228 protein-coding genes and 4 pseudogenes (2 of these 232 running past the window's edge) are annotated in these 221,352 nt (G+C 64.3%); 101 read left to right on the forward strand and 131 right to left on the reverse strand.

The genetic code is table 11. The features are described from left to right. On the forward strand, positions 1–582 hold the 3' portion of the coding sequence (groL, locus tag QAZ47_RS23340; RefSeq protein ID WP_278075846.1) for a chaperonin GroEL. Its footprint begins 1,071 nt before the window's first position; only the last 582 of its 1,653 coding nucleotides appear in the window; its start codon lies beyond the left edge, outside the window; the stop codon is at positions 580–582. Positions 583–930: 348 nt separating this feature from the next. Here the strand turns inward: groL (QAZ47_RS23340) and QAZ47_RS23345 are convergent, their stop codons facing one another. Together QAZ47_RS23345 and QAZ47_RS23350 are read right to left on the reverse strand one after the other, a co-directional pair. After that, the gene (locus QAZ47_RS23345; protein ID WP_278230893.1) at positions 931–1,446 is read right to left on the reverse strand and encodes an OsmC family protein; all 516 of its coding nucleotides are present in this window, start codon (positions 1,444–1,446) and stop codon (positions 931–933) included. A gap of 57 nt (positions 1,447–1,503) precedes the next feature. Beyond that, positions 1,504–1,929 (reverse strand): GFA family protein, encoded by a 426-nt coding sequence (locus tag QAZ47_RS23350; RefSeq protein WP_278203138.1) that lies wholly within the window; start codon positions 1,927–1,929, stop codon positions 1,504–1,506. A 315-nt stretch (positions 1,930–2,244) separates the two neighbouring features. On the opposite strand from QAZ47_RS23350, the gene QAZ47_RS23355 reads away from it, so the two are divergent. After that, positions 2,245–3,264 (forward strand): AraC family transcriptional regulator, encoded by a 1,020-nt coding sequence (locus QAZ47_RS23355; RefSeq protein ID WP_278230894.1) that lies wholly within the window; start codon positions 2,245–2,247, stop codon positions 3,262–3,264. Between the two features lies 1 nt (position 3,265). Here QAZ47_RS23355 and QAZ47_RS23360 read toward each other — a convergent pair whose 3' ends face one another. The 6 genes and pseudogenes from QAZ47_RS23360 to QAZ47_RS23385 form a co-directional block, all read right to left on the reverse strand. Then, positions 3,266–3,877 (reverse strand): LysE family translocator, encoded by a 612-nt coding sequence (locus tag QAZ47_RS23360; protein ID WP_278230895.1) that lies wholly within the window; start codon positions 3,875–3,877, stop codon positions 3,266–3,268. Between the two features lie 260 nt (positions 3,878–4,137). Next, a pseudogene (locus QAZ47_RS23365) lies at positions 4,138–4,476 on the reverse strand (YkgJ family cysteine cluster protein); the annotation flags it as partial. A gap of 197 nt (positions 4,477–4,673) precedes the next feature. Further along, positions 4,674–5,453 (reverse strand): SRPBCC domain-containing protein, encoded by a 780-nt coding sequence (locus QAZ47_RS23370; protein ID WP_278230896.1) that lies wholly within the window; start codon positions 5,451–5,453, stop codon positions 4,674–4,676. Then, complete coding sequence (locus tag QAZ47_RS23375) at positions 5,453–5,788, reverse strand: metalloregulator ArsR/SmtB family transcription factor (protein WP_278075836.1); 336 nt, start codon at positions 5,786–5,788, stop codon at positions 5,453–5,455. Before QAZ47_RS23375 ends, QAZ47_RS23370 begins: the two co-directional genes overlap by 1 nt. An 86-nt stretch (positions 5,789–5,874) precedes the next feature. Beyond that, on the reverse strand, positions 5,875–6,630 hold the full coding sequence (locus tag QAZ47_RS23380) for an SDR family NAD(P)-dependent oxidoreductase (protein ID WP_278075835.1): 756 nt from the start codon (positions 6,628–6,630) through the stop codon (positions 5,875–5,877). Positions 6,631–6,744: 114 nt separating this feature from the next. Then, positions 6,745–7,404: a glutathione S-transferase family protein gene (locus tag QAZ47_RS23385; RefSeq protein ID WP_278230897.1), complete on the reverse strand. Its 660-nt coding sequence runs from the start codon at positions 7,402–7,404 to the stop codon at positions 6,745–6,747. Positions 7,405–7,627: 223 nt separating this feature from the next. Here QAZ47_RS23385 and QAZ47_RS23390 point away from each other — a divergent pair, with 223 nt between their 5' ends. Further along, a complete protein-coding gene (locus QAZ47_RS23390; protein WP_278075833.1) occupies positions 7,628–7,807 on the forward strand; it encodes a CsbD family protein in 180 nt (59 codons plus the stop codon). A 49-nt stretch (positions 7,808–7,856) separates the two neighbouring features. On the opposite strand, the gene QAZ47_RS23395 is transcribed toward QAZ47_RS23390, so the two are convergent. Continuing rightward, positions 7,857–8,981 carry a metallophosphoesterase gene (locus QAZ47_RS23395; RefSeq protein ID WP_278233859.1) on the reverse strand — a complete coding sequence of 375 codons (1,125 nt, stop codon included), beginning with the start codon at positions 8,979–8,981 and terminating at the stop codon, positions 7,857–7,859. Positions 8,982–9,248: 267 nt separating this feature from the next. Here QAZ47_RS23395 and QAZ47_RS23400 point away from each other — a divergent pair, with 267 nt between their 5' ends. After that, positions 9,249–9,842 carry a hypothetical protein gene (locus QAZ47_RS23400; RefSeq protein WP_278230898.1) on the forward strand — a complete coding sequence of 198 codons (594 nt, stop codon included), beginning with the start codon at positions 9,249–9,251 and terminating at the stop codon, positions 9,840–9,842. Positions 9,843–9,903: 61 nt separating this feature from the next. On the opposite strand, the gene QAZ47_RS23405 is transcribed toward QAZ47_RS23400, so the two are convergent. Then, on the reverse strand, positions 9,904–10,530 hold the full coding sequence (locus QAZ47_RS23405) for a TetR/AcrR family transcriptional regulator (protein WP_278230899.1): 627 nt from the start codon (positions 10,528–10,530) through the stop codon (positions 9,904–9,906). Between the two features lie 148 nt (positions 10,531–10,678). Here QAZ47_RS23405 and QAZ47_RS23410 point away from each other — a divergent pair, with 148 nt between their 5' ends. The 5 genes from QAZ47_RS23410 (at position 10,679) to QAZ47_RS23430 (ending at position 15,944) form a co-directional block, all read left to right on the forward strand. Beyond that, positions 10,679–11,407 (forward strand): NIPSNAP family protein, encoded by a 729-nt coding sequence (locus QAZ47_RS23410; protein ID WP_278233860.1) that lies wholly within the window; start codon positions 10,679–10,681, stop codon positions 11,405–11,407. 341 nt (positions 11,408–11,748) lie between these two features. Then, positions 11,749–13,146: a class II fumarate hydratase gene (gene fumC / locus QAZ47_RS23415; protein ID WP_278230900.1), complete on the forward strand. Its 1,398-nt coding sequence runs from the start codon at positions 11,749–11,751 to the stop codon at positions 13,144–13,146. Positions 13,147–13,404: 258 nt separating this feature from the next. Next, the gene (locus QAZ47_RS23420) at positions 13,405–14,601 is read left to right on the forward strand and encodes an IS256 family transposase (protein WP_278203348.1); all 1,197 of its coding nucleotides are present in this window, start codon (positions 13,405–13,407) and stop codon (positions 14,599–14,601) included. A gap of 361 nt (positions 14,602–14,962) precedes the next feature. Further along, positions 14,963–15,385: a DoxX family protein gene (locus QAZ47_RS23425; protein ID WP_278203148.1), complete on the forward strand. Its 423-nt coding sequence runs from the start codon at positions 14,963–14,965 to the stop codon at positions 15,383–15,385. Between the two features lie 136 nt (positions 15,386–15,521). After that, positions 15,522–15,944 carry a DoxX family protein gene (locus tag QAZ47_RS23430; RefSeq protein ID WP_278203149.1) on the forward strand — a complete coding sequence of 141 codons (423 nt, stop codon included), beginning with the start codon at positions 15,522–15,524 and terminating at the stop codon, positions 15,942–15,944. Positions 15,945–15,966: 22 nt separating this feature from the next. Here the strand turns inward: QAZ47_RS23430 and QAZ47_RS23435 are convergent, their stop codons facing one another. The 3 genes from QAZ47_RS23435 to QAZ47_RS23445 all read right to left on the reverse strand — a co-directional run bounded on the left by QAZ47_RS23435 (position 15,967) and on the right by QAZ47_RS23445 (position 20,842). After that, the gene (locus tag QAZ47_RS23435) at positions 15,967–17,037 is read right to left on the reverse strand and encodes a serine hydrolase (protein WP_278230901.1); all 1,071 of its coding nucleotides are present in this window, start codon (positions 17,035–17,037) and stop codon (positions 15,967–15,969) included. 77 nt (positions 17,038–17,114) lie between these two features. Beyond that, the gene (gene ppx, locus QAZ47_RS23440) at positions 17,115–18,650 is read right to left on the reverse strand and encodes an exopolyphosphatase (protein ID WP_278230902.1); all 1,536 of its coding nucleotides are present in this window, start codon (positions 18,648–18,650) and stop codon (positions 17,115–17,117) included. Continuing rightward, complete coding sequence (locus QAZ47_RS23445) at positions 18,647–20,842, reverse strand: RNA degradosome polyphosphate kinase (RefSeq protein ID WP_278230903.1); 2,196 nt, start codon at positions 20,840–20,842, stop codon at positions 18,647–18,649. The genes ppx and QAZ47_RS23445 overlap by 4 nt, the downstream gene beginning before the upstream one ends. A 237-nt stretch (positions 20,843–21,079) precedes the next feature. Here QAZ47_RS23445 and QAZ47_RS23450 point away from each other — a divergent pair, with 237 nt between their 5' ends. Both QAZ47_RS23450 and QAZ47_RS23455 read left to right on the forward strand, forming a co-directional pair. Then, a complete protein-coding gene (locus QAZ47_RS23450) occupies positions 21,080–21,325 on the forward strand; it encodes a zinc-finger domain-containing protein (protein WP_278230904.1) in 246 nt (81 codons plus the stop codon). Between the two features lie 28 nt (positions 21,326–21,353). Then, complete coding sequence (locus tag QAZ47_RS23455; RefSeq protein WP_278230905.1) at positions 21,354–22,580, forward strand: FAD-dependent monooxygenase; 1,227 nt, start codon at positions 21,354–21,356, stop codon at positions 22,578–22,580. Between the two features lie 472 nt (positions 22,581–23,052). On the opposite strand, the gene QAZ47_RS23460 is transcribed toward QAZ47_RS23455, so the two are convergent. The 4 genes from QAZ47_RS23460 to QAZ47_RS23475 all read right to left on the reverse strand — a co-directional run bounded on the left by QAZ47_RS23460 (position 23,053) and on the right by QAZ47_RS23475 (position 27,376). Next, complete coding sequence (locus QAZ47_RS23460) at positions 23,053–23,856, reverse strand: amino acid ABC transporter ATP-binding protein (protein ID WP_278203157.1); 804 nt, start codon at positions 23,854–23,856, stop codon at positions 23,053–23,055. A 77-nt stretch (positions 23,857–23,933) separates the two neighbouring features. Beyond that, positions 23,934–25,091 carry an amino acid ABC transporter permease gene (locus QAZ47_RS23465; protein ID WP_278230906.1) on the reverse strand — a complete coding sequence of 386 codons (1,158 nt, stop codon included), beginning with the start codon at positions 25,089–25,091 and terminating at the stop codon, positions 23,934–23,936. Between the two features lie 4 nt (positions 25,092–25,095). Next, a complete protein-coding gene (locus tag QAZ47_RS23470; protein WP_278203159.1) occupies positions 25,096–26,283 on the reverse strand; it encodes an amino acid ABC transporter permease in 1,188 nt (395 codons plus the stop codon). 64 nt (positions 26,284–26,347) lie between these two features. Next, the gene (locus QAZ47_RS23475) at positions 26,348–27,376 is read right to left on the reverse strand and encodes an amino acid ABC transporter substrate-binding protein (protein ID WP_278203161.1); all 1,029 of its coding nucleotides are present in this window, start codon (positions 27,374–27,376) and stop codon (positions 26,348–26,350) included. Between the two features lie 558 nt (positions 27,377–27,934). Here QAZ47_RS23475 and QAZ47_RS23480 point away from each other — a divergent pair. Then, positions 27,935–29,104, forward strand: coding sequence for a cystathionine beta-lyase (locus QAZ47_RS23480; protein ID WP_278230907.1), 1,170 nt, complete (start codon positions 27,935–27,937; stop codon positions 29,102–29,104). A gap of 40 nt (positions 29,105–29,144) precedes the next feature. On the opposite strand, the gene QAZ47_RS23485 is transcribed toward QAZ47_RS23480, so the two are convergent. Then, on the reverse strand, positions 29,145–29,300 hold the full coding sequence (locus QAZ47_RS23485; RefSeq protein ID WP_278230908.1) for a hypothetical protein: 156 nt from the start codon (positions 29,298–29,300) through the stop codon (positions 29,145–29,147). A 20-nt stretch (positions 29,301–29,320) separates the two neighbouring features. On the opposite strand from QAZ47_RS23485, the gene QAZ47_RS23490 reads away from it, so the two are divergent. From QAZ47_RS23490 to QAZ47_RS23515, 6 genes are all read left to right on the forward strand, one after another. After that, on the forward strand, positions 29,321–30,406 hold the full coding sequence (locus tag QAZ47_RS23490) for an HPP family protein (RefSeq protein ID WP_278230909.1): 1,086 nt from the start codon (positions 29,321–29,323) through the stop codon (positions 30,404–30,406). A gap of 88 nt (positions 30,407–30,494) precedes the next feature. Next, complete coding sequence (locus tag QAZ47_RS23495; protein WP_278230911.1) at positions 30,495–31,199, forward strand: RNA polymerase sigma factor; 705 nt, start codon at positions 30,495–30,497, stop codon at positions 31,197–31,199. 286 nt (positions 31,200–31,485) lie between these two features. Further along, entirely contained in the window at positions 31,486–32,508 is a 1,023-nt protein-coding gene (locus QAZ47_RS23500) for an IS110 family transposase (RefSeq protein ID WP_278201928.1), read from the forward strand. 430 nt (positions 32,509–32,938) lie between these two features. Next, positions 32,939–33,463 carry a DUF4142 domain-containing protein gene (locus QAZ47_RS23505; RefSeq protein ID WP_278230912.1) on the forward strand — a complete coding sequence of 175 codons (525 nt, stop codon included), beginning with the start codon at positions 32,939–32,941 and terminating at the stop codon, positions 33,461–33,463. Continuing rightward, entirely contained in the window at positions 33,460–33,768 is a 309-nt protein-coding gene (locus tag QAZ47_RS23510) for a cupredoxin family copper-binding protein (RefSeq protein WP_278203167.1), read from the forward strand. The genes QAZ47_RS23505 and QAZ47_RS23510 overlap by 4 nt, the downstream gene beginning before the upstream one ends. Positions 33,769–33,915: 147 nt before the next feature. Beyond that, the gene (locus tag QAZ47_RS23515; protein ID WP_278203168.1) at positions 33,916–34,497 is read left to right on the forward strand and encodes a TetR/AcrR family transcriptional regulator; all 582 of its coding nucleotides are present in this window, start codon (positions 33,916–33,918) and stop codon (positions 34,495–34,497) included. Positions 34,498–34,724: 227 nt separating this feature from the next. Here the strand turns inward: QAZ47_RS23515 and QAZ47_RS23520 are convergent, their stop codons facing one another. Next, on the reverse strand, positions 34,725–35,651 hold the full coding sequence (locus QAZ47_RS23520; protein ID WP_278233774.1) for an IS110 family transposase: 927 nt from the start codon (positions 35,649–35,651) through the stop codon (positions 34,725–34,727). 449 nt (positions 35,652–36,100) lie between these two features. Between QAZ47_RS23520 and QAZ47_RS23525 the strand changes: the two genes are divergently transcribed. The 6 genes from QAZ47_RS23525 to QAZ47_RS23550 all read left to right on the forward strand — a co-directional run bounded on the left by QAZ47_RS23525 (position 36,101) and on the right by QAZ47_RS23550 (position 41,786). Beyond that, positions 36,101–36,961 carry a xanthine dehydrogenase family protein subunit M gene (locus QAZ47_RS23525; protein WP_278230913.1) on the forward strand — a complete coding sequence of 287 codons (861 nt, stop codon included), beginning with the start codon at positions 36,101–36,103 and terminating at the stop codon, positions 36,959–36,961. Then, a complete protein-coding gene (locus QAZ47_RS23530) occupies positions 36,961–37,437 on the forward strand; it encodes a (2Fe-2S)-binding protein (RefSeq protein WP_278203170.1) in 477 nt (158 codons plus the stop codon). Before QAZ47_RS23525 ends, QAZ47_RS23530 begins: the two co-directional genes overlap by 1 nt. A gap of 3 nt (positions 37,438–37,440) precedes the next feature. Continuing rightward, positions 37,441–39,705 (forward strand): xanthine dehydrogenase family protein molybdopterin-binding subunit, encoded by a 2,265-nt coding sequence (locus QAZ47_RS23535; RefSeq protein WP_278230914.1) that lies wholly within the window; start codon positions 37,441–37,443, stop codon positions 39,703–39,705. Positions 39,706–39,765: 60 nt separating this feature from the next. Next, positions 39,766–40,011, forward strand: a complete 246-nt coding sequence (locus QAZ47_RS23540) for a MoaD/ThiS family protein (RefSeq protein WP_278230915.1) — start codon at positions 39,766–39,768, stop codon at positions 40,009–40,011. A gap of 493 nt (positions 40,012–40,504) precedes the next feature. Continuing rightward, positions 40,505–40,993, forward strand: a complete 489-nt coding sequence (locus tag QAZ47_RS23545) for a helix-turn-helix domain-containing protein (RefSeq protein ID WP_278230916.1) — start codon at positions 40,505–40,507, stop codon at positions 40,991–40,993. 124 nt (positions 40,994–41,117) lie between these two features. After that, the gene (locus tag QAZ47_RS23550) at positions 41,118–41,786 is read left to right on the forward strand and encodes an Abi family protein (protein WP_278230917.1); all 669 of its coding nucleotides are present in this window, start codon (positions 41,118–41,120) and stop codon (positions 41,784–41,786) included. A 55-nt stretch (positions 41,787–41,841) separates the two neighbouring features. Here QAZ47_RS23550 and QAZ47_RS23555 read toward each other — a convergent pair whose 3' ends face one another. The 11 genes from QAZ47_RS23555 to QAZ47_RS23605 all read right to left on the reverse strand — a co-directional run bounded on the left by QAZ47_RS23555 (position 41,842) and on the right by QAZ47_RS23605 (position 55,261). Further along, entirely contained in the window at positions 41,842–45,315 is a 3,474-nt protein-coding gene (locus QAZ47_RS23555) for a DNA methyltransferase (protein WP_278230918.1), read from the reverse strand. Between the two features lie 145 nt (positions 45,316–45,460). Continuing rightward, complete coding sequence (locus QAZ47_RS23560) at positions 45,461–45,619, reverse strand: hypothetical protein (RefSeq protein WP_278230919.1); 159 nt, start codon at positions 45,617–45,619, stop codon at positions 45,461–45,463. Positions 45,620–45,746: 127 nt separating this feature from the next. Further along, the gene (locus QAZ47_RS23565; protein WP_278230920.1) at positions 45,747–46,628 is read right to left on the reverse strand and encodes a metal-dependent phosphohydrolase; all 882 of its coding nucleotides are present in this window, start codon (positions 46,626–46,628) and stop codon (positions 45,747–45,749) included. A 111-nt stretch (positions 46,629–46,739) separates the two neighbouring features. Next, positions 46,740–47,147 (reverse strand): DOPA 4,5-dioxygenase family protein, encoded by a 408-nt coding sequence (locus QAZ47_RS23570; protein ID WP_278230921.1) that lies wholly within the window; start codon positions 47,145–47,147, stop codon positions 46,740–46,742. A gap of 555 nt (positions 47,148–47,702) precedes the next feature. Further along, a complete protein-coding gene (locus QAZ47_RS23575) occupies positions 47,703–48,035 on the reverse strand; it encodes a hypothetical protein (protein ID WP_278230922.1) in 333 nt (110 codons plus the stop codon). A 306-nt stretch (positions 48,036–48,341) separates the two neighbouring features. Next, positions 48,342–49,154 (reverse strand): hypothetical protein, encoded by an 813-nt coding sequence (locus QAZ47_RS23580; protein WP_278230923.1) that lies wholly within the window; start codon positions 49,152–49,154, stop codon positions 48,342–48,344. 41 nt (positions 49,155–49,195) lie between these two features. Continuing rightward, positions 49,196–50,707, reverse strand: coding sequence for a polysaccharide biosynthesis/export family protein (locus QAZ47_RS23585; protein WP_347567158.1), 1,512 nt, complete (start codon positions 50,705–50,707; stop codon positions 49,196–49,198). Positions 50,708–50,980: 273 nt separating this feature from the next. After that, complete coding sequence (locus tag QAZ47_RS23590; protein ID WP_278230925.1) at positions 50,981–51,745, reverse strand: Stf0 family sulfotransferase; 765 nt, start codon at positions 51,743–51,745, stop codon at positions 50,981–50,983. 201 nt (positions 51,746–51,946) lie between these two features. Further along, the gene (locus QAZ47_RS23595) at positions 51,947–54,031 is read right to left on the reverse strand and encodes an ABC transporter ATP-binding protein/permease (RefSeq protein WP_278230926.1); all 2,085 of its coding nucleotides are present in this window, start codon (positions 54,029–54,031) and stop codon (positions 51,947–51,949) included. Between the two features lie 81 nt (positions 54,032–54,112). After that, positions 54,113–54,538 carry a nuclear transport factor 2 family protein gene (locus QAZ47_RS23600; RefSeq protein WP_278230928.1) on the reverse strand — a complete coding sequence of 142 codons (426 nt, stop codon included), beginning with the start codon at positions 54,536–54,538 and terminating at the stop codon, positions 54,113–54,115. Positions 54,539–54,661: 123 nt separating this feature from the next. Next, positions 54,662–55,261 (reverse strand): LysE family transporter, encoded by a 600-nt coding sequence (locus tag QAZ47_RS23605; protein ID WP_278233861.1) that lies wholly within the window; start codon positions 55,259–55,261, stop codon positions 54,662–54,664. Between the two features lie 529 nt (positions 55,262–55,790). On the opposite strand from QAZ47_RS23605, the gene cyoA reads away from it, so the two are divergent. Genes cyoA through cyoD form a run of 4 tightly spaced genes read left to right on the forward strand, consistent with a single transcriptional unit; the run spans position 55,791 to position 59,840 of the window. Next, positions 55,791–56,744 carry a ubiquinol oxidase subunit II gene (gene cyoA, locus QAZ47_RS23610; protein ID WP_278230929.1) on the forward strand — a complete coding sequence of 318 codons (954 nt, stop codon included), beginning with the start codon at positions 55,791–55,793 and terminating at the stop codon, positions 56,742–56,744. Between the two features lie 2 nt (positions 56,745–56,746). Beyond that, the gene (gene cyoB, locus QAZ47_RS23615; RefSeq protein WP_278230930.1) at positions 56,747–58,768 is read left to right on the forward strand and encodes a cytochrome o ubiquinol oxidase subunit I; all 2,022 of its coding nucleotides are present in this window, start codon (positions 56,747–56,749) and stop codon (positions 58,766–58,768) included. Further along, positions 58,765–59,433, forward strand: a complete 669-nt coding sequence (locus tag QAZ47_RS23620; protein ID WP_278230931.1) for a cytochrome c oxidase subunit 3 — start codon at positions 58,765–58,767, stop codon at positions 59,431–59,433. The genes cyoB and QAZ47_RS23620 overlap by 4 nt, the downstream gene beginning before the upstream one ends. Then, positions 59,430–59,840: a cytochrome o ubiquinol oxidase subunit IV gene (cyoD, locus tag QAZ47_RS23625; protein ID WP_278230932.1), complete on the forward strand. Its 411-nt coding sequence runs from the start codon at positions 59,430–59,432 to the stop codon at positions 59,838–59,840. Before QAZ47_RS23620 ends, cyoD begins: the two co-directional genes overlap by 4 nt. A 123-nt stretch (positions 59,841–59,963) precedes the next feature. On the opposite strand, the gene QAZ47_RS23630 is transcribed toward cyoD, so the two are convergent. Together QAZ47_RS23630 and QAZ47_RS23635 are read right to left on the reverse strand one after the other, a co-directional pair. Further along, positions 59,964–61,829 carry a hypothetical protein gene (locus tag QAZ47_RS23630; protein ID WP_278203198.1) on the reverse strand — a complete coding sequence of 622 codons (1,866 nt, stop codon included), beginning with the start codon at positions 61,827–61,829 and terminating at the stop codon, positions 59,964–59,966. Between the two features lie 4 nt (positions 61,830–61,833). Continuing rightward, positions 61,834–62,070 carry a hypothetical protein gene (locus QAZ47_RS23635; RefSeq protein WP_278203199.1) on the reverse strand — a complete coding sequence of 79 codons (237 nt, stop codon included), beginning with the start codon at positions 62,068–62,070 and terminating at the stop codon, positions 61,834–61,836. Between the two features lie 328 nt (positions 62,071–62,398). Here QAZ47_RS23635 and QAZ47_RS23640 point away from each other — a divergent pair, with 328 nt between their 5' ends. After that, positions 62,399–63,421: an aminopeptidase gene (locus QAZ47_RS23640; RefSeq protein WP_278233862.1), complete on the forward strand. Its 1,023-nt coding sequence runs from the start codon at positions 62,399–62,401 to the stop codon at positions 63,419–63,421. A 190-nt stretch (positions 63,422–63,611) separates the two neighbouring features. Here QAZ47_RS23640 and QAZ47_RS23645 read toward each other — a convergent pair whose 3' ends face one another. The 8 genes from QAZ47_RS23645 to QAZ47_RS23680 all read right to left on the reverse strand — a co-directional run bounded on the left by QAZ47_RS23645 (position 63,612) and on the right by QAZ47_RS23680 (position 71,879). Continuing rightward, positions 63,612–63,845: a hypothetical protein gene (locus tag QAZ47_RS23645; RefSeq protein ID WP_278203200.1), complete on the reverse strand. Its 234-nt coding sequence runs from the start codon at positions 63,843–63,845 to the stop codon at positions 63,612–63,614. A gap of 156 nt (positions 63,846–64,001) precedes the next feature. Further along, positions 64,002–64,988 (reverse strand): substrate-binding domain-containing protein, encoded by a 987-nt coding sequence (locus QAZ47_RS23650; protein ID WP_278203201.1) that lies wholly within the window; start codon positions 64,986–64,988, stop codon positions 64,002–64,004. 73 nt (positions 64,989–65,061) lie between these two features. Continuing rightward, positions 65,062–66,132 (reverse strand): ABC transporter permease, encoded by a 1,071-nt coding sequence (locus QAZ47_RS23655; protein WP_278203202.1) that lies wholly within the window; start codon positions 66,130–66,132, stop codon positions 65,062–65,064. Further along, positions 66,132–67,649, reverse strand: coding sequence for a sugar ABC transporter ATP-binding protein (locus tag QAZ47_RS23660; RefSeq protein ID WP_278203203.1), 1,518 nt, complete (start codon positions 67,647–67,649; stop codon positions 66,132–66,134). Before QAZ47_RS23660 ends, QAZ47_RS23655 begins: the two co-directional genes overlap by 1 nt. Next, a complete protein-coding gene (locus tag QAZ47_RS23665) occupies positions 67,646–68,659 on the reverse strand; it encodes a LacI family DNA-binding transcriptional regulator (protein WP_278203204.1) in 1,014 nt (337 codons plus the stop codon). The genes QAZ47_RS23660 and QAZ47_RS23665 overlap by 4 nt, the downstream gene beginning before the upstream one ends. A gap of 322 nt (positions 68,660–68,981) precedes the next feature. Beyond that, positions 68,982–69,755, reverse strand: coding sequence for a serine protease (locus tag QAZ47_RS23670; RefSeq protein ID WP_278203205.1), 774 nt, complete (start codon positions 69,753–69,755; stop codon positions 68,982–68,984). An 80-nt stretch (positions 69,756–69,835) separates the two neighbouring features. Beyond that, positions 69,836–70,831, reverse strand: a complete 996-nt coding sequence (locus tag QAZ47_RS23675; RefSeq protein WP_278203206.1) for a caspase family protein — start codon at positions 70,829–70,831, stop codon at positions 69,836–69,838. A gap of 37 nt (positions 70,832–70,868) precedes the next feature. Then, positions 70,869–71,879 carry a hypothetical protein gene (locus QAZ47_RS23680; RefSeq protein ID WP_278203207.1) on the reverse strand — a complete coding sequence of 337 codons (1,011 nt, stop codon included), beginning with the start codon at positions 71,877–71,879 and terminating at the stop codon, positions 70,869–70,871. 342 nt (positions 71,880–72,221) lie between these two features. Between QAZ47_RS23680 and QAZ47_RS23685 the strand changes: the two genes are divergently transcribed. The 4 genes from QAZ47_RS23685 to QAZ47_RS23700 are packed head-to-tail and all read left to right on the forward strand — an operon-like array spanning position 72,222 to position 77,123. Continuing rightward, a complete protein-coding gene (locus QAZ47_RS23685; protein WP_278203208.1) occupies positions 72,222–73,304 on the forward strand; it encodes a hypothetical protein in 1,083 nt (360 codons plus the stop codon). Then, positions 73,283–74,659, forward strand: coding sequence for a hypothetical protein (locus QAZ47_RS23690; RefSeq protein ID WP_278203209.1), 1,377 nt, complete (start codon positions 73,283–73,285; stop codon positions 74,657–74,659). The genes QAZ47_RS23685 and QAZ47_RS23690 overlap by 22 nt, the downstream gene beginning before the upstream one ends. Further along, positions 74,656–75,984 (forward strand): hypothetical protein, encoded by a 1,329-nt coding sequence (locus QAZ47_RS23695; protein ID WP_278203210.1) that lies wholly within the window; start codon positions 74,656–74,658, stop codon positions 75,982–75,984. The genes QAZ47_RS23690 and QAZ47_RS23695 overlap by 4 nt, the downstream gene beginning before the upstream one ends. Beyond that, positions 75,981–77,123, forward strand: a complete 1,143-nt coding sequence (locus QAZ47_RS23700; RefSeq protein ID WP_278203211.1) for a trypsin-like serine protease — start codon at positions 75,981–75,983, stop codon at positions 77,121–77,123. The genes QAZ47_RS23695 and QAZ47_RS23700 overlap by 4 nt, the downstream gene beginning before the upstream one ends. 45 nt (positions 77,124–77,168) lie before the next feature. Here the strand turns inward: QAZ47_RS23700 and QAZ47_RS23705 are convergent, their stop codons facing one another. Further along, positions 77,169–78,389, reverse strand: a complete 1,221-nt coding sequence (locus QAZ47_RS23705) for an anion transporter (protein WP_278230933.1) — start codon at positions 78,387–78,389, stop codon at positions 77,169–77,171. Positions 78,390–78,992: 603 nt separating this feature from the next. Here QAZ47_RS23705 and QAZ47_RS23710 point away from each other — a divergent pair. The 4 genes from QAZ47_RS23710 to QAZ47_RS23725 all read left to right on the forward strand — a co-directional run bounded on the left by QAZ47_RS23710 (position 78,993) and on the right by QAZ47_RS23725 (position 81,193). After that, positions 78,993–79,160, forward strand: a complete 168-nt coding sequence (locus QAZ47_RS23710) for a Thivi_2564 family membrane protein (protein WP_278075780.1) — start codon at positions 78,993–78,995, stop codon at positions 79,158–79,160. A 50-nt stretch (positions 79,161–79,210) separates the two neighbouring features. Beyond that, positions 79,211–79,501 carry a hypothetical protein gene (locus QAZ47_RS23715; protein WP_278230934.1) on the forward strand — a complete coding sequence of 97 codons (291 nt, stop codon included), beginning with the start codon at positions 79,211–79,213 and terminating at the stop codon, positions 79,499–79,501. 131 nt (positions 79,502–79,632) lie between these two features. Next, entirely contained in the window at positions 79,633–80,085 is a 453-nt protein-coding gene (locus tag QAZ47_RS23720) for a GFA family protein (protein WP_278230936.1), read from the forward strand. A gap of 562 nt (positions 80,086–80,647) precedes the next feature. Beyond that, complete coding sequence (locus tag QAZ47_RS23725; RefSeq protein WP_278230937.1) at positions 80,648–81,193, forward strand: PAS domain-containing protein; 546 nt, start codon at positions 80,648–80,650, stop codon at positions 81,191–81,193. 17 nt (positions 81,194–81,210) lie between these two features. Here the strand turns inward: QAZ47_RS23725 and QAZ47_RS23730 are convergent, their stop codons facing one another. After that, on the reverse strand, positions 81,211–81,474 hold the full coding sequence (locus tag QAZ47_RS23730; RefSeq protein WP_278230938.1) for a hypothetical protein: 264 nt from the start codon (positions 81,472–81,474) through the stop codon (positions 81,211–81,213). Positions 81,475–81,659: 185 nt separating this feature from the next. On the opposite strand from QAZ47_RS23730, the gene QAZ47_RS23735 reads away from it, so the two are divergent. Further along, positions 81,660–81,836, forward strand: coding sequence for a hypothetical protein (locus tag QAZ47_RS23735; protein WP_278230939.1), 177 nt, complete (start codon positions 81,660–81,662; stop codon positions 81,834–81,836). Between the two features lie 176 nt (positions 81,837–82,012). Here the strand turns inward: QAZ47_RS23735 and msrA are convergent, their stop codons facing one another. The 8 genes from msrA to QAZ47_RS23775 form a co-directional block, all read right to left on the reverse strand. Further along, positions 82,013–82,531 carry a peptide-methionine (S)-S-oxide reductase MsrA gene (gene msrA, locus QAZ47_RS23740; RefSeq protein WP_278230940.1) on the reverse strand — a complete coding sequence of 173 codons (519 nt, stop codon included), beginning with the start codon at positions 82,529–82,531 and terminating at the stop codon, positions 82,013–82,015. Positions 82,532–82,703: 172 nt separating this feature from the next. Then, positions 82,704–82,934 carry a hypothetical protein gene (locus QAZ47_RS23745; protein WP_278075771.1) on the reverse strand — a complete coding sequence of 77 codons (231 nt, stop codon included), beginning with the start codon at positions 82,932–82,934 and terminating at the stop codon, positions 82,704–82,706. Between the two features lie 148 nt (positions 82,935–83,082). Beyond that, positions 83,083–83,406: a hypothetical protein gene (locus QAZ47_RS23750; protein ID WP_278230941.1), complete on the reverse strand. Its 324-nt coding sequence runs from the start codon at positions 83,404–83,406 to the stop codon at positions 83,083–83,085. After that, complete coding sequence (locus tag QAZ47_RS23755; RefSeq protein ID WP_278230942.1) at positions 83,406–83,600, reverse strand: hypothetical protein; 195 nt, start codon at positions 83,598–83,600, stop codon at positions 83,406–83,408. Before QAZ47_RS23755 ends, QAZ47_RS23750 begins: the two co-directional genes overlap by 1 nt. Continuing rightward, positions 83,585–83,824 (reverse strand): ABC transporter permease, encoded by a 240-nt coding sequence (locus QAZ47_RS23760; protein ID WP_278230943.1) that lies wholly within the window; start codon positions 83,822–83,824, stop codon positions 83,585–83,587. The genes QAZ47_RS23755 and QAZ47_RS23760 overlap by 16 nt, the downstream gene beginning before the upstream one ends. Before the next feature lie 104 nt (positions 83,825–83,928). Next, positions 83,929–84,132, reverse strand: a complete 204-nt coding sequence (locus tag QAZ47_RS23765) for a hypothetical protein (protein WP_278230944.1) — start codon at positions 84,130–84,132, stop codon at positions 83,929–83,931. Continuing rightward, on the reverse strand, positions 84,129–84,860 hold the full coding sequence (locus QAZ47_RS23770; RefSeq protein ID WP_278230945.1) for a glycosyl hydrolase 108 family protein: 732 nt from the start codon (positions 84,858–84,860) through the stop codon (positions 84,129–84,131). The genes QAZ47_RS23765 and QAZ47_RS23770 overlap by 4 nt, the downstream gene beginning before the upstream one ends. 517 nt (positions 84,861–85,377) lie before the next feature. After that, positions 85,378–85,794 carry a hypothetical protein gene (locus QAZ47_RS23775; RefSeq protein ID WP_278230946.1) on the reverse strand — a complete coding sequence of 139 codons (417 nt, stop codon included), beginning with the start codon at positions 85,792–85,794 and terminating at the stop codon, positions 85,378–85,380. Between QAZ47_RS23775 and QAZ47_RS23780 the strand changes: the two genes are divergently transcribed. Further along, positions 85,793–86,593: a hypothetical protein gene (locus QAZ47_RS23780; RefSeq protein ID WP_278230947.1), complete on the forward strand. Its 801-nt coding sequence runs from the start codon at positions 85,793–85,795 to the stop codon at positions 86,591–86,593. The two genes, QAZ47_RS23775 and QAZ47_RS23780, sit on opposite strands and share 2 nt — an antisense overlap. Before the next feature lie 15 nt (positions 86,594–86,608). Here QAZ47_RS23780 and QAZ47_RS23785 read toward each other — a convergent pair whose 3' ends face one another. From QAZ47_RS23785 to QAZ47_RS23805, 5 genes are all read right to left on the reverse strand, one after another. Further along, on the reverse strand, positions 86,609–87,454 hold the full coding sequence (locus QAZ47_RS23785) for an FkbM family methyltransferase (protein WP_278230948.1): 846 nt from the start codon (positions 87,452–87,454) through the stop codon (positions 86,609–86,611). Positions 87,455–87,560: 106 nt separating this feature from the next. Continuing rightward, positions 87,561–89,162, reverse strand: a complete 1,602-nt coding sequence (locus tag QAZ47_RS32140; RefSeq protein WP_347567159.1) for a terminase family protein — start codon at positions 89,160–89,162, stop codon at positions 87,561–87,563. Between the two features lie 190 nt (positions 89,163–89,352). Then, positions 89,353–90,009, reverse strand: a complete 657-nt coding sequence (locus QAZ47_RS23795) for a terminase family protein (protein WP_278230949.1) — start codon at positions 90,007–90,009, stop codon at positions 89,353–89,355. After that, positions 89,987–90,403: a hypothetical protein gene (locus QAZ47_RS23800; RefSeq protein WP_278230950.1), complete on the reverse strand. Its 417-nt coding sequence runs from the start codon at positions 90,401–90,403 to the stop codon at positions 89,987–89,989. Before QAZ47_RS23800 ends, QAZ47_RS23795 begins: the two co-directional genes overlap by 23 nt. After that, positions 90,396–90,911: a hypothetical protein gene (locus QAZ47_RS23805; RefSeq protein ID WP_278230952.1), complete on the reverse strand. Its 516-nt coding sequence runs from the start codon at positions 90,909–90,911 to the stop codon at positions 90,396–90,398. The genes QAZ47_RS23800 and QAZ47_RS23805 overlap by 8 nt, the downstream gene beginning before the upstream one ends. A gap of 341 nt (positions 90,912–91,252) precedes the next feature. Here QAZ47_RS23805 and QAZ47_RS23810 point away from each other — a divergent pair, with 341 nt between their 5' ends. The 5 genes from QAZ47_RS23810 (at position 91,253) to QAZ47_RS23830 (ending at position 93,980) form a co-directional block, all read left to right on the forward strand. Continuing rightward, complete coding sequence (locus tag QAZ47_RS23810) at positions 91,253–91,588, forward strand: hypothetical protein (RefSeq protein WP_278203221.1); 336 nt, start codon at positions 91,253–91,255, stop codon at positions 91,586–91,588. A 135-nt stretch (positions 91,589–91,723) separates the two neighbouring features. Continuing rightward, positions 91,724–92,176, forward strand: a complete 453-nt coding sequence (locus QAZ47_RS23815) for a hypothetical protein (protein WP_278203222.1) — start codon at positions 91,724–91,726, stop codon at positions 92,174–92,176. A gap of 242 nt (positions 92,177–92,418) precedes the next feature. Then, on the forward strand, positions 92,419–92,688 hold the full coding sequence (locus tag QAZ47_RS23820; RefSeq protein ID WP_278203223.1) for a hypothetical protein: 270 nt from the start codon (positions 92,419–92,421) through the stop codon (positions 92,686–92,688). Between the two features lie 433 nt (positions 92,689–93,121). After that, positions 93,122–93,535: a hypothetical protein gene (locus tag QAZ47_RS23825; RefSeq protein ID WP_278230953.1), complete on the forward strand. Its 414-nt coding sequence runs from the start codon at positions 93,122–93,124 to the stop codon at positions 93,533–93,535. A 139-nt stretch (positions 93,536–93,674) separates the two neighbouring features. Beyond that, positions 93,675–93,980, forward strand: a complete 306-nt coding sequence (locus QAZ47_RS23830) for a hypothetical protein (protein ID WP_040975155.1) — start codon at positions 93,675–93,677, stop codon at positions 93,978–93,980. Between the two features lie 86 nt (positions 93,981–94,066). On the opposite strand, the gene QAZ47_RS23835 is transcribed toward QAZ47_RS23830, so the two are convergent. Both QAZ47_RS23835 and QAZ47_RS23840 read right to left on the reverse strand, forming a co-directional pair. After that, positions 94,067–94,423, reverse strand: coding sequence for a DoxX family protein (locus QAZ47_RS23835; RefSeq protein WP_278233863.1), 357 nt, complete (start codon positions 94,421–94,423; stop codon positions 94,067–94,069). A gap of 247 nt (positions 94,424–94,670) precedes the next feature. Beyond that, positions 94,671–95,462 (reverse strand): tryptophan 2,3-dioxygenase family protein, encoded by a 792-nt coding sequence (locus QAZ47_RS23840; RefSeq protein WP_278230954.1) that lies wholly within the window; start codon positions 95,460–95,462, stop codon positions 94,671–94,673. A 138-nt stretch (positions 95,463–95,600) separates the two neighbouring features. Here QAZ47_RS23840 and QAZ47_RS23845 point away from each other — a divergent pair, with 138 nt between their 5' ends. The 3 genes from QAZ47_RS23845 to QAZ47_RS23855 all read left to right on the forward strand — a co-directional run bounded on the left by QAZ47_RS23845 (position 95,601) and on the right by QAZ47_RS23855 (position 96,748). After that, complete coding sequence (locus tag QAZ47_RS23845; protein WP_278230955.1) at positions 95,601–96,071, forward strand: Lrp/AsnC family transcriptional regulator; 471 nt, start codon at positions 95,601–95,603, stop codon at positions 96,069–96,071. Positions 96,072–96,141: 70 nt separating this feature from the next. Continuing rightward, positions 96,142–96,411, forward strand: a complete 270-nt coding sequence (locus tag QAZ47_RS23850; RefSeq protein WP_278230956.1) for a BrnT family toxin — start codon at positions 96,142–96,144, stop codon at positions 96,409–96,411. After that, positions 96,395–96,748: a BrnA antitoxin family protein gene (locus QAZ47_RS23855; protein ID WP_278230957.1), complete on the forward strand. Its 354-nt coding sequence runs from the start codon at positions 96,395–96,397 to the stop codon at positions 96,746–96,748. The genes QAZ47_RS23850 and QAZ47_RS23855 overlap by 17 nt, the downstream gene beginning before the upstream one ends. On the opposite strand, the gene QAZ47_RS23860 is transcribed toward QAZ47_RS23855, so the two are convergent. The 4 genes from QAZ47_RS23860 to QAZ47_RS23875 all read right to left on the reverse strand — a co-directional run bounded on the left by QAZ47_RS23860 (position 96,745) and on the right by QAZ47_RS23875 (position 99,099). After that, entirely contained in the window at positions 96,745–96,933 is a 189-nt protein-coding gene (locus tag QAZ47_RS23860) for a hypothetical protein (RefSeq protein WP_278230958.1), read from the reverse strand. The two genes, QAZ47_RS23855 and QAZ47_RS23860, sit on opposite strands and share 4 nt — an antisense overlap. Positions 96,934–97,243: 310 nt before the next feature. Next, entirely contained in the window at positions 97,244–97,603 is a 360-nt protein-coding gene (locus tag QAZ47_RS23865; protein WP_278203228.1) for an SPW repeat protein, read from the reverse strand. Positions 97,604–97,759: 156 nt separating this feature from the next. Continuing rightward, positions 97,760–98,815, reverse strand: coding sequence for a PAS domain S-box protein (locus tag QAZ47_RS23870; protein ID WP_278230959.1), 1,056 nt, complete (start codon positions 98,813–98,815; stop codon positions 97,760–97,762). A 38-nt stretch (positions 98,816–98,853) separates the two neighbouring features. Continuing rightward, positions 98,854–99,099 (reverse strand): hypothetical protein, encoded by a 246-nt coding sequence (locus QAZ47_RS23875; protein ID WP_278075744.1) that lies wholly within the window; start codon positions 99,097–99,099, stop codon positions 98,854–98,856. A gap of 271 nt (positions 99,100–99,370) precedes the next feature. On the opposite strand from QAZ47_RS23875, the gene QAZ47_RS23880 reads away from it, so the two are divergent. After that, complete coding sequence (locus QAZ47_RS23880) at positions 99,371–99,712, forward strand: hypothetical protein (RefSeq protein WP_278230961.1); 342 nt, start codon at positions 99,371–99,373, stop codon at positions 99,710–99,712. A 36-nt stretch (positions 99,713–99,748) separates the two neighbouring features. On the opposite strand, the gene QAZ47_RS23885 is transcribed toward QAZ47_RS23880, so the two are convergent. Next, a complete protein-coding gene (locus QAZ47_RS23885; protein ID WP_278230962.1) occupies positions 99,749–100,159 on the reverse strand; it encodes an HD domain-containing protein in 411 nt (136 codons plus the stop codon). Between the two features lie 235 nt (positions 100,160–100,394). Between QAZ47_RS23885 and QAZ47_RS23890 the strand changes: the two genes are divergently transcribed. Continuing rightward, positions 100,395–100,598, forward strand: coding sequence for a CsbD family protein (locus QAZ47_RS23890; protein WP_278075741.1), 204 nt, complete (start codon positions 100,395–100,397; stop codon positions 100,596–100,598). 126 nt (positions 100,599–100,724) lie between these two features. Then, positions 100,725–100,907: a hypothetical protein gene (locus tag QAZ47_RS23895; protein WP_278230963.1), complete on the forward strand. Its 183-nt coding sequence runs from the start codon at positions 100,725–100,727 to the stop codon at positions 100,905–100,907. 34 nt (positions 100,908–100,941) lie between these two features. Here QAZ47_RS23895 and QAZ47_RS23900 read toward each other — a convergent pair whose 3' ends face one another. Beyond that, positions 100,942–101,145 carry a hypothetical protein gene (locus tag QAZ47_RS23900; protein WP_278230964.1) on the reverse strand — a complete coding sequence of 68 codons (204 nt, stop codon included), beginning with the start codon at positions 101,143–101,145 and terminating at the stop codon, positions 100,942–100,944. Between the two features lie 220 nt (positions 101,146–101,365). Here QAZ47_RS23900 and QAZ47_RS23905 point away from each other — a divergent pair. Next, positions 101,366–101,877: pseudogene (locus tag QAZ47_RS23905) on the forward strand (ferritin-like domain-containing protein). Between the two features lie 87 nt (positions 101,878–101,964). Further along, a complete protein-coding gene (locus QAZ47_RS23910) occupies positions 101,965–102,330 on the forward strand; it encodes a low affinity iron permease family protein (RefSeq protein WP_278203235.1) in 366 nt (121 codons plus the stop codon). Positions 102,331–102,371: 41 nt separating this feature from the next. Here the strand turns inward: QAZ47_RS23910 and QAZ47_RS23915 are convergent, their stop codons facing one another. Continuing rightward, positions 102,372–102,722: a low affinity iron permease family protein gene (locus QAZ47_RS23915; protein WP_278230965.1), complete on the reverse strand. Its 351-nt coding sequence runs from the start codon at positions 102,720–102,722 to the stop codon at positions 102,372–102,374. A gap of 125 nt (positions 102,723–102,847) precedes the next feature. Here QAZ47_RS23915 and QAZ47_RS23920 point away from each other — a divergent pair, with 125 nt between their 5' ends. Next, positions 102,848–103,174, forward strand: coding sequence for a hypothetical protein (locus QAZ47_RS23920; protein ID WP_278230966.1), 327 nt, complete (start codon positions 102,848–102,850; stop codon positions 103,172–103,174). Here QAZ47_RS23920 and QAZ47_RS23925 read toward each other — a convergent pair. Both QAZ47_RS23925 and QAZ47_RS23930 read right to left on the reverse strand, forming a co-directional pair. Further along, the gene (locus QAZ47_RS23925; RefSeq protein WP_278230967.1) at positions 103,131–104,135 is read right to left on the reverse strand and encodes a YihY/virulence factor BrkB family protein; all 1,005 of its coding nucleotides are present in this window, start codon (positions 104,133–104,135) and stop codon (positions 103,131–103,133) included. The genes QAZ47_RS23920 and QAZ47_RS23925 overlap by 44 nt on opposite strands. A gap of 402 nt (positions 104,136–104,537) precedes the next feature. Further along, positions 104,538–104,855, reverse strand: coding sequence for a hypothetical protein (locus QAZ47_RS23930; protein ID WP_278203239.1), 318 nt, complete (start codon positions 104,853–104,855; stop codon positions 104,538–104,540). 516 nt (positions 104,856–105,371) lie between these two features. Here QAZ47_RS23930 and QAZ47_RS23935 point away from each other — a divergent pair. The 3 genes from QAZ47_RS23935 (at position 105,372) to QAZ47_RS23945 (ending at position 108,954) form a co-directional block, all read left to right on the forward strand. Further along, on the forward strand, positions 105,372–105,590 hold the full coding sequence (locus QAZ47_RS23935; RefSeq protein WP_278207928.1) for a DUF982 domain-containing protein: 219 nt from the start codon (positions 105,372–105,374) through the stop codon (positions 105,588–105,590). Between the two features lie 65 nt (positions 105,591–105,655). Continuing rightward, a complete protein-coding gene (locus tag QAZ47_RS23940; RefSeq protein ID WP_278230968.1) occupies positions 105,656–106,558 on the forward strand; it encodes an alpha/beta hydrolase in 903 nt (300 codons plus the stop codon). A 479-nt stretch (positions 106,559–107,037) separates the two neighbouring features. Continuing rightward, a complete protein-coding gene (locus QAZ47_RS23945; protein WP_278230969.1) occupies positions 107,038–108,954 on the forward strand; it encodes a tetratricopeptide repeat protein in 1,917 nt (638 codons plus the stop codon). 289 nt (positions 108,955–109,243) lie between these two features. Here the strand turns inward: QAZ47_RS23945 and QAZ47_RS23950 are convergent, their stop codons facing one another. Next, complete coding sequence (locus QAZ47_RS23950) at positions 109,244–109,609, reverse strand: hypothetical protein (protein WP_278230970.1); 366 nt, start codon at positions 109,607–109,609, stop codon at positions 109,244–109,246. Positions 109,610–110,013: 404 nt separating this feature from the next. Here QAZ47_RS23950 and QAZ47_RS23955 point away from each other — a divergent pair, with 404 nt between their 5' ends. From QAZ47_RS23955 to QAZ47_RS23975, 5 genes are all read left to right on the forward strand, one after another. After that, entirely contained in the window at positions 110,014–110,115 is a 102-nt protein-coding gene (locus QAZ47_RS23955; RefSeq protein ID WP_347566955.1) for a KGG domain-containing protein, read from the forward strand. A 228-nt stretch (positions 110,116–110,343) separates the two neighbouring features. Next, a complete protein-coding gene (locus QAZ47_RS23960) occupies positions 110,344–110,835 on the forward strand; it encodes a hypothetical protein (protein ID WP_278230971.1) in 492 nt (163 codons plus the stop codon). Between the two features lie 71 nt (positions 110,836–110,906). Further along, positions 110,907–111,149 carry a hypothetical protein gene (locus tag QAZ47_RS23965; RefSeq protein WP_278233928.1) on the forward strand — a complete coding sequence of 81 codons (243 nt, stop codon included), beginning with the start codon at positions 110,907–110,909 and terminating at the stop codon, positions 111,147–111,149. A gap of 25 nt (positions 111,150–111,174) precedes the next feature. Then, positions 111,175–111,372, forward strand: a complete 198-nt coding sequence (locus QAZ47_RS23970; RefSeq protein ID WP_278230972.1) for a hypothetical protein — start codon at positions 111,175–111,177, stop codon at positions 111,370–111,372. 50 nt (positions 111,373–111,422) lie between these two features. Then, positions 111,423–111,743 carry a plasmid stabilization protein gene (locus QAZ47_RS23975; protein WP_278230973.1) on the forward strand — a complete coding sequence of 107 codons (321 nt, stop codon included), beginning with the start codon at positions 111,423–111,425 and terminating at the stop codon, positions 111,741–111,743. A gap of 49 nt (positions 111,744–111,792) precedes the next feature. Here QAZ47_RS23975 and QAZ47_RS23980 read toward each other — a convergent pair whose 3' ends face one another. The 13 genes and pseudogenes from QAZ47_RS23980 to QAZ47_RS24040 form a co-directional block, all read right to left on the reverse strand. Beyond that, positions 111,793–112,332 carry a hypothetical protein gene (locus tag QAZ47_RS23980; RefSeq protein WP_278230974.1) on the reverse strand — a complete coding sequence of 180 codons (540 nt, stop codon included), beginning with the start codon at positions 112,330–112,332 and terminating at the stop codon, positions 111,793–111,795. Between the two features lie 135 nt (positions 112,333–112,467). Beyond that, positions 112,468–112,623, reverse strand: a complete 156-nt coding sequence (locus tag QAZ47_RS23985) for a hypothetical protein (protein ID WP_278230975.1) — start codon at positions 112,621–112,623, stop codon at positions 112,468–112,470. After that, positions 112,624–112,965 (reverse strand): hypothetical protein, encoded by a 342-nt coding sequence (locus tag QAZ47_RS23990; protein WP_278230976.1) that lies wholly within the window; start codon positions 112,963–112,965, stop codon positions 112,624–112,626. It lies immediately after the preceding gene. Positions 112,966–113,053: 88 nt separating this feature from the next. After that, positions 113,054–115,159: an EAL domain-containing protein gene (locus QAZ47_RS23995; protein ID WP_278230977.1), complete on the reverse strand. Its 2,106-nt coding sequence runs from the start codon at positions 115,157–115,159 to the stop codon at positions 113,054–113,056. A 398-nt stretch (positions 115,160–115,557) separates the two neighbouring features. Next, positions 115,558–115,692, reverse strand: a pseudogene (locus QAZ47_RS24000) (amidohydrolase); the annotation flags it as partial. Between the two features lie 24 nt (positions 115,693–115,716). Continuing rightward, positions 115,717–116,691, reverse strand: coding sequence for a branched-chain amino acid ABC transporter permease (locus QAZ47_RS24005; RefSeq protein WP_278203251.1), 975 nt, complete (start codon positions 116,689–116,691; stop codon positions 115,717–115,719). A 1-nt stretch (position 116,692) separates the two neighbouring features. Beyond that, positions 116,693–117,580, reverse strand: coding sequence for a branched-chain amino acid ABC transporter permease (locus tag QAZ47_RS24010; RefSeq protein WP_278203252.1), 888 nt, complete (start codon positions 117,578–117,580; stop codon positions 116,693–116,695). A gap of 319 nt (positions 117,581–117,899) precedes the next feature. Continuing rightward, positions 117,900–118,604 (reverse strand): ABC transporter ATP-binding protein, encoded by a 705-nt coding sequence (locus QAZ47_RS24015; RefSeq protein ID WP_278230978.1) that lies wholly within the window; start codon positions 118,602–118,604, stop codon positions 117,900–117,902. Beyond that, positions 118,597–119,364, reverse strand: a complete 768-nt coding sequence (locus QAZ47_RS24020; protein ID WP_278233864.1) for an ABC transporter ATP-binding protein — start codon at positions 119,362–119,364, stop codon at positions 118,597–118,599. Before QAZ47_RS24020 ends, QAZ47_RS24015 begins: the two co-directional genes overlap by 8 nt. A gap of 44 nt (positions 119,365–119,408) precedes the next feature. Continuing rightward, a complete protein-coding gene (locus tag QAZ47_RS24025; protein ID WP_278230979.1) occupies positions 119,409–120,617 on the reverse strand; it encodes an ABC transporter substrate-binding protein in 1,209 nt (402 codons plus the stop codon). 217 nt (positions 120,618–120,834) lie between these two features. After that, positions 120,835–121,893: a nucleotidyltransferase domain-containing protein gene (locus QAZ47_RS24030; protein ID WP_278230980.1), complete on the reverse strand. Its 1,059-nt coding sequence runs from the start codon at positions 121,891–121,893 to the stop codon at positions 120,835–120,837. 169 nt (positions 121,894–122,062) lie between these two features. Then, entirely contained in the window at positions 122,063–122,770 is a 708-nt protein-coding gene (locus QAZ47_RS24035; RefSeq protein WP_278230981.1) for an SDR family NAD(P)-dependent oxidoreductase, read from the reverse strand. Between the two features lie 63 nt (positions 122,771–122,833). Beyond that, positions 122,834–123,430, reverse strand: coding sequence for a YdeI/OmpD-associated family protein (locus QAZ47_RS24040; protein WP_278230982.1), 597 nt, complete (start codon positions 123,428–123,430; stop codon positions 122,834–122,836). 424 nt (positions 123,431–123,854) lie between these two features. Between QAZ47_RS24040 and QAZ47_RS24050 the strand changes: the two genes are divergently transcribed. Both QAZ47_RS24050 and QAZ47_RS24055 read left to right on the forward strand, forming a co-directional pair. After that, a complete protein-coding gene (locus tag QAZ47_RS24050) occupies positions 123,855–124,289 on the forward strand; it encodes a type II toxin-antitoxin system HicB family antitoxin (protein ID WP_278203259.1) in 435 nt (144 codons plus the stop codon). A gap of 113 nt (positions 124,290–124,402) precedes the next feature. Beyond that, on the forward strand, positions 124,403–125,131 hold the full coding sequence (locus QAZ47_RS24055; protein WP_278230983.1) for an SDR family oxidoreductase: 729 nt from the start codon (positions 124,403–124,405) through the stop codon (positions 125,129–125,131). Here QAZ47_RS24055 and QAZ47_RS24060 read toward each other — a convergent pair. Together QAZ47_RS24060 and QAZ47_RS24065 are read right to left on the reverse strand one after the other, a co-directional pair. Beyond that, positions 125,082–126,023: a LysR family transcriptional regulator gene (locus QAZ47_RS24060; protein WP_278203261.1), complete on the reverse strand. Its 942-nt coding sequence runs from the start codon at positions 126,021–126,023 to the stop codon at positions 125,082–125,084. The genes QAZ47_RS24055 and QAZ47_RS24060 overlap by 50 nt on opposite strands. Before the next feature lie 6 nt (positions 126,024–126,029). After that, positions 126,030–126,932: a S1C family serine protease gene (locus QAZ47_RS24065; protein ID WP_278203262.1), complete on the reverse strand. Its 903-nt coding sequence runs from the start codon at positions 126,930–126,932 to the stop codon at positions 126,030–126,032. 223 nt (positions 126,933–127,155) lie between these two features. On the opposite strand from QAZ47_RS24065, the gene yghU reads away from it, so the two are divergent. Then, complete coding sequence (gene yghU / locus QAZ47_RS24070) at positions 127,156–128,025, forward strand: glutathione-dependent disulfide-bond oxidoreductase (RefSeq protein WP_278230984.1); 870 nt, start codon at positions 127,156–127,158, stop codon at positions 128,023–128,025. A 169-nt stretch (positions 128,026–128,194) separates the two neighbouring features. Here yghU and QAZ47_RS24075 read toward each other — a convergent pair whose 3' ends face one another. The 3 genes from QAZ47_RS24075 to QAZ47_RS24085 form a co-directional block, all read right to left on the reverse strand. After that, positions 128,195–128,740, reverse strand: coding sequence for a YbhB/YbcL family Raf kinase inhibitor-like protein (locus QAZ47_RS24075; RefSeq protein WP_278203264.1), 546 nt, complete (start codon positions 128,738–128,740; stop codon positions 128,195–128,197). Positions 128,741–129,239: 499 nt separating this feature from the next. Then, positions 129,240–130,322, reverse strand: coding sequence for a transposase (locus tag QAZ47_RS24080; protein WP_278230985.1), 1,083 nt, complete (start codon positions 130,320–130,322; stop codon positions 129,240–129,242). A gap of 255 nt (positions 130,323–130,577) precedes the next feature. Then, a complete protein-coding gene (locus tag QAZ47_RS24085) occupies positions 130,578–131,366 on the reverse strand; it encodes a hypothetical protein (RefSeq protein ID WP_278230986.1) in 789 nt (262 codons plus the stop codon). A gap of 200 nt (positions 131,367–131,566) precedes the next feature. On the opposite strand from QAZ47_RS24085, the gene QAZ47_RS24090 reads away from it, so the two are divergent. Next, the gene (locus QAZ47_RS24090) at positions 131,567–131,860 is read left to right on the forward strand and encodes a hypothetical protein (protein ID WP_278230987.1); all 294 of its coding nucleotides are present in this window, start codon (positions 131,567–131,569) and stop codon (positions 131,858–131,860) included. Between the two features lie 281 nt (positions 131,861–132,141). Here QAZ47_RS24090 and QAZ47_RS24095 read toward each other — a convergent pair whose 3' ends face one another. Beyond that, complete coding sequence (locus QAZ47_RS24095; protein ID WP_278233865.1) at positions 132,142–133,311, reverse strand: PLP-dependent aminotransferase family protein; 1,170 nt, start codon at positions 133,309–133,311, stop codon at positions 132,142–132,144. A 353-nt stretch (positions 133,312–133,664) separates the two neighbouring features. Here QAZ47_RS24095 and QAZ47_RS24100 point away from each other — a divergent pair, with 353 nt between their 5' ends. Continuing rightward, positions 133,665–134,405, forward strand: coding sequence for a sulfotransferase family protein (locus QAZ47_RS24100; protein ID WP_278230988.1), 741 nt, complete (start codon positions 133,665–133,667; stop codon positions 134,403–134,405). Positions 134,406–134,674: 269 nt separating this feature from the next. Beyond that, the gene (locus QAZ47_RS24105) at positions 134,675–134,974 is read left to right on the forward strand and encodes a GYD domain-containing protein (protein WP_278203267.1); all 300 of its coding nucleotides are present in this window, start codon (positions 134,675–134,677) and stop codon (positions 134,972–134,974) included. A 127-nt stretch (positions 134,975–135,101) separates the two neighbouring features. On the opposite strand, the gene QAZ47_RS24110 is transcribed toward QAZ47_RS24105, so the two are convergent. The 5 genes from QAZ47_RS24110 to QAZ47_RS24130 form a co-directional block, all read right to left on the reverse strand. Then, positions 135,102–135,257 carry a DUF1127 domain-containing protein gene (locus QAZ47_RS24110; RefSeq protein ID WP_278203268.1) on the reverse strand — a complete coding sequence of 52 codons (156 nt, stop codon included), beginning with the start codon at positions 135,255–135,257 and terminating at the stop codon, positions 135,102–135,104. A gap of 433 nt (positions 135,258–135,690) precedes the next feature. Beyond that, positions 135,691–135,867 (reverse strand): DUF2934 domain-containing protein, encoded by a 177-nt coding sequence (locus tag QAZ47_RS24115; protein ID WP_278075699.1) that lies wholly within the window; start codon positions 135,865–135,867, stop codon positions 135,691–135,693. A gap of 485 nt (positions 135,868–136,352) precedes the next feature. Further along, the gene (locus QAZ47_RS24120) at positions 136,353–136,802 is read right to left on the reverse strand and encodes a GFA family protein (protein WP_278230989.1); all 450 of its coding nucleotides are present in this window, start codon (positions 136,800–136,802) and stop codon (positions 136,353–136,355) included. Positions 136,803–137,006: 204 nt separating this feature from the next. Further along, positions 137,007–137,558: an isochorismatase family protein gene (locus QAZ47_RS24125; protein WP_278230990.1), complete on the reverse strand. Its 552-nt coding sequence runs from the start codon at positions 137,556–137,558 to the stop codon at positions 137,007–137,009. A 241-nt stretch (positions 137,559–137,799) separates the two neighbouring features. Then, entirely contained in the window at positions 137,800–138,708 is a 909-nt protein-coding gene (locus tag QAZ47_RS24130; RefSeq protein ID WP_278230991.1) for a LysR family transcriptional regulator, read from the reverse strand. Between the two features lie 97 nt (positions 138,709–138,805). On the opposite strand from QAZ47_RS24130, the gene QAZ47_RS24135 reads away from it, so the two are divergent. Beyond that, positions 138,806–140,017, forward strand: coding sequence for an MFS transporter (locus tag QAZ47_RS24135; RefSeq protein ID WP_278230992.1), 1,212 nt, complete (start codon positions 138,806–138,808; stop codon positions 140,015–140,017). Between the two features lie 172 nt (positions 140,018–140,189). On the opposite strand, the gene QAZ47_RS24140 is transcribed toward QAZ47_RS24135, so the two are convergent. From QAZ47_RS24140 to QAZ47_RS24160, 5 genes are all read right to left on the reverse strand, one after another. Continuing rightward, positions 140,190–142,211: an amidase gene (locus QAZ47_RS24140; RefSeq protein ID WP_278230993.1), complete on the reverse strand. Its 2,022-nt coding sequence runs from the start codon at positions 142,209–142,211 to the stop codon at positions 140,190–140,192. A 360-nt stretch (positions 142,212–142,571) separates the two neighbouring features. Then, positions 142,572–144,821: a molybdopterin cofactor-binding domain-containing protein gene (locus QAZ47_RS24145; protein ID WP_278230994.1), complete on the reverse strand. Its 2,250-nt coding sequence runs from the start codon at positions 144,819–144,821 to the stop codon at positions 142,572–142,574. Then, positions 144,821–145,324, reverse strand: coding sequence for a (2Fe-2S)-binding protein (locus tag QAZ47_RS24150; RefSeq protein WP_278230995.1), 504 nt, complete (start codon positions 145,322–145,324; stop codon positions 144,821–144,823). Before QAZ47_RS24150 ends, QAZ47_RS24145 begins: the two co-directional genes overlap by 1 nt. A 20-nt stretch (positions 145,325–145,344) precedes the next feature. Further along, positions 145,345–146,718: a cytochrome c gene (locus QAZ47_RS24155; RefSeq protein ID WP_278230996.1), complete on the reverse strand. Its 1,374-nt coding sequence runs from the start codon at positions 146,716–146,718 to the stop codon at positions 145,345–145,347. A 287-nt stretch (positions 146,719–147,005) separates the two neighbouring features. Then, complete coding sequence (locus QAZ47_RS24160) at positions 147,006–148,586, reverse strand: WD40 repeat domain-containing protein (RefSeq protein ID WP_278230997.1); 1,581 nt, start codon at positions 148,584–148,586, stop codon at positions 147,006–147,008. Positions 148,587–148,838: 252 nt separating this feature from the next. Between QAZ47_RS24160 and QAZ47_RS24165 the strand changes: the two genes are divergently transcribed. Beyond that, positions 148,839–148,928: a putative RiPP precursor gene (locus QAZ47_RS24165; protein ID WP_278075689.1), complete on the forward strand. Its 90-nt coding sequence runs from the start codon at positions 148,839–148,841 to the stop codon at positions 148,926–148,928. A gap of 242 nt (positions 148,929–149,170) precedes the next feature. Here QAZ47_RS24165 and QAZ47_RS24170 read toward each other — a convergent pair whose 3' ends face one another. From QAZ47_RS24170 to groL (QAZ47_RS24205), 8 genes are all read right to left on the reverse strand, one after another. Continuing rightward, positions 149,171–149,947 carry an exodeoxyribonuclease III gene (locus tag QAZ47_RS24170; protein WP_278230998.1) on the reverse strand — a complete coding sequence of 259 codons (777 nt, stop codon included), beginning with the start codon at positions 149,945–149,947 and terminating at the stop codon, positions 149,171–149,173. 30 nt (positions 149,948–149,977) lie between these two features. Continuing rightward, entirely contained in the window at positions 149,978–150,646 is a 669-nt protein-coding gene (locus QAZ47_RS24175) for an alpha/beta family hydrolase (protein WP_278230999.1), read from the reverse strand. Between the two features lie 294 nt (positions 150,647–150,940). Continuing rightward, positions 150,941–152,065 carry a tetratricopeptide repeat protein gene (locus QAZ47_RS24180; RefSeq protein ID WP_278231000.1) on the reverse strand — a complete coding sequence of 375 codons (1,125 nt, stop codon included), beginning with the start codon at positions 152,063–152,065 and terminating at the stop codon, positions 150,941–150,943. Then, positions 152,062–152,973, reverse strand: a complete 912-nt coding sequence (locus QAZ47_RS24185; protein ID WP_278231001.1) for a Ku protein — start codon at positions 152,971–152,973, stop codon at positions 152,062–152,064. The genes QAZ47_RS24180 and QAZ47_RS24185 overlap by 4 nt, the downstream gene beginning before the upstream one ends. Before the next feature lie 205 nt (positions 152,974–153,178). After that, positions 153,179–153,328 (reverse strand): hypothetical protein, encoded by a 150-nt coding sequence (locus QAZ47_RS24190; RefSeq protein ID WP_278231002.1) that lies wholly within the window; start codon positions 153,326–153,328, stop codon positions 153,179–153,181. Positions 153,329–153,476: 148 nt separating this feature from the next. Continuing rightward, complete coding sequence (ligD, locus tag QAZ47_RS24195; protein WP_278231003.1) at positions 153,477–155,981, reverse strand: DNA ligase D; 2,505 nt, start codon at positions 155,979–155,981, stop codon at positions 153,477–153,479. A gap of 236 nt (positions 155,982–156,217) precedes the next feature. Next, positions 156,218–156,442 carry a hypothetical protein gene (locus QAZ47_RS24200; RefSeq protein ID WP_278203288.1) on the reverse strand — a complete coding sequence of 75 codons (225 nt, stop codon included), beginning with the start codon at positions 156,440–156,442 and terminating at the stop codon, positions 156,218–156,220. A 129-nt stretch (positions 156,443–156,571) separates the two neighbouring features. After that, entirely contained in the window at positions 156,572–158,200 is a 1,629-nt protein-coding gene (groL, locus tag QAZ47_RS24205; RefSeq protein WP_278231004.1) for a chaperonin GroEL, read from the reverse strand. A 333-nt stretch (positions 158,201–158,533) separates the two neighbouring features. Between groL (QAZ47_RS24205) and QAZ47_RS24210 the strand changes: the two genes are divergently transcribed. Together QAZ47_RS24210 and QAZ47_RS24215 are read left to right on the forward strand one after the other, a co-directional pair. Continuing rightward, on the forward strand, positions 158,534–159,031 hold the full coding sequence (locus QAZ47_RS24210) for a GNAT family N-acetyltransferase (RefSeq protein ID WP_278231005.1): 498 nt from the start codon (positions 158,534–158,536) through the stop codon (positions 159,029–159,031). 304 nt (positions 159,032–159,335) lie between these two features. After that, entirely contained in the window at positions 159,336–160,343 is a 1,008-nt protein-coding gene (locus QAZ47_RS24215; protein WP_278231006.1) for an aldo/keto reductase, read from the forward strand. Between the two features lie 174 nt (positions 160,344–160,517). Here QAZ47_RS24215 and QAZ47_RS24220 read toward each other — a convergent pair whose 3' ends face one another. Then, positions 160,518–160,748: a hypothetical protein gene (locus QAZ47_RS24220; protein WP_278231007.1), complete on the reverse strand. Its 231-nt coding sequence runs from the start codon at positions 160,746–160,748 to the stop codon at positions 160,518–160,520. A gap of 429 nt (positions 160,749–161,177) precedes the next feature. On the opposite strand from QAZ47_RS24220, the gene QAZ47_RS24225 reads away from it, so the two are divergent. Then, a complete protein-coding gene (locus tag QAZ47_RS24225) occupies positions 161,178–161,714 on the forward strand; it encodes an Hsp20/alpha crystallin family protein (protein WP_278231008.1) in 537 nt (178 codons plus the stop codon). A gap of 25 nt (positions 161,715–161,739) precedes the next feature. Here the strand turns inward: QAZ47_RS24225 and QAZ47_RS24230 are convergent, their stop codons facing one another. The 3 genes from QAZ47_RS24230 to QAZ47_RS24240 all read right to left on the reverse strand — a co-directional run bounded on the left by QAZ47_RS24230 (position 161,740) and on the right by QAZ47_RS24240 (position 164,120). Beyond that, complete coding sequence (locus QAZ47_RS24230; RefSeq protein WP_278231009.1) at positions 161,740–162,369, reverse strand: glutathione S-transferase family protein; 630 nt, start codon at positions 162,367–162,369, stop codon at positions 161,740–161,742. Between the two features lie 313 nt (positions 162,370–162,682). Next, a complete protein-coding gene (locus QAZ47_RS24235; RefSeq protein WP_278231010.1) occupies positions 162,683–163,780 on the reverse strand; it encodes an NAD(P)/FAD-dependent oxidoreductase in 1,098 nt (365 codons plus the stop codon). A 106-nt stretch (positions 163,781–163,886) separates the two neighbouring features. Next, complete coding sequence (locus tag QAZ47_RS24240) at positions 163,887–164,120, reverse strand: hypothetical protein (RefSeq protein ID WP_278231011.1); 234 nt, start codon at positions 164,118–164,120, stop codon at positions 163,887–163,889. Between the two features lie 222 nt (positions 164,121–164,342). Here QAZ47_RS24240 and QAZ47_RS24245 point away from each other — a divergent pair, with 222 nt between their 5' ends. The 5 genes from QAZ47_RS24245 (at position 164,343) to QAZ47_RS24265 (ending at position 169,786) form a co-directional block, all read left to right on the forward strand. Then, positions 164,343–164,942, forward strand: a complete 600-nt coding sequence (locus QAZ47_RS24245) for a DUF922 domain-containing protein (RefSeq protein ID WP_278231012.1) — start codon at positions 164,343–164,345, stop codon at positions 164,940–164,942. Positions 164,943–165,410: 468 nt separating this feature from the next. Next, positions 165,411–166,487 (forward strand): sn-glycerol-3-phosphate ABC transporter ATP-binding protein UgpC, encoded by a 1,077-nt coding sequence (gene ugpC, locus QAZ47_RS24250; RefSeq protein WP_278203297.1) that lies wholly within the window; start codon positions 165,411–165,413, stop codon positions 166,485–166,487. Positions 166,488–166,523: 36 nt separating this feature from the next. After that, positions 166,524–167,849, forward strand: a complete 1,326-nt coding sequence (locus QAZ47_RS24255) for an ABC transporter substrate-binding protein (protein WP_278203298.1) — start codon at positions 166,524–166,526, stop codon at positions 167,847–167,849. A 103-nt stretch (positions 167,850–167,952) separates the two neighbouring features. Beyond that, positions 167,953–168,891 (forward strand): sugar ABC transporter permease, encoded by a 939-nt coding sequence (locus QAZ47_RS24260; protein WP_278231013.1) that lies wholly within the window; start codon positions 167,953–167,955, stop codon positions 168,889–168,891. 1 nt (position 168,892) lies between these two features. Beyond that, positions 168,893–169,786, forward strand: a complete 894-nt coding sequence (locus QAZ47_RS24265) for a carbohydrate ABC transporter permease (protein ID WP_278231014.1) — start codon at positions 168,893–168,895, stop codon at positions 169,784–169,786. 156 nt (positions 169,787–169,942) lie between these two features. Here the strand turns inward: QAZ47_RS24265 and QAZ47_RS24270 are convergent, their stop codons facing one another. Then, positions 169,943–170,362 (reverse strand): VOC family protein, encoded by a 420-nt coding sequence (locus QAZ47_RS24270; protein ID WP_278231015.1) that lies wholly within the window; start codon positions 170,360–170,362, stop codon positions 169,943–169,945. Between the two features lie 273 nt (positions 170,363–170,635). Between QAZ47_RS24270 and QAZ47_RS24275 the strand changes: the two genes are divergently transcribed. Continuing rightward, positions 170,636–171,847: an MFS transporter gene (locus QAZ47_RS24275; protein ID WP_278231017.1), complete on the forward strand. Its 1,212-nt coding sequence runs from the start codon at positions 170,636–170,638 to the stop codon at positions 171,845–171,847. 39 nt (positions 171,848–171,886) lie between these two features. Here QAZ47_RS24275 and QAZ47_RS24280 read toward each other — a convergent pair whose 3' ends face one another. The 3 genes from QAZ47_RS24280 to QAZ47_RS24290 all read right to left on the reverse strand — a co-directional run bounded on the left by QAZ47_RS24280 (position 171,887) and on the right by QAZ47_RS24290 (position 178,070). Then, complete coding sequence (locus QAZ47_RS24280) at positions 171,887–174,742, reverse strand: P-loop NTPase fold protein (protein ID WP_278231018.1); 2,856 nt, start codon at positions 174,740–174,742, stop codon at positions 171,887–171,889. A gap of 268 nt (positions 174,743–175,010) precedes the next feature. After that, positions 175,011–175,625 carry a LysE family translocator gene (locus tag QAZ47_RS24285; RefSeq protein ID WP_278231019.1) on the reverse strand — a complete coding sequence of 205 codons (615 nt, stop codon included), beginning with the start codon at positions 175,623–175,625 and terminating at the stop codon, positions 175,011–175,013. Between the two features lie 165 nt (positions 175,626–175,790). Further along, on the reverse strand, positions 175,791–178,070 hold the full coding sequence (locus QAZ47_RS24290) for a cation:proton antiporter (protein WP_278231020.1): 2,280 nt from the start codon (positions 178,068–178,070) through the stop codon (positions 175,791–175,793). A 192-nt stretch (positions 178,071–178,262) separates the two neighbouring features. Here QAZ47_RS24290 and QAZ47_RS24295 point away from each other — a divergent pair, with 192 nt between their 5' ends. The 3 genes from QAZ47_RS24295 to QAZ47_RS32145 all read left to right on the forward strand — a co-directional run bounded on the left by QAZ47_RS24295 (position 178,263) and on the right by QAZ47_RS32145 (position 179,649). After that, the gene (locus QAZ47_RS24295) at positions 178,263–178,451 is read left to right on the forward strand and encodes a hypothetical protein (protein WP_278203307.1); all 189 of its coding nucleotides are present in this window, start codon (positions 178,263–178,265) and stop codon (positions 178,449–178,451) included. 124 nt (positions 178,452–178,575) lie between these two features. Further along, a complete protein-coding gene (locus QAZ47_RS24300) occupies positions 178,576–179,307 on the forward strand; it encodes a DUF2270 domain-containing protein (RefSeq protein ID WP_278203308.1) in 732 nt (243 codons plus the stop codon). A 69-nt stretch (positions 179,308–179,376) separates the two neighbouring features. After that, on the forward strand, positions 179,377–179,649 hold the full coding sequence (locus QAZ47_RS32145) for a hypothetical protein (protein WP_347567160.1): 273 nt from the start codon (positions 179,377–179,379) through the stop codon (positions 179,647–179,649). Between the two features lie 106 nt (positions 179,650–179,755). On the opposite strand, the gene QAZ47_RS24310 is transcribed toward QAZ47_RS32145, so the two are convergent. Both QAZ47_RS24310 and QAZ47_RS24315 read right to left on the reverse strand, forming a co-directional pair. Next, positions 179,756–180,358 carry a sulfotransferase family protein gene (locus tag QAZ47_RS24310; protein WP_278203310.1) on the reverse strand — a complete coding sequence of 201 codons (603 nt, stop codon included), beginning with the start codon at positions 180,356–180,358 and terminating at the stop codon, positions 179,756–179,758. Between the two features lie 46 nt (positions 180,359–180,404). Then, on the reverse strand, positions 180,405–181,304 hold the full coding sequence (locus tag QAZ47_RS24315; protein WP_278203311.1) for a VOC family protein: 900 nt from the start codon (positions 181,302–181,304) through the stop codon (positions 180,405–180,407). A 182-nt stretch (positions 181,305–181,486) separates the two neighbouring features. On the opposite strand from QAZ47_RS24315, the gene QAZ47_RS24320 reads away from it, so the two are divergent. Then, a complete protein-coding gene (locus tag QAZ47_RS24320; RefSeq protein ID WP_278075662.1) occupies positions 181,487–181,786 on the forward strand; it encodes a hypothetical protein in 300 nt (99 codons plus the stop codon). 160 nt (positions 181,787–181,946) lie between these two features. Here QAZ47_RS24320 and QAZ47_RS24325 read toward each other — a convergent pair whose 3' ends face one another. The 5 genes and pseudogenes from QAZ47_RS24325 to QAZ47_RS24345 form a co-directional block, all read right to left on the reverse strand. Then, positions 181,947–182,288: a hypothetical protein gene (locus QAZ47_RS24325; protein ID WP_278231021.1), complete on the reverse strand. Its 342-nt coding sequence runs from the start codon at positions 182,286–182,288 to the stop codon at positions 181,947–181,949. A 189-nt stretch (positions 182,289–182,477) separates the two neighbouring features. Further along, positions 182,478–182,651 (reverse strand): annotated as a pseudogene (locus QAZ47_RS32150) (LacI family transcriptional regulator); the annotation flags it as partial. 66 nt (positions 182,652–182,717) lie between these two features. Further along, a complete protein-coding gene (locus tag QAZ47_RS24335; protein ID WP_278231024.1) occupies positions 182,718–184,886 on the reverse strand; it encodes a serine protease in 2,169 nt (722 codons plus the stop codon). A 7-nt stretch (positions 184,887–184,893) separates the two neighbouring features. Then, positions 184,894–185,538 (reverse strand): CHAP domain-containing protein, encoded by a 645-nt coding sequence (locus tag QAZ47_RS24340; RefSeq protein ID WP_278231026.1) that lies wholly within the window; start codon positions 185,536–185,538, stop codon positions 184,894–184,896. A 243-nt stretch (positions 185,539–185,781) separates the two neighbouring features. Next, positions 185,782–186,612: an aldo/keto reductase gene (locus tag QAZ47_RS24345; protein ID WP_278231027.1), complete on the reverse strand. Its 831-nt coding sequence runs from the start codon at positions 186,610–186,612 to the stop codon at positions 185,782–185,784. A 200-nt stretch (positions 186,613–186,812) separates the two neighbouring features. Here QAZ47_RS24345 and QAZ47_RS24350 point away from each other — a divergent pair, with 200 nt between their 5' ends. Genes QAZ47_RS24350 through QAZ47_RS24360 form a run of 3 tightly spaced genes read left to right on the forward strand, consistent with a single transcriptional unit; the run spans position 186,813 to position 191,813 of the window. Next, positions 186,813–187,907, forward strand: coding sequence for a chemotaxis protein CheB (locus QAZ47_RS24350; protein ID WP_278231028.1), 1,095 nt, complete (start codon positions 186,813–186,815; stop codon positions 187,905–187,907). Continuing rightward, positions 187,861–191,436 (forward strand): CheR family methyltransferase, encoded by a 3,576-nt coding sequence (locus QAZ47_RS24355; protein ID WP_278231029.1) that lies wholly within the window; start codon positions 187,861–187,863, stop codon positions 191,434–191,436. Before QAZ47_RS24350 ends, QAZ47_RS24355 begins: the two co-directional genes overlap by 47 nt. Further along, positions 191,433–191,813 (forward strand): response regulator, encoded by a 381-nt coding sequence (locus QAZ47_RS24360; RefSeq protein WP_278203315.1) that lies wholly within the window; start codon positions 191,433–191,435, stop codon positions 191,811–191,813. Before QAZ47_RS24355 ends, QAZ47_RS24360 begins: the two co-directional genes overlap by 4 nt. A 39-nt stretch (positions 191,814–191,852) precedes the next feature. Here the strand turns inward: QAZ47_RS24360 and QAZ47_RS24365 are convergent, their stop codons facing one another. Continuing rightward, on the reverse strand, positions 191,853–192,464 hold the full coding sequence (locus QAZ47_RS24365) for a TetR/AcrR family transcriptional regulator (RefSeq protein WP_278203316.1): 612 nt from the start codon (positions 192,462–192,464) through the stop codon (positions 191,853–191,855). 556 nt (positions 192,465–193,020) lie between these two features. Here QAZ47_RS24365 and QAZ47_RS24370 point away from each other — a divergent pair. Genes QAZ47_RS24370 through QAZ47_RS24380 form a run of 3 tightly spaced genes read left to right on the forward strand, consistent with a single transcriptional unit; the run spans position 193,021 to position 196,840 of the window. Then, positions 193,021–193,569, forward strand: a complete 549-nt coding sequence (locus tag QAZ47_RS24370; RefSeq protein WP_278231030.1) for a (2Fe-2S)-binding protein — start codon at positions 193,021–193,023, stop codon at positions 193,567–193,569. Then, positions 193,566–194,549, forward strand: a complete 984-nt coding sequence (locus tag QAZ47_RS24375; protein WP_278231031.1) for a xanthine dehydrogenase family protein subunit M — start codon at positions 193,566–193,568, stop codon at positions 194,547–194,549. The genes QAZ47_RS24370 and QAZ47_RS24375 overlap by 4 nt, the downstream gene beginning before the upstream one ends. Further along, positions 194,546–196,840 (forward strand): xanthine dehydrogenase family protein molybdopterin-binding subunit, encoded by a 2,295-nt coding sequence (locus QAZ47_RS24380; RefSeq protein ID WP_278231032.1) that lies wholly within the window; start codon positions 194,546–194,548, stop codon positions 196,838–196,840. Before QAZ47_RS24375 ends, QAZ47_RS24380 begins: the two co-directional genes overlap by 4 nt. 243 nt (positions 196,841–197,083) lie before the next feature. On the opposite strand, the gene QAZ47_RS24385 is transcribed toward QAZ47_RS24380, so the two are convergent. Continuing rightward, entirely contained in the window at positions 197,084–198,094 is a 1,011-nt protein-coding gene (locus QAZ47_RS24385; protein WP_278231033.1) for an NAD(P)-dependent alcohol dehydrogenase, read from the reverse strand. Positions 198,095–198,193: 99 nt separating this feature from the next. Between QAZ47_RS24385 and QAZ47_RS24390 the strand changes: the two genes are divergently transcribed. After that, positions 198,194–199,147, forward strand: coding sequence for a LysR family transcriptional regulator (locus QAZ47_RS24390; protein WP_278231034.1), 954 nt, complete (start codon positions 198,194–198,196; stop codon positions 199,145–199,147). Positions 199,148–199,215: 68 nt separating this feature from the next. Beyond that, positions 199,216–199,701, forward strand: coding sequence for a hypothetical protein (locus QAZ47_RS24395; RefSeq protein ID WP_278231035.1), 486 nt, complete (start codon positions 199,216–199,218; stop codon positions 199,699–199,701). On the opposite strand, the gene QAZ47_RS24400 is transcribed toward QAZ47_RS24395, so the two are convergent. Continuing rightward, complete coding sequence (locus QAZ47_RS24400) at positions 199,698–200,486, reverse strand: slipin family protein (protein ID WP_278203323.1); 789 nt, start codon at positions 200,484–200,486, stop codon at positions 199,698–199,700. The genes QAZ47_RS24395 and QAZ47_RS24400 overlap by 4 nt on opposite strands. Next, positions 200,483–201,865 carry a nodulation protein NfeD gene (locus tag QAZ47_RS24405; RefSeq protein ID WP_278231036.1) on the reverse strand — a complete coding sequence of 461 codons (1,383 nt, stop codon included), beginning with the start codon at positions 201,863–201,865 and terminating at the stop codon, positions 200,483–200,485. The genes QAZ47_RS24400 and QAZ47_RS24405 overlap by 4 nt, the downstream gene beginning before the upstream one ends. Before the next feature lie 362 nt (positions 201,866–202,227). On the opposite strand from QAZ47_RS24405, the gene QAZ47_RS24410 reads away from it, so the two are divergent. Continuing rightward, positions 202,228–202,464, forward strand: a complete 237-nt coding sequence (locus tag QAZ47_RS24410) for a DUF1127 domain-containing protein (protein ID WP_278231037.1) — start codon at positions 202,228–202,230, stop codon at positions 202,462–202,464. Between the two features lie 39 nt (positions 202,465–202,503). Here the strand turns inward: QAZ47_RS24410 and QAZ47_RS24415 are convergent, their stop codons facing one another. Continuing rightward, positions 202,504–202,755: a hypothetical protein gene (locus QAZ47_RS24415; protein ID WP_278231038.1), complete on the reverse strand. Its 252-nt coding sequence runs from the start codon at positions 202,753–202,755 to the stop codon at positions 202,504–202,506. Here QAZ47_RS24415 and QAZ47_RS24420 point away from each other — a divergent pair. The 5 genes from QAZ47_RS24420 (at position 202,750) to QAZ47_RS24440 (ending at position 207,661) form a co-directional block, all read left to right on the forward strand. Beyond that, positions 202,750–203,328, forward strand: a complete 579-nt coding sequence (locus QAZ47_RS24420) for an OsmC family protein (protein WP_278203327.1) — start codon at positions 202,750–202,752, stop codon at positions 203,326–203,328. The genes QAZ47_RS24415 and QAZ47_RS24420 overlap by 6 nt on opposite strands. 75 nt (positions 203,329–203,403) lie before the next feature. Then, a complete protein-coding gene (locus QAZ47_RS24425; RefSeq protein WP_278231039.1) occupies positions 203,404–204,630 on the forward strand; it encodes an NAD(P)/FAD-dependent oxidoreductase in 1,227 nt (408 codons plus the stop codon). A gap of 11 nt (positions 204,631–204,641) precedes the next feature. Further along, positions 204,642–205,940: an FAD-dependent monooxygenase gene (locus QAZ47_RS24430; protein WP_278231040.1), complete on the forward strand. Its 1,299-nt coding sequence runs from the start codon at positions 204,642–204,644 to the stop codon at positions 205,938–205,940. Continuing rightward, positions 205,937–206,392, forward strand: coding sequence for a MaoC family dehydratase (locus QAZ47_RS24435; protein WP_278231041.1), 456 nt, complete (start codon positions 205,937–205,939; stop codon positions 206,390–206,392). The genes QAZ47_RS24430 and QAZ47_RS24435 overlap by 4 nt, the downstream gene beginning before the upstream one ends. A 9-nt stretch (positions 206,393–206,401) precedes the next feature. Then, complete coding sequence (locus tag QAZ47_RS24440; protein ID WP_278231042.1) at positions 206,402–207,661, forward strand: MFS transporter; 1,260 nt, start codon at positions 206,402–206,404, stop codon at positions 207,659–207,661. A gap of 262 nt (positions 207,662–207,923) precedes the next feature. Here QAZ47_RS24440 and QAZ47_RS24445 read toward each other — a convergent pair whose 3' ends face one another. The 3 genes from QAZ47_RS24445 to QAZ47_RS24455 form a co-directional block, all read right to left on the reverse strand. Further along, positions 207,924–208,202, reverse strand: a complete 279-nt coding sequence (locus QAZ47_RS24445; RefSeq protein WP_278231043.1) for a hypothetical protein — start codon at positions 208,200–208,202, stop codon at positions 207,924–207,926. A 293-nt stretch (positions 208,203–208,495) separates the two neighbouring features. After that, a complete protein-coding gene (locus tag QAZ47_RS24450; protein WP_278203332.1) occupies positions 208,496–208,939 on the reverse strand; it encodes a helix-turn-helix domain-containing protein in 444 nt (147 codons plus the stop codon). A 131-nt stretch (positions 208,940–209,070) separates the two neighbouring features. Then, entirely contained in the window at positions 209,071–210,639 is a 1,569-nt protein-coding gene (locus QAZ47_RS24455) for an alpha/beta fold hydrolase (protein ID WP_278231044.1), read from the reverse strand. Between the two features lie 265 nt (positions 210,640–210,904). Between QAZ47_RS24455 and QAZ47_RS24460 the strand changes: the two genes are divergently transcribed. Beyond that, positions 210,905–212,011, forward strand: coding sequence for an IS481 family transposase (locus QAZ47_RS24460; RefSeq protein ID WP_278233866.1), 1,107 nt, complete (start codon positions 210,905–210,907; stop codon positions 212,009–212,011). Between the two features lie 153 nt (positions 212,012–212,164). Here the strand turns inward: QAZ47_RS24460 and QAZ47_RS24465 are convergent, their stop codons facing one another. Continuing rightward, complete coding sequence (locus QAZ47_RS24465; RefSeq protein WP_278231045.1) at positions 212,165–213,634, reverse strand: MFS transporter; 1,470 nt, start codon at positions 213,632–213,634, stop codon at positions 212,165–212,167. A 134-nt stretch (positions 213,635–213,768) separates the two neighbouring features. Between QAZ47_RS24465 and QAZ47_RS24470 the strand changes: the two genes are divergently transcribed. Both QAZ47_RS24470 and QAZ47_RS24475 read left to right on the forward strand, forming a co-directional pair. Continuing rightward, positions 213,769–214,746, forward strand: a complete 978-nt coding sequence (locus tag QAZ47_RS24470) for a LysR family transcriptional regulator (RefSeq protein ID WP_278233867.1) — start codon at positions 213,769–213,771, stop codon at positions 214,744–214,746. 25 nt (positions 214,747–214,771) lie between these two features. Next, positions 214,772–214,906, forward strand: coding sequence for a DUF6471 domain-containing protein (locus tag QAZ47_RS24475; protein WP_278231046.1), 135 nt, complete (start codon positions 214,772–214,774; stop codon positions 214,904–214,906). 55 nt (positions 214,907–214,961) lie between these two features. Here QAZ47_RS24475 and QAZ47_RS24480 read toward each other — a convergent pair whose 3' ends face one another. Continuing rightward, positions 214,962–215,594, reverse strand: coding sequence for a hypothetical protein (locus QAZ47_RS24480; RefSeq protein WP_278231047.1), 633 nt, complete (start codon positions 215,592–215,594; stop codon positions 214,962–214,964). 83 nt (positions 215,595–215,677) lie between these two features. On the opposite strand from QAZ47_RS24480, the gene QAZ47_RS24485 reads away from it, so the two are divergent. Both QAZ47_RS24485 and QAZ47_RS24490 read left to right on the forward strand, forming a co-directional pair. Next, positions 215,678–215,878 carry a hypothetical protein gene (locus tag QAZ47_RS24485; protein WP_278231048.1) on the forward strand — a complete coding sequence of 67 codons (201 nt, stop codon included), beginning with the start codon at positions 215,678–215,680 and terminating at the stop codon, positions 215,876–215,878. Positions 215,879–216,190: 312 nt separating this feature from the next. Next, positions 216,191–217,294 (forward strand): GSU2403 family nucleotidyltransferase fold protein, encoded by a 1,104-nt coding sequence (locus QAZ47_RS24490; RefSeq protein WP_278231049.1) that lies wholly within the window; start codon positions 216,191–216,193, stop codon positions 217,292–217,294. 3 nt (positions 217,295–217,297) lie between these two features. Here QAZ47_RS24490 and QAZ47_RS24495 read toward each other — a convergent pair whose 3' ends face one another. Together QAZ47_RS24495 and QAZ47_RS24500 are read right to left on the reverse strand one after the other, a co-directional pair. Continuing rightward, a complete protein-coding gene (locus QAZ47_RS24495) occupies positions 217,298–219,658 on the reverse strand; it encodes an endonuclease/exonuclease/phosphatase family protein (RefSeq protein WP_278231050.1) in 2,361 nt (786 codons plus the stop codon). Between the two features lie 993 nt (positions 219,659–220,651). Next, on the reverse strand, positions 220,652–221,352 hold the 3' portion of the coding sequence (locus QAZ47_RS24500; protein WP_278231051.1) for a hypothetical protein. Its footprint extends 232 nt past the window's final position; only the last 701 of its 933 coding nucleotides appear in the window; its start codon lies beyond the right edge, outside the window; its stop codon occupies positions 220,652–220,654.

Raw genomic sequence — 221,352 nt, forward strand, 5'->3', positions numbered from 1 at the left:
TCGGACTACGACAAGGAAAAGCTGCAGGAGCGCCTGGCCAAGCTCGCTGGCGGCGTCGCCGTGATCCGCGTCGGCGGCGCGACCGAGGTCGAGGTCAAGGAAAAGAAGGACCGCGTTGACGACGCTCTGAACGCGACCCGCGCGGCCGTGGAAGAAGGCATCGTCGCCGGCGGCGGCGTCGCGCTGCTGCGCGCCTCGGGCAACCTCAAGGCCACCGGCGCCAATGCCGACCAGGAGGCCGGCATCAACATCGTTCGTCGCGCGCTGCAGGCTCCGGCCCGCCAGATCGCGGCCAACGCCGGTGCCGAAGCCTCGATCGTCGCTGGCAAGATCCTCGAGAACAAGGGCGGCACCTTCGGCTTCAACGCCCAGACCGGCGAGTATGGCGACATGATCGCCATGGGCATCGTCGACCCGGTCAAGGTCGTGCGCACCGCTCTCCAGGACGCGGCCTCGGTCGCCGGCCTGCTCGTCACCACCGAAGCCATGATCGCCGAGGCGCCGAAGAAGGAAGCCGCCGGCGGTATGCCGGGCGGCATGCCCGGCGGCGGCATGGGTGGCATGGGCGGCATGGACTTCTAATCCAGGCTGCCAAGCTGATACGGAAAGGGCGCCGAGAGGCGCCCTTTTTGTTTGGCAGTTGAACCAGTCTCAAAAGGAGGGCAACACCTTCGTACTGCGGCGATTGGCGAAAGCCTGCGCGACAGCGAATCTCCCCCCTTGAGGGGGAGATGGCCGGCAGGCCAGAGGGGGTCGCCGCGCGTGAAGCGCCAACCTCTTCGGCGCAAAAGGGGTCGAGTCCGGTCGGACCGACCCCCTCTGTCGGCTTCGCCGACATCTCCCCCTCAAGGGGGGAGATCAGCAGTTTGCGCGCGCTGCACGACCTTGCCGGAATCCCCCCGCCAAGGTCAGGATTCCGGGCAACTCGCTTTACCGCGCGATCCTGTTGAGCTTCACGAAAGTCTTGGGACTACGCTGGATCGTCTGGAAGATCACGCAGTAGCGGTCGGTGAGCTCCATCAGCTGGGTCAGCCGGTTTTGCGGAGCGTCCGTCTCGATGTCGAAGCGCAGGCGGATCTCCTTGAAGCCGACCGGCACGCCCTCGGTGACGCCCAGCGTGCCGCGAAGGTCGACATCGCCCTCGGCCGAGATCTCGGCCGACTTGATCGGAATCTCCAGCACGGCGGCGGCAGCCCGCATCGAGACGCCGGCGCAGGCGATCAGCGCCTCCAAGAGCATGTCGCCGGAACAAAGCTCCTGCCCGCTGCCGCCGGCCTTCGGATGGATGCCGGCCAACGCCAAGCCGCGGCCGGTCTCGACCTTGCAGGTCACCCTGGAGTCGTTGGCGTTGCCCTTGGCCTTCAGCGTGAGAAGCGCCGCCCGGGCATCCTTGCGATAAAGATCCTTGATCGGCTCCTGCGTGGCGCGAAATGTCGCGATGTCCATGCATATTCTCCTGTCGTTGAGTGTGGTTCGCGGAGGTCGTGAGTCATCATCCGGGACCTACTCCGGCACGCTCACGCCGGACCCGCCGAGCTCGGCCGGAAAATCCTTCAGCTTCGGCAGGCCGTCCTTCATCGGCAGGACCGTCTCGGCGTAGTTGACATGGACGCCCGGCGTGAATGCCACCGTCGGTATCGTGGCAGCATAGACGTCGACCAGGCCGAGCGGCGGGTGATCCGTCATCAGATGGCCGCCGCATTTGGTGCAGAACTGGCGCTCGCTCATCTTCGACTTCCTGAAGCCGGACAGGAACTCGGCACCCCTGGTGACCTTGACGTTCTGCGGCTTCCACAACGTGAAGGCGTTCACGGGAGACGCCGACCACGAACGACAGGAACTGCAATGGCAATAGCCCATCGCCTCGGCGGTTCCATGCACTTCGATCTCCACGGCGCCGCAAAAACACCCGCCCTTATGTACCGTCATGACTTTCATCCTTCCTTGAGTTCGATTGCGCTCGAGCGCCCGGTTTGGGGACGAAGCTCGGCACCGGCAGGGGTTTAAAGCTTCCGGCCATGAGCGGAATGACGCGGCGTCCGCCTCACTTGACAGCGCGTCCGGAACTCGAAAGGGTTGCCGCGCCGGGTTGCCGCGCGGCTAGAGCGTTTCACCGTTTCACGGAAACGGCGAACCGCTCTATCTTCTCGTTTTGACGCAATTCCGGACGGAAGGTTACGGCGAATGCGCCGAACCCAACCGCACACACTTTTCCTGGAATTGCTCTAGCGGGACTTGGGTGGAATGGCCGGGGACGCTCTGTCTGACCTGTTGAAAACGGTGCGCCTCACCGGTGCGACGTTCTTCGACATCGAGGCCCAGGATCCTTGGGCGGTCTGCTCGCCCGCCCCCGCCGCGATATTGCCGAGGATCCTGCCCGGCGCGGACCACCTGATCTCCTATCATGTGCTCACCGCCGGCCGCTGCTTTGCCCGCATCGTCGGCAAGGAGGCGATCCCCGTGGAAGCCGGCGAGGTGGTGGTCTTCACCAACAGCGACCCGCACATCATGTCGAGCACGCCCGACCTTCGGGCCGATCCGCCGACCGCGGATGTGCTGGAGATCGCGGCCGCCAGCCAGACGCCGTTCCCCATCAACTTCGTCAAGGACGGATCGTTGTCGGCCCGGCTGGTGTGCGGCTATCTCGCTTGCGACGCCCTGCCCTTCAATCCGCTGCTCGAAGTGCTGCCGCCGGTCATCAAGGCCGGGGACATGAAGGGCGATGGCGGCTGGCTCGGCCAGTTCATCAAGCTCGCCGTATCGGAGGTCGCGGAAAAGCGCGCGGGCAGCGAGACGGTGCTGACCAAGCTCAGCGAGCTGATGTTCGTCGACGTGCTTCGCCGCTACGTGGAATCGCTGCCGCCGCAGCAGACCGGCTGGCTGGCGGGGCTGCGCGATCCACATCTGAGCAAGGCGCTGGCGCTGATCCACGACCGCCCGGAGCACAACTGGACGGTGGAGGCGCTGGCGCGGGAAGCCGCGCTGTCGCGCACGGTGCTCGCCGAACGCTTCACCAGGCTCGTCGGCATGCCGCCGATGCACTATCTCGCCAAATGGCGCATGCAGATCGCCTCTGAACTGCTCAGCGCCGGCAACGGCAACGTCGCGAGCATCGCCGCGGAGATCGGCTACGAATCCGAGGCGGCGTTCAGCCGTGCCTTCAAGAAGATGATCGGCGTCCCGCCCTCGGCCTGGCGGCTTGGCGTTCGGCTCGCGCCTGGCTCCGGAAGCGACGAAGCTTCCGAAATCGGGGGCGCAGATTGAGCTAGCGATCGGCCAGCGCCAGCTTGGCGCCGAGCATCACGAAGGCGCCGGCGAAGGTGCGGCGCATCCAGGTCAGCACCATCGGCCGCGACACGATGTGGCTGCGCACCGAGGCGGCGAACACGCCGTAGACCGCGAAGACGACGAAGGTCATCAGCATGAAGACGCCGGAGAGTTCCAGCATCTTGCCGAGCGCGTGCGGCTCGCCGGTGCTGACGAATTGCGGCAGGAAGGCAAAGAAGAAGATCGACAGTTTCGGGTTGAGGATGTTGATCAAGATGCCGGAGGTGATGATCCTGGCGGCGGAGCGCGGGGCGACGTTCTCGTCGACGCTCAAGCCGCCTTTCTCCTTCAGCGTGTTCCAGGCCATGTAGAGCAGATAGGCGACGCCGAGATATTTCAGCGTCTCGAAGGCGACGGCGCTGGTGTGCAGCACCGCGGCAAGGCCGGTGACGGCGGCCGCCATATGCGGAACGATGCCCAGCGTGCAGGCGAAGGCGGCGATGATCGAGGCGCGCGCGCCGCGCGAGAGGCCGGCGCTCAGCGTGTAGAGAACGCCGGTGCCGGGCGAAGCGACGATAATCAGCGACGTCAACAGGAATTCGATGCTCACGGTTTCCTCCACGGCCCTGCCCGCGCGGCAAGGTACCGGGAGGTGTGAAGCTGGGCAAGCGGGCGCGAGAAAGTAATCTCCCCCCAAGTGGGGGAGATGGCCGGCAGGCCAGAGGGGGGGCGCGAAGGATCGCTACCTCTGCCCTCTTGGCCGAAAATCTACTCCGGTGTGCGACGGAAGCTCAGTTGAGACGCCGGCGGGACAGCGCCCCCCTCTGCCCTGCCGGGCATCTCCCCCACAAGGGGGGAGATTGGCAGTTCGACCGCCAGCCCATACGCCGCCCTTGCCATCAGGCAGTCGTCGCCGCCGGGCATGCAGGCGCGGCAGACATGCGGGCGGATTTCGTAGATCGCGCAGGCCGTCCCCTTGCCCACCTCGCCGCGAAGCGCGGCACAGCGGCGGCCCTCGCAGCGCATGCCGGACTGATCGGCAGCGACGAGCGCTTCGGGGATGCGGTCGAGTTCGGCATCCTCTTCGGTGGAGAAGCGCGGCCAATCGGCAGAATAGGCGCAGCAGGCGCCGCAGCTCTGGCAGTCGAAGGCGGCAGATGCGTCGGCCAGGCTCGGGAAGGAATGGTCGTGCGGCAAGGCGATCCTCATGTGGGCAGTGCCTTTAGCACAGAGCCCGGAAACGCGCCCACGCCGATCGAACAAGATTTTTTTATTTTGCCGGGAACCTTTTCGCCGGCTGCGGGTTTTGGGCCTGTCGTTAGCAGTTCACGAGCAATCGAGAAAGGCTGACGATAAAGACGCCTCCCGCGCCGTGAAAAGCGCGAGAGGCGTTTTCGCTTTCGGCCTCACATGATCGTGCTCATCATCGGCAGGATCTCATAGCGGAAGCCGCGGCCCGAACGCACCGTCGGGTCGCCGTCGGTCACCGCTCTGGCCTCGGCCTCGCTGCCGACGCGCAGGATCAGCAGGCCCCAGGGCCCGGCGGGATCGGCGACAGGTCCGGCCAGCATCATCGTGCCGGCGCGAAGCTGGCCGCGCAGATAGTCGGCATGCGCGTTCATCAGCGCCCTTTCTTCCTCCGTCATGGTGAAGGCGAAATCCGGCCGCGGCGGGATCATCCGGCAGTGAAAGAACGACGGCGGCTGGGCACCGGTCTCCTTGGACAGAAAATCGCCGAGCCAGCCCAGCACGCGTTCCCAGCCGGAGCCGTGGTCGCGGCAGGACTCGTGGCGCGGGCCGAAGCCGTCATGGCGCAGCGTCAGCCGGGTGCCGTTTTCCACCGGCTCCAGCGTGTAGGTCACGGTCGTGACGTTGTCGCCGTCCCACGGCGCTATCCAGGTCATCACCAGGCGGTGCGGCGGCTCGACCTCGATATATTCGCCGCCGACGTGGAAATCCTGGCCGTCGGCGCCCTTGCCTTCCGAACGCCAGGCGCCGCCAGGCCGGACATCGGCCGTGTGTTTCGTCGTCCGGTACTTGTCGTCGGCGCCCCACCAGAGCGGGATCTGGTCGTCGGCGGTGATGGCGCGAAAGACGCGCTCGGGCGGCACGGCGATCGTCACCGTGGCAAGGATGGTGCCGGCGGAGATATCGGCGATCGCGCGCGGACTGTCGCTGCTGGCCATCAGTCTTCCTCCCGATTGGCGCTCTCCAGATAGGATTTCAGATTGCCGAGGCTGTGCTGCCAGAAATCGCGGTAAGGCAGGATCCAGTCGGCGACATCCTTCAGTTCGGCCGGCTCCAGCCGGTAGACGCGCTCGCGCCCCTGCCGTTGCTCGGAGACGACGTTGAGCTCGCGCAGGATCCTCAGATGCTTGGAAATGGCCGGCCGGCTTTGCGAGAAGGCGGAAGCCAGCTCGTTGACCGGCGCCGGCCCCTGACGCAACCGGTCCAGGATGGCGCGCCGTGTCGGATCGGCGATGGCGCGGAAGACGGAACGGTCCTGCTCAGCTTGCGGCATAATACGTATCCATTTGGTTACGTATTATGCCGAATTGCGGGACCGGTCAATTCTTCTTGGCTGGTGCCATCCGCTCTCGAGGCAATTCAGCGCTCCTGATCGGTCGGACGGATCAGGATCTCGTTGATGTTGACGTGCGGCGGCTGGCTGACGGCGTAGAGGATGGCATTGGCGATATCCTCGGCGGTCAGCGCTTCCATGGTGGCAAGGCGGTGCTCGAGTCCGGCCTTGAATTCCTCGTTGGTGATGTGGTCGGCGAGCTCGGTGCGCACAAGGCCGGGCTCGATGACGGTGACGCGCACCTTGTCGGCATAGACCTCGCGGCGCAACGACTCCGAAAAGGCGACGACGCCGAACTTGGTCGCCGCATAGCCGCTGGCGCCAGGGTTGGCGACGCGGCCGGCCACCGACGAAACGTTGACGATGTGGCCCTTGGCAGCCTTGAGATGCGGCAGCGCCGCCTTGGTGGTCGCCATCAGGCCGATCAGATTGAGCTCGATCATGCGGCGCCAGTCGTCGAGATCGGCCTCGGCCGCCGGCGCGAGCAGCATGACGCCGGCGTTGTTGACGAGGATGTCGAGCCGGTCCCATTCGGAAACGACCTTGTCGACCATGGCGGTGACGTCGCCGCCCTTGGCGATGTCGGCTGCGATGGCGAGCGCGGTGCCACCGGCTTTGTCGATGCGGCTGGCCAGCGTCGCCAGGCGATCGATGCGGCGGGCGGCGACGGCCACCTTCGCGCCGGCGGCGGCAAGTGCGGCGGCGGTCGCTTCGCCGATGCCGGATGAGGCACCGGTGACCAGCGCGACCTTGCCGGCGAGTGAGGAGTTAGAGGATGTCATGGTGAAATCTCCGGAAGCCGCCCGACCCTTCACATAGGCCGTGCCGGAGGTTCTTGAAGTCCCGCCATCAGAGCAGTTGACGCGAATTGCGGCGAAACCGCCGCCCGCTGGGAGCTAATCCTGCTCATGAGGCCCTGGTTCGGGCCAGGGCTCCCTGGCGGCCTCCGCATACCAATGCCGCATCGCCGGCGTTGCCAAAACCGCGTCGACATAGGCGCGGGTGACGGGCGCAAGCTCCCCGCCATAGGTGTCGAAGCGGGTGACGATGGGCGCATACATGGCGTCGGCTGCGGTGAAATGGCCGAACAGGAACGGGCCGCCCCGGCCGTGTTGCTCGCGGCACTGCCGCCAGATTGCCTCGATGCGCGCGCGCTGCGCCTCGCCCTCGGCATCCAGCGGCGTATGGGCCTTCGGCCGGCGCAGATTCATCGGCCAGCCATAGCGGACCTCGCGGAAGCCGGAATGCATCTCGGTCGCCACCGAGCGCGCCAAGGCACGGGCGCCGAGATCGTCCGGCCACAGCTTTTTCTCCGGAAAGAGGTCAGCCAGATATTCAAGTATGGCAAGGGTTTCCCAGACGATCCTGCCGTTGTGATTCAAGACCGGAACCAGGCCAGTCGGCGAGACCTTGGCGAGATTGGCCGCGGTCTCCGGCGTACGCAGCCGCACGAAGCTCTCCTCGAAGGGTATTTCCAGGTGCCGCATCGCCACCCAGGGCCTGAGCGACCAGGACGAAAAGCACTTGTTGCCGATGTATAGGGTGAACTCAGCCACGGTGTCTCCTGATGCCGATTGCGGCGTCAAGCTAGAGCAATTCCAGAAAAAGTGTGAAACGGTTTTCCGCCCGCAATTGCGTAAACAAGAAATAGCTTAGGCTTCCCGCCGAAAGTCCTTGCCGCGAGCCGGCAGGCCGGCGGAACCCGAACGTTGTCGGTTCGTTGTCGTGTCGGATGCGGCCTTCGCATCCATCTCCATTCCAGGCCCAGGAGATGCGGATATGGTGAACAGGGATCAGGTCGTCGGGGTTGCCAAGCAAGTGAAGGGCTCGGTCAAGCAGGCGGCCGGCAAGGCCACGGGCAACCGGCGCATGCAGGTGGAAGGCGTGTCGGAAAAGATCGCCGGCAAGGTGCGCAAGGCCTATGGCGACGTGAAGGACAAGGTCCGCAAGGCGCTCTGATCCCGAAAAAGGCCGCCTTCAGGCGGCCTTTTTCATGCCTCGGATTGCTTCATGCCTCGAACTGCTTGGAGAACGCATTGGTGAAGACGACCTCGCCATGGTCGCCGGCCGCCTCGCCCAGCACGACATCGAGGTTGTCATCGGTCACCCGCGCCAGCGCGAAGCCGCCCATATAGGCGGCCTTCGGCTTGATGAGGTCCAGCCCGTCGCGCCGGTAGATCATCGGCACCTCGTGCTGATGGCCGTGGAAGATGGCAATCACATTGTAGCCTTTCAGCACGCCGACCAGCGCCTGGCGGTCGGCCTCGCCCCACCAATGCGGGCGGCCGATGCCGTCGTCGTCATAGGCGCGTTTTGCCGGATCCCAGCGCTCGATTGAGAAGGGGTCCCAGCCGTAATGCTGGAACAGGATCACCGGACGGCCGTCGCCGGCATAGGTCGCCAGATCCTGCTTCAGCCAGGGCAGGCTGCTCAGCGCGCCATGGCCGGTATCGCCGGCGAAGCGATGCGTCTGGACGAGATGCAGGCCGCCCCAGTCCCAGGAATAGCAGTCGGTGTCGACGTCGTAGTTCGTCGCCGGCACCGGCGGCTTGAAGAAGACGCCGGGGCGATGGTTGACCTCGACATAGTCGCGCATCTCGCGACGGTACCAGTCGACATGGCGCTTCGGTCCATTCTGGTCGAGATCGTGGTTGCCGAGCCCGACATAGACGGGAATATGGACGCGGTCCGGCCCGACGCCTTGCTGGTAGCGCTGGCTGAACTGCAGGAGTTGGGTGCCCTCGCTCGGCAGGGTGATCTGGCCGCCGCCGTCGTCGGTGATGTCGCCGCCGGTGACGAGGCCGAGCGGCGTGCCGATGCGCCTGCCTGCCGAATGCAGGCCGGTGGCGGCGCCGCTGATCTCGACCGGCCACTCTTTGTCCTCGATTGCGTTCAGCGCCGCCACATTGCGCAGCAGCGCGGCATCGGTCTTGCCTTCCTGCTCGCAATTGGGGCTCAGCTTGCGCGCCATGCGGCAGGCATGGATGTCGGCGATGAACAGGAACGTTGCGTCGATCGGCTGAATGCGCCGGCCGGTCTGGGCGAAAGCCGCGCGCGGCAAGCTGGCGGCCACGGCGAGGCCTCCCATGAGGAAAGCGCGGCGCGAGGTGGTTGCTGGCAAGCGGCGATTCATCGTCACAGGATTGAACATCGCCGATCACGCTTCGTCCAGTTTTGCCCTCCGGTTTTGCCGCTGGGCGGCTTTTCATGCCAGGGCATGAAAAGCTCTTAAAGCGCGTCGCGATCTTTCAGATCGCTCCATCGCCCTAGGTCTCCGATTTTACGCATGTCTTTGTCCCGAAACCGGTTCCCACTTTCGGGAGACATGCTTTGGGTCGACAGGGCAGCCGCGGTCTGGCATTGCTTCACGAGGCAACCAGGGCGGGCAGAGGAGGACGCCATGAAGACCACCACGGTCGGTTTCGTGTTTGCCATGCTGGCGCTGGCCAGTTCCGCCAAAGCAGCCGACTGCATCGATCCCAAATCGGCCAAGGCCGGCTTCGTTCTGGAGAAACCCGGCATCCGCAGCGAGTTCCGGCCGGCGCCGGGCGGCATGGTCGCGGTCGTCAACGACTACCAGTCGCAATCGCCGCAGACGCAGTTTCTCTATGCCGGGCTGATCGAGGTCTTTCGCGACAGCGATACGGGACGGCTGTCGATGATCCCGCTCGGCGACATCAAGAAGCTGTTTCCGCTGAAGGCCGGCGCCAAGAGCAAAACCGAGTTCGTGCGGCTCTCGGCGAAGAAGACGCCGAAGGGTACGGAAACGCTGGCGCTAAACGTCAAGGGCAAGGAAACCTACAAGCTCGGCGACTGCAAATACAACGTGCTGGCGGTGAACGAGACGATAACCGGCGATTCCGGCGCGGTGGTCGACAGCTTCACCGCGCTCTATTCGCCGGATCTTCGGGCAGTGCTGGCGCGGCGCTATGACGAAGGGACGAGCGCTGAGAGCGAGGTGGGATTCGAGACGATCAAGCCGCTGAAGGAGTGAGGTCTGGCCGCAGGGCGAGCAAGGAGACGTCGGCAGACCCGGAGGAGCTGTCCCGCCAACTTCAGCGAATTGGCTGCCGTCGCAACACTCTGCGGCGCCGCTTCTCTGGCAATGCGCTCTGCGACGGCGACGACCCGGAACTCTCCAACCCCGCCAAACACTCCCGCAACACTCCAGCGTCCTGCGCCGTCTTGGCCATCGACATGGCGCCGGAGTAAGCCGCGACGGCCAGCGCCGCGAAGCGGTCCGGGTCGGTTCCACCCTCCCCTCCAGCTTCTTGGTCGGCGTGTATCTTGTCGGCGATCGCCTGCCGCCAGCCGGCGAAGACGTTGGCCAGCGCCAGACGGAAATCGGCGTCGGCGAGCGACAGCTCGTGCGCCAGGTTGTTGAGCGGGCAGCCGCGCACATAGCCCTGCCGTTCGAGCTCGGCCGCTACCGCTTCAAACACTGCGCGAACTCCTTCGCGCGCCGACGGCGCCGCCCGCACCGGATCGATCCAGGTTTCCTGAACCGCCGCCGCCACGCGTTCCTCGATCACCGCCAGCGCCAGCGCCTTCTTGGTTGGGAAATGATGATGCAGCGCGCCGCCGGTGACGCCTGCCGCCGCCATCAGGTCGCCGAGGCTGGAAGCGTGATAGCCGCGCGCCTGGAAGGAGTCTTCCGCCACGTCGAGCACGCGGCGGCGCATGCCTTCGGGATCGTTGGTGCGCTTTTTGCGCCGCGATCGCGACGGCGCTGCAATCTCTCGTGACATCCCAGCAAGATATCAGATTGACAAAACAGGACAACCGGTTTGTTTTGTCAAACAGGACAATCACCCTGTTTTGGAGTCGACGATGAATCTCGCTCGAAATGCCCCTCGCCTTGCATCGCCGGTCGTCGAGCTCCGCCAATACACGCTGAAGCCCGGCCAGCGCGAAACGCTGATCGCGCTGTTCGACCGAGAGTTCGTCGAGACGCAGGAGGCGACCGGCATGACTATCATCGGCCAGTTCCGCGACCTCGACCGCCCCGACATGTTCGTCTGGATGCGCGGCTTCGAGGACATGGAGGCGAGGAAGAACGCGCTCACCGCCTTCTACGACGGCCCGGTCTGGGCCAAGCATCGCGACGCCGCCAACGCGACGATGATCGATTCCGACGACGTGCTGCTGCTGAAATCTGCATGGCCGAGTGCAGGCTTCGACCTGTCGAGGTCGAAGCGACCGAGCGTGAGCGAAACCGGAAAACCAAGCCAGGATGCCGGACTAGCCGGAATTGTTGAGATTTCGATTCATCATTTGCGCCCGGGCACCGAGGCCAGCTTCGCGGAACGTTTCCGGACGGAGGCGGTTCCGCAGCTCACGGCAAATGGCGCTCGGCTGCTCGGCGCCTTCGTCAGCGAGCATGCCGAAAACAGTTTTCCGCGCCTGCCGGTGCGAGCCGGCGAGAATGTCTTCATCATCGTCGCCGGTTTCTACGACGATGCGGCACAAGCCGGAAGTCGAAGCAACCTCGCTTCGTCCGATCTGGTCCGCACGGAAATCCTGCGGCTTTCACCGACATCACGTTCCCTGCTGCGCTAGTGGTTGTTTCATCCCAGGCTTTAATGGTGCAGTATTTTCCCCCCGATGAAGGAGGCACGGTCGACGGCGGCTAGAGAGCTTCTTCCTTCTCCCCTTGTGGGAGAAGGTGGCCTCGCGAAGCGAGGTCGGATGAGGGGTGCTCCAGGGAACGCCAGCGTCTCACTCCGCTGGAACACCCCTCATCCGTCTCGGCGCTATCGCGCCGATCCACCTTCTCCCGCAAGGGGAGAAGGAAGAGGCGCGCTCCTTCAACCGATTTGCACCTCGCTCACCTTCAATCTCCGCTTGATGCCATTTGTGCAACGCGATACGCCCTTGCGCAAATCGACAGGAGATTTCCCGTGAGCGCTGAAAAGACCAGAACCGAAACCGATACATTCGGTCCTATCGAGGTGGCGGCCGACCGCTATTGGGGCGCGCAGGCGCAGCGTTCCCTGGGCAACTTCAAGATCGGCTGGGAAAAGCAGCCCGCCTCCATCGTGCGCGCGCTCGGCATCGTCAAGCGCGCGGCGGCCGAGGTGAACATGGAGATGAAGCGGCTCGATCCGGCCATCGGCAAGGCGATCGTGGACGCCGCGCAGGAGGTCATCGACGGCAAGCTCGACGACCATTTCCCGCTGGTGGTCTGGCAGACGGGTTCCGGCACGCAGTCCAACATGAACGCCAACGAGGTGATCTCGAACCGGGCTATCGAGATGCTCGGCGGCGTCATGGGCTCCAAAAAGCCGGTACATCCGAACGACCACGTCAATATGAGCCAGTCGTCGAACGACACCTACCCGACGGCCATGCACATCGCCTGCGCCGAGCGGGTCGCGCATCATCTGATCCCGGCGCTCCACCACCTGCACAAGGCGCTCGACGCCAAGGCCCGCGCCTTCAACCATATCATCAAGATCGGCCGCACCCACACGCAGGACGCCACGCCGCTCACCCTCGGCCAGGAATTCTCGGGATATGCCGCGCAGGTCTCCTCGTCGATCAAGCGCATCGAGCAGACGCTGCCCGGCCTGCAGGAGCTGGCGCAGGGCGGCACCGCCGTCGGTACCGGCCTCAACGCGCCGGTCGGCTTCGCGGAGAAGATCGCCGACCGGATCGCGTCGATCACCGGCATCGCCTTCGTCACCGCGCCGAACAAGTTCGAGGCGCTCGCGGCGCACGATTCCATGGTGTTCTCGCATGGCGCGATCAACGCGGCCGCCGCCGCGCTGTTCAAGATTGCAAACGATATCCGCCTGCTCGGTTCAGGCCCGCGTTCGGGCCTGGGCGAGCTCTCGCTGCCGGAAAACGAGCCGGGCTCCTCGATTATGCCGGGCAAGGTGAACCCGACCCAGTGCGAGGCGCTGACGCAGGTCTGCGTGCAGGTATTCGGCAACAATGCGGCGTTGGCCTTCGCCGGCAGCCAGGGCCATTTCGAGCTCAACGTCTACAACCCGCTGATGGCCTACAACTTCCTGCAGTCGGTGCAGCTGCTCGCCGACGCTTGCGTGTCCTTCACCGACAATTGCGTGGTCGGCATCGAGGCGCGGGAAGACAACATCAAGGCGGCGCTGGAGCGCTCGCTGATGCTGGTGACGGCGCTCGCCCCCACCATCGGCTACGACAACGCCGCCAAGATCGCCAAGACCGCGCATAAGAACGGCACCACGCTACGCGAGGAGGCTCTCGCCACCGGGCTGGTCAGCGAAGCCGACTACGACCGGCTGGTGCGGCCCGAGGATATGACGCATCCGGGGTAGCTTTTGCGGCGCGGGAAGGCCTACGAGGTCGTCATTCCAGGGCGAAGCAGGAGCGAAGCTCCGTCGCGGAGACCTGGAATCCATGCCGTTACCTGAACCGAAGGACGCAGCGGAGCAGAATTCTGCACCCTAGCAACGCTTGAACGTCACGGCATGGATCGGTAGTGTGCTGAGAGTTCTGCAAATTCGCTGAGAGAGGGCGGTCATGGCAGGCTGGTGATTGTTCACGTCACCTGATTCCCGCGAAGGAACGCCACCATGACCAAGATCGAAGATAAATCCGCCATAGCTGCCGTCAAAGACATTCTGCTTTCGAACCCGGATGGGCTGCACGAAGTGATCCGCGCAGTGATGCAGGAGGTCCTCGAGGCCGAGATGGACGAGGCGCTGGGCGCTTCGAAGAGCGAACGGACACCGGAGCGGCTCGGCTATCGCTCTGGGTATTACGGCCGCACGCTTGTCACCCGTGTCGGCAAGCTGGAGCTGCGGGTTCCGCAGGACCGGCAGGGGCGCTTCTCCACCGAGCTGTTCGAGCGCTACCAGCGCTCCGAGCGGGCCTTGGTGGCGACGCTTGCCGAGATGTACGTGCAAGGCGTGTCGACCCGCAAGGTCAAGGCGATCACCGAGGAGCTGTGCGGGCATGCCTTCTCGGCCTCGTCGATCTCGGCCATCAACAAACGGCTGGACGAAAGCCTGAAGGCCTTTGCCGAGCGCCCGCTTCAAGAGCCCTTTGCTTACCTCGTGCTCGATGCCCGCTACGAGAAGGTGCGCGAGGCCGGCATCGTCATGAGCCAGGCGGTGCTGATCGCGGTCGGCATCGACTGGGACGGGCGGCGCCAGATCCTGGCCGTGGAGATGGCCAATCGCGAGAGCCGCTCGGCCTGGAAGGACTTCCTCGTGGCGCTCAAGGCGCGCGGTCTTAGGGGCGTCGAGTTGGTTGTCTCCGACGACCATGCCGGTCTGGTCGCGGCGATCGGCGAGGTGATTCCGGAAGCGGCCTGGCAACGCTGCTACGTGCACTTCCTCAGGAACGCGCTCGATCACCTGCCGCGCAAGCACGGCGACGACTGCCTGCAGGAGCTCAGATGGCTCTACGACCGGCGCGATCTCGCCGAGGCCAAGGCCGATCTCGCCGCGTGGCTGGCCAAATGGTCGGGCCGCTATCCGCGGCTGACGACGTGGGTGGAGGAGACCATCGAGCGCACGCTGACCTTCTTTCGCCTGCCGCGCCAGCACCACAAGCACCTGAAGTCGACCAACATGCTGGAACGCCTCAACGAAGAGATCAGGCGCCGCACCTATGTCGTGCGCATCTTTCCCAACGCCGAAAGCTGCCTGCGCCTGGTCAGGGCGCTGGCCGTCGAAACCAACGAAAACTGGATGGAGGCCAACCGCTACATCAACATGGACGACCTGCGCGAGCATAAGAAGCTCGCTCTGCGCCAAGCCGCATGACCAGCCTCATGGCCGCCCCTTTTTGCAGAACTTGACGCACACAACCCATGGATCCTCGGGTCTGCGCCGCGTCGCTACGCTCCTTGCTTCGCCCGCGGATGACGAATTGTGGGGGCGGTTCGGCCAATCTCCCGGCATGCGACCGCCAATGTAAGCACGATCCGACCCAATTTTCCGTGCTGGCAATTTTGGCTGCAGGAAAATTTGTTCCCGCGGCCGGCTCCCGCGACATGAATTTCGCGTCAGCCGCAAAACCCTAGAATATCAAATCTGTGAACGATGTGTCACCGCATAAGTGTCTTTGGTGAACAGTCTCCATCGTCTATCTGACTGGGCATTCAACCCCGCTCGGAGACTCGCCATGTCCATCAACACTTCTACCGCCGGCACCGGCACCGCGTCCAACAGTTCCGTCACGATCCTGCTCGGCCGCATCCTGCTCGCCGTCATCTTCCTGCTTTCCGGCTTCGGCAAGCTGACCGCCATTTCCGGCACTGCCGGCTACTTCGGCGCCCTCGGCCTGCCTTTGCCGACCGTGACGGCCGTTGTCGTCGGCCTGATCGAGCTGCTCGGCGGGCTTGCCATCCTCGTTGGCTTCCAGACCCGCGTCGCCGCCTGGGTGCTCGCCATCTTCACGATCGCCACCGGGCTGGTCGCTCACACCGGCTGGGCCGACCAGATGCAGATGATCCAGTTCCTCAAGAACCTCGCCATCACCGGCGGCTTCATCCTGCTCGCCTCCTCGGGCGCCGGCGCCTACTCGATCGACGCCAAGCGCGGCTGATCCTATCCTCTCAGAATCCTCCCAAGCCTGAAACGAAAGCGGCACGGAATTTTCCGCGCCGCTTTTTCGTTTTCTCAACTGCAGGCGTACACTGCACCGAGAGCCCGGTACGATATACCGGCAAGGGAGGTGGCAAATGCCCCGCAACGCACTGCTTCTCATCTCGCGGCTCCTGCTTGCCGGTCTTTTCGTGCCTTCCGGCTTCCAGGCGCTCACCAACATCGCCGGCACGACGAGCTATTTCGCCGGCCTCGGCCTGCCGCTGCCGACTTTAGCCGCCTGGGGCACCGGCCTGTTCGAGCTGATCGCCGGATTGCTGATCCTGATCGGCTTCCAGACGCGGATCGCAGCACTTCTGCTTGCCGCCTTCTGCATCGTCGCCGGCTTCATCGGCCATTACGGCCAGGGCGCCGACGACGCGACGCTCGCCTTCCTGCACCAGCAGATGCTGATGAAGGACGTCGCGATTGCCGGAGGGTTCCTGGCGCTCGCCATGGCCGGCGCGGGCGCATGGTCGGCGGACGGGCGCGGCTTCGGTATCGGCGCCGAGGTAACCTGAGGATTTCAACGTCAACGGCCGCTCAGGCGCGCAGGAAATTGGCCAAAATGATCTCGCGCCAGACGCGAGTCGGCGTCACCCAAGCGTCCCAGGCATTGTATTTGCCGGCATAGATCACCGCCGCGATATCCGCCTCGGGCATCAACCAGAGACGCTGGCCGCCATTGCCGAAGCCGCCATACCACGGTTTCGGCGCGCCGAGTGCAGGCGCCGGCGCGTCGCCGATGAACCACAGCCGGCCGTAGCCGAGGCCGTCAGGGGTCGAAGTTGCCGACGTGAAAGACGCCTCGATCCAATCTTTCGAGATGACCCTCTTTCCGTCCCAAAGGCCGTTGCGAAGAAGCAGCATGCCGATTTTCAAGAGGTCGGGCGCGGTCAGCCTGAGCCCTGAAGCGGCGGAGGCGACGCCGTCGTCACCAGCCGACCAGTGGAACCGGTCGATGCCGAGCGGGCGAAAGAGCGCTTCGCGGGCGAAGTCCGGCAAGGTTTGGCCGCTGCCGCGCTCGATGATCGCGCCGACCAGCGCAACGCAGCCGCCGGAATAGATCCAGCGGCTTCCAGCTTCGGCGACGATCGGCCGATCGAGGATGAAGCGATAGCGGTCGGGAGCGTTCTCCATGGCGATCTCGCTGTTCAGCGGATCGCTGTAGGGGCGGTTTTCGTCCCACTCCATGCCGAGCGTCATCGTCAGCGCATGGCCTATGGTGATCCCGACGCGGGCCGGATCGGCGGCGAGATCGGCATATTCAGGAAACTGCGCGAAAAGCGGCGCCTCGGGCGGCGGCACCAGTCCTTTGTCGAGCGCGATGCCGTAGAGCAGGCTGACGATGCTCTTGGTCACCGAGCGCAGATCATGCAGCGTGCCGGCGTCGAAGGTGACATGCCCGAGAGGGCGCCCCCATTCCTGATCGTTGCCCTCCGCATAGTGCTCCAGGAACACCCTTTCGGAGCGGGCAGCGAGAACGACATGCAGGTCATGCAGCAGGCCGGACTCAACGCCGGCAAGCAGCTTGCGGTGGATCGCCGGATCGAAGCCGAGAGATTCGGCCGCGGCGGATCCGGACCGGGTCGGGGACGATTTTGCGATGGCCATGGGTTTTTCGCTCCGCGTTTTGCTTCACCCTCACGAAATCCCACCCGATTCAGCGCGCCCCATACGATCGAGACGCCCTATTTTACCGACATGCTCGGACCGCCTTCGACCGCCAGCACCAGGCGGCGGTTGGTGATGCGCGCGAGTTGCGCCAGCCGGCCGGCCGGGCGCTCGCCATAGAGGTCGGCAAGCGAAGCCGGCAGCACGAGCGCCAGCGCGCCGTTGCCGCGGCTCTCCCAGTTCAGCCGGGGCATCACGCCCGGCATTGCCGCCGTCAGCAGATAGATGACGCGCATCATCGCTGCCAGCACGCGGGCGCGCTCGAGCATGCGCGGCGGCGCCAGCGCCTTGATCTCCGGGGCGATTCCATCGTTGAAGACGCCGTCATGGCGATAGGCGCTGGCCAAAGCCAGATAGGCGCGGCCGGGGTGGTCGACGCCGATGAAGGAGGCGTGCGCGATGATGTTGAGAGACTGCCTGCCGCGATATTCGGGATGCGCGCGCCAGCCGATATCGGCAAGCAGGCAGGCGGCATGGCGATAGCGCGCCTCGTCCACAGTCTCGTCGATGCCGAAGGCCTTGAAGGCCTTGCCGGTCCATTCGACGAGGTCATGCGCGTGATGGACCGAACGCGAACGCAGCACTGCCAGCTCTTCGGCCGCCGAGATCAGCGGATCGGCCTTCTGCTCGGCCGCGTCGAGCAGCGAATAGAGGAAGCCCTCGCGCACGCCCTGTGCCGAGACGACGATCTTGGAGGGCTGCATCGCCGCCATGATCTCCTGCAGCACGACGGCGCCGTAAGGCAGAAGCGAGCGGCGGTTCTTGGAGACACCCTCGATGCCCCTGACCTTCTCGACCTCGCCCTTGGCCACCTGCCTGAGGAAGTTCTGGGCACTGTCGGCGGCTATCTCGTAATGATGCATGACGCCGAGCGGATAGTTGCTCATCTCCATATGCAGCCGGGCGAGGTTTCGCCAGGTGCCGCCGACGGCATAGAAGACCCTGCCCTGCCCGCCCTTGAGCAACTTCGCCCGCGCCAGTTCCTGGCGCGCGATCTTCTGCGCCTGGACGAGCGAGTTCTTGGCCATGTCCTGCAGGCGCAGGCCGCCGAGCGGCAGCGTGATGCCGTCGCCGATCGTTTCGCCATTGATGTCGATGAGCTCAAGGCTGCCGCCGCCAAGGTCGCCGGCGATGCCGTTGGCCGGGTGGAAGCCGGATATGATGCCGAGCGCCGAATAATGCGCCTCCTGGCGGCCGGAAAGCACGCGGATCTCGGTCTTGAGCACGTCCTCGGCGCGGTGGATGAAATCCGGGCCGTTGATCGCCTCGCGCGCCGCCGCGGTCGCCAGCACATACATGTGCTCGGCGCCGGCCTGATCCGAAAGCGCGCGAAAACGGCGGAACTCCTCCATGGAGCGCGTCACCGCCTCGGGATCGAGCTTGCCCGTCGAAACGATGCCGCGGCCGAGGCCGGCCAGCATCTTTTCGTTGAACAAAAGTGTCGGCGAGCGCGCCAGCCCTTCATAGACGACGAGGCGGATCGAGTTCGAGCCGATGTCGATGATCGACAGCGGCCGCCGGTCCTGGAGCCGGCCCTGGGAGACTGAAATCACGCGGCGGCGTTCTTCTTGCGGCGCTTGAACTGGGCGATGCGCCTGGGCGCATGCGATTTCAGCGCGTCACCCCGTCCGGAGAGGCTCGGATTGGTCATGAAATATTCCTGCGCGTTGAACGGTTCCTCGCCCTCCTCCAGCACGACGCGCCGGGAGGTGCCATCAGCCAATACGTCGAAACTTTGCTGGTTGTCCATGACGTTGCCGAGCATGATCTGGCCAAGCACCTGTTCATGCACAGTTGGATTGGTGATCGGCACCAGGGTTTCGACGCGGCGGTCGAGATTGCGCGGCATCATGTCGGCGGACGAGATGTAGACGATCGCTTCGTCGGACGGCAGGCCGTGGCCGTTGCCGAAGCAGAAGATGCGGCTGTGCTCCAGGAAGCGGCCGACGATCGACTTCACCCTGATGTTCTCGGACAGGCCCGGCACCTGCGGCCGCAGGCAGCAGATGCCGCGCACGACGAGGTCGACCTCGACGCCGGAGCGGCTGGCTTCATAGAGCGCGTCGATGACGATCGGGTCGACCAGCGCGTTCATCTTCATCCAGATGCGGGCTGGCCGGCCCTCGCGCGCATGGGCGATCTCATCGGAGATGTGTTTCAGGATGCGGTTGCGCAGCGTGAAGGGCGACACGGCAAGGCGCATCTCTTCGGCCGGCTCGGCATAGCCGGTTATGAAGTTGAAGATCTGCGCGACGTCGCGCGCGATCGTCGGATCGGTGGTGAAGAAGGACAGGTCGGTGTAGATGCGCGCCGTGACCGGATGATAGTTGCCGGTGCCGAGATGCACGTAGTTGCGCAACCTGCCGTCCTCGCGGCGCACGATGAGCGACATCTTGGCGTGGGTCTTCAACTCCAGGAAGCCGAAGACGACCTGGACGCCGGCGCGCTCGAGGTCGCGCGCCCAGCGGATGTTGGCCTCCTCGTCGAAGCGCGCCTTGAGCTCGACGAGCGCCGTCACCGACTTGCCGGCCTCGGCCGCGTCGATCAGCGCGCGCACGATCGGGCTGTCGTTCGAGGTACGGTAGAGCGTCTGCTTGATCGCCACCACTTCCGGATCGGCCGCCGCCTGGCGCAGGAACTGCACCACCACGTCGAAGGATTCGTAGGGGTGGTGGACGATGATGTCCTTCTCGCGGATAGCGGCCAGGCAGTCGCCGCCATGCTCGCGGATGCGCTCGGGAAAACGCGGATTGTAGGGCGTGAATTTGAGATCGTCACGCGGGATGGCGACGATCTCGGAGATCTGGTTCAGCGCCAGCGGACCGGTCAAGACGCTGATGCGGCTTGCCGAAACGCCGAGTTCGCCGGCGACGAAGTCGCGCAACTCGGCCGGCATCAGCGTGTCGAATTCGATGCGGATCACGGACCCACGACGACGGCGTTTCAGCGCCGTCTCGAACAGGCGCACGAGATCTTCCGACTCTTCCTCGACCTCGATATCGCTGTCGCGAATGATGCGGAACGTGCCGGAGCCCTTGACCTCATAGCCCGGGAACAGCTTGGAGATATAGATGCCGACCGCTTCCTCGAGCGGGATGAAGCGCACGTGGTGCTTGCGGTCGGGCAGACGGATGAAGCGCCGCAACGCCACCGGCAGGCGCAGCAGCGCGCTCATCTCCTCGCCGTTCTTGCGGTGGCGCAACTGCAGCGCCATCGAGAAACCGAGATTGGGGATGAACGGGAACGGATGCGCCGGGTCGATGGACAGCGGGGTCAGCACCGGGAAGACCTGTTCCTGGAAATGCTCTTCCAGCCAGGCCTTCTCGTCCTTGCTGAGCGCGTCGCGGGTGATGCTCTCGATGCCTTCCTTGTTGAGCAGCTCCATCAAGGTCGACAGGCTCTTCTGCTGGTCTTCCTGCAGTCGCTCGACCTCGCGCAGCAGCTGCTCGAGCTGTTGCTCGGGCGTGCGGCCGTCCGGACTCTTCAGCACAATGCCCTCGCGCACCTGGCCGGCGAGACCGGCGACGCGGACCATGAAGAACTCATCGAGATTGGCGGCCGAGATCGACAGGAAGCGGACGCGCTCGAGCAGCGGATGGTGCTCGTTCAGCGATTCCTCCAGCACGCGCCGGTTGAACTGCAGCCAGGAGAATTCGCGGTTGACGAAACGGTCGGGATTGCCGCCGTCGGGGCTTGCCGCCTCGTCGGTGATGAATTCGCTCTGTACCGGCTTCAGTTCATTCATGGTTCCTTGCCCGCAACCGTCCCTTTTGGAGCGCCATACACCGCCGGACGCGTGACCGACGCTCTAACACGCTTTCATGACGCATGATGTCACGGAATCGGTAGTTCCCCGAGGTCATGCGCTTAACCGGCTCAACTTATCCTCTGCCAGCCTTTTGCGACAGTTTCATTTCATCGATCTTGCAAACTGGCAGGTTATGATCCAGATGCAAACGGGTTCGAACTGAAGGAGACGACGATGGCAGGCGGTTCCATTCCCCATTTCCAGAACGATGCGGGCCATCCGGTCATCGACATCGGCGTCAAGGAATTCATGTGCACCGGCGCCAACCCGCCTTTCGACCATCCGCATGTATTCCTCGACATGGGCGACGACGATGAGAAGGTCTGCCCCTACTGCTCGACGCTCTACCGCTATTCGCCGAAGCTGAAGGCGACGGAAACGGAGCCTGCCGGCTGCCTCTATATCGAACAGGCCGCCTGACTAGCAGATTGCGGATGATTGCCAGATCATGACTGAAGCGCGGTCCCGGCAGGTCGTCATCGCCGGGGCCGGCATAGCTGGCCTGACTGCGGCGCTCGCCTTTGCCGAGCGCGGTTGCGTCGTGACCGTGCTGGAACAGGCCAGGCAGCTCGAAGTGGTGGGCGCCGGGCTCCAGCTTTCCCCCAACGCGACCCGCATCCTGCGCCGGCTCGGCGTGCTCGACCGCTTGGCGGTGAATGCCATCAGGCCGGAAGCGGTGGTGCTGAAGGACGCCGCCACCTTGCGCGAGCTGGCGCGGGTGCCACTGGGCCAGGCTGGGGAGAACCGCTGGGGCGCGCCCTATCTGGTCGCGCATCGCGCCGATCTGCACACCGCGCTGACAACGCGGGTGGCCGAGCAGCCCGAAATCCAACTCGTCACCGGCGCGCGGGTGACGGACATCACTGTCGAGCCGCAAAACATCGCCGTCACAGCCGAAACGGATGGCGGAAAGATCGAGGCCGCCGGACACCTGCTGGTCGGCGCCGACGGCGTCTGGTCGACTGTTCGCAGGCAGCTTGCGGGCATCGATTCAGCTTTCGGGAAGAACCGCTTCTCAGGCGAGCTCGCCTGGCGCGCCACGGTGGCGGCGGACAGCGCCGCCGGCCACGCCTTCGCGGCGATCGGCGCGGGCGACTGCGTCACCACCTTCCTGCATCCGGGCTTCCATATGGTCGCCTATCCGGTGAGCAAGGGCAGCGCCGTCAACCTGGTCGCCTTCACCAAGGGCGAGCGCATCGCGGAAGGCTGGTCCGGCCATGCCGACCCCGCCATTCTTGCCGGCGCCATGCGCGGCACGTCGGCGGCCCTGGCGCGGCTTGCCGCGCTCGCCGGACCATGGACAGCGTTTCCGATCCACACCGTCGAGCAACGGCGTTGGACGATGCCGGAGGGCATCGCGCTGATCGGCGATGCCGCGCATGCCATGACGCCGTTCGCGGCGCAGGGCGCGGCGATGGGAATTGAGGACGCCTCGATGCTCGCCAACCTGATCGCAGCCAGCGATCCGAAGCAAAGCCTCACCATCTGGGAAAAGCTCAGGCGCCCGCGCATCGAAAAGGTGCTCGGGCGCGGCGCGCTCAACCGCCTCGCCTGGCACGCCTGGGGCCCGGTGGCCATCGCCCGCAACCTGGTGCTGGCAACGCGGCCGGCAGAGAAGCTCGCCGCGGATCTGGATTGGCTTTACGGGTGGGAGGAGAAGGTTGTGAGGCGGTAGGGGCTTTTAGTGGGTGGCCGACAAAATTGGATTGGCCGGCGGGACAGCACCCCCCTCTGTCCTGCCGGACATCTCCACCACTTGGGCTACGACATGCACACATTTCCAAGCGGCTGGTCTTTGGCGATAGCGTGCATGGCTTGGCGCATGACTGTCCAACGCAGCGCTGGTCGACCCCCACTCCGTCTCGGCTTCGCCGAGCCACCTCTCCCCCGATCGACGGGGTGGAGGAAAGGCGCCAGGCTTTTTGCCGTCGACGCTCGTCCAGCAACGCTCCCTTCCTTTCCCTCCGGAGGGGGGAAAGGTGGCGCTGCGAAGCAGCGACGGATTGGGGGAACCACGTGGCAATCAAGCCTCCAGCCCGATCAGTCACGCCGGTCACAGAAGATGTGTGCATCCCCTAGACCACTTGGGGGGAGATTGGCAGCTTCGGCGCCGCCGGCCGGGCTTCTCAAAATCGCTCTCCGATCGCTCAGTGCAGGATCTGCGACAGGAACAGTTTCGTGCGCTCATGACGCGGATGGTCGAAGAACTCGGCCGGGGTGTTCTGCTCGACGATCTGTCCCTGATCCATGAAGATGACGCGGTTGGCGACCTTGCGGGCAAAGCCCATCTCGTGGGTGACGCAAAGCATGGTCATGCCTTCCTCGGCGAGGCCAACCATCGTCTCCAGCACTTCCTTGATCATTTCGGGGTCGAGCGCCGAGGTCGGCTCGTCGAACAGCATGATGCGCGGGTTCATGCAGAGCGAGCGGGCGATCGCCACGCGCTGCTGCTGGCCGCCGGACAGCTGGCCGGGGTATTTGTTGGCCTGCTCCGGGATCTTGACGCGCTTCAGGAAATGCATGGCGATTTCCTCGGCCTGCTTCTTCGGCGTCTTGCGCACCCAGATCGGGGCCAGCGTGCAGTTCTCCAGGATGGTGAGGTGCGGGAACAGGTTGAAGTGCTGGAACACCATGCCGACCTCTCGGCGCACCTCGTCGATCTTCTTCAGATCGTTGGTGAGTTCCTTGCCGTCGACGATGATCTTGCCCTTCTGATGCTCTTCCAGCCGGTTGATGCAGCGGATCATGGTCGACTTGCCGGAGCCGGACGGACCGCAGATGACGATGCGCTCGCCGCGCATCACCTTGAGGTTGATGTCCTTCAGCACATGGAACTCGCCATACCATTTGTGCATCCCGATGATGTCGATGGCGACATCGGTGGTCGAGATATGCATCTTCTTGGCATCGACCTTGATTTCTTCGGCGCTGACGGCGTTTTCGGTGGCCATGGCCAATTCCCCTTTTATCGTTCGATTTGATGCATGTCGTTGTCCCAAAACCGCTACGGGCTTTTGGGCGACATGCATCAGCGTTTGTAGCCGGTGTCGAGCCGGCGTTCGGTGTACATTGAATAGCGCGACATGCCGAAGCAGAACAGCCAGAACACGAAGGCGGCGAAGATCAGGCCGGACCTGGCGGTCTGAGGCGTCGCCCAGTTGGCGTCGGACAGGTTCTGCTTGACCACGCCCAACAGGTCGAAGATCGAGATGATGAGGACCAGGCTGGTGTCCTTGAACATGCCGATGAAGGTGTTGACGATGGCGGGGATGACCAGTTTGAGCGCCTGCGGCAGCACGATCAGGCCCATCTTCTGCCAATAGCCGAGGCCGAGCGAATCGGCGCCCTCATACTGCCCCTTCGGGATCGCCTGCAGGCCGCCGCGCACCACCTCCGCCATGTAGGCGGCGGCAAACAGCGACACGCCGATCAGCGCCCTCAGGTATTTGTCGAAGGTGACGCCAGCCGGCAGGAACAGCGGCAGCATGACGCTGGCGAAGAACAGCACGGTGATCAGCGGTATGCCGCGCACCGTCTCGATGAAGATCACGCACAGCATCTTGACGATCGGCATCTTGGAGCGCCGGCCAAGCGCCAGCACGGTACCGAGTGGCAGCGACACGGCGATGCCGACGAAGGAGAGGCTCAGAGTGATCAGCAGACCGCCCCAGCGCGCCGTCTCGACATACGGCAATCCGAAGACGCCTCCGACCAGCAGGAAGAAGGCGATGATCGGCAGCACCAGGAAGAGCAGGATGGCGTTCAGCCCCTTGCGCGGCACGCGCGGGATCAGCATCGGCACCAGCAGCGCCACGAACAGGATGGCGACGAGGATCGGCCGCCAGCGCTCCTCGATCGGATAGGTGCCGAACATGAACTGGCCGAACTTGGCGTTGACGAAGGCCCAGCAGGCGCCGGTCCAGCCGTCGGGCTGGACGCCGCCCTGCGAGACGGTGGCGCAGACGCTGCGATTAGGCCCGGTCCACTGGGCGTTGATGAAGGCCCAGTTGATGACCTGCGGCAGGATCCAGGCCACTATGGCAATGCCGAGGACAGTAAGGATCGTGTCGCCCACAGACGCGATCAGGTTCTTGCGCACCCATGCGTAGAGACCGCGCTCACTGGGTGGCGCCGGCTGGGCAAGAGCCATCTCGGTGCGCACCCAGGACATATCGTGTTCCTGCATGGCTCTACCTTTCCACCAGCGCCATTCTGGCGTTGACCACGTTCATCACCGCGGAGGTGACGAGGCTCAGCACCAGATAGGCGATCATCATGATGAAAACGCCCTCGACCGCCTGCCCCGTCTGGTTGAGGACCGTGCCGGCCGTGGCGGTGAGATCGGGATAGCCGATGGCGATCGCCAGCGAGGAGTTCTTGGTCAGGTTCAGATACTGGCTGGTCATCGGCGGGATGACGATGCGCATCGCCTGCGGCACCACGACCAGGCGCAGGATCGGCCCCGAGCGCAGGCCAAGCGCTGCGGCGGCTTCGGTCTGGCCCTTGTTGACGCCCCTGATGCCGGCGCGCACGATCTCGGCGATGAAGGCGGCCGTGTAGAAGGAGAGCGCCAGCAAGAGCGACAGGAATTCCGGTTTGACCTGGAAGCCGCCGGTCAGGTTGAAGGTCGACTGTTTCGGAAAATCGAAGCTGAGCGGCATTCCGCCAAGCAGGAAGGCGAGCACAGGCAGGCCGACAATCAGGGCGACGGATGTCCAGAACACCGGGAACTGCTGCCCGGTCGCCATCTGTCGCTGATGCGCCCGACGGGCGACGAACCAGGCCATGGCGAACGCCACGAGGAGCGCGACCAGAATCAGCCAGGAGCCGTCGCCCCATATGGCGCGCGGGAAATAGAAGCCGCGCTGATTGAGGAAGGAGCCGAAAGGCAGATGGATGCTTTCGCGCGGCGGCGGCAGCACGGCCAGCACGCCGGAGTACCAGAAGAAGATGACCAGCAGCGGCGGGATGTTGCGGAAGATCTCGACATAGACCGTGCAGATCTTGCGGATCAGCCAGTTATGCGACAGCCGGCCGATGCCGATGATGAAGCCGACGATGGTGGCGATGACGATGCCAGCCAAGGCGACGATGATCGTGTTGAGCAGGCCGACGAGGATGGCGCGGAAATAGGTCGAGTCCGAGTTGTAGGCGATCGGCGTGTCGGAGATATCGAAGCCTGCCCTGCCCTTGAGGAAGCCAAAGCCGGACGCGATATGCAGACGCTGCAGATTGTCGATGACGTTATGGACGATCCACCAGATCGAGCCGAACACAAGGACGATGACCAGCGTCTGGAAGAAGAGGCTGCGTATTTTCGGGTCATTGATCAAGGAGCCGCTGCTCGGCCCCTCGCGAAGGATTTCCTGCGATGCCATGCGACAATCCCCTGAAAAGAGAAACCCGGGAGGCAGACGACCTGCCCCCCGGATCACATTTCGATCAGCGGATCGGCGGAGCGTATTGCAGGCCGCCCTTGGTCCACAGCGCATTGATGCCGCGCGCGATCTTGAGCGGGCTGCCGGAGCCGACATTGCGGTCGAACATCTCGCCGTAGTTGCCCACGGCCTTGACGATATTGACGACCCAATCGTTGGAGACGCCGAGATCAGTGCCGATCTTGGTGTCGGCCTCCTGGCCGAGGATGCGCTTGATCTCGGGATTGTCCGAGTTCTTCATCTCGTCGACATTGGCCTTGGTGATGCCGTACTCCTCGGCGTTGATCAGCGCAAAGAGCGTCCACTTGACGATGTGGTACCACTGATCGTCGCCCTGGCGCACGGCCGGTCCGAGCGGCTCCTTGGAGATGATCTCGGGCAGCACGACATGGTCGGCCGGCGCACCCAGCGTCAGGCGGATGCCGTAGAGGCCCGACTGGTCGGTGGTGTAGACGTCGCAGCGCCCGGCATCATAGGCGGCGTTGACTTCTTCCAGCTTCTCGAACACGACGGGGTTGTACTCCATCTTGTTCGACTTGAAGTAGTCGGCAAGGTTGAGCTCGGTCGTGGTGCCGCTCTGCACGCAGACGGCGGCGCCCGAAAGCTGCAGCGCCGAGTTCACGCCCGGCAGCTTCTTGGCGTTGATCATGAAGCCCTGGCCGTCATAATAGGTGACGCCGACGAAGTTCAGGCCGAGCGCGGTGTCGCGATTGATCGTCCAGGTGGTGTTGCGCGACAGGACGTCGACCTCGCCCGACTGCAGTGCAGTGAAGCGTTCCTTGGCGCTGAGCGGGGTGAACTTGACCTTGGTGCCATCGCCGAACACGGCGGCCGCAACGGCGCGGCAGAAGTCGGCGTCGATGCCCTGCCATTCCCCCTTGTCGTCCGGCGCGGAGAAGCCGGCGAGGCCGGTCGAGACGCCGCACTGGATGAAGCCCTTCTGCTTCACGGTATCCAGCGTGCCGGCCGAAGCTGCCGATGCCGTGAACCCGAGCGCGGCGGCGCCAAGAATGCCGATTGCAATGTGTTTCATGACCCTCAGACCCTTTTCTGCTTTACAGGCGCCCCTGCTTCCCAGGCAGCCCTGATCTTTTTTCATATGTGAATGCAGCTCCCACTTCGACCCACTCCCGGGCCCGCATCGTTGCGATGCACTGCCTCCCATTCACGAAACGCATCGAAGGCGATTATTCCTGTGAGGTCAAGGGAAATGACCGAATTGCGACACGTTTGAAAACCGATTGCCGCGAATGCCCGAATTGCAGCCAAAAGCGCCCGCGAACTGGTCAAGAGCTGCAAACGAAACCGGCAAATCTGGCCACATGGAAATTTCCCACGTTACGTGAATTCCAGCCGGTTACTACTGTCGCCCCGAAAGGAAGGACTGGCATGATTCACGGCTGGAGGGTGGCAGGCCGGGACGCCTTCGGCAAAGGGCGCACGCGAAGCGCGCGACGGGCGCAAAACGATCAGCCGGCGATCTTCATTTGGCCCATCCAAACACCGTCGCTTGGCGGGTGCCGAGCAGTTGCGCCGCCAGTTCCGCCGCTCTATGGCTGGCCTCCTGACACACTACGACAGGCGACGAACCATGGCGACAGACGACAGCAAGATCGGAATCAATACGCGGCTTGCCCATTCCGGCAACAATCCGCGCGACTATTTCGGCTTCGTCAATCCGCCGGTCGTGCATGCCTCGACGGTGCTCTACCCCGACGCCGCCGCGATGGCCTCGCGCAGCCAGAAATACACCTATGGCACGCGCGGCACACCGACCATGGATGCCCTCACGCTCGCCGTCGACGCGCTCGAAGGGTCGGCCGGCACGATCGCGGTGCCGTCAGGTCTCGCGGCGGTGACTGTCCCCCTGCTCACCTTCGTCTCTGCCGGCGACCATCTGCTGATCGTCGATTCGGTCTATCACCCGACGCGGAATTTCGCCGACACGATGCTGAAGCGCCTCGGCGTCGAGGTCGAATATTACGATCCGCGCATCGGCGCCGGCATCGCCCGGCTGATCAAGCCCAACACGACCGTTGTATTCACCGAATCGCCGGGATCGAACACCTACGAGGTGCAAGACATTCCGGCGATCGCCAAGGCGGCGCACGCCGCCGGCGCGATCGTCATGATGGACAATACCTGGGCGACGCCGCTCTATTTCAAGCCGCTCGATCATGGCGTCGACATCTCCATCCATGCGGCGACCAAATATCCGGCCGGCCATTCGGATGTGCTGCTCGGCACGGTGTCGGCCAACGAGGCCTGCTGGAAGAAGCTCTATGAAGGCTTCTGCACGCTGGGCTGCTGCTCCGGCCCGGACGATGTCTACCAGGTGCTGCGCGGCCTGCGCACCATGGGGGTGAGGCTCGAGCATCACCAGAAGAGCGCGCTCGATATCGCGCGCTGGCTGCAAGAGCAGCCGGGCGTGGCAGAGGTGCTGCATCCGGCGCTGCCGAGCCACCCCGACCACGCGCTCTGGAAGCGCGACTTCTGCGGTTCGAGCGGTATCTTCTCGATCGTACTCGAGGGCGGTGGGCAAAAACAGCAGCACGCCTTCCTCGACGCATTGAAGATCTTCGGCCTCGGCTATTCCTGGGGCGGCTATGAAAGCCTTGCCGTGCCGGTCTTCCTCGGCGACCGCACCATCGCCAAGGGCTCCTATGCCGGCCCGCTGATCCGCCTGCAGATCGGGCTGGAAGATGTCGAGGACCTCAAGGCCGACATCCAGCGCGGGCTCAAAGCCGCGGCCGAAGCCTGAGTAACGGGCGGGCGCTCATCAATTGAGTCCGCAAACGCCCTCAACGCCTTGGCGCGATTGAGAAAGCGGAGGCCGCGTGCGGCATGCCGAACGCGCCTCGCCGCGCAATAATATTTTCCTCGGTCGCGAATTCGCGGATTGGTTTGGCTTCCAAATCCGTGGCTTCGGCGGCATTGCGGGCGACCGCGAAAAGCACCACTCTTCCCAGGACCTGCCATGGCGTTCCGCCTCTTCGTTCCGATCCTTGCCGGCGCGACGCTTCGCGAACGGCTCACCGCCTGCATCGGCGCCACCATCGGCATCGCGTTGACCGGTGTGATCAGCGGGCTCGCCATGGGCAGCGGCCCGCATGTGGCGATGCTGGTGGCGCCGATGGGCGCTTCGGCCGTGCTGTTGTTTGCCGTGCCGTCGAGCCCGCTGGCGCAGCCTTGGTCGATCATCGGCGGCAACACGATCTCGGCGCTGGTCGGCGTGACCGTGGCGCATTTCGTGCACAACCCGGTGATCGCCTCTGGCCTCGCCGTGGCGCTCGCCATTGCCGCCATGTCGTTCACGCGATCGCTGCATCCGCCGGGCGGCGCCGCGGCGCTGACCGGCGTGCTCGGCGGGCCGGCCGTAGCCGCCGCCGGCTTCCTGTTTCCCTTCGTGCCGGTGGCGCTGAACTCCGTCATCCTGGTGACGCTGGGTTTCCTGTTCCACAAGCTGTCGCGGCGCAACTATCCGCATGTGCACGTGCTAGCGGCCAACAGCCACGGCACCGCCGACCGGCCGCCGGCGGAGCGCGTCGGCTTCCGGCCCGAGGATGTCGATGCCGCGCTTGCGGCGCTCGACGAGACCTTCGACATCGACCGCGACGACATCGAAAGGCTGCTGCGCCAGGTCGAATTGCAGGCGATGGTGCGTTCGCACCGCACGCTGCTTTGCAAAGACATCATGTCCCGCGACGTGATCTCGGTGCCGGAGAGCGCCGCCGCCGACGAGGCGCGCAAGCAACTTCTCGACCACAACATCCGCACCTTGCCGGTGGTCGACGCCGAGGCGAAGCTCGTCGGCGCCGTCGGCCTGCGCGAGCTGACGAGAGCGACCGACACGGTGAAGGGCGTGATGTCGAAGGCCGGCACCGCCTCGCCCGACACGCCGGCGATGAGCCTGCTGCCGGTGCTGACGGACGGGCACAGCCATGCGGTGGTGATCGTCGATGCCGGGCGCCATATTCTCGGCCTGATCACGCAGACCGACCTGCTGGCCGCCGCCGCGCGCGTGCAGGCTGCAGACAGGCCGCCGCTGAAAGCTGTAGCATAGCGCCTGCCGGGTCCGGAAACCCGGGAACCTTTTGCCGGCAGCCGCGTCCAATTGTCGGATGCAACGCCTGTCGGGAGATCGGGGCGCGATGAGAAAGTCCGCACTGCCGGCCGCCGCGATTTCGGCGGCGGACGCTATCGCCAGCGATATGGCGCTGGTGCGCCGGGCGCTTGCGCGCGAGGCGGGAGCCTTCCGCGCAATCATCAAGACGCACAACCAGCGGCTCTACCGCATCGCACGCGGCGTGGTGCGCAACGACGCCGAGGCCGAGGACATCGTGCAGGAAGCCTATATGCGCGCCTTCGCCGGCCTCGATACGTTTCGCGGCGATGCCTCGCTCTCCACCTGGCTGTCGCGAATCGTCATCAACGAGGCGCTCGGCCGGTTGCGCAAGCGAAAGCATGTCGTGGTGATGCCTGAAAACCCGGAGGCGCAGATCATCCGGTTTCCCCTGAATCAGGGTGGTTTGAACCCAAGTGATGATCCGGAGCGGACGATGGCGCAGCGACAGATCCTCGGGCTCGTCGAACGGGCGACAGACAGCCTTCCCGATGTCTATCGCAGCGTCTTCGTCGCCCGCGTCATCGAGGGGCTGAGCATCGAGGAGACGGCGGAGGTGCTGGGCATCCGGCCGGAGACGGTGAAGACCAGGCTGCACCGGGCGCGTAGCCTGGTGCGCAAGGCGCTGGACGACGAGATCGGCCCGGTGCTGCTCGACGCCTTCCCGTTCGCCGGCCGGCGCTGCGACAGGCTGACGGCAGCGGTGATGAAGAGGCTGGGGTTCGGCGATTGAGTTCGTCATCCTCGGGCGTAGCGGGAGCGAAGCGGACGCGCAGACCCGAGGATCCATGCCGTTACGTCGACCGGGGATGCGACGGCCGAGAATTGAGGCCGGGCCTGATCGCCGATAGTATAATTCTGCGCCGCTGCAGCGCTCAGGCGTCACTGTATGGATTCTGGGGTCTGCGCTGCGTCGCTTCGCTCCTTGCTCCGCCCCAGAATGATGGGTGGACGGCCCCTTGCGGCATCGAATGTGCCAAACTGGTCGTGTTGGAACCCAGCGGAGGAGACCGTCCGTCATGCAAGCTATCAGATTTGGAATCGATTTGGCCAAGAACGTGTTTCAGGTGCACGGCGTGGATGCAGCCGGGCAGGTGGTGGTGCAGCGCCAGCTGCGGCGCGCGCAGGTGGAGAAGTTCTTCGCCGCGCAGCCGCCGGCGCTGATCGGCATGGAGGCGTGCGGCTCGGCCCATCATTGGGCCCGCACGCTGAGCGCGCTCGGCCACGAGGTCAAGCTGATGCCGCCGGCCTATGTGAAGCCCTATGTTGCGCGCAACAAGAACGATGCCCGCGATGCGCAAGGCTGTTGCGAGGCGGTGAGCCGGCCCGACATGCGCTTCGTGCCGATCAAGACGGTCGAACAGCAATGGGCCCGAGCGCTGCATCGCACACGTGACCTTCTGGTGCGCCAGCGCACGCAACTGGCCAACGCCATGCGTGGGCAGCTCTATGAGATGGGTCTGATAGGTGCCAAGGGGGCCGCAGGCATCGAGGCCCTGCTGCAGCGCATCGAGGCAGCCGATGAAGCCATTCCCGCGGCGCTGTTGATCTGTCTGGCGCCTCTGGCCGGGCAATGGCGGGCGCTGGATGGCGAGATCGGCAAGCTGGACAAGCAGATCCTGGCTCAGGTCAGGCAGCAGCGAGCGGCCTTGCGGCTGACGACGATCCCGAGCGTCGGCCCGATCATCGCGCATGCAGCCGTCGCCACCATCGGCGATGGCCGCCAGTTCGCTTCGGCCAGGGACTTCGCCGCCTGGCTGGGCCTGACCCGCAAGAGCCATGACACCGGCGGCAAGCACAGCTTGACGGGCCATATCAGCCGCGCCGGCGACAGGGACCTGCGAAGGCTGCTCATTCTGGGCGCCAGTTCCTGGTTGCGCCAGGTCAGGGCCAAACCCGACAAGGGCTCACCCTGGGTTCGCGGCCTGCTGGCCAGGCGGCCGGTCAAGGTCGCCGTCGTCGCCCAGGCGGCCAAGACCGCCCGCATCATCTGGGCAATGCTGCAATCGGGACAGGAATACAGGGCGCCGACTGCGGCATAAACGCAAATCGAGGCCCTCAACAAGCGTAAGGAGCAAAAAGCAGCACGGCAAAATGGTCAGGACCTGGGTCGAGACACTCCGCCTTCGTCATCGCGATACAAAGCGCGCTAGAATGATTGGAACTCGATCCGCGTAACCCTTGCGGGCCAGCGGTCTTCGAAATCGACCGCACTAAAGGCCGAATACATGACCGCTCCAGACCTGCGCCGTCGTTGCCATTTTGCCTCTTGCCCAAAAGGGGCCGTCCATACATGACGAAGTGAGGGGCGTTTCGGCCGACCTCCAGCGTGTGTCGTTAAAGAGCCGCCCGACATCGTTTCGTTTCGAGACGTCCCGCGCTTTTCCCGGGAACGTTTCGCCCCTCTCCGCATCCAATCTCCGTCAACCCCAGATGAAGCCCGCTGCCGATGTGCCGGGCGAAGGAGATGCCATGTTTATCCGACCGACCGCAGCCCTCGCCGCCTTCCTCCTCGTAAGCGCCGCGCCTTATGCGCAGGCCGCTGAGAAGCCGACCGATCCGCAGATCGCGCATATCGCCTACACGGCCGGCACGATCGACATCGAGGCCGCAAAACAGGCGATCAAGAAGTCGAAGACGAAGGAAGTCGTCGACTTCGCCAAGGACATGGAGCGCGACCATGAGGCGGTGAACAAACAGGCGCTCGATCTGGTGAAGAAGCTGAAGGTCACACCGCAAGACAACGCCACCAGCCAGGCGCTGGTGAAGGCGGCGAAAGAGGAGCGCGCGAAGCTCGCCAAGCTCAAGGGCGCGGCCTTCGACAAGGCCTATATCGAGAACGAGGTTGCCTATCACAAGCAGGTCGACAGCGCGCTCGAAACACTGCTCATCCCCTCGGCCAGCAATGCCGAGCTGAAGAGCCTGCTCGAAACCGGGCTCAAGATCTTCCAAGGGCATGAGCAGCATGCCGAACATGTCGCCGGCGCGCTGAAATGAAAACGAGTTTTCTGCCACTCTCGGTCGCGCTGGCGCTCGTCGCTTCGCCGGCGCTCGCCGCCACCATCGAGGTGACGATCGACAAGCTGGTCTTCTCGCCGGCGAGCGTTAAGGCCAAGGTGGGCGACACGATCGAGTGGACGAACAAGGACGTGATCGCCCACACCGCGACGGTGACGGGCGATTGGGACGTGATGATCCCGCCGAAGTCGAAGGGGAAGGTCACGCTCAAGCAGCCGCGAGCGGTCGACTATTTCTGCCGCTTCCACCCCAACATGAAGGGTCATGTCGAGGTCTCGCCTTGATCCGCCGCCCGGTCCAACGCGAGCGCGGCGCGCCGCGCCTCGCTTGGCCGGGCGACATGCATCCATGAACCGTCGCAAGCAGGCTGGCGGCCGCAAAGGGATCAGCTTTCTCTTGTTTGTATATTCACTGGTCGGTATACTTCGCGGATGAGCGAAAAGGCCAATCCGACCAGAAAGCGCCTCGTCGACGCGGCGGCGAAACTCTTCTATGCCGAAGGCATCGGCCGCGTCAGCGTCGACGCCGTGGCGGAAAAGGCGGGGTTGACCAAGCGCACGCTCTACTACCATTTCAAGAGCAAGGACGAGCTGATCACGGCCTATCTCGACAGCCGCGACCAGCCGAACCTCAAGCAGATGGCCGGCTGGTTCGAGGCCGCGGAAGGCGGCGCGGACAAGAAGGTCACGGCGATCTTCACCCACCTGGCGCGTGTGGCGCGGCACGTCAAATGGAAGGGCTGCGGCTTCTTGCGCACGGCCGCCGAGCTCGCCGCGATGCCCGGCCACCCGGCGGTGAAGGCCGGCTCCCGCCACAAGAGCAATTTCGAGAGATGGCTGGCGGGCGAGCTTTCGAGCCATGGCGTGCGCGAGCCGAAGATGCTGGCGCGCGAGATCGTGCTTCTGATGGACGGCGCCTTTTCCAGCATGCTGATCCACCACGATCCCGACTATATCACGGCCGCCGGTCACGCCGCCGCGACGCTGGTGCGGGCGCGTATGCAAGCGGCCTAGATCCCGGCTTCGAACCGGGCGGCGAAGCGCAGCCGTCGTGCAGCTGCATGGCTGCGTCGGGCTTGGCCGGCTCGGTGCGAGCCCCCAACCTCGTCCCAGGGCGAAGCAGGAGCGAAGCTCCGTCGCGGAGACCCTGGGATCCATGCCGTTACCTTGATCGAAGGGGGCAAGCGGAGCAGAATTCTGCATCGCTGCAGCGCTCTGAAGTCACGGCATGGCAACTGTGTTCATGCGAATGCGGTTTTGTCGCGCATGATAGCGTTGAGGACGACCAAGAGCTTCCTTGCGACGGCGATGATGGCGAGTTTCTTGGAGCCTGATCGGGCGGCAAGTGCGCTGTAGAAGGACTTGAACCGGTCGCAGGTTCGGATGGCCGTGAGGGCTGCCATATAGAGGGCGCGGCGCACGCGTGATCGCCCGCCCTGGATCTGGCTCCTGCGGTTGAGCTTGCCACTCTTGTTGTCGAACGGGGCAAGGCCGGCGAGTGCGGCGATCGCCTTGGGTGAACGCTGGCCGAGCTCGGGCAGGTGCGCCAGGAGCGAGAGCGCGCCGACCTTGGAGACACCCGGCACGGAGATCATCAGCGTGTAATCGCGGGCGGTGTCCTCGGTTTGACGAATAACGTTGGCGATCCGGCTCTCGAGCGCATGGATGCGTGTGTCGAAGGCGGCAATCGTTTCTTCAAGGTCGGCAATGACAATCTCGTCGAAGGCCTCAGCGAGGTGCTTCTTCAGCGTTGCCCGCATCTCGACCAGATGGTCGCGGTAGCGGGCAAGCGATTGAAGCTGCTCGTTTTGTTCACACGGCGCCGGCTCGGCCGCCGGCTGATAGCGACGGCCATAGTCGCTCAGCATCCTGGCGTCGAGACGATCGGTCTTGGCGCGCCGTCTCGTCGACTTGGCATAGTGGTGGGTATGGGCCGGGTTGTGCCGCGAGAACGGCACGCCGGCCTTGGCCAGCGCGTGGCGCAGCAGCCGGTCATGCACGCCTGTCGCCTCCATGACGACGAAGTCTTGGCCGGGACGAAGGCCTGCCACATAGGCAGCGATCGCATCGGCCTGGTTGTCGATGCGCCGAAAACGGCCGCTTGCCTCGTCAAAAAAGTCTAGCCACTGCTTGGAGATGTCGCAGCCGACATAGTTCTGCACTATCATGTCCACGCCTCTTCCTGTGGTGCGGGGTCTGCTTGGAACAGCCCCGTGCAACTGTTCAGGTTGATGGTTCACCGGTGGGAAGGGACCGGGCCATGCCGCGGCCTGTCCGAAAGGACGACCAGGATCCACTCGGCCTCCTTCCCACTTCAACCATACACCGGAACCAACACACAGGATCCTCGGGTCTACGCGGTACGCTTCGCTTCCCCCTCCGCCCGAGGATGACGACGGGATAGGCATTTCGGCCAATCGCCAAGGCATGCGCTCTGCCAATGCAGGCAGCGGTCTAAATGTCTATGCTAAGGAACACCCAGCGCGCTGGACCAAAATCCGGGGCAAGGCTTAGGGCCAACCCGCCTGACTTCGATGGTGCAATGCAGGAAGCGGATGGTCATTATAAGGAGAGCCTTTATAACGGTCGATCTGATCATGACCACCAAGGGGAGACGATGCGCTACATACGTCCGCAATCAATGGAAGATGCCGTGGGCCTTTTGGCCGGCGCGGCCGGCCCGGCCGCAATCCTTGCCGGAGGCAGCGACCTGCTGGTCAGGATGAAGGGCGGCTTTGTCGAGCCCGAGCTGATCGTCGACATCAAGGCGATCGCCGGCTTGAGCGACATTACCGAAACGGCCGACGGTTTCAGGATCGGCGCAGCGGTGCCCTGCGCGGTGCTGGGCGAGAACTCGGCGCTGAAGAAGGCATGGCCCGGCGTCGTCGAAGCCGCCAAGCTGATCGGCTCGAAGCAGGTGCAGGGACGCTGCACCATCGTCGGCAATCTGTGCAATGCCTCGCCCGCCGCCGACAGCGTGCCGGCGCTGGTGGCTGCCGGCGCCAAAGCCGTGGTGGCCGGGCCTTCGGGCAAGCGCACCATTGCCGTCGAGAGTGTGCCGACCGGGCCTGGCCGCACCTCGCTCGCCAAGGGCGAGATCATCGAGGCGATCCTGCTCGACAAGCGCGCGCCGCATTCCGGCGACGCCTATCAGCGCTTCATTCCGCGCACCGAGATGGACATCGCGGTGGTGAGCGCCGGCGTGAACCTGACCATCGATGAGCAAGGCATCATCAAATCGGCCCGCGTGGCGCTGGGCGCCGCCGCACCCACGGTGCTGCTGGTCGAGGAGGCCGCGGAAGTCCTCATCGGCAGGAGGCCGGACGAGGCGACGCTGGAGCGGCTCGCCAAGGTGTGCTCGGGCGCCTGTCGTCCCATCGACGACAAGCGCGGCACCATCGAATTCAGACGGAAAGTCGCGGGCGTGCTGGCCAAACGGGTCGCAGAGCTCGCCTACAAGCGTGCAGGAGGCAAGTGATGGCCGGTGTAGCGGTTTCAACGACAATCAACGGCGATCACGTCGAGTATCTCTGCCAGCCCGACGAGACGCTGCTCGAAGTGCTGCGCGACCGGCTGGGGCTGACCGGCGCCAAGGAAGGCTGCGGCACCGGCGACTGCGGCGCCTGCAGCGTCATCGTCGACGACCGGCTGGTGTGCTCGTGCCTGGTGCTCGGCGCGGAAGCCGAAGGCAGGCAGATCGAGACCATCGAGGGCATGGCGCATGGCGACCAGCTGCATCCGCTGCAGCAGAAATTCCTGGAGCATGCGGCCTTGCAATGCGGCATTTGCACGCCAGGTTTCCTGATCGCGGCGAAGGACCTTTTGGCGAAAAACCCCTCCCCGACCGAGGAGGAAATCCGCTTCGGGCTGGCCGGCAATCTCTGCCGCTGCACCGGCTATGACAAGATCGTGCGCGCCGTCCAGGACGCGGCAAACGTGATGAAGGGAGCGTAAGCCATGAATTTCGATCCGCGCTTTTCAAGCCGAAAATTCGCTTCCGTCGGCACCCGCCCGATCCGCCCCGACGGCGTCGACAAGGTGACGGGACGCGCCCGCTACGGCGCCGACTTCAACATGGCCGGGCAGCTTGTCGGCCGGATCTTACGCAGCCCGCACGCCCATGCGGTGATCAGGAAGATCGACACCTCGAAGGCGGAAAAGCTCGCCGGCGTGAAGGCGGTGATCACGGCGAAAGACCTGCCGGATCTCACCGACGGCGATGCCGCCATGTACGACATCCTCGACAACTGCATGGCGCGCACCAAGGCGCTCTATGACGGCCATGCCGTGGCCGCGGTCGCCGCGATCGACGCCCGCACCGCCAGGCAGGCGCTGAAGCTGATCGAGGTCGACTACGAGGTGCTGCCGCATGTGACCGATGTCGACGAGGCGATGAAGCACCACGCGCCGCTGATCAACGACGCCATCTTCACCGAGGGGCTGGAGGAAAAGCCGGTCAAGCCCTCCAACGTCTGCAAGCGCACGCAATACGGCCATGGCGACGTCCATCAGGGCTTCGCCCAGTCCGATTTCGTCGTCGAACGCTCCTTCAAGACCGAGCAGACGCACCAGGGCTATATCGAGCCGCATGCCTGCGTGGCGAGCGTCAACCCGGACGGCACGGCGGACCTGTGGGTCTGCACGCAAGGCCATTTCGTCTACCGCCAGCACTGCGCCCAGCTGCTCGGGCTGGAGGCCTCGAAGCTGCGCGTCACCTCCTCCGAGATCGGCGGCGGCTTCGGCGGCAAGACCCATGTCTGGGCCGAGCCGGTGGCGCTCGCGCTGTCGCGCAAGGCCGGCCGGCCGGTGAAGCTGGTGATGACCCGCGACGAGGTGTTCCGCGCCTCGGGCCCGACCAGCGCGACCTCGATCGACGTCAGAATAGGCGCCAAGAAGGACGGCACCATCACCGCCGCCGAAGCGACGCTGCGCTATAGCTGCGGCCCCTATGCCGGCATGTGGGCCGAGATCGGCGCCATGACGGCCTTCGCCTGCTACAAGCTCGAGAACGTCAAGACCGTCGGCTACGAGGTGCTGGTCAACCGGCCGAAGACGGCGGCCTATCGCGCGCCTTCGGCGCCGATGGCGGCGTTCGCGGTGGAAAGCGCGGTCGACGAGCTCGCCAAGGAGATCGGCATGGATCCGGTCGAGTTCCGCATCAAGAACGCGGCACAGGAAGGCACCCGCGCCTCCTACGGCCCGGTCTACGGCCCGATCGGCATCGGCCCGACGCTGGAGGCGGTGAAGGAGCATCCGCATATGCGCGCGCCGCTGAAAGCAAACCAGGGGCGCGGCATGGCCTGCGGCTTCTGGTTCAATTTCGGCGGCCAGACCTGCACCGACTTGAACATCGGCATGGACGGCTCGGTCTCTTTAGCCGTCGGCACGGTGGACGTGGGCGGTTCCCGCGCCTCGCTGTCGCTGGTGGCGGCGGAGGAGCTCGGCATCGACTACAGCCACGTGAAGGCGATCGTCGCCGACACGTCTTCCCTCGGCTACAACGACATGACCGACGGCAGCCGCGGCACCTTCTCCTCCTCGATGGCGACCATCTCGGCCGCCCGCAACGCGATCAAGGTGCTGCGCGAGCGCGCGGCGCAGATGTGGGACATCTCGGTCGACGACGTCGCCTGGGAACAGGGCCACGCCGTCGCCAAGGGCGAGAAGCACGGCAATCTCGGCAAACTGTCGCTGAAGGAGATCGCGGCGCAGTCCGGCAAGACCGGCGGGCCGATCGCCGGCCATAGCGAGCTCGTCGCCGACGGCGCGGGCGTGTCCTTCGCCACCCATATCTGCGACGTCGAGGTCGACCCCGAGACTGGCTCGACCAGGGTGATCCGCTACACGGTGGTGCAGGACGCCGGCAAGGCGGTGCACCCGACCTATGTCGAGGGCCAGTACCAGGGGGGTGCTGCGCAAGGCATCGGCTGGGCGCTCAACGAGGAATATATCTACGGCAAGGACGGGCGGCTGCAGAACCCGGGCTTTCTCGACTACCGCATCCCGGTCTGCTCCGACCTGCCGATGATCGACACGCAGATCCTGGAAATCCCCAACCCCAACCACCCCTACGGGGTGCGCGGCGTCGGCGAGACCTCGATCGTGCCGCCGCTGGCGGCGATCGCCAACGCGGTGTCGAACGCGGTCGGCGTGCGCATGAGCCACATCCCGATGTCGCCGCCGCGGATTCTGGCGGCGCTCGAGGCGGAGCGGGAGGGCTGATGCTGAAAAGCGCGAAGCGGTTTTCGGCTCACGTCAGGGTCCAATGAGGGTCTGGCGCTAATGGTCGAAGTCACGCTCTGGGGATCGCTTGGCGCGCTCGCCGGAGGCCAGAGCAAGGTCGAGGTCGAGGCCAAGGATATCAGGGAGCTGTTCCGGAAACTTTCGGAACAGTATCCCGGCCTTGAACCGCTGATCGATCGCGGGATAGCGGTTTCGATCGACGGCACGATCTATCGGGATACGTGGTCGAAGGAACTGCCGCAGGGGGCGGAGATTTTTCTGCTGCCGCGGTTGGCGGGGGGATAGGAGGGACTGCGGCCTCATCCAAGAGGTGGCTGTCATTGCGACAATGCAATTTCGGGGTAGAATCAGGCCCTTCTGAGATGTCTGCTCCTGCTCCGTAGCCAACGGTTTTCACGGCTAATGAATGAATGGCTGCCCTGTGCCGCATGTAGGTACCGCGGCGTAGTTTGAGCTGACTTGTAGCTGCCCTTCGGCGTAAGCGCTGGAATTGAGGTCCATCAGGTGCTAAAAGGCTCAAAACTGCAGAAAAAGTGACAAAAATGCTGGCGGGGTGGGCGAGGCCAATACCCCACGGTAGGCCACCATCCTGACCGAGGTCGGGCACAGAACATAACCGCCAAACAACATTCATATCTCAACCGAATTGCCGGATAGCCGAAATACGCATAGGTACCTCGGATAGAATATTACCCTACCACTGCGCGCCACCCCCATTGCACAAAGGCGCATGACGCTCTTATGTCTCGCTTCAGTTCAACATTTTGCGAGATCGATTATGAGCACTGCAGAGAGTACCATCGTACCTTTCCCTACCAAGGCAGCCGATGCCGCACCGAGCAACTTCGAGAGGATCTGGGGCAAGAAGGTCAAGGCCCATGGCTATGCTGCTATCCCGACCATCCTCATCCGGTCACAGCATAGACTCGGCATCAACAGCACGCAGTTCTGCCTGTTGATGCATCTGCTTGACCTGTACTGGTCGCGGGATCGTCCCCCCTTCCCTACTAAGCAGCAGTTGGCCGACCGCATCGGCGTGAAGATGTCGAGCATCAAGCCCAACATGAAGGCGTTGGAGAAGGCGGGCCTTATCCACCGGGAGCAGCACAAGACATCGGCAGGGGACTGGGGCGCCAATACCTACCATCTCGACGGGCTCATCGCGAAGATCCAGGCTATGGAACCGGAGTTCGCGGAGGAGAAGAAGAAGCGGGTGGCCGAGAGGAAGCGGGTCGAGACACCCAAGGGCAAGCGCCCGAAAGAATAAGGGGTAGGCCATGGCCTACCCCCAGAAAAGTGTTACCCCGGCCGCATGCCTAGGGCAGAGACGGTACCGGGGCTTACCAGCGCAATATATGGCAGGGTGGGGGAGAAATCAACCCCATGGTGACATGGATACCAAGGACTATACATACATAGGCATTGAGGACACCCTCTCTGCAGACAGGTTCGGCACCTATCTAGGGTGGGCTGGGGGCGACCGCAACAGGGCGGTCGAGCTTTATACCCTCAATGCGGTCCTCTCCGAGAGCCTCTACATTCCCTTGCATATGCTCGAAGTGGCCCTGCGCAACCGCATTCACCAGACCATGAGCAAGGTCCATGGTGAGGCATGGTTCGACATGCCCGAGCACCAACTCAACGCCGTGCAGATCGACATGCTTGAAAAGGCACGCATCGACCTTAGGGAAAAGGGCAAGGACGAGACCCCGGGCCGAATCGTCGCCTCCCTTACCTTTGGCTACTGGACCGCTCTGCTAGGTAAGGAATACGAGAACCTGTGGCAGATCACCCTGAAGGACATCGCCAGACGCGAGGACGGTAAAGGTCTCCGTCGTAAGGACATTACCAAGTCGCTCGGCGCTATCCGGACATTGCGCAACCGTTTGGCCCACCACGAGACCGTTCTGCATTGGGACCTGCCGAAGCACTACGGCAACATTATCCAGCTGATCACTTGGCTGTCGCCGGTCGCGGCCGAGTGGTGCATAAGTTGCAGCCGCTTCGATGCGCTCTATCCCAAAGAAGGTATTCCGCTGATCTTGGTAAAGGCGGGATGACAAGGCAGTACAAAGAACGCATGTTGTCCCGAATGTCACCGTCGCTGCGTAGCGCCTATGCCGCCCGAAAGAAGCTTCTTCCGGCGTCGTAGCTCTCCGCTTGGCCGAGCCGAACCAAGGACTGAAGCACGTCTCGCACTTCAGTGATGGTCCGTTCTGGCGATGAGAACGTCGCAGCGATTTCCTCCGCCGAAATAGGTGCCTTCGCGTGACCAATGATGTTTAGCACGACCTGAGCCTGCTCCAGTCGTGTCGCAGGGAACGCTGCCTTTCTGCTCTTTGCTTTGGTGGAGAAGATAGCTTGTACGCGGTCACCACGGTGTGCCAGCGGGCCGATCTTTTCGATCTGATATTCGGGGCGCAGCCATTTGATAAAACCACGGCGCTCTTCAGCGGCCCGGACTTCGTTTAGATAAACAAGGCGCTCGAGGATTTGCTCGACGTCGATATCCGCCTGCCATCCATAGGATTTCAGAACGGCGGCATCGAGCCGGTCATGAAGCTCCCGTAGTATCAGCACACGGCCACGGCTTCGAATGTCCTGCTCCTTACCGGACAGTCGACTACCTGCAACGACGGCTTCGAGAACGTTGTAGAGTGCGGTGGCCGTTAAGTCGGAGTGCTCTGCAAGAACTTGTTTGCGTGTCTGATCCAGTTCTTCAGCGATGGCACCTATTTCGGACTGAGCCAACGCCGTTGCTTCGGGAAACGGGAAAGGATCGAAGCACCGCGACTTCGAATATCTCGGATCGTTGCCAACGCCTTGCCGACCTCCAGTGCGCAACGCCCAAGCTACATGCACTTTTGAGGACAGCACACCGAGATGATAAGGATTGTCTGAGGCAATCGCGACCAGCATGTTGTCCGGAAGTATCCCAGCGTCCATGAACTGGAAGATGCGATGCTTCATAGTCTCGACGGTGGCGATGTAGCGGGGCATGCCTTCCAAAGCCGGTCGCAGTTCAGTTCGCGGCTTTCCAAATACCCACCAGTTGTCCAGATAGTCCTGAGCGTCCTTGGTAGGAGATTTTGCGAAGGTGTTCACCCGCTGCTTCCAGACTGTCTCAAGAAGGTGCTGGTAGACTTCGGGAAACTCGCGTCGAACTTCATGAGCGGTGGTGCCAAACAGGTCGATGACCATCGCTCCGCGCGAACGCGACGTCAAATCCCTACCATTCCTATACTCGCGTATGTGGCGCTCAAGACCCGGCCTCTTTCCAAGGCCAAGTTCAAAGGCCTTCTCCCGACTAACGATGAAACCGTCTCCATGCAGTTTCACTCCTGGCGAGCAAATGGCGTCATTGGCCACCAGCGCCTTCGCCTTGGTCACATCTACGCCGATCGTGAGATCAGGATTGATCCTGCCGTCACGTTCGACGAACTCGATCGTCGGCTCGTCCGTATCTAGGCTCTCCTCTCGTACAACGATGCGCACTGCACCATCCCGCTCGCCGGCTTCAGCTACGGTTATCGCGATCCTGACAGCAGCAGCATCCTTCGATGCTTTGGTCCAAGGATGATCTGGAATGGCGAGAACGAGCGAAACTGGCGAAGCACCCGATAGATGCCGCTCGATGACTCGTCGCTGAAACACCTGCGTTATGGAGTTCGTCGTAACGAAGCCGAAGCGACGGAGCCGGGTTCCTTTTCTCACAAGCAACTCAGCGGCGCGGTCCCACCAGTACATCACGAAATCGGCTGCGGGATTCATCTGCGGGTTGGCAGCCCGTAGGGCTTCGGCGTAACCACTCCCGAGTCGTCCGCGAATATCCTTTCCGCCGATAAACGGGGGATTTCCGACGATGAAGTCGGCCTCCGGCCAGTCCGCGCTGATTGCGTTCGGATAGACGTAGACCTCATTGCCTTGACCGTCAGCCACAGGCCTGCCTGCCCCGTCGCGTTTCAGTTGCGGATGCGGATAGCCCGACCAAGTCAGCAGAGCATCTTTCGCTTGCACATGGTCGCTGCTCCCCAGGACCGGCTCTGGGGGCACGGTGGAACGAGTCCGCATGTGCCATTGGATGTATCCTATCCATAGAACTAGCTCAGAGATCTCCACGGCTCGCTTGTTCAGTTCCATGCCGAAGAACTGTTCCGGCTTCACTGAGATATTCTCGACCCGAGCGACTGCGTCATTGCCTCCGATATCCTGCAATTGCTTCAATGCTTCGCCTTCCAACTGCTTCATCCGGCGCAAGGCAACATAGAGGAAATTCCCGGTACCACATGCCGGGTCGAGCACCCTTACCGACGCGAGACGACGCAGGAAATCTTCGATCTCGCGAATGGCAGTTGCCTTCGAGCCGTCGCGGATTTCTCGCGCGGCAGCCGATTGATGACCGATCCAGTCTTTGGTCAGGGGTTCGATGATGGTCGCATCGACAACCCTCTCGACATAGGCGCGCGGCGTATAATGAGCTCCAAGACGCCTTCGTTCGTCAGGGTCCAGCGCCTGCTCGAACAGAGTGCCAAAGATAGCGGGCTCCAGATCACGCCAATCTGCATCCGACGCGTCGCGGAGGAGGCGTATTTCCTCCTGCGTCAGCGGAAGGGATGTGGCGTTCTTGAACAGCTTACCGTTGAACCGAAGCAGCCTCTCGCCGATCCCCGGGGAATAGTCTCCGCGATCCATGTGAAGCCAGAGGTCGTTAATTTCGAACGTGAACCGCGAAGGATCATCGAGGCACTTTGTCAGAAGTTCCGTGAAGCCCTTTTTTCGAAGGAGACCGACGTCCTCGACGAACATAGTAAAGAGGCACCGCATGAGAAAAACCGCAACGCTGCGAGCCTCAAAACCTCGCCGCTCAAGGGCCTTGGAGATTTCAGCGAGCCGCCCAGCAATCTCGCGAGTGACTTTCGCCGTCTTCTGTGCAGGGTCCAGGGATTGAGGCTGCTCCCATACGGCGCGGAGAAGCTCCCGCGTCTCAGGGTTTGCCAGTTGACCAAGTTCAATCCGAAACTGTCGAGCATCGGGAAACTGCGCATAGTGGCGCCCGTGACCAGAAAAATCGGCGTAGAGCTCGATAGCGCGTCCGACATCACATGCGATGACAAAAGGGGGATATGGATGGTCGGCAGGTAGCGATGCGGCATACCGCTCCGCCTGCCGGCGAGCCTGAACCATGACGTGATCGAGACCTGACACCGCCGTGTCTGTATGATCGTTTTGTGTCGGGGCAAATAGGTCGGCCTGCCCGTCCGGCACGGCTTTCTTGCCGCCACGGAGACGGCTTTGCTTTGCTTCGAGAATGAAGCAGCCTCGTTTGTAGAGGTCTATGCGGCCGGCTTCTGTTGTTCCGTCCGGGCGCTTTCGCTCGACACGTCGTTCGAATACATAGTCGTTGAAGTCATGTGCAGCCAACGCTGGATCGGGCCTTTTTACCCCAATCACATCACAAAGCTCTGCCAAGAAAAGGGAATAGTTGGCGCGCTCTTGACCTCCATCAAGATTGGACCACCGCCCGATGAAATCGGCTGCCGGTAATTCTCTATTAATGTTTTGCCCCTGTCCCACGCGATATACTGACATCGCGTAGTTACCAAAAATATAATAGAGCTCAACAGCGAGTTACCGGGAATGTAGGCGAGCTACATTGCTCACATGTTGCAGTCTTAGCAATCAATATGAAAGTCTCACCGAGACCGAGACGCACTTCAATCGGAGGCAGCCTCCCCTACACCCCCATCGTTGGCTCGGTATTCACCGCCAGCGCCTCTTCCGCCTCGCGCTCCTCGCCAAGCTCCTCGCCGTTCACCGCCAATGGCCGACCGATCCAGATCGGGTCGACCAGGCGGTCGTGATTGAGGTTGGCGGTGTTGGGGTGGATGCTCAAGCCGCCGTGGTTTTAGCGCGCGCCACCGGACCAGCGTCGCGAAAACCTTGTTGGCAAAGGAGACCTCGTCCATGGCCTGCCGGCGCGGGCCGACCGGCCGCCGCTTTCCGTCAAACGCCGACCCGCTCTAAGTCGCCACCGAAAGGCTCGCCGGCTGCAGCGCGCCGGGAAACGGCCCGATCCTGGCCGGGCGATGCCCCGACTGGAACAGGTTGCTGTGGAGGTTGGCGATCCACTGCTTGCCTTCGGTCGTCAGCTCCAGATAGCGCAGCGCGTCGCCGATGTAAGGTTCGACCTCGAGCGTGAAGAAATCGGTGAAGATGGCGCCGAGATCGGCGGCGGTCCGGCAGCCGAGCTTTTCCACCATGCCGGTCTCGGAGAACTCGGCAAACAGCGCCGTCAGCTTGCGGTGGTAGAAGGGATCGGCGAGCTGGCCGATCAGGTCCGCGGCCCTGACCAGCGCCGGCTCGGTGTTGGTGACATGGTAGGCCGGATCCTTCGGCACCGGAAAGCGCGTCATCTCGATCGCCGCGACAATGCGCTCCTCGTCGATGAACTTCGAGGACTTGAAACGCTGGCGCACATACATCTTGGCGCGGTCGACATGATAAGGCCCAAGCACCGCGTCGGAGGCGCCGCGCGGCGGCGTGCAGCGGTCGCCGGCCTCGTTGATGACGAAACTGTCGTCGGTGTCGCCCTCGCACACGCCGTGCACCATGCCGATGTCGTGGACAAGCAGCGCGCAGGTGTAATGCAGCCAGTCCTCGGGGGTCAGGGCTTGCGAAAGCAGCCGGCCGCGGATGATCTGCTGGCCGGCGAGCGTCACCATCAGCGTATGCTCGATATCGTGATAGAGCGCGTTCGAACTGCCGATGCGCTCAAGCACAAGGCGGGCCGCCCCGCCCAGGTAGCTCGCATATTCCGGATTGCGATGCGAAAAATACTGGAGGTAGAGTTCCGACAGATAGTCGCCGAGCCGGTTGGCCATGATGGAAATCGGATTGAGCATGACAATCGTTCCTGACCGCCTGGAAGCATGACAAGTCGCGCCGCGCGGGTATCCTAGCACGGTTCCGTCGCAGATTTATTCCGGGACCAAGGCCCCAAGCCCGCCCCCAATCTAAGCCCCCAGCGTCGGCTCGGTATTCACCTCCAGCGCCTCTTCCGCCTCATCCTCGTCGCCGAGCACCTCGCCCTTCACCGCCAGTGGGCGGCCGATCCAGATCGGGTCGACGAGATGGTCGCGCTTGGGGTTGGTGGTGTTGGGGTGGATGAGGATGCTTAAGCCCCCGTGGTTCAGCATCAGCCACGGGACGAGCGTCGCGAAAATCTCGTTGGCGAAGGAGACCTGGTACATGGCCTGCCGGTGCGGACCGACCGGCTCGTCACGCCAGTTGCCGAGGCGCACGCGGAAACGCTCGCCGATGCGCAGGCGCAGCCATTCGGCATGCCGGCGCTCGGCCTCTCCGCCATAGTAGATATGAGCGTGATAGCTGGCGATCTCGGCGATCGGCCTGACTTCGTTCATCGCTATGCTCCCCTACGATGATTTTTGCGCCAGGGCGAACTTTAGCCGAAGCACAGGCGCATTGTCTGCAGGCGGCGGAGATCTGCGCCTGCGGCCGGCAGTACAGTCGCACCTACGGTATGCACACATTTCCAAGCGGCTGGTCTTTGGCGATAGCGTGCATGGCAGCTTGGCGCATGTCTAATGTAGCGCTGGTCGACCCCCCACTCCGTCTCGGCTTCGCCGAGCCACCTCTCCCCCGATCGACGGGGTAGAGGAAAGGCGCCAAGCTTTTGCCGTCAATGCTTGTCCAGCAGCGCTCCCTTCCTTTCCCTCCGGAGGGGGGAAAGGTGGCGCTGCGAAGCAGCGACGGATTGGGGGAACCACCTGGCAATCAAGCCTCAGGTCGATCAGTAGTCACAGAAGATGTGTGCATAGCCTAGCCCACGTTGGGGCGAGGAAATGCACCTCGCTCCCCCGCCGGCGCAAGTGGGTTCGGACGAGTCCGCGAGGTCCCGGCGGCCGCAGCGGCGGGGTTGCAGTCGGCCTCGCCGCCCCCCGCTTGCCGCGGTACCGTCACTGGCCGCAATGGCGGCCATTCACCGTCGTCGGCGCCTTCGGCGGCCTGCCGCTGGCGTTGGGTATGTCCGCGCTTGCGCCCTGTGGACCTGCCGGGCAATTTTGATCGGCGTTCGAATTCATATAATCCGAGCTCATCCCCCCGCCGCCAATGCTGGAGGTGGTGCCTGGATCAACGACTGTCTTTGTTGCCTGGTGCCTTCTTGCATGGTGCCTTGGGTGGTGGATCACGGTAGTTGCCCCGGTGTCGACGTCGGCAGCATTCTGGGCCAGCACCGGCGTCGCAAGGCCGATGGCGAGAACTGAGGCCGCGAGGATTTTCGTAAGCATGGCAGACACTCCATTCCGTTTTTTGTTACGGCTTTGTCGGACTGTGTTCGACAGGGGCAGAACCCATCGACCGTGCCGACGTTCCGACACCTTTTTTTGAGCGATAAAGTGAGGTCATTGTCATAAATCTGTTGTCATCGAGCGCAGGGTTGCCTCATCCCGCTCGATGACATCGGCAGCATTCCGACGCGCCAAAATCGAGAGCCGTGCGGTGGACACGGCATCACAAGCGGAGACGGGACGCCGGCCAATCGAGACATCGTCGAGCTGACGGAATGGCGGCGCGGGCCGGCGGCCGGCCTGGCGCTATATCACCGTGGTGACCTTGCCCGCCACATCGAGGCGGCAGCCGACTTTCGCCTGGCGGACTTCGATGCCGCCCTGTCTGTCGTAGTCTATGCGCACCTCGATCGGCGCCGTCAGTCCGCCCCGACGCTGGCGCACGAGGCCTGCGCTGGCCACGTAGACACGCACGGCGCCAAGGGGCTTGGCGGAAGCCGTGATCGCCGCGCGGCAGGCGCGCACCACGGCGGCCGGCGTGCCGGGTATCGCTTTCAGCGGCGACAGGAACACAAAGGGATAGCCCTTGGCGATCCGCCGCAGGTCGCCGCTGGCGATTTTCGAGGGCCTCAGCACGGGCGGCAGAGCGACGGGTTGCTGCGTGGTCTTGGCCAAGGCAGTGGCAGGTGTGACCGCGGCGGTGCTGCGGGGAGAGGTCGCGGCCGATCCGGCGGAAGGATCGTCGCCGGCAGCGACGCCCGTCGAGACGCCTCCGCCTGTGTCGACACCGGCGCCAGCCGACACGCCTCCGCCCGTGTCGACACCGACGCCAGCCGACACGCCTCCGCCCGTGTCGACACCGACGCCGGCCGACACGCCACTCAAATTGCCGCTGGTGCTGACGCCGGCGCCGAGCGATCCGTCGGTGCCGACCGATGTCCCGACATTTGCCCCGCCGACGCCATCGACGCTCGCGCCCACTCCCACCGAGACGCCGCCGGAACCGGCGCTCACTCCAGCGCTCACCCCGAGACCGCCGACCTTGCCGCCAACGTCAAGAGCCGCGGCAGGCCCGGTCGTGATCCCGATCGCCAGCGCGGCTGCGAGGTAGTTTTTCATGGGTCTACTCCTCCTGCGGCATGGATTTCGGCGCGCATGCTTCACCAGCGAGGGTCGAGTTTCGGTGGCCGCGTCGGAAGCAATGCGGCGGGAAGAGCTATGGTCGCCACCACATCAGAGGCCGCCTGATCGAGCTGGGGCGACTTCTGAACCTGCTTGCGCACGGAGCGCCCCGACACAGTTGCAAGTGGGCTCGGCGAGATCAGGGCTTTCGGCGCGCGCTTCATGCTCACCGTGCGGGCACGCGCCTTGAAGATGTCGAGCGCCTCTCGCGCCGCGCTCAGGCCGCGGGCCAGGCCGATAGACCTTTCACGCTCCTGCTCAAGCGCGGCGCTCAACGCCGCCGCGGCCTGCTGCGAAGCGTCGCGTTCCCTGCGCATGGCGTCGAGATCATGCGCGGCGGCGTCCGCCCGCTGGCGTTCCAGCGCCAGCGCGTCGCCGGCCTGCTTCGCTGCTGCCTCAGCTATCTGCCGGTCCTTCATGGCGCCGGCCAGCCCGGCCGCAGCCTCATCCGCGCGCGTCTCGAGAGCGTCGATGGTTTGGCGGGACGCAGCGAGTTCCTGTTCGAGGAGCTCGATCTTGTGCCGCTCCTCGGCAAGCGCCTGGTCGACCGCAGCCTGGGAGGCGTCCGCCGCATGCCGCGCCTTAAGCATCGCGGCCTTCTGGTTGTCCCAGATGATGGCCCTGGTCTTGAAGCCTTCGATGACGTGCCGCGCCGCCTCCAGGTCGCGCGCCTGCGCATCGGCCGTTTGCCGTTGCTCTTTCAGGGCCTGTCCCTGCCTGGCCGCCGTGTCAGCCACAGCGCGTGCCTGCGCACTTGCGTCGCGCGCGCCGCGCTGCATGACGTCCAGCGCCGCTCGTGCCGCCGCCAATTCGCGGCGCAAGGTCTCCTCCTCATGCCCGCCGGGCAAGGTTTGCGCGGCTTGCCTCGGTGCCTGCGCCGCCTTCAGGGCCAGTTCCCCGGATATCGGGGGCTCGCTCACCGTTGCCGCGCCCGGTCCGTTCTCGATGTCGGCGCGCTCCGGGGCCGACGCATTGCCGTTGATGTCGGCCACCGCCGACGGTTCGGGCGCTGCCTTGTCGCCGGTGGGCTCGACGGAAGCCGTCGTTTCCGTGGCCGGTTGGCCGCCTATGCGTTGGACAGTCGTATCCGGCCGCTCGGATCCGCCGCTCCTGGCTTGCAGTCGATCGGCAATCAGCCTTGCCAGCTCGTCGGCGCGCAAGCCCGCGGCTGCGATGCCGCCGATGTTCGGAAGATCGAGCGTGCCGGTCACGTCGATGCTGAAACTCCGGTTGAGCTGCAATCCTTCCACGGCGCCGTCGCGCAGGGCAGTCCAGCGCCAGACGCGCAGTTCGATCCTGTCTCCCGGGCCTAGCTTGTCGTCGGTCGTCGACTGCGCCCTCGCCGGAAATCCCGGCAGCAGAACGAGGCATACGAGGCATAGCATGGCGCCCCGGCCGCGCATTCCAGGAAGCAGATTCAAAAACCGTCGTTTGAGGGAAGTGAAGTCACGATGGAGGCAAGTTGACTGGGTACTTTGCACCTGATTCATCACTGAACCTCGCCGGCTGCGCGACCCTTGCCGCTATTCATTCTCCACGAAGTGGGCGGCTGGATGCCGCACCAAAGCACCGATGATAGAAAAGCGCTCACGGCCACGCCAAGCACCGCAAAAGGCGTAGGGACTGTCTCCTTTCAACTTAGCCGCCATCGATCGGCCGTGACTCGCCGGGCGCCGGCCGGCACCGTGCCCGTCGTGGCCGCAGCTCACGGATCGTCTTGAAGTACGAGGCTGGCGAACAGGGCGATCTTGCCCCGGCGGCCGTCAAAACCGCCGTCTGCTGAGCGGCCGCTTGGTTGCAAAACGGGCCAGATTGTCGAGCGTGCGCGGCACCGGCGCATCCTCGATCGCCTCGATGGCTCCTTTCTCCACGGCTTCCCGCCGAAAGCGCTCTACCCAATCCTCGGTGAGGTCGTCCCGCTGCACGGTGTATTGGGAGACCGCCACCGTTGCCGGAACCGGAACATCCAGCATCTCGGCGACAGCTTCGACGTAAGGCCGCGGGTCCGGCTGGAGATCCTCGTAGACGAACCTCCGGTAGGGCAGTTGCGAAAGGCTCAGGTAGGCCCGCCAGAATGCGTAGCTCTGCTCGATCTGGAAGAAGGCCCGGCTGATACCGGCAAAGCTGTAGGGCACAGGAGTTCCGGCCCCCTCGTGCCGGCTCGTCCACAAGAGCGAAGCGCTGGCGCGGTAGAAGGAAATGGCTTGGCGAAGACGATCGCGGCGTTCAAGCAGGATGAAGCCGAGATCGTTAGTCCTTCTGACCTCGAACAGGAAATCCTTGCCGCATTTGCCCTTCGACCAGATCAGATGGCGCGGAAACACTTTTATGGCGAAGCGGCCGTTTTCGGTCGAGGATTCCTTGATGACCGCGTCTTCAAGAACATCGTAACTGCGAGGCTCCAGGCCCAAATAGGCCGACTTGAGCCATTCGCCCGAACAGCCCATGGTGCCCGTCGCATTCGTGAGGCTTCCCAGCCAGCTCGAACCGCTTCTTCCCTCGGTCAGGACTGCGACGCCCTTCAACATGACCCCCTTTCGAGGGCTTCCAGTAAAGCGGCAAAAACGCGCCGGCTCAACAGGCAACAGGCGCCGGCCACTGCCTTGATGTCCGAGGGGTCCGACAGCTAAAGCGCGTCGCGATCTTTCAGATTCGCTCCCTGCGCTTTAGGTTCTTGATTTACGCATGTCTTTGTCCCGAAACCGGTTCCCACTTTCGGGAGACATGCTTTAGCCCGCGCCGCCACGCCGCTCGCCGTTCCGCCTCCCGCTTCCCCACAAGGCGCGCTGGAACACGTTGCGCCTCCGCTTCTTCGGCATGAGCTCCACATCGCTGACCAGCTTCGCCCCGCCCTCGCGCCGCTCCAGCGTGATCTTGCGGCTGTGAAAGGCTTCCAGCTCGGCGCGGTGCGCCACGCTGATGATGGTGACCTTCGGCAATGCGCGGATCACCGTCTCCATCATCCTGTCCTGGCTCTTCTCGTCGAGCGCCGAGGTCGCTTCATCCAGCACGACGATGTCGGGGCAGTGCAGAAGCAGGCGCGCGAAGGCGAGGCGCTGCTTTTCGCCGCCGGAGAGCGTCTGGTCCCAGGGCGCCTCTTCCTTGAGCCGGTCCTTCAGGTAGTCGAGGCCCACCTTGTCGAGGGCGGCGTTGATCTTCTTGATCGTCCAGTTGTCGGCGGCGGCGGGATAGGCGACCGCGCGGCGCAGCGAGCCGGTGGGGATGTAGGGGCGCTGCGGCAGCATGAACAGCCGCCGGCCGGCATGGAAATTGACGCTGCCGCCGCCCCATGGCCACAGCCCCGCGATCGCCCGCACCAGCGTCGACTTGCCGGTGCCGGATTCGCCGGCCACCAGCACCCGCTCGCCCGGCTCGATCTCGACCTCGGTTTCCTTGACCACGCCGGTGCCGTCATTGAGCGTCACGGAGAGGTCGTCGAGCGAAAGCATCGCGCCGTTTTCCGTCTTGCCGTGCCTGATGCGGCCGAAGGCCTCGCTCTCTTCGGCGCGCTCCAGCCCGTCGAGCGACATCATCAGCGAGGCGATGCGGCGGGCCGACGCGTTCCAGTCGGCGAGACGCGGATAATTGTCGACCAGCCAGCCGAACGCGGCCTGCACGATGGCGAAGGCGGAGGCCGCCTGCATCACCTCGCCGAGCGACATCGAGCCTTCGAGGAATTTCGGCGCGCAGAGCAGCACCGGCACCACCGGCGCGAACAGGCTCGACCCTTGCGAGACCAGCGCCGTGCGCATGTGCTGTCCGGTCAGCAGCGCCCATCGCCTCAGCACCTGGCCGAAAGTATTGTCGATGCCGCTGCGCTCCTCCTCCTCGCCGCCGAGCAGGGCGATGCTCTCGCCGTTTTCGCGCACGCGCGTCAGCACGTAGCGGAATTCGGCTTCCGTCTGGTTCTTCTCTTCGGAAAGCTGCACGAAATGGCGGCCGATCACCACCATCGAGGTCGATGTGATGGCGGCATAGATCACGGCCGTGATGACGAGGAAGCCGGGAATGGTGAGGCTCTCGCCGTCGAGCGGCAAGGTGAGCGCGCCGCCGATCGTCCACAGCACGACGATGAAGGTCGAGGCCGCCAGGAAGGCGGAAAGGACACCGGCAATGAAATCGACGGGCGACTCGGTGGCAATGCGCAGATCCTCCGAGATGCGGGCCTCGGGGTTCGTGTGGTCGCCGGCCACAAGGTTGAGCTGATAGTAGCGGCCGTTGGCGAGCCAGCGGGCGATGACCGCCGTGGTCAGCCAGGAGCGCCAGCGGCGCTGGATTGTCATGCGCAGATAGACCTGCGCGACGACGAGGCTGATGCTGCCGGCGACCAGCGGCAGGAAGACGGCGCTGAGCATATAGACGGTGTGGACATCGCGCTGCTCGATGGCGTCGAAAAACGCGCGGTTCCAGACATTGATGCCGTACTGGAAGCCGACATTGGCGCAGATCAGCACCAGCAGCCCGAACGTGAACGGCAAGGCGAGCTTGTCGCCGCGCCGGCCCCAGTAGCCGCGCCCGCTGATCCAGAAACGCTTCAGCAGGTATCTCTTGCGCGCCTGCTCGGCCTGTTGCGGCGTCAGCTGCGGATCCGGTTCGACGGCATCGGGCGGCGGCGCGGGTTCACCGACGGCCTCCGGCGCGGCTTCGGCGGGGGATTCCTTCTCTTCCTCTTCGCCCTGCTTTTCTGAGCGCAGCTTTTTTTCGGGCCCGTCAGGGCGCGGCATTTTTGGGCGCGGCTTCCGCCGGCGCGACCGCTGCGCACCGTCTGTTTTGACCCCGTCGGCCGGCTTCAGTTTGGATTTACCCTCTGCCATCAGGCCGACAACGGCTCAATATTCAGAAGGTTTCCTGTGTCGATGCGGAACCCAGTGGGCGGCGTGCCAGGCCACCTGCCGCTATTCGGTCGCGGGCGGCGCGTCGATGGCCCACTCAGGATCGGCGCCGAACGGGTGGTCGATGAAGAAGGCCCATGTGCCGTCGGGCATCCTGCGATGCACCTCCATGCCGTGATGATGCACTTCGATCGGCTTGCCGCCGCCATCGGTGCCGCGGATCAGCCATTGCGAGCGGGTCATGGCGAAGTCGCCCGACACGGTGGTGTGATGGGTGACGACATCCATATGCGGCTTCATGCCGATATAGGCCGACATCGTCTGGCGGATGCCGGCGGCGCCGCGTGCGGTCGTCGTGCCGCCATGGACCTGGTCCACCTGCACGATCGAGGCGTCAGGATGGTACATCGCCGCCGCCGCCTCCACGTCCTGTGCGTTGAAGGCTCGCGCAAGCCAGAGGTTGCAGAGTTCCGGTGAGGGTGCGCCCATGCTCAGGGTCTCCTTCCTGCCTATGGTGGATGGGTTGACGCGCCGGCAGCGCGAGCGCGCCGTCCCTTCACCTAGGTCATCGATCCTGCCCGGCAACCGGCCGGTGCACCGCCCGGCGTCACCTCATCCGCTGATGCCGCGGCGCGCGGCGGCCATGCCCTCCCACATCAGCTTCAGGCCGAGCGCGCCGACGACTGCGCCGGCGGCGCGGTCGATCCAGTGCTTGGTGCTGAGATAGGCCGAGCGCGGCTTGCTGGAGGAAAAGGCGAAGGCGACGACCGCGTACCAGACGAACTCGTTGCAAAAGAGCAGCGGCGGCAAGATGAAGAGCATCCAGAGCGGCGGCGAGGCCGGCAGCATGGCCGCGAACATCGAGGCGTAGAAGATCGCGGTCTTCGGGTTGGCGAGCTGCGCCAGAAGCGCGCGGCGAAGCGCCCGCCAGAACGAGCCGGCGCGCGCCGACGCATCGTTGGCGATCTCGATCGGCTCGTTGGCGCCGCGCCAGATCTTTATGCCGATCCATAACAGATAGGCGCCGCCGGCAATGCGCAGGAAAATGTCGAGCCAGGCGACCTGGACGAGCAGCGCGGTCAGGCCCGCGACCGCGATGATGGCGAAGATGAAGCCGCCAATGCCCATGCCGATCGCCGCAGCCAGGCCGTCGGTGCGCTCGCCGGCCACCGCGATGCGCGAGACGACGACGAAGCTTGGCCCGGGGCTCATCGCGCCCAGCAGGAAAACGCCAAGGATGGACAGGATGGTTGCAAGCTCGGACAAGGTTTCCTCCCAGGTCGGTGCAGGTTCCGGCGCAACACAATGCACGCGCCGCGCGCCTTGTCACTACCTCGGCGGCGGAACCGATCGGCCAGAGGAGCACCGTTCCTTCCAATTCCTGCCAAATACGGAGCGGCGCCCAGCGGCGCTGACGGCCGAAGCAGGCGCGATATTCGGCCGGCGCGCCTGGCGGACACGGCGTCTGGTCGGGCCGGAGCCGCGCCCTATCTTTTCCCCAGCCCGTCCAGTCATCGGGCAAAGCCACCTCTGCGGGACAAACGGCAACTGCCAAAGTCAGGTGCTCCGTCCAGCAGCTGGGAGGTGTCTGGCGGAAGTGTCTCAAAGTCTGCATCCGGGGAGACTTCAGATGAAAGATGCCGCAGAGCGCGCCCCTGACCTAGGCGAGTTCCTCAAACGCCGAGCCGTGCCGCCGGCCATCACGTCCCGCCGACATTTTCCCGCCGCATGATCCGTTCCAGTGTTTTCGCTCGGTAGACCCAGGCAAGGCCGCCCGCTCTTCTGGATAGCCGCGACGGCAACGCTCTCCGGCTGCGCGGGCGGCGTGCTCGACCCGCAAGGCCCGATCGGCGCGGGCAACCGCACGATCCTGCTCAACTCGCTGGCGGTCATGCTGGTCATCGTCATCCCGACGCTGGTGGCGCTGCTCGCCTTTGCCTGGATGTTCCGCGCCTCCAACCGCAACGCCCGCTACGATCCGGGCTTCACCTATTCGGGCCGCATCGAGCTGATCGTCTGGTCGATCCCGACGCTCACCATCCTCTTCCTTGGCGGGCTGATCTACTACGGCTCCTACCATCTCGATCCGCGCAAGCCGATCGCCTCCAGCCAGCCGCCGCTCGACATCCAGGTGGTGGCGCTCGACTGGAAGTGGCTCTTCCTCTACCCCGACCAGGGCGTCGGAACGGTGAACCAGCTGGTCATCCCGGCCGGCGTTCCGGTGCGCTTCAAGCTGACCTCGGCCAGCGTGATGAACACCTTCTTCGTGCCGCAGCTCGGCAGCATGATCTATGTCATGAACGGCATGCAGACCGAGGTCAATCTGCAGGCCGACCGCGAGGGCGACTATCTCGGCCTGTCGGCGCATTTCAGCGGCGACGGGTTCTCGGACATGAACTTCCGCGTGCGCGCCGTCCCGCCCGACGCCTTCGCCGGCTGGGCCTCATCCCTGCACAGCGGCGGCGGCGTGCTCAACGCCAGCGCCTATCGCGACCTTGCCCGGCAAAGCATCCACGTGCCGCCATCCTCTTTCGGCCACATCCAGCCAGGCCTGTTCGAGGCGGTCGTGCGCCAGGCGCTGCCACCAGGCCCGGGACCGGCCGAGACCGCCGCCGGCGAGGCGCAGGTGAGCCCGAAGGCCGAGCCGAAGGCGGGAACGCCTCCCGCGGCCCAACAGCCCAAAGTGGGAGGATGACGATGCTCGGCAAGCTCGACTGGTCGGCCATTCCCTTCGATCAGCCCATTCCGCTGGGTGCCGCCCTCATCGTCTTCCTGGCGGCGGCCGCGGTGCTGATCTGGATAACGGCCAAAGGCTACTGGCCCTATCTCTGGCACGAGTGGATAACCTCGGTCGACCACAAGCGCATCGGCGTCATGTATATCGTGCTGGCGGCGCTGATGCTTTTTCGCGGCTTCGTCGACGCCGTCATGATGCGCACCCAGCAGGTGATGGCCATCCACGGGCCGGGCTACCTGCCGCCGGAACATTACGACCAGGTATTTTCGGCCCACGGCACGATCATGATCTTCTTCGCCGCGATGCCCTTCGTCATCGGGCTGATGAATTTCGTCGTGCCGCTGCAGCTCGGCATCCGCGACGTCGCCTTCCCGACGCTGAATTCGGTCAGCTTCTGGCTGACGGCGACCGGCGCGCTGCTGGTCAACGTCTCGCTCGTCGTCGGCGAGTTCGCGCGCACCGGCTGGCTGCCCTATGCGCCGCTGTCGGAGAGCACCTATTCGCCGGGCGTCGGCGTCGACTACTATCTCTGGTCGATCCAGATCTCCGGCGTCGGCACACTGCTCACCGGCGTCAACCTGGCGACGACCATCCTCAAGATGCGCGCGCCCGGCATGGGGTATCTGCACATGCCGATGTTCTGCTGGACCTCGCTCGCCTCCAACCTGCTGATCGTCGCGGCTTTCCCGATCCTCACCGCCACGCTCGCCATGCTCACGCTCGACCGCTATCTCGGCTTCCATTTCTTCACCAACGAAGCCGGCGGCAACCAGATGATGTTCGTCAACCTCATCTGGGCCTGGGGCCACCCGGAAGTCTACATCCTCGTGCTGCCCGCCTTCGGCATCTATTCCGAGATCTTCTCGACCTTCTCGTCGAAGCCGCTGTTCGGCTACCGCTCGATGGTGGCGGCGACGCTGTTCATCTGCATCGTCTCCTTCATGGTCTGGCTGCACCACTTCTTCACCATGGGCGCCGGTGCCGACGTCAACGCGGCCTTCGGCATCGCCACCTCCGTCATCGCCGTCGGCACCGGGGTCAAGATCTACAACTGGCTCTTCACCATGTATGGCGGGCGCGTGCGCTTCGACACGCCGATGCTGTGGGCGCTGGCCTTCGTCACCACCTTCGTCATCGGCGGCATGACCGGTGTGCTGCTTGCCGTTCCGCCGGCCGACTTCATGTTGCACAATTCGCTTTTCCTCGTGGCGCACTTCCACAACGTCATCATTTCGGGCGTGCTGTTCGCAGCCTTTGCCGGTCTCACCTACTGGTTCCCGAAAGCCTTCGGCTTCCGGCTGCATGAGGGCTGGGGCAAGGCGGCGTTCTGGTTCACGCTTGCCGGCTACATGCTGGTCTTCGTGCCGCTCTACATCGTCGGCCTGCTCGGCATGACGCGCCGCCTCCAGCATATCGACATGGACCTGTGGACGCCGTGGCTGGTGGTGGCGGCCTTCGGCATCGCGGTGATGATCGTCGGCGCGGCGTGCCAGGTCGCGCAGCTCGTCGTCTCGATCAGACATCGCCAGGAGCTGCGCGACGAGACCGGCGACCCCTGGGACGGTCGCACGCTGGAATGGTCGACGTCCTCCCCGCCGCCTTTCTTCAACTATGCGCGACTGCCCTATGTCGAGAACGAGGAGCCCTACTGGACCGTCAAGCAACGGGTGATGGAGGGGCAGCGGGCAATCGAGGGGCAAGGCCCGACCGAGGACGAAAGCTATGAGCCGGTCGAGATGCCACGCAACAGCCCGACGGGCTTCGTCGCCGCCTTCTTCAGCACGCTGATCGGCTTCGCGCTGATCTGGCACATCTGGTGGCTGGCGATCGTCGGCTTCATCGGCGCCTACATCACCTTCGTCGTCTTCGCCTGGCGCGAGCATGGCGACTACGAGATCCCCGCCAGCGAGGTCGAGCGCATCGACCGCGACGGCAAGGCGGCGCAGCTTGCCTGGATACGCAGACGGGAGCGCGTGGCATGAGCGACATCACGGCCGGCAGCGCAATCCGCGAACCATATCGGCCCGGACAGTCCGGCGGGCACGGCCTGTTCTCGGCGACAGGCCACGGCCAGGGCGGCCCGGCCTCGAAATTCGTCACGGTCGCCTACGGCTTCTGGATCTTCCTGTTGTCCGACATCATCATGTTCTCGGCCTTCTTCGCCGCCTTCGCGGTCCTGTCCAAGGCAACCGCCGGCGGGCCGACAGGCAAGGAGCTGTTCGAGCTCACCCGCGTCGCGGCGCAGACGGGGCTTCTGCTCACCTCGAGCTTCACCGGCGGCCTTGCGACGCTCGCGACGCACCGACGGTCGATGGCCGCCACCCAGTTCTGGCTGCTCGTCACCGGCCTGCTCGGCGCGGCCTTCCTGTTCCTCGAGGTGCAGGAGTTCGCGGCGATGGCGAACGAGCAGGCAGGCCCTTCGCGCAGCGCCTTCCTCTCCGCCTTCTTTGCGCTCGTCGGCTGCCACGGCACCCATGTCGGGCTCGGCCTGCTCTGGCTCGGCACCATGATGGCGCAGCTCTGGGTGAAGGGCTTCCGGCCGGAGCTGTTGCGGCGGCTCCACTGCTTCGGCCTGTTCTGGCACGCGCTCGACATCATCTGGATCGCCATCTTCACGCTGGTCTATCTCCTGGGAGCATCGCCATGAGTGAAATCGACAGCCGGATCGAGGAAGAACTCGACCGCCGTGATTCAGCGCCGGGCGAAGAGCGCATCACCGAGCACGAGCTGGCGGGAGGACTGTCGGGCTACCTGCTCGGCTTTGGCCTGGCGATCCTGTTGACCATCGCCTCATTCCTCGCCGCGCAAACCGACCTGATCTACCAGCCGGCGGTGATCTCGGCCCTGGTGGTGCTGGCCATCGCGCAGATGGGCGTGCACCTCGTCTTCTTCCTGCACATCACCACCGGGCCCGACAACACCAACAACGTGCTGGCACTCGCCTTCGGCGTGCTGATCGTCGCGCTCGTCGTGATCGGCTCGGTCTGGATCATGGCCCATCTCAGCGTGAACATGGCGCCGATGAGCGCCCACCAGGCCGCGATGATGCCTTAGACAACTGCTTGGCGTTTTCCGGCATGGTCGCCGTGGACCGCGCTGGCGGTCGACCGTTATAGGGCCAGCGAAGGGCGAGCCCGATCGGCTCCGGCCGACGAGCCCCCAGTAAAAGCGACGGGTCTACGCAGCATCAACCTGTTCGACCTTTGACACTTTGATCATTTCGCGCGCCCATTTTTTGGCAACGGGCAACCCTTGTTTATAGTCGTCTGCTGCCATGGAAAGTGACTCGGGAGACGTGGCCCGCTCAAGGTCATCGGCAGACCAATCGTCAGACAAACGCTTGCTAATGGCGTAGCAAGTTACCTTTCCGACGCGAAAAGCAGCAGAGCGACGCGCTGCCCGAAGAGCTTCTGTTCGTACGATCTCAGGCTCACCTGTACCCGTCAACTCCAGTTCAAGCTCAGCCGCCATCCGCTCTATAATAGGGTATAATCCATTCACAAACAGCGTTTGCGACTCGCTGAAATATAGGCCCGCGCGACCCTTCATGCCTTTGTCAGAAATCTCATCGGGGTCGATCAGAATCGTTATTGTCGGCACGCGTTCCAGCGTTTGCATTGCTTTCGAAGGCTTGGAACCCGCCGGTGCTTTTCGAACCTTCACCGACGACGCTCGGGCACCACTGTTATTTGATTGACGGTCGCCGCGATCGAGTTCGATTTCGGTTTCGATTTCGACATCCAGATCGATGTCAGCGCGCTCGGTCGTATCTCTGCCTTCCGAATGACTCTCCATGGCGATCGCGCCAAAGGCTCTTGAAGGTTTGAAAGCCAATGTCGGCACGCGGAACTCGTCTAGCAATCGTTGAAGATCAGTCTGTAGGTCGTCGAGATTATCGTCGGACTCCGGTGATTCAGATCGAATGACGTCTTTAACCCATTGCGGCATCAATTCGCGAACGTAGTCCACGAAATCGTCCGCACTTAGAGGCGCGCGATCCTTGGGCCACAGCAGGCCATCGCGGTATTGGTTAGGAAGTGCCATAGCGTCAGGAATTTCAATCTCGACAGTGAGCACCTTGGAGCCAAAAGGAATGCCAAATTTTGGCGCGGCTGCAGACCACGCTTTGCTAGTCTTTATGTCGTAGCGCTCGCCCTTGTGAACGACAGCACAAAAGGTAGTCGAAGACGTTGCCGGATTAGCTCGAGCACTCAAGGAATGGCTCGAAAGTGGATGCTTTGGGTCGTGGATATAGTGAATGGTCAGCCCGGAATCTGGCTCGGTTACACGCTCCGCGTTCGGCAATTTGTCCAGAACATCGGCGAGCGGTCTCAGCTGACGGTATTTGCCGGTCTCGTCTTTGCCACCTCCTTTAGTCATCGCCACGTCGATCCGAACTTCGACGCCCTCGGAAAAGCTTGCAAAGCGCCGAAAAATTGCGCTCGGCACATAGCTTCGATCAACAGATTTTCCCTTGCCCATCGGTTCGGCAACCGTATCGTGGTCATCACTTTCCCCGAACAGGATAACCTCCGTCCAGTCCTGCTCTGTTCCCCTTCCTTCCGCGATTGCGGCAGCAGTCACGTCATATACGGTTTGGTAGGTTCCATCCGGCAACAACACAGGAAAACGCACATAGGTACCTTCGCCTTCGTCGTAGCCAATTGTGACCTCAGAGACCGCACCGTTTTTGCATGAGCGATACCGGATGCCCGACTTGGACATCGTCAATCCAGAAACCTTTGCACCAATCCCGAAATTCGCGTCGAGAGCCATATCTTTGCCGATGGAGGAAGACAGGTCCGTCGCTTTTTTCAGTTCCGCTCCGTCCATCCCTGGGCCGGTGTTCCAGAAGGCAAGCTTACGAACGCCATCGAACTCGACCGGATAAATCTCGATGCGACGGCTGCCTACCGGCGCCAGCGCTGCGCTTTCGTCGGCGTTCTTGAAGAACTCGCGAATAAGGGTGCTAACTGGCGCCTGCTCTATTAGCCGATTGATAAGGAAGCGCTTGTCATTGATATTGAGCGGCTCGGCCTTCAAAGCGCTACCCCTTCAGCTTGAACTTGTTAAAAGTCTCACTCGTCGTAGAGCTGAACTTACGCTCTATTTCTGTCGTCGCTTCACGCAAGGCTTTCACAATAGCTTTCACATCTGCGTCTGTGTATTCGTAGGCGCGGCTATTTGAAAGATTGCCGATTTTTCTGATAGCGTCCAGCGCAAGCTGGGTCCGTCCTTCGGCAAGCCTGACGAAATTCTCCCGCCTCTCATTCTTTGATGTCATGACCCTTCCGCGAAATTCCTTTCATTAGCAGATAGATGAGTGCGCGATATTCGTCAAACATATTTCGATGAAATTCACCAAAATATTCAGGGAGCTATCCGAGACGCATTTTCAGCGTGAGCGCGTAGTGGTCGACATTCATGGATTCATAGGCGAATGGCCGCCTCGTCGGTTCCGCCAAGTCGAAGGTCCGCTCCGCAGCCCTTGACGAAAATCGGCGCGCCTGTTTGAGACTCCGGGGGCAGGTGGGGACATTTGCTCCATGGGGAGATGAGCAGGCGGTGGGCAAGCTGTGAGGCGCGTTTTTCGATTGCTCGCCGCTGTGGTCATGGCGTCCGGCGTCGCCGGGTGCACCAGCGTTTCCTATTACGCGCAGTCGATTGAGGGCCATGTCGAGATCATGGCAGCGCGCAGGAATGTCGGGAGGCTGACCCGCGATCCTTCGACGCCGGAGGCATTGCGCGCCAAGCTGACGTCGGCGAGCGCCATACGCCGCTTTGCCACGGACGAGTTGGCGCTGCCCGACAACAGCAGCTACCGCAGCTATGTCGACGTCGGCCGGGACAATGTGACCTTTGCCGTTTTTGCCGCGCCGCAATTTTCGCTCACGCCGATAACATGGTGCTTTCCGGTCTTCGGCTGCGTTCCATATCGGGGCTACTTTTCGCAAAAATCCGCGGCTGAAAGCGCTGCCGAGCTGCAGCGGCAGGGGCTGGACGTTTACGTGTCGGGCGTCACCGCCTATTCCACGCTGGGGTGGTTCAGCGACCCGCTGCTCAACACCATGCTGCGTCAGGACGACACCTATATCGCCAGCCTTGTCTTTCACGAACTGGCGCATCAGAAAATCTATGTGAACAACGACTCTGCGTTCAACGAGGCTTTCGCGGTTGCCGTCGAAACCAGCGGTGTCCGGAAATGGCTCCGCGCCACGGGAAACCGCGCCGGATTGCGCCGCTACGAAGCCAATCGCAAGCGCAACGCCGATTTCCTCGGACTGATATCGAAAACCCGGGACGAGTTGAGGCAGGTCTACGGAAGTCCCCGTGCCCCGGAGCAGATGGCGGCCGCCAAAACAGCCACGATCGACAGGCTGCGGATGCGCTACCGCCACATGCGCGACACGCGATGGGCCGGATACCGGGGCTACGATGCCTGGTTCAATAGCCCAATCAACAACGCAAAGCTCGCCGCGACCGCCGTCTACGGCGAACAAGTTCCGGCGTTTCTTCGCCTGTTCGACTTGTGCTCCGGCGACTATCCAAGATTCTATGCTTCCGTTCGGCGGATGGGGGCCTTACCTGCAGCTTCGCGGGAGCAGGCGCTGAAGGCGGCGGCGACGTGCGATTGACGTTGACAGCCGGAGGGCATCCCCGCCCCTGCGCGATGCTGGCTCGAGCGTCATGCAAGGAAATTTCATATGGCAGCGAGACGGAGTGGGGGAGCGCCATATGCGATTGCCCCCTGGGCAGCCAAGTGAGGGAGCGCCAGGGCCGCAATAGCTTCCGGGCCTTGTCCGGCGCCCGGTCAGTCGCTTTGCCCTACTGGCTCGAAAACGTCACGGTCACGCCGCGCTGCCGAAAATAAGCCTGCATCAACTTGCGGCCGGCGCGGTTGTTGTGTGCCAATTTAGCCGGATCGAACACCGCCTCTTTTAGCCCATCTCGTGCCAGCGCCGCTTTGAGCGTCGCGATATGCGCGTCGATGTCGGCATTGTCGGCACGGAGCGAGGCGTAGATGCTTTCGGTCGCTTGGGCCACGGTCGGTTCGCTCACAGATGTCGTCCTTTGGTTGGTGGAGCGGCGGCTTAACACAGATTCGCGGCTCCGCCGATACCGATGAGCCCGTCAGCGCACAGCGCCTGGCCCCCAAAAAACAAGGCCCCTCCGAGGGGCCTTGCCATATCACCTTGGAGTCTTCGCACCCTGCCGCTATTTGCCGGCCAGCTGCTTGGCGTTCTCCGGCGTGATCGCAGTGGTGTCCACCGTCACGGTCGGCTCAACGGAGGTCGCGCAGTCGAGCAGGATCTTCTTTGCCATGTCGATCGCTTCCTTGGCGCCCGTCGGATAGGTGAATGTCGCCGCCCAATCACCCTTGGCGACGGCCTCGATGCCGCCGGCCGGGCCTGGCAGGCCGTCGGTGCCGATGATCTTGACGTCCTTGCCGGCGCCCTTGGCGGCGAGCAACGCGCCCGCGGCCATCATGTCGTTCGAGGCATAAAGCACCTTGATGTCGGGATGCGCCTGGAGCATGGCGGAAAAGGCGGTCTGGGCTTTATCCGGAACCCAGTCGGCGGCCTGCTCGGCGACGATCTGGATCTTGGCATTGGCCTTCACGCCTTCCTTGAAGCCGTTCAAGCGCTCCACCGCCGGCGTCGAGCTCGGCAGGCCCTCCAGCACCGCCGCCTCGCCGCCATCGGGCAAAAGCTTCGATGCCGTGTACTTGCCGGCTTCCTCGGCGATCTTGAAATTGTCGCCGCCGATGAAGGCCGTGTAGTCCTTGCCGGGGTCGCCCACCGTCTTGCGGTCGAGCTCGATGACCGGGATGCCGGCATCCATGGCGCGCTTCACGGCAGGCGTCAGCGGGGCGGCCTCGAAGGGCGAGATCAGCAGAAGATCGACCTTCTGGGTGATGAAGTTGTCGACCTGCGAGGTCTGCGTGTTGACGTTTCCGGCGCCGTCGGCGATCTGCAGCGTGAAGCCGGGCACTTCCTTGGCCGCCGCCGTCAGCTCGTCATTGACGTGCTGGCGATAGGGCTCGGCATTGTTGGCCTGCGAAAAGCCGATGACGAACTGGCCGTCCTTGGCGCAGGCCTTGACCATCGGGTCCGCCGCCTGCGCGGCGCCTGCAACGCACAGGCCGGCGCTTGCCAGAAGCGCGACCCGAAGGACGCGCGATCCTCTCAGTGTGGTTCTCATACTCAGTCTCCTCCTCGTCCGGCTCGGGGTGCCAGACCTTTGGTTGCTCTTTCGGGATGCTGCCGCCGACCTCCTATCGTCCCAAACCCTCGCGGCGGCGAACGAGGGATTGAAGCACTGCCGCGAGCACGATGATCGCGGCGGTCGCGAGCAGCTGCATGGCGGGGGTGATGTTGTTGAGCTGAAGGATGTTGGCCAACGCACCTAGCATGATGGTGCCGGCCACGGTGCCGACCATCGAGCCGGCGCCGCCGAACAGGCTGGTGCCGCCGATGACCACGGCGGCGATCGCGGTGAGCTCGTAGCCCATGCCGTCATTGGCGCTGCCGAAGTTGAACTGGCCGGCATGCACGATGCCGGCAAGGGCGGAGGCAAAGCCGGTGATGGCGTAGACCGAGACCTTCACCATCGACACCGGCACGCCGGAAATGCGCGCGGCGCGCTCGTTGCCGCCGACGGCATAGACGTAGCGGCCGAAGCGCGTGGTGTTGAGCACCAGCGTGGCGATCGCCGCGAAGATGATGAAGACGATGGTCGCAACCGGCACGGTGTTGTCGAACAGGCGCTCGCCAAGCACCGCGAATACCGGCGGCGCCAGGCCTGGGCCGTCGCCATAGGAGATGTTGATGTACTGATTGCCGGAAACGACCAGCGCGAGCCCCCGCGCCGCCTGCAGGCCGGCGAGCGTGACGATGAAGGGCTCGAGCCGGAAGCGCGTGGAGATCGTGCCCTGGATGATGCCGAAGACGGTGCCCATGACGAGCACGGCCAGGATGGTGGCGATGAGGCCGAAGCCGCCGGAGATCATCATGGTGGCGGTGACGACGGCGGAGAGGCCAAGCACCGCGCCCACCGACAGGTCGATGCCGGCGGTGATGATGACGAAGGTCATGCCGATGGCGATGATGCCGGTCTCCGACACGGCGCGCACGATGTTGGCGATATTGTCGGGGTTGAGGAACAGTATCTCGCCGTGACGCCGCGGCGAGAAGATGACGCCGCCGATCGCCACCAGCACCAGGCCGATCAAGCTCTGGAAGCGCACGATGATCGCCAGCGGGTCGACGCGGTGCTTTTGCGCCCCGGGCGCCGCCGGGCTTGAAGCTGCCGGGTTGGCCGCCACCGAAATCTTCTGGTCCGACATCAGGCCTCCCTGCCATTTGCCGCGGCAAGCACGGTGTGCTCGTCGATGCCGCCGTTGAATTCCGCCACATTGCGACCCCGGCGCAGCACCACGATCCGGTCGCAAAGCCCGATCAGCTCCGGCATCTCGCTGGAGGCGACCAGTATGCCCAGCCCCTGCGCCGCAAGGGCTCTCAGCCGCGCGTAGATCTCGCCCTTGGCGCCGACATCGACGCCGCGCGTCGGCTCGTCGAGCAGCAGGAGCCGCGGGTTGCCGAGGATTTCCTTGGCCAGCACAACCTTCTGCTGGTTGCCGCCGGACAGCGCGCCGACGGCGATGTCCGGATTCTTCGGGCGGATGTCGAACTGGCCGAAGGACTGCCGCACGGCCTCAGCCTGGCGGCGTGGCGACATCAGGCCGGCCGGCGAGATGCGGCGGATCACCGACATCACCAGGTTGAGGCCGACCGCCATCCTCAGCATCAGGCCGCTGCCGCGCCGGTCGTCGGTGACGAAGGCGATGCCCGCCTTGCGCGCCGCATTGATGGATTCGAGTTTTACCGGGCGGCCGTCGACTGCGATCTCGCCCTGCCAGCGGCCGGCAAGGCCGGTGCCGTAGAGCGCGGACAGCAGCTCGGTGCGCCCCGCCCCCATGATGCCGGCCAGCCCGACGATCTCGCCTTCCCTGACCTCGAGCGAGATGCCGCTCGGCGGTTGCCAGCCGGCGCTTTCGCGGGCGAGCCTGAAGCTGGCGTTCTTCAAGCTGAGCAGCGTCTTGCCGGCGCTCTTCGCGCGTTCGGGATAAAGCTCGTCCAGCGGCCGCCCGACCAGGAGGCGGACCAGCTCGGCCTGCGGCGCGTGCGGCTCGGTGATACCGGCGACCCGGCCGTCGCGCATCACCGTCACCCTGTCGGCGATACCGGGCACTTCCTCCAGCCGGTGCGAGATATAGACGATGCCGACACCGGTCGCGGCGAGCTTCCTCATGATGTCGAACAGGCGTTCGACCTCGCCGACGGTGAGAGCGGCAGTCGGCTCGTCCATGATGAGCACGCGCGAGGCATAGGACAGCGCCTTGACGATCGCCACCACCTGGCGCTGGCCGATCGATAGGTCAGCGACGAGGCGCGCGGGGTCGATGGCGAGCTCGATCGCCTCCAGCCGCTGCTTGGCCTCGCGACGCATCGCCGGCACGTCGAGCATGCCGCCAGGCCGCATAAGCTCGCGGCCGAGGAAGAGGTTTGCCGCGACATCGAGCGACGGCACGAGGTCGAGTTCCTGGAAAATGGTCGCGATGCCGGCGGCCTGCGCCTCGCGCGGATTGTTGAAGGTGACCAGCTTGCCGTCGATGCGGATCTCGCCCTCGTCCGGCATGTAGACGCCGGACAAAAGGTTCATCAGCGTCGACTTGCCGGCGCCGTTCTCGCCGAGCAGCGCATGGATCTCGCCGGCCTTCAAATCGAAATCGACGCCGCGCAGCGCCTGGACGCCGCCAAAGCGTTTTACCGCACCGGTGACGGAAAGCAGCGGCGCGCTCATGCCGGCCTCGTGTGGGGCGGCCTCGCGCAGGATTGGCGCGCCTGCAGCGTTGCCTCGAGCCGCACCGCGCGCGGCGCCGCGTCGCTCGATGCGATGCGCTCGCTAAGCAACGCCGCCGCCTGCCTGCCGATCTCGGTGCAGGGCTGCTCGACCAGCGTCAGCCTGGGCTCGAAACAGTCGGCCCATTCGAAATCGTCGAAGCCGACCAGCGAGAGGTCGCGCGGGATCGAAAGACCCTTCTCGCGGATGGCACGGACTGCCCCGATCGTCGTCATGTTGTTGCCGGTGACCAATGCGGTGGGCGGCGCAGGCAGCGACAGGATCGCATGCGTCGATGCCGTTGCGCTCGCCGTGTCGACATTCTCCGGCGAGACATAGTGCGGCAGGCACTCAAGTCCATTGGCTGCGAGCGAGGCACGGAAGGCGTCGACACGCTCGCGCGTGGTGGCGAGCCCCGGCTGGCCGGCGATGTAGCCGATGCGCTTGTGGCCGAAGGAGGCGACATGATCGATCAGCGCCCGCATCGCCGTCTCGTTCTCGACGCCGATCTGGTCGAAGCGGTCGTCGGCGAAGCGGTCGATGAGCACGCAGGGCAGCTTCTTTTCGGCGAGATAGGCGATCGCGCGCTCCGGCGAGCCGGACGGCGCCAGGATGACGCCGTCGACGCGGCGCTGGTGGAAGGCGCGCACCACCTGAAGCTCGCGGTCCGGGTCTTCCTGCGTATCGGATAGGAACACCATCAGGCCGAGACGCGCGCATTCGGCTTCGACCGCACAGATGATGTCGGTGAAGTAAGGGTTGGAGATCGCCGATATGGCGAGCCCGACGCTATTGGTCGAGGCGACCTTCAGCGAGCGCGCCAGTTCGTTGGGCTGGTAGCCCATGGCGGCGATGGCGTCGTTGATGAGTTGCGCTTTCTCGGGCGAGACGAAGCGCGTGCGGTTGACCACATGCGAGACGGTCGAAACCGAGACGCCGGCGCGGCGCGCGACCTCAGCCATTGTCGGCATTGCGGCTCGAACGGAGTGCCCGCAAGCGCCCCTCCCCTGGATTGCGTTTCCCGTCCGCTCTGCGGCGGATCTGACGGAACCATAGTGCCATCGAAACGTTTGCGCAATCGATTCGATAGCAGGTTGTGAAAATCTTTTGGAAGCAGCGAAGAGAGCCTGCTTCGGGCGCCGATGCTTCAATTGTCGAGGCCGGCACTATCTTTCGATCGCCTTCCGGCGGGGATAATACGAAAGGCCAGAGCAATCTCGTCCGCCGCGCCGATCCTCCCCTCTACGGCCGCGCATGCGCCTGTCTCGAGCGCGGTGCCGGGCAACGGCAGGCTCAGTTGCCGTCGGCGACTGTCTTTATCCAGTTCATATACGGAAAGACCCTGGCATAGACGCCGTATTTCTTGGCAAGGCCGCAGCCATCTCCCCAACTGGAAAGCCCGACCAGGTAGGGTCCCTGCGGGGTTTCAACCACTGCCGGCCCGCCGCTGTCTCCGAGACAGGCGTCGCTACCGCCATTTACGTTTCCAGCGCAAAACATCGACGCCTTCACCTGCCCGTTAAGAGCGTCGGGGGCGTTGCAGACATCCGTCGTCTGCGTCGGCACGGACGCCTCGCGCAGATCGTCGCTCTTGGACGTCCTCCTGTCCGGATCGGTCACGCCCCATCCGCTGATCGTCAGGAACGTCCGGTCGAGCAGCGCATCCGGCATGTCGGCGACCGGAAGCGATCCCGACAAGCCATTGTCATCGACCTTGAGGACCGCCAGGTCGTTCTCCTTGGTCGCCGCATCGTACAACGGGCTGACGACCGACTTCGAAACAGCGTGCCGCGTGCCGCCGGCGGACAGTTTTGCCGTCCCGCCGAGCACGAAGATCGGATGATCCTTCGCCTGCAAAATGCAATGGGCGGCGGTCAGGACAATCGATGGCGAGAGGGAGACGCCGCCGCAAAACTGGGCGGCGAAATTGTTTGGGATCTCCGCATAGCCGATCGCCACTTGCCAGGCGAAAAACCCGGTTCGGGTGACAACCTGGCCTTCGATAATCTTCTTGTCGTCGCCGAACTTGCCGCTGCGCCAGGCCGCCTCGCTTTCTTCGAAAGTCATCTGGGCCCGCGCATTGGAGGACGAGACGAGCGATGCGCACTGCACGATGAAAAAAACCGCGAAAAGGCAGCGCCATCCTCTCATCGTCGCCCCGCCGCGATTTCCTTAAGCTTCTTCATGACGTCGATGATGTTCTGGCCGTTCCTGTAACGGATCAGGTAGTCCAGAACGGTATCCCTGTCCGAACTGGTCGATATCGACGCCCAAAGATCGTCCGCCTCCTTCAGGATGGTTGGCGTGAGGGTGATGTAAATCACTCCGATCATACCATCCTCCTCCACGGGAATGTTCCCAATATGGTGCAGATCGTCGTCGTTACGCACCCCAAGGAAATCATTGAAGATGGGACGCCCCGGCCTGCCGAAATTCTTCAACAGCGCGGCTGTGTAGGGGCTGTTTCTGTCGGTCGGCCGAACCGATTGATCCACCGACTGACCGTTGCGATTGGCGTAGCCGGTCAGGTATTCGGCGCGCTCGGCATACATCGACAGCTCCGGTTGCGGAACGCCGACGGCGTCCGAAAGCGACTTCGAGGAGGAGATCGAGGCCGTCTCGGATCCACGCAGAAAATCCACGTTGGCCACGGGCAGCTCGCTGTCCTTCCACTGGAGCTCATTGCGGCAGGCGTCGACCAGTTGGACGATGATGGCGTCGCGCATCAGCGTTTCGATAACGGTTTCCACGGCATAGCTGTTCACCGCTGGGTCATGGCCGCCGAGGCCGGCATCGACGGCCGCCAGGAACTGCTTGCCGCCTTCCGTGAAACCATGCCCGGAGAAATAGACCACGACAATCGGCTTGGTCTGCCGACTTGCCTGCCAGATGCTACTCCTGGAGACCAGATTGGCCAATTCGGCATCCATGTCGTTCTTGTGCGCATCGAGCACGATCCGCACGTCGTCGAAACCCAGTTTCGACTGCAGAAAGGAGCCGAAATCCAGCGCGTCGTTCCGTGCCCTGGGCACGCCGCCAACGTACTCGTAGTTGGCGTTGCCTATGACGAGCGCGATGCGTGGAACGGTGGTGTTTGCCAGGCAAGCAGATTGAGAAGCCAGCAGCGACGCCGCCAAGGTCAACAGAGACAGAACAAGCTCCCATCCCCGTGCCATCGGCCTATTGCCTGACAGGATTGAAGACGGCACTCATCTGCTGCTCCGACAAGGTCGCAAAGCCGACCACGCCGTTCAGGCCAATACGCCCGGCCGGCCCGGCGCTCCCGCTTCTTCCTGGCGCGCCGTCGAGACCGTTTTGAGCCATGATGCCGCATCGGCCGAAGTCTCTACCGGCGAGCCCGCCCGCGCCGGGTGGACCGCCGTCGCCCGGCCGGCCGCTTTCGGCCCCGAGGCCGGCGTTGTTTTGCACTTCCAGCTTCTGGAGCTCATCGGCCGAAGACGTGAAGACTAGCACGTCGCCGCTGCTTCCACCATTGCCACCGCCGCCGCCGTTCCCGCCATTGCCTCCGTCGCCACCAGAACCGCCGGCGGTTGGAGGACGAATACAGGTCTGGCTGACGAAAAGGTTCTTGAGAATATCCTTGCCGATCGAATCCGCACCCGCGGCGCCAGTGCCACCCCTTCCCCCAGTCTGGCCTTCGCCACCGGGTTGGCCGTCCATACCGGAGACGTCTATGCGGATACTTCCCTCGCCTTCAATATGCCTGAACAGCAAAACAAGCCCGGGAGCGGAAGCGCCATCGACACCAGCATTGCCTGCCTCCCCGTCATAGCCACGGGCGCCGGGCTGGCCGGGGTCACGCGCAGCGATGCCGTCCGGTGCCCGTCCCCGTGGCGGCATCTTACCTTGGCCCACGGGCCTGCTCCATGTGATCTCGACGTCACCCGAAACCTTGATGGTATCGGCCACGATGAAAATGCTGTTGCCCAGACCGGTGGGCGACGACGCTGGGAAAATCAGCTTGGTGTTCGGCGAGAACGTCATCGTTCGCGCGACTAGGTTCATTTCCTTGGTCTGCAGACGGCCCTCGAGGAACAAGGTTTCCGCCATGAAGCCGGTAAGGCCGCTGATCTGCCGCAGCACCGAAACAAGCGCGGCGGATTGAAACTCGGTGAATTCCTTGCGGTTGGCCGGTATGGCGCCGCCCGCCGACGCGAGTCCCAGCGCCAAAGCCGCAGCGTAGACAAGGCTACGGCGCCAAGCCGTAACGTGCCCACCTCGCCCCCGCATCCAGCGCCCCCAGCGTGTGAATCCAGTTTCGGATAAGACCTTAGTTTCATGGCGACCGATCCGCAATGGCAAACTCAGCGGGAGATGTTTCGCAAGGAGGGCGGCTCAATAACTTTCGCCATCGGGTTGTGAAGTTGTTCAACCCTGCTCCTCCAGGTCTTTCGCCAGCTCGCGTGAGCCGCTTATCCTCCCTATGCTCTCGTGCTCAGCTTTTTGATTGAAACCAAAAAATAACTCTCTATGATTTTTGCACAGGCAGTATCTCCGGGGGGGGAGGTCGGCGTGAGGGATGTCGATCTTTTTCGTAATTTCAGTCGTCTTTTTGTATCAATACTGTTCATTTTTATGGGCTGCTGGCCCGTTCGGGCGCAGACCACGCCCGCGCAGGTGGCCGAGCAGGTCACTGCGTTGCTCAATTTTTTGAAACCGGTCAACCTTGCGGCGCCAGGAGATCTCGATGACAAGAACTTCGATCCGCTCATCGAGCAGTTGCTAAGGCTTAGAGCTGCAAAGAAGCCAAGTATACTCGAAATAGAAAAGGTAAAAATATCATCCAGCCTTCTGGGAAGCAATTTCTCCACGGCCTTCCCGAGCGCCGCGTGGCCCCGTGACCTCATCGACGAAATAAAGAAGGCCGCGACCTATTTCGACGGGCTGGTCTTCCTTCGCGATCCTACCCAGGCGCTGCTCAGACGAATGGATGTGCTGACCGCCTCGGCACAGGCGATCGACATGGACGACGCCGCGGTGCAGGCTTCGGTCGAGGCCCTCGTCAAGAAGCTGACCGCCGGCAAGCCGACATCCGCGAGAAACCAGGCGAACCTTGCCAGGGACACGCTGAAGGGGTTGCTCGACGACGCCGCGATGAAAAGGGTGCTGATCGAGGACAAGGACGTCTCCAGCAAGCTGGCGCAGTTGCGAGAAGCGCTCCAGCCCTTTGCCGCCGATAAGCAGTTACGAGTCCACATTGTCAGCGCGCTTTACGGCGATATCGGCGCCATCAACGACATCCTTCGGCGCGGACATTCCGTGACGATGAAGGAACGGGATCGCTGGTGCTTGGCGGGTGCGGCGGTGGCGACGTCATGCGAGCGGCAGACGAACTGTCAGGCCAATGTGGATTTCAAGCAGGCGCTTTGCGGCTATGACCCAGCGCCTCTTATGGCGTCCGCCTACAAGGGGCTGGTCGTCGTCTATCAGTGCCGGAGCAATGACGACGCCCTTTGGAACGACGTCGATAAAATGGACTACACCAAGGCGCGCATCGATCGAAAATTCGTACCGCCGCCGCCGACAGCCACGACGCGCCTTACGCTGCTCTACAGCAAGGAACAGAGCTTCCGATGCGCGCCACCGCTGAACTGAAGCCTTTGCACCGGCGGCGCCCCCCGGGACGCCTTGGCCTGCGGCCGGCACAACTGGCGTTTGCGGCGCTATCGGCGATTTCGGTCCTGACTGCGGCGTGCTCGGTCGTCGAGACATACGGCGTTTCGGTTGCGCCCGGCGAACCTTCCCCCGATTTTCGTTGCAAGAGCGAAGCCGGTTCATACTCTCTGTCGGCTACAACCTGGTCCTTCGAAATCAACACCTATGACAACAGTCCCTTTGTGTTGGAAGCCATCCAGGAAAAGCACTATCCCGACGCTCGTCATACGTATTGCCTCGACTACCTGGCCTCGGGCCTAGCGAAGGATCAGCTCACCGTCGGCTACAGCTCGGCGGACACCAGCAAGGGTCTCGGGGGCGGACTCCTGGAGTATGTCGCCTCCTATGCCGTCGATAAGAGCCAGGTCGTCATCCGCAACCTGATCCGCGCCATTTTCATCGGCATCTCGGGAAGAGCGGACTTTACCTTCGCGCGCGAGTCGATACCGACCACGAACAAGAAAACCCAGGGTCGGTTCGAGGTCGATCCGCTCGACGAGCAGGAGATGGCGACGCTGAACAAGCGGCTGGCCGATTTCGGGTTCTGTCTCGTGCTTTCCGGATATTCCTTCGAGGAGGGACGCACTGGCACGTCTGCGGAAGCCTATTGCTCCGACCCGCTGGGCACGATCCGCAGGCATCCTTCGAAGGCTCTCGAACAAGCTCACCGACAAGCATGGCTCGTCGAGCAGCCGGAACGCACAGGTATCCTCTATCGCCCTCGCCTGCCCTATGCGCTGGAAATCTACACGCAGGACGATCCTCACCATAGCGCATGGCAATTGCGCAAGGTCACGCAGGTCGAGATCGAGAACATCTCCCCGATCGTTTCGCTGGGCATCAACCGGGCTCTTTTCGCCGAGGCGAAGGTCGGGCTTGAGTTCGATGCCGGCGTGCTGAAGAACTTCTGCCTCTCGAAATCGAGCGAGGTAGCCGGCTTCGTCGATATTCCGCTCGATATCGTCTACGGGATCACCGAACTGCCTGCGCAAACGATCAAGGCCGAGGTGGAGCGTGCGAACTCGACCGTCGCGCTGACCCAGGCACAAATGAACCTGCTCGACACCCAACGCCAATACGAACTGTTCCTGCGCGAGAAGAACACAAGCTCAAGCCTGGGCAGCCCTGGCGTCATTCAGAATTCAAACGGCTGCAACAACAACAACTGCACCGTCACCGCGCCCACCATGACGACCAACGAAGGGGTCAAGCAGGCCGGTCCGTTCCTGGAAGCGACTGGCCTCTGCCAGCAGCTCACCACCAAGCTCAGCGCGATCCGACCGGGGCAACCATGACAACGCCCTCGCCAAAGCGTTTCTCGAGGCCGTCCCTGGCGGCGATGCTGAGTCTTAACCTGCTGGTGTGCGGCTGCGGGCCGACGCTGGTCAGCGGACCGGTTGAGGAAGTGTCGGCTGGCCAAGGCGGCAGTGCAGGTTGCCGCTATCCGGCCGGCGCCTACGCGCTTCCGCTCGATCTTCTGCATGTCGAAATCCGCAAGACCGTGGGCGCGGATCGGGTTTTCTACGCCGCCCAGGACATTACGACACGGCGAACCGCCGATCCGAGCCGTCTCTACTGCTTGGATTTCCTCGGTTCGGCGCTTGCCAACGACAAGCTGGCCATCAGCCACGCAACCGATACCGGCAACGATGCCACATCCAGCCTGCTGCTGACCAAAATCGGCTCTGAGTTCGACGACAGGTCGCTCAAGATCGCCAACGCCGTGGTGGACGCCGCCGCGCAAGTGGCGGTTCGACCCCGAGGCGCTTTCGGGGTACCGGGGGACGGCAACAAGATCGAACTGGTCGTCGGGCAATTCGACTTCGATCCGTTCAACTACGAGCAGATTCAAAAGGTCAACCACGCGCTCAGATCGCTCGACCACTGCGTGTTTCTCGATCCGACCAATGATCCCTACGTGCCTGCTTGGCAGGCATCGCTCTGCTCTTCCGCCGCGTACATGCCGCCGAAGGATCCTTCCTATCACGGCCTGTCGGTGATCAAAGCCGATCCGCCACCGCTGTCCGACAAATTGCAAGGTGTGCTTTACCGCCCGCTTCTCACCCACAAGCTGGTCATCATGAAGCGAAACCACGACCCGGTAGGTGCTGAGTGGCAACTGTTCCAGACCAAGCGGGTGCAGATGACGAATGCGGCGCCGGCGTTTCTGCTCCAGATCAATCGCTCGCTCTTCGTCGACCGCACCATGGACATCGACTTCTCGAATGGTGTGCTGCAGGCCGTCAGGATCGACAAGCCGAGCGAAGCCGAAGCGCTTTCGGGATTCGTGCTGCGCACGATGCAGGTCATCGTTTCCATTCCGGTCAGAGCCCTGATCGTCGGCAAGACCGATGCGGACAATCGCAAGGCCCTCATCCAGGCGCAGGCCCAAATGATAGCGACGCTGGAGGCCTATGACCAAGCCGTCGAAAAGGAAAAGCAAAGGCGCCAGGCCAACTCCACAACTGCCAATTCGCCGGTGCGCAGCACGCTCGCCGTACCTGCGACAGCCGATCCATCAGCTCAAACGGATTTGTCGGCCTGCCTCAACGCAGCCGCCGCCACGGAGGATCCACTTGCCAAATGCACCGAGATTCTCCAGGGAGCCGGAGTGCAATGAACGGCGCCTGCCGGTTCCTCATGGCTGTCGCGGTGCTTTGCCTGTCCTTGGCTGCACGGGCGCAGGAAGTGAGGCACGACGTTATCTATCCGGCGTGTCCGCCTTCTCCCAATCCGTTTTGCATGGCGGCCGATTTCCGAAGCCTGTTGCGATTACAGACCAGCGGCGGAGACATAAGGCTGATTTCCGACGACAGCCTTCTGATCGAAGTTGATGCCACCGGACACGCAACGAGCGGTATCCACGACCGAATCTTCGAAGGTATCCGCATTCCGCCTATTCTGGACGAGGTGGTTCGCATCGAGTTCGATGTAGGGCTCAGCCGGCCGGCGCTGTGCACCGGCGTCGCGCTGAACAGGAATACGGTCCTAACAGCGGGCCATTGCGCGTGCGCCGTGCAGGCAGCCTATCGCGTCAGCTTTCCTCGATATTCCGGTAAGATGTTTCGAGCTCAGGAATCGGAGTTCCACGATCCGCGCAAGCTGTCCCGCCCGCCGCTGCCTTTTTTGGGCTACGATTGCCGGCGACTGATGTATCCCCAACCGGGAAAGGACCTGGGACTGCTCTTCCTGGAGCCGTCCGCCGCGCCATCGAGCGAATTCGACCCGGTGGCGCCTCCGGCGGCGCCATTTTTCCTCCTGCACGACATGCTCAACAAGGGTGAGCTGCGCAATCTGCTCATTTTTGGCTACGGGCGGCGCGAGGACCAGACAATGCCTCACGATCTGATCGGCGCTTCGACCCCTATCCGCGACCCGTTCTGCCTGCGCGACAGGTACGATGGAGCACAATGCGGCATTTTTCGCGAATTCACTCTTTCCAGCCTGGTGACGGAAGTCGATCCGGGCGCCGACACATGCGACGGCGACAGCGGCGGGCCGGTTTATTTCATCGGAACCAAATCGTTGCCGGAGGGGGTCGAACTGCACCGAATGCTGGTGGGAATAACCTCCAGAGGGCTGGGCGGCGTACCCCAGTTCGGCCAGGGTTATTGCGGTGGTGGCGGCGTCTACACCGCGGTTGCGCATCCCGACGTGTTGAAATGGTTGGCCGTCAATGGAGTGCCATTGGAGGTCGGCCTGACGGCGAAAAGATTTGCCGAGAAAGCCTTCGTCGAAAAATCCATCTTCGACCAATAGAGCCGAAGGCGCGGCAAGGTTATGCTGCGGTCGGCTGCAGCTTGGCTATAAGGCGAGCCACGCCGTGCCGGCGAGGAGCGTCAGCAAGGTCAGCGGCAGGCCGACCTTGAAGAAGGACATGAAGGAGAGTTCCTTGCCCGCCGCCTTCGCCTGTTCGGCGACGATGAGGTTGGCGACGGAGCCGAGCAGGGTGAAATTGCCGGCGAGCGTCGAGCTCATCGCCACGACCAGCCAGGCGCGCTCGGGGTTTTCGAGTCCCGGGATGAAGGGCCGCAGCGCCAGCACCGCGGGCACGTTGCTCATGATGTTGGAAAGCACGGCGGTGAAGCCGGATAGCCGCCAGACATCGTCGAGGCCGATGGTCTTTGCCCAGGCGATCATGTCGGGGGTGAGCAGCGTGCGCTCGGCGCCCGCCACCACCACGAACAGGCCGGCGAACATGAAGAGCAGCGGCCCGTCGATCTCGCGATAGATGCGGTGCGGCTTGATTGCGCGGGTGACGAGCAGGAAGGCGCCGGCGATCAGCGCCGCCTTGGCGACAGGCACGCCGGCGAAGAAGGCGACCGCCAGCGCCAGGCAGACGATGGTCGCCTTCAGCACCTGCCCCGGCAGCATGCGGCCGCGATAGACCTCGGGGCTGAGCTCCGCGGGCCGCGCAAATTCGGCACGGTAGACGATGCGGATGATGACGATGACGGCGACAAGGCCGAACAGCGCCACCGGCGCGAGCGCTGCCGTGAAGGCCGGATAGGAAATGCCCGACAGCGCGCCGATCACCATGTTCTGCGGATTGCCGGTGATGGTGGCGACGCTGCCGCAGTTGGAGGCCGTGCAGGTGGCGATGAGATAGGGAACCGGGTTGCGCCGGATGACGCGGGTGACGTGGACGACGATCGGCGCCATCACCAGGCAGATCGCGTCATTGACCAGGAAAGCGGAGAGCACGCCGGTCAGAAGCGTCACCATGATCAAGAGCATGAACGGCGCGTGCGCGTGCTCGATGGCGAAACCGCCAAGCGCGCGGAAGGCGCCGGACACCTTCAGATGCGCCACCACGATCATCATGCCGAGCAAGAGCGTGATGGTGTCGAAATTGATGGCGCGGTAGGCGTCCTCGATGCCGATCGCACCGATGGCGATCATGGCGGCCCCGCCGAGCAGCGCGATGCCGGCACGGTCGAGCCTGAGGCCCGGAATGCGCCCGACGGCCACGCCGGCATAGGTGGCTGCCAGGATGAAAAGCGCGCCGGCGCCCGTCCATGTCATTGCCAGAGGTTCCCGCTCATCCTGCCCGGCGGAATCTGCCCGGGGCTCTTGTGGCCCCACCTTTAGCAAGGGTGGCGCAAAGGGGAAGCGGCGGCTGTTGAAACTTTCGTCATCCGCCCGGGAGCTTTTATATCTCCAATAGCTAATGTAATGTTTTCCGAAAATACCGGACCGATAATCCAAGGCGTTGGGGACGAAACGGATGAACACGGTCGTTGAAGGGGAGCATCATGTCTCGGCTAAGGAGAATCTGATGCCCTCGACGGAATGCCGGCGCTGCCACGGCGCCAGGAAGGTCTTCGTTTGCGCTCGCTGGGCCAGTTCCAACGGCCACTGCTGCCCGGACGGGACGCACCGGCTGAGCTGCCCGGGATACAGCGCCGTCTGCGTGGAATGCGCCGGAGGTGACGGCCGGAATACCTGACTGGTCTCGTTTCGGGGAGTTTGCAGGCGGGCCGGCCCGCAAGCGGCCGCCGCCATATGAGCGGGTCACCCCTGCCCTGTTCTTTGCCGTCGCCTAAATACGCGTCTTCCTCGATCTGGAACCATTCCAGCGTCCACAACGTTGGAACCAGCCCACCTGGTACAACTGGAGGCAGGCAAATGGGTGTATCGATTCTCATCGGCATCCTGATCACCTTCCTTGTGGTGATCCTGGTGCTTTATCTCATTCAGCGCCTGCCGCTCGACGGCCGCACAAGACAGATCGCCCAGGTCGTCGTCATCATCATCGGCATCATCTCGCTGCTCAGATACCTTGCGGTGTTCTAGCGGCGAACCATATCTGTCACCGCAAAGCCATGACTGGAAGCGGTGTCTGCATGAAAAGCCTGTCGATCGCCCTTGTTGCCGGCACGATCTTGTGGACCGCGGGCGCCGCCGATGCGCGGCCCGACACGCGCGCCATGACCTGTGCCGAGACGCAGGCGCTGGTCCGGAGCCGGCACGCTGCGGTGCTGACGACCGGGCCCAACACCTACGACCGTTTCGTGCGCCAATACGGCAACGAGTGCGACTGGCCGGAAATCCCGATGTCGGTCGCGGTTCCGACACGCGACGGTCCCTGCCGCGTCTACCGCTGCGAAGAGCCGGTCTTCAACTTCCCGAATTGAGAATCACTTCGCCTTGGCAGGCATGTCGGGAACCGTCGCGGCTTCGCGCGAATTGTAGCGGGAACGACCCGGGCGACGCCAAGACGTTGAACTGGAATTTGGTCTGCGTCGCGGAATGAGGAGGAAGCGCCATGTCCGACGATATCATGCGCAGCGGCAGTTGCCTGTGCGGCGGCGTCCAGTTCCGCGTGACCGGCGCGCCGTCGAGGGTCGGCCTTTGCCATTGCAAGGACTGCCGCAAGACCAGCGGATCGGCCTACCAGACCTTTGCCGTGTGGCCGCGCCAGGCATTCGAAAGCACGGGAATCACCAGCACCTATGGCGGACGCAGCTTCTGTCCGACTTGCGGCAGCCGTCTGCCATCGGTCGGCGAAGACGAGGTCGAGGTGATGATCGGCAGCCTGGACGTCGCGCCGACCGAAGGCTTGGAGCCCAGCTACGAACTGTGGATCGGCCGACGCGAGCACTGGTTGCATCCACTGCCCGAGGCGCGGCAGTTCGAGCATGACAGGACCGCCGACGATTCGGCGGCCGATCACGGTGACCCGGAGCCAGGGCGCGAGCCGTATCGGAAGTCAGCCTAAGTTCTTGGCGACGGCAGGGCTTAAGTCCTAGACCGGAGAACGCTTCGGTCCCAGTGAGCCGGCGACATGCCTGCAAATGGTTGGCCACGGCCGCGCTGCCCTGTCTTCTTCTTTAAGTTCGCGCATTTTCAACCACCGGTCGGTTGCCGGCGCGGCAATGGCCGTTAGCATCCACGGCGCGGCGAAACCTTTTGGAGGCCGCTTTGGCCGGCGCGGCTCAGGCAACACACCAGCATTGCCGCGCCGGCCTTGCAAGACCGATAGAATGTCCAACCTTGGCTAGGCATCCGGTCGAATACAACCTTAAGGTTGCATTCGAATTTTGACGATTTTGCTTGTCGCACAAAGTACCAAGCTTCCATTACGACAGCGGGGTGAAAATCGTTTCAGCGAGAGAAAATTTTCATCATTTGTAATTCTGGCCATGGCAACTATGCCTTCAAGCTCTGCGAGCAAGCAGCAGCGCCTATGATCTCTGGCCCTGTACAAAAGGCCACCTTTGTTTCTTTGGAATTTTGCTACATACTGTCATCGATTCTTGAAACCGGACGGGGCGGTTTTCATGACCTGGGCGCCTGAACGCGGCCGCAACGTGCACATGCGGTATCCACCGATCGACGGGTTTTGGACCTGGGACATCAAGCGCGACCGCGTCTATGGTGATGCCAATCTGTCCGCTTATTTCGACCTGACACTCGAGGAATTCTCGCACGGCGCGCCACTGGAACGGTGGATGCAAAGCATAGAGCGGGAAGACCAGCCGAGGGTACGGCTGGCGATCCGCAAGGCCATAGAGCGCAGGTCGGGCTTCCGTGAGGTCTACAAGGTCCGCTCGGAGAAGATGGGGCTCCGCAAGATCCTGGCGGTTGGCCAATGCTATGTCGATGGCATGGGCGAGGCAGCTCTCTATCCCGGCTGGTTCGTCGACCTGACGCAGGATGCCGCGCGCGAGGAGTATTCGCTGCGCGAAATCCACAACCATGTCGAGCAGGCCAAGGAGATCGCGCAGTCGGCCGGGCACGACATGCTGTCCTACCTCCTGGACAACATTCAGGAAGAGATCCAGCAGAGACTTGGCGAGAAATCGAGGAGGCGCAAATCGTCGTGAAGCGGCCAGTCTCTAGGCTAGCTTCTGGGCGGCAGCTTGCCGCGCCTGCCGACCTCTGCCGTCACCATGCGCGCAAAATGCGACTGGGGCGAGCGGCGCTCGATGAGCCTGGCTCGCTCGAGGGCGGCATCGCCATAGAATTCGATCAGCACATCGGCCGCCTTGACGGCGTCGGCCTTCAGCCTGCCGATATCGGCCTCTCCGCCGGAGGGTTCGCTCCTGGCAACCACGTCAAGCATGGCTTGCAACTTGTCGGGAGTGCTGCCCTCGTCTTCGTGCATGGTCGCTATCCGATTGGATCCGGAAAAATATCGACATTTTCGCGATATGTCCAACAGCTTTGCCGATCGAGCGCAGGAGCAACCGGATATAGCTTCGCCGTTAATCAGACCACAATCTTCGTACAAGTATAGTGAGCCAAACTTCCCATGCAGAGATTGGGGCACCAATGAACCAGCCAAGCAAAATGGAAAACCTGCAGTTTGCGCAGGGGATCTTGCGAGAACTTCGCCAGAAGGCTGAAGCCGACGGCGAAAAGCTTCTGACCTACCTCCTCGACATGGCCTATCTCGAAGTCAGCGACCGCATCCGCGCCCACTGGATCGGCAGCCACGAGAACGAGAATCGCCGGGCCAAGGGCTGAGGCCGCCAGTCGGCATCTTGCCGGCACGCTCCGGCTCGCCAAAGGCTAAGGGCGCATCGCCTGAATTCGTTTCGTCGCGACGCTTAGAACAGCGCCCAGAACGCAAAAAAACCGCCATGCCTTTCGGCACGGCGGTGTGATCGTGGACAGGAGGCTACTTGCGTAGCCGCTATTTTCTATGATGCGGCGGCTTTTTCCCGGACGGGAAGCTTCCAACCCGGCCGTACGAAATGGCAAGTGTAGCCGTTGGGGTAACGCTCCAGATAATCCTGATGCTCGGGCTCGGCCTCCCAGAAGGGCCCGGCCGGAGCGAGCTCGGTGACCACCTTGCCCGGCCACAGACCCGAGGCGTCGACGTCGGCTATGGTGTCCTCGGCCACCCGCTTCTGCTCGTCGCTGGTGTAGAAGATCGCCGAGCGGTAGCTCATGCCGATATCGTTGCCCTGGCGGTTCCTGGTCGTCGGGTCGTGGATTTGGAAGAAGAACTCAAGCAGCGTGCGGAAGCTGGTCTTGGCTGGATCGAAAATGATCTCGATCGCCTCGGCATGGGTGCCGTGATTGCGGTAGGTTGCGTTCGGCACGTCGCCGCCGCTGTAGCCGACACGGGTGGAGATCACTCCGGGGAAGCGGCGGATCAGATCCTGCATGCCCCAGAAGCAGCCCCCGGCAAGGACCGCGCGTTCGGAAGAAGCCATGTCAAACCTCCTTTGGATTTCTCCATAGGTGGGGATTGTGGCCTGCTTCTTCCAGCCGCTCAAGCGATTGGAAAGGGCGGAGGAAACGAACTCAACCAAACGCAGCACAGGATTTTTGCCGATGCTCGCCGATTTGGGCAAACCAGCGAGCATCGGCAGCCTGAGGTCAGCCTCACTTGGGCCCCTTGTCGCCCCTGCCGTTGTTGCCGGGATTGCCCCGGTCATGCCCCTTGCTTTCGCCGCCGAGGCAGTTGGCGTCGCCGACGCCGCAGCAGCGGCCGGCCCAGAGCTTGTTGGTCGGCGTGTTGTCGCATTCGTATATCTGCTGGCCGGCCATCGCGGAGCCGGCCAAGGCCGAGACGGCCACGGCGGCCAGAAGTGCATTGCGCAGGATTGCAGTCATCGGAAAATCTCCATGGGTAGACGGTGTTCATTTGCACCCATGCGTCGCACCGCGAGGCGAATTGGTTCACGGAGTTTTCGGAGAAATTCCTACTGGCGGTTTCGCGATCGCCGACGGCTGACACGGATCGGCCGTACCTGGCCGCCCCTCATTCTTCCGGCGCGGACCTGAAGCGCCTCACCACCACTTCGAACACGATGTCCGAAATCCACATGGCCGAGACGCCGATGAGGAAGGCGGCGGCGAGCGTGGTGGTGTCGTCGGCGGCGTCGGGCATCGGCAGACCGCTCGCCTGAACCCAGGCGACCACGGGCAGCGTCAGATAGGCGGCGGCTAAAGCGCCGCAGATCGGCGAGGCCACCATCTCGCGCAATTTGTAGCGATGGCGCGACAGTGCCCTCAGCACCCCGCCGGCGAGACCGGCGGCCACCACCTGGCCCTTGACGCCGAGCAGATCGAAGATGTCGTGCATCAGGGCCTCCAGCCGCAGAGTTTCTCGCCCTTGCGGTTGTGGGCGAGAAGCGCCCTCGCCTCCTCGTCCGACAGCGTGTCGACGGCCTTGCCGGAAAGGCGCAGCGGCGAGGAGACCGCGCAGAAGCCGCCCTTGGCTGTGGCGCAGCCGCCGAGCGCGACGGCGAGAACGGCGGCGATCAGTCCTTTGCCCATGACTTCAGCTCCTTCTTGACCGCACCGGCGGGCAGCGCGCCGATATCGTTGTCGATCTGGTCGGCAAGCGCGCGGGCCGCCGCCTCGGCTTCGGTCTGCCTGGCGCGCTGGGCCCTGGCGCCTGCGAGCCTTTGGTGAAAGCCCCAGCCAAGCGCCGCAATGACGGACGCCAGCATGCCAAGAAGCGCCGGATTGCCGGAGAGGAAGGACAGGAGCGCCGTCATGCCAGCCACCACACGACAAGCGCGCCGACGAAAAGCAGCACGGCGACGACCCAGGGCAAAGCCTGACGGATGAGTTCGGTGACGACCTCGACCATTTTGCTGCCTCACTTCGACCAGTGGAATTTGCGGGCGAGCGCGTACCAAGCCTCGGCGGCAAGGCTGAGCGCCAGGCCGATGCCGGTTTCGAGCGCCATCTGGATGTCGGGATCGGCCGACAGCGCGGCGGCATCGCCGGCGCCGAGCAGGCCGCGCGCGACGAGAACGCCGGCGCCGTAACGCAGCGCGATGCGGATGATGACGGCGATCATTGGCAGAAGGCTCCGAGAAGATGGCAGGGAAGATGCGCGAACCAGGCGGCGGCCGAGCCGAGCACCAGCGCGACCAGGGCGAAGATGCCGGCCGCCTTGGCGGGCGGCGCCGATGGAGTGGCCGGCGGAACGCCATGACCGCGAGAGGCGGCAACGGCTGACGGTGCGACATCCGGCTCCGGCGATCGGAGCGAAGGCTGGCTGGGCACCGCAGGCTGCGCCGAGATGAGCAGCGCCTCGGCGCGCACGGAGGCGACGCGCGCGCCCCAGCCCTTGCCGAAGGTCGGCCAGGTCGGCAGCCGTTCGAGAAAGGCGAGCCGCGCATCGCAAAGTGTGTCGATGACGACGCCGGCGGGCTTTGCCCGCGCCGCGGCGAGTGTGGCCGGGCCGATGCGGCCGTCCTGCGCGACGCCGAGCACGGCCTGCAGATATTTCGCCGCCCTGCCCGGCCCGCTGTTCACCGCAAAGTCGAACACGGCGTAGTCGATGCCGTCGGGCAGTTCCGCGCCGGCCACCGCATCCCAGTAGAAACGCCGATAAACGGTGGCGACCTGCGCATCCGATATCTTCTTCAGATCGGCCTTGCCGGCGTCAGGCTTCACGTAACGGCGGAAGTTGGCGAGTGTGACGCCCTTCATGGTGGCGCCGCCGGGATCGGCCTTTTTGTCCGACCAGCCGCCTTCGGATTCGAGCACGAGCGCAAGCGCCCGCGTGAAGTTGCGGTCCATGGGGGCTCCTTGGGTTGCGGTGGAAAAGTTTTGCCGGCGAATTGTGTTCGCGCGGATTTAGCGCTTTAGAAAAACCTTAATTGCCGTATGGTAATGTCAGGAGATGGCGGTTGGGAATCCGCCGGGGGGGGCTAGCGGCGTCACGGCGCCGCAGGGTTGGGGCAAAATGAGTTTATTGTTATCGCAAACAGGCGAGTGCCGGGGCTGCGGCGGCACCGGCACGGTCTTCGAATGTCCGAGATGGCGCAGTTCCAACGGCCATTGCTGCCCGGCGGGAACGCATCAGCATCGGTGCCCCGGGGTCAGCGTGATATGCGCGGAGTGCGAGGGGACCGGTGGAGTACGGATTGCTGAAGAGTGCGCGGCGGAGCGGGCAATCTAGAACGTTGCATCATCTGGCTGTTGGAGACGCCGCCGCCAGGATCGGCGGGATTGTCGGACCAACTGCGTTGGGATTCGAGTACGAGCGCCCGCTGGAAATTGCGGTCCATGGCAGCCTCCAGGGTAGCGAGAAGTGTTACGGGGCGAGGATCGTGACCGGGTCGAGCCCGAGCAGGCGTACAAGTCCAACGGCGTCGGGATCGTCGCAGTAGACTGCCGGATGGTCGGGAGCGAACCAGCGCGCGAAGTAGATCGGATTGGCCGTGAGCACTGCGTAGGCTTGCGGCATCTTGCCGGCCGCGATGATGCGGGCCTGCACGACCGATTTCAGCACAAGCTGGCGCGCGGCGGGCGCTGCGGTCCAGGCGCCATTTTCCCATACTTGGCGCGCGTCTTCCGGCGCCTCGGGCACCTCGATCGCGCTTTCGGGTGGTTCGGGAGACTGCCGGACAGGCAACCTCTCGTTTCCTTCCTCGTCTGGACCCTGCGCCACCCATGCGCCATCGAGACCGCCGAGATAGGTGCCATTGCCATCAACGAAATATTTTGTCATGTCGCTGATCCTGATGAATGACGTTTTTGGTTACATCGCCTACGGCGAGAACGAGCTTTATCATCGCGGCGCCCTACTCAGCGCGCTGAAGCTTTTGCATTACTGCCCGACCGCCAAGATACTGGTCGCGACCGACCGGGCTGAAGTCTTCGCCGATTATCCTGTCGAAACGTTGGTTGTGACGGCAGAGCAGAAAGAGCAGTGGTCGTTCAACCAGCGCTATCATTTCGGCATCAAGGTCGGCAGCATGATCGAGCTTTTGAAGCGCGCCGATCGATTGCTTTTCATGGACAGCGACCACTATCCGACAGGCGATCCCTCGAAGGGCTTTAGGCTTATTTCACCAGCGCGCTCGATCATGCGCAGATGCGAAGGACCGCACGCCTGGTGCCCGAGACTTGAAGGGCAAAACGTTCGGATCGGCGACTATGTCGTGACCGGGCATGAGCCGATGTGGCAGAGCGGCATCCTCGGCCTGCACCATGACAACCTTCCCGCCCTGCTCGATGCCTATCTGCCTATGCTCGCCGTTCATGAGATCGCGAAAATAGATGCTGCTGAGCAGTTCTGTCTGGGGATTGCCCTATCCCAAAACGGTCGGACCATCGGACCGCACCATCTTCCCATCCGAGACTACAACACGCGCGGCAAGAAGCGGTTTGCCGGGCCACGCGTCCGTGAGTTCTTCAGCACATACGGCGCCGAGCCAATCGCTCAGCAGATTGCTCGCGCTGCAAGATATCGCCTCTGGCGAACGCCTGTGGACCTATGGCACCAGCGGCATGAGTGGTCATTTTGACCTCTAGGTCATCCGCTACGGCAAAAGCAAGATATCGCGCTGCTCAACCACGTCGCGAATGGCCGTCTCCTTTTCAGAGCCGCCGGCCCCAAAAGCAATGCAACGACGGTAATGGCTGGCCAGATAGTCGGCCGTCGCCGTCGCCTTTGCCGGGCCGTATTTTTCCGGGCTGTATTCCATGAGGATCGGCACTCGACGCTGTACCAGATCGGACATGGATTTTAAGGCGTCCGGCTCCGCGCCCTCGATGTCCATCCACACCAGGCCGATATCGCCTGGACTGACGCCCGCCTCGCCCAGCAGCCCATCGACACGACGAAGCGGCACCTCAACAGATCGCGAGCCTCCGTTTGGCTTGATCACACTGCTAGCGCCGAAATTGGCATCACCGAAATAGAGATCGATCGAACCTTCCCCGTCGCCGGCAGCGCATTCAAAAACGGACACGGCATCCGAGAGGTCGTTGAGAGCCAGATTCTGCCGCAGCAGTTTTGCGTTTCGCGGGTCCGGCTCGACGGAGATTGCGCGATCGAACTTGCCGCTGCGCATCAGGTAAACGCTGTGCGTGCCGATGTTCGCGCCGAGTTCCAACAGTATGTTCCCCGGCGGCGTCCCGATCAGATCAAGAACCCTGTTCGCCAGATCGCGCTGATAGTGCCCTTTCCGAAATAGGTCTCTACCGATCGTTTCACGCGGCGAAAAGGTGAGTTGGTGGTCATCGAATTGTTTCGTAACCAAGATGATATCGTCTTTGAGCGACAACATGCTGGTCGTCTGAAACCAGTCGAAGGACCGCAATTTCGCGAAAGCACTATCGCGCAGGCGACGGATGGCTTCTTCGACCGGAACGAGGATTTTCATGGTGTCAGCTATTGGCTACAATTTCTCCGATTTGCAAGCCTCATGCCCACGCCCTCGCAACAAGCCTCCAGTTCGCCGCCGAGGCGGAAATCGCCTGGGCTATCCGTTAAGCCCATGCCCGAATTACCAGCCTCCAATTGGCATTCGTGAAGTTGACGGTCGCTGTGCCGCCCTTGTTGAGCATCAGGTATACATTGGTGTTGGCGGCAAAGCGCACGGAGACATTAGAGGCATCACAGAACAGAGTGCTGCCACGGCCGCCAGCGGACCCGTCATAGTAACTCTGCGGGTTGACGCCGATGGTATCACCAACGGCATAGCCATTCTCGGCACCCACACACACGAGAAAAGCCCCTACCAGTTTCGGTGCTACACCAAGGCCGTGGGCAAGTGTAAGCGAACCGCTCGATGTGATAGTCTGCTGCGCACTCTCGTAGAAGCCCTGAAGCTTTGCCGTCGCGACGTCCACCTTTGCGGCAAGGCCGGAAGCCACCGAGGCGGATGTCGCCAGCGGTGAGATAGCACTCGCCACGAAGGCCGTGGTCGCTAGCTGCGTGGAGTTCGTGCCGCCGGCCGCGGTCGGCGCGGCGGGCGTTCCGGTAAATGTCGGGCTGGCCTTCGGCGTGAACGTGGTGTCCACATAGGCGGTGGTTGCGAGCTTGGTGCTGTTGTCGCCGGCGGCTTGCGTCGGTGCGGTCGGTGTCCCCGTGAGCGCCGGGCTGGCCTTCGGCGCCAGGCTCGAGACCGGGACGCCACTGTCCTTCACCACCTTGCCCGTCGCGCCGTTGAACGTGGCGATGTTGTCGGTCGTGGCCGAGGCCGGCCCCGCAACCAGGCTCCCTACCGCCACGCCGCTGTCCTTGCCCGCCTTGCCCGTCGTGCCGGCGAAGGTGACGATGTTGTCCGTCACCGAGGAAGCCGGCCCGGAAAAGTCGCCAACGCCGGTGCCGTCCGCCCCCTTGTCGCCGGCGCGGGTGAAGATCAGCCAGATGCCGTCGGCGCTGGTCGGCAAGGTGCCGGCGCCGCTGACGTAGGCGAGCGTCAGTTTGCGATAGCGCGTGGCGGCCATCAGATCGTCGCGCAGCTTGACCACCTGGCCGTTCTTGCGGTGGAACAATCGGAATTCCTCGAACCAGGCGTGGAGGGTGGAAAACACCTTGAAGCGGCCGGACTGCATGCGGTCGAGCATCTCCATCAGCCCTGCCTCGACCGAGACCGAACCGTCGGGGAAGCGGGCGTGGCCGGCGAGCATGTTCAGCCCGTGCGCTTCATATTGTTTTGCGAGCGCCACGCCGGCACCTTCCAGAGTTTCACGACGGCCGTCGCGCGGCCAGGCGAAGGGCAGCCATTCGCCCCAGGCTTTCAGCGCCAGCGCCTGCATGGCCGGCGTCTGCTGGGAGGCGCGAACGGCTTTCGTCACGTAGACGACATCGGCCTCGGTATCCCAGGCAAGCTCGACCGCGGCGGACGGGTGGTCCCAGCCGAAATCGAGCGCACCGATCCTGGGCCACCAGCGCGGCAACTTGAAAGGCTCGCAGGCGATCATCTCGTCCGGCACCGGGAAGATGCGGCCGGAGCCCAGCACCGGAATGCCTTTCGCCCGCGCCTCGCGCTCATGCTCGGGATAGGCCGCGATGATCTCGGCGCGCTGCTCGGGGCTGTAGTGCCCGGCATCGTCGATGGTCATGAAGGTGACGTGTCGGGACATGGCACTGCCTTCTCCTTCTCCCCCTGTGGGAGAAGGTGGATCGGCGCGCAGCGCCGAGACGGATGAGGGGTGCGTGAAGGATCGTGGCGGCGGTGGTTTGCGGACGTCGGGGCCAAGCTGGAGCACCCCTCATCCGACCTCGCTTCGCGAGGCCACCTTCTCCCACAAGGGGAGAAGGGGAAGTGAGCGCTCACCCCTTCCCGATCCTCTCCACCGCCTCCGCACTCAAAAACCTCAACACCACATCGCTCATCCCGAGCAGCGGCGTGAAGGTGACGATCGTTATCCCGTCCGTCGCGTTGGTGCGGGTCAGGCCTTCGGAATAGATATCCAGCGGCGGTTCCTCGTCGAACCAGACGCCGTGCAGCGTCTCGCCCTGCCATTTCTCGCGGCCCTTTTCGTATGACTTGAAGGAGAGCACGCTCTCGGGCGCCTGCACGTCGCCGCCACCGCCCCAGCGCACGACGACGCTGTCCAGCGCACCCGGCGCGCCGCGGCCCATCACCGTCTCTGCGATGGCGTCGGCCGGGATCATGCCGGTGCCCCAGGCGGCCTGCTGCTGCGGCGGGCCGACCAGCACGCGCTGCGGGTTGTCGCGCGTGCCTTCGCCGGTAACGCCGGCGGCCCAGAGCCGGACCGGCGTGTCGAACACCTTGCCCGCCCACCAGTCGGGATAGCGGCCGGTGAGGTGCATGGCCCATTCCGCGCCCCCTGCCCTGGTCTTGCCGAGCTGGTTGCCGGCCATGAACAGGCGCTCGCGGTTCGTCGCCCCCGCCGCGTGGAACTCGGCCTGGCGTTCGTAAGGCGCGTAGGATGCGAGAAGGTTACGGCACCGACGTCGGTCCAACTCCTCGAGCAGCGCCAGATAGGTCTGCATCGCCATCGAGGAACGGCCGCAACCTCGCTTCGAAGCTGCGGATGCGGATGCGGAGCTCCTCATCGCTCAATTGACCGAGACTGTTCTGGTTGGCATCGAGACCCTGCGAGAATTCCTTGGGCAGCATCGTCAGCACGACTTTCAGATACTGCTCCGGCTTTTCCGCCCTGACCGCGGCGATGACGCCGGCGCCATAGGCGCGGAAATCGGCGCGCAGCGCCGTGGCGAAATCGTCGCCCAGCGTCTTCCTGGAGCGCTTTTGGCGGGTGACCGGCGCGGCGGCCGGCTTCGCCCTTGCGGGTTTCGCCCTTGCGGTGCTGGCACCGGCAATCTTGCGCCGCGCCTTGCCTGCTCCGTCAGCCATTGGCGGCCGCGTCGGCTGCCGACGCCCTGGCGGAACGAACCGCGCGCGCCTTGGCGGCTTTGCGCGCCGGCTTCTTGCGCGGCTTTGCGCGAACTCGCCTTGGCGACGCGGCCTGGTCAACCTGGTTGGATGCAGCCAGGCCAATTGGCAAGGCTGGCGGGACAGCGCCCCCCTCTGGCCTGCCCGTCCTCCGCAGCAGCTGCGCTGCAGCTTCGGAGGGTGGACCCACCATCTCCTCGGCTTGGGGGGAGATCGGCGGCTTCGGCGCTGCTGCCTTCAGCGTCGCCGCAGCGGCGGCGATCGCCGCATGGTCCAGGCCCTGGCGCGGAAAGCCGAAGCCGGCGACGGCGCCGACCGGGCCGCCGCGGACCATGCCGATGCGAACGCCCGGCGCGACTTCCTCGACGCGACCGGCACGGCGCGGCAGATGCGCGCCCTCGAACTCGCCGACGGCGCTGACGATCTCGGCGCCGTCGTCGCTGGTGATGATGGTGGCATAGCGTGGCATGGGGGCTCGGGTGTGCTGGTAATCGGAAGCGTCGCGTTCCTTCGCGCCAGCGTTTGCAGGCAGCTGCCGCAAGGCGCGACCAAAAAACAAAACCCGCCGGTCGGCGGGTCGTTGGCGCAAATCAGCACCATGAACAAAATCATAGCATGGCTGCCCTCACCGCGCAACGCACTCTAGGCAAATTTTCCTATCTCCTTCGAGCCCGCCACAACCCCGGCCGTCAAAAATGCCCGACCGGGACAGGTCGCCGCAGGTGGGCATTTTTGTCGGAACCATGGGCGGCCCGAGCGGTTGGGCCATGTCGCGACGCGACGACCTTTCGCCAAGAAAAGGAGAAAATCATGTTGAAAACCATCCTTGCGGCTTCGGCGCTAACGATCGGTCTTGCCACGGCCGCGATGGCCCAAAATGCCGGCCATATGGGCTCAGGCACGAGCTCAAGCACGGGCTCAGGCAACTCAAATGGCACGTATAGCAGTGGCCAGACGGTTGCCCCCGATACCGTCGATCCCGGCACGACCGGCAGCATCACCGGTGGCCCGACCTATGACGACGGCATGAACTCGAACGCAGACCGCAATTGCGCGGCGGGTCCGCAGGGCGCTCAGCCGGATGCCAGTAACCTGTCACCCGGTACCACCGCGCCGACCGTCAACGACAAGAACTGCGGTAAGTAAGGCCGCGATATCGTTGCAAGTTTCGTCGCAAGGGCCGTGGGGTTCGCTCCACGGCCCTTGCTTTTTGCGGCAGCGGCGCCTTTGCGGGAACCATGCCCCGTCGTGGCCGTTGCAAGAAGAAAAAGGAGAAAACCGATGGCAGACAACGACATAGGCACCGCCGGTCGGACAAGCGGCAATGGCAAGGGCACAACGAGCGCCGCGCGCAACAGAGGCGCTGCGCGCCGCAGCGCACGTGCTTCGGGCACTTCCGAGGCGGCGATGAAGAAGCAGATCGCGGAGCTGAAGCGCGAGGTGAGCCGGCTCAACCGGATGCTTTCCGATCAGGCCGAGGAGACGGCTCACGGCTGGTATCAAAGCGCTGCCGACCGCGCCTCGCACCTCTACAGCAACGCCTCCGGCCGCGCCTCGCGCGCGGCAAAGCAATTGCGCAGCCAGGCGCATAGCGTATCCGAAACGGTGCAGCAAAACCCAGGCACCATTTCTACCGCGGTCGCGATCGGCGGGCTGTTCGGCGTGCTGATGGGGCTGGCCATCGCCAGAAGCTCGCAGCCCGAGCCTGACTGGTTCCATCGCTGGCATCGCTGATGCGCGAGGCGGGCTCGCCCGCCTCGCCGCTGTTCCACAGACCCGGGCAGGAAGGGCCGGGCGCGAGACGGGCTTGCCGTCTCGTCGCTGTTCCACAGACCCGGGCAGGAAGGGCCGGGCGCGAGACGGGCTTGCCGTCTCGTCGCCTGCCAAGAAGGCTCCGTCCGCAGCGGCCTTTGCACAGGCTGGTCATTAGCCGAACCTTATGGAATCATCCCGCATTGGAATCGCGGAGAGCGGGCATGGACAAACCTGCCATGGCATCCGTCTTTCGGATGCGGCATGTGCCAGCAAGCATTTCGGGCGTTCGCAGCCTGGGCCGGGGCCAGGCTGATCCGGTTTTCCATTCGAGGCCGCTCGGCGAAGCCATCCGCTTCATCGCCGAGGCCGACGGCCAGTATGATCTCAGCGCCGTCGCCATCTCCTACGGCGATCGCTCGACGCCGCCGCTCGGCTGCCGCGAGGCCAAGCAGCTCTGGAGCGAATATGGCGAGCGCCTGATGGAGGCCTAAAGCGTTTCAGCGTTTCACGGAAACGCCGAACCGCTCGATTTCGTCATCTAGGCGAAATCAGCGCAAACGCCGGGGATTGGCTGAAGCCTCCCAACTTCGTCATCCTAGGGCGGAGCAGGAGCGAAGCTCCGTCGCGGAGACCCTGGGATCCATACCGTGACATCCGCCATAGAGTGCGGCAGCGCAGAAATCCGCACCGTTTTCAACACTTTAACGTCACGGCATGGATCCTCGGGTCAAGCCCGAGGATGACGAAGCGATGGGGCGTCTCGGCCAATCTCCAAGGCATGCGGCCTGCCAAGGCAACATAGCCGACCGGCCAAAATCCCTGTCGAGGAACTAGACCTCGCCGGCGGCTCGTGGCGCCTTCGCCCACCGAGAAGTCGTAGAGTAGTGGCCTCGCTATTTTACTTGGAACTCATCCGAGCCCGCCTTGTTCGCGTCATGGAATTTTGCTCGGTTCGGGCGCGATTTGATTTCAGGAGGACGGATGCGTTTCGAAATGCGTTTTGGCGCGGTGCTGCTCGGCGCCTCAGTTCTGGCCGGCTGCACCAGCGCCAAAGAAAGCCGATGGAACAGTGCGCAAGCGGCGATGCAGGGCAGCCCTGCCTTCAAGCGAGGCATCATCGCCGACTGCAACAAGCAGGTGGGGTCAGAACAACTGAAGGACAGGCAGGCTGTGGCAAGGCTCATGAACGTCAGCGTCTCGCGCGTTCCAGCCGCGTTCTGCAGCCGGTTCTTCAATGCCTGGGCGAGCGGCCGCCTTACCTATCGCGACATTCAGGGCATCCATTCCCAGGCGGCCGACAACAGCCGCTTCGTGCGCATCCTGCAAGGCAGGCAATAGGGGGCCGCCCGGTCCTCGCTGTCACGCCAAACGGCCCAGCCAGCTGGTCGGGACCGATCCCGCAGCGGCACCAAGCATCGTACCGGATCGGAAACGCGGCTCGCGCGTTTTTGAGGCGAGGTCAATGGGAGGAAGCGCCATGAACGTCGCCAATCTGCAACTCGAGGGCCTGCTGATGGCCGTCGCGGCAATCAATCACGTGCTGGTGCGCAAGGGTGTGCTGACGGTCGAGGAGATCGACATCGCGCTGCGCAAGGCCGAGGCGGTCGAGACCGGCGAGGACCGGTCCGAGGGCATGTCGGCGTCGAGCCGCGACGCCGTCAACTTCCCGATCCGCCTGCTCGAGCTCGCCAACCAGTGCCAGCCCGAAGCGGACATGCCGTCCTTCTCCAAGCTGGCGCGCATGGTCGGCCAGATGAAGGAGCCCTACAACGACCAGATGTGAGGTCGAGGGGAGCGGTTTCCAGGCAAGGTCGGCGCTGCCCCTCCCTTCGGGCACCTTCTTCCCGTGAACGGGGACAAGGGAAAACCTTACGCCTTGCCCGGCCAGCCTTGACGGACCGCCAGCACGCTGCCCGGGCCGTGCGCTGCGGCGAAGAGCAGGCCGGCGGCGAACGGGAAATGCGACATGAAGGCGCCGAACTCGGCCTGGTTGCCGGCCCAGTGCGATGGGCCGTGGAAGGCAAAGCCGAGGAAGAGCACGTAAATCGCGGCGATCAGCGCGGCCGGGGTGAAGAAGGCGCCGGTCAGGAAGGCGATCACCAGCAGCGTTTCGAGGATCGCGGCGCACCAGGCCAGGAACAGCGGGAACGGGAAGCCGGCAGCGGCGATGTAGCCGGCGGTGGCCCCCATATCCATGAACTTGAACGCCGCCCCCATCGCGAACATGGCGGCGAAGATAAGGCGGGCGATGAGAATGGCGGCTGTCTGCCAGGTCGATTGCGTTTCCACGTTTGTCCCTCCGGGTTGAAGCGGTCGATATGCTCCAAGGACGGACGACGGGCGATGGTTCCGACAGGGGGTGGAAATTTTCTCCCCTTCTCCCCTTGTGGGAGAAGGTGGATCGGCGCGAAGCGCCGAGACGGATGAGGGGTGTTCCAGCGGAGTGAGGCGTCGGCGTTCCCTGGAATACCCCTCATCCGGCCGCTTCGCGGCCACCTTCTCCCACAAGGGGAGAAGGAGAACGGTGCAGCGGATGGCTGATCGAGTCCCGCACGGTGCCGTAGGCCGCGCCCCAGCGGTCGGTCATGTCGCAGCGTATGTCCCAGAGCTCGGGGAAGAAGCGGTGGCGGGCGCCGCCTTCGAGGATTTCCACCGGGCGGCCTTTCAGCGACTTGGCGCCGAGCCCGATCGAGCGGTGGATCAGATAAAGGTGGTTGGCGCGGAATTTCTGGAACAGCTCGTCGAACTCGATCAGCGCCTCGGCCACGACGTAGGCATCGCCATGGTCGTAATGGGCGTCATAGATGTCCTCAACCGAGAGCTCGTGGCTATAGAGATAGGCGTGCTTGAAGGCCCGCCAGAGATCCGGCGGCAGGCGCAGGATGAGCTTGAAGCCCGGCGACTCCTGGCCGCTGCCGTTGCCGAGCTCGAGCCGGATCTGCTGGTACTCCTTGGGCGACATCGTCTCCAGGAGGTCGAGCTGCGCCGTCATCATGCGCACCAGCCGGTGCACGCGGCCCATGAGGGTGACGATGCGGTGGGTATTCTGCTTCTCCAGATAGTCGAGGACGTCGACCAGCGTGTAGGCGATGAGCTTCATCCACAGCTCCTCGACCTGGTGCACGATCTGGAACTGCAGCTCGTCGGCGTTGACCATGTCGGCGAGCGGCTTCTGGCAGGCGAGCAGTTGGTCGCATTTGAGATAGACGCCGTAGTCGCGCATTTCGGGCGCCTCGATGCGGGCGTGATAGTCCGACTTGTCCATGGCTGATCTCCTCGCACGGCATGGTCCGGCAGATAGCCAGGATAGCGCTTTCGGCTTGAACATTGTTCCTTTCTGTTATCCAAATGATGAAAATCGGAGGACGATCGCGTCAATTTTCGCGATATTGGAGAACGATATATGTTGGATGCGCTTGACCGCAGGATCGTGGCAGCCCTCGAGCGCGACGCGCGCATCTCGTTCGGCGAACTGGCCGAGGAGGTGGGCTTGAGCAAGACGCCGTGCTGGAAACGGGTGAAGGCGCTGGAGGATGCCGGCGTCATCCGCGGCTATTCCACCCGCATCGATCCGGCGGCGATCGGCTTCGGCATCGAGGCCTTCATCCAGGTGTCGATCGACTTCGAGGTCTCGGACGCCTTCGAGGCGGCGGTGAAGAGACACCCGCTGATCCGCCGCTGCTACGCCACGACCGGCGAGGCCGATTATCTGTTGCAGATCGTCACCGTCGACATGAGGGCGCTGGACAGGATGCTGCGCGAGGAGCTCAGCCGGTTGCCCGGCGTGCGCCGCACCGTCACCTCGATGGCGATGCGCGAGATCAAGTGCGACATCTCGTTCGCCGACGCGGCGGGGCATGCGCTGAGGGGGTGAAATGGTATGAGAATCTTGCAATCATGGAGTAATTTCAGTATATACTTTAATTGTCGAAACAGGCGGGGCGATGCGTTTCGAATGGGATGCCGTGAAGGCTAAGACCAACAAGGCCAAGCACGGCATCGATTTCGAACTCGCTTTGGAATTCGATTTCGCAAACGCCCTCGTCGCAATCGACGACAGTGAGAACTACGGCGAGGAACGCCTGGTCGCTACGAGCATCATCGGCCTTTCTATCTATGTGATGGTCTATGTCGAGCGAGGCGAAACGATCCGGGTCATTTCGCTGCGCAGAGCCACGAGGAAGGAGATCGAGAACTATGTCGAAAACCTCTAAGCGTTCCCGCTCTGCAATCGTGCGCCGCGAAGCTAACCCGCCGACGCGTACCCGCGAGGAAGCCCTCGCCATCGCCCGGGCTGCTCTTTCGCGGATAACCGGCGAGGAGGACGCAGCGACGACAGCTGCGGCTCTTACCGACCCCGACGCACAGCCGGCGGAAGCCTTGCAGCGTCGCAGGCCCGGCCGCCCACGCGCCGAAGTGAAGAAGGTAGCGGTCTCACTGAAGCTCGATCCCGATGTGGTCAGTGCCTACCGCGCGCAAGGCCCCGGCTGGCAGACGCGGATGAATGACGATCTGCGCAAGGCGGTGAAGCTGAAGCACCACACGCGCTAGGCTGCGCCTGCGGTTATGGTGTCGCTCGGTTTCAGTTTCGCTGGAGCCTCGCCAACAGCCGGTTCGGGTTCCCGCGCCGCCTCTTCCTTCTCCGCATCGGCCTTGCGCTTCGGGCACTCTTCGAAATCATGGTCGCGGCCGCCGCAATAGGAGCAGCATTTGGCGGGGCTGTCGGGGTGGAGCATCGGAGCCATTCCCAAGAATGCACGAAAAAATTCCCGGTTGCAGCAATTGCGTGAGGTCGCAAATCGCCGTTCAGCCCCGATGCCCCGATATGTTTCTCACGCAATTCCGGACGGAAAACCGCGGCACACTTTTCCTGGAATTGCTCTTTTGCTTTTTGCGCAATTCCGGACGGAAAACCGCGGCACACTTTTCCTGGAATTGCTCTTTTGCTTTCGCGCAATTCCGGACGGAAAACCGCGGCACACTTTTCCTGGAATTGCTTTTAAAGGAGCTCGCCGCTTGCGCGGCGGGCTCCCTTTCAATCACCGCTCACGCATGGGCGTGTGGATGACGGACGTCCCAGACGGCCCAGGCCGATGCCGCGACCACGAGCACGCCGAGGACGACATGCGTGATCATTACGTTCCTGTCGGCCGCGAAGCCCAGGAACCAGGGCGACACGATCAGCCAAAGCCCGAGGACCATATTTACCCATTCCTCCCATTCAGCGAACACCGAAAGCGTTGCCAGGGCAAGCGCACCGAGCAGGACGCCGACAATCCAGGCGTTCCACGCGGGCATCATTGCCGCGGTGAATCCGATGACCCAGGGTGAGATGAACAGGCAGATAGCGAGGACCAAGGTTACCCAGTCCTTGCTCTTCCTTTCTTCCATCAGTTTGCTTGCCATGACAACCTCCATCGATGAAGCTTGACAAAAGCAACTGCGTTCGCGTGCGACGCGCACGCTCTGTTAATTGATGTAATACACTTTTACGAACCTGCAAGGGAGGGCTTGCGCAGCCATGGGTTGCGTAGCCCCGATGCCAGACGGCAAATACCCCTCTCAAACGCTGAAGTCGCCTTCGTTCTCGACGCCGAGCTGCGGCACGACGATGGCCTCCAGCGGCGCCGTCAGCGTCCATTTCATCTGGCCTGGCGAGCGTTCGAGGCTGGACGAGCCGCCGAGCGCTTGCGGCGCCACACGCTGCAGCACCACCGTGCCAAAACCCTTGCGCGTCTCCTCATTTGGCTCGCCATTGCCGGCATCGGCATTCGACGTCTCCTGCCAGACAAGGTGAAACCGGCGCCGCGCCTCCGGATCGGTCTCGACCGTCCAAGTGATCTCGACGCGACCGCCCTCGCCTGCCAGCGCACCATATTTCGACGAGTTGGTGCCAAGCTCGTGGAAGGCCATGCCGAGATTCTGCACGGCGTTCGACTGCAGCGTCAGCAAGGGACCGGAGAGCGAGATGCGCTCCTCATGGCCGAACGGTTTCAGATGTTCCTGGATGAGGTCGAACAGGCTCGCTCCCGCCCATTCCGAAGTCACAAGAAGATCGTGCGAGCGCGACAGCGCCATGATGCGGGCGCGGATCATCTCCTCGAACTCGCCGGGGCTGGCGGAGCGCTTGTTGGTTTCCCGCACCATCGACAGGATCACCGCGAACTGGTTCTTCACGCGGTGGTTGACCTCGCGCATCAAGAGCCGAATGCGGCGCTCGCTTTCCTTGGCGGCGGTGATGTCGCGGGCGATCGTGGAGGCGCCGACAATATTGCCGGAAAGGCTCCTGATCGGCGACACCGTTATCGAAACGGCAAGCAGTGAGCCGTCCTTACGCCTCCGCATCGTGTCGAAGCTCGCCACGCCCTCGCCGTTGCGGATGCGGCCGATGATGTCGGCTTCTTCGTCATGCAGATGCTCCGGGATGAGGAGCAGCATCGATCGGCCGATGGCTTCTTGCGCGCTGTAGCCGAACATGCGTTCGGCCGCACGGTTCCAGTCGGTGATGACGCTGTTCAGGTCTTTGCCGATAATGGCGTCGAACGAGGAGTCGACGATGGCCGCCAGCCGCGCATTTGCGCTGGCATCTTGTGATTCCCTGCCCCCGGATTTCGCCATGGGCGTTAGCTAGCGCGACTGGGGGTCAAGGCAAGCGCCTAGGCCTTGGAATGGTCGGGAATATCGCCGTTGGCTTTTTCAGGAGCCAGCACGCCGAAATCCTGTGACTTCACCCCAGCCTCGGCAGTCAGGAAGCCGTCCGACGCAAGACCTCGGCGCAGCAATTCACGCACCGCAGCCGAACGGCTCGGCATGCGCTTTTCGAAACGCCAGTTTTCCAGCGCCGCCAACTCCTCGTCGGTCAGCATGATCTGCAGCCGCTGCGGCCGCTCAAGCTCAGCCACTTTTGCCTCCACCACAGACGTTCAACACCACAAAATGAGTAAGTGCCTCACTTTGAGTAGAACTAGGGTTGGCCGCATAAGACGTCAAGGAGGGCCGATGCGTGAAGGGAGACTGGCACCAACGATACCAACGATGCTGCGAGACTGCCTTTGACACCTTATACTAACTTACTGATTTATTTAATGATTTTAAGATTTGTGTATTGCCATCCGCTCGCTTCGGGCACATTGTACCCAAAGAGGGACGCCCGCCGTGAAAGGGAGGGTTCCAATGTTACGAGGATTTTCCGACCGGTTGCGCAACGACGTCCATTGCAAGGTCCAGCAGGCCCTGTGGGCGGACGGGATTGTCAACATCATCAGGTTGTCGGAAGAAGTCAGGCTCGATAACGTCGAGGAGAACATCGCCCGCGAGGATATCGAGAGTTTGGTGCTGCAGGTGGCACAACTCTATGGCGCGGCCATTGAGTTCGACGACGAGGCGCGGACGGCGCTCGACCTGCCCGACCCCTGTCCAGCCGATAACCGCAACGATCTGGAAAAGGCGTTGAAAGAACGGTCGCCGCTTTCGGACGGCTCAACGAATCTGCTGCACGTGGACGACAAGTGCTGACGGGCGGGGCTAGCGGTTGGAACCGACGCCCGACCATCAGCCGTTGGCCTGTTCATCCAACAGGCGCAGTCCGGTTTCATATTTCCTCGGCTCGATGCCCATCTGGCGCGCCTGCCACAAATTGTCCCTGAGGTCTGCTTGCTTGACCGGCCTCGCCAGCGGGTTCGCCGCGGCGCGAGAGATGAAAGCCCGTTCGCCTTCGTCCAGCCGCCTCGTCAGCGCGTCGACCGCTGCGACCACTGGAAAGCCGAAGCCTGCCGTCTCGAGCCGCTCGAGCGTCCAGCCCTCGCCTTTCTCGACCACGTCGTGCAGGTAGGCGACGGTCTTTTCGTCGAGCGTTTCGACGGCGTCAGCAACGCGCCTCACATGTTCGATGTAGGGACGGCCGGTCTTGTCCTTCTGGCCGCGGTGGACGTCTTCAGCGATCTTCGCTGCCTGGTAAAGCATGATCTCCTCTCTCTATTTGGAAGCCCGCCCCGGAGGGGACGACCGGAGCGGGCTGGGCCGGGCTCTGGATACCCGATCCGGCAGCGCGCCTTTCGCGGGGATGTGGGGAATGCGCGCCGTACTGCAAACAGGAACATCAGCAGCGTCTAAATGTTCCTTCGCTGCCGGCCGAAAAACAGGAACCTGCGGCCGGCGCCGCCGTTAGCTCATTGTGCGAGTAAAGGAGGTCCGCGCCATGGATTGGAACCGCGTCGAAGGAAACTGGAAGCAGGTCAAGGGCAAGGTGAAGGAACAGTGGGGCAAGCTTACCGACGACGACCTCGACCGCATCGCGGGCAAGCGCGACCAGCTCGAAGGCAAGATCCAGGAACGCTACGGCATCGCGAAGGACCGTGTCCGCCGCGACGTCGACGACTGGGCGAGCCGCCAAGGCTGGTAGCGCCCGCGGTCCGGATGAATCAGTCCGCAGCCCCTCACCGGGCTGCGGTATCGAAAGTCAGGAATTTTGATTTCCGAACAATGGTGCCATATTAGCTGACTAAGTGATTCATGGCACGCTGAACCGATGGCCAAGAAGAAGAACGCACCCAGCCCGACCGTCGTCACGGCGACATCCGCCGCCGAGGCCTATGAGGCGGCCTACTTCGCCCGCAAATGCGGCCTGACCCCAGAAGAGGCGCTGCGGCTGATGCGCGAGGCAGCGGCACCAGCATTCAAGACGTCCGACAGCAGAAAGCGCAAGGGCTAGCCAAAAACGAAAGCATCTGTGCGGTGATAGTCGCTCAGGTCGGCGGGCGATTGTCACGATTCTTCGCGAGTTGCTTTATTGCCCTGAGAAAGATCGGGGCAGCGAGATCGCATCTGTGCCGCGACGGGCCATTGGCATGGATGACGATTTCGGCCTGCTTCAAAGTCATGCCGTACTTTTGAGCAAACTCGAGGGGTTCATAGGCTTGCTCCCACCCCGGCCCTGTCTTCAGCATCATAACGTTCCTCCCGCTTGATAAGTCAGGCAACGCGTTCGGCTCGACAAGGTTTCAATGGCGTACTAAGGGCAGCCATTGCGGGCCTCGGCCACCCCGAGCACCGAAACAGGCAGTCAATAACAAAAGATCGTTTCCGGGATTCTCCTGGCCAAAATTCTTTCTGGAACAAGTCGTTTCGGATCGAGTTGAGGCTGACCAACCCCACCAGGAGATCTGAGACATGGCGAGTACGAAAACAGCCTCGAAGAAAGGCCTGAACGAACTTTTCCACGACACGCTGAAGGACATTTACTTCGCCGAGAAGAAGATCCTCACGACGCTGCCCAAGATGGCCAAGGCAGCGCAGGACGACGCCTGAAGACGGCCTTCGAAAAACATCGCGTCCAAACCGAGGAACATGTGGCTCGGCTCGAGGAAGTGTTCGATGTGATCGACAAGAAACCCGTCGGCAAGACTTGCGCCGCGATCATGGGCATCACCGAGGAAGGCGCTGAGATCATGGAAGAGTATAAGGGTTCCCCTTCCCTCGACGCCGGCCTGCTGGCGGCGGCGCAGGCGGTCGAGCATTACGAAATCTCGCGCTACGGCACGCTTCGGACCTGGGCATCCGAACTCGGCCTGGCCGAAGCTGTCAACCTTCTCGACAAGACGCTCGCAGAGGAAAAGGAGACTGACGCGGCACTTACCGAGCTTGCCGAATCGGCCGTCAACGTAGCGGCCGAAGCGGCTTAGGGTGGAGGGAGGAATCTTCCCTCAATCCTGCCCCTTTCCCGAGGCCTGGGATTCACGTCCCAGGCGGGCGCGATTTGAGACCGTCACATGGAAAAGGCATTCAACCGGATGGCGGAGGCCGTTGCCCGCGCTACCGGCAGGCAGTGGGCCTTTGCTCTCTGCCTGGCATCAGTTCTGATCTGGGGAGGAACCGGGCCGGTGTTCCACTACTCGGAGACCTGGCAGCTCGTCGTCAACACCGGCACCACGATCATCACCTTCCTGATGGTATTCCTGATCCAGAACACACAGAACCGCGACGGAGCCGCCGTGCAGGCCAAGCTCGACGAATTGATCCGCTCCGGCCACGCCAAGAATGATTTCATCGGCATAGAACATCTCACGGAAGCCGAGGTCGAAGAGCTCCGCGCCCGCTGCGCCGAGGCAAGGAGAAGGCAGATGGCCGACGCCTAGAGAAAGTTCAAAGGTTGACGGCAGCGCGATCGGTCGGTTGTTCACCGGGACGCGGGCCTGGAAGCGCTCACGCCAGCCGCGGCAGCATGGGTTTCGATATTCTCCAGTTCCTCGTTTATGTGCTCCGGCGATTTATGCTCTAGGCCGACAACCTCGTTGCGGGCGGCCTCCAGCGCAACGATGATCTCGTTGAGCTTGGCCTGCATGGCGGCCGTATCGCGCGCGTTCTGGATCAGCACGACGCCGGTGAGTCCTAATGCCGAGATCGAGACGATATAGGTGCCGAGAGGGGCGCTGGCGGCAGCGACACAAATCAGCGCGGCTGTCAGCAGCACATAAAGTCCCCATGGTCGGGAAAGGAACTCGGCAAGGACGTAAAGCGGTCGATGCATGGAAGCCCTGTCACTTCGCGAAGGCCTGCGCCTTTTTGCAAAGCGCAGGCTCGACCGGACGTATCGGCCGGCCGGCAGCTACCTTGGAGGGACACTGCGAAGATGGAACTTCAGTAGAGGGGTGTTTGTTCCTCATGGCGAAAGGGCGGCTTCTCCAAATGACCAGACCGTCGCTGCATCTGCTCAAGGGCATAGGCTATATTGTCTCGACGATCAGCGTGGCCTTGCTGGCGATCGTCAGTTGGGAGAGCGCGTCGAAAAGTCCGCTGCTGACCGGCTGCCTGCTCGGCGGCGCCGCCACGTCGATCGCCGGCATGTTCTGCCGCTGGCTTTCCTACGAAATCGAAAAGCGTCAGGAGGAGCGGCAGGACCGAAAAAAGCCAAGCCTCGGGTCACCGGCGAGCAGCGTCACCCCTGCCTCCACCGCCGGAACCCCGAGACCAGCACCGTGATCAGACTGCTGATGAGAAGGATCCATAGGACAACCTCGCCCTCCGATATACCCAGCTTGGATGGACCGTCCGACCGTGGCGTTTTACCGCTCGCCGCCACCACCGGCGCGAGATCCCGCTGGCTGCCGCTCCGCACCGAATAGGCGCGGGTGATCTCGGCGCCGAAGAGGAATATCTGGGCCGAGTAATAGACCCACAGCAGCACAACCATCAGCGCGCCGGCAGCGCCATAGGAGGTGGCGATGGCGCTGGTGCCGATGTACCAGCCGATCAGCGACTTGCCGATGGTGAACAAAAGCGCGGTGACGATTGAGCCGACGCCGACGTCGCGCCATTTGAGCGTGCGGTCCGGCAGGACCTTATAGATCGCCGCAAAGAGCAGCGCGATCAGCACAAAGGAGACGACGGTGTTGATCGAGCTCACGATCAGTTCGCCGAACGGCAGACGCCGGTTGATGTATTCGCCCAGCGCCGAGATCGCCGTGCTCGCGGCAAGCGACACCAGAAGCATGAAACCAAGAGCCGCCACGAGGCCGAGGCTCGCCGCCCTCGCCCGCACCAGGCGGGAAAGCGAAACGCCACCGGGCTTGACCTTCCATATCTGATTCAGCGACTGCTGCATCTCGCCGAAGACGCCGGAGGCGGTGACAAGCAGCACCACCAGCCCGATGACGGTGGCCAGCGTGCTGGAACCGCGATGCGAGGCAGTCTCGATCGCTGCCTTGAGGAGGTCGGCGCTTTGCGGACCCATCACGCCCGCGAACTCGGCCGAAAGGGCGAGCTGAGCGGCGTCGTTGCCGATGACGATACCCGCGATCGCCACGACGATCAGAAGGATCGGCGCCAGCGAGGTCGCGGCGTAGAAGGCCATCGCCGCGCCATGACTCAGCGCATTGTCGTCGAGATAACCGGTGATGCTCTCTTTCAGCAGAACCCAGGCTTCCTGGAACCAGCGCGGCATGTTCCTCACCGCCTATCTCGGACGGGAGATGCAGGTTCGAATGCCGGACGTCTTGCCATGCACGCTCGCCCGAATTGGAGCGGGCCGGGTGGGACAAGAGCTCGACTGCCTTTTCGTTGGCCAGGGTATGAAGCCGGAAAAACCACCCTGTTCTCTTTGCCACCAGGTCCGGCTGACGCGGCCCGCAGAGGTCAATCCGGCGCGAGCCGGATGGTTCCGCGCCGGTGCCGCCGACACAGTGCAATGAGGCAAAGTTTGTCGGGTCCGTGTCCGGTGGTAAAAAACCGCCCCGGATGGGAGAGCCGGGGCGGCAATTGTGGGAAGCAGTTCGGGTATTCGGGAACTACGCAGGCAACAACTCGCCTGCGCGGGAAAAGTTTCACGCCAGGCCGATGCGGCGTTCTATTTTGACGGCTGCGGCGGGATCTCGCCCGGCTTGATCACAGGCATTTCACTGCCGGTGGGAGGCGGGATGGTTGCGTTCTTGTCGCCGGTGGGCGGCGGCTTCAGCACGCCGCCGCAGGGTGCCAGGCTGCCGGAAAGGTTGTTGGACTGACTATCGGCCTGGGCTTTCGGCTGCTGGCCGTTCTGCTTCGGCATTGCGTTGTCATCCGGCTTGACCTGGCAGTCCTCGATCTGCGGATTCTTCGGCTGGGTCTGTGCCACGGCAGTCATTCCCGACATCAGGACGATGGCGAGGCCAAGAAGTGCTTTCTTCATTGGATCCTCCTCAGGTTCAGTAACCCCCGATGATCGGCAGGATCTCGCCGGTGATGTGACTGGGCGGGCTGGCGTTCCGGCGCCAAACCGCGACGTCGCGCCATCTTCGCGGTCTCGGTTTTTCGATCGGATGCTGGTCGGCATCGTCATCTCCTGAGACACAACGCACGCCGGTGGAAAAGGTTGGCCTTCGTTCGGCCTGGCGGTCGCCCCCCGTCTGGCACAGCCCATCCGCCAGCGAGCAATATGTTGCCTGCCCCTGGGTCTGCCCGGACCAATGGGATGCAACCGGCCGCGGCATCTTCGTTTATGGCGATCCAAATCTTTGTGGTGGCAACATGAAACCCGTTCGCACGAACAATCCGCTATTCATCCTGGCTGCCGCGGTACTGACCGCAGCGCCGTTCGTCGGCCTCGCCTGGCGCGCGCATGAATGGTTCGGATGGTGACTGGCAATGAGCCGCTTCCTGCCGCTCACCATCCGCTTCGCCAACGATCGCCGACGCGCAGAAGGCGCTGAACGGGGCATGGAAAGACAAAGAGGCGCCGGACTATCTCGCCGCGACACGGCTGGTGGACGACGCCGTGGCAGGCATCTGCCGGCCGGCGGTTGCCTTCGCCGCCTTCAAGAAGGCCGCCGCGCAACAGGGCCTGCTGAAGCCGGCCGACCCAAGCGCGGCGCTCTCGATGCTCGATGCGCTATCGTCGCGCGCCGGCAAGGGTCCGCCGGGTTGAAGCACGCCCAGCGGCCTCGGCAACCATCCGTGACCTTGGCCGTTCCGTTGCCGGAAAGGCAGAACATGTTCGAAGGGTTTGAAGTCGCCGAAGTCGACACGGGCGAAGCGCGCAATTTCATTCGCCGGGCCGGCAGCGGGCCGGGGCTGCTTCTGCTGCATGGCTTTCCGGAAACGCATCTGATGTGGCGCGACGTGGCGCCGAAGCTCGCCGACCGCTTCAGCGTCGTCTGCGCCGACCTGCGCGGCTATGGAAGAAGCTCCTGCCCGCCGTCCAGTCCGGATCATGCTCCCTACGCCAAGCGCGCCATGGCTGCCGACCTTGCGGCGCTGATGACGAAGCTCGGCTTTTCGCGGTTCATGGTTGCCGGGCACGATCGTGGCGGGCGGGTCGCCTATCGGCTGGCGCTCGACCATCCCGACCGCGTCGAGAAACTCGCCGTACTCGACATCATCCCCACCGCCGATGCCTGGGACCGGGCCGACGCCCGGCTGGCGCTCGGCTATTGGCCATGGTCGCTGCTGGCGCAGCCTGAGCCGCTGCCGGAGAAGATCATGGCGGCGGCCGCCGATGCGATCGTCGACAACGCCCTGGGAGGCTGGGGCTCCTCGCCCGACGTGTTCCCGACCGCGGTGAGGCGGGCTTACGTCGGGGCCTTGTGCGACGCGGTCCATATCCATGCCATCTGCGAGGAATACCGGGCCGCGGCGACGCTCGACCGCGAGCATGACCTTGCCGATCGATCAGCCGACCGGCGCATCGCCTGCCCGGTGCTGGCGCTCTGGAGCGGGCACGGCGCGCTCTCCGAATGGTATGCGGCCGAAGGCGGCCCGCTGGCGCTGTGGCGAGAGTGGGCGGACGATGTGCGGGGCGGCGCGGTACCCGGCGGTCATTTCTTTCCAGAGGAATTGCCCGACGAGACAGCCGCCATGCTCGGCGATTTTCTGCTGCCGGCCAGATCAGCATGACGTTTGGTTGAACCGCCGTCCTGATCTAGCAGTCAGAGTCTGACGCTTGGTGCCGGGTCGTAGGCCCGATCAGGATGGAACTCCCCGTCGCCTGTTGCCGATAGGAACGAGCAAGGTGCGCGAGAAGCGGCCAGCGCAACGACTATCATCGAACGACCGAAAACGGGCCGAGGCCGGTCTGGCAGCTTCCGGCTAGGTGGAGCGGAAAAGCAGCCATTCCCATAGGGAACTAATGCTACGTCGCGAAAACACGGCGAACTCTGGGCTGAACCGCAAATGCCTTGCCCCAAAGTCGGCTAAAGCGAGTGCCTGGCCGCTGCCCGAAAGCAGACCTCGTTGTATGCGACGTTGGAGCTGCAGTCCGCGCCTACCGCACCAGAATAGCCTGAGTGCAGCCTCGACTTTGCCTTCAAAAGATTTGCGCGACTTGCATTCGACAGCAGGATAAATTCCATTCGACCGAACTTCGGAGAGGGCAGGTGGAACGCAGACTAACCGCCATTCTCGCCGCGGATGTGGTGGGTTACAGTCGCCTCATGGGCTTGGACGAGGCCGGCACGCTCGCCGATTTGAACCATCATCGGACAGAATTATTCAACACCAGCGTTGCGAGGCACCATGGACGCATCGTCAAGCTGACAGGCGACGGCCTGCTCATCGAGTTTTCAAGCGTGGTGAATGCAGTTGCCTGCGCGGTGGATATCCAGCGCGGCATGCGCGACCGAAACCGCGACGTGCCGCCCGGTCGCCGCATCGAGTTCCGCATCGGTGTCAATCTGGGCGATGTGATTGTTGAAAATGACGATATTTTCGGCGACGGCGTCAACCTGGCGGCTCGACTGGAGGCATTCGCAGAGCCGGGTGGCATCTCTATTTCCGGCTCCGTTCGCGACCATGTTGGCAGCCGGCTTGATCTCGTATTCGAAGACATGGGCGAACGGTCTTTGAAGAATATTGACCGGCCGGTTCGCGTCTATAACATTTTGCTCGGCGCTGCCGCCGGCGCCGATGACCGCGCTCCCTCTTCCAAGGATCGATGGGATAGTGCAAGGCCGCGCATTGCAGTACTGCCATTCAATAATATGAGTGGTGACCCTGAGCAGGAGTACTTCTCCGACGGAATAACCGAGGACATCATCACCGATCTGTCGAAAGTATCCGGCCTTTACGTCGTCGCCCGCAATACGGTCTTTACCTACAAAGGCAAGCCGATCAGGGTGCAGCAGGCGGCACTGGAACTCGACGTCAAATTTGTGCTCGAGGGCAGCGTTCGGAAGGCGGGGCAGCGCGTGCGGGTCACCGGGCAGCTCATCGATGCGGCGGATGGTGGGCATATCTGGGCTGACCGCTACGATCGGGACTTGATCGACATCTTCGCGATCCAAGACGAGATCACCCGCACCATTGTCGAGCAACTTAAGGTCAGGCTTCTCCCCGAGGAGAAGAAAGCGATAGAGAAAGCATCAACCGCAAATGTGGAGGCCTATACTTATTATCTCAAAGGGCGAGAACTCTTCCGGGAATGGACCAAATCGCACCTGCTTTCGGCGCGCCGAATGTTTGCGATGGCCGCGACATTGGACCCGGACTACGGGCGCGCATATGCCGGCATAGCCGCATGCGACGCGACCCTTTTTGTATGGCACTCCGAGAAGGTTTCGCCGGAGGCAATCATGAAAACGAGCGCCAAGGCTATTGCGCTCGATCCAGGTCTTGCGGAGGCTCATGCTTCGCTTGGCCTGGCACTTCAGCATGACGGCCGCACCGATGAGGCTACTGCAGCCTTTGAACAGGCGCTTTCCGTGGATCCCAACTCGTTTGAGGCGAATTTCTTCTATGCGCGGCTTTGCTATCTCAAGGGCGACTTTGCCGCGTCGGCGGTATACAGCGAACGCGCCGCCGAGATTCATCCCGATGACTACATGCCTTCGTATTTCCTGGCATCAGTGTATCGCGGGCTCGGGCGCTTCGCGGAAGCCGAGCGATGCGCACGCAAATCGCTCCAACTCGCGGAAGAGATGCTGGCGCTGCATCCTGAAAATGGCGGGCCTGCCCACCGGGCAGCGCTTTTGCTTGCGTATCTGGGTGAAGCCGGGAGGGTGAGGAATTTGATCGCTCGCGCCCTTGTCATCGATCCTGACGATCTCGCCGGCCGCTACAACATCGCGGCCGCTCTTTCTGTCATAGGCGATCATGACGAAGCGTTGGACCATCTCGAAAAATTTGCGCAGCATACCAACCCGCTCCAGCTATCTCTGATCAGCAACGAGCCCGACTTCGACCCGATCCGCAATCACCCACGCTTTCGGAAAATATTTGCCGGCCTTGACGAGAAACGAGCAGTGAACGCCACGTCCCTCATTCCTGGAGTGTCCGAGGCTGGGTCTAAAGGGTAACTGCCCGAACGATATCAATCGAGTTGCTCTGCCAGAGCAGGCCGGCCGGTTAGCGATGACAGCTTATGGACGTAAGGCAGACGAACGCTCCCAAACGCCAAGCGACCGCAAGGGTCATGGGGGTGAATTCGGCCGCGGCGAGCGAGCGTCCGCGTCGGGGACAGAAGAGGTATTCCCCGTCGGGTACCAAGCGTCAGATTTCTACCACTAGCTCTTTGTCGGAGCATGATCGTGTCCGGAAGCCAGCTCCCACTTTTGCGTTCGCTGCCCTCCGGTTCGGGATCACGCCCTAAAGCGCGTAGGCCAGGGTGAGATAGATCGCCGGCGCGAGGATCAGGCAGAGCGCCATCACGATCACCACGGCATTGCCCAGACGCTCGGCGCGCCTGGCTATGTCGGCAACATCGTCATCATCATTGATGAGTTGGAGGATCGAGATGTCGGCGAGAGCGGAGAGATGATTGTCGTTTGCGGGGTGGCTTTCAGGCTCTCGGAGTTGGGGCTTGGCAGAAATGAAAGTCAAACGTCGTCTCGCTTTCGAAACCGGCAAAGCGGCTTCCTTGTCCGATGATTTTTGGGTTCCGACGGTATTGGGCGCCCGCCTTTGCGCGGAAATGGCGGGCACCCAAAATGCCGACGACGGAGGAGAATCCATCGACGACCGCTCACCAACTCAAAGCTTTTGCTTTGGTTGCCGTCAACGGCCCAATGCGCGGGCCACTCGGACTTCAGTCGTAGGGGCCGTTCGGACCGTGGCCCCCGCGCACACGCCCATGCCGATCGGCCAGCGCATACGAGACTTCGCGCCAGCGTCCTGGGGTGCAGGATTCACGAAATATTTCGCGGGGGAACATCGATCGCGGGCATCGGTTCTCCTTACTCAAGGATGTCAGACCTCCTTGAATTCACCCCGAAGACCAATCCCCAACCAATGGAGCAGTAGATATGCCTAATCAAGGCGGAACTCACGAACAGCATGTCAGGGCCGGCCAGCAGAGCCACAAGAACCGCGACGACCAGCATCGCCGCAGCGGCCAACAGCAGGCCGAGGACCGCAACATGCGCCAGCAGAGCGCTGGTCAGCACAGGGGCGGCAGCGGCAATTTCGCCGAAGACCGCCGGCGTGCCTCGGAAGCCGGCCGCAAGGGCGGCCAGTCCTGACCCGGCCGCAAGGGCGGCCAGCCGATAGTGAAGCTGCGTTCCCGCGATCCCTTCGCGGGTGCGCCGGCTCTTCAGCAATTCCAGGAAGGCGCGCAGCGGTTTTCGTTCGCAGCTGCGCTGCCGCTCCAAGCCTCCCGCCCCAAGCGATTGGAACTTCTTCCCCTCCCCCCGGTTCCTAAAACACCCGGCGGCCGCCGCTGCCAAGAGGATGTTTCAACGGAGGCACTCATGTCCATGCGCACACTTCATCCCGAGCGCGTCGACGAGACACGTATGCATGCCTATTCGATCTTCGCTCCGCTGCTGATCAATGCACTGGCGCAGACGCTGGAGCGCCGCCAGGGCATGAAGGAGCTGGACAAGCTCGAGGCATCGCTTCTGCGCCTCATCGAGGAAACCGTCGTCGCCGCGCCGGATGGCGACGCGCTGAAGGAGTTCGCGGTCGAGCTCATCACCTCGACGCTACGCAATGTGCGCGAACATCCTGATGCCAAGCATGATCTGGAGGAGATCGACAACCGCCGCACGCAAGGGCGGTCGGAGATACCGGCGACGCTGGAGGAACAGCTTCAGTCCGGCCTGGAGGATAGTTTCCCGGCCAGCGATCCGCCTGCGGTCGTGTCCACCGCCATCACCGGGGGCTCGAAGACTATCGTCGGAACCGACGAGGTGCTGCGCCGCAAGAAGGCGGCCTCGAAGCGCGAGCGGCATCCCAAGTAAGCGGAGCTGGTCCGGCGAACGGAACAACTCCCCGGCCCGAGGGTTGGTCCAATAGCGGAAGGAGAAAAATGATGCACAGGAAAGAACTTCCGAACCGACCGGGCGCCGGTCACTCGCCATCGTCGAGCAGGTTGTCCAGTCATTCGCCGTCGTCCAATCAATTGCCGACCAAGGGCGGCGAGGATCCGGACGTGCGCTTCCTGGCCGAGAACAGCGACCTCTCGCCGAGGCAGGCGCGCGAGCTGATCCGTGAGCACGGGCACGACCGTGACGAGCTTTTGAGGATCGCGCGCACCATGAAGGCCGAGGGCTGATCGCGCTGCGGAAAGAGAGGCAAAAATGAGCAATTCACCGAAGAAGGGATCACCGGGAACGTCCGACCAGTGGCCGCGCTGGGAAGGCCCGGAAGAGAACCGCCCGCCCGGCTACCTGCCGGCCAAGGATGATCCAGACGAGGATCGAGACGCAGCCGGCGAGAACAACAAGGATCCCGAGCGATCCGACTTGGGCGACATCGCCAAGAAGAAAGGCTCCTAGGATTTTGGCCTTCACCCTTGAACGTCACTCAGCGCAACAGGAGAAGAAGAATGCCACGCGGAGACAAATCGAAATACAGCGACAAACAGGAACGCAAGGCGGACCACATCGCCGAAGGCTATGAGAGCCGCGGGGTGTCCGAGAAGGAAGCCGAGCGTCGGGCCTGGGCGACCGTCAACAGGGACGACGCCGGCGGCAAGAAGGAAGGCGGCTCCGGCCGCGGCAAGCACACCGGCAATCCGGCGGCGCACAAGGGCGGTAGAATGGGCGGCAATGCGTCGGGTGAGAGGTCGGCGGCGGCGCGGTCGGCGTCGGCCAAGAAGGCCGCGGCAACCCGCAAGCGCAACGCGGAACGCCACGCGCATCATTGATGCGGACGCCGGAGCTGCTGATCTTCCCCCTTGTGGAGGAGATCAGCTATCAGCCGCCATACAGCCCGATTTCGTCCGGCTGCAGCGAGGCGGTACTCGCCTCATCCTTGCCATGATCACCCAGGTGTTTTGCCAGGGCGGCGTCCAGCCTGTCGCTGTCGCCGCCTTGCGGATCGACGATCGTGTTGACCAGCATATCGAGCGAAATGCCAAGCTGGTCCAGGCCAAGCTGCCTTTCGATTTCGGCGACCGCGGAGGGAGACTGCCGTTTCATGGCTTCGACCGCGTTCTTGACGGCCGAAGCATAGGACGTCACGGATTCGTAGTCGGCCTGGTCGATGCCGAACTCCTTGCCTGCCCGCTCCATCAGCCGGACCTTTATCGCCGTGACGTTGAGGCTGTTCACGCTGAACATGGATCGGGAGATTTTGGCCTGCGCCTGGATTAGCGGCGAGCCGGCGCCGTCGGGTTCGGCAGCGCGATTGATGCTCGATATGAGACGATCCGCGGCCGATCTGGGCGCCGGCGCCGGATGTTGCTGCTGCAGGGTCAGAAGGGCGGCGCTGTTCAGCGTGGGAGGTGAAGACATTGCTGGCCTCTAGGGCGCCCATCCGTCATAGAGTAGACGCCGGATAGTCGAGCCAAGACGTCATGCCTTGAGCAAAGCAAAAAGCCGGTTCGGCACGCCAGTAGCACAATTGTCCTAAGAATTTCCTAGAGCGGTTTACCGTTTCATGGAAACGGCAAACCGCTCTATCTCTCTGTTTTGCCGCAATTCCGGACGGAAGGCTGCGGCGAAGTCGCCGAGCCCGACCGTTTCCACTTTTCCTGGAATTGCTTTAGTGGCGATGGTCTCTCCGTCGGGGAGATTGACGCTCAATCAGTCGTCGCCGCCGCCGCTGTCGCCGCCGTCATGACCGCCGCTATCACCGCCACCATCATGGCCGCCGCTGTCGCCGCCATCGTGGTCGCCGTCCTCATCGTCGCCCTGGTCGCCTTCATGCGAGCCCGACTCGACGCCGTCGGCCTGATGGTCGGTCTCGTCATTCTCGGTGGCTTCGTGGTCGCCATCGACGCTGGTGGTGGTGATCTGGTCGTCGTCATCCTCGGTCGCAGCCGCCGACACCTGGCCGCCATGGTCGGAGCCCGCGTATGACGGCTGCGCCGCACAGATGCCGAGGAGGCCGATCGCGGTCGCCGCCAGCAAGGGAAGGTTTTTCATCAGTCGCTCCGATCTGTTTTCAGGTGCGGATCATTGCCCCGGCGGATTACGGCGCGCTTAAGCAAGTGATCGCAATTTTAGCAGTCGCTTATTTTATGCCGCCCATCCTGGCACGCGGCCTTTCGAGCGCGGCCCGCGCCACGATCGCCTCCAGCGGCTCGGGCCGGTGCAGGAGATAGCCCTGGCCATAGGCGACGCCCATGCCGATGAGGATCTCCAGCGCGTTCCCTTCCTCGATCTTTTCGGCCACGACCGCACAGTCCATCGAGCGGGCGATGCCAGTGATCGCCGAGACGATCTCTCGGTCGAAGCGGCTGTCGGCGATGTGCTCGACGAAGGAGCCGTCGATCTTGATGGCGTCGATGGGGAAGCGCCGCAGATATTCGAAGGAGCTCATGCCGGCGCCGAAATCGTCGAGACTGACGCGGCAATGGCGCTGCCTGGCCTTGCGCACGAACTCTTCCGCGGCGTCGAAATTGGTGACGGCGGCTGTCTCGGTGATCTCGAAGCCGATGGCCGACGGCGGCGCGCCGCTTTCGGCCATGGCCTGGTCGACGAAACCCCAAAGCTGCGGATCGGAGAGCGTCTGCGCGGAGAGGTTGAAGTCGAGCGAGATGGCGCCGGAGAGCATCGCCTTGCCATGGCGCGACAGCGCCGTGCGAATGATCCAGCGGTCGAGCCGGGCGGCAAGGCCGAAGCGCTCGGCCACCGGTATGAACTCGCCCGGCGGGATCAGCTTGCCGTTGCGGCCTTCGAGCCGCGCCAGCACCTCGACATGGCGGCTCTCTTCCCAGGGCCTGCCCAGGCGATGGATCTCCTGGCCGAACAGCTTCAGCCTGCCGTCCTCCATCGCGTCGACCAGCTTGGCGGCAAGCCGCGCGGCGTTGAGACCGCCGGAACCCGAGGCCGTTTCGGGAGCGAACACCGCGAAACGGTCGCGCCCACCGGCCTTGGCGACGTAGCAGGCGTCGTCGGCGCAGGCCAGCGCGTCGGCCACCGTCATCCTGGGATCGCGCACGAAGGCGATGCCGATGCTGGCCGCCAACCTGCGGGACGTCGCGGCGGAGCCAAGGTCGGCGTCGCGCACCGCGGCGAGCACGGCGCGGGCGAGCCGCTCGGCGCAGGCGTCGTCGCAGTTCGGCACCAGCAGCGCGAACTCGTCGCCGCCGAGGCGCGCGGCATGCGCCGTGGGCGGCAGGCTGGCGCGGATGCCCGCGGCGACGCTCTTCAGCGCGATATCGCCCGCGGCATGGCCGGCATAGTCGTTGAGCGCCTTGAAGTAGTCGAGGTCGACGTAGAACACGGCGAGCGGCAGCCGGTTCGCGGCGCCGATGTTTTCGGCCAGCAGCCGGTCGAAGGCGGCGCGGTTCCACAGCCCGGTCAGCGCGTCGTGGTGGGCGGCGTAGGCGAGCTCCTCGGCGCGCTTCTTCTCGTCGGTGATGTCGCGCACGGTGCCGAGGATCTGCCCGGCGGAACCGGCGGCGGCGATGAAGCGCACCAGCGACTCGACATGGCGGACCACGCCGTCGCGCCGCACGATGCGGTACTGCGTGGCGGTAACGCTTTCCGAACCGGGCGGCGGCAGGTGGGCGCGCTCGGTCGCCTCCTTGTCGTCCGGGTGGAGATAAGTGTGCCAGAGATCGGCCGTCACCTCGTCGGTGTCGCTGACCAGGCCGAAGATCTCCCTGGTGCGCGCGTCCCAATAGCTCTTGTTGGTGCCGATGTCGTAGTGCCAGATGCCGGTGCCGCTGGCGGCGAGCGCGAGACGAAAGCGGACATTGACCTGCTCCAGCGCGGCCTCGGCCTCCTTCTGCTTCGTAATGTCGGTCTGCACGCCCATCAGCCGCAGCGGCTTGCCCTCGGCGTCGCGCTCGACGATGCCGCCGCGGTCGAGCACCCAGACCCAATGGCCGTCCTTATGCTTCAGGCGCAGTTCCGTCTCGATGGAATCGACGAGGCCGGCAATGTGACGGTCGCCGCTCGCCAGCGCCCGCTCGCGGTCGTCGGGATGGGTGAGCTTCAGCCAGAGATCGGACGTGTTGGCGAGCTCGCCCTCGGCATAGCCCAGCATCCGCGACCAGGTCGGCGAATAATAGCAGTCGCCGGTCGCGAGGTTCCAGTCCCAAAGGCCAAGCTGGGCGCGGTCGAGCGCCAGCGCCCAGAATTCGCCCTTGCGTTTCTCGTCGTCCGCCATGCCCTGGTTTTCTTCCGTCCCCCGTCTGACCATTGTGCACGGAACGAAAGAAGAAAGGGTTACCGGGTCGGAGCCGACGGATGGCGCCGCCTATCGGCTTCGTCATCCTAGGGCGAAGCAAGGAGCGAAGCGACGCGGCGAAGACCCTAGGATCCATGCCGTGACGCTGAGGCGTTGCAACGGTTGCAGAATTCTGCACCGCAGCACTTTACGTCGATCGTCACGGCATGGATCCTCGGGTCAAGCCCTGGGTCAAGCCCGAGGATGACGAAGCGGGGGGAGCCCCGAAGCACCAAGTGCCGAAACGCTGGCGGGACAGCGCCCCCCTCCGCCCTGCCCGTCCTCCGCAGCAGCTGAGGAGGGTGGACCGGGCATCTCCCCCACAAGGGGGGAGATCGCTAACCGCCCACCGCCAGCCGTCTCCTCACCACCGCGGCATGAAACGTGCTCCGTGCAGCAGGCCTTCGTCGTTGAAGTCGTAGGCCGGGTTGTGCAGCGGCGCCGAGTTGCCGTTGGAAGACGAAGCAGCCGGGATGTCGCGGTCGCTTTCGCCAACTTCACCCCTCGCCCCTTTGCCGCCCCAGCCATCGCGCATAGACCTCCCCGACAATCCCGCGCCGGAAGATCAGTACGCAGACCATGAAGATCAGGCCGGTGGCGATGGTCACCGGGAAGCCGGAGGTGGCAAGCGTGTTTTCGAGCCCGACGACCAGGCCGGCGCCGACCACCGGGCCGACCATGGTGCCGATGCCGCCGAGCAGCGTCATCAGGATCACCTCGCCCGACATCTGCCAGGTCACGTCCGTCAGCGTGGCGAACTGGAAGACGATCGCCTTCACCGCGCCGGCAAGGCCGGCAAGGGTGGCCGACATGACGAAGGCGGCGAGCTTGTAGCGGCCGACCGAATAGCCCAGCGAAATGGCGCGGTTCTCGTTCTCCCGGATCGAGCGCAGGATCATGCCGAAGGGCGAGTGGACGATGCGCCAGATGGCGAAGACGCCGATCAGGAAGACGGCGAGCACGAAGAAATACATGTTCATCGGCACGTTGAGATCGAGGATGCCGAAGAGATGGCCGCGCGCAATGCCCTGGATGCCGTCCTCGCCCTCGGTGAACGGCGCCTGAACGCAGAAGAAATAGAACATCTGCGCCATCGCCAGCGTGATCATCGCGAAATAGATGCCCTGCCGGCGGATGGCGAGGAAGCCGACGACGAGACCCATTGCCGCCGCACCCGCGGTGCCGAGCAGGATGCCGGCCTCGGGCGGCCAGCCCCAGGCCTTCACCGCATAGGCGCAGAAATAGGCCGCGCCGCCGAAGAAGGCGGCGTGGCCGAAGGAGAGCAGGCCGGTGTAGCCGAGCAGCAGGTTGAAGGCGCAGGCGAACAGCGCGAAGCACAGCATCTTCATCACGAAGATCGGGTAGATGACGAAAGGCGCCGCGAGGAGCGCCGCTATGCCCAGGGCCACCAGAGCCCTTTCCAGCCGCATGGAGGCGGCGGCGCGCGCTTCGTGAAGGGTCGCCTCGCTCATGTCAGGCGTCCCTTCCGAACAGGCCAGCCGGCCGAAGCAGCAGCACGACCGCCATGATGACGAAGACGACGAGGTTGGAGGCTTCGGGGTAAAAAACCTTGGTCAGGCCCTCGGCGAGGCCGAGCATGTAGCCGGTGACGATGGCCCCTAAGATCGAGCCCATGCCGCCGACCACGACGACGGCGAAGACGACGATGATCAGGTCCGAGCCCATCAGCGGGCTGACCTGGTAGACGGGCGCGGCGAGGATGCCGGCAAGGCCCGCCAGCGCCGCACCCAGCCCGTAGGTGAGCGTGAGCAAGAGCGGCACGTTGACGCCGAATGCCTGCACCAGTTCGGGGTTCTCGGTGGCGGCGCGCAAGTAGGAGCCGAGCCTGGTCTTCTCGATCAGCAGCCAGGTGCCGATGCAGACGATGAGCGAGGCCACCACCACCCAGCCGCGATAGTTGGGCAGGAACATGAAGCCGAGATTGGTGCCGCCGGCAAGCAGCGTCGGCACCGCATAGGGGTTGCCGGAGACGCCGTAGTAGTAGCGGAACACGCCTTCGATGACGAGCGCCAGGCCAAAGGTGAAGAGCAGGCCGTAGAGGGGATCGAGGCGGTAGAGGCGCGACAGCGCCAGGCGCTCGACGACGATGCCGAACAGGCCGACGGCCAAAGGCACGATGATCAGCGCCGGCCAGTAGCCGATGCCCAAATGGACGAGCAGCAGATAGCCGATGAAGGCGCCGAGCATATAGAGCGCGCCGTGAGCGAAATTGATGATGCGCAGCAGGCCGAAGATGACGGCGAGGCCAAGGCTGAGCATGGCATAGAAGGAGCCGTTGATGAGGCCGACAAGGAGCTGGCCGAGAAGCGCCTGGATGGGGATGCCGAAGATCATGGTCATGGCGTGATCACCGAGAGGCCAGCGGACATCGGCACCTCCAATTGTCCACGTTGCCGCCGCCCCTCACCTGCCTGCCGGCATCCTCTCCCCGTATAGTGACGGGGAGAGGGGCGCTCTCGTCGCCGTTTTCGCCAATCGCCAACGTCGCAGAAAGGAGGCCGGCAGTGCGGGCAGCTCCTTCTCCCCGTCACTATACGGGGAGAAGTGCCCGGCAGGGCGATGAGGGGCAGCGCCGACGCTCGGCAGGTACACGGCAAGACGCGATCTGCGCCCGACCGGCGGCGTCCCGAAGGCGGTGTCTGTTGGCCCATCGTCCCGATCATACCCCCAGCACCTCGTGCAGCTTGTCGGTATGCGCGGAAAGCTGCTCGACCGGAAAGCCCTCCACCACCTTGCCGTGGTCCATCAGATAGAAGCGGTCGGCGATGTGGGCGGCGAAGCGGAAATTCTGCTCGACCAGAAGAGTCGTCATGCCGCGCTTCTTCAGCGTCGCCAGCAATTCGCCGATGCGCTGGACGATGACGGGCGCCAGTCCCTCGGTCGGCTCGTCGAGCAAAAGCATCTCGACGCCGGTGCGAAGAATGCGGGCGATTGCCAGCATCTGCTGCTCGCCGCCGGACAACTTCGTGCCCTGGCTTTTGCGGCGCTCCTTGAGATTGGGGAAGAGCTCGAAGATCTCCTCCACGCTCATGCCGCCCTTGGCCACGACCGGCGGCAGGATCAGGTTCTCGTCGACGGTGAGCGTGGCGAAGATGCCGCGTTCCTCCGGCACGAAGCCGATGCCCTGATGCGCGACGCGGTGGAGCGGCAGGCGGATCAGGTCCTTGCCGTTGAAGGTGACGGAACCGGTACGCTTGCGGATCAGCCCCATGATGGCGCGCAACGTGGTGGTCTTGCCGACGCCGTTGCGGCCAAGCAGCGTCACCGTCTCGCCGCGCTGCACTTCGAGGTTAACCCCATGCAGCGCATGGCCCTCGCCATACCAGGCGTGGAGGTCGCGCAGGGCAAGCAGCGGCTCACCCATGCTCGGTCCCCCCATGCTCGGTCCCCATGTAAGCGACGCGCACGCGCTCGTCCTGGCTGACCGTCGCATAGTCGCCGGCGGCGAGCACCTGGCCGCGCTGCATGACGGTGATCCAGTCGCAAAGATCGGCGACGACGGTGAGGTTGTGCTCGACCATCAGCACGGCGCGGTCCTTGGCCAGCGAACGGATGATGCCGGAGATCATCCCGACATCCTCGTGCCCCATGCCCGCCATAGGCTCGTCGAGCAAAAGCACCTTCGGATCGAGCGCCAGCGTCGTGGCGATCTCCAGCACGCGCTTCCGGCCATAGGAGAGATCGCCGGCCATACGATGCGCGGCATCGTCCAACCCGACGATGGCGAGCAGCTCGCGCGCCCTCGGCGTGAGCCGGTCAAGCGCCGAGACCGGGCGCCAGAACTGGTAGCCCAGCCCGCCAGGGCGCTGCAGCGCCACGCGCACATTGTCGAGGACGGTCAGGTGCGGAAAGATCGCCGAGATCTGGAAGGAGCGGACCAGCCCCATGCGCGCCACCCTGGCCGGCGGCGTGCGGGTGATGTCGGTGCCGAGCAGCTCGATCCTGCCGCTGGTCGGCTGCAGGAATTTGGTCAACAGGTTGAAGATGGTGGTCTTGCCGGCGCCGTTCGGGCCGATGAGCGCGTGAATCTTGGCGTGATGAACGTCGAGGTCGACATCCTTAACCGCGACGAAACCGGCGAAGTCGCGCCGCAGGCCGCGGGCGGAAAGCACCACCCGCGGCATCTCTTCGCCGCCGTCCGGCCGGACAGCCGTTGCGGTTTCGAGCGTCACTTGGTGACGAGCGGACAGCCGCTTTCCTCGGCCTTCATGAACGCCTTGTCGCCGGGAATGGTCGCCAGATAGGTGTAGTAGTCCCAGTCCTTCTTCGACTCTTCCGGCTTCTTGACCTGGTAGAGATACATGTCGTGCACCATCGAACCGTCGGCCTGCACCTTGCCGTTGGCGGTGAAGACGTCGTTGACCGGCATCTCGTGCAGTTGCTTGGCCACCGCCTCGGTCTCGTCGGTGCCGGCCTTGTCGATGGCCTTGAGGTACTGCGTCACCGCCGAATAGGTGCCGGCCTGGATCATGTTCGGCATGCGGTTGGTGCGCTTGAAGAAGCGCTGCGCGAAATCGCGGCTCTTGTCGTCGCGGTCCCAGTAATAGCCTTCGGTGAGCACGACGCCCTGCGCCGCCTGCAGGCCAAGGCCATGCACCTCGGCCAGCGTGAAGAGAAGAGCTGCCAGCCGCTGGCCGCCGGCGACGATGCCGAACTCGGCCGCCTGCTTGATCGAATTGGAGGTATCGAGGCCGGCATTGGCAAGGCCGATGATCTTGGCGCCGGAGGACTGCGCCTGCAGCAGGAAGGAGGAATAGTCGGTGGAGCCCAGCGGATAACGCACCTCGCCCAGCACCTTGCCGCCGCTGGATTCGACCAGCTTGGCGGTCTGCTCCTTCAGCGAGTAGCCGAAGGCGTAGTCGACGGTGATGAAATACCAGCTGTCGCCGCCCTGCTGCACCAGCGCGCCGCCGGTGCCGACCGCCTGGGAGTGCGTGTCATAGGCCCAGTGGAAGCCATAAGGCGAGCACTGCTTGCCGGTAAGGTCGGTCGAAGCCGCGCCGGTGACGATGTCGATCTTCTTCTTTTCCTTGGAAAGCCCCTGCACGGCGAGCGCGACGGAAGACGTCGTAAGCTCCATGATCGCGTCGACCTGCTCGGTGTCGTACCACTGGCGCGCGATGTTGGAGGCGATGTCCGGCTTGTTCTGGTGGTCGGCGCTGACGATCTCGATCGGCGTGCCCTGCACCTTGCCGCCGAAATCCTCGACCGCCATCTTGGCGGCCTCGACCGACCATTTGCCGCCGAAATCGGCATAGACGCCCGACTGGTCGTTGAGGATGCCGATCTTGACCTTGCCGTCGGAAATTTCGCCAGCCGCCGCGGGCATTGCGGATGCCGCAATGAGCGCGGCCGAGACGAGATAGGATGCTTTCACTGGTGGTTCCTCCCTTGTGGCCAACCACGGGAAACGCGGCGGGCCTCGCAATGGTTCAACAGTTCGGTCCGGATTTTGGATTGATCCCGCCTGCCACTCCTCGCCTTGCGAGACCACGCCACCCGTGTGCCTGGGGTGCGCGGGCGCGAGCCTAGCATCACCGTTCGCGGGTCGAGAATGCTATTTTCGTAGCATGGATTGCCAGGTGGCCGGGCGGCTACCAATCAGGCTCGATTGCAGAATCCTCGGAAAGTCCAGGCGACTTTACCGGCAGAAGCGTCCGGATCGCGGCTTCTCGAAGAGGAGCGGGAAAGGCCTTGAGATAGTCGCCGTCCAGTGGAAGCTTCAGGTAGTTGTGGGCAATCGCCGCAGCCACCTCAGCCTGTTCGCGATCACGGGTCGCCTTGACCGCGGACCGGTCGGGCCGCCTCGCGAGCCATGCCTTGTGAAGCGCAAATACCCTGGGGTCGACCGTCGGTATCCTAACTGGGTAGCCGCGCTCGTCGATAGCGATTGCCTCGGTCTTGGGCGCATTGATTAGCCATTGCAATCCGTCCATCGGAGCGCCGTCGAGATCATCGGCAAGCGGCGTTATCGACGTCGGGGCATTGTCCTTGAGGACATTTCTCGTTTGCGGTCGAATGAGATCGACCAGATAACCATCCCGGTTTGTCGCCCTGAAGGCCCTGGGCTGGAGCGGCTTGAAGGACCGGTCCACTTTGCGCAATACACCGATCAACCCGGACTGCGTTATCTTCTCGCCGGTTACGAAGCTGATCCGGCGGCGCGAGTCGAGGAGCAGGTCGATGTCGCCGGTTGCCGTGAGGCCGCTCGCAATCTGCACACCCGCCGAAGCCTCATAGGCGAATAGCGCATTCGTGCCGACGACCAGCAACTGCTTGCCGAGCAGATTCGTTTCAGCGCAGCGCCGCAGTATCCGGGCCGCGATAACCGGCACCCTGCCCAAGCCCATTGCGACATTGACCTTGGCAAGGCCGTTCAAACGATCGGACAGGCCGGCCAGCAAATCCCTGTTTCGTTCCCTGCCTTCGGAGAAAGCCGAGAACGATTTTTCCGTCTCCTCACTTCTGGGGCCAAGCGAGTTCTCGGTCTGCCCGACCTTACGCAGCAGGTATTCGGCGCCGTTGCGCTCAACCCAGCGCATGCTGCCCGTGAAGCGCCTTTGATGCTCTTCGTCGGCGCTGAGCCAGCTCTCATAAACCTGTTGGGTATCTATGAGTTGGCGGCGCTGTTCGCTTGTCAGCTCTCTAAGCATCCGTTTTCCACTCTGCCGAGCCATTTTTGAAAACATAGTGGAAAACTATTAAATAACAATGTCTTACCAGCCATTTTCCACCACCGTTCTCGAATTCCATCACGGTAATGGAAAAATGCTTGAAAACAACATCTTAAAGGCGGAAACGATCCCTGCAATTTTTCCTTTTTCACCACGGCAGCTTTCTGCCATCGCGGAAGAAGCCGCCCGTCGGGCCGTCATCCGGCAGGGTCGCGGCCCAGACGATGCCGGCCGCGCCTTGCGCGACGGGACGGCCGCCGGGACCGCCCATGTCGGTCGCGACCCAGCCGGGGCAGACCGAATTGACCAGCACGCCCGAGCCGCGCAGCTCGGCCGAAAGGATGCGGGTCAGCGCGTTGAGCGTCGCCTTGCTGGTCGAATAGGCCGGCGCGCCGGCGCCCATCGAGGCGAGCGAGCCACCTTCGGACGAGACGTTGACCAGCCGGCCGTGGCCCGAGGCGCCGAGCAGCGGCGCGAAAGCGACCGCGACGCGCCAGGCGCCGAAGACGTTGGTCTCGAAAGCCTCGCGGATCACGCTCCAGTCGGGCCGCAACGCCCGCGCGGACGGGTCGTAGTGGATGGCGGCGTTGTTGACCAGAACGTCGAGCCGGCCGAAGCGACGCTCGACTTCAGCCGCGGCACGGGCGGCAGCGTCGGGCGCCGCGACATCCAGCGCGATGGCCTCGACCCTGTCGCCGAGCCTGCTTGCCGCCGCCTCGCCCTTGGCGAGGTCGCGCACGCCGATGAGCACGGTGAAGCCAAGTTCGGCGAGCTGGCGCGCCGCCTCCAGCCCGATGCCGCGATTGCCGCCGGTGACGAGCGCCACCTTGCCGGAATGATTTGTCTTGCCGGTCATCGTCCTTCTCCCGGACCCATTTGACTGTTCGCGACCCTTCGAGGGCGGCGTTTTTGTCTGCGCTTACTTCTTCTGCGGATGGATCGTCTCGCCGCGCTTCAGCATTTGAACGAAGCTCTCAATCTTCTTCTTGCGCCCCGCCTCTGTCTTCATGTTGTGGGTGCGGAAGGCGAGCGCGAAGCGGTTCTGCGCGGAAAGCTTTGCCAGCATCGCCTTCGCCTCCGGCTCGGCGTCGATCGCCGCCTGCAGGTCGGGCGGAATCGTCATCTCCTTCGATCCGCCATAGGCGCGGTCCCAGCGGCCGTCGGCCTTGGCCGCCTCGACCTGTTCGAGGCCATGCTTCGTCATGCGGCCCTCCTCGATCAGGCGGGCGACATTGTCGATGTTGATCCTGCTCCAGATGCTCTTCCTGCCGCGCGGCGTGTAGCGCTGCAGGAAGCTCTTCTCGTCGAGCGACTTGCGCACCGCGTCGATCCAGCCGAAGCAGAGCACGACGTCGATCGCCTCCTTCGGCGTGATCGAGGCAAGACCCGAACCCACCTTGTGAACCTTGATCCAGACCTCGCTTTCGCTGGCGTGGTTGTCGGCTAGCCAGGCGTAGAAGCTTTCGGCATCGGGGAATTCGCGAACCTTGTCCGGATCGACTTTTATGGGTGCCATTTGCCGCCCTCGTTTGCTTATCCCGATCGTTGCAGTCTGGACGATTCCGCGCCACCGCAGCAATAATTGCTACCAGTTTCCGTCAGCGGCCTGGGGCGACCGCTCCGCACGGCACATATGCAAATTGGACGCCAGCCAAAAAGTCATTTTCTTCCACTTTTTCAATCGTTAGCGATACTCCACACTTCTGTTGACTTCTACAGATGTGTGGAGTACGCTATCTTATGAATGCGAACGAACTCCGGCGCTGGCTCGCCAAGCAGGGATGCACCTTCGAAACCACCGTGGTGGGAGCGGTCACCTGACTGTCCGTCTCAAAGGCAAGGTTTCCCAGCTGCCAATGCACGGCGGCGGCAAGGAACTTGGAACGCGCTTGGTCGAGAAGATCAAGAAGGATCTGGGCCTGAAATAGAGGAGGCTGTGTATGTGGTATGAACTCGCCCTCACGCCCGATGACAACGATACCTGGCTGGTTACAGCGCCTCAATTCGATGAGGTCGTGTCCTATGGCGACACCAAGGAAGAAGCTTGCCGGAATGGGCGGAACGCCATCGAGGAGGCGATCGCGGCGCGCATTGCTCATGGCGACGACATTCCCTACCCGCTCAAGGAAACCAAGGGTAAGGGATGGTTCGTCGAGATTCCGGCGCTCATCTTCCTGAAGTCGGCCCTATACATGGCTCTGAGGGAAAAGGGCTGGAGCCGAGCGGATCTGATGCGCGAACTGAAATGCCAGCGGGAACACGTCGATCGTCTGTTCCGCCTCGATCACAACTCACGCCTTGACTCGCTCGAGGAGGCGTTCAAGGCGCTTGGCCACCCGCTTCGCTTCGACATGGAGTTCCACAAGGCCGCCTGACTTTCGTCGGCGGCCGCATTATCACCATCGGACTTTCCGATGACACTATCGGTTTCTTCCGTTTCCGTTTCGCCCTCTCGCCTGCCACATCACCGTCCATGCGAAGGAAAGGCATGGACATGGACAATCGAAAAATCCTGATCGTCGGCGGCGGCTCGGGCATGGGGCTGGCGCTTGCCAGGCGCTGCCTGGATGAGGGTGCCGCGGTCGTCATCGCCGGGCGCGGCGAAGCGAAGCTGAGCGCCGCGCGGGACGAGCTCAACCGGCCGGCAAAGCTCGAAACGGCGGTTGTCGACATCAGCCGCGAAGCCGAGGTCGCGGCGCTGTTTGAGCGCATCGGGCGGCTCGACCATATCGTCAGCACGGCCGCCGATATCGAGGGCGCCTACCGGCTGCTGCCCGAGATCGAGCTGGAAGCGGCGCAGCGTGTGGTGGAGAGCAAGTTTTACGGGCCGCTGCTTTTGGCCAAGCACGGCGCGCCGAAGCTTTCGGCCAACGGCTCGCTCACCTTCGTCTCCGGCATTGCAGCCTACCGGCCGGCGGCGCGCGGCTCGGTGGTCGCCGCGGTCAACGCCGGGCTCGAAGGTCTGGTGCGGGCCCTGGCCGTCGAGCTGGCGCCGATCCGCGTCAACGCCGTCTCGCCCGGATGGGTCGACACACCGATCTGGCAGCTCGTCGCCGGCGACGCCAAGGACGAGACGCTTGCCGCGATGGCCAAGCGGCTGCCGGCCGGCCGCGTCGGACGGCCGCAAGACATTGCCGACGCGCTTCGCTTCCTGATCGGCAATGGTTTCACGACGGGAACGACGCTGCATGTCGAGGGCGGGCACCGGCTGATCTGACGGGCTCGAAATTCTCTCCTATCGCTGCAAGCAGCGCCTTCAGCGCCGGCGGCTGGACGCGCCGGCGCCGCCAGATCATCACCAGCTCGGCCGAGCGGACAGGGGCTGGCCATGCGATCTCGGCCACCTCGCCACGATCGAGCGCGGCCGCCACCGCCAGGCGCGGCACCACGCCAAGGCCGGTGCCGGCCGCGACCATGCCGGCGATGGCGTCGATGCTGCCGGCTTCCACAGCCAATTTCGGTCCGTCGAGGCCCGCCTCAGCGAAGGCCCGGTCGATCATGGCACGGTAGACGCATCCGGTTCCGGTGGCGACGAAGCATTTTTCGGCAAGCTCCTTGAGATCGACGTCCGTCCGGTTCTCGCCGGGCGGCGCGATCAGCACCAGCGGCTCGGCCGCGACGATGCGCCTGGCAAAACGCTCGTTCGCTTCGCCGGCGCCGGGCCTGTCGAAGCAGAAGGCGACGTCGATCTCGCCTTCTCCCAGCTTGCGCCGCAGCTCGCCGCTGCCAGCGATCTTCAGTCTGATGTCTATGTCGGGATGAGCGGCGCGGAAATCGGCAAGCCACTCGGGAAGCCGTGCGGATGCGATCGTCTCCAGCGCGCCGATCGACAGGCTGCCGGCCGTCTCGCTCCTGGTGGCATCGATGGCGGCCCGCGCCTCGTCGGCGAGCGACAGCAATTGCTCGGCATAGGGTTTCAGCGCCTCGCCGGCCGGTGTCAGTTCCAACCCCTGCCGCGAGCGGGTGAACAGGCTCGCGCCAAGCTCGGCCTCCAGCGCCTGGATCTGGTCACTGACGCTCGACTGCGCAAGATTGACCTCCGCCGCGGCGCGCGTGACGTTGTGCGTGCGCGCGACGGCGAGAAACGTCTTCAGCAGCCTTGGGTGCATGCGGCGTTACTGGAGCTGCGGCTTCTTGAGGAAGGAGTTGCGGTCGGCGGATTTTACGCGCAGCCAGGTTTCGCGGCCGTCGCGCACGACACGCAGCGGAATTTCCGCGCCGGCCGGGTTCTGCCAGAGTTTCCGGTAGAAGTCGGCGAGACCGTCGACCTCGCCGTCGCGCACATCGGAGATGATGTCGCCCTGGCGCAGACCCGCTTGCTCGGCCGGGCCGCCCTCGGCAACGCTCATCACCACCACCATGCCGTTCGACTCGGCCGAGAAGGCGCCGAGCCAGGGGCGCGGCGGCCGGGCCAACTGGCCACGCTTCACCAGGTCGTCGAGGACCGGCGTCAGAAGGTCGATCGGCACGATCATGTTGATGTCGGCGACCTCGCCGGCGCGGCTCATCTGCAGGCGCAGCGAGCCGACGCCGAGCAGCTTGCCGGCGCGGTCGAACAACGCCGCACCGCCCCATGACGGGTGCGCCGGCGCGGTGAAGATCGCCTCGTCGATGAGATATTCCCAGTAGCCGGCGAATTCCTGCTTGGTGACGATGTGGGCGTCGACCTGCTGGCCGATGCCGTCGGCAAGCGTCACGGCGTCGCCGATATTGGCCTTCCTGGCGTTGCCGAACTTGACCGCCGGCAGGCCGAGCGGCGACAGCGCCTGCACCAGGCCGAAGCCGGTCTCCTGGTCGTAGGCCAGCGCATGCGCGGCGACCACGCGGCCGTCCTGGTCGGTCAGCCAGACCTCCTCGGCCTCGGTGATCAGATAGCCGATGGTGAGCACCAGCCCGCTGTCGCGGATCACCACGCCGCTGCCCTCGCGGCGCGTGCCCAGCGCATTGGCGGTGAAGGCGTCGTCCGGAACCGTGGCGCGCACGGCAACGACGGAGCGCGAGACTTTTTCGATGGTCATCGGTCGATCCTGCATTGCGGGTCTTTTTCTATAGGTATGGCCAAAGGGGCGATGTGCAAGGGTATCTTCCCTTCTCCCTTGTGGCCCTTGGGGATAAGGGAAAAGAGGCTGGCCCAGTCGTTAGTTCAACGAAAATTGAACTTTTTTCTTTGACGCGCGCGCAACCGCACCTAAATCTTGCGCCAACGAACCCGCATCCACCCCGCAGAACAGGGCCTTCGAGATGAACCAGTACACTCCGCCGAAAGTCTGGACCTGGAACAAGCCGAATGGCGGCGCCTTCGCCTCGATCAACCGGCCGGTTGCCGGGCCGACGCATGAGAAGGAACTGCCGGTCGGCAAGCATCCGCTGCAGCTCTATTCGCTGGCCACGCCCAACGGCCAGAAGATCACGATCATGCTGGAGGAGCTTCTGGCGCGCGGCCACAGGGGCGCCGAATACGACGCCTGGCTGATCCGCATCAACGACGGCGACCAGTTCGGCTCAGGCTTCGTCGAGGTCAATCCGAACTCGAAGATTCCGGCGCTGATGGACCGCAGCGAGCCGAAGCCGGTGCGCGTGTTCGAATCCGGCTCGATCCTCACCTATCTCGCCGAAAAGTTCGGCGAGTTCCTGCCGACGGAGCGTGCCGCTCGCGCGGAAACCTTCTCGTGGCTGTTCTGGCAGATGGGCTCGGCACCCTATCTCGGCGGCGGCTTCGGCCATTTCTACGCCTATGCGCCGGAAAAGATCGAATATGCCATCGACCGCTTCGCCATGGAGACCAAGCGGCAGATGGACGTGCTCGACCGGCGGCTGGCCGAGAGCGAATACCTCGCCGGCCCCGACTACACCATCGCCGACATGGCGGTCTGGCCCTGGTATGGCGGGCTCGCCAAGGGCCGCAACTACAATGACGCCGCGCAGTTCCTCTCCGTGCATGAATACAAGCACGTGCAGCGCTGGGCCGACGCGATCGACGCCCGGCCGGCGGTGAGACGCGGCCGCATGGTCAACCGCATCTCCGGCGACCCGGCCTACCAGCTGCACGAGCGCCACGACGCCAGCGACTTCGAGACGAAGACGCAGGACAAGCTGCAAGCGGCGGAGTGAGGAGTGGCGTAATCTCCCCCCTTGCGGGGGAGATGTCGCCGAAGGCGACAGAGGGGGTCGCCGCGCGTGAAGCGACAACCTCCTCTTCGGGTTCGCCGGGCGTCGATGCTCTACGCGAGGCGACCCCCTCTGGCCTGCCGGCCATCTCCCCCGCAAGGGGGGAGATCGGCTACCTCCCATACGTATACGTCACGCTGGCCTCGCCCAGCGCCTGGCTCTTCGCCGCCACCGACACCATCGCCGGCGACGGATTTTCCGGCGTGCGCAGCTTCGCTTCGCCCAGCGCATAGAGCGTGAAGACATAGTGGTGCATGCCGCTGCCGGGCGGCGGGCATGGGCCGAAATAGCCGGCGCGGCCGACGCCGCTTTCGCCGGACACCGTGCCCCTGGGCAAGCGCTTGCCGCCCTTCGAGCCGGCGCCTTCGGCCAGGCCTTTGGCGCTCGCCGGGATGTCCCAGGCGAGCCAATGCCAGAACCCCTTGCCGCCATTGGCATCGGGATCGAACATGGTGAGCGCGTAGCTCTTGGTGCCGGCCGGCGGGTCCTTCCAGGCAAGCGCGATCGAGACGCTCTTGCCGCCGCATCCAGCCTTGTCGCCGAGATATTTGGCGTCCCATTTGCCGTTGGAGACCGACGGGCTGGAGATTTCGAAGGCGGATGCCTGGGTGGCGAGACCGAACAGCACAAGCGCGGCAAAGCCAAAGCGCGAGATCATGGCTGCACTCCTTCTGCTTGAACTGAGGAAAATCTATCCGAAAGGCGAACCGGAGCCGAGCAACTTTGTGTGACGAGTTGGCGGGGCGCCGAGACCGCTGATCTCCCCCCTTTGTGGCTACCCTTGTGGCTACGCTATGCACACATCTTCTGTGACTACTGATCGACCTGAGGCTTGATTGCCACGTGGTTCCCCCAATCCGTCGCTGCTTCGCAGCGCCACCTTTCCCCCCTCCGGAGGGAAAGGAAGGGAGCCTTGCTGGACGAGCGTTGACGGCAAGAAGCCTGGCGCCTTTCCTCTACCCCGTCGATCGGGCATATGCGCTAAGATAGCTTTGGCATGGCTTGAAATTTGCGTTTTCGCGGTGGCTCACGCCAACGATGCCGCAAGGCATGGAGATTTTGGCGCAAGCTTGCCAAGCGAGGCTGAGTAAAGATCGCTGCGATCAGCGAGGCGACGATCTGGCGGGTGGCGCGCCACAGCAGCGGGCGCCCGTCGCTCAAGGGGGAGAGACACCCAACTCCTGCGAGAGGGGTTCGGTCACAAGCGCGATGAGGAAGTGGGCAAGAATCCAAGGCTTTGCGATCCTTGGGTCTTTGGCGGGAGGCGCGCGCAGCCCGATCAGGCTCTTCAGACGCTTGAAGGCGAGCTCGATGCGCCAGCGCATGCGATAGAGCTTGAGAACCGTGCCGGCGGGAAACTCCTGCCGGTCAAGCGAGGTCACAAGGATGACGAAGCCGGCCGCAATCAGCGTCTCGGGTCGAACCTTGTTGCCCTTGGCCTTGGCTTCCTTGTTGATTTTGCGCCGCGCTTCTTGTGCCGCTGCCTCGGATTTGCGCAAGGCGATCAGGCGCATCTTCACAGGCTCGCCCTTCTTGAGGGCCAACCGGACAGGCGTTTCGAAGACTTCCTCGCGGCGGCTCTCCAGGTAGCCGATGAGATCGAACGCCTTGCCGTTGGCGTCGAGCCATCGCGCATTCTTCCACGACGCGCGCACGACAACGTCGCCGCCTTGCGCCATGACCCTTGCGATCCGCTCGGCCTGCAGATAGGCGCGGTCGCCGATGCGGATCTCGCCCGCCACCACCGGCACGCGGTCGATCAGCTCGGCCTCGCTTTGGTCGGTGATCTCGAGGAAATCGAACTGCTCGCGCTCAAGCTCGAAGGCGCAGTGCATGCGCCAAAGGCCATTGTTCTTCTTCTCATGCGCACCGGCCTTGGCAACCGCCGTCGCATCGAGGATGCGGATCAGCCGGCCCTTGGCCAAGCCTTTTTCCTCGCGCTTCAAAAGATGCCCAATCAACTGCTGCAGCCACGGCCCTGCATTGCGCAGCCGGCCGAGCAAGGCCACGTCCGAGATGTCGGCAATCCCGCTCGCCGCCGCCCAGGCCACGACGCCCCGCATGCCCACCTTGCCAAGGCAGTAAGCCAATGTCAGGCGCAACAGATCGCACGCCGACCGGATACCCCGCGGTCGCAGGAACGCCTTCGTCTCGCGCGCACTTCCTGCGATCAACTCTTCGCCGCCGAGAAGCGCAATCGTCTCGGCCCAGCCGTCATCAACAAGTGATTCGTGTGTCATCCTCAGCGTAGAATCACAACCGATTCCGCGCTGCAACACCTATCTTAGCGCCTATGGTCGATCGGGGGAGAGGTGGCTCGGCGAAGCCGAGACGGAGTGGGGGGTCGACCAGCGCTACATTAGACATGCGCCAAGCTGCCATGCACGCTATCGCCAAAGACCAGCCGCTTGGAAATGTATGCATCCCCTAGCCGCTTGGGGGGAGATTGGACGTCACCGCCGCTTTCGCCAATCTCCAACGATCGGGTGAACGCCCTACTCCGCCGCGTTGCATTCCTCCAGCGGCGGCGCCACCAGCCCGTCCACGGCCGCCAGCCACAACCGGTCGATGCGGGCAAGCTTGGCGCCGTCGATCTCGTCGAGGTGGTTCCAGTACATCCCGTCGTCGTAGAAATAGCCGAACTCGCGCTCCATCGCCTCGGCCGCATCCACCGCCTCGGTGTCGATGCAGGCGCGCAACTCGGCCCGCATGGCGGCAAGGCGCGATGGCGTGAGCTCCCGCACCTCCTCGAAGGAGAGCTTCGGGAAGATCAGCCGGCTGCGCGGCAGGGCCGACAGGTTGGCGCAGAGCGTGCCGCGCCGCAGCGCGTGGATCAGCAAGCGCGCGGACTTTGCCTCGAGGCTCTGCAGTGTGATGTCGCCGCGCAGCGGGTCGGCGCGGCCGGTGCCGTAGAAATGCGTGTCGCCGGCATGATCGTAGATCATGTCGCAGCCGAGGAAGGCGAGCACGTCCGGTCTCTGGCTGCGGACCGTCCAGTAGGCCGCCGTCATCGACATGGTGCCGCCGGCATAGACAAAGCCGCCGAAGCTGTTCTGAGTCGGCACATAGTCGGCGGCGCTGAAAATCCGCCGCGCCGGATCGGGCCGCGGCATGCGATCGGCCGGGAAATCGCCGGCATGGACAAGGATGTCCCAGTCGGAGCGCACGCGCCAGGCATTGTTGATGGCGACGATGTCGGCGAAGGCCTGCTTCGGCCATGAAGCGCAGCGCGTGACATCGGGCGCGCTGCCGAGCAGCAGTGTCACGCGGAGCGATGCATCCATGCCATCCTCTCTCACCAGCCGGGGCGACACATTTGAGCTTGTCGGCCGTCTCCTGCAAGGGCCGACCGCCGCGCGATCTGCCCGCCAAACCCTCGAAAAGGCCGGCGATGCGGCCCTTCACGAATTCTTTCAGCCGGAACATCCCCTGGAATGCTCCGTTGGAAATTCAATCAACAATGCAAACCGATGGAGATTTCCTCATGATGAAGAAAATCCTCGCAGCTTGCGTGCTCACCCTTGCGCTCGCGACCTCGGCCGCGATGGCGCAATCGACCGGCACGAGCGCCGGCGCGAATGCGTCGGGCAGCGTGTCGGGCGGCATTAACGGCGCGGTGACAGGCACGACGCCGACCCAGACGGATACGACCACGACCGGTTCCACGAACAAGTCGAACGGCATGGAGGACCGCTGCAAGGACAGCGGCGGCTACGACACCGACAACAACACTCCCAGCGGCGCCATGACTTCCGACATGCAGAACTGCAACAAGTAGCGTCGCCTGGCCCTGTCGCGCTTCTCCGCGTCGGCTCCAACGCGAGGGGAAGCCCCATGAAAAAGCCCCGCCGGTGGAGGCCGTCGGGGCTCTTTCGTTCGGCCGTGAAGGTGGGACTTCGCGGCCTGTCGATCCAGGGGGTGTTGGATCGGCCGCGACCCTGGCTGAAGAATCGGCGGCCCCGATAATCACGCCTGCGCACCAGCAATCACGCCTGCGCGAGGGCGAGATGATAGCCGGCGAAAGGTGATCTCCCCCCTTGCGGGGGAGATCAACCACTTTCAACCCCTCAGCAACTTCGCCAACCTTGGCACACCCTCGCCCACCGCGCGGTCATCCGCGAGCGTGAACGACATGCGCAGCGTGTTGCGGCCGGTGCCGTCGGCGTAGAAGGCCTTGCCGGGAACGAAGGCGACGCGCGCCTCCTTCACCGAACGCGCCAGGAGGTCGGTGGCGTCCGAGCCTTCGGGCAGCGTCAGCCAGACGAACATGCCGCCTTCCGGCCGGCTCCAGGAAATGCCGTCGGGCATGTTTTCCTCGAGCGCGCCGAGCAGCGCGTCGCGACGCCGGCGATAGGCGCCGATCAGCCTCTCCACCTGGCGATCGAAGATCGTTTCGGCGACGCGGTGCATGACCATCTGGTTGATCGAGGGGCTGTGCAGGTCGGAGGCCTGCTTCATCAGCACCAGCTTTTCCACGACATGGCGCGGCGCGCAGACCCAGCCGACGCGCATGCCGGGCGACAGGATCTTGGAAAACGAGCCGCAATAGAGCGTGCGCGCCTTGTCGATGCCGCCGGACCGCGCGCAGTCGAGCGCCAGGATCGGCGGCACGGCCTCGCCGTCGTAGCGCAGCGCCCGGTAGGCGGCGTCCTCGATGACGGCTATGTCGAGCTCGCCGGCGAGATCGAGCACCGCCTCGCGCTGCCCGGCGTCGAGCGTGTTGCCGGTCGGGTTGGCGAAATCCGGCACCAGATAGGCGAACTTCACCTTGCCGCCATTAGCCGCGGCCGCCGCGCGATAGGCTTCCGGCGTCATGTTGCCGCCGGCAGCGTTCAGCCGGTCGTAGCGCGGCTCATAGGCGTTGAAGGCCTGCAGCGCGCCGAGATAGGTCGGCCAGGTCACCAGCGCGGTGTCGCCGGGCGACAAAAACAGCTTGCCGAGATAGTCGAGCGCCTGCTGCGAGCCGGAGGTGATGAAGATGTTGCCCTCGTCGCACCGGACACCCAGCGTGCCCATATAGGCGGCCAGCCATTTGCGCAGCGGCAGAAAGCCTTCGCTGACCTGATATTGCAAGGCGGCGCCCGCCTCCGCGCCGCCGAGCACCGCCTGGTAGGCGTCGCCGATGGCCTCGGCCGGAAACAGCGTCGGATCCGGAATGCCGCCGGCGAATGAGATGATGTCGGGCTGGTCGAGCAGCTTGAGCAGCTCGCGGATTTCCGAGGCCTTCATGCGCGAGGAGCGCGAGGCCAGAAGGTTCAACAGGGTCAAGGCGCACCTCCCGCAGGGCGAGTTTTCTTTTAGGTCAATGTAGCTGACCTATTATCAGACGGCACCCTTCGCGTGAATACACAAAACAGTCACGGCGCATCGTCCAGGCGACGTTATTTCCCGCATGTCGCTTTCCCAAAACCGCTGCACACCCAAAACCGCTGCACACTTTTGGCCGACATGCGCTTGCCGGCATATTTTCAGAAACGCTAATGGAAAAATGTTGCGAGTGAAGCGACTTCAGCGCAGCATGGAGGCTGCGGGCCGGAGAGTCAGGAGAAAAACAATCCGGCCAAACGGGATAGGGGGGGTAAATGACACTCGAAATCATCGGGGCCGGATTCGGCCGCACCGGCACGTGGTCCACTTTCGCCGCGCTGAACAGGCTCGGCTTTCCGAGCTACCATATGCAGGAAGTCATCATGAACAAGGCCAACAAGGGCCATCTCGACTTCTGGCGCAAGGTGGCGAACAGCCCGCCCGGCACGCAGCACGACTGGAATCGCGTCTTTGCCGATTACCGGGCGACCGTCGACAATCCGGGCTGCTGCGTGTGGCGCGAGCTGATGGCGGCCTATCCCCGTGCCAAGGTGCTTTTGACGCTGCATCCGCGTGGCGCCGAAGCCTGGTACGAGAGCACCATCGACACGATCTACTTCACCGAAAATGTCTGGCAGTTCAGGGTGCTGGAATGGCTGACGCCGTTCGGCCGCAAGTTCGGCGACATGTCGCGGAAGCTGGTCTGGGGCCGCACGCTGAAAGGAGTGATGAACGACCGTGACAAGGCGGTGGCGCGCTACAACGCCTATATCGACGAAGTGAAAGCGGCGGTGTCACCGGAGAGGCTCCTGGTGTTCAAGGTGACCGACGGCTGGGGTCCGCTCTGCGATTTCCTCGGCGTTCCGCTTCCCAACGAACCCTTCCCCAACCTCAACGACCGCGCCAGTATCAAGAAGATCATCCGCGAGATGATCATCGGCTCCTATCTTATGCTCGCCGGCGTCGCGGTGCTGATCGCGCTGGCGGTCGGCGGACTGTGGTGGTGGCTGGGGTAAAGGCAAAGGATACCGGATCGGCGGCGGAACCGGCGGAGAGCATCTCCGCTTCCGGCGCCAATAGCGGGATTGTCGTTATATTAGAATAAGCGCATATTATCGCGGGCCGAAGCCTTGCTCCGGCCGAACCGCCGTTGGCCATGTTTGTCCAGGCGGTCCACAGACCAAGTCAAATGCCGGTGAAGCACATGCACCTCGGTGTGCTGCTCAAACGATCGAGCAGCCCGGGGCAATGATATTTGGAGGAGATTCCCATGAAGGTTACCATATTGGCCAATTACGAACCCCATGCCGCCAAAGGGCTGATGCAGGGATCGAACCGCGAGGTTGCAATTGCGGCGCTTTTTGAAAGCGTCGGCGGCAGGATGAGCAACCTGACGTTCACGCGCGGCATGTACGACGTCGTCGTCAATGGTGAGGTGCCGGATCAGGTTGCCGGGATGGGCATGGCACTTGCCGTGCGGGCCAGTGGCTCGGTGAGCGACCTCGTCGTCCTCGAAGAGCTCGACATGAAAGCCGTGATCGCGGCCGCCAACAAGGCCGCCGGCGCCTACAAGCCCGCCGGCTGACCATTGGCCAGGCGGCACGGGACGATTGAACGCACCCGTGCCGCCGGCATCGCATCGCTAAGCGAGGCTTTGTTGTGACGCATGTCGTTGTCCCAAAAACCGCTACGCACTTTTGGGCAACACGCGGTTAGAAGGGCAACCGAATCTCGATGTCCAGGACGGAATCGGGCAAGCCGATATCCTTGCGGATTTCCGGCGGCAGTTCGTTCAATTCGCGCGTCGTCCTGCGGCGCTGGCTCGCCCGCGCGAAGGCGGCCCGGATTCGGCTAAGGCTCTTAAACATCGCGACCTCCACTTAAGCAGCGGCACAATAGTGCCGGGCGCCGCTTTTGAGGTGCGTCTGTAACCAGCCGATTGCGCGGAAACGGTGAAATGCTTCACTAAGCCGAAGCGGCCTGAAACATATGCACGCAAACTAATTGGGGTGGGGGCGCATGTCGATCCGCGGCGCCCGCGATGTCAGGCGATCAAGCGCAGGCGGCGGCAAGCGCCGCGCCTGAAGCGCGTCGCGATCTTTCAGATTCGCCGCATGCGCTTTAGGTTTTTGATTTTACGCATGTCTTCGTCCTGAAACCGGCTCCCACTGGGAGACATGCTTTAGCTCGTCGCTTGATAGTTGGCTTAAACTTCGAAACCGGAACAGGCGCCCGCATAATCCGGCGCCTGCCGTTCGGCCGCTCGCCATGCGGCTTTCAGAACTTCATGGTGCTCGGCGTCTATGCGCCGGCCCGGCGGGCGCGTTTGCCCGACGTATCCTGCCTTTGATCTTCTTCGTCGATCTCGCTCATCGCCTGTTCCCAAAAGCGCAAGTCGGCGCCCTCGGGCTTTCCTTCCTTTTCCCAAAGTTCATAGGCGCGCATGCGGATGCGCTCTTCTCTGCTCTGATCAGCCATCGGTTCCTCCGGATCTCGATTTCACCAGAAGGAACGTTGGCAGCGGCGAAACGATCCGTGATTGAGTGGGCCGCAGCCGATTTTCCTCGCCGCTCAGCCGATTATTGCGCCGTCGCTGGCGACCGCCCTGCCGGCCCGGTATTGTGGAAAGGCTTATCGGCGCGCAGCACCGAGACGGATGAGGGGGGTTGGAAGGAACGGGGCGTGGATGATTTTGAGCACCTGGCCTCCAATGTCTCGCTTCGTCCAGCACCCGTCATCCGTCGCCTTCGGCGACTCCTTCTCCCACACGGGAGAAGGAGTCGCTGCCTATTCCGCTTTCGCGGAAGTTTCCGCGCGCAAAAAATATGCGATGGTGCGGTCTGCGGTACGAGGCCGCCGTGGTCGACGCGGACGCCCAAGCACATCCCCAACAATGTCGCCCCCAACGGCCGCGTCGACCATGAACCAAGGCGCCCCCCGCGGGCGCCGTTTCTTTTGGGCAATCAGGCTTGGGCGTATTCGGCGACCAGCCCCTCATACTCCTCGAAGGCCGGCAGGGCCGCGTAGCTGTGCACGGCGGGCGTCGTCGCCCAGGATAATTTCTCGCTGGTCCAGGTCTCGATGAAGGGCGTGAACCAGGCGTGGTCGTCGAGCATGGTCGGACGCAGGTTGACGAACCAGTCGAGCCCTTCCGGCCGGGTGAACATCCAGGTCATGCAGTAGCCGCAGAAATAGTGTCTCGAGGCGCCGTGCAGGCCGCCGATCACCGGCTCTCCCTTGGTGATCTCGAAACTTTCCGCTGGAATGGCGGCGCTCAGCGAATAGGCGCTGGAGGACATAAGCTGACAGCCGGTGCAGTGGCAGGCCATGGTGAGCAGCGGCTTTGCCGAGATTTTCAGGCGCACGCGGCCGCAGCGGCAGCCTCCTTCGGCGGGCAGTGTGATGTGGGGCATGGTGGGTTCCTTTGGGGTCTTCCCCTTCTCCCCTTGTGGGAGAAGGTGTCGCCGAAGGCGACGGATGAAGGGTGCTGGACGGAGCGAGGCGATGGAGTCCTGGCGCTTCAACCAGCAGACGCCGAGTTTCTTCCAACACCCCTCATCCGTCTCGGCGCTGCGCGCCGATCCACCTTCTCCCACAAGGGAGAAGGGAACTGGCGCTCAGCTGCCAACCAACACCGCCGTCGTCGTCAGCCGCGCGCCCTGCTTCGCGAAAACCTCATTGTGCCGCGCGATGATGTCAGGCGCCTTCTCCTCATGAGAATCCAGCGTCGAATGGGCATCCGAAACCACGGTGACGCCAAGCCCTTCGGCTAACGCGCCCTTGACGGTGGCGGCGACGCAGAAGTCGGTCTGGGCGCCGATAAGCACGACGTCCCGCGCGCCCTGCCCCGCGATCCACTGCCCGAGCTCGGCATTGGAAAAGGCATTGCCGACCGTCTTGCCGAAGGTCGGCTCGCCGGCGGCCTGGCCGAGCTGCGGCCACACCGGCCAACCGGAAGCGCCCGGCGCCAGCGGATCGCCCGCCGGCCCATCATGGCGGATGAACGCCACCTTGCGGCCGGAGCGCCGCGCCCAGTCGATCAGTTTTCGAGCACGTTCAGCGATCATGTCCGCATCGTGGATCGGCGGATCGAAACGGCCGTCGAACATGCCGGTCTGCAGGTCGACGACGATGAGCGGGGCGGCGGCGGAGGGGGCGATGTCTGGCATGGCGGCGAGGATAGCGTAGGCGGGGGATGGGTCAAGGCGGCAGCCTTCTCCTTCTCCCCTTGTGGGAGAAGGTGGATCGGCGCGCAGCGCCGAGACGGTTGAGGGGTGCTGGAAGGAATGAGGCGCGGAAATATTTCGCGCTTTCAATCGCTTACCTCTTCAACGCCGCGATCCGTCCAACACCCCTCATCCGTCCGAGCTTCGCTCGGCCACCTTCTCCCACAAGGGGAGAAGGAGGGCGCTACGACATCAGCGGCATGGGCCCCTTCAGGGCCTCCGCCAGCGCGTCGCGGAAGACCGCGATCGGGCGCGCGAGCCTGCCCGCCGGCGGGCGGTGGAGCAGCCAGCAGCGCACCTGCGGCTTGAAGCCGGGGCAGTCGACCACCTCGACCGCGTCGTGCCACGGACTGCCGGACAGGGCGCCCGGGGTGACGACGCCGATGCCGTGGCCGCGCGCCACCAGCGACATCCTGAGATCGGCCCCTTGCGCCTCGACGCCGACGTGGAAAGGCAGCCGCGCCACTTCGAAGCGGTGGCGGATGAAGGCGCGGAAGCCGCAGCCGGTCTCGTTGAGCACCCAGGGGTAGCGCGCAAGGTCGGTGAGCTCTGACGGTTTCGGCACGCCGAGGCCGGGCGAGGCAACCAAGAGCACCGCCTGCACGCCGAGATCGTCGCCGACGAGTTCCGGCGGCGGCGCGACACCCTCGGCGAGGCAGACGGCGACGGCGTCGATCTCGCTGTGCAGCACCTGCTCCACCAGGCGCGGCGACAGGCTGGAGGTGATTTTCAGCGTCAGCTGCGGAAAGGCCGCGCGAAGACCGTCGAGCGGCTCGGAGAGCGCGCTGGTCGAGAGATAGGGCATGATGCCCAGCCGAAACTCGCCCCTCACCTCGCCGGCCGGCGACACGCCGGCCTTCAGATCCTCCAGCGAGCGCAGCACGCGGCGGCCATGCTCATAGGCCTCGCGGCCCGAGGCGGTCGGCTTCAGCGGTTTCGACTGGCGGTCGAGCAAGGGTGTGGCCAGCCGCTCCTCCAGATTCTGGATGCGGCGCGTGACGCCTGGCTGGGTGAGGTTGAGCCTAGCCGAGGCGCCGACGATGGAGCCGGTTTCGACGACGGCGACGAAGGCTTCGAGGTCGTGGATATTCATGCGTAGCTCGCATAATCATTATCATGTCAATTCAATTGTAGCATTATGCTTATTCCGAATAAAGTCCTCGCTGGATATGCGAACAGCGAGGAACCTCATGCACGGAACCCACAACGCGCAACTGGCCGAGCGGCCGGCCGAAACCATCACCCGATCGCAGACGCTGCTCTTTGCCGCCTCGGTCGGCATCATCGTCACCAACCTGTTCGCGCCGCAGACGCTGGTCGGGCTGATCGGTCCGTCGCTGGGCGCCGCGGCATCGGAGAGCGGTCTCGTCTCGATGGCGACCTTGCTCGGCTATGCCGCCGGGCTGTTTTTCCTGGTGCCGCTCTCCGACCTCGTCGAGAACCGGATGCTGGTGCTGCGCATGCTCGGCGCGGCGGCGCTCGCGGCAGCGATCGCACCGTTCGCGCCGTCAGCCACCTCCCTGCTCGCCGTGCTGTTCGTGCTGGGCGCCGCCTGCTCCTGCATCCAGGTGCTGGTGCCGGTCGCCGCCTCGATGGCGCCGTCCGGACAGGACGGGCGCGTCATCGGCGACGTGATGAGCGGGCTGATGATCGGCATCCTGTTGTCTCGGCCGCTGGCGAGCCTGGTCGCAGACGCCCTCGGCTGGCGCGCCTTCTACGGCATCAGCGCCGCGGCGCTGGCTTTGCTCGCCATCCTGCTCGGCCTCGCCTTGCCGCGGCGGCGGCCGCTGGCGCATACGAGCTACGCGACGTTGATCGCCTCGCTGCTGGAGCTTTTGCGCCAAGAACCGGTGCTGCGCCGCCGCGCGCTGACGGCGAGCCTGGTGATGGCTGCCTTCAGCGTGTTCTGGACGGCGGTGGCGCTTCGCCTTGCGGCAGCACCCTTCGAACTCGGCCAGCGCGGCATCGCGCTGTTCGCGCTGGCGGGCGCCGGGGGTGCTGCGGTGACGCCGATCTTCGGCCGCGCCGGCGATCGCGGCTTCACGCGGCCGGCGACGGTTTTCTGCCATCTCGGCCTGATAGCCGCGCTCGGCCTCGCGGCCTGGGCGGGCGCGGCCACCGGCGGGGCTTCATGGCCGCCGCTGCTGCTTATGGGCACCAGCGCCGTGCTGCTCGACATCGGCGTCACCGGCGACCAAACGCTCGGCCGCCGCGCCGTCAACCTTTTGCAGCCGAAGGCGCGCGGGCGCCTCAACGGACTGTTCGTCGGGATATTCTTCATCGGCGGCGCGGTCGGCTCGCTGCTGGCGGGGGTGACCTGGGCGTGGGGCGGATGGAATGCGGTCTGCGCGGCCGGGGCGGTGTTCGGGGTGGCGGCGCTGGTGGTGGATTGGGTGGGGTGAGGCGGCGCCGAATCTCCCCCCTCGAGGGGGAGATGGCCGCGAAGCGGCCAGAGGGGGTCGTCTCGCATCAAGCACCGACGCCTTGTGGAAGCGAAGAGGTTGGCGCCCCACGCGCAGCGACCCCCTCTGTCGCCTTCGGCGACATCTCCCCCTCAAGGGGGGAGATCAGGCGCTAACCAATCCCGCCCGTCACGACATAGGCGCCTGCCGCGCGCCCCTCTGCCAGCCTCACGATGGCCGTCACGATTGAGCCATAGAAACCGCGCCAGACACTGTGGAGGCCTTGATGCGTCGACGCCGCTACCGTCACCCGGCCGGTGTAGCGGTTGCCGTTTACATGCATGGTGACCGGCTCGCCGTTGACGTGGACTTTCACAGCCGCTTCCGGCTGCGCCTCGCCCGCCTCAATCTCCAGCGCGATCGCGATCTCATCCGTGTCACCGGCGTGGACCGTTTCGGCAGTCAGCGTCAGGGCAAACGGCGCATCGCCGGCACCGCTCGTCATACCGCCGCACGCCACAAACACGTCGTCTGCCAGCGCCGGCGTTCGCGGCGGAACGGTGCGGCGCCGCGTGGAGCGCTCGTAGTCGCCGGCCATCGCCAGCAGCGCTGTGTCGTCATAGGCCTTGCCGGCGAAGGTGAGGCCGACAGGCATGCCGATATCGGCCATGGTGCCCATCGGCACCGTCACCGTAGGGATGCCGAGATGGCGCCAGACCAGATTGCCGTTGGCGACCCAGGCGCCGTTGCGCCAGGCGAGGTCTGCCGAGGCCTCGTTGACGTCGGCATCGGCCGGGCCGACATCGGCGACAGCCGGCAGCACCACGGCGTCGAGCCGGTTGGCCCCGAGCCAATCCTCGAAATCGACGCGGCGCGTTGCCTCCAGGCCCTTCAGCCCTGCCTCGATCGTGGGGATGTCTTCGAGCGGCGAGACACCCTGCTTGGCCCGCTCGACATACTCCGCCAGGTCGAAGCCGTCGTCGCCGTAGCGGTCGGGCAGCGCGCCCGGCGGCTGCGGGAAGATCTTCGGGCCGTCGACCGAGGCGAGATCGGGGAGCGCCGGATCGGCATTGGCGCGCAGGAAATCGTCCCATGACCAGATGGCGAGGTCCCAGAGCTCGCGTTGGGCAAACTCCTGCGGCACCAGCCCGCGATCGACCATGGAGAGAGCGCCCGGACGGTCGCGCTCGTAGTTGGAGACGACGGGGAAATCGACCTCGACCACTTCGGCGCCGAGCGCTTCGAGGTCGCGCGCCGCCTGTTGCCAGAGGTCGAGCACCGAGGCGCGCGTTTCGATCGGCCGCTCGGCGCCTTCATCCTTGCCGATATACATTTTGGGGACACCGAGCAGCTTGCCCCTGAGCGCGCCTTGCAGCGAAAGTCCCGTATAGCTTGCCGGCCGAAGCGCCGAGGCTTTCGGGATCGGCACCCAGGGCTGCGCGCGCCAGAAATCGCCGCGCGTGTCGTGATCGTCGGCGACGATCACGTCGAGCAGCTCCAGCATGTCGGAAACCGAGCGCGTGTGCGGCACCACCACATCCATGGTCGGCACCAGCGGCCAGTTGCCGCGCACCGAGATCACGCCGCGCGAGGGCGTGTAGGCGACAAGCGCATTGTTGGAGGCCGGCGCGCGGCCGGACGACCAGGTCTCCTCGCCGAGCCCGAAGGCGGCGAAGCTCGCGGCGGTCGCCGTGCCCGAGCCGTTGGACGAGCCGGAGCCGAAGGCGGCGGTCAGGTAATCCTTGTTGTATGGACTCTCGGCGCGGCCATAGACGCCACGCTGCATGCCGCCATTGGCCATCGGCGGCATGTTGGTGAGGCCGATAAGCACCGCGCCGGCGGCGCGCAGCCGGGCGATGGTGAAGGCGTCGTCGTTTGCCGTGAGATGCTCGAAGGCGGGCGAGCCGGCCGCGACCGTCAGGCCCTTCGCCTTGTAGCTGTCCTTGGCGGTGTAGGGGATGCCGTCGAGGGGCCCGAGCGTCTTGCCTTGGCGGCGGCGCCGGTCGGAGGCAGCCGCCTCCTCGAACATTTTTGGATTGAGGATGGGCACGGCATTCAGCGCAATGCCGTGCCGGTCGTAATGCGCGATGCGCCGCAAGTATGCGCCGGTAAGCTCGACGCTGGTGACGGTGCCATCCTCCAGCGCGCGGCGCAGGTCGGCGATCGAGGCTTCGACGAGGTGGAGGGTGTTCATCTCATTCCCTGCTTGTGTGGTGGTCACACAGCCAAAGGCAGCGTTCCGTCACACCCCCCTCTGCCCTGCCGGGCATCTCCCCCGCAAGGGGGGAGATTGGATGTCGCGCATGCTTTCGCCAATCACCGACATTGCAGAGAGGGTGCCGTCGCCGGAACTGCCAATCTCCCCCCTTGCGGGGGAGATGGCCGGCAGGTCAGAGGGGGGTGCGAAGGAACTCGGCCTTTGCGAATTCGCCTCCAAGAAGATAGTGGTTCGACTGAAATGCTGGCGGGACAGCGCCCCCCTCTGCCCTGCCGGGCATCTCCCCCACAAGGGGGGAGATCGACTGTCACGCGAGCTTTCGCCAATCGGCAGCCCCTACACCCCCAGCACCGCCTTCACCCGTTCGCGCGTATAGGGCAGATCGTAGATCCGCTTGCCCGTCGCATGCCGAAACGCGTTGGCGATGGCGCCGGCGGTGGGGCCTTGGGCGGCTTCGGCGACGCCGAGATAGGGCGCGCCCGGATTGTCGACGACATGGACATCGATCCTGTCCGGCACGGCGCTGAAGCGCAGGATCGGATAGGCCGACCAGTCGGAACTCAGGATGCGCGTCCTGTCGAAATGGACGGCCTCGTAGAGCGTCCAGCTCAGCGACTGCAATATGCCGCCCTCGGTCTGGTTGACGATCGAATCCGGCGCCACCGCCTCGCCGCAGTCGACGGCGCAGACCACATGCGAGATGCGGACCGTGCCGCTGTCGCGATCGACATCCGCCTCCAGCGCCACGGCAAGCCAGGCGGCGTGGTTCTTGTATTTGGCGAAGGCAAAGCCCCTGCCCCGGCCTTGCGGCAGCGCATCTTTCGACCAGCCGAATTTGTCGGCCGCCACCTCGATCACCTTCCTGGCGCGCGGGTCCTTCAGGTGGCGCAACCGGTATTCCACCGGATCGGCATTCGCCGCCAGCGCAAGCTCGTCCATGAAGCTTTCGATGGAGAAGACGTTGCAATAGGCGCCGAGCCCGCGCAGCGAGGATACCCGCACCGGCATATCGGCGATGAAGTGCCAGTTCACGCGCTGATTCGGCACGTCGTAGAGCGGGATCGCGTTGCGGTCGCCATTGCCGAGCGGCGAGATCTGCAGCTTGGCGGGGTCGGCCGGGAAATGCCGCGCCATCAGCCGGCCCGCGATCAGCGAGCCGGCCGAGCCCGGCCGCGTGCCGTGGCTGTTGCTCCACAGATCGTAATGCCAGTTCACGATGCCGCCGTTCTGGTCGAGCGTGGCGCTCGCCCTGGTGAGCATCGCCGGCCCGTAGGGCTCCCACAAATGCTCCTGGTCGCGCATCCATTGCACCCGCACCGGCTTGCCCGGAACTTTCTGCGCGATCAGCGCCGCATCGGCGGCGGCGTCGTCGGCGCCGTTATGGCCGTAGCAGCCGGAGCCCTCGGTGTGGATGCAGCGCACTTTTTCCGGCGGCACGCCGAGCATCTCGGCGATCGCCTTGCGGTCGGGGTAGACGCCTTGGGTGTGCGTCCACACCGTCGTCAGGCCATTGTCCAGCAGGGCCACCGCGCTCGACGGGCCGATCGAGCCGTGCATCTGGTAAGCGCGCGTGAACTGCGCCTGCAGCGTTTTCGCGCCCGGCGCACTTTCGGCCCCGACCGAGGTCACGGCGCCGACTTCCGAAACGGATTTTTCCAGGAAGGCCGCCATGTCGCTCTGGTCGGGAAGCGCCGGCTGCTCCTGCCATTTCGCGACGGCTGCCATGGCGCGCATGGCCTTCACCGCCTGGAACTCCTGCTCGGCGACGACGGCCAGGAAATCGCCGTCGCGCACCACCGCGACCACGCCGGGCATCGCCTTGACGGCGGCGTCGGCGAAATCGGTGAGCTTGGCACCATAGCTCGGCGGCCTGACCACGCGCGCATGCACCATGCCCGGCGGCCGCATGTCCTGCACGTAGGCCGAGCCGCCGGTGACCTTGGCCGGAATGTCCACCCGCGCGAAGGGCTTGCCGATCGCGCGATAGGTTCCGGGCGGCTTGAGCCTGGTGTCGGCGGCCGCGTCGACATGCAGGAAATCGGCCGAGACCAGCTCGCCATAGCCGGCCTCGGCGCCGTTCGGGCCGACGATCCTGCCGGCCTCGGCCTTGAGCGCATCGACCGGCGCGCCGAGCCTTGCGCCCGCCTTGGCGAGAAGGATCTGGCGCACCTGCGCCGCCGCGTAGCGGATCGCGGTGCCGCTGTTCTGGATCGTCTGGCTGCCGGCCGTGTAGCCTTCGTTCGGCGTCAGCGCCGTGTCAGCGGTGATCAGCTTGATCGCCGCGGGCTCCACTTCAAGCTCCTCGGCCGCGATCTGGCGCAGCGATGTCTTGGTGCCCTGGCCAAGCTCGGCCTTGCCGGTGAAGACGGTGATCGAGCCGTCCGCGTCGATGCGGATCCAGGCGTCGAGCGACGGCGTGTCGGCGAGGCTGCCCTGCAGCTTCGGCTTTGCCGCTTCGGCGCCAGGCGCCGGCGTCGCGCCCTCCTGGGCAGCCGCGGGGATGGCAAAGGACACGACCAGCGCGCCTGCTCCCGCCAGGAAGCCGCGCCGTGTCATGTCCGGAAGATGCGGGTTCGGTGCGTCCATCATCCCCTCCCCGCGGCAGCGGCGGGCGATAGGCCGGCCGACCTCGCCTTCATGAGGTCGCGCGCCCGGGCCACGGCGCGCAGGATGCGCATATGCGTGCCGCAGCGGCAGAGATTGGGCTCCAGCGCCTGCCTGATGTCGGCATCGCCCGCCTCGGGCTTAGCCTCGAGCAGCGCCTGCGCCCGCATCATCATGCCGGCGATGCAATAGCCGCATTGCGCCGCCTGCTCCTCGATGAAGGCCTTTTGCATCGGCCCTGGATCGTCGATGGTGCCGAGGCCCTCGACCGTCCTTATCGCGCGCCCCTCGACGAGCATGGCCGGCGTCAGGCAGGAAAAGACCGGCTCGCCGTCCACCATCACCGTGCAGGCGCCGCACTGGCCGAGGCCGCAGCCGAACTTGGCGCCGTTGAGCTTCAAGTCGTTGCGCAGCACGTAAAGCAGCGGTGTCGCCGGATCGACGTCGACGTCGTGCGCGGCGCCGTTGACGTTGAGCTTAACCATCAGTCCTTGGCTCCCATGTTTCAGTCCTTGGCTCCGATGTTTTCGGGGGCGCGCTCGATGCCGTCGGAGGGCCGAACGCTGACCTGGTATTTTCCGCTCCTGGTGTCGGCGAGCCTCGCTTGCGCGCCCGGCCAGGCCGGCTTGGCCGCATAGGCCTCGCGAAGGTAGGCGAGCAGGTCGACCACCTGGTCGTCCTTCAGCGTCGCGGCGAAACCCGGCATGATCGGGCTCTGGTGGCCGCTCGCCGCCGGCAGGCCGAACAGCACGACGTTGATGGCGTTCTGCGGGTCGGGCGCGGCGATGGTGCTGGAGAGATGGAAATCGATGCCGCCGAAGGGCTGCGGGCGGCTGCCGTCATGGCATGTCGCGCAGGCCGCCTGGTAGATCGCGCCGCCGCGGCTGGTCACGCTGCCGGTCGTGGCGCTCGCCGGTATCGGCGTGCCGCCCTGATCGGTCGAGAGTTTCTTGCGGACCGCCTCGCCTATCGCCGCGCGCTCGGGCGTCGGCGCGCCCATGCGGGACGTCAGGTAGGTGGCGATGGCGCCGATGTCGGAATCGGGCAGCCGGCCGAGATTGCCGGTGACTTCGGCCATCGGTCCGTTGGCCACGCCATGGTCGGCCTGCCAGCCCTGCCTCAAATAGGCAAAGAGGCTGTCACGCGTCCACGGGATCGGAGCCGAGGACGAGGCGTCGAGCGCGAAGGCTGTCCAGCCCTCGGCCTCGCCGCCGGCCAGATGCGATCCCTTCTTTTCGGCGCCGAGCGCGTTGCGCGGCGTGTGGCAGGCGCCGCAATGGCCGAGGCCCTCGAACAGATAGGCGCCGCGGTTCCACTCCGCGCTCTGGGACGCATCCTCGCGATAAGCACCCTTGTCGAAGAAGAGCAGTTTCCAGCCGGCCAGAACAAACCGCACGTTCAGCGGGAACGGCAGTTCATTGGCGGGAGGCTGGTTCTCCACCGGCCGGCGCGTCATCAGATAGGCATAGAGCGCCTTGTTGTCCTCGTCGGACACAAGCGTGAAATGGTCGAACGGAAAGGCCGGGTAGAGATGGTCGCCGTCACGATCGACGCCCTCGCGCATGGCCCGGCTGAAGGCGGCTTCCGACCAGCGTCCGATGCCGGTCTTTGGGTCCGGCGTGATGTTGGTGGAATAGATGGTGCCGAAGGGCGTCGGCACCGCCAGCCCGCCGGCGAAGGATTTTTCCCCCGGCTTGGTGTGGCACGCGGTGCAGTTGCCGACCGAGGCGAGCACGGCTCCCTTTTCGATCAGCGCCTGATCGAAAGCGGCGCGCTGCAGCGGTTCGACCGGATCGATCTCGGGCTTCCAGGCATATGCGCCGAAGCCGGCCGCGCAAACGACAGCGAGAATGAGAACGCCGATCCAGAAACGTTTCAAGAAGGGCCTCCTTTGCGCGAGGCACGGCGGGCACGCGTCGCAGGCGTGGCGCCACGCGAGGAGAACTAGGTTCGAGGTGCGGGGCGTCAATGACAGCTGATCTCCTCCCTTGAGGGGGAGATGGCCGGCAGGCCAGAGGGGGTCGTCTCGCGCGGAACTCCAGCGTCGTGCAAATGCCGCAAGAAGGAGTTGGCGCTCTACGCGCAGCTACCCCCTCTGTCGCCTTCGGCGACATCTCCCCCTCAAGGGGGGAGATTGCGCCCGGCCGCTTTCGCCGATCTCCTGCGTTACTCCGGCGCGCCCGCGAACAGCACCGTCCCATCCCCGCCGGTCGCCGGCCAGTCGCGGATGGTGCGGTCGATGCCGCCGGTGAGAAGCGTGCCGTCGGCGGCGAACGCCACCGAGTACATCGGCCCGGTGCCGGGGTCGAATTCGGCGATCTCGGCGCCTGTGTCCATGTTCCAGACGCGCGCGGTGCCGTCGAGCGAGACCGAGCCCAGCTGCTTGCCGTCGGCGGACAGAGCGAGCGCATAGACCGTGCCGGAATGGCCGTCGAAGCGGCGCACTTCCCTGAAGCTGTCGAGGTCCCAGAGCTTTATCGTGTAGTCGCCGCTGCCGGTCACCGCGTGGTGGCCGTCAGCGGTGAAGAGCGCGCCATAGGCGCCGCGGTCGTGGCCATGCCAGCTGCGCAATTGCTTACCGGCGCCGATGTCCCAAAGCTTGAGCTCGCCGTCGATGCTGCCGGTGAGCGCTGTTGCGCCGTCGGGCGAGACGGCGACCGAACTGACAGACCAGTCGTGGCCGGGCAGGACGTGGAGCACCGCGCTCTTCTCCAGGTCCCAGACGATGACGGAGCCGCTGTCGTGGCCGCTGACGGCGCGTTTGCCGTCCGGGCTGACGGCGAGCTTGTTGACGCCGCCGTTCTGGCCCGACGAGAAGACATGCAGCACCGCGCCGTCGGAAAGCTGGCGCAGCACGATCTCGCCATCGTCGCCGGCGGTAAGAGCGGTCTTGCCGTCGGGCATGAAGAGTGCCGTGCGCGCCATGTCCTTGTGGACGCCGAGGTCGCGGATCAGCCGCTTGCCGTCGATGTCCCAGAGCTTGATCATGCGGTCGGTGCTGGCGCTCATGATCTCATGCCCGTCGGCCGAGACCGCCAGCCAGACGACGGCATCGCGATGGCCTTCCGGCGCGGTCGGCTGCGCCGGCGGCTCGGGCGGAGGCGGCGCCACCGTCTCGGGCGGCGAGGCGATTTCGGGCTGAGCAACGGGCGCCAACGCCGTCTGCTGGACGGGCTCCGGGGCGGCTGGGGCAGCCTGCTGCGTTGACGGCTGCGCTGGCGGCACTGGCATCAGGTCGGGCGGCACCGTGGCCAGAGGCGTCGGCTCGGCGGGCGCCGCGACGGGCTCGCCGGACGGTCGCTGAGCGAGGGGAGCCCGCTGCGGGGCCGGGGCCGGCGCGATCCCGACCGGCGTCGCGGGCTGCGCCGGAGCGGCGGCAACCTCCTTGGATTCGGCCGGTTCGCCACCAGGCGCCTGCCAGGGACCGAGCTGGTCGGCGACGATGGCGAGCAGGGTAATGAGCGGCACGGCAAGCGCGATGCGGCGTAGCCTGGGGCGCTCGGCTGGCACGATCTCGGCGTCGCGGCCGAAGAGAGGCGCCGAAGGATCCTGCTTCGGCGCCGCCGGCAGCAGGCCGGCGAGGAACGAAAGCCCGGTGAGAATCGAAAGCACGCCCGCCGCGCCGAAGACCTCGGCGCTCGTCGTGGCCGGGGGCTTGCCGCCCAGCGCCAAATAGAGCTTGGCGAAGCAGACGAGGCCGACTACGAGCGTCGCCAGCGCCAGCAGCCTGTCGGTCGATCTTTTCATGGGCGTTCCCCCGCGCCTTCCTGCCCGATAGCGGAAAGCGCATCGGCCATCCTAGCCGAGCTTCTTTCCGTGGCTAAGTGCGAGACATCACACGAAGAAAGATAAATGTGCCTCGGCCGGGCGAGGCATAAAGCGCCGGCGGTGTGAGCAGAAAGCCACATTCCCCAAGAATGGACGGGACTGCTAGCCGGCTTGGTTGACAGAAAACGGCCTTATGACATCATCCGGGCGGGATTTTCAGGAGAGCTTGGCATGAAGAAGATTTACGAGAGGCCTTCCCTGGTGAAAAAGGGCCGGCTTTCGGCAGTCACCGCGCAAGTGGCGCCATCCACGGCGACTTGACGGATTTTGAGACCCCAGGCTTTCGCGCGAGCATTTTCGCGAATCGTCAGGCAATGGCGGACCGGCAGGGTGATCCGGCAGCGAAGGGCGTCCTGTGTCGGCCGTCGGGATTCTCCAGCTTGGCGGATACGTTCAGGATCTGCGAGCAAGCAATAAGATCACCAAGCGTCTCCTTTCTTCCAGTACTCCTCATCCGTCTCGGCGCTACGCGCCGAGCCACCTTCTTCCACAAAGGGAGAAGGTCAGGTCGCCAATTCCACCCACACCGGCGCGTGGTCGCTGGCGTTGTCCCCGCCCCGCACGTCGCGATCGATGCCCGCCCCTTTCAGTTTTCGCGCCAGCTTCTTCGACAAGAGGATGTGGTCGAGCCTGAGCCCCGCGTCGCGTGGCCAGCGGTTCCGGCGGTAGTCCCAGAAGGTGTAGAGCTTCTCCTCCTTCGGGAAGACCTTGCGCAGGGCATCCGTCCAGCCTTGCTCGATCAGCGCGGCGAAGGCGGCACGGCTGTCAGGCTGCACCAGCGCGTTGTCGTCGTAGGAGCGGGTGGCGTAGATGTCGCGCGGCTCGGGCACGATGTTGTAATCGCCGGCAAGCACCACCGGCAGGCCGGTGTCGAGGAGATCACCGGCATGCGTGGTGAAGCGCTCGTGCCAGGCGAGCTTGTAGTCGAATTTCGGCCCCGGCTGCGGGTTGCCGTTCGGCGCATAGAGGCAGGCGATCACGATGCCGTCGACCGCCGCCTCGATGTAGCGCGCCTGGCGGTCGGTGTCGTCGCCGGGCAGCGCATCGCGCGTCAGCACCGGCTCGGCGCCGCGCGCCAGGATCGCCACGCCGTTCCAGGTCGGCTCGCCTTTCCATACCGCGCCGTAGCCGGCATTCGCAAGCCTGGTCAGCGGGAATTGGGTGTCGCGCGACTTCAGCTCCTGAAGGCAGACGACGTCGGGCCTTGCGCGCGCGAGCCAGGCGAGGAGGTTCTCCAGGCGGCTGTTGATGTTGTTGATGTTGAAGGTGGCGAGTTTCATTTTTGGATGTCGAAGGCGCCCCTCGCTTCGTCATCTTCGGGCTTGACCCGAGGATGACGAAGTCGATGGCGCCATCCAGGCCTTCACCGTGTCCGCCACCGTCTTCAGATGATCCGCCGCCGAAAACCCCGAGATCGCCTTGCGCGGCTTCAAATCGTGGTCGCCGTCCTCCAGCCAGACAATCTGAATAGCCTCGGAAAGGCCATAGGTCGCGACCTCGTCCTTCGTGCCGAACTCGTCGCGCGTACCCTGGAAGATCAGCGTCGGCGTCTTCAAGTCGGTAAGATGCTTCGTCCGAAGCTGCTCAGGCTTGGCCGGCGGATGGAAGGGATAGCCCAGACAAACCAGGCCGGCGATCTCGCCCTTCGAAAACAGCTCGTCGGCGACCATGGAGGCGACGCGCCCGCCCATCGACTTGCCGCCGATGATCAGCTCACCGGTGATGCCCTTGGCGCGCAGGTCGGCGATCGCCTTGATGTATTCCGGGTTCACCGTCTCGGCGCGCGGCGGCGGCTTGCGGTGGCCGTAGCGGCGCGCCGCCATGTAGTGGAACTCGAAGCGCGCGACGCGAAAGCCGGCCGCGGCGAGCGCCTTGGCGGTGGCGGCCATCGAGGTGGAATCCATCGGCGCGCCGGCGCCGTGGGCGAGCAGGATGGTGACGGGGGCGGTTTCCGGGCCGTCGAAGAGGAAATAAGTCATGGTGTCTCCGGCGTGGGCGACCCCTTCTCCCCTTGTGGGAGAAGGTGGCCGAGCGAAGCTCGGACGGATGAGGGGTGCTCCAGCTTGGCGGACACGCCCATCGATGTACCGGCACGCGACAAGATCACTAGCGCCTCATTCCTTCCAGCACCCCTCATCCGTCTCGGCGCTGACGCGCCGATCCACCCCGGCCCTTCGCAGGCTCAGGGCGTTCGAAGCTCGAAAAGCCAAGCAATTGGCTTTTCGTCCGCTGCGCGGACCGCTTCTCACCCACAAGGGGAGAAGGAAAGGCGCTCACCCCGCCGTCCGCGCCATATGCAAATCCACGAACTGTATGCCCTTCTGCGCCAATCTTGCCCACTCGGACTCCGCATCCAGCTCCAGATACCGCGTCCACAGCCGACGCGCCTCCAGCAGATTGCCGGCATCGAACTCCAGCCGCGCCAGGTTGAACACCGGGTCGGCATAGGCCTTGTCGAGCGCGATCGCCTTCTGCAGATGCCGCCTTGCTGAAGCCACCTTGCCCTCGTCGCTCATCAGCCCGGCGAGGTTGAACCAAGCCTCGACGAAGCCGGGATCGAGTTTTATCGCTCGGGCATAGTCATGCGCGGCCTCCGCGACGCGGCCGGCGCCGCGCAGGCAGTTGGCGCGGTTGAAGGCGGCGATGGGATCCTTGGGGTCGATCGCCATGCAGCGCTGGTAGAGGACGGCCGCGTCGTCGTGGCGGCCCTCCTCTTCCGATGCTTCCGCCTCTGCGAAGAGTTCCTCCAGCGTGTCGTCTTCCGGGCTGCCCAGATCGAACAGCAGCTGGCCGTCGAGCTCGCTCCTTCCCTCGTCGAGATAGATCGCGTCCGGGCGGCCATGCTGCGAGCCGAGATTGAGCGACTTGGCGGTGAGCGAAGCGACCGGGCCGGAGCGATGCACCGAGCGCGCGATCGCGCCCCAACTGGCGCCGCTCGCGATCAGCCCGGCATATTTTCTGGCCAGGATCAGGTCGCGGAAGGAATAGGGCTCGCCGTCATGCTCGAAGGCGTCGAACAGCGAGAGCATGTCCAGGTCGTCGCCGGCGAGCCGCGACTGGTCGATCAGCGACTGCCTGGACAGCGACGATGCCTCCGGCGCTTTCATCAGGCCGAGCAGGCGCAGGAAGCCGTTCTCGCTGATCAGTTGGCGCCCGGCGTCGCGCTCGGCCTTCGCGCGGCGCTCGATCTCGGCGTCGCCGGCCTTTGCCAGCCCGGCCTTGGCGAGAAGCGCGCGGCCGAACACGACATGGGTGGTGCGCCGCGTGACGCCGCGCCGCAGCTCGGCATGGCGGCGCTCGACCTCGCGGGCGGCGAGCCTGAGCGGAAAGGCGGCAAGCGCGCCGACGGCGCCGAAGACGGCGCCGGGGAGAATCACTGGCCCTGCGTTTCCCGTCACTTCTTGCTCTTGCCGACGGCCTTCAACAGGTTCGCCTTGAGCGGATTTTCAGGCGCGCCGCCGCCGGCAGCCGCCTTCTTGGCGGGCTTGGCCGGCGCTTCCTCGGCCTTGCTCTTCGACTTGGCCGGGGGCTTGGCCGACTGCGACAGGCTCGCCTTCAGCGCGTCCATCAGGTTGATGACGTTGCCGCGCTCGGGTGCGGCCGCAATGATCGGCTTGTGGCCCTTCAGCTTCTCGCGGATCATCGCCATCAACGCCACCTCATAGCGATCCTCGTAATTCTTCGGATCGAAGTGGGTTTCCTTCTGCTTGATCAGCGCCTGGGCGAGATCGAGCATTTCCGGATCCGGCTTGCCGGCGGGGATGTTGCCGAAATATTCAGCCGTGCCGCGCACTTCGTTCGGGTTCCTCAAGGTGCAGACGAACATGCCGTTCTCGCGCGCGCCGATCGTCACCACACGCTCGCGGCTCGAAAGCACGAGGCGGGCGATGGCGAGCTTGCCGGACTTGCGCATCGCCTCGCGCAGCACGACGAAGGTTTCCTCCGCCATGGCGCCGTCGGGCGCAAGGTAATAGGGCGAGTCCTGATAGATGACGTCGACCTCGTCCTCGTCGACGAAGGCCTCGATGTTCATCGTGTGATTGGATTCGATCCTGACCGCGTCGAGGTCGGCGTCATCGATGATGATGTACTGCTTGTCCTCGTATTCGTAGCCGCGGACAAGGTCCGAGCGCTCGACCAGGCCGAGCTCGGGATCGACCGGCTTCATGTTGATGCGGTTGTGGGTCTTCTTGTGCAGCTGGTTGAACGAGATGCGCTCGCTCGCGCTGGTGGCCGGATAAAGCCGGACCGGACAGCTGACGAGGCTGAGCTTGAGGTAACCTTTCCAACTTGCCCTGGGCGCCATTGATTAACTCCTACGCGGCCATGCACTGACATCTATGTTGGAGCATGGTCTTGTCCAAAACCGGTTCCCACTTTTTGGGACCATGCTCTCTGCAGCGCTTCGTCCAAAGGACGAGCAGCGCCGTGGAAATCCTACACCGACCCCTGATCTTACAGCCGAATTCCTAGCGAAATGTTTTTGGGACGGGGTTGGCGCGGAGGATAGTTCAAATTGTAGCAAGCGTCGATGGAGATACGGGCGCGACGCTGGCGATTGGCCGAAGCCCCGAAGGCATGCGACGTCCGAGATCATTGGTGACACCGATGTAGATCGTGCCGCCTTTCTGGCTTGCGGTCATGCAGACATAGCCGGTCATGGATCGATCTTAGTTGACGCTGTTGGTAGTGACTATTCTGCCACGCTGCATTCTACGGCTAATGTAACGGCATGGATCCTAGGGTCTGCGCGCGTCGCTTCGCTCCTTGCTTCGCCCTAGGATGACGAAGGCGTGAAGGCCGCGCCAACTACAAGCGCTTACCTCCGTCAGTCACCGGCAAATCCCTCGCAGCCTCGTCGATCTCCGCCCACGGATCCCCCGAGGTCTCCAGCAATCCCGGCAGCGAGGCGTAGTTCAGGTCCTCCGGCGCGTCGATCGTCTCCAGGTCGGTCCAACTCACCGGCGTCGAGGCCGGCAGGTTGGTGCGGGCGCGCAGCGAATAGGGCGCGGCGGAGGTGTGGCCGCGGGCGTTGCGGTGGAAATCGATGAAGATGCGCCTCTTGCGGTTATCCTTGCCCATGGTTGTGGTGAAGGTATCGGGCGCGCTCGCGGCGAGCAAAGTCGAAATGGCGCTCGAGGCCTGGTGCAGTTTCTTCCAGTTCTGCTTGCGCGTCACCGGCACGGTGATGTGGATGCCCTTGCCGCCCGAAGTCTTGGCGAAAGGCACCAGGCCGAGGCTCTCCAGCCCGCCCTTGATGTGGACGGCCGCCTCCACCACCTCGCGCCATGAAATCCCCTCGCCCGGATCAAGGTCGAAGACGATCTGGTCGGGCTTGTCGAGCTTGGTGCGGTGCGTGCCCCAGGTGTGGAACTCGACGACGCCGAACTGCGCCAGCGCCAGATAGCCCTTGGCGTCCTCGACCGAGAGATAAGTCTTGGTCTCGCCTTCCGAATTGGTCGATTCGAACACTGCCACCGAAGGCGGCATGCCCGTGAAGGCGTGGCGCTGGAAGAAGCAGTCCTGCGGCTTGCCGGTCGGGCAGCGCACTAGCGACACCGGCCGGCCGATGATGTGCGGCAGCATGAAATCGCCGACCAGCGCGTAATAGACGGCGATGTCGAGCTTGGTCGGCCCGGTCTTGCCGAACAGGCGCCGCTCCGGATTGGTGACCCAGATGGTGGCTAGGTCGGATTCGGCGATCAGCCGCTTGCGCTTGACCGGCACCGGCGTGGTCAGCCCGCCGACATCGCGCAGGCCGCGAAAGACGCCGTGGCGGATCGCATTGTCGGCGGTGCGGTTCGAATAATGGATGCGGGCCGACAGCAGCGGCTTCACCCAGTGCATCTCGCGCATGATCTCGCGCGGCGCACCTTCGGGCGGCGTGGCGCCGGCGGTCAGCCGCTCCAGCCTTGCAAGCAGGTCGGCCGCCATGTCGCGGTCGAAGCCGGTGCCGACCTTGCCGCGATAGTGCAGTTCGCCATTCTCGAACTCGGCCATGCCAAGCGCCGCCAGCCCTTCCGCCCGGTCGGAGACCGTATAGCCGGCAATGACGAAATCGTCCGTCTTGAGCGCCTTCACCTTGGTCCAGCTCTTGGTGCGGCCGCTCTGGTAGGTTGCGTCGGCACGTTTGGAGACGACGCCTTCCAGCCCCAGTTCCGTCGCCTGTTCGTAGAGCCCGCGTCCATCGCCCTCGACATGGTCGCTATACTGGATGGCGGAATTGGCGGCCTGGCCGGCGAGCAGTTCGGCAAGCAAGGCTTTGCGCTTTTGCAGCGGCACCTTGCGCAGGTCCCAGCCGTCGAGGTGGAGAAGGTCGAAAGCGTAAAAATGCAATTTGGAGCCGGCGCCCTCGGCCAGCGCGTCCTGCAGCAGCGCGAAGCGGGAGATGCCCTTGTCGTCGAGCACCATGATCTCGCCGTCGATGATCGCCCGGCTGACCGGCAGGCGCGCGAAAGCCTGCGGAAGATCGCCGTAGCGCTTCGTCCAGTCGATGCCGCCGCGGGTGATCAGCCGCACCTCGCCGTCCACGACATGCGCCATGGTGCGGTAGCCGTCGAATTTTATCTCGTGCAGCCAGAGCTCACGCGTGTTGTCCGCCGGCCCTTCGCCGCCTGGCGGCTTCGGCACCTGGGTGGCGAGCTGCGGCTCGATCCGGTTCGGCGGCTCGCCCTTCACCGCGCCGGGCAGCGCGCCGGGTTTCAGCGAGCCGGGCTTGGGCGGCAGGCGCTGCGGCTTCTTCGCCGGCGCCGCCAATTCCTCGATGCGGCGGCCGGACTTCACGCTTTCCGGCCGCGCCTCGAGGATGTCGAGCTTGGTGTCCGAGGCGAGATCGCGCTCCTTGAACAGCAGCCAGTTCTTCTTGTTCTCGTCCTCGCCGGGTTTCGGCTTCAGCCTGGTCAGCATCCAGCCGCCGTTGAGCTTCTGGCCGGCCAGCCGGAACTTGAAGGCGCCGGTGCGCAGGCTCTTCTCGACATCCTCCATCGGCGCCCAGGTGCCGGTGTCCCAGACGATCATCGGCCCGCCGCCATATTCGCCCTCGGGGATGACGCCCTCGAAGTCGATATATTCGATCGGATGGTCCTCGGTCTCGACGGCGAGGCGCTTGTCGGCCGGGTTGAGCGATGGGCCACGGGGTACAGCCCAGCTCTTCAGCACGCCGCCGACTTCGAGGCGCAGGTCGTAATGGTCGGCGGTGGCGTGGTGCTTGTGGACGACGAAGCGGTTGCCGCCCTCGCCGGTCGTACCGCCGGCAGGCTCGGGTGTCCGGCTGAACTCGCGCTTGGCGCGGTAGGTTTTGAGTTTCGAGGGCATGGGTCAGGCGGAAGTGGTGGCGGACGCGGCTTCCCAGCGCCGGGATCTCGCCATCCCTACGGTCGTCATCCTCGGGCTTGACCCGAGGATCCATGCCGTGACTTCAATCATATGGTGCAGCGGAGCAGAACCTGGACCGCAGCGGCACTTTGACGTCACGGCATGGATCCCAGGGTCTTCGCGACGTCGCTTCGCTCCTGCTCCGCCCTGGGATGACGAAGAGATAAGCGTCACGCTCAATCGTCGGTCGCCGGCGTCAGTTCCAGTTCGGCGGGCGTTAGCCCCTGCCTGAGCTGTGAAAGCCGGAACTCGTCGACCCAGTAAGCCTCGCCATCGACCAGCACGCGGGCCTGATAGGTGCCGCCGGAAAAGCTCTGCGCGGTGACATAGACCTTGTGGCGGTCGAGCGCCTTCTTCACCGCGGCGCGGCGGGAATTCTCTCTGGCGGCGGGACTGGCCATGGCATCACTCGATTACGCTGCCGCCGGGACTGCGGCCGCCGCCAAGGATGGCGGAGAGCGGAGAGCGAGTCAATTTGGTCAGATGGCGATGCCGATCTCCTCCTCGTGGGAAGATCGGCCGTCACCTCCTCAATAGTCCATCCCCGCCCCCGGAGGCATGGCGGGAGCGGTCTCCTTCTTCGGCTTTTCCGCCACCATCGCCTCCGTGGTGACCAGCAGGCCGGCGATGGAGGCGGCGTCCTGCAAGGCGGTGCGCACCACCTTGGCCGGGTCGATCACGCCCTGGCCGTAGAGGTCGCCGTAGTCGCCGGTCTGCGCGTTCCAGCCGAAAGAGAATTGCCCGTTCTCGCGCAGCCTGCCGACGATGATCGACCCTTCGGCGCCCGCATTCTCGGCGATTTGGCGCACCGGCGTTTCCAGCGCACGACGCACGATCTCGATGCCTGTCTTCTGATCGGGGTTGTCGACCGCGGCCGCGTCGAGCGCCTTGGCGGCTCTCAGCAAGGCCACGCCGCCGCCCGGCAGGATGCCTTCCTCGACCGCTGCGCGGGTGGCATGCAGCGCGTCGTCGACACGATCCTTGCGCTCCCTGACCTCGACCTCGGTCGAGCCGCCGACGCGAATGACGGCGACGCCGCCGGCGAGCTTGGCCAGCCTTTCCTGCAGTTTCTCGCGGTCATAATCCGAGGTTGTTTCGTCGATCTGCTGCCTGATCTGGGCGACGCGGCCGTCTATCTCGGGCTTGGCACCGGCGCCGTCGACGATGGTGGTGGCTTCCTTCTCCACGGTCACCCGCCGGGCCCGGCCGAGCATGTCCAGCGCGACGTTCTCCAACTTGATGCCGAGATCCTCGGAGATGACCTGGCCGCCGGTGAGGATGGCGATGTCCTCCAGCATCGCCTTGCGGCGATCGCCGAAACCCGGCGCCTTGACGGCGGCGACCTTGAGGCCGCCACGCAGCTTGTTGACGACCAGCGTCGCCAGCGCTTCGCCTTCGACATCCTCGGCAATGATCAGCAGCGGCTTCGCCGATTGAACCACCGCTTCCAGGATAGGCAGCAGCGCCTGCAGATTGGACAGCTTCTTCTCGTGGATCAGGAGATAAGGCTCCTCGAGATCGGCGCGCATCTTGTCCTGGTTGGTTATGAAATAAGGGCTGAGATAGCCGCGGTCGAACTGCATGCCCTCGACCACTTCGAGCTCGGTCTCGGCGGTCTTGGCCTCCTCGACGGTGATGACGCCTTCATTGCCGACCTTCTGCATCGCCTCGGCCAGGAAGCGGCCGATCTCGGCGTCGCCATTGGCCGAGATGGTGCCGACCTGGGCGATCTCGTCGTTGCGGGTCACCTTGCGGGCATTGGCCTTGAGCTCGGCGACGATCACTTCCACGGCCTTGTCGATGCCGCGCTTCAAATCCATCGGGTTCATGCCGGCGGCAACGGCCTTCGCCCCTTCCCTGACGATCGTCTGGGCGAGCACCGTGGCGGTGGTGGTGCCGTCGCCGGCGACGTCGCTGGTCTTCGACGCGACTTCGCGCACCATCTGCGCGCCCATGTTCTCGAACTTGTCGACCAGTTCGATTTCCTTCGCCACGGTCACGCCGTCCTTGGTGATGCGCGGCGCGCCGAACGATTTCTCGATGACGACGTTGCGACCCTTGGGGCCGAGCGTCACCTTCACCGCGTCGGCCAGAATATCGACGCCACGCAGCATCCTGTCGCGAGCTTCCGTATGGAATTTTACTTCCTTGGCAGCCATTGGAATCCTCCCTCCGCGAGCCTTCTCCTTGCCGGGGCTCGCACGTCTGTCGAACTAGTCTGGTGCCGCGGGGTTTCAAGGGCGGCAGCCCGGAATTTTCAACACCCGGTCGGCACTTCAACGCATTGTAATCGCGGCGCTAATCAGGATAGCGCGGGTAGAGGAGCGGACGACTTCGGGAGCGGGCGGACTTGTGCGGCGCAGCATCGGAACACTTCGCCTCATCAGCCCGTTCAAATGGGGCCCGGCAATTGTCGACAGGCTTGCCAGGCAGGCGCGCCGGCTGCAGTAGTGAGCCGCGTCACACCGCGCCGGCGAATGAGGGAGATGGCAATGGTCCAGATCAGGGCAATGGCGAAAAAGGATCTCGCCGCAGTCTCGCGGTTGCTCGGCCAGTCCTGGCGGCGGACCTATTCGCCGATCATGGGTGAGGAAAACACCGCCCGGCTCTCCGACGAGAGGCATGCGCCCGAGAAGCTGGCCGAGGAGCTTGCCGACGACAACAAGATGTCCTTCGTCGCCGAGCGGACCGACGGCTCGATCGCGGGCTATGCGATGGCGGCGATGGACGAACATGGCGACGTCACGCTCGACCGGCTGCATATCGAGCCGCAGGAATTCGGCAGCGGTCTCGCCGTCGACCTTCTGCACGCCGTGCTTGCCGCCCATGCCGGCATCCCCAGCATCGCGCTGGAGGTGATCGAAGGCAACGACCGCGCGGTCGCCTTCTATCGCAAGCACGGCTTCGAGATCGCCGAGCACCGACCGGCGGCGCATGGCGTCGGCGGCCATGCCTCGCTGATCATGCGCCGGCTTTTGCCGAGGGCGTGAAAGCGCCTCGCGCCGAAGTGAATTCAAGCGACGCGTTTCAATTCCTTGTTTTGAACCGCCGCGCACTTCCGGGCGACATGCATCAGTCTCGACGTAGGCGGTTCAGGTGGTTCCGTCAGGGCTTCCGAGGGAGTGGAGTCGGCCGGAACCACCCGCCCGCCTTGTGTCCTTCCCAAGACGGATGAACGGTACGACCTACCGTCCTGCCCTGCTTTGATCCTGATCAAGCGAGCGCACAGGCTGGACGCCTCGCCCCTGGCCTCTATATTTTCGAGAGCGCTTATTTTCCATTGGAGACAGACAGATGAGCCTCGGCAAGCAGAAACTCGGGGGCCAGGGGCTCGTCGTCTCAACGATCGGCCTCGGCTGCATGGGCATGAGCCAATCCTACGGGCCGGCCGACGAGGCGGAGTCGATCGCGACCATTCACCGGGCAATCGAGCTCGGCTGCACCTTTCTCGACACGGCCGAGGTCTATGGGCCTTTCCTCAACGAGGAGCTGCTCGGCCGCGCGCTGAAGGGCCGGCGCGACGAGGTGACGATCGCGACCAAATTCGGCTTCCGCATCGTCGACGGCAAGCAGGTCGGCACCGAGCGCGACAGCCGGCCCGAGCATATCCGCGACGTTGTGGACGCCTCGCTCACGCGGCTCGCCACCGACCATATCGACCTGCTCTACCAACACCGCGTCGATCCAGGCGTGCCGATGGAGGATGTGGCGGGCACGGTGGGCGAGCTGATCGCCGAGGGCAAGGTGCGCTTCTTCGGCCTGTCGGAGGCCGGCATCGCAAACATCCGCCGCGCGCATCAAGTGCACCCGGTCTCGGCGCTGCAGAGCGAATATTCGCTGTGGGAGCGCAACCTGGAGCCCGAGATCATCCCAGCGCTTGCGGAATTGGGCATCGGTCTGGTGCCGTTCGCGCCGCTCGGCCGCGGCTTCCTCGCCGGCGACGTCAAGCGCGCGGAAGAGTATCCTGAAGGCGATTTCCGGCGCGGCGACCCGCGCTACCAGGGCGAGAATTTCGACGCCAATGTCGCCGCGGCCGCGACGGTGCGCGACATCGCCGCCGCCAAGGGCGTGAAGCCCGGCCAGGTGGCAATTGCCTGGCTGCTCGCCAAGGGTCCGGAATTCGGCATCGACATCGTGCCGATCCCCGGCACCAAGCGGCGGACCTATCTGGAGGAGAATGTCGCCGCCGCCGACATCAAGCTCGACGCCACCGAGATGCTGGGGCTCGACATGGCGCTGACGCCCGACAGGGTTTCGGGGCCGAGATACAACGAGCGGACGATGTCGATGGTGGACCGGTAGGGGCGCCAGCCGATCTCCCCCCTCGAGCGGGAGATGTCGCCGAAGGCGACAGAGGGGGTCGCTGCGCGTGGATCGCCAACGCGTTCCGAGAAGAGGAGGCCGCCGCTCCATGTGAGACGACCCCCCTCTGGCCGCTTGGCGGCCATCTCCCTCTCAGGGGGGAGATCGGCGCCGCTACTTCTTCTTGCAATCCGGCAACGCCTCCATGGCCTTCCTGGCCTCGCCCTCGCTTGCGTATTTCTTCTTGCCGAGATCGACGACGAGCGTCCCGTCAGGCTTCTTCGGCACAATCTCGCACTGCTTCGAGACGGCATCCCTGGCGACCCAGTATTCCTCGGCCGCCATGGCGGGCAGGCCGGCCAAGCCGGCGGTGAGGAGGATTGCGAAAGCGAGATTGCGAACCATTCCCGGTCTCCTTGCTTGCGTTGCTGGAAAGCAGGCCGGAGCGGTGCCGGTGCTCCAGTCGTTGACCCAGTTCCATGGAAGACCGCTGCGCATTTCCTGCGATTGCTTCGACGAAAACGCCCTCCCCGCGCTTCCGTTCCAGGCATCAGGCGGCGGTGAAACCGGCATGCCGGGGAGCGGCCGCCTTCCAAGGCGGCGGCTGTCCTCGGAAGCGGCGAAGAAAAACGCTTGCGCGCCCGCAAGGCGAGTCTTGACTTCGGCCGGCCGGCCTCCAGATCGACACTTGCCGATCCCGTGCGAGCGCAGGACGTGCAAGGCTGCATCCCGACCGCCGCCGGCGCGCTGAACGACCGGTCCGGCGAAACGCACAGCCAAGACTGCCCGGCACCGTCGCACCCGCATCGCGCGTGCCAGAAGGAGGACATTGAAATGGCAATTCGTGATCTCATTCCCTGGAACAGGGAAGGCAATCAGGTTCCGGGCTTCTATCGCGACGCCGATCGCGATCCGTTCATGGCGCTGCACCGCGAGATGAATCGCCTGCTCGACGATGCGTTCCGCGGCTTTGGCGCCGGGCTGCCTTCGTTCGGCGGCGCCTTTGGCGGGCGTCCCGGATGGCCGAGCCTCGAAATCTCCGACACCGGCAGCGAAATCCGCGTCATGGCGGAAGTCCCCGGCATGGAGGAGAAGGACATCGAAGTGATGCTCGACGACGGCGTGCTGACGCTGCGCGGCGAGAAGCGGTCCGAGAGCGAGGACAAGGACAAGCAATTCTCGGAGCGCTTCTACGGGCGCTTCGAGCGGCGCATTCCGGTCGGCACGGAGGTCGAGGAAGACAGGGTCAACGCAGCCTTCCACAACGGCGTGCTCACGGTGATCCTGCCGAAGACCCAGCAGGCCCAAGCGAAAGCCAAGCGCATCCCGATCAGCGGCGCCGCCCCGAGTTCCGGCAAGAGCAAGCATTGAGCGTGCCGGATCCCGGTTGCACGGCTCAGCCGCCCGAATGCGGGTCGATGCTGTAGGGGTGCACGGGATAGCCGGGGCCGATCGCCTCGCTCGCCCGATCGATCCAGGCGCTGACCGCCGGATAGTCGGCGAGCGAGAAGCCGCAATCCTCGGCGCGGTGGCCGTAGGCATAGACGGCAATGTCGGCGATGGTGAGCGAGCCGCCGGCGAGGAAGGGCGTGTCCTGCAGGCTGCGCTCGAGCGCGGCAAGCGCGCGGATGCCCGCCTCGCGCTTGCCGGGAACAAGCGCCTTGTTGCGCTCCAGCCGCCCGGTCAGCGTCCAGAAGCGCAGCGAGCCGATGACCGGCTCGACATAATACTGCTCGAAGAACAGCCATTGCATGGCCTTGGCGCGCAGATGCCGGTTCGCCGGCAGATAGGGCGAGACCTCGGCGAGATAGACGAGGATGGCGTTGGACTCGGCGATCGCCTCGCCGTCCTCCAGGCGGAGCACCGGAACGGCGCCGGCCGGATTGAGTTTGAGAAATTCCTCCGTGTGGCTCTCGCCCTCGAAGATCGACACTTGGCGTGTCTCGTAAGCGATGCCGAGCAGCCCGAGCAGGACACGCACCTTCCAGGCATTTTGCGACGGCAGATAATCGTAGAGTGTGAGCATGATGGGTCCCCTCTCTCGTCCAGGTGAATTGCTTCGCATGGGGAATGCATGGGCGCCACCCGATTTCCGACGTCATCGCGAGGCACCCCCCTCTGGCCTGCCGGCCATCTCCCCCTCAAGGGGGGAGATTGGATGTCGCGTTCGTCTTCGCCAATCACCGGCGTTGCAGGATTAATGCCGGCGGGGGCAACTGCTGATCTCCCCCCTTGAGGGGGAGATGCCCGGCAGGGCAGAGGGGGGTGCTGTCCCGCCAACGTTGATAGTTGATAAGGGATGTTGTCCCGCCAACATTGACAGGCAACTGCCCTGAAACTCACCTCCCCGCTATATCCATCGCCACCGCCTTTGCTTCGATGCCGATCTCGCGCAGCAGGCCGGTGACCGGGTTGTGGAAGCCGACGAGATAGACGCCGAGGTCGGAGGCGCGGGCATTGACGCCGCTTTTCGCCGGCCTGAGCTCCGCCGGCAGGATGCCGTCATAGCCCGGCCGATAGCCGGTGGCGAAGATCACCGCGTCGAAGTTTTTCTCCTGCCCATCGGCGAATTTCGCGCCGTCCTCGGTGAAGCGGACGATGTCGGGGAGGATGCCGATCCTGCCCGCCTTGATCGCCGCCACGGTGCCGACATCGATGACTGGAATGCGGCCGGCATCGATCTGAGCGAGGATGCCCTGCTTCGGTCGCACGATGCCGTATTTCTCCAGCCTGCCCAGCGCCAGGTCGAGGATTTTCGGGAACATCCAGTCGTTGAGCGCCTGCGGCATCGGCCGGCTGGCGATGCCGACCATCTGGATCGGCACGCCGAAGAGCTGGCGCGGCACGATGTGGACGCCCTTGCGCACCGAGATCGCCGGGTGCGCGCCGCTCTCGGCCAGGTCGAGCGCGATCTCGGCGCCGGTGTTGCCCATGCCGATGACCAGCACATCCTTGCCGACATAGGGCGCGGCCTCGGTGTAGGCGGCGCTGTGCAGCACCTCTCCCTTGAACGCCTCGATGCCGGGGAAGCCCGGCACGATCGGCTCGGCATTGTTGCCGGTGGCGATCACGATCTTGCTGGCGCGGATCTCGCCTGCGTCGGTCTCGACCAGGAATTTTTCGCCCACGCGGCGGATCGATTTCACCGTCACGCCGAAACGCGGCTCGAGGCCGAAGCGTTCGGCATAGGCATCGAGATAGGCGACCACCTTTTCGCGCGGGACGTAGCGGGGATGGCTCTTCGGAAACGGCACGAAGGGCAGCGAGGAAAACGACTTCACCGTGTGGAGATGCAGCCGGCGATAATGCCGCCGCCAGGCCGGCGCCACCTCGCCCGCCTTTTCGAGGATGGTGAAATCCACCCCCGCCTGTTTAAGGCAAGCTCCGACGGCCAGCCCCGCCGGCCCCGCGCCGACAATGACGACATTGGTGTCCAAGACAGTGTCCTCCCCAAGGCCATGTCAGGCTATGACGAGAGCTGTACGAGCGGCAAGTAGGGAGAAGCACCTATCCTTCTCCCCTTCTTTTGGGAGAAGCAAGAACTTACTCCATCCCGCTCGGCGCTTCGGGCTCGTCCTCGGGCGGCTCCAGGATCTCGATCAGCCGCGCTACCCTGGCGCTGGGCAATGCGTGCCCCTCGTTCACCAGCGCCTCGTCGGCGCCGATCCAGGCAACGGCCTCGTGCAATTCCTTAAGGCTGGCACCAGTGAGCGCGACGTCGGCGATGACGACCTCGTCGACCGGACCAAGCACCGAAATGATCTCGTTGCGGGTCATCCTTGCCTCCCCATGGGTCGGGACGAATGGCATAGAAACGGGCGACGGGTGGGACAGGTTCCGGGACGCTGGGGCAGCCCCCCTTGTAAGAAGATAGCGCGCCCTCGCCTTTTCCGCGCCATCCCGGCCTCAGCACGGCAACCGGAGGGGAGACGCGCTCTTTGCTCTCGCTGCCTACAAGCGCTATGCACGAAGCTTCTCCCGGAATCCCACCGAGTCCCCATGAAGCCTGCCGTCCTGCTTACCACCCTGCTCTTCTCCACGCCGGCCTTGGCCGACTGGCAACCGGTCGAGAAGATCGAGACCTATGCGATCTCCGGGCAGACGGTGGAGGAACTTTATGTCTCGATCGGCGACAAGGGTCCGCTGATCGGCAGGGACAGCGCGGGCAATGGGCGGCGGGCGATCGCGCAGACCAATTTCAAGCTGACCTGGCAGCGCGACTACCAACCTCAGGGCGGCGCATGCGTGCTGAGGACGGCGCGGCCCAAGCTGATCATCACCTACACGCTGCCGAAGCCCGCGGGAAAACTCGCTCCCGACGTGCAGGCGCGCTGGGACGCGTTCGCCGCCGGGCTTATCGCGCATGAGAAGGTGCACGGCGCCGGTATCGTCGACATGGTGGACAAGATCGTCGCCTTCAGCACCGGCCTCACCGTCGCCGACGACCCCGGCTGCACGAAGGTCAGGGCCGAGCTGACGCAATATCTCGACAAGCTCTCCAAGGCGCAGCGCCAGGCCAGCCGCGACTTCGACAAGGTCGAGTTCGGCCCGGGCGGGAATTTGCAGAAGCTGATCGCGGCGTTTTTGATCGGGGGGTGATAAAGGCCAGGCGTGATAGTACCGCTGCCAGCGGCGGCGCGCAGAGCCACAACGGAAGCACCAACCAGCAACGCCCGCATTCGGGACGGATAGTGCCCAATCACGCTGCCGTCGCGACAGGTGCTAAGTAAGATTTCCCGCGTAAGTTGAAGCTTATTGTCTTAGTAATTTCTAATGCCTTTCGGCCGCTATTCGATAGTTTGATCGCCGGCAATCCGGTCTGGCCTGGCTTCACTCTCCCAGAGGTGAGCTTTGTCCATCTCTCCTCAGCGACGAAGGTATAAGCGTGCGCACCGACGCTTTACAGGCGTATTTGGTAGCGCTACCGTTTCACGGTCGCGTGACCCGGGGGGAGTTGGGGCAGACGTCGCCGACGCCAGTGGTGGATGCTTGCCGGCATCCGTTTCAGCCACACCTGATAGAAACGGCTCCCCGCGAGACCTCGCAGGGACCATCGGGAGGAATGCGATGGCGTCTGTCGCGATCGGCGATGTCTACAAATCGTTCGGGGCTACCCAGATCCTGCATGGCGTCAGCGTCGACATAGACGACGGCGAATTCGTCACGCTGGTCGGACCCTCCGGCTGCGGAAAATCGACTCTTCTCAGGATGATCGCCGGGCTGGAAAAGATTTCGCGCGGCCATATCTCGATCGGCAGCCGTATCGTCAACGACGTTGCGCCAAAGGAGCGCGACGTGGCCATGGTGTTCCAGAACTACGCGCTCTATCCGCACATGACCGTTGCCGAGAACATGGCGTTCTCGCTCATGCTCAAGGGTGTCCCGAAGGCGGAAAGCGATTCGGGCGTGAAGCGGGCGGCCGAAATCCTCGGGCTGGTGCCGCTTTTGTCGCGCTATCCGCGCCAGCTTTCGGGCGGCCAGCGGCAGCGGGTCGCCATGGGCCGGGCCATCGTGCGCAATCCGCAGGTATTCCTGTTCGACGAACCGCTCTCGAACCTCGACGCAAAGCTGAGGGTGCAGATGCGCGCCGAGATCAAGGAACTGCACCAGCGGCTGAAGACCACGACGGTCTATGTCACCCACGACCAGATCGAGGCCATGACCATGGCCGACAAGATCGTGGTCATGCATGACGGGGTCGTGGAGCAGATCGGACCGCCGCTGGAACTCTACGACCGGCCGAACAACCTCTTCGTCGCGAGCTTCATCGGCTCGCCCGCCATGAACCTGCTCAAGGGCACGTTCGCCAGCGACGGTGCGCCGTCGTTCCAGGGCGCGGGAGGCATCTCCGTGCCTCTGCCGAAACCACCTTCGATCGACAACGGCGAGGCTATAGTCCTGGGGGTGCGGCCCGAGCATCTGCGGCTGGCCGAGGACGGCATTCCGGTGACCGTGGTGGTGATCGAGCCGACCGGCTCGGAAGTGCAGATCATCGGCCGGACGGCCGGCGGCGAGGATATCGTCGCCAATTTCCGGGAACGCCATTCCTTCGCGCCGGGAGATACCATCCGGCTGTCGGTCGAGCCCGGGCCTATCCATCTGTTCCACGGCAAAACCGGCCAGCGGATCGAAGCGGCGCGATAGGCCACCCAGCAAGGAAACACACAGGAGGAGACGAGCATGAAGTTCACCAGACGCGACGTGATCCGCACGACCGCCGGCGCGGCCGCCGGGGCTTTGGGCAGCCGCCTTGTCGGCTCGACCGCCTTTGCCCAGGAGGGCCTAACCTACAAGCCCGAGGACGGTGCGAAGCTGAGGCTGCTGCGCTGGTCGCCCTTCGTGCAGGGCGACGAGGACCAGTGGCTGAAGAATACAAAGCGGTTCACCGAGGCGACGGGCGTGGAGGTCCGCGTCGACAAGGAGAGCTGGGAGGACATCCGGCCGAAGGCAGCGGTTGCCGCCAATGTCGGCTCCGGCCCCGACCTGATGCTCGTCTGGTTCGACGACCCGCACCAATATCCCGACAAGCTGCTCGACGTCACCGAACTCGGCGACTATCTCGGCAAGAAATATGGCGGCTGGCACGATGGGCCGAAGCAGTATGCAACGCGCGAGGGCAAGTTCCTCGGCCTGCCGCTTGCCACCATCGGCAACGCCATCGTCTATCGCGAAAGCTGGGTGAAGGAGGCCGGCTTCTCGGAATTCCCGAAGGACACGGCCGGCTTCCTCGAACTCTGCAAGGCGCTGAAGGCGAAGGGCCATCCGGCCGGCTTCACGCATGGCCACGGCGTCGGCGACGGCAACAACTACGCGCATTGGCTGCTGTGGAGCCATGGCGGCCAGATGGTCGACGAGAAAGGCAAGGTGACGATCAACAGCCCCGAGACTCTGAAAGCGATCCAGTATGCGCAGGAGCTCTACAAAACCTTTATCCCGGGCACGGAGAGCTGGCTCGACGTCAACAACAACCGCGCCTTCCTGGCCGGCGAGGTGAGCGTCATCGCCAACGGCATCTCTGCGTACAACACCGCCAAGGTCAACAAGGACAACGACCCAAAGTTGGCGGAGATCGCCAAGGACATCCGCACCACCAATCTGCCGATCGGTCCGGTCGGGAAATCGGTCGAGCTGTTCCAGGTGACCACCGCCGTCATCTTCAACTACACGCCCTACCCCAACGCGGCAAAAGCCTATCTGCAGTTCATGTTCGAGAACCCGCAGATGTCGGACTGGATCACCTCGTCGGCCGGCTATTGCTGCCAGACGCTGAAGGCTTTCGACAACAATCCGGTGTGGAAGGCCGACCCGAACAATGCCGCCTATGCCAAAGCCTCGGCGACGCTGCGCCCCAACGGCTATGCGGGGCCGCTCGGCTATGCCTCGGCCGCGACCATGGCCGATTATGTGCTGGTCGACATGTTCGCCAAGGCGGTGACGGGCCAGGCGACGCCGCAAGAGGCGATGGAAGAGGCGGAGAAGCGCGCCAACCGCTACTATCGCGTCTGATCCTTTTCGACCTCAGCCGGGGTGGCACGTCTTTCGGAGGCATCCGGAAGAAGGGTTGCCGCCCCGGCCGCTCCATCAGACCTCGTACCAGGGAGCCCGCACCATGGCCGTGCCATCCGTTGCCGTTCAGCAAGGTCCGTCGATGCTTTCGCGGCTCGCCGAGAGCCGTAATGCCCTCAGCCTCGGCTTCATGCTGCCGGCGGCGGCGCTGCTCCTGGTCTTTCTCACCTATCCGCTGGGGCTCGGCATATGGCTCGGCTTCACCGATACGCGCATCGGCCGCCCGGGCATCTTCATCGGCGCCGAGAACTACGAATACCTCTGGAGCGACAGCGTCTTCTGGCTGTCGGTCTTCAACACGCTGCTCTATACGGTCAGCGCCTCGATCCTGAAATTCGTGCTCGGCCTCTGGCTGGCGCTCATCCTCAACGAGAAGCTGCCCTTCAAGTCGTTCTTCCGCGCGGTGGTGCTGCTGCCCTGGGTGGTGCCGACGGTGCTGTCGGCGATCGCCTTCTGGTGGATCTACGATTCGCAGTTCTCGATCCTGTCCTGGGCACTGCAGCAGATGGGCCTGATCGACCACCGCATCAACTTTCTCGGCGACCCTACCAATGCGCGCGCTTCCGTCATCGCGGCCAATGTCTGGCGCGGCATTCCATTCGTCGCCATCACGCTGCTTGCCGGTCTGCAGACGATCCCGCAATCGCTCTATGAAGCCGCCACGCTCGACGGCGCCAGCCGGTGGCAACTGTTCCGCCATGTGACGCTGCCGCTGCTGACGCCGATAATCGCCATCACCATGACCTTCTCGGTGCTGTTCACCTTCACCGATTTCCAGCTGATCTATGTACTGACCCGGGGCGGGCCGGTGAACGCCACCCATCTGATGGCGACACTGTCGTTCCAGCGCGGCATTGCCGGCGGCCAGCTCGGCGAAGGCGCCGCAATCGCCGTCGCCATGATCCCCTTCCTGCTGGCGGCGATCCTGTTCAGCTATTTCGGCCTGCAACGGCGCAGGTGGCAGCAAGGCGGCGGAGACTGACATGGCCGCGATCAAGCAAGCCGAACGCACGGAAACCGACGAAGGCGGCATGGGTTACCTGCAAAGCCTGCCGCGCCGGGTGGTCACGGTCTATCTGCCGCTCTTGGTGTTTCTGGTCGTGCTGTTGTTTCCGTTCTACTGGATGACGATCACGGCGGTTAAACCCAATGTCGAGATGACCGACTATGTGAACTACAATCCGTTCTGGGTCGTGCATCCGACACTGGAGCACATACGCTACCTGCTTCTCGAGACGTCATATCCCGGCTGGCTGCTCAACACGGTGATCATCTCCACCGCCGCCACCTTCCTGTCGCTGGCGGCCGCGGTGCTTGCGGCCTACGCGATCGAAAGGCTGAGGTTCTCGGGCGCGCGCCAGGTCGGCCTCGCCGTCTTCCTCGCCTATCTGGTGCCGCCTTCGATCCTGTTCATCCCGCTGTCGGTCATGGTGTTCAATCTCGGCCTCTACGACACGCCGTTCGCGCTGATCCTCACCTATCCCACGTTCCTGATCCCGTTCTGCACGTGGCTCTTGATGGGCTATTTCCGTTCGATCCCGTTCGAACTGGAGGAATGCGCGCTCATCGACGGAGCAACACGCTGGCAGATCCTCACCAAGATCGTTCTGCCGCTGTCGGTGCCGGGCCTGATCTCGGCCGGCATCTTCGCCTTCACGCTCTCCTGGAACGAGTTCATCTACGCGCTGACCTTCATCCAATCGTCCGAAAAGAAGACGGTGCCGGTCGGCGTGCTCACCGAGCTTGTCCGCTCCGACGTCTACGAATGGGGAGCGCTGATGGCCGGCGCCTTGATCGGCTCGCTGCCGGTCGTCGTGCTCTATTCCTTCTTCGTCGAGCACTATGTGTCCTCGATGACGGGCGCGGTGAAGGAGTAAGCGACGGCGTAGCGGCAGGCGCATGCGCCTGCCTCAGATTCCGGCGGTCGGCACCCTCGCTATGCTGATACTCGCCGGCAGTTTCCCTTCGCTGTCGCCATGGACGTATTCGACTACAGTCCGACACAGATCGCCTCGCTGGGAGCAGACCATCCTTCAAAAACTGATCTCCACAGCCGCCGCACTCCGCTTGGCCTCGCCATGGTACACCGCCTCGATGTTGCTGCCGTCGGGGTCGAGCAGGAAGCAGGCGTAGTAGCCAGGGTGATAATGGCGCTCGCCGGGTGCGCCGTTGTCCTTGCCGCCGGCGGCGAGCCCCGCGCGATAGAAAGCGTCGACCATGGCGCGGTCCTTGGCCTGGAAGGCGAGATGGTGGCGGCCGGTGAGCACGCCGAGCGCGGCGCGGCTGTCGGCGCTGGAGACGAAGAGTTCGTCCGCCCAGAAATAATCCTCGGCCTCGCCGCCGATCGGGATGCCCAGCGCCTCGAGCACCGCGCCGTAGAAGCGCCGGCTCGCCTTGATGTCGCGCACCACAAGATGAAGGTGGTCGATGAGCCGGCCGCGATAGAGTTGCATGGAGGTTCTCCCTGGTTGAGGGGTCAATCTAGAAGGGACGGGAGCCTGGTCAATGCGGGGCTGCTGACTGCTGACATGCTGTGACGCTGGCGGGACAGCGCACGCGACTTTTCAGATGACAAGCCAAATCACCGCCCCAAAAAATCCAGATAAAAAATGCAACCAGATTGTAGGATCGGTGTCTGCCCCGGCGTCCTTCGGACGCAAGCGGCACGAATGCCTGGAAAAACCGTGCCGCATCAAACAGGATGCCTTACGGCATGGGAGAAAACCATGAACCTTTCCTATCGTTGGGTCATCGTCGCGGCGGGCGCGCTGATGACTTGTGTGGCGCTCGGCGCGATGTTCTCGCTGGCGATCTTTCTCGAACCGATGTCGCTCGACACCGGCTGGTCGCGCGCCGGCATTTCCAGCGCCATGACCTTGAACTTCCTCGTCATGGGCGTCGGCGGCTTCGCCTGGGGCTCGATCTATGACCGCCTCGGCGCCCGGCCCGTGGTGCTCGCCGGCGCAGTGCTGCTCGGCCTGGCATTGGTGGTGGCGAGCCGCGCCGGTTCGCTCGTCGTCTTCCAGCTCAGCTACGGCGTGATCGTGGGCCTCGCGGCCAGCGCCTTCTTCGCGCCGATGATCGCGCTCACCACCGCCTGGTTCGACACCAACCGCAGCCTCGCCGTGTCGCTGGTCTCGGCCGGCATGGGCGTCGCGCCGATGACGATCTCGCCCTTCGCGCGCTGGCTGATCTCGGCCTATGAGTGGCGCACGGCCATGTTCGACATCGGCGTCATGGCCTGGGTGCTTCTGTTGCCCGCCGTCCTGCTGGTGCGCCAGCCGCCGGCGGCGGTTGCGGCATCCGACGGCGGCACACCCTCGCCCACTGCCGACGATCCCGGCATGAGTGTCGGCCAGGCGCTGCGCTCGCCGCAATTCTTGGTGCTGGGCATGACCTTCTTCGCTTGCTGCGCGGCGCATTCAGGGCCGATCTTCCACATGGTGAGCTATGCGATGGCCTGCGGCGTGGCGCCGATGGCCGCCGTCTCGATCTACAGCGTCGAGGGCCTGGCCGGCCTCGGCGGCCGCGTGCTCTACGGCGTGCTCGGCGACCGGCTGGGCGTCAAGCCGGTGCTGATCGCCGGGCTGGCGATCCAGGCCGCGGTGATCGCCGCCTATCTCGCGGTCGGCCGGCTCGAGCAGTTCTACGTGCTCGCCGTCATCTTCGGCGCCACCTATGGCGGCGTCATGCCGCTCTACGCGGTGCTCGCACGCGAATATTTCGGGCCGCGCATCATCGGCACGGTGTTCGGCGCCGCCACCATGCTCTCCAGCCTCGGCATGTCGTTCGGACCTTTGGCCGGCGGCATGATCTACGACGCCTATGCCAGCTATTCCTGGCTGTTCATCGGCTCGGCGCTGGTCGGCCTCGGCGCGGCCGGCATCGCGATTGCCTTCCCGCCGCAGCCGAGCAGGCAGCGGCTGCAGATGGCATAAGCAGAAGCCGGGCTTGCCCCGCGAACCGGCGGCCGCTTCTCAACGATCCTCGAAGCTGAAGCGTGCCGCCAGCGGCGCATAGTCAAAAAGGTTGGCGTTGCCGGCCGAATTGGTGCCGTAGAGCTTGTGCGCCTCGGCCACCCGCATCGCTTCCAAATCGCCGGCGGCGGGGGTGATCGCCGGTGGCCGACGCTGGCGCAGGCCGGCGAGAAACTCGGCGCCCGGGCCTCCAGCGCAGGTGCCGATCGCAAGCAATGTCAGCAGCGCGCGATACCCGCCGGCTTCCAGGCGATCCGCAGCCTCGTCCGGCAAGCTCGCCTTGATGAGGCGGTAGCTGTTGACGAACCGCAGCGTGCGGCGGGGCGAGTTGTCGAGCACATTCGCCACCTGCATCATGAACGCCCGCTCGTCAGGTGTGATGTGGAGCCCGCTCAGCCGCCTCACAGGCGCGGGGGCAGCCGCCGGCGCCTGTGCGACGGCTCGGCCGCGCGCCGACTTGGACGCGCGCGTCGTGGGCTTTGCCGCGGCCTTCGCCGGCGCCGCCGCCCTCACCTCTTCGACGGCATCGGGACCAAGCCTGTCTTCCAGAAGCTGGCGCGTGTTGTCGGCCGTCATCGCCCGCACCCAATAGGGTATCTGGAAGATCTTCTCCAGATAGTCGCCTGCAGTCGCCGCGCCGTTGGTGCCGGCCCGCGCCTTCTCGTCGATTTGATCCGGATAGTGCTTGGCAAGCGCCTCGCGCACCCAGCGAACGTCGACCGCCACCATGACCACGAACAGCGGAAAGGTGAGCAGCAGATGGATCGCCTGCAGCACATCGACCACCTGCTTGGGAGGACAGCGGTCGAGGTCGTCGATGTACAGCACGATGCGTTCGAAAACCTTCAGTTCGGCGTCCGGCGACGTGACGCTGCCAATGAGCTTGTCCTTCTCGGATTGGTCGAGCAGCGAGCCGGCGTCGGCGATGACCTTCTTGACCTGGATCTCAGAGGCTTGCCGCGCCTTCTCCGCGCTGACAGCGTTCTCGCTCGGCGCCATCAACGCGCTCAGTTCTTCGAAATCCTTGCGCACCGTGGCGATAAAACCGAGGTGCTTGGCATAGTCGCCAGTTGCCACGCGGTCCCTGACGAAACGGAGCACGCGCCCTTTGCCGCTCCTGAGGTTGTAATCGTTGGCGGCCAGCGCGGCTTCCTCGCTGGCGACGCGCAGGCGCTCCTCGGCCTGGCCGACCTGGGCAGCGGCATCGTCAAGCTGCTTCTGGGCTTCGGCGACCGCTGCCTTCTCCTTCCGAGCCAAGTCCTCAACCTTGTTCTGAAGGTCGGCATGAAAGGCGCTCACCTTGTCGGCCGCCTCCCGTGTTTTCTTCGTCGCCCAGCCAAGAGCCGCCACGAGGGGGGCGAGAGCGCCCGACACGGCGGCCGCAACGGGCGGTATCTGCACGGTCATAAAGCGCGACGCGATACCGGACAGCCAAGCAAGCAGCGGCGGCAGAACAAGAACAAGGATCGTGACGACGCCCACGACCCAAGGCAGCATCAGCCGTCTCAGCGTGGCCGAGCGGACGATGCCGTAGCTCGCCACGGCGTCATCCAGCTTGGCGCCGGCCTCTCCAAGTTCCGAGACGCTTGTGGTAATCGGGCCGAGGCCAAGTATGTCGGCGGCATCCTGCACTGCCTTCTTCTGGTCCGGCTTCTTGTCGCCAATAAGCTGGTCGAAGGCGGTCCGAGCCCATGTCGACGGCTTGCCGGCGAGATCGGCCTTCCTTTGGGCCAACTCCGCGTTGGCCTCCTTAAGATGCTCCTCGGCAGCCTTGCGCTCGCGCCGCGCCTCGACGAGCGCCTCGGCGGATTCGATGGTGAGCTTGCGCGCCGTGGCAAGGCGCTCGAACACCTTGTCGGTCTTGTCCTTCTGGTTGGCTTTCTCGGCCCAGCGGTCCAGCGAAGTGAAGATGTGGTCGACGAGACTCGCCCACAGATTGGTCTCGGCATAATGCCATGCGTTGAAACGGACCTGGACGACGTTGTCGAGCAGGCTGATGGCGGCGCCGTCGGCCTGCATGGCTTCGGCCGCGCCAAGCCTGCGCTGCTCGATAGCATCATAGACCAGCCGCATGAAGAACGATTTGCCAGACCCCCATTCGCCGAAGATGCCGATAGCGAGCGGCGGCACGAACTGCCTGGCCGAGATCATCGCGGCGAAGGCGTCGGCTTCGGCTTGGGCGCCGGAACGATCCTTCGCCCCTGCGCTCCACGGGTCGTCAGAGCCGAGCAGCGCCACCTCGGGACCGGGGCGCTCACGCACGGCGATCTTTTCCCGATCGGCAGTCGCCGGCGGGAAGCCGGTCCCGGAGCCCAGCGCTGGCAGGCCGCGTTCGGCGAAAATCTCCGCCCAGACCTGCCGGCTTTCCTCCTGCTCCATTGCCCGGTCCACGAAGCGGCAGATTTCCTCGGTCGCCATCTGTTGCGACACGCCGACCCGACTGAACAGGTCGCTGATCTCGCTGCGTATCGCCAGCTCGGTGCTGGTGAAGATCGAGAAGAGCACGTGCCGCATGCCGATGTAGCGGTCCTGTCCGCCGGTCCGTGTACGGATGTCATGCGCATCCTGGAAGGCTTCGGAGAGGCCCGGCGACGCAATGGTCTCCGTGAGGCTTGCCGCTCTCGTCCGTTGCAGGCGCACGACGAATTGTGCGTCACCGAAAAGCTTTCGGACGACTGTCTCGGCACCGGTGCCCTGATCCAAGGTCGTCCGCACGGCTTGGAGAAAAACGGAGATATCCATGATCGAGGAGCCATAGCCAGGCATCGCCTGCAAGGCCTTGCTGATGCTCAAAGAGACGCCGGATCTCGCGATCTCGTCGAGCGTCCGCGGCTCCGCGAGTTCCGACATGGCCATGGAGTGCCTCCCCTCCGCCGGGCCACCCGCGCGGACTGGGCAACATCAAGCATGCTCCAGGCTTTGCGCAAAAGGTGGGCTGGTTACGCGGCAGCTAATTCCATGCGTTCGCCCCGTGCTGTCTGTGAGGTGGACCACACAAGAGGGAAATCGATCGGGGCACGCCCGCAATATTCAACATTCCGGCGTTCATGGAACCGCCGGCCGCCGCCGCCAAGGGCCATCTTGCCTGCATCCGGGGGTGCAGGTGAAGCACCCGCGGCCGACTTCAATTTCGCAGCGCTATCGTCGCCGCCGCCCCACCCATGCATACGGCCGCGCCGCGGTTGAACAGGCGCGTGGCGCGCGGCGATTGCAAGCTGCGGCGCGTGCCGGCGCCGGCGATGGCGAAGGGAAACTGCACCGCCGCGAGGATGATGGCGGTGATGGCAAGAAGGATCGGCACGTCGAAGGAAGACAGCGCGCCGATGTCGATCACCGTCGGCAGGATGGAGATGTAGAACAGCACCGATTTCGGGTTGCCGAGCGTGACCAGCACGCCCGAGAGGAAGGCGTTGCCGCCGCCCTTCGCCGCGCCGGCCTCCGATGCCTCGAAGGTCTCGCCGGCCTTCCAGAACTGGACGGCGAGGAAGCAGAGATAGCCGACGCCAGCCCATTTGATGGCGATCAGAAGGACGCTGAAGGTTTCGGCGATGAGGGCAAGGCCGGCCAGCACCGCGGCAAGGTAGAGCACGTCGCCCAGCACCATGCCGGCCGTCATCCAGGCCGCCTGCCGGTAGCCGCTGTGCAGCGCCTGCGCCACGATGGCGACGATCTGCGGCCCCGGGATGATGGCGGCGATCGCCAGCGCGCCGGAATAGGCGGCAAAGCCCGACAATGTCATTGCGATATGGGATCCCTCGCGGTGGGTGGAGCAGCGTACAATCGGAGGGTGTGGCAAGGCTGTCAATCGGTGGGTTAGGCCGCAACCGCCAATCTCCCCCTTGTGGGGGACATCAGCTAGTCGCCGACGCCGCCTCCATCGGCCCTGCCAGATTGGCCATTCGTCTCACCCTGTCCCCGATCGCAGCGCCTCCCTGCCCTCGTCGTCGCGGCGCAGGCGCTCGTCGGAGATCAGCACCACCGGGCACGGGCAGCGCTGCAGCACGCCGCTCGTCGTCTCGCCGAAGATGAGTTCTTCGCCCGGCCGCCGCGCCACGCCCATGACGATCAACGCCACCCGCCTGCCGGCCTGGCGGGCAATGGCATCGGCGGCGGCGGCCCTGCTCCTGATGGCCGTCTCGATCTCGACGCCATAGCGATCGGCAAGCGCGACGATGTCCTTCAGCACGGCCTCCCTGCGGCGATGCGAGACGGTGTCGCGCGGCTCATCGCGGCCGATCCGCGCGACATAGAGCATCTTGACCGGCGCGCCGGTGACAGCCGCGATTGCCAACGCCAGTTCGGCGCCACGGCGTGCGACCGACGTGCCGTTGACCGGCACCAGGATCCGGCCCGACTCGGGGCCGAGCCTCGGCATCCGGCGACCCGCGCTGGTGGGCTTCAGCACCAGGCAGAGCGGGCCGTCGAAGGCGCCGGCGACCTCGTTCAGCCGGTGCGAGAAACTGCCCTTCGGCGTGACCGCGCGGCCAAGGCCGATGAGCAGCATGCCGTAGCCCTTGCGTGCTTCCTTCGCGACCGCCTCGGCGGAAAGCTGCACGTCGCGCCGGCGGCGCGTGAGGGGGGCTTCACGCGCGGGCTCCTCGTCGGCCTCCCTTGCCGCCTCGCGGCCGTCCTCGGCTCCCTTCTCGACCTCGTCCAGATGCGCCGCTTCTTCGGGGTCGGCATCGCTTTCGCCGCTGGCGTGCAGCACCGTCGTCGGCTTGCCGGCGCCGATCACGCCGGCAAGGTAGGCGGCGAAGCGGCCGACTACGCCTTCGTCGACCACCACAAGCAGCCGCTCCAGATTGGCGATGAAGCCGCGTTGGTCGACCTCCTCGCGCTCCAGCCTCTTCTTCTCCGCCTCGCCGATCGACAGGCGCCCCAGCGCCCAGCGCAACGTGGGCGGCATGGCCAAGGTGGTGATGACGGCCATGGTGAGGATCATGGTGAAAAGCGTGTGCGAGATCACGCCGATCGACAGGCCGATCGAGGCGACGATGACCTCGGTCGAGCCGCGCGCGTTCATGCCGCAGCCGACCGCTATCCCCTCGGCGCGGCTCATGCCGGCGACCTCGGCGCCGATGAAGGCGCCGCCGAACTTGCCGATGCTGGCGATCGCCACAAGCGCCACCGTGAGCAGCGCGAGCTCGCGGTCGGCAAGCACGGTGAGGTCGGCCGACAAGCCCGCGACGCCGAAGAACACCGGCATGAACAGCGCGGTGATGACGCCGCGCAACTGCCCCTCGATGTGACGCGACAGGATCGGCGACTCGCCGACCAATATGCCGGCGACGAAGGCGCCGAGCACGGTATGCACGCCGATCAGGTCGGTGATCAGCGCCATGGCGCCCATGATGGCGAGGATGACGGTGACGACGGCGTATTCGCTACGGAAAGTGTCGTTGGTCCAGCGGATGGCGTCGAAGACGATGCGGCGGCCGAGCGTGAAGGAAAAGGCCATGAAGAGAGCGACGCCGGCCAGTGTGAAGGCCAGGCTGCCGCCCTCGATGCGGCCATGGGTGGCGATGCCGATGGTGACGGCGATGATCACCCAGCCGATCGTGTCTTCGATGATGGCCGAGGAGACGATGATCTGGCCGAGGTCGCGACGCATGAAGTTCATCTCGCGCACCACCATGGCAACGATCTTGACCGAGGAGATCGACAGCGCCGTGCCGAGGAACAGGCCGGCGACGACGCGCTCACCGCCGGCGGCGAGCAGCGTGTCCGGCATGAATTGCGCAGCGACGAAACCCAACGCGAACGGCACCGCGACGCCGGCCGCCGAAATGGAGAAGCAGGCGCGGCCGACCCGGCGCACCAGCCTCAGATCGGTCTCCATGCCGGTGAGCAGCAGGAGCATCAGGACGCCGAGCTGGGCGATGGCATTGATCATCGACTTCTGCGCGGCGTCGCCGGCAAAGACCACGCGCTCGGCCGTGGGCCACAGCCAGCCGAGCAGCGAAGGCCCGAGCATGATGCCGCCGAGCAGCTGCCCCATCACCGCCGGCTGGCCGAGGCGCTCCAGCAATTCGCCGATGCCGCGGCCGATGACGAGCAGCAGGATGACTTCGAGAACGAAGATGCCTTCGCTGGACATGCCGCTCTTCTCGGCGGCCCAGGCGACGGCCGGCATCAAAAGGAGCGCCGCCGCGGCAAGCGCGATCGTCCGGCGCCGATTGAGCATGAAGGACAATTTCTGCACCCCTCGATTATGTCCCGCCATAACGGTTTCGCGCGTGCTTCGGTTGCACAGGCGCTATCTTCCCCATCGAGGAGGAGATCGCCACAATTCTATTCAAATGCGGCTGTTGATGTTTGCGTTTGAGTAAAGCGAGTCGCGCATGGTCGAGACACGGCGGGCAATAAGGAGAAGCTAATGAAAAGCGACTTTGCCGCCGCCCACCTGCACTTGGACCGGGCCTGCCACTATTTGCGCGGCGACGATGAAACCAGCCGGACAGCGCTTGTGGCGCTGGACCTCGTGATCGAGGCGGTCGCTACCGCCCAATATGCCCGGCCCGAAGCCGAAGTGGTGCCGTTTCCGGCGGCTTCGAAGCGGGCATAGCGTCCCAGCCTACCCTGACTTATCCGCCTGAAAGGCGGGAACATTTTTGCCGGCCGCACATTGTGGTATATGGGGTGTGGCCGGCTTGCTCGGCCGGCCACGGCGGGAGGCACGTGGCAAGGGGATGTCGCAGGTTCAGACCATAAAGCCAGCCGAGGCGGCCGCCGCGCCGCGTGGCTCCGACGCGTTCGCGCTGAAGCTGACATCTTCCGAATTCGCAACCACCATGTCGCATTTCCACCGCGCCGAGATCGCGCGCATGGCCGGCTGGCGCGACCGGCTCGACCGCACCAGCAACTGGGCGATCACCGTGGTGGCGGCGATGCTTTCGGTGTCGCTGTCGACGCCATCCGCGCATCACGGCGTGCTGCTGTTCGCCATGCTTCTGATCACGCTGCTCCTGTGGATCGAGGCGCGGCGGTACCGTTTCTTCGACGTCTACCGGTCGCGGGTGCGCCAGTTCGAGCGCTATTATTTCGCGCAGATCTTCTCGCCGCAGCCGGATTTCGCCTCCAACTGGCTGGCGATCCTAGGCGAGGGCCTGCGCTCGCCACGCTTCCTCATCTCGCAGCGCTCGGCGCTGATCCGCCGGCTACGCCGCAACTACATCTTCATGTACACGATCCTGATGCTCGCCTGGGTGCTGAAGATCACCACGCCGAGCCTGTCGCGCGAAGGCTCGCCGATCGGCTTCGGCGCCTCGCTCATCGACACCTTCCGGGTGGCGACGCTCGGTCCCATTCCCGGCGTCGCGGTGGTGTGCGGCGTCACGGTGTTCTATCTCGCGATGCTTGCCGCCGCCTTCCTCATACGCGCCGACGACGGCGAGCTTTCGTTCGGCGACGTGCATGTGTAAGCGACGGCGCCGCCATCCGCTCACAATCCCGGCGGCCTGACGAAACCGTCGGTCAGCCGCGCCAGCGCCTTGGCGGTGGCGCACACCGGTCAGCGGGCCAATGACTTCGCCGCGCGCGATCGCCAGGTCGGCAGCCTTCGCTCCCGCGCGGGCGTTCTCCTCGTCGAGGGTAACGATGGCGTTGAGGAGCGGATTGACCAGCGCGATGCGGGCAAGCTGCGCCTCCATCGCCTTGATGGCGCCGATGCGTCGCTCGCGGATCGCCGCCGCCAGTTGCGAAGCGGTAAGGAAGGTGGTGTCGGGGTGGACCATGATTGTGTTCCTTCCTGCGGGGGGCAGTAAGGGAATAGGGCAGTAAGGCAGTAGGGAAGGATCAGACTGCGTTGCCGCGTTCCCATTGCCCTACTCCCCTACTGCCCTATTCCCCTATTCCCTTACTCCCTTCCCTTCAATTCAACGAAAGCGCGGTCCGGAACTCCTTCGTCGTGTTGCGGTTGGGATAGGGCTCGGCCGGCACCGGGACGCCGAGATGGGCGCAGAGCGGCTCCCAGCCGTCGCCGAGCTTGTGGACCAGCAGGCGCTCGGCCGGCACGATCTTCAGCACCGCCTCGACATTGGCCTCGTAAACGGCAATCGCATGCGCGCGGTCCTGCGGGCGGCCGCCGAAGACCTGCTTCGTGATCAGGGCGACGCCCAGCGACTCCTGATCCTTGCTGTCGGCAATGGCGGGCAGGATCGTCTTGGCAAAACTCTCCCACCAGCTTTCGGGCGAGCGCCAGGTGAGGATGACGCGTGCCTCAGGATAGGCTTCGATCAGCTCGCGCCAGTAATGCGCCGACGGCCAGTCGACACAGGATTTGTAACCGGCAAAGAGCCGGTCCCAGTCCGGTGCGGCGCCCTTGGCGAGCGCCCGCCAGAGCCGCTTCTGCTCCGCATGCGCCAAGACCTCATACATGTGATGGCATGGACCGAAGCCGAGCATCGTCAGCGCCTCGCGCATCGAATCGGTGCCGGTCCGGCCAAAGCCGGTCCCTATCACCCTGATCGTCATTTCCCCTCCTCCCACTTCCTCCTTGGCGAGCCCGCAGCCCGTGCGATCAGCCTCCCTGCACCACCAGCCGCAAGCGATTGCCCTCCGGATCGGCGGTCTCGACCGCGCCGCCGGCCTTTTTCGACGGCACGTTGGCGGCGTCGAGCCTTTGCGCCACCGCGGCAAGCTCCTCTGCGGACGCAAGCTCGACCGTGAAATGGTCGAGGCCGGCGGCATGCGGCGGCGGCTCGCGCAACTCGTCACGCGCCCAGATGTTGAAGGCGACCATATGCGGCCGGCGAGCGGTGCCGCAGTCGAACATGCCGAAGGTTCGGGACTGGATGTGCGGCTCGAGGCCGAGCACGCCGACATAGAATTCCATCAGCACCTCCGGCGCGCGGGCACGCAGGTGGATGTGACCGATGAAGGCGTCCGGCGCCATCCTCTGCTCGACATGGCCTGAATTGCCGAGGTCGCGCAGCAGGCCCGGAACGTCCAGCGGCTCGAGCCCGGAATGCGCGCTGCCGTCGGTGGCAATCAGCGCCACGCGGCCGTCGGCCGACACTTGCCGTCGCAGGAAGCGCTCCGGCGTATCGAAGCAGATCTCGATGCCGTTGCCGGAGGGGTCTGAGACATAGAGCGATTCCGAAATCAGGTGATCCTGGGCGCTGTATCTCAAGCCCGACGCCTTGAGGCGGGCGGCCGCGTGAGCGAGATCGCGGCGCGTCGTCACATGGATGGCGACGTGGAAGAGATCGCGCGACTTCTGCGGCAGGGGCACGCTCGCACCGGCATGGAGAACGATCAGCGTCCCGCCGCCGGCACCAAGTTCGGCGATAGCGTCGTCCTCGCCGACCAGCACGAGCCCAAGTGTGTCGCGCCAGACGGTCAAGGCCACCGGGATGTCGGTCACCTTGAGATGAACCGGCCCGAGACGGGTGGCTTGAGACAGCAATCCTTCGTCCATCGTCTTTTTCCGATTGCGGTCGACAAACATATTAGCTGTGAATGATATGGCTGTCTCGCGCCAAGTTCGGGTTGACCCCTCCTCGGCGGGCGGCAACTATTGAGAAAGCAATTTGTTTTCCCGCAATTCCGGACGAAAACCGCTGCACACTTTTTGGAATTGCTTTGAGCAGGAGGAACCCCATGGACGAGACCGACCACTGGCGCAACATGGCGAGCGCGCCGCGGGACGGCAGCCGCATCCTGGTGACGGTGCGCTCGTCCGAGCAGGGACCGGCCGAGGTCGACATGGCCTACTGGTCGCGCGCCGACCAGTTCGGCGAGGAAGGCTGGCGGGCCTCCGACTCCTCGCCCGGCCGCGTGGTCGAATATGCCGAGCCGGAGTTGAGATGCTGGATGCCGCTGCCGACGGCCGGACGCGGCACGATGCCGAGCCCGTGGGAGGGTGACGACGTGCCGCTGGTGGATGGGGAAGGGATTTAGCGCCAGCAATCTCCTTCATCCCTTGTGGGAGAAGGGGGAGTTATTCACCCCACCGCCATCACCTCCCCCGCCTCAACTTCGCCGGATAGGTCTTGAGGTTGATGCACGGCGGCAGGCGGTGGAAGGTTGGGATAGTAGGCAGCCCGCCGTGGCGCCGCGCTCAACGTCCCCAAAACATCCTGGTGAACTCCGCTTGGTTCTTCGACAACGTCAGGCCGAGGGCGTTGATCGGCGCCATGGCGTCGTTTGCCTGGCCTCCATTTCGACCGGATGATCGCCGTGCCGGAAAGAAGGCGCGGCCTACGCCTGCCACCAGCGTTGAGGCCCGCGTCAGTGCCGCCCACAGATCAAGCCTGCGCACTGCAGAAGCCCGGTAGGCCTGTTGCTTTTCGAGGAACCGCGCCAGGGCAATCTCATGTCGCTGGGTGGCACGATAGCCGTGCAGATTGGTGCGAGGATCATCATGCCACACGGGCCATTCGGTCAAAACGGGGCGCTGCATGGCGTCCTCCTCAGGCAAGAGCTTCAGTGCGGACAGTCTCCCCCGGAGCCGTGAGGGATGCGTGGGAACCAGTGTGATCAAATCGTGAAAAAGACCACGTCGCAGAGATCGCGGTTGAATTAGCGGCGGCTAAACGAAAGAATTGCCGGAAACCATGGCCGGGGCGGAGTCCGATGATGGGGCCGCATCTTCGATGCGGATGATGCCGCGATGCGCCTCCCGGCAGCCGGCGCGGATCATAGAGCGCGCGGTGGCGACCACCTTCTCGAAGGTCTCGGGGCGTACTCCGCCCAGCACGCGCTCGACCGTCGCCGTGCCGACGCCGGCGCTGCGGGCTATTTCGAGGAAGGTCGGCTTTGGAATCTTTCCACTACGGTGATGTGGAGCGTGACCAGAGGTGGCTGGACTTCCAAGGCGGGCACGATGGCGCTATGGCCCGGCGTCGTACAACGAAGGTGGAACGGCCCAGCCAATCTCGCCAAACCCAACTGCGTCATGCTGACCTTCAGCAAATGTCTGAATGCCGGTCCACGTCTTTGAGAAATCCTTAACTTCATTCTGTTCGGTGCTGCCAAGAAAAGCTTGCGTTAAGCCTGGCTCGATCTTACTGGCGGCGATTTCGTTTCCACCATAAACGGGCACGGGCGCACAGCCATCACCCGGGAGGTAGACCCTGGCGGCATTTGCTATGCCCAGATCGCTGGTAAGCTGCGCAAAAGCATCCCCATTGACGATTTCACCGGACTTGCCATTCAGCGTCGAGGCTTCTTTTTGACCAACTTGCGAAAGGCCTTTCGTCGAAACCAGCTGATTGAAGTATTCACGGCATAGCTGTTTGAGGGCGATGCGTAGTCCCTCACCCTTTTCGCTGCATTTCCTTTCCGGACAGTTGCTTGCCGCACCCGCGCTGGTGACCCACCAGGCATTGACCCAGTCTTTGCGATCGGCAAATGTCTTGGCGGCTGTTGTCCAGGCGAACAGGTTGTCCGGATCATTCAACGTGGAAAGCAACGCCAGCCTGGTCTCCACGCTCGACGCCAGTTCGCTATCGCGATCGGGTAGAGATTGGACGACGTTGAGCGCTTCGGCATACACCTGTCCCCGAGCATCAAAGCTGCTAAAGTCCTTGGCGCTTGTCGCGAAAGCATAGTTGACGATAGCCAACTTGTTGGCAGCGTTGGCGAGAATCGGATTGGCCGATCCTGCGGCCTTCGCGCGCGCAGCAAAATAACGACCGTGATCTAGCGACGTTTTGATAGCCAAGGCATCTTGACTTGGCCACCAACCTGGAAGCTTTTCACTCGAATTGTCAGGCGAGGAAGGACGAAGTAGAAATTTTCCGAATTCGGCAGAATCTATGCCCGTGATGATATTTATTGGAATCTCCGGATCGTTCTTTGCGGTCGGCTTATTGACAATAGTATCTGCGAGCACTTCGTCGGTGATCGCATTCATTATCTTCCAGATACCAGCTGACCTCGCGCTCTCTGTAACAATTAAGCTGAAGAGATCTCGCTCCTCACGCCTGCTCCAGAAATGATCCTTGAATTTTGGAACAGCAACTTTAAAGAACTGAAGGATATCGACGAAGTCGGCGCCCTGCATCGCCTTTGAGACAGTGTCGTTGAGTTCATCGAGTTCCGAGATACCCTGGACCACATCACTCTGTCGCAATTTGTCGATTCCGCCGGCATCGTGGAATACTGCCTCGACTGAGAATTCGCGCAGCATGCAACTGATCGGTATGACAATGATCGCGCCACTCTTTGCGAGCACATCGGACAAAGCGTCGCGTTGGGTTCGATCTTTCTCGGCTTTGGCAAGCCACTTTTCCAAGTTCTGCACCGAGTCCGAGAGATCGCCATTGCCAGGCTTCTTTGCCTGCTCGGCTCGCAGAAGGGGCAGGAATGCCTTAGCGCTCGCTTCAGCGATCGCCGAATCCGCGTATCTGAATTCGGTGGCAATTCCGACGACAGAGCCATTCTGAGCGATCAGGGCCGAACCACTGTCGCCATACGTGTAGTCAACCAAAATAGCTGCGTGAGCGCGTTCCGGGCACTCGCCAAGCGCCGCTATCCGGTCACTTTCCTTACTCGCAGATTCTGCTCGAGATTCGGTTTTGTCCAAAGTTTGAGCAGAAAGAACCGCCGACGTCTTGTCGTAACCGTTTCTAATCCCTTGCGCCTGCTGCAGCAGCGCGGGGTCTGATCCCTGATCGGCGTCAACGCGCAATCCTGCAGCTACACCTGTCCGGGACGCAAGAAGCAGTGCCCAATCGCTCATGCCACTGCGTGAGTTGTCCTTAGGAGCATAAATGACCGCTGGCATCACCTCCTTGCCGGATTTTGAAACCAGACGGATATCAGAACCCGCCTCATCGACTACGTGGCGTGCAGTAATGAATATACCGCGCTTGTCGATCAAGGAGGCATAGCCCACGTCTTTCAGAGGCTTGCCATTGCCGTCTGGCGTTTTCACACGGAACACGTAGTAGGACAGGTCGTCAGCTACTGCGAGGCAGCATTCGCCAACGACGGTCACGATGGACAATAGGATGACAACCGTTGCCGCTAGTACCCGCTTCGTAGGATAGTGCATTGCGCGCTCACCCGCGGAGTTCTAGTGCGGTGAAGTACCCAACTACTTGCCAATAACTGCTATCGGTCTCCACGCTCTTTATATTGACTTCGCCATTATTGTCATGCGCGAGCGCCCCTTGGTTGCCGCCAAGGATGTAAATACGCCCCTTGCCTGCATCAGACACAAAAAATGCAACGTGGCCATGAGACGCATCGCTTTTTAACTTAAAGACGACCAAATCCCCGACGCTAGGTTTCTCATCTTCGCCCAATTTCCTTCCCCAATTGCTGCGAAAAGAAGAAGAGGCAGCACTTTTGGTTGGCCCTGCAAATCCGGTCGTGTCACGACCTTTCGCCCCTTGCTGAATGCACCAATTAACGAACGCGGCACACCACGCCGTCGTATCACCGGCCGGCTTTCTTGTTGTCGTGGCATCAAAAAAAGAAACAATAACCGGATTGGCGCGTACGGGCCATTCCTTGACATAGTTCACCCAATTGTCGCCGTATCTCCCTTGGCCAACCTCGAAGAAAAAGTTCGCAACCTCGAACGGTGTCGTTTTCGACGGCGCCTTCGCTAGTATCTCTTTAGCTACCTGCACTTCGGCAAGGTAAGGAGCTTCCCTGCCCGTCTTTTTGTATTCATCAATGAATTCCCCAACTGTCGGCACTCGTCCATCCTTAGTCAGAGACGTGCCAGGCTCAATCCCCACATCGTCGGGGATGGCCCACGAGGGGCGGATGCTGCCCACGAGTACGGGAGCTACTAGCGCTGCCGCAGTTCCCAACTTTATTGTGCTGCGGCGCGAAATACAAAACTTTTGCGTCATCGTAGATGCTCCCCATCAAAGTCAGCAAATACTCTACCGCAGACACTGCAACGCGAAAAGTCGATTCTGTTTTTGGCCGAAACTTCAGAACAAGAACGCCGCCGTGGCAGGGTCCGGCCCCGTCCGGCCGTCCGCGGAGTCCATGCCGCGGACGGTCTGCATGTCGTTGTCATCCAGCTCGAAATCGAAGACGTCGAAATTGGCGGCGATGCGGTCCTGGTGGATCGACTTTGGGATGACGACCAGCCCTTGCTGCAGATGCCAGCGGATGATGACCTGCGCCACCGACTTGCCGTGCTTCTTCGCGATCCCTTCAAGCGTCGGGTCGGCGAGCAGCCGGCCGCTGCCCAGCGGGCTCCAGCTTTCGATGCGGATGTCGTGCTTCTTGTGGAACTCGCGCTTGCCGCGCTGCTGGAAGCGCGGGTGCAATTCGATCTGGTTGACCGCCGGCGTCACGCCGGTCTCGCCGATGATGCGCTCCAGATGGTCCTGGTTGAAGTTCGACACGCCGACCGATCTGATGCGGCCGGCTTCTCTGAGCTCGACCAGCGCCTTCCAGGCCTCGACATATTGGTTCTGGCTGGGCACCGGCCAGTGGATCAGGAAGAGGTCGATCTGGTCGATGCCGAGCTTTCGCATCGTGTCGTCGAAAGAGCGGAGCGCCGCATCGCGCCGATGGCCGCCGTTGCGAAGCTTTGAGGTGATGAACAGCTCGTTCCTCGGCACGCCGGCAGAGCGGATCGCCTCGCCCACGCCTTCCTCGTTGCGGTAGCCCTCGGCGGTATCGATGAGGCGGTAGCCGGCCTCGATCCCCCAGCGCACGACTTGTGACGTGATATCCGGATCGACCTGCCACACGCCGAGCCCGATCTGGGGAATGGTGGCGCCGTCGTTCAATGTCAGCTGTTCAGGCATGTGGATGTCCTTCTGCACGGTGGGGTTGGCCCCGCTCTATCTAGGCTGCGCTTCCATGAATGCGAGTCGATGACGTCGAAGCTGCCAATCTCCCCATCTTCCAGCGCCACACCTGCTGCTCTCAAGCCCCGCGCCCGGCCATGGAACATAGTCCCGCCTTTGCCCATTGTGGTTTGGGGGTAAGACCACGAGCCCATTCCATGGCCGACGATCGAAACCGAATCTCACCCGCCCGCGAGACAAGCTCGCCGCAAGGAGTGGCCCGCAATCGCTTCATCATCGTCATCGGGGCGTCAGCCGGCGGGGTGGAGCCGCTGAAGCAGATCGTGAGCGACCTGCCCGCCGATCTGCCGGCAGCCGTGTTCGTCGTGCTGCATGTCGGTCAGGTCAGCTACCTGCCGGGAATCCTCGCCCGCGTGGCAACCCTCAAAACCTCGGTGGCCAGGAACGGCGCGGGGTTCAAGGCCGGCAACATCTATGTCGCGCCGCCCGGCTTCCATCTTCTCCTGCATGGCGATCACATGATGCTGCGACGCGGACCGCGCGAGAACCTCGCCCGGCCGGCGATCGACCCTTTGTTCCGCTCGGCGGCGCTGAGCTACGGTGCGAGCGTCATCGGCGTGCTGCTTTCGGGCTCGCTTTCCGACGGCACCGCCGGCCTGAGGGCGATCAAGGCTGTCGGCGGCCTGGCGGTCGTCCAGCACCCGAAGGACACGCTGGTGCCTTCCATGGTGGAAAGCGCGCTGCACTACGTCGAGATCGACCATTGCCTGCCGGCGGCGAAGCTCGGCGGCTTGCTGGCGCGACTGGCCGCCGAGCCGGCCGGCGAAACCTTGCGTGCGCCACCGACTGTGAGACTGGAAGCGGCCATCGCCGCGCAGGAGCATTCGACCATGGAAAATGAAGCTCGATTAGGCGAACTCTCGGTCTTTACATGCCCGGAATGCCACGGGCCGTTGTGGGAGGTCGAAGACGGTGACATGCTGCGCTATCGGTGTCATACCGGCCATGCTTTTACCGCCGACGCGATGATGGAGGCGCAAGCGATCGAGGCGGACGAGATATTGTGGAGCCTGCTGCGATCGCATCAGCAGCGGGCAGCGTTTGCCCGGCGCATGGCCGAGCGGGAGAGGACGATGGATCGCTCCGAACTCGCCGCCGAACTCGGCAGGCGAGCCATGGAGTACGAAGCGGATGCGGCCCTCATCGGCAGCATCCTCGAAAGCAGACGGGTTCAGGTAACAGGCAATGGCTCGGTCGACGAGGAAAGCAACCACAAGGAAGGCAAAGGCTAGTTCACGCGAAGCCGAGAAACAGCCCGCGCCCTTCCCTGTCGTCGGCATCGGCGCGTCGGCTGGTGGCATCGGGGCGCTGCAGAGATTCTTTCCGGAAGTTCCAGCTGACAGCGGCTTTGCCTATGTGGTGATCCAGCATCTCGACGCCGAGCACGAAAGCGTGCTCGCAAGCATCATCCAGCGCTGCACCACGATCGAAACGAAGACCGCGGCCGAGGGGCTGGAGTTCGAACCCGACCACATCTACGTCACCCCGCCGGGCGTCTCGGTGACAGTCGAGGGTCGGCGTTTTCACGTGGCCAAGATGACCACCATGCGCGCCAGACGAACGCCGATCGACGATTTCTTCGCCTCGCTGGCGCACGACCAGGCAGAGAATACGGCCGGGATCATTCTTTCCGGCACCGGGAGCGACGGCACGATCGGGCTGAGGGCAATCAAGGAGCGCGGCGGGCTGACGCTGGCGCAGGAAGGCGCCGAATATGATGGCATGATGCGAAGCGCCGTCCAGAGCGGCATGATCGACATGGTGCTTCCCGCGGAAGAGATGGCCGCCAAGCTGGTCGGCTATTTCAGCCAAGCCAAACGCATGGAAAGCGAGCGCGACCGCCGCAAGCGCGAGGTGGCCGAACAGCTTTCGCGCATCGCGGCGCTGCTTCGCGTGCGCACCGGCCACGATTTCAGCGGCTACAAGGACAACACCATCCTGCGGCGCATCCAGCGCCGCATGCAGGTGCTGCAGATCGACGATCCGACCGCCTTCTACGAGCGGCTGCGCGACGAGCCGCAGCAGGTCGACCTTCTGTTCCAGGACCTTCTGATCGGCGTGACCAGCTTCTTCCGCGACCCGCACGCCTTCGAAGCGCTGGAACGCTTCGTCATCCCCAAGCTTTTCGAGGACCGCAAGTCGGACGAGACGATCAGGGTCTGGGTGCCGGGATGCGCCACCGGCGAGGAAGCCTATTCGATCGCCATGCTCTTGAAGGAGAGCGCGCCGCGGGGCGCTGCCTCGCCCAACCTGCAGATCTTCGCCACCGACATCGACGAGCGCGCCCTGGAAGTAGCCCGCGCCGGCCGCTATCCGGCGACGATCGCGACCGATGTGACGCCCAAGCGCCTCAAGGAATTCTTCTCGCGCGAGGACGGCACCTATCGCGTTTCCGCCGATTTGCGCGAGATCTGCCTGTTCTCGGCGCACAATCTGTTGCGCGATCCGCCCTTTTCCAAGCTCGACCTGATCGCCTGCCGCAACCTGCTGATCTACATGGGACCGGAACTGCAGGAGAAGATCGTCCCGATCTTCCACTACGCGCTGCGCAACAACGGCTATCTCTTTCTCGGCTCCTCGGAGAACGTCACCCGCCACGGACGCCTGTTCTCGACCACCGACAAGGCGAGCCGCATCTTCCAGAAGCGAAGCGGGGTCGCCATGCAGCGGCTGCCGGAATTCCCGCTGGCGGCGGCCAGGCAGGCGCCCCCGATCGCGCGCCGGGGGACGACGGCGACAACCCTGCGGGAAGTCGCGGAGCGGGTCCTCGTCGAGCGCTATTCGCCGGTCTACGTGGTCATCAACGCCGACGGCGAACTGCTGCACAGCTCGGCAGGCACGGGCAAATATCTGGAGCTCGCCGCCGGCGCCCCCGACCACAACGTGTTTTCGATGGCGCGCCGCGGGCTTCGCATGGATTTGCGGGCGGCGCTCCACAAGGCGGTCAGCACCGGGCAGGCGGCGGTCCAGAACAAGATCAGCATCGGCACCAATGGCGGGCGCCAGACGATCAGCCTGGCCGTGCAGCCGCTGCCACCCGACGGCTCGTCCGACCCACTCTACATGTTGGTCTTCAGGGATGTGGGCGGCATCAAGCCGGAGGCCGAGGACGAACCGGTCCACCCGACCGACGATGTCGAAAGCGCCAATGTCAGCCAGCTCGAAAAGGAGCTGAGGGAAACCAGGGAGCGGCTGCAGATCACCACGGAGGAGCTCGAATCCTCCAACGAGGAGCTGAAGTCCTCCAATGAGGAACTGTCCTCGATCAACGAGGAACTGCAATCCTCCAACGAGGAGCTGGAGACCTCCAAGGAGGAACTGCAGTCGATCAACGAGGAACTGCAGACCGTCAATGCCGAGCTCAACATCCGCGTCGACGAGCTCAGCCGCGCCAACAACGACATGGCGAACCTGCTCGAAAGCACGCAGATCGCGACCGTGTTCCTCGACCGCGAGCTCTGCATCAAGAACTTCACGCCGACGGCGCGCGACCTGTTCAGGCTGGTCGAGAGCGATGTAGGGCGGCCGCTCGCGCATGTGCGCCCGCGCTTCCCCGCCGACGGTCTGCAGACCGACATGGAGCAGGTGCTGCACAGGCTCGGTACGATCGAGCGGCAGATCGGAGGCGTCGACAACGGCAAGCGCTACATGATGCGGGTGCTGCCCTATCGGACGGTCGACAATGTCATCGCCGGCGTGGTCGTCACTTTTGTCGACGTCACCAAGATCGCGCAGGCGGAAGAAAGGATCGGCGCGCTTTCGCACGACCTGCGCAACCGCGTCGAGAGCCTGGAGACGCTGCTCGACCTGGTGCCGGTGGGCATCATCATCGCCGAACAAGCCAATGGCACGATTCGCGCCAACCGTCGCGCCATGGAGCTCTCCGGCATGCCCGCCACGGATGGCAAGCTACCGGCCCTGTCGCTGATGTCGAACGGCGCCGCTGTGGAAACGGAGGACCAGCCCCTGCAGAAGGCGATGCGAACGGGCAAGCCGATCCGCGCCTACGAGGCGAGAATCGCGCGGGCGGACGGCAGCAGCATCGACGTGGCGATATCGGCCAATCCGCTGTTCGACGAGTCCGGCAAAGTTCGCGGCGCAATCTCGACCCTGGTCGACATATCGGACCACAAGGAGGCGGAGCGCAGCAAGGAAAGGCTGGTGCATGAATTGCAGCACCGCGTGAAGAACATCCTCGCCACGATCACCGCGTTGGCCTCGCGCATGATCCGCTCATCAAGCTCGATAGGCGAATTCTCGACCTCGTTCCACGAGCGATTGCACGCGATGGCGCGCACGCATGAGGTGCTGTCATCCTACAATTGGGGCAACACCGACCTCGAGCAGTTGCTCAGGGCGACGTTTTCTCCTTTCGGCAGCCGGGAAGGCCAGGCCCTCGTTATCCGGGGCCGGCCGTTCCTTCTCGACGCAGCAACGGCGGCGACGCTCGGCATGGTGTTCTTCGAGCTTGCCAGCAACGCCGCCAAATACGGAGCGCTTTCCGTCGACACCGGCCGCGTCGAAGTCTCCTGGGACGTGGTGAAGCCCGGCACGTTGTCGATCAGTTGGAAGGAAACCGGTGGCCCGGCCGTGGAAGAGCCGTCGCGCATGAATTTCGGAACAACTTTCATCCAGCAGAGTTTAGAGTACGAGCTGGCAGGGAGGGTAGCGTTGAACTTCAGGCCCACCGGCCTGGAGTGCCTGCTTGAAATTCCTCTGCCCGAGACGGAAGCCTTCGAGCTGTTGCCCAGCCACGCATGAACAAGAGCGCCCCACTATCCGGCCTGAGGATCCTCGTCGTCGAGGATACTTTCCTGGTCGCGCTCGATCTTTCCGACGAATTGACCGATGCGGGCTGCGATGTCGTCGGACCCGCGCCCTCCGTCCAAGAGGCGCTCGAGCAGATCGACGGCGTCGAGCTGGACGGGGCGGTGCTCGACGTCAACCTGCATGGCGAACGCAGCTTCCCGATCGCCGAGCATCTCGCGGCCCGCGACGTGCCTTTTGTCTTCCTCACCGGCTATGACAGCGCCACGATCTTTCCCGATCGGTTCCAGGATTCGCCGAGACTGTCGAAGCCCGTCGAAAGCCGATTGCTGATCGAGGCGGTCGCGCGGTTTGGCAACAACAAGCATTGAGGGTTCTTCCCTTCTCCCCTTTGCGGGAGAAGGGAAGCCTCACCCCCTCGCCCCGAACCTCAACCCATCCATCAAGAGCTTCACCAGCCTTCCCGACCGCTCGCGCCAGTCGGGGGTGTTGGGGGCGGAGTAGATGCCGCCGAGCGCATGCATCACATCGGAAGCGTCGACATCGGCGCGGATTTTTCCCGACGCGGCGGCCGCCTCGACCAGGGCTCGCATGGCGCCTGAGACGCGGCCCGACGTATCCGAGAACAGCGTCGAGTTGGTGGTCAGCAGGACTCGCAGGCTTGTGGCGAGCCCTCGCTTGGTGGCGATGTAGTCGACGAAGCGCTGCATCCAAAGCTCCAGCGCGACATCGGCCGGATGATCGCGGGCGAGTTCGTCGGCCGCCTGGCAGAGACCTTCCACCTCGCGGCGGTAGACCACCTCGACCAGATGCTCGCGCGTCGGGAAATGCCGGTAGAGCGTGCCGATGCCGACCCCTGCCCGCTTCGCGATCTCCTCCAGCGAAGCATCGACGCCGTCCTTAGCGAAAGCCTGCGCCGCCACCTCGACCAGCTTGTCGCGGTTGCGCTGCGCATCGGCGCGCAGCGGCTTCGGCGCCGAGCTTTCAGGCTTCTCGTCAGTCTCCGGCGGCTGGTCGGCCACTTTTTTCTCCACTCTCGCAATATGGGGGTTGAACCAAAACGGCCCAGTCCCCACGTAAATAAACGGAGGCACCTCCGTTTTAGTGGAGCACCTTTATCATATAATTAGGGGAAGCGGTATGTCACGTGTTGAGACATTGAAGACCAGAACTTCCCCTGCCCGCCGGAGAATAGGGGCGTTCGCACGTGAGGTCGTCATCCTAGGGCGGAGCAAGGAGCGAAGCGACGCGGCGCAGACCCTAGGATCCATGCCGTTACCTGCGAGCACAGCGGCAGTGCAGAATTCTGATGCGCCGCATTCCTTCGCGATCGTCACGGCATGGATCCTCGGGTCAAGCCCTGGGTCAAGCCCGAGGATGACGAATGGAGAGGTTGGCGGGACAGCACCCGCTCTGCCCTGCTCGTCCTCCGCGGCAGTTGCGGATGGTGGACCGGGCATCTCCCCCGCAAGGGGGAAATTGGCAGCTTCGCCGCCGGCACAATCACCGCCCTTGCCCCATCCCGCCCAAGCCCCATTTCCATCCGCCTAGCGTCCAGCAATTGGAGCCCGACGCCTCATGACCAGCCAAACCATCATCGATCCTCCCGAAGACGGCCATTTCAGGAACGGCTCAACCGCACGGCCCAGTCCGACCACGCTTTCCATCCATCTCACCATCAATGGCGAGACCCGTACGCTCGACGTCGAGCCGCGCGTCACGCTGCTCGACGCGTTGCGCGACCGGCTCTCCCTCACCGGCACCAAGAAAGGCTGTGACCAGGGCCAGTGCGGCGCCTGCACCGTCCATGTCGACGGCCAAAGGGTGTTGGCCTGCCTGACCTTGGCAGCACAAGTCGAGGGACGCTCGATCACCACCATCGAAGGGCTGGCCGACGCGGACGGCACGCTCAACGCCGTGCAGGCCGCCTTCCTCGAGCAGGACGCCTTCCAGTGCGGCTATTGCACGCCGGGACAGATCATGTCGGCGGTGGCCTGCATCCGCGAGGGCCATGCCGGCTCCGACGAGGAAATCCGCGAATATATGGCCGGCAACCTATGCCGCTGCGGCGCCTATCCGCACATCGTCGCCGCCGTTCGCCAGGCAGCCAGGGAGCTCCGCTCATGAGAGATTTCTCCTACCTTCGCGCCGACAGCGTCGAGGCCGCGCGCAACGCCGCGGCGCTGCCCGGCGCAATGCTGCTTGCCGGCGGCACGACGCTGGTCGACCTCGCCAAATGCGGCGTCGCCGAACCCTCGACCGTCATCGACATCAGCCATATCGAGGGGCTGAACGCCATCGACGTCAGCGCCGAACGCGCGGTGATCGGCGCGCTGGCGAAGATGAGCCATGTCGCCGACCATCCGCAAGTGAAGAGTCACTTTCCGGCCGTGTCGGAAGCGCTCTGGCAGGCGGCCTCCGCGCAGCTTCGCAACATGGCGACCATCGGCGGCAACCTGATGCAGCGCACGCGCTGCCCCTATTTCCGCGATCCGCAAAACTTCCCGGCCTGCAACAAGCGCGCACCGGGCAGCGGCTGCTCGGCGATCGGCGGCGTGACGCGCGGCCATGCGGTGCTCGGCGTGAGCGAATCCTGCATCGCCACCTATCCGGGCGACCTCGCCATCGCGCTCGTCGCCTTCGACGCCGAGGTCGATCTCGGCGAGCGGAAGCTGAAGGTCGAGGACTTCTTCCTCGCCCCCGGCGCCACCGCCGAGCGAGAGCACGACATCCGTCCCGGCGAGGTGATCACGGCAATAGAGATCCCAGGCTCGGCCGCAGCCAGGCGCTCGACCTACATCAAGGTGCGCGATCGCCAGTCCTATGAATTCGCGGCGGCAAGCGCTGCCGTCGGGCTGGAACTCGAAGCCGACGGCCGCACCATCCGCGACATCCGCGTCGCGCTCGGCGGCGTCGCGACCAAGCCGTGGCGGGTGCGCGCCGTCGAAGAGGCGCTGAAGGGCAAGCCGCTCGACGAAGCGACCGTGCGCAAGATGAGCGAGCACGCCATGGAGGGCGCCGTCGACCATGGCGCCAACCACTACAAAATAGCGCTCGCGCCGCGCGTGATCGCGCGCGCCATCCTCAAATTGGGAGAGACGGCATGACCGTTCACGACATGAAACACGCGGCGTCGGACAGCGCGCGGCTCGAAGCGGTCGGCGGGCGCCTGTCGCGCGTCGACGGCCCGGCCAAGATCACCGGCGCCGCCCACTACGCCGTCGAGCAGCAGCTCGAAGGGCTGACGCATGCGGTGCTGGTCGGCGCGACGATTGCCGCCGGCAAGGTCACTGCGATCGACACGCGCGCCGCGGAGACGGCGCCTGGCGTGCTCGCCGTGCTGACGCCCGACACCATCATGGAGCTGAAGGGCGCTTCCGACTGGTTCGGCAACCCGCCATCGCAACCGACCTATTGCCCCCTCGCCCGCGAGGTCACGTTTTCCGGCCAGCATATCGCGGCCGTGGTGGCCGAGACATTCGAGCAGGCGGTGGCGGCGGCCGCGCTGGTCAAGGTCTGGTATGACGAGATTTCGGCCATCGTCGACTTGAGCGACGGCAAGGCCGGCGACGGCATCCCGATCGACGCCATGACCAAGGAATGGGGCGACGCCGAAGCCGCCTTCGCCGAAGCGCCGGTGCGCGTCTGCGCCGCCTACAACACGCCGCGCGAGTTCCAGGCGGCGATGGAGCCGCATGGGCTGATCGCGCGCTGGGAAGGCGACGAGCTCACCATCTGGGAGCCGAGCCAGTGGCTGGACGGCATGGCGCGCACCTATGCCGAATGGTTCGGCGTGTCGTTCGAGAATGTGCGGCTGATCTCGCCCTATATCGGTGGCGGCTTCGGCTCGAAGGCCCTGGCGCTCGCGCACAGCGCGGTGGCCGCCGCGGCGGCAAGGATGCTGGGAAGGCCGGTGAAGCTGGTGCTCAACCGCCCGCAGAATTTCACCTCCTATGGCGGCCGCGCCGCGACGCGACAGACCGTGGCGATAGGCGCCGACAAGCAAGGCCGCATCCAGTCGATCGTGCATCGCGGCGTCAACGAGACGGCCGTCGACGGCATGTGGGTCGAGCCGCTCGGCTCGGTCACCTCGATCATGTACGCCACGCCCAATTTCTCCTCGAAGCAGAATGTGGTGCGCGTGAACACGGTGGTGCCGGGGGCAAAACGCGCGCCAGGCGAGAACCCGAGCGCCTTCGGCATCGAATGCGCCATCGACGAGCTTGCATACGAGCTCGGCATCGATCCGCTGGAGATGCGGCTGATCAACTACGCCGAACAGGATCCGCACGCGAAGAAGGCGTGGTCGACGAGGCAATTGCGCGAAGCCTTCGCCGTCGGCGCGGAAGCCTTCGGCTGGGCGAAGCGTTCACCCGCGCCGCGCTCGATGCGCGACGGCCACCAGCTCATCGGCTGGGGCGTGGCGGCCGGCACCTACCCGGTGCGGCGCGCGCACGGCGAGGCGGTGGTGAAGATACTCACCGACGGTTCGGTCGAGGTCGAAAGCTCCTCCATCGACATGGGCCAGGGCACCTACACGATCCTGGCGCAGACCGCCGCCGAGACGCTCGGCGTGCCGGTGGAGCAGGTTTCGGTGAAGCTCGGCGACTCGCGCCTTGCGCGGGCCGGCGTCACCGGCGGGTCACGGCTTGCCGGCGTCATGACCGGCGCCGTCTACAAGGCGGCCGGCCAGGCGCTCGACGAGATGATCGGCCTGGCGCTCTCCGATCCGCGCTCGCCCTTCCATGGGCTGCAGGCGAACACGCTGGCGGTGCGGGACGGCCGCATCGCCTCGCCTCGCGGCGATGGGCCGGAGCTGTCGATCGCCGAATTCCTGTCGGCCGTCGGCCGCGAGCGGATCGAGGCCAAGGGCGACACCGTTCCAGCCAGCTTCACGCCGGAACAGCGCTACAACAACTACACGACAATTGCCATGGCGCTGCCGCACACCGAAGGCGACTATTCGCGCCATTCCTGGTGCGCGCATTTCGTCGAGGTGCGCGTCGACGAGGATTTCGGCACGGTGCGCGTGTCGCGCGTGGTGTCGGCGCTGGATTCCGGCCGGCTCTACAACCCGAAGCTGGCGGAGAGCCAGTGGAAGGGCGGCATCATCATGGGCATCGGCCAGGCGCTGCTCGAAGAAGGCATCGTCGACCGCCGCCACGGCCGCATCGTCAACGGCAACCTCGCCGACTACATGCTGCCGACCAATGCCGACATTCCGGATATCCAGACCATCTCGGTCGGCATCCCCGACCCGCACTCCTCCGCCCTCGGCGGCAAGGGCGTGGGGGAACTCGGCATCGTCGGCGTGGCGCCCGCGATCGCCAACGCGGTGTTCCACGCGACGGGGAAGCGGGTGCGTGATCTGCCGATCACGCTGGAGAAGTTGATCTGAGGGTGGAAGTTGGGCGCCGGCGCTAACGCTGCCGACCTCCCCCCTTGTGGGGGAGATGGCCGGTAGGCCAGAGGGGGGCGCGAAGGAACGCAGCTTCTCCGGCAACCGTAATTTGCGAGCGGCGCAAATGATCGGCTGAGAGCTCGGCGGGACAGCGCCCCCCTCTGTCCTGCCGGACATCTCCCCCACGAGGGGGGAGATTACTCGCTCGTGCGCTTTCGCCAATCTCCGACGGTGCCCTTCCTACCAATCCAGCCCGAACACCAATTTGCCGAAATGCAGGCCGCCGGCGGCCATGTGGGTGTAGGCCTCCGTCGCCTCGTTCTGTGAAAACACCTTGTCGACGACCGGCTCGATCCGGGCGGCGGCGATGGCCCGGGCGGCGTCGCGCAGGTCGGATACCGATCCGGTGTTGTTGCCCACCACTTTCAGCGCCTTGATGATGATCGGCAGCAGGTTGACGGAGGCCTCGGCGCCGGTGACGAAGCCGATGGTGAACAGCGTGCCGCCGGGCGCGGTGGCGTTGACGGCGCGCGCGAAGGTTGCGGTGCCGCCGGTCTCGACGACGAGGTCGGCGCCGAGGCCATCGGTCAACTCCAGCACCTTGCCGTCCCAATCCGGTGTCGCGCGGTAGTTGATGAGATGATCGGCGCCGAGCGCCTTGGCCCGCTCCAGCTTCTCGTCCGAAGACGAGGTGATGATCACGGTGGCGCCGGCCGCCTTGGCAAGCTGAAGCGTGAAGATCGAGACGCCGCCGGTGCCGAGCAGCACGACGACCGAGCCCGGCCCGACGCCGGCGGCTCGGATCGCGTTCCAGGCGGTGGTGCCGGCGATGGGGAGCGTCGAGGCCGCCTCGAAGGAAAGATGCGCCGGCACCGGCACGATCGAATTGGCCGGCAGCGCCACATATTCGGCGAGCGATCCGGGCAGCGAGATGCCGCGCATCTGCGTCATCTCGTAAGGACGCGGCCGGCCGCCGATCCAGCGCGGCTTGGCGTGAGCGACGACGCGGTCGCCGATGGCGAACCTTGTCACACCCTCGCCGAGCGCGACGATCTCGCCGGCGCCGTCGGCGACGGGTATGAGCGGGAAAACCGGTCCGGGATAGTTGCCGCTCGCCACAGCGACATCGACGAAATTCAGGCTCGCCGCGCGCTGGCGGATCAGCACCTCGCCGCGTTGCGGTTCGGGCGTGGCGACGCTGGCGGCACGGAAGGCGTCAAGTCTGGGCTGGTTGAGTTCGATGGCTTTCATGGGTTCACTCCGTGGGTGGTCGATTGACGGGTTGAGTGAACCTATCTGCTGCGCTATTCCTCGATAATTGCCGAGCTTTGCATTTGAGTATTGCAAATCATGCAGCAATCCCATGAGCCCTCCGCTCTTGCCGAGATGGCGGCTTTCGCCGCCGTCGCCGAGGCGCGCTCCTTCACCAGGGCAGCGGCGCGGGTCGGACGCGACGCCACCATCCTGTCGCGCCGCCTGCAGTCGCTGGAGGAGCGGCTTGGGGTCCGGCTGCTCCACCGCACGACGCGCAGCGTCTCGCTGACCGAGGCGGGCGCGGAATTCCTGGTGCGCGTGCGCGCCGTCCTCGCCTCGGTCGACGAGGCGGAAGCCGCCGCCTCCGCCCATGCCGGCGGCCGGCCGCGCGGGTTGCTGCGGCTGGCGCTGCCCGGCACCTTCGGGCGCATGTGGGTCGGGCCGTTCCTGCCACAGTTCCTCGCCGAGTTCCCGGATGTGCGGATCGAAGCCGAATTCTCCAACCGTTTCGCCGATCTCGTCGCCGAGAATTTCGACGTCGCCGTCCGGCTGGGCAGCCTCGAGGATTCGCGCCTGGTGGCGCGCAAGGTGGCGACGCGGCGCCGGCTGCTCTGCGCCGCGCCCTCCTACCTTGCGCGAAGGGGCCGGCCGGAAACGCCGCAGGCGCTGCTCGAACATTCCTGCCTCGGCTTCACCGGCTTCCAGACCTTTCCGGCCTGGGAGATGACCGACCGCGAGGGCCGACGCGTGCGCGTCGAGGTTTCGGGACCGCTCACCAGCGACGACGCCGAGGTGCTGGTCGAGGCCGCCGTGCAAGGCGTCGGCCTGATGATGAGCACCGACTGGCTGGTCGGACGCGAGCTCGCCGACGGGCGGTTGGTGCCGATCCTGGAGGACTGGACGCTGGCCGACGAGGGCGCGGTCTATGTCGTCATGCCCTCAGCCAAGGGCCAAGCCGCCAAGACCCGCGCCTTCGCCGACTGGATCGGCAAGCGATTTTCGCCAGAACCGCCCTGGCGGCAGTGCAAAGGTGCCGATCTCCTCGCTTGAAGGGGAGATTAGCCACTCGCCCGCCTTCGCCAACTCCAATATGATCCGGCCACCACGGGGAAAGCATCATGAAAAGCGTATTGGCAACCGTCATCCTGGCGCTACTCACCACCCTCCCCGCCCATGCCGCATCCTGCGCCTGGTCCGCCAAGATGGAGGAGGACGAAGGCGGCAGTGTGCTGATGGCCTCTGTCTGCGGCGGATCGAAGGGCGATGCGCATCTGATGCTGGCCTGCTTCGGCAAGCCGGTGCTGAGCTATGATCTCGGCGCCGCAGGCGGGCAGCTCGAGCCTGGCATCAGCGCGGATTTCACGTTCAAGGCCGGCGGCAAGAGCCTGACCAAGAAGCTCGATCTCGAGGCAATGTACAATTATTTCACGGCGGAACTCTCCGGTCCTTCCGATCCGCTGCTCGCCCTGCTGCGCGGCAAGGGGGAGGTGACGGTTGCCGCCGGCAAATACGGCGCGGCGAGCTTTCCGCTGAAAGGCTCCGGCGCCGCGATCGGCAAGGTGCTGGCCGAGTGCGGGAAAGGTTCAGGCGGCGAGGCGGATTAATCTCCCTCCTTGAGGGGGAGATTACCCGCTCCCTCCCCCGGCTTCAGGAACTGCCGCAGCAAATCCACCGGCAGCGGGAAGACCACCGTGGAGGAGCGTTCGCCGGCGATGTCGTGCAGGGCCTCGAAATAGCGCAGCTGCATGGCCTGCGGCTCCTCGGCCAGCATCTTGCCGGCCTCGACCAGCTTCGCCGCGGCCTGCTGCTCGCCGTCGGCGTTGATCACCTTGGCGCGCCGCAGCCGTTCCGCCTCGGCCTGCTTGGCGATGGCGCGGATCATGCTCTCGTTCAAGTCGACATGCTTGATCTCGACATTGGAGACCTTGATGCCCCAGGCGTCGGTGCGCTGGTCGAGGATCTCCTGGATGTCGCTGTTGAGCCTGTCGCGCTCGGCCAGCATCTCGTCGAGCTCGTGCTTGCCGAGCACCGAGCGCAGCGTGGTCTGGGCAAGCTGGTTGGTGGCGGTCATGAAATCCTCGACCTGGATGATCGCCCGCTCGGCGTCGACGATGCGGAAATAGAGCACCGCGTTGACCTTCACCGAGACGTTGTCGCGCGAGATGACGTCCTGCGGCGGCACGTCCTGCACGACCACGCGCAGGTCCACCCTGACCATCTGCTGGATGAAGGGAACGAGGATGATGAGGCCCGGTCCCTTGACGCCGGTGAAGCGGCCAAGCGTGAAGACCACGCCGCGCTCGTATTCCCTGAGGATGCGGATGGCCGCCGACAGGAACATGATCACCAGTAGCGCGAGGATCAGATAGGCGACATAACCGACTGTCATTGTTTTGCTCCGTCGTTTCCCGGCCCGTTGCTTCCTGCACCACGCCGCCGCACCGTCAGCACGAGATCGCTGACGCCAGTCACCTCCGCGCGATCTCCCGGCGCGATCGGCTCGTCGGCTTTCGCCTGCCAGCGTTCGCCGAGCGCCAGCACATGGCCCTCGCCGCCTTCCCAGTCGAGAATCTGCACGGGCAGGCCGCGCATCGCCTCGCCGCCGATACGGGGCGGATTGCGGCGGGCTGACCAGAGATAGCTGCCGGCCAGCAGCGCGAGCCCGAGCGTCAGCGCGGCGGCGGGGCCGATGATCGCCCAGGATATGGCGAAGCCCGGCCCCTCGACCTTGAGCAGCATGGCCGCGCCGAGCAGGAAGGCGGCCGCGCCTCCGACCCCGAGCACCACCGTCGGATTGAAAGCCTCGACGATGAGGAAGCCGACGCCGAGCAGCATCAGGGCGAGCCCGGCATAGTTGATCGGCAAGAGATCGAGCGCGTAGAGGGCGAGCACGAGGCAGGTGGCGCCGATGACGCCGGGCGCCACCGCGCCGGGGCTCGTCACCTCGAAGACCAGACCATAGAAGCCGAGCAGCATCAGGATGACGGCGACGTTCGGATCGGTGATGACGGCGAGAAGCCGGATGAACCAGCCTGGATCCAGGACCTCGACGGCCAGCCCCTTCGTCGCCAGCACCTGCTTCTTGCCGGCCACCTCGACGGTGCGACCGTCGGCGAGCTGCAAGAGCTCGGTCGTGTCGCGGGCGACGAAGTCGATGACATGTTCCTGCAGCGCGGCGCTCGCCGAAAGGCTCGCCGCCTGGCGCACGGCCTTCTCGCCCCAGTCGCCGTTGCGGTTGCGCAGCTCGGCGAGCGAGCGGATCAGCGCCACCGCGTCATTGGTCACCTTGGCCATCATCGGGTCGCCGGATGGCTGGCCGGTGCCCTTGTCGTCCTTCTCGCCGCCCGGAAGCGAGGGCAGCCCGCCGATCTCGACCGGCGTCGCCGCGCCCAGATTGGTGCCGGGCGCCATCGCGGCGACATGGGTGGCGTAGAGGATGTAGGTTCCGGCGCTCGCCGCGTGGCCGCCGGCCGGCGCGACATAACCGATGACGGGAACGGGAGAGGCCAGGATATCGGCGATCATCTCGCGCATCGAGGTGACCAGGCCGCCCGGCGTGTCGAGCTGGAGGATGAGAACCGCGGCGTTGCGCTCGGCCGCGGCCTTTAGCGCTTCCTTCAACTGGCGGGCGCTCGCCGGACCGATGGCGCCGTCGATCGCGATGCTGAGAGCAACCCTCTCCGCCGCCATTCCGGCCGAGGAGAAGGGGAAAAGGACCGCGGCAGCCACGAAGGCCGCTGCCAAAAGGGCCACCCGCGCGAGTCTCACGCTCAAAGCTCCTTGGATTCAATATGGGGTTGTAGTGGGCCAAGTCCAATGAGGGGGGAGCGAGCGAGTAATCTCCCCCCTCGAGGGGGAGATGGCCGGCAGGCCAGAGGGGGTCGTCTCACATCAAGCGCCGACGCGTTGCGAAAGCAAGAAGAGGTTGGCGCCTCACGCGCGGCGACCCCCTCTGTCGCCTTCGGCGACATCTCCCCCCCGAGGGGGGAGATTACGCGCTCGCCCGCCTTCGCGCCCCCAACGATTCCACGGCAATTTCGACGCAGGCTCCAACGCTGGCTCCCTCGCCCATCCTGCATTGTCCCCGTCGACCGCGCGAATGAATGCGCCCGCAACCAATGGAGACGACAATGACGGCTTTGGATCGAGCCACCATCGAAACCGGCCGGGCGGGCTTCAGCCTGTCCGGCTTTGCCCGGCGCACACTCAGCCTGGCCTATCGCGCCATCAAGATGCGCAATGAACGTGCCGCGCTGCAGGCCATGCCGGACTTCCTGCTGAAGGACATCGGCATCAGCCGCTCGCAGATCGAGTGTTATACCTGCGTGCGCCTTGCGCCCTCCGATACGGATGGGATGGACCGCTGAAGCATCGCCGCTTCGGCGGCCGGAATGCTTGAAGGCCCTTCAAAACCCCTCTTCAAAAACCCTGGCGTCGCCGGGGTTTTCGCGTTTGGCCATGCCCCTGGCGACCGGCGTCTCCGGCGTTGGGATCGTGCGGCGGGCGCGCGTCCCAAATGAAACGTCCAATGCAATTTCCACGGTGGGCGCATCAAAAATTCCACGCTCGCACCCACTCTCGCTCAAACGCTCGACCGCCAAAGGAATGCCGTCACGGCAACCAAGCCGCAAACAACCTTCGGAGTAGAAAAGATGCAACCCAACACCAAGCCTGCACGACTTCCGCTCAACGGCGTCGACACGCCCAACCTGATCGCGACGATCAATTTCGTGGCGGACCAGCCGGAGCTGGCGAAGTTCCAGTTCCGCGCCCACAACGAATGGATCGAGGGCACGCACAGCAAGAGCGTCATGCACGGCTTCTACGGCGCCGGCCAGGAGCAGAAGCACGAGAAGCCCTATTATGCCGACAGCGACCATCCGGCGATCCTGTGCGGCGCCGACAATGCGCCGACCCCGGTCGAATGGGTGCTGCATGCGCTGGCGAGCTGCCTGATGTCGGGCGTCGCCAACATCGCGGCCGCGCGCGGCATCAAGCTCACCCGGGTCAAGTGCTCGGTCGACGGCGACATCGACCTGCGCGGCATCCTCGGCATCTCCGACGAGGTGCGCAACGGCTTCCAGAACATCCAGGTATCGTTCGAGGTCGAAGGCAACGCGCCGGCCGAGAAGCTGACCCAGCTCGTCGAACAGGCCCGCGCCCGCTCGGCGGTCTACGACGTGCTGACCAAGGGCGTGCCGGTCACGGTCGGGATCAAGACCATCCAGTGATCGCGACAATCCAATGACCCGCCGGGGAGACGGTTTGCACACGGCCGTCTCCCTCAATGCCAACGGACAGGAACCATGAAACGGGCTGACGTCGTCATCGTCGGCGCGGGCCAGGCCGGCCTTGCGCTCAGCCATTGCCTCGGCCGGATCGGCATCGAGCATGCCGTTCTGGAGCGCGGCCGCATCGGCGAACGCTGGCGCTCGCAGAGCTGGCGCACGCTCAGGCTCTTGACACCCAACTGGCTGAACGCGCTGCCCGGCTCGCCCTATGAAGGCGTCGATCCCGACGGCTTCATGGACAAAAGCGCCTTCGTGGCGAGCCTGGAGGCCTATGCAGGACGCTGGCAGGCGCCGGTCGAATGCTGCGTCGAGGTTCTTTCGTCAAGGCGGATCGGCGGCGGCTTCGTGCTCGACACCAGCACCGGCGCCTGGTCGGCCAAGGCCGTCGTGGTGGCCACCGGCCATTGCGACCGACCGGCGATCCCCTTTGTGTCCGAGACCAGGGGCGGACCGCTGACCATCCACGCTTCGCAGTATCGCTCTACCGGCGAGTTGCCCCCTGGCGGGGTGCTGATCGTCGGCGCGTCATCCTCTGGCGTGCAGATCGCCGACGAGCTTGCCCGCGCCGGCCGGCGCGTGACGCTGTCCGTCGGCAAGCACACGCGCCTGCCAAGGCGCTGGCGCGGCAAGGACATCTTCTTCTGGCTCTGCCGGATGGGTTTCATGGCGCAACCGCTCGACGCACTCGCCAACCCCGAAAGCGCCAGGCGCCAGCCTTCGCTGCAGCTCGCCGGGCGGCCGGACAAGGCCGATGTCGATCTCGCCACGCTGCAGGCGCTGGGCGTCGAGCTGACCGGGCGGGTGCGCGGCCTTGCCGATCGCGAGATCGTCTTCGCCGACGATCTCGCCGCGCAGATTGCGGCGGCGGAGGCGAAACAGGCCCGTTTGCTGGCCGAGATCGACCGCTTCGCCGGCGATCCGCGAGCAGGCCGGCGCGAACCGGTGACGGTGCCTTCGGCCAGCCCTGAGCGGCTTTCGCTGACGGACGGATCGATCCGGACGATCATCTGGGCGACCGGCTATTCCCGCTCCTTCGGCTGGCTGGAGCCGCTCGCGCTCGGCGCCGATGGCGAGATCGCGCATCAGGGCGGCGTCACAAGCGTTCCCGGCCTCTACGCGCTCGGTTTGCGCTTCCTGCGCAAGCGCGATTCCAACTTCATCGGCGGCGTCGGCGCGGACGCGCAGGCGATCGCCGCCGAGATCTCCCTCTATCTCGGCCGCAACGGCCGCCAAGCCGCCTGAGGACAATGTCGATGCCGATAACCCCGATCCGTTCCCTTCCGCCCGTGCCCAGGCGCGGCCATTACGACGCCATCATCGTCGGCGCGCGCTGCGCCGGCGCCTCGACGGCCCTGCTGCTTGCCCGCGCCGGCCTGAAAGTGCTGGCGATCGAGCGCAGGTCGTACGGCTCCGACACGCTGTCGACGCATGCGCTGATGCGGCCCGCCGTGCTGCAGCTGTCGCGCTGGGGCCTGCTCCAGCCGCTGCGCAAGGCCGGCACACCGCTGATCGAGGCGACAACGTTCCACTATGGCGATGACGAGATCACCATCCCGCTCAATGCCGGGCCCGACCTTCCCGGGCTGATCGCGCCGCGGCGCACCGTGCTCGACCGCGCCCTCGTCGACGCCGCGCGCAAGGCCGGCGCCGAGGTCCTGCACGACATGGCGGTCGGCGACCTGTTTGCCGACACGCGCGGGCGCGTGCGCGGCGTCGAGATCCGCGGCGCCGGCCGCACCGCCCTGCGGGTGAGCGCCGACATCGTCATAGGCGCCGACGGCATCGGCTCGCTGGTGGCCAAATGCTGCGACGCGCAGATGCTCAGAAGCGGCACGGTTTCGGCCGCCCATGTCTATGGCTACGCGCCCGTCGAGCCAGGTGCCGGCTACCATTGGTATTTTCGCGACGGCATCGCCGGTTCCCTGATTCCCACCAATGACGGGTTTGCCTGCATCGTCGCCTCGGTGCCGACGCGCATGTTCGACCAGCGCTTCCGCGTCGGCCATGGCCGCGCCCGCATGGAGGTGCTGGAGGCGCTCTCGCCGGCGCTGGCCGAACAGGCGAGCCGGGCGCCGAAGGACGTCCGCCTGCAGGCCTTCCGCGGCGTACCGGGCTACATCCGCCAGGCCCATGGCCCGGGCTGGGCGCTGGTCGGCGACGCCGGCTTCTTCCGCGACCCGATCACCTCGCACGGCATTGCCGACGCCCTTCGCGATGCCGAGACCCTTGCGCGGGCGATCCTCGACGGATCGGAAGCAGCCTTCGCGGCCTGGCAGCAGGAGCGCGACCGCTTCGCCCACCAGATCCTCGACACCACGGACGCCATTGCCGGCTTCGACTGGTCGCTGGCCGATCTCGGCGAGCGGCATCGCCGCTTCAGCGCCGTCCTGAAAGCCGAGGTCCAGGCGCTGGCCGGACAGCCAATGCCGGTCCATCGCGCCTTGCCCGCCATGAGCGGCCTGGCGACCTGTCGAGCGCCGGCAAACCAGGACGAACCGCAGGCAATGGCGGGTTCGAACCTCCATCGCAACCGAACCGGAGCAAGACCATGACCGTGCATCTGATGAAGGACGGCTGGATCGGCGTCATCAACGGAAGGCCGCAAGTAGGCGCCGTCGCCGAGCGTTCGCGGCGCACGCGGCCCGAGGATATCGACGCCTTCGCCGACATGACCGGCGACCGCAACCCGCTGCATTACGACAAGCGGCTCGCCGAGGCTTCGGTGTTCGGCAAGCTGATCGTTCAGGGCGGCGTCACCTCGGGCATCCTCAACGCGGTGGTGGCGGAAGACCTTCCCGGCCCGGGTTCGGTGTTCCTCGAGGTCTCGTGGAAATTCGTCAAGGCGGTCGGCGTCGGCGAATTGATCACCGGCCGCGTCGAGGTCAAGGACGTGCGCGCCGACAAGCCGATCACGAAGCTGGAGACATCGGTGCGCAACGAGGCGGGCGACGTCTGCCTCACCGGCACCGCGACGGTGTTCACCGTGCCGCTCGCCAATGGCTGAGCCTTTGCGATGACACTATGGGCAACGACGCTCCGGCGCACCGAGCTCGCATCGGCCGACATTCCCGAGGATATGCGCCGCTGGAGGGTGCTCGGACTGCTTTGCCTGGCCGTCGTGCTGTCGCTGACCACCTGGTTCTCGGCGACGGCGATCACGGCCGAGCTCAAGGCGGCATGGCGCCTGTCCGGACCGATCGACATCTGGCTGACCAACGGCGTGCAGATCGGCTTCGTCGCCGGCGCGCTGGCCGCCGGCCTGGTCAACTTGCCCGACATCGTCAGGCTCAACCGGCTGATGGCGATCTCGGCGCTCGTGGCGGCGATGGCCAATGCCGTGCTCCTCTTGCAGCCGGCGCCGGGCGGCGTCGTTGCCGCACGCATCGTGACCGGCATCGCACTGGCCGGCGTCTATCCGCCGGCCTTGAAGCTCGTGTCCACGTGGTTCGTGCGCGGCCGAGGGCTGGCTCTCGGCGCGCTGATCGGCGCGCTGACGCTCGGCTCCTCGCTGCCGCATCTGTTCCGGGCGCTCGCCGGCTCGCTCGACTGGCAGCTCGTGGTGCTGGGCGCGACCGTGGCCGCCCTGATCGGTTCGATGCTGTTCTGGTTCGCCGGTGAAGGGCCGTATCCTTTCGGCAAGGCCGTCTTCGAGCCGCGCCGGATCGGCGCGATCTTCCGCGACCGGGCGCTGATGCTGGCCAATATCGGCTATCTCGGCCACATGTGGGAGCTCTACGCCATGTGGGCCTGGCTGATTGCCTATGTGCGCGCCGCGCTCGAGGCGCAGCAGCGCCCCTCCCCGGCGCTCGCCTCGCTGCTGACATTCTTCGCCATCGCCGCCGGCGCCGGCGGCTGCCTGGTTGGCGGCGCGCTTTCCGATCGCATCGGGCGCAGCCTCACCACCGCCGGCATGATGATGGTGTCCGGCCTCTGCGCGCTGACGATCGGCTTCGTCTTCGACGGACCGCTCTGGCTGTTGGGGCTGGTGATCGTCGTCTGGGGTATTTCTGTGATCGGCGATTCCGCGCAATTCTCGGCCGCGGTCACCGAGCTTGCCGATCGCCGTTTCGTCGGCACGGCGCTATCGGTGCAACTTGGGCTGGGTTTCGGACTGACGATGTTGGCGATCTGGCTGCTGCCGCATGCGGCGGACCTGCTCGGCTGGCGCTGGGCATTCCTCATGCTGGCGCCTGGCCCACTCATCGGCGCGATCTCGATGCTTTCGCTCCGGCGCCTGGCCGATGCGGCGAAGACGGCGGGCGGCAAGCGGTGAACATGGGAGGTATCTGGCCTCAGTCCGGCTCACCGCTCATTGCGGGGAGCCGGGCTGGAGACCGTGCATGGCAGGCATCGCTTTCGGCAGCTTGCCGAGAATGAGGCCGGCGCCGCAGTGGGTGGGGGGCGTTGGGGTAGCTGAGGCACCGGCCGAAGGCGGAATGGGCACCGCCACCGTCAAAGATAGGCTTCGCGCGTCGCGAGGAAAATTGCGTGATCGCGGAAGGACAAATGCTTGCCGCCAAGCTCTCCTGCCTGGACTAGATTACTCCAGCATAGGCGCGCAGATGGCCAACCGTTTTCGGCAGACCTTGCCTCTCCAATGTATCGAGGTATTCGGCAGCGCTTCTGGGAGGGTTCTTCAGCCGTGCGCGGCATCTTTGCACGGACACCAATACGGCAGCATCGTCGATGCCGAACTGATGGAAAATGAAATCGTCAGGATGGACGACGTCCAGTAGGTACCTGTCGAGAACGAGCTTGGGAAAATCCTTGACGTTGAAGGTGACGATCGCATCGGAAGCCGAGACGATGGCCACCGCCAGGACATGGCGGTCATCTTCGTCGGGAAGCGCTAGGCTCGGCAGCAGATCCTGGTAGCACCACCAGACAGTCCGGGACCGCGCGGTTCATCAGATCGCGCGTTCTGTAAATCTGCTCCGGTTTGAGATCCGGGCGGTCCTGCAACAAGTTGCGTATCCACTCATCATGGATCTGTTCCGTCCATTTGGCGCGATAGAGGCCGCCTCCCGCGGCAAGTTCCACCAGAAGATCCCTCAACGGAGCTGGATAAAGAACGCAGGCGTCCAAAACGGCGGTGTAGGAAGAAGTCTTAATAGCCCATCCCCAATTCCTGGGCTTGGGCGGCCAGTTCCTCCATGACCTTCTTGCGCTCTTCCTCCTCGCTGTTTCGATATGCCGCCAGATCGGAGAACTTCACGCGCCGATGCGTTCCAACCATGGTGAAAGGCAGCCTGCCCTCCTCCAGCAGTCGGATGAGATACGGCCGCGATACATTGAGGTAGTCCGCCGCCTCCTGCGTCGTAAGCTCGGCATGGATCGGGATCACCGTCACCGCGTTTCCCTGGCCCATTTCGGTCAGAAGACGGTAAAGCAGGTCGCCCACGCTCTTTGGCAGGCGCAAAGTTTCCTTACCCACTTGAACCTTCAATTCGGCACCGTCGCGCTTGGTGCGCGAAAGCATCCGGCTGGCCTGGGCAGCGAGTTCGGCATCGTCCACCGATGGCATGATCGGTCGTCCGAGCAGCTTGGTCATTGATCCATGTCCTTATCGGCGTCGGATAGTTTCGTGCCATTATCCGCAATATCCGAAATAAACGCAATAAGTGAACGCCCGCTGATTGGTATGGTTCCATGAGCGGCGGCTGGACAACTACCCCAGGGGCCTTACGATCCAGCTGTCTCGGCGACAAAAGCGCGGACGTGGCCGATGAACTGGTCGAAGGCCGGCTCGCCCTCGAGCAGGATGTGGTTCTGGCTTTCCAGCTCGAAGAAGCGCGCGCCGGGAATGCCCGCCGCCATGGTGCGCCCGGATTCGACCGGGGCGACATTGTCTTCCCGCGCGTGCAGCACCAGCGTCGGCACCCGCACTTTTTCCAGGAGGTCGCTGACATCGACCACCGAGAAGGCGCTCTGCAGGCGCCAGGCGTCGTCCGGCGACACGGTGCGGAGCATCAGATCGTCCATCCAGGCGAAATGCTCGTGCGTGGCGCCGGGGATGAACATGGAGCAGAAGGCCTGGCGGAACATCGGATTCGGCTTGCCCCAGCTCTCGCGCATCAGCGTCGCCACGGCCTCGCGCGTGGCGATCTCGCCGGCGTCGCCACGCGCCCGCCAGCCTTTGACATAGCCGCCGTAGAGGATCATGCCCGAGACCTTCTCGGGGTGGCGTATGGCATAGGCGATCGAAACCGCGCAGCTTTGCGAGAGGCCGAGAAGCGTGAAGCGACCCAACCCCGCCGCCTCGACCACGCATTCGAGATCCGACACCATGGTTTCGAACGAGACGTCGACCACGTGACGCTGCGACAGGCCGTTGCAGCGCTCGTCGTAGCGCACCAGCTGGTTCTCGCGCGACAGTTCCTTCATCCAGTGCCGCCAGATCGGGCTGTCCCAGTCGAAGGTGAGATGCGACATCCAATGCGCGGCGCGAAGGATGGGCGGGCCGCTGCCGGTCTTGGCGAAAGCAAGCCTCGTGCCGTCGACAGCGCGGCAGAAATGGACGGCGCGGCCGGGATCCTGCGCGGCCGCCGCGCTTTTTCCGGGCGAAGCCGATTGCGGCGGTGCGGCATTCGCGCTGGGTTCGGCAGAGCGTGCCGTCGGCTGGGCGGCCGCCGCCCTCACCTTCTCCTCCAGCGCCTCGATCTCTTCCGCCAGGCCGACATCCTCCGGCAGCAGGCGCGCCAAGCGCCGGGCAAGCGGCAGCGCCCGCCTCGGCTCGCCGGCCAGACGCCCGACCAGTTCGCGCAAAATACCGAGCTCGGCGATCTCGACCTCGCTGGCGACGCCGGCGCGCCAGGCCTCGTATTCGAAGCAGCGATCGAGCGAGAGATCGGCGAGGAAATCGCCACGGATCGAGCCGGCGACAGCCTCGAGCTCCTCCGTCGACGCCAGGGAAAGATCGCCCTTCACCAGCGGCAGCAGCCGGGCATAATCCGTCGCGACCTTCAGCGCGACGCTGTTGCGGTCGGCGACCAAAGCGCATTCGTCCTCGCCCAGCACCTGGCGGATCTTGGACAGGCTCCAGCGCAAGGCGCCGCGCGGATCGTCGGGAATGTCCCAGAAGATTTCGCAAAGCCGCTCGCGCTGGTGCGCCTTGCCGGTGACGGCGAGATAGGCGAGCAAGGCCCTCGTCTTGCGCGAGGGCGGCAGGTCGAGCAGCGCGCCCTCGCGGGTCACCTGGAAATCGCCGAGCACGCACAGGTTCAGCGGCCCGCTATGCGGACCGACAGTCATGCGGCCAGGCACCCTTCCACTGCCATTTACCCCCTGGCTTCCCGCGGCGGGAGAAGACCACACCGCAATATCAAAATCGGCTAATTTACGGAAGCCGATACGGCAAGACGGGCGCGGGGAATGTGGGATGGGTTACATTGGTGGGGCACTAATCTCCCCCCTGTATGGACTGGGGACATCGCGAACAGGTGTGCGAAGACATCGCGAACAGTTTCGTGCGTTTTGCGCGGGGAGGTTCGTGGTGCCATTCGAGGCCAGGAGCGTGATGAGCCAGAAGGAAGAGTTTGTAAGACTGGCGCTGGCGCCAGGGGCGAATGTGAGCGCGCTGTGCCGTCGCTTCGGGATCGGACGAACCTGCGGGCACAAATTGATCGCGCGATTTCGTGCGGAAGGCGTAGCCGGGCTGGCGGAGCGTTCGCGGCGGCCAAAGTCGAGCCCGCGGCGCAGCCCGCCGTCGCTGGAAGCAGCGGTTGTGTCGCTGCGGAAGGAATGCCCGGCCTGGGGTGGGCGCAAGATCGCTGGCGTGCTCGAGCGCGACGGCATCGGCGCCATTGCTCCTTCGACGGTGAGCGGCATCTTGCGGCGCAACGGCGTCGAGCTGGGTGCGTTGGGCGGCGGCGCTCAGCCCTTCATCCGCTTCGAGCACGAAGCCCCCAACGATCTGTGGCAGATGGACTTCAAGGGCCATGTGCCACTGCGCCAGGGACGGCTGCATCCGCTCACCGTGCTCGACGACCATTCGCGCTTCTCGCTGGCCCTGGAGGCCTGCTCCGACGAGACGACCGAGACCGTCAAGGCGCGGCTGATCACGGCGTTCCGGCGCTATGGCCTGCCGTGGCGCATCGCCATCGACAACGGCCCGCCCTGGGGCGACGGCGGCCGCAACAACCTCACCGTGCTCGGCGTCTGGCTGATCGAGGTGGGCGTGGCCATCAGTCATTCCCGGCCCTACCATCCCCAGACGCTGGGCAAGGACGAGCGCTTCCACCGCTCCCTCAAGGCCGAGGCGCTGCAGGGGCCGCCCTTCGAGAGCCTCCAGCACGCCCAGAGCGCCTTCGACAGCTGGCGCCATCTCTACAACACCAAGCGCCCGCACGATGGCCTTGCCGGCGCTGTGCCGCTCGACCGCTACCGGCCCTCCGGCCGCGACTTCTGCGAGACCGTGGCGCCCTTCGACTACGCCGCCGGCGACCTCCTGCGCAAAATCCAGCAGAAGGGAGCGACCTCGCTGTTCGGGCGTGCCTTCAAGATCTGCAACGCCGTCGCCGGCAAGGTCGTCGCCTTCAGGCCGACCGAAATCGACGGCGTCTTCGATGTCTTCTTCCGACACCAGAAGATCCAAACCATCGACCTCAACCAGTTCCAGCGCTAGCATGGGAAACTGTTCGCGATGTCTTCGCACACCTGTTCGCGATGTCCCCAGTCCATACACCCCCTCGAGGGGGAGATGTCGCCGAAGGCGACAGAGGGGGTCGCTTCGCGTGGAGCGCCGGCGCCCTTCGCGACGCCGGCCGGCGTTGGTGCTCTACGTGAGACGACCCCCTCTGGCCTGCCGGCCATCTCCCCCTCGAGGGGGGAGATTACGCGCACCAGCCACCGCAATCACCACCGCCACCACAACCAATCCCGCCGCGACGGTGAACGTAACCCTCATCCCGCCGGCGACCGCTTCCGGCGCCGCAACGGCCATATCCCTCGTCCCTACCGCGAAGGCGAACAGCGCGCCCATCGCCGCCGTGCCGGTGACCAGGCCGAGATTGCGCGACAGGCTGAGCATGCCCGACACCACGCCGCGCTCGTTGCCGTCGACATCGGCCATGACGGCGGTGTTGTTCGCCGCCTGGAAGAGCTGATAGCCGGGCGTCAGCACGACGATCGCCGCTGCGTAGCCGGCGACGCCGAACAACCCGGGCAGCACGGCGAGCGCGACGCAGCCGGCGGCCATCAGCGCCAGCCCGGCGACGACCATGGCGGATGCGCCGAGGCGATCGACGACGCGGCCGGCGACCACGCCGCACAGCGCCGAGACGACCGGGCCGATCGACAGCACAGCGCCGGTCAGCGCTTCGCTCAGGCCCAATCCGCGCGACAGAAAGAAGGGCCCGACGACAAGCGTGGCCATCATGACGGTGGAGACCAGCACGTTCATGGCGAGGCTCGGCGCCAGCACCGGGTCGCGGAACAGCGCGAGCTTCACCAGAGGCGAAGCCACCTTGCCCTCGGCATAGAGGAACAGGCCGGCGCCGAGAACGGCAGCGGCGAGCAGCGCGACGTTCAGGCCGCCGAAATGGCCGCGCCCGGTGGTCATCGCCAAAGCGTAGGCGGCAAGCGTCAGCGCAAGCAGGATCGTGCCGACCGTATCGAAGCGTGCGCCTTCCCCCCTCGCGCCTCGATCTTCCGTCACCCCGCCCATGGGCAGGAAGCGTTGGGCGGCAAGCATGGCCGCGACGCCAAGCGCCGCGCTGACGAGGAAGATCGCGCGCCAGCCCACCGAGGCGATCAGCACGCCGCCGAGCGACGGCCCGAGCGCCGTGCCGATCGCCGACATGGTGCCGAGCAGGCCCATGGCGCTGCCGGTGCGCTCCTTCGGCACCGTCTCGCCGACAAAGGCAATGGTTAGCGCCATCATCACCGCTGCACCCAGGCCTTGCACGGCGCGGGCGGCGATCAGCAGCGGCAGGGTCGGCGCGAGCGCCGCGGCAAGCGAGGCGGCGCTGAACAGGCCAAGGCCGGAGATCAGCAGCAGCCGGCGGCCGACGAGATCGCCCAGCCGCCCGACGCTGACGATGAGCGCGGTGACGGCAAGCAGATAAGCGAGCACCACCCACTGCACTGCAGGGAAGGAGGCAGCGAAGGCCGTGCTCAGCGTCGGCAGCGCGACATTGGCGACCGAGGTGCTGAGCGAGGACAGGAGCATGGCCAGCGACAGGCTGGCCAGCGCGCCGGTCGTCGAGCGGCTTCTAGGTACGGCGCGCGGATCGGCGATGTCGATCATGGTTCTTCTCCGGCTTGGGTGGGACTTGCCGGGAAGATAGGCGCGCGGCCGATATGGCGGAATGCGCATCATTTGCACTCGAACAGTGCATGCAACGCCATGTCATCGCGCCGCAACCATGCTATGGTCGCGCCATGTCGCGACCCGATCTCAACCTCATCGTCACGCTGGATGTGCTGCTTGCCGAAGGCAGCGTCGCGAAAGCCGCGCGGCGGCTGAGGCTCAGCCCCTCGGCGATGAGCCGGGCGCTCGCCAGACTGCGCGAGGCGACGGGCGATCCGCTTCTGGTGCGCGCCGGGCGCGGCCTGGTGCCGACACCGCGCGCCATCGAGCTCGGCGCAGATGTCGGCCGGCTGGTGAAGGAAGCGGAAGCCGTGCTGCGTCCCGCCGAGAAGCTCGACCTCAAGCGGCTTGCGCGCAGCTTCACGCTGCGCAACAGCGACGGTTTCGTGGAGAATTTCGGCCCGGCGCTGATTGCACGGGTGGCGGAAGAAGCGCCGGGCGTGCAGCTGCGCTTCGTGCCGAAGCCGGACAAGGACAGCGCGCCGATGCGCGAGGGCAGTGTCGATCTGGAGACCGGCGTGGTCGGCGGCTCGACCGGCCCGGAAGTGCGGGCACAGGCGCTATTCCGCGACCGTTTCGTCGGCGTGGCGCGCATGGGCCATCCCTTGAGCGAAGGCAAGATCACCGCCGCCCGTTTCGCCGCCGGCCGCCACATATTGATCTCGAGGCGCGGCCTCGACCGCGGGCCGGTGGACGATGCGCTGGAGCTCGCCGGGCTGACGCGCATGATCGGGACCGTGGTCGGCGGCTTTGCGGAAGCGCTGGCGCTGGCGCGCGGCTCCGACCTCATCGCCACGGTGCCCGAGCGCTATACGGGCAAGCTGCGCGAAGGCCTGTTCACCTTCACGCTGCCGGTGAAGCTCGCCGAACTCACCATCTCGCTCCTGTGGCACCCGCGCCTCGACGCCGACCCCGCGCATCGCTGGCTGCGGGGACTGGTGCGTGAGGTGTGCGGAGGGCAGCGCGGCACCCTATCTCCCTCCTTTGTGGAGGAGATAGCGATTTCACGGCCTTATGTAGCAAAAGCACCAACTTCCGGCACGACCTAAAGAGCGAAACCTTCTGAAGGCCGAATTGAAGCGACGAGGCGTCACCTATGCCCAGATCGCCGAAAAGTTGGCGACTATGGACATTCACGAAACCGAGCGTAATTTGAACAATAAAATAAGCCGGGGGGCTTTAGTGCGGCGTTCTTACTGCAATGCTTAGAGGCTATCGGGGCGTCCTCATTGCGGCTTGCGGAGTAGTTCTGCTTGGTGCGGGATTACCACCACAACACGGTGGGGGTGCAGAACAGGCCAAGCCCGAACAAAACCAGCAAGCCACGACCAACGCGCCGCCTGTAAGTCAGCCGACAGTCCAGCAGGCCGATAAACCCGAAAACCCCAACCCACCCTGCGAGGCCGGGCAAGACAATCGCAATTCCGACCTTTGCGCCCAATGGAAAGCTGCGGACGCCGCTAAAGAGTCGGCCGATTGGACTAGACGGTCCTATTGGCTGATCTTTGCTGGCACCGTCATTGGCTTTCTCACCCTTTGCGCTGCGATCGCTGCTGCCATCTTTGCTCGCCAGGCTGCGGTACACACCAAGACCGGTGCCGAGCATGCCGGTGATGCTGTTGTCCAAGCAAAACTCGCGACCAAGGCGGCAGAAGATGCCGTTATCGCAACTCGCGAAATCGGTCGAGCACAGGTCAGCGCATACCTGACCTGTTCCGGGGGCAGATTCGGAGTTGAAAAGAATTGGTTTCAGTTTGTCCCAATAGTCACAAACAAAGGCCAATCTCCCGCCTTCGACGTCAAAGTGATTGGTCGTCTTGTGGCTATGGTCCCAGATAAAACCGACGGGACAAAGCCAAGGTGGCAACGGAAGGCTGACAGGACCGCCAGCGAACAATCGGAAGGGTTCTGCGGCATTATACCGAGCGGCGGTGAGGAATCGGCTTTTATCGTTTGGCCCATGAAGACGTAGGAACCGAGATGCACGACCTTATCGCCAAAGGTCTTTCCTTCAACATCGATTGCACGCTTCATTGGCGCGATGTGTTTGGCGGCATCAACGTTGTGAACTTTTCCCTCCGCGAAGGCGACGCCAGAGAACTCGCGCCGCTCCTCGAAAAAGAACTTCTCCGCTCGGGACGATTGGTTGCCTTCAACCATGGACAGAGCAGACCAGAATAGCGTCGCCAATGCCGCTCGCGCCCACCTGGCGCGCCGCCTTAGTCACGGCCCCTCCTCCTGTCGTCGGGGTTTGGTGCTTTTGCTACATAAGGCCGTGATTTCAACATCTTAGCGAAGCTAAGTGTTAGAAATCGCAAGGGAGGAGATAGGGCGAGTTGTCGCTTGCGCTCATAGTTATTACCACTTTCGCAAAAACGGTAATAACTGGACACACGCCACATTCGACGGATTGAAGCGACGCGTTCCGGGTCGCGCATTATGGTAATCGTAACCAACCCGTGTTATTACCGTTTCCGCGAAAGCGGTAATAACGTGCAACAGATACCCCATCCCTACCAGACGCTCTATTCCGAGCTCGCGCAACGGTCGCTGGATGCATCCTTCTCCAGCGAGTTCAGCGTCGGCGGTCGCTTTGTCGCTGCCGAAGTCAAGGGGCGGCGTTACTGGTATCTCGACCTGCCGGATGCCAATGGCGGCAAGACACGCACCTATGTCGGCCCCGTCGACGATCCCGAGATCACCAAACGGGTCGAAAACTTCAAGGATCTGAAGGCCGATATAAGGGAACGCCGCAAGCTGGTCTCGACGCTGGTTCGCGAAGCCCACCTGCCGCGGCCGGAGGGCAAGACCGGCGACATCATCCAGGCGCTGGCCGAAGCCGGCTTCTTCCCGCTTCGTGGCGTCCTGGTCGGCACAGTCGCCTATCAATGCTATCCGGCCGTTCTTGGCATTCGCCTGCCCAGCACGTCCATGGTGACGAGCGACGCCGATTTCGCGCAATTTCACTCAATCTCGGTAGCGGTCGACGACAAGATGCCGCCTGTGCTCGATACGTTGAAGAGCGTCGATCCGACGTTCCGCGAGGTTCCGCACCCCGCCGACGGTCGTCTCTCCACGCAATTTTCGTCCCGTTCCGGATACAGGGTCGAGTTCCTCACGCCCAATACCGGTTCGGCCGACTATGAGGGGCACCCTGCTCCTATGCCCGCGCTTGGCGGCGCTTCCGCGCAACCGCTGCGGTTTCTCGACTTCCTGATCTACAATCCGATCCGCGCCGTCCTGCTTCATGGGGCCGGCGTGCCGGTGACCGTGCCTTCGCCGGAACGGTTTGCCACCCACAAGCTCATCGTCGCCAGCCGCCGTCGAACGGACAATGACGGCACGGCCAAAAGCCGCAAGGACAAGGCGCAGGCCGCCGCCATCATGCAAGCCATGATCGAGCAGCGGCAGTCCGAAGACCTCGCCGATGCGTTCATGGAGGCCTATGAGCGCGGCCCCGCGTGGAAGGAAGCCATCCGCAGGAGCTTGTCGGAGGTCGATGAACGCGCTCGCGAAATCATCGAACCGGCGCTGGCGCGCGCCATCGGGAAGCTGGAAAGAGATCCAGCGGAGTTCGGCCTCGAAGGTAAGGCCTGAACATCACGGCCCCGGCTTCACCGACCTGTTCTGGCGCATCCGAAGCTCGTAGTTCAGCCGGTAGCGGCCGCCCTCGAAATTCCAGATCAGGGGGGTCCTGACACCGTCGATCGAAGTCACTCCCATGGAGAGATCGGGGAAGTCGCGGAGGCGGCTGGGGTCGTCGGGGCTGGAATCGTCCTCTTCTATGACCTTCATCCCCGCATGACTGACGAAGGTGAGGTTTCGCTGACCGAAATACGCCTCCCAGTCCTTGTGGTCGGCGGAGTCGTCGCAGTCGAATTCGCGCTCGCCGGAGGCAGGGAAGCGCAGGGACCGACTGTCGATCGAAAGCACGGTGTAGATGTCGTCCGAGCCGAGCTCCGGGTTGGTCTCGTCCTCGCAGATCAGCGCCTTGAGCTCGAGGTTGCGCACGCTGGTTTCCATGAAGGCCCAGACCGGCACGTCGGCTCCGCCCGGCGTGCCCTGACGGATGACGATATAGCCGGTCGAGCCGTCGCCCATGGCGTCGCTCAGCTTGCGCTCGGTGCCTTTTTCCTCGAATGCGGGAGCAGCGCTGCCGTTGGTGTTGGTGAAGTCTTCCAGTTCGGCCTTGTAGTTGCCGGCATCGGGCAGGCCCTCGGCGAACAGCTTGACCGTCTGGTCGGCGCCGCTGTCGGCCTGGCCGACGACGTCGAAGGCGAACCAGGCCTCGTTTTGCGTACCGAACAGGCCGCCGGCTTTGGAAAGCGTCGCGCCTTGTGGCGCCTCGCCCGGCTGCAACAAGCAGGCCTCTTCCTTCGTCGCGCAGGTGTGGCGACGCACGAGCAACGCATAGTCGCCGGTATAGGCGCGGTCCTTGCCGGTGGCGCGGATGTAGAACTCCCTGGGCAGCGCATAGGTGTGGACGTACATGGTGCGCTCGCGGTCGACGATCTTGCTGGTCTTGCCATAGTAGCTCGCGATCGGCGTCGTCATGTTGTCGGGCAGGAAGATGTCGATCTTGACGTCCTCGGTGCTGGGACCGATCGAATAGGTGCCGGCGTCGCTCCTCACGACATGGAACCACTGCATCGAGCCCGGATAGCGGATCTGGGTCACGTCCTGGCCGTCCTGCCAATCGATGACCTCCTCCTCGCGCGGCTTGCCGCCGACGCCGACCTTGGTCATGTTGACCTTGTAGGCGATGCCCGGATGGCAGAAGAAATTGCCGAGGTTGAGATCCGCGGCGACCAGGTTGTGGTCGCTTTCGAGGTCGACGAAATCGACCGGAATGGTGACGTGCTGGACGCAGATCGGCCCCTCGATGCCGCCGCTTCGGTAAGGCTGGGGCGAAGCCAGGATATAGTCGTAGCGCTCGCCGTCGATGTAGTTGGAGATGCCGGGATCGGCCGGATTGGTCACGGCCCACGAGTCGTAATAGCCGTCGGTCCAGTAGGTACCCGACGTGGCGAAGCGCCCGGTCCATTCGGTCGGGGTTCCGTGGAAGATCGGGATGTTGAGGTCGCCCATGACGAGCACGCGCTCGCGCCTGCGCTGCGCGTCCGACAGCGGCGACAACGTCGTCTCGATCAGCTTCTCGATCTGCGCGAACTGCGCCTCGCGGGCGTCGGCATGGCGCTCGGGCGGGGTCTTGTCGAAATAGTCGGCCTGCATGTGGGTGAAGACCACGGTGTATTTGCTCTGCGACGGCTTGTGCAGCAACCGCACGATCGCCGCGCCCTTGGCCGACAGGCAGTCGACGCCGCCGCAATGTTCGTACAGCGTGAAGCCGACCTCGCCAGTCGCATCGAGCGTCTCGCCGTCGCCGCTGCCCCATTTGAAGCTGTCGTCCGGCAGCGGCAGGAAGTCGAAATCCTTCTTGGCGAACAACATCAGTCCGCTGTCCTCGCCGTCGATCTTCTCGATCGGCTGGCCATAGATGGCGACCGCCGCGGCGGGGTCGAGGCTGGTAATGGCGTCGCGGATCGCCTGCGGCCGCAGCTTGACCAGAGGCGCGTCGATCTTGCCGACATAGTTCGGATAGTCATGCGAGAGCTTGCCGATGAGGATCTGCTTGGCGTCCTCGTCCCAGGCCTCGTTGATGGCGATGATGTCGAAGCGGGAGGTGTCCGCCAGGATGGTGTCGGCGAGGTGCTTGGCCTGCTTCTCGGTCTCGCCGGGGATCTGCAGCAGGCAATCGGCGAATTGCGCATTGGCGCATTTGAAGATCGGCGACAGCAGATAGGCGTTGAAGGTCGCCACCCTGACTGTCTCGACCTCCTGCGCGCTGGCGCCGCCCATGAGACCGGCAATCAGCGTCGCGAGAAAAACGAGCAGCCCCAGCCCCAGCCTGTCCAGCCAGGACTTGCGCCTGGCAAGCATTTCGAGCAGCTGATCGCCCATCTCACCCTCCCCACTCGATGACGCATTTCTAGCATGCCTGCATGAGGGGATCATGAAGCGGTTCACACAGGATGGCGTCTCCCTCGTCGAGGGCGAGATTCGGCGCCGATGTTGCGCCGATGTTGCGTTGCAGAAATGCCCCCAAAAAAAGTCAGGGGCAAAAGGGGAACCCCGAACCGCCTCGACTGGTGAAAAACAAGCCTATTCAACTGCATAGGGGCAAACGGCAGCGTCGCCTTCCGCAAGGGCCGAAAAGCCCGGAAATCCGCCATTTCCGGGACTTGCGGCAACCGCAATGGCACGATCGCGGCAGCGCGGTTTCGGCTCTGCACAACGGGAAAAGCGCCCTTGCGAGGGCGCCCCGGCCGGCGTTGACAGCAAGGCCCGCCAATGGCACTTCGCAAGCACTGGTCACACGCCATGACCGTTGCTGTTGGGGACGGACGGGGTTTCAGCAGCTTGGCGGCGGCGCCGGACGGGCGGACACCTGCGCAGTGTACCGCCCGCTCCTGGCCAGATGGACCAGCCCAGGCACATCAATAAGATAAAGCGCCCATCAATAAAGCGCCCCTCCTTGCCTTCGCCGACGCAGGGCGAGGCGCCACCCTTCCCTGACGACGATCAGCGCCGCTTCACCCAGCGGCCTCAGAACGAGAAGCCGGATGACGGCGCGACGGCTGTCGCGGCCGAGAGCCTGTCGCGCTTTTGCAGCCTGGGCTTCTCGTAGGTCTTCTTCATCGTCTATTCCTGCGCGGGTCAACGACCGGCGCAGGTGAGCGCGATGCGGCCGGCCTGTCAAGTTCGCCTCGCCGCCTGTATCGTCGCCGTCCTGCTCTTCGCCGTCATGTTCCGGCGCGAAGCCGGGGCGCAGGTTCTGATTTTGCGCACGTCTTTGTCCCGAAACCGGTTTCCACTTTCGGGAGACATGCTTTAGCTTTTGATCTTACGCATGTCTTTGTCCCGAAACCGGTTTCCACTTTCGGGAGACATGCGTTAGCCCGCGTGCTGCAGCCAGTGGCGGTCGAACACGTCGACGATGGCCCGGAAATCGGCAGGCGGGATCTGGTTGGCGCCCCCGCCCGCGTCGGCGCCGAGGAACTGCTCGAGTTGCCGGTCGACCGTTTCCGGATGCTCCACGGCGATGCCGATGGCCGCCAGGTCGCCGGCGATCGAGCCGCCGGCCGGCAGATATCCGCCCCATGTTTCGGCTCCGGGCGCGGTATCGCGCAGACGCACGAGGATGATCCTCGTGATCGACGGCTGCGCCTCGGGCCCGATGATGGCGGCGCCGCACATATAGCCGCCGAGCACGCTGACAGGCTGCGTGTGCGGGAACAGGCAGAGGAAGAACTGGGTGTCGCCGCCGACGTCCTTCAGATGCAGATAGAGGCCGCGCTTTGCCGGGTTGACCGGGCCGCCGAGCTGCAACTGGCCGGTTGGCAATATCTCGCGATAGGTGGCCGTCAGCCCATGCGCTCCCGGCCCCGGCTCGATCGACAGGCGGCCCTTGATGAGCTGGCCGCGATAATAGGGCGACCAGGCGCTGGAATAACAGGCATAGGTTCCGGCAAGCCCGGAGCCGAGGCCGCGCTCGTCATGCATCGAGGCCTCGAACTGCATGCCGGCCCGACGCTCCAGTTCGGCGCCGTCGATGCCGTGGCGGGCCGCGATCGCGGCGGTGAAGGCCGGCAACT

Origin of the sequence: Mesorhizobium sp. WSM4904 (genome assembly GCF_029674545.1) — a bacterium.
Classification (GTDB): Bacteria; Pseudomonadota; Alphaproteobacteria; order Rhizobiales; family Rhizobiaceae; genus Mesorhizobium.

Bases quoted from the DNA above. Each gene is read 5' to 3' on its own strand.
- QAZ47_RS23345 (WP_278230893.1), bottom strand. From the start codon at position 1,446: ATGGACATCGCGACATTTCGCGCCACGCAGGAGCCGATCAAGGATCTT.
- QAZ47_RS23350 (WP_278203138.1), bottom strand. From the start codon at position 1,929: ATGACGGTACATAAGGGCGGGTGTTTTTGCGGCGCCGTGGAGATCGAA.
- QAZ47_RS23355 (WP_278230894.1), top strand. From the start codon at position 2,245: ATGGCCGGGGACGCTCTGTCTGACCTGTTGAAAACGGTGCGCCTCACC.
- QAZ47_RS23370 (WP_278230896.1), bottom strand. From the start codon at position 5,453: ATGGCCAGCAGCGACAGTCCGCGCGCGATCGCCGATATCTCCGCCGGC.
- QAZ47_RS23375 (WP_278075836.1), bottom strand. From the start codon at position 5,788: ATGCCGCAAGCTGAGCAGGACCGTTCCGTCTTCCGCGCCATCGCCGAT.
- QAZ47_RS23380 (WP_278075835.1), bottom strand. From the start codon at position 6,630: ATGACATCCTCTAACTCCTCACTCGCCGGCAAGGTCGCGCTGGTCACC.
- QAZ47_RS23390 (WP_278075833.1), top strand. From the start codon at position 7,628: ATGGTGAACAGGGATCAGGTCGTCGGGGTTGCCAAGCAAGTGAAGGGC.
- QAZ47_RS23395 (WP_278233859.1), bottom strand. From the start codon at position 8,981: ATGAATCGCCGCTTGCCAGCAACCACCTCGCGCCGCGCTTTCCTCATG.
- QAZ47_RS23400 (WP_278230898.1), top strand. From the start codon at position 9,249: ATGAAGACCACCACGGTCGGTTTCGTGTTTGCCATGCTGGCGCTGGCC.
- QAZ47_RS23405 (WP_278230899.1), bottom strand. From the start codon at position 10,530: ATGCGCCGCCGCGTGCTCGACGTGGCGGAAGACTCCTTCCAGGCGCGC.
- QAZ47_RS23410 (WP_278233860.1), top strand. From the start codon at position 10,679: ATGAATCTCGCTCGAAATGCCCCTCGCCTTGCATCGCCGGTCGTCGAG.
- QAZ47_RS23420 (WP_278203348.1), top strand. From the start codon at position 13,405: ATGACCAAGATCGAAGATAAATCCGCCATAGCTGCCGTCAAAGACATT.
- QAZ47_RS23425 (WP_278203148.1), top strand. From the start codon at position 14,963: ATGTCCATCAACACTTCTACCGCCGGCACCGGCACCGCGTCCAACAGT.
- QAZ47_RS23430 (WP_278203149.1), top strand. From the start codon at position 15,522: ATGCCCCGCAACGCACTGCTTCTCATCTCGCGGCTCCTGCTTGCCGGT.
- QAZ47_RS23435 (WP_278230901.1), bottom strand. From the start codon at position 17,037: ATGGCCATCGCAAAATCGTCCCCGACCCGGTCCGGATCCGCCGCGGCC.
- QAZ47_RS23445 (WP_278230903.1), bottom strand. From the start codon at position 20,842: ATGAATGAACTGAAGCCGGTACAGAGCGAATTCATCACCGACGAGGCG.
- QAZ47_RS23450 (WP_278230904.1), top strand. From the start codon at position 21,080: ATGGCAGGCGGTTCCATTCCCCATTTCCAGAACGATGCGGGCCATCCG.
- QAZ47_RS23455 (WP_278230905.1), top strand. From the start codon at position 21,354: ATGACTGAAGCGCGGTCCCGGCAGGTCGTCATCGCCGGGGCCGGCATA.
- QAZ47_RS23460 (WP_278203157.1), bottom strand. From the start codon at position 23,856: ATGGCCACCGAAAACGCCGTCAGCGCCGAAGAAATCAAGGTCGATGCC.
- QAZ47_RS23465 (WP_278230906.1), bottom strand. From the start codon at position 25,091: ATGCAGGAACACGATATGTCCTGGGTGCGCACCGAGATGGCTCTTGCC.
- QAZ47_RS23470 (WP_278203159.1), bottom strand. From the start codon at position 26,283: ATGGCATCGCAGGAAATCCTTCGCGAGGGGCCGAGCAGCGGCTCCTTG.
- QAZ47_RS23475 (WP_278203161.1), bottom strand. From the start codon at position 27,376: ATGAAACACATTGCAATCGGCATTCTTGGCGCCGCCGCGCTCGGGTTC.
- QAZ47_RS23480 (WP_278230907.1), top strand. From the start codon at position 27,935: ATGGCGACAGACGACAGCAAGATCGGAATCAATACGCGGCTTGCCCAT.
- QAZ47_RS23490 (WP_278230909.1), top strand. From the start codon at position 29,321: ATGGCGTTCCGCCTCTTCGTTCCGATCCTTGCCGGCGCGACGCTTCGC.
- QAZ47_RS23495 (WP_278230911.1), top strand. From the start codon at position 30,495: ATGAGAAAGTCCGCACTGCCGGCCGCCGCGATTTCGGCGGCGGACGCT.
- QAZ47_RS23500 (WP_278201928.1), top strand. From the start codon at position 31,486: ATGCAAGCTATCAGATTTGGAATCGATTTGGCCAAGAACGTGTTTCAG.
- QAZ47_RS23505 (WP_278230912.1), top strand. From the start codon at position 32,939: ATGTTTATCCGACCGACCGCAGCCCTCGCCGCCTTCCTCCTCGTAAGC.
- QAZ47_RS23510 (WP_278203167.1), top strand. From the start codon at position 33,460: ATGAAAACGAGTTTTCTGCCACTCTCGGTCGCGCTGGCGCTCGTCGCT.
- QAZ47_RS23515 (WP_278203168.1), top strand. From the start codon at position 33,916: ATGAGCGAAAAGGCCAATCCGACCAGAAAGCGCCTCGTCGACGCGGCG.
- QAZ47_RS23520 (WP_278233774.1), bottom strand. From the start codon at position 35,651: ATGATAGTGCAGAACTATGTCGGCTGCGACATCTCCAAGCAGTGGCTA.
- QAZ47_RS23525 (WP_278230913.1), top strand. From the start codon at position 36,101: ATGCGCTACATACGTCCGCAATCAATGGAAGATGCCGTGGGCCTTTTG.
- QAZ47_RS23530 (WP_278203170.1), top strand. From the start codon at position 36,961: ATGGCCGGTGTAGCGGTTTCAACGACAATCAACGGCGATCACGTCGAG.
- QAZ47_RS23535 (WP_278230914.1), top strand. From the start codon at position 37,441: ATGAATTTCGATCCGCGCTTTTCAAGCCGAAAATTCGCTTCCGTCGGC.
- QAZ47_RS23540 (WP_278230915.1), top strand. From the start codon at position 39,766: ATGGTCGAAGTCACGCTCTGGGGATCGCTTGGCGCGCTCGCCGGAGGC.
- QAZ47_RS23545 (WP_278230916.1), top strand. From the start codon at position 40,505: ATGAGCACTGCAGAGAGTACCATCGTACCTTTCCCTACCAAGGCAGCC.
- QAZ47_RS23550 (WP_278230917.1), top strand. From the start codon at position 41,118: ATGGATACCAAGGACTATACATACATAGGCATTGAGGACACCCTCTCT.
- QAZ47_RS23555 (WP_278230918.1), bottom strand. From the start codon at position 45,315: ATGTCAGTATATCGCGTGGGACAGGGGCAAAACATTAATAGAGAATTA.
- QAZ47_RS23565 (WP_278230920.1), bottom strand. From the start codon at position 46,628: ATGCTCAATCCGATTTCCATCATGGCCAACCGGCTCGGCGACTATCTG.
- QAZ47_RS23570 (WP_278230921.1), bottom strand. From the start codon at position 47,147: ATGAACGAAGTCAGGCCGATCGCCGAGATCGCCAGCTATCACGCTCAT.
- QAZ47_RS23575 (WP_278230922.1), bottom strand. From the start codon at position 48,035: ATGCTTACGAAAATCCTCGCGGCCTCAGTTCTCGCCATCGGCCTTGCG.
- QAZ47_RS23580 (WP_278230923.1), bottom strand. From the start codon at position 49,154: ATGAAAAACTACCTCGCAGCCGCGCTGGCGATCGGGATCACGACCGGG.
- QAZ47_RS23585 (WP_347567158.1), bottom strand. From the start codon at position 50,707: ATGAATCAGGTGCAAAGTACCCAGTCAACTTGCCTCCATCGTGACTTC.
- QAZ47_RS23590 (WP_278230925.1), bottom strand. From the start codon at position 51,745: ATGTTGAAGGGCGTCGCAGTCCTGACCGAGGGAAGAAGCGGTTCGAGC.
- QAZ47_RS23595 (WP_278230926.1), bottom strand. From the start codon at position 54,031: ATGGCAGAGGGTAAATCCAAACTGAAGCCGGCCGACGGGGTCAAAACA.
- QAZ47_RS23600 (WP_278230928.1), bottom strand. From the start codon at position 54,538: ATGGGCGCACCCTCACCGGAACTCTGCAACCTCTGGCTTGCGCGAGCC.
- QAZ47_RS23605 (WP_278233861.1), bottom strand. From the start codon at position 55,261: ATGAGCCCCGGGCCAAGCTTCGTCGTCGTCTCGCGCATCGCGGTGGCC.
- cyoB (WP_278230930.1), top strand. From the start codon at position 56,747: ATGCTCGGCAAGCTCGACTGGTCGGCCATTCCCTTCGATCAGCCCATT.
- QAZ47_RS23620 (WP_278230931.1), top strand. From the start codon at position 58,765: ATGAGCGACATCACGGCCGGCAGCGCAATCCGCGAACCATATCGGCCC.
- cyoD (WP_278230932.1), top strand. From the start codon at position 59,430: ATGAGTGAAATCGACAGCCGGATCGAGGAAGAACTCGACCGCCGTGAT.
- QAZ47_RS23635 (WP_278203199.1), bottom strand. From the start codon at position 62,070: ATGACATCAAAGAATGAGAGGCGGGAGAATTTCGTCAGGCTTGCCGAA.
- QAZ47_RS23640 (WP_278233862.1), top strand. From the start codon at position 62,399: ATGGCGTCCGGCGTCGCCGGGTGCACCAGCGTTTCCTATTACGCGCAG.
- QAZ47_RS23650 (WP_278203201.1), bottom strand. From the start codon at position 64,988: ATGAGAACCACACTGAGAGGATCGCGCGTCCTTCGGGTCGCGCTTCTG.
- QAZ47_RS23655 (WP_278203202.1), bottom strand. From the start codon at position 66,132: ATGTCGGACCAGAAGATTTCGGTGGCGGCCAACCCGGCAGCTTCAAGC.
- QAZ47_RS23660 (WP_278203203.1), bottom strand. From the start codon at position 67,649: ATGAGCGCGCCGCTGCTTTCCGTCACCGGTGCGGTAAAACGCTTTGGC.
- QAZ47_RS23665 (WP_278203204.1), bottom strand. From the start codon at position 68,659: ATGCCGACAATGGCTGAGGTCGCGCGCCGCGCCGGCGTCTCGGTTTCG.
- QAZ47_RS23670 (WP_278203205.1), bottom strand. From the start codon at position 69,755: ATGACTTTCGAAGAAAGCGAGGCGGCCTGGCGCAGCGGCAAGTTCGGC.
- QAZ47_RS23690 (WP_278203209.1), top strand. From the start codon at position 73,283: ATGCGCGCCACCGCTGAACTGAAGCCTTTGCACCGGCGGCGCCCCCCG.
- QAZ47_RS23695 (WP_278203210.1), top strand. From the start codon at position 74,656: ATGACAACGCCCTCGCCAAAGCGTTTCTCGAGGCCGTCCCTGGCGGCG.
- QAZ47_RS23700 (WP_278203211.1), top strand. From the start codon at position 75,981: ATGAACGGCGCCTGCCGGTTCCTCATGGCTGTCGCGGTGCTTTGCCTG.
- QAZ47_RS23705 (WP_278230933.1), bottom strand. From the start codon at position 78,389: ATGACATGGACGGGCGCCGGCGCGCTTTTCATCCTGGCAGCCACCTAT.
- QAZ47_RS23710 (WP_278075780.1), top strand. From the start codon at position 78,993: ATGGGTGTATCGATTCTCATCGGCATCCTGATCACCTTCCTTGTGGTG.
- QAZ47_RS23715 (WP_278230934.1), top strand. From the start codon at position 79,211: ATGAAAAGCCTGTCGATCGCCCTTGTTGCCGGCACGATCTTGTGGACC.
- QAZ47_RS23720 (WP_278230936.1), top strand. From the start codon at position 79,633: ATGTCCGACGATATCATGCGCAGCGGCAGTTGCCTGTGCGGCGGCGTC.
- QAZ47_RS23725 (WP_278230937.1), top strand. From the start codon at position 80,648: ATGACCTGGGCGCCTGAACGCGGCCGCAACGTGCACATGCGGTATCCA.
- QAZ47_RS23730 (WP_278230938.1), bottom strand. From the start codon at position 81,474: ATGCACGAAGACGAGGGCAGCACTCCCGACAAGTTGCAAGCCATGCTT.
- QAZ47_RS23735 (WP_278230939.1), top strand. From the start codon at position 81,660: ATGGAAAACCTGCAGTTTGCGCAGGGGATCTTGCGAGAACTTCGCCAG.
- msrA (WP_278230940.1), bottom strand. From the start codon at position 82,531: ATGGCTTCTTCCGAACGCGCGGTCCTTGCCGGGGGCTGCTTCTGGGGC.
- QAZ47_RS23745 (WP_278075771.1), bottom strand. From the start codon at position 82,934: ATGACTGCAATCCTGCGCAATGCACTTCTGGCCGCCGTGGCCGTCTCG.
- QAZ47_RS23750 (WP_278230941.1), bottom strand. From the start codon at position 83,406: ATGCACGACATCTTCGATCTGCTCGGCGTCAAGGGCCAGGTGGTGGCC.
- QAZ47_RS23755 (WP_278230942.1), bottom strand. From the start codon at position 83,600: ATGGGCAAAGGACTGATCGCCGCCGTTCTCGCCGTCGCGCTCGGCGGC.
- QAZ47_RS23760 (WP_278230943.1), bottom strand. From the start codon at position 83,824: ATGACGGCGCTCCTGTCCTTCCTCTCCGGCAATCCGGCGCTTCTTGGC.
- QAZ47_RS23765 (WP_278230944.1), bottom strand. From the start codon at position 84,132: ATGATCGCCGTCATCATCCGCATCGCGCTGCGTTACGGCGCCGGCGTT.
- QAZ47_RS23770 (WP_278230945.1), bottom strand. From the start codon at position 84,860: ATGGACCGCAACTTCACGCGGGCGCTTGCGCTCGTGCTCGAATCCGAA.
- QAZ47_RS23780 (WP_278230947.1), top strand. From the start codon at position 85,793: ATGTCGCTGATCCTGATGAATGACGTTTTTGGTTACATCGCCTACGGC.
- QAZ47_RS23775 (WP_278230946.1), bottom strand. From the start codon at position 85,794: ATGACAAAATATTTCGTTGATGGCAATGGCACCTATCTCGGCGGTCTC.
- QAZ47_RS23785 (WP_278230948.1), bottom strand. From the start codon at position 87,454: ATGAAAATCCTCGTTCCGGTCGAAGAAGCCATCCGTCGCCTGCGCGAT.
- QAZ47_RS32140 (WP_347567159.1), bottom strand. From the start codon at position 89,162: ATGTCCCGACACGTCACCTTCATGACCATCGACGATGCCGGGCACTAC.
- QAZ47_RS23800 (WP_278230950.1), bottom strand. From the start codon at position 90,403: ATGGCTGACGGAGCAGGCAAGGCGCGGCGCAAGATTGCCGGTGCCAGC.
- QAZ47_RS23805 (WP_278230952.1), bottom strand. From the start codon at position 90,911: ATGCCACGCTATGCCACCATCATCACCAGCGACGACGGCGCCGAGATC.
- QAZ47_RS23810 (WP_278203221.1), top strand. From the start codon at position 91,253: ATGTTGAAAACCATCCTTGCGGCTTCGGCGCTAACGATCGGTCTTGCC.
- QAZ47_RS23815 (WP_278203222.1), top strand. From the start codon at position 91,724: ATGGCAGACAACGACATAGGCACCGCCGGTCGGACAAGCGGCAATGGC.
- QAZ47_RS23820 (WP_278203223.1), top strand. From the start codon at position 92,419: ATGGACAAACCTGCCATGGCATCCGTCTTTCGGATGCGGCATGTGCCA.
- QAZ47_RS23830 (WP_040975155.1), top strand. From the start codon at position 93,675: ATGAACGTCGCCAATCTGCAACTCGAGGGCCTGCTGATGGCCGTCGCG.
- QAZ47_RS23835 (WP_278233863.1), bottom strand. From the start codon at position 94,423: ATGTTCGCGATGGGGGCGGCGTTCAAGTTCATGGATATGGGGGCCACC.
- QAZ47_RS23840 (WP_278230954.1), bottom strand. From the start codon at position 95,462: ATGGACAAGTCGGACTATCACGCCCGCATCGAGGCGCCCGAAATGCGC.
- QAZ47_RS23845 (WP_278230955.1), top strand. From the start codon at position 95,601: ATGTTGGATGCGCTTGACCGCAGGATCGTGGCAGCCCTCGAGCGCGAC.
- QAZ47_RS23850 (WP_278230956.1), top strand. From the start codon at position 96,142: ATGCGTTTCGAATGGGATGCCGTGAAGGCTAAGACCAACAAGGCCAAG.
- QAZ47_RS23855 (WP_278230957.1), top strand. From the start codon at position 96,395: ATGTCGAAAACCTCTAAGCGTTCCCGCTCTGCAATCGTGCGCCGCGAA.
- QAZ47_RS23860 (WP_278230958.1), bottom strand. From the start codon at position 96,933: ATGCTCCACCCCGACAGCCCCGCCAAATGCTGCTCCTATTGCGGCGGC.
- QAZ47_RS23865 (WP_278203228.1), bottom strand. From the start codon at position 97,603: ATGGCAAGCAAACTGATGGAAGAAAGGAAGAGCAAGGACTGGGTAACC.
- QAZ47_RS23870 (WP_278230959.1), bottom strand. From the start codon at position 98,815: ATGGCGAAATCCGGGGGCAGGGAATCACAAGATGCCAGCGCAAATGCG.
- QAZ47_RS23880 (WP_278230961.1), top strand. From the start codon at position 99,371: ATGTTACGAGGATTTTCCGACCGGTTGCGCAACGACGTCCATTGCAAG.
- QAZ47_RS23885 (WP_278230962.1), bottom strand. From the start codon at position 100,159: ATGCTTTACCAGGCAGCGAAGATCGCTGAAGACGTCCACCGCGGCCAG.
- QAZ47_RS23890 (WP_278075741.1), top strand. From the start codon at position 100,395: ATGGATTGGAACCGCGTCGAAGGAAACTGGAAGCAGGTCAAGGGCAAG.
- QAZ47_RS23895 (WP_278230963.1), top strand. From the start codon at position 100,725: ATGGCCAAGAAGAAGAACGCACCCAGCCCGACCGTCGTCACGGCGACA.
- QAZ47_RS23900 (WP_278230964.1), bottom strand. From the start codon at position 101,145: ATGATGCTGAAGACAGGGCCGGGGTGGGAGCAAGCCTATGAACCCCTC.
- QAZ47_RS23910 (WP_278203235.1), top strand. From the start codon at position 101,965: ATGGAAAAGGCATTCAACCGGATGGCGGAGGCCGTTGCCCGCGCTACC.
- QAZ47_RS23915 (WP_278230965.1), bottom strand. From the start codon at position 102,722: ATGCATCGACCGCTTTACGTCCTTGCCGAGTTCCTTTCCCGACCATGG.
- QAZ47_RS23925 (WP_278230967.1), bottom strand. From the start codon at position 104,135: ATGCCGCGCTGGTTCCAGGAAGCCTGGGTTCTGCTGAAAGAGAGCATC.
- QAZ47_RS23930 (WP_278203239.1), bottom strand. From the start codon at position 104,855: ATGAAGAAAGCACTTCTTGGCCTCGCCATCGTCCTGATGTCGGGAATG.
- QAZ47_RS23940 (WP_278230968.1), top strand. From the start codon at position 105,656: ATGTTCGAAGGGTTTGAAGTCGCCGAAGTCGACACGGGCGAAGCGCGC.
- QAZ47_RS23950 (WP_278230970.1), bottom strand. From the start codon at position 109,609: ATGGATTCTCCTCCGTCGTCGGCATTTTGGGTGCCCGCCATTTCCGCG.
- QAZ47_RS23955 (WP_347566955.1), top strand. From the start codon at position 110,014: ATGCGCCAGCAGAGCGCTGGTCAGCACAGGGGCGGCAGCGGCAATTTC.
- QAZ47_RS23960 (WP_278230971.1), top strand. From the start codon at position 110,344: ATGTCCATGCGCACACTTCATCCCGAGCGCGTCGACGAGACACGTATG.
- QAZ47_RS23965 (WP_278233928.1), top strand. From the start codon at position 110,907: ATGCACAGGAAAGAACTTCCGAACCGACCGGGCGCCGGTCACTCGCCA.
- QAZ47_RS23970 (WP_278230972.1), top strand. From the start codon at position 111,175: ATGAGCAATTCACCGAAGAAGGGATCACCGGGAACGTCCGACCAGTGG.
- QAZ47_RS23975 (WP_278230973.1), top strand. From the start codon at position 111,423: ATGCCACGCGGAGACAAATCGAAATACAGCGACAAACAGGAACGCAAG.
- QAZ47_RS23980 (WP_278230974.1), bottom strand. From the start codon at position 112,332: ATGTCTTCACCTCCCACGCTGAACAGCGCCGCCCTTCTGACCCTGCAG.
- QAZ47_RS23990 (WP_278230976.1), bottom strand. From the start codon at position 112,965: ATGAAAAACCTTCCCTTGCTGGCGGCGACCGCGATCGGCCTCCTCGGC.
- QAZ47_RS23995 (WP_278230977.1), bottom strand. From the start codon at position 115,159: ATGGCGGACGACGAGAAACGCAAGGGCGAATTCTGGGCGCTGGCGCTC.
- QAZ47_RS24005 (WP_278203251.1), bottom strand. From the start codon at position 116,691: ATGAGCGAGGCGACCCTTCACGAAGCGCGCGCCGCCGCCTCCATGCGG.
- QAZ47_RS24010 (WP_278203252.1), bottom strand. From the start codon at position 117,580: ATGACCATGATCTTCGGCATCCCCATCCAGGCGCTTCTCGGCCAGCTC.
- QAZ47_RS24015 (WP_278230978.1), bottom strand. From the start codon at position 118,604: ATGGGTGAGCCGCTGCTTGCCCTGCGCGACCTCCACGCCTGGTATGGC.
- QAZ47_RS24020 (WP_278233864.1), bottom strand. From the start codon at position 119,364: ATGCCGCGGGTGGTGCTTTCCGCCCGCGGCCTGCGGCGCGACTTCGCC.
- QAZ47_RS24030 (WP_278230980.1), bottom strand. From the start codon at position 121,893: ATGCTTAGAGAGCTGACAAGCGAACAGCGCCGCCAACTCATAGATACC.
- QAZ47_RS24035 (WP_278230981.1), bottom strand. From the start codon at position 122,770: ATGACCGGCAAGACAAATCATTCCGGCAAGGTGGCGCTCGTCACCGGC.
- QAZ47_RS24040 (WP_278230982.1), bottom strand. From the start codon at position 123,430: ATGGCACCCATAAAAGTCGATCCGGACAAGGTTCGCGAATTCCCCGAT.
- QAZ47_RS24050 (WP_278203259.1), top strand. From the start codon at position 123,855: ATGTGGTATGAACTCGCCCTCACGCCCGATGACAACGATACCTGGCTG.
- QAZ47_RS24055 (WP_278230983.1), top strand. From the start codon at position 124,403: ATGGACATGGACAATCGAAAAATCCTGATCGTCGGCGGCGGCTCGGGC.
- QAZ47_RS24060 (WP_278203261.1), bottom strand. From the start codon at position 126,023: ATGCACCCAAGGCTGCTGAAGACGTTTCTCGCCGTCGCGCGCACGCAC.
- QAZ47_RS24065 (WP_278203262.1), bottom strand. From the start codon at position 126,932: ATGACCATCGAAAAAGTCTCGCGCTCCGTCGTTGCCGTGCGCGCCACG.
- yghU (WP_278230984.1), top strand. From the start codon at position 127,156: ATGAACCAGTACACTCCGCCGAAAGTCTGGACCTGGAACAAGCCGAAT.
- QAZ47_RS24075 (WP_278203264.1), bottom strand. From the start codon at position 128,740: ATGATCTCGCGCTTTGGCTTTGCCGCGCTTGTGCTGTTCGGTCTCGCC.
- QAZ47_RS24080 (WP_278230985.1), bottom strand. From the start codon at position 130,322: ATGACACACGAATCACTTGTTGATGACGGCTGGGCCGAGACGATTGCG.
- QAZ47_RS24085 (WP_278230986.1), bottom strand. From the start codon at position 131,366: ATGGATGCATCGCTCCGCGTGACACTGCTGCTCGGCAGCGCGCCCGAT.
- QAZ47_RS24090 (WP_278230987.1), top strand. From the start codon at position 131,567: ATGATGAAGAAAATCCTCGCAGCTTGCGTGCTCACCCTTGCGCTCGCG.
- QAZ47_RS24095 (WP_278233865.1), bottom strand. From the start codon at position 133,311: ATGAAGGCCTCGGAAATCCGCGAGCTGCTCAAGCTGCTCGACCAGCCC.
- QAZ47_RS24100 (WP_278230988.1), top strand. From the start codon at position 133,665: ATGACACTCGAAATCATCGGGGCCGGATTCGGCCGCACCGGCACGTGG.
- QAZ47_RS24110 (WP_278203268.1), bottom strand. From the start codon at position 135,257: ATGTTTAAGAGCCTTAGCCGAATCCGGGCCGCCTTCGCGCGGGCGAGC.
- QAZ47_RS24115 (WP_278075699.1), bottom strand. From the start codon at position 135,867: ATGGCTGATCAGAGCAGAGAAGAGCGCATCCGCATGCGCGCCTATGAA.
- QAZ47_RS24120 (WP_278230989.1), bottom strand. From the start codon at position 136,802: ATGCCCCACATCACACTGCCCGCCGAAGGAGGCTGCCGCTGCGGCCGC.
- QAZ47_RS24125 (WP_278230990.1), bottom strand. From the start codon at position 137,558: ATGCCAGACATCGCCCCCTCCGCCGCCGCCCCGCTCATCGTCGTCGAC.
- QAZ47_RS24130 (WP_278230991.1), bottom strand. From the start codon at position 138,708: ATGAATATCCACGACCTCGAAGCCTTCGTCGCCGTCGTCGAAACCGGC.
- QAZ47_RS24135 (WP_278230992.1), top strand. From the start codon at position 138,806: ATGCACGGAACCCACAACGCGCAACTGGCCGAGCGGCCGGCCGAAACC.
- QAZ47_RS24140 (WP_278230993.1), bottom strand. From the start codon at position 142,211: ATGAACACCCTCCACCTCGTCGAAGCCTCGATCGCCGACCTGCGCCGC.
- QAZ47_RS24145 (WP_278230994.1), bottom strand. From the start codon at position 144,821: ATGGACGCACCGAACCCGCATCTTCCGGACATGACACGGCGCGGCTTC.
- QAZ47_RS24150 (WP_278230995.1), bottom strand. From the start codon at position 145,324: ATGGTTAAGCTCAACGTCAACGGCGCCGCGCACGACGTCGACGTCGAT.
- QAZ47_RS24160 (WP_278230997.1), bottom strand. From the start codon at position 148,586: ATGAAAAGATCGACCGACAGGCTGCTGGCGCTGGCGACGCTCGTAGTC.
- QAZ47_RS24165 (WP_278075689.1), top strand. From the start codon at position 148,839: ATGAAGAAGATTTACGAGAGGCCTTCCCTGGTGAAAAAGGGCCGGCTT.
- QAZ47_RS24170 (WP_278230998.1), bottom strand. From the start codon at position 149,947: ATGAAACTCGCCACCTTCAACATCAACAACATCAACAGCCGCCTGGAG.
- QAZ47_RS24175 (WP_278230999.1), bottom strand. From the start codon at position 150,646: ATGACTTATTTCCTCTTCGACGGCCCGGAAACCGCCCCCGTCACCATC.
- QAZ47_RS24185 (WP_278231001.1), bottom strand. From the start codon at position 152,973: ATGGCGCCCAGGGCAAGTTGGAAAGGTTACCTCAAGCTCAGCCTCGTC.
- QAZ47_RS24190 (WP_278231002.1), bottom strand. From the start codon at position 153,328: ATGACCGGCTATGTCTGCATGACCGCAAGCCAGAAAGGCGGCACGATC.
- ligD (WP_278231003.1), bottom strand. From the start codon at position 155,981: ATGCCCTCGAAACTCAAAACCTACCGCGCCAAGCGCGAGTTCAGCCGG.
- QAZ47_RS24200 (WP_278203288.1), bottom strand. From the start codon at position 156,442: ATGGCCAGTCCCGCCGCCAGAGAGAATTCCCGCCGCGCCGCGGTGAAG.
- groL (WP_278231004.1), bottom strand. From the start codon at position 158,200: ATGGCTGCCAAGGAAGTAAAATTCCATACGGAAGCTCGCGACAGGATG.
- QAZ47_RS24210 (WP_278231005.1), top strand. From the start codon at position 158,534: ATGGTCCAGATCAGGGCAATGGCGAAAAAGGATCTCGCCGCAGTCTCG.
- QAZ47_RS24215 (WP_278231006.1), top strand. From the start codon at position 159,336: ATGAGCCTCGGCAAGCAGAAACTCGGGGGCCAGGGGCTCGTCGTCTCA.
- QAZ47_RS24220 (WP_278231007.1), bottom strand. From the start codon at position 160,748: ATGGTTCGCAATCTCGCTTTCGCAATCCTCCTCACCGCCGGCTTGGCC.
- QAZ47_RS24225 (WP_278231008.1), top strand. From the start codon at position 161,178: ATGGCAATTCGTGATCTCATTCCCTGGAACAGGGAAGGCAATCAGGTT.
- QAZ47_RS24230 (WP_278231009.1), bottom strand. From the start codon at position 162,369: ATGCTCACACTCTACGATTATCTGCCGTCGCAAAATGCCTGGAAGGTG.
- QAZ47_RS24240 (WP_278231011.1), bottom strand. From the start codon at position 164,120: ATGACCCGCAACGAGATCATTTCGGTGCTTGGTCCGGTCGACGAGGTC.
- QAZ47_RS24245 (WP_278231012.1), top strand. From the start codon at position 164,343: ATGAAGCCTGCCGTCCTGCTTACCACCCTGCTCTTCTCCACGCCGGCC.
- ugpC (WP_278203297.1), top strand. From the start codon at position 165,411: ATGGCGTCTGTCGCGATCGGCGATGTCTACAAATCGTTCGGGGCTACC.
- QAZ47_RS24255 (WP_278203298.1), top strand. From the start codon at position 166,524: ATGAAGTTCACCAGACGCGACGTGATCCGCACGACCGCCGGCGCGGCC.
- QAZ47_RS24260 (WP_278231013.1), top strand. From the start codon at position 167,953: ATGGCCGTGCCATCCGTTGCCGTTCAGCAAGGTCCGTCGATGCTTTCG.
- QAZ47_RS24265 (WP_278231014.1), top strand. From the start codon at position 168,893: ATGGCCGCGATCAAGCAAGCCGAACGCACGGAAACCGACGAAGGCGGC.
- QAZ47_RS24270 (WP_278231015.1), bottom strand. From the start codon at position 170,362: ATGCAACTCTATCGCGGCCGGCTCATCGACCACCTTCATCTTGTGGTG.
- QAZ47_RS24275 (WP_278231017.1), top strand. From the start codon at position 170,636: ATGAACCTTTCCTATCGTTGGGTCATCGTCGCGGCGGGCGCGCTGATG.
- QAZ47_RS24280 (WP_278231018.1), bottom strand. From the start codon at position 174,742: ATGGCCATGTCGGAACTCGCGGAGCCGCGGACGCTCGACGAGATCGCG.
- QAZ47_RS24285 (WP_278231019.1), bottom strand. From the start codon at position 175,625: ATGACATTGTCGGGCTTTGCCGCCTATTCCGGCGCGCTGGCGATCGCC.
- QAZ47_RS24290 (WP_278231020.1), bottom strand. From the start codon at position 178,070: ATGCTCAATCGGCGCCGGACGATCGCGCTTGCCGCGGCGGCGCTCCTT.
- QAZ47_RS24295 (WP_278203307.1), top strand. From the start codon at position 178,263: ATGAAAAGCGACTTTGCCGCCGCCCACCTGCACTTGGACCGGGCCTGC.
- QAZ47_RS24300 (WP_278203308.1), top strand. From the start codon at position 178,576: ATGTCGCAGGTTCAGACCATAAAGCCAGCCGAGGCGGCCGCCGCGCCG.
- QAZ47_RS24310 (WP_278203310.1), bottom strand. From the start codon at position 180,358: ATGACGATCAGGGTGATAGGGACCGGCTTTGGCCGGACCGGCACCGAT.
- QAZ47_RS24315 (WP_278203311.1), bottom strand. From the start codon at position 181,304: ATGGACGAAGGATTGCTGTCTCAAGCCACCCGTCTCGGGCCGGTTCAT.
- QAZ47_RS24320 (WP_278075662.1), top strand. From the start codon at position 181,487: ATGGACGAGACCGACCACTGGCGCAACATGGCGAGCGCGCCGCGGGAC.
- QAZ47_RS24325 (WP_278231021.1), bottom strand. From the start codon at position 182,288: ATGCAGCGCCCCGTTTTGACCGAATGGCCCGTGTGGCATGATGATCCT.
- QAZ47_RS24335 (WP_278231024.1), bottom strand. From the start codon at position 184,886: ATGCACTATCCTACGAAGCGGGTACTAGCGGCAACGGTTGTCATCCTA.
- QAZ47_RS24345 (WP_278231027.1), bottom strand. From the start codon at position 186,612: ATGCCTGAACAGCTGACATTGAACGACGGCGCCACCATTCCCCAGATC.
- QAZ47_RS24350 (WP_278231028.1), top strand. From the start codon at position 186,813: ATGGCCGACGATCGAAACCGAATCTCACCCGCCCGCGAGACAAGCTCG.
- QAZ47_RS24355 (WP_278231029.1), top strand. From the start codon at position 187,861: ATGGCTCGGTCGACGAGGAAAGCAACCACAAGGAAGGCAAAGGCTAGT.
- QAZ47_RS24360 (WP_278203315.1), top strand. From the start codon at position 191,433: ATGAACAAGAGCGCCCCACTATCCGGCCTGAGGATCCTCGTCGTCGAG.
- QAZ47_RS24370 (WP_278231030.1), top strand. From the start codon at position 193,021: ATGACCAGCCAAACCATCATCGATCCTCCCGAAGACGGCCATTTCAGG.
- QAZ47_RS24375 (WP_278231031.1), top strand. From the start codon at position 193,566: ATGAGAGATTTCTCCTACCTTCGCGCCGACAGCGTCGAGGCCGCGCGC.
- QAZ47_RS24380 (WP_278231032.1), top strand. From the start codon at position 194,546: ATGACCGTTCACGACATGAAACACGCGGCGTCGGACAGCGCGCGGCTC.
- QAZ47_RS24385 (WP_278231033.1), bottom strand. From the start codon at position 198,094: ATGAAAGCCATCGAACTCAACCAGCCCAGACTTGACGCCTTCCGTGCC.
- QAZ47_RS24390 (WP_278231034.1), top strand. From the start codon at position 198,194: ATGCAGCAATCCCATGAGCCCTCCGCTCTTGCCGAGATGGCGGCTTTC.
- QAZ47_RS24395 (WP_278231035.1), top strand. From the start codon at position 199,216: ATGAAAAGCGTATTGGCAACCGTCATCCTGGCGCTACTCACCACCCTC.
- QAZ47_RS24400 (WP_278203323.1), bottom strand. From the start codon at position 200,486: ATGACAGTCGGTTATGTCGCCTATCTGATCCTCGCGCTACTGGTGATC.
- QAZ47_RS24410 (WP_278231037.1), top strand. From the start codon at position 202,228: ATGACGGCTTTGGATCGAGCCACCATCGAAACCGGCCGGGCGGGCTTC.
- QAZ47_RS24420 (WP_278203327.1), top strand. From the start codon at position 202,750: ATGCAACCCAACACCAAGCCTGCACGACTTCCGCTCAACGGCGTCGAC.
- QAZ47_RS24425 (WP_278231039.1), top strand. From the start codon at position 203,404: ATGAAACGGGCTGACGTCGTCATCGTCGGCGCGGGCCAGGCCGGCCTT.
- QAZ47_RS24430 (WP_278231040.1), top strand. From the start codon at position 204,642: ATGCCGATAACCCCGATCCGTTCCCTTCCGCCCGTGCCCAGGCGCGGC.
- QAZ47_RS24435 (WP_278231041.1), top strand. From the start codon at position 205,937: ATGACCGTGCATCTGATGAAGGACGGCTGGATCGGCGTCATCAACGGA.
- QAZ47_RS24440 (WP_278231042.1), top strand. From the start codon at position 206,402: ATGACACTATGGGCAACGACGCTCCGGCGCACCGAGCTCGCATCGGCC.
- QAZ47_RS24450 (WP_278203332.1), bottom strand. From the start codon at position 208,939: ATGACCAAGCTGCTCGGACGACCGATCATGCCATCGGTGGACGATGCC.
- QAZ47_RS24455 (WP_278231044.1), bottom strand. From the start codon at position 210,639: ATGACTGTCGGTCCGCATAGCGGGCCGCTGAACCTGTGCGTGCTCGGC.
- QAZ47_RS24460 (WP_278233866.1), top strand. From the start codon at position 210,905: ATGAGCCAGAAGGAAGAGTTTGTAAGACTGGCGCTGGCGCCAGGGGCG.
- QAZ47_RS24465 (WP_278231045.1), bottom strand. From the start codon at position 213,634: ATGATCGACATCGCCGATCCGCGCGCCGTACCTAGAAGCCGCTCGACG.
- QAZ47_RS24470 (WP_278233867.1), top strand. From the start codon at position 213,769: ATGTCGCGACCCGATCTCAACCTCATCGTCACGCTGGATGTGCTGCTT.
- QAZ47_RS24485 (WP_278231048.1), top strand. From the start codon at position 215,678: ATGCACGACCTTATCGCCAAAGGTCTTTCCTTCAACATCGATTGCACG.
- QAZ47_RS24495 (WP_278231050.1), bottom strand. From the start codon at position 219,658: ATGGGCGATCAGCTGCTCGAAATGCTTGCCAGGCGCAAGTCCTGGCTG.